We start from the raw sequence: 230,686 nt of genomic DNA on the forward strand, positions 1-230,686 counted from the left end.
CAATTTTTATTTAAAGAAATCCAGCAAGAATTATTGGGTAAAGTAAATGAAAAGCTCGAAAGGCATCAATTCGTTTTAAATATATGTACAGATCAGCAGGTAGGGGCATAATGTATTACATAAAATTGTGGTATATAAAAAAGAGACCTCACTCGGTCTCTTTTTTATATTTTTAAGATAACCAATCTAATTTTCTAATCCCGAGCTTATCTACTGGTAAACGAAGTGAGCCATAAAAGTGCTTCATAAATTGCTCTGAGCGGTTCACATCGTGTAAAATGGCTTCTAAGCGATCTCTATATATGCTTTTTTGTTCTTCGTTTCCAGTTTGATAATATCGTTCGACCGTTTCAAAATAGTGAAGCGGGAACAGGAGCCTTGCAAATAATAAACGCCAACCAAATGAGGACAGCGAGTAATTCCGTTCATAATCTGTAACAAATTGAACGATTGTTTGATCCCAGTCTTTCTTTTTTTCAATCATCATATAGCGAATCCATTCTGCTATATCTCGAGTTGGGTGATCATACACCCAATCAAAAGGAAGTTTGAGACGCTTCGTTTGATGCCATAATAAAGGTGTGAATCGTTCTTGGCAAATTGTCGCTGCATCCGTTAGTTGCGGCGTATCATCCATTTCTGTATCAACAACATATTGAATGGCATTTTCTGCAACTCCTAAGTAATACGGGAAGGATTCAATAAACAATTGATCGAATACGTCTGTAGGGTGGTTCATCACTTGTGATTGCCAAAACTTTTCTAACTGATCGAGTCTCTTTTCCCATAACGCTTTCCATTCACCAATGCGGCTTAATTGCTCGATTTCTTCTGGAAAGAATGCACCTCGTTTATGGAATATAGAAAGTTCACTCCCTAATGACGTAGCATGTCGTTCTAACGCTCGCATACCTTTTAATAAGCAGTAATTTTGTTCTTCTATCTCACTTACATAGTAGCCGTGTATAGTTGGAACGAAAGTCGCTACAGTTATATCCCCTTGCTGGTTCATATAGTCACTGAGCTTTTTCATCTCTACAAGTACTTCTTCCTCCATTTCTCCAATTGGAACAAGTACATAAATTTTGTTGCGAATCCAAAAGCTTTTATAGGGGCCAAGGGGGATTAATTCTTTAACATGCATGTGATAATGCTCATAAATATGCTGAATCATCGCAGTCGCCACCTATGGTTTTTCTTTATATATATGAGCTTGTGCTCGCCTTTCATTCCTATGCACATGATAAAGCAACGAAACGTATACAAATACTAAAAAGAAAAAAAGGTGATAAACATGAAAGAATCAAATCAACTACAAGAAAGAGCATTACAACTATTACAAGAACGTGGTGTAACAATTGACGATATTGCTGAACTTGTTCATTTTCTTCAAAAAAAATATCATCCAAATTTAGAGATGTCAGAATGCCGTTACAATGTAGAACGTGTACTATCAAAACGTGAAGTACAAAACGCACTGATTACTGGTATCGAGCTTGATGTCCTTGCTGAAAAGGGAATGCTAAGTGAACCGTTACAAGATATTGTAAAACGTGATGAAGGCTTATACGGAATTGATGAAGTTATCGCACTTTCTATCGTAAACGTGTACGGCTCTATCGGTTTCACGAACTTTGGATATATTGATAAATTAAAACCTGGTATTTTAGAATACTTAAATGATAAATCAACTGGAAAGGTGCATACATTCCTTGATGATATCGTTGGCGGAATCGCTGCCGCTGCTTCAAGCCGTTTAGCGCACCGAGCTGAGCACTCAGAATAATAATGTTTTCTAGGCCGTCAGTTTCATGCTGACGGCCTTTCGTATTCCATAAGCATAAATTCTCTTCCGCGGCTCAAAAAAATAATCCCTTGTTTAAATCCGATATTTTTATATAACGTAATCGCTCTTGTATTAAATGTTGCTACGCTTAATCGAAACATTTTTGCATTAAACTCTTTCGTGGCAAACGCTATTCCAGCTTGGAAGAATTCTTTCCCTATTCCCTTCCCAGTTAACGCCGGCTTCATGCCAAGTCCGATATCAATCACATCTTCTCCACCATATAAATTAGCATCTCTTCCACCTGGCACTTGTGCATTTGCTCCAAAACAAAAATAACCGATGAGGTCTCCTTGATCGTCACAACAGCCATAATACGTTCCATCTAATAGCTCTTCTATTACTTCTTTCTCGCCTGAAAAACTATATAAACTATAAGGTTCCTCGTACGTCCACGTATTTATCTCCATCGCTTCTTCTTTTGTTAACACATGTATATCCAACCTTCTCACTCCTTATCAAATTTCTATATATTTACTCATTCATTTTTCACATTAAATTTCCCTCTAATTGCAATATGCAGAATTACATACGCACAGCTATTAAACAGATGGTACAATTTATTTGAATCGCTGTTGCTACACTTCTTGATTAGAGAAAAGGCGTTAAAACGGAAATTAGCGTCTTATCAACCTCAAGCAATTGGCACATTTTGTCATCTTAAAAGACACTCGAACGAGTGTCTTTTTTTCTATATCCAACAAGGACTTACTCATTTCAAAGTATAAATACATAAAATAATGTAAATCATGACACGCATGAATCACTTTCTAAAAGTTATAAAGTAGATTCAAAATAAAAAAGCACTCTTAACTAGAGTGCTTTTTACTTTCAAACAAGGAGGCTACATATATGGATAGTACTCTCGTATTTAACTTTGGCATTGGTATTGTTATCATTTTATTCGTCTTCTTTGTACTTTGTATGAGCGGGGTATAAAAAGGCGATTTTCGAGCGTCTTTTTATACATACATATGTATTACTTGACTTCTATAAAAGTAGTAACCATAATAGTTACAGAAATACAAATAGCTATTCACATATCCACAAATAGGAGGAAGAAAAATGAAACATGTAATCGTTTATGCACACCCGAATACAGAAAGCTTCAACCATGCGATTTTAGAAACGGTAAAAAGTGAATTAGAAGGAAAAGGTCACGAAGTACGCGTTCGCGATCTATACGAATTAAACTTTAATCCAGTATTAGGCGCTTCCGATTTCATCTCATTTTCTCAAGGAAATACACCAGAAGATATTAAAGAAGAACAAGAACATATCTCTTGGGCTGACAGCATTACATTCATTTATCCAGTGTGGTGGGCGGGACTTCCTGCTATTTTAAAAGGATACGTTGACCGTGTATTCAGCCATGGATTTGCTTATGCTTACGGTGAAAACGGCATTGAAAAGTTATTAAGCGGTAAAAAAGGATTGTTATTATCTACAATGGGCAATACGAAAGAGGCATACACAGCAGGTGGCATGTTTGATGCAATGAAGAAAACAGCGGATGTTGGTATTTTTGAATTTACAGGCATTGAAACAATTGAGCATACATTCTATACAAGTGTTCCTTCTGTGGATGACAGTGTGCGTAAGCAATATCTTGAAGAAGTGAAAGACGTTGTGAATCGTGCATTCTAACAAAATTATATCGGCGATTTTTCAAATATATCGACTTACCGATAAAAATCAACACTAGTCACAACTGAATGTTAGCCCACACCAATCGGGCTGCCAGCAAATATCAGAAAAAAAGCTGTTCCAAAGTTTGGAACAGCTTTCTTCATTACATCTTCTCAATCCACTCCGTCAAGTTATGCACAACTTGCGTCGGTTGTACTTCGTATTCTGTTAACTTCTCCACAGTTGTGACTCCAGTGTGGACAAGAAGCGTATGCATACCAGCATTTATTCCTGCTAAAATGTCTGTATCGTAGTTATCCCCAACCATTAATGCTTCATTCTTTTCTATGCCAAGCACTTTCAAAGCTTGTTCCATAATGATTGATTCTGGTTTTCCGATAAAGATTGGATCCACACCTGTTGATACTGCTACAACTGATGTTAATGAACCATTACCTGGTAATAATCCTCGCTCAGTTGGGATGGCAATATCCCCATTTGTAGAAATAAACGTCGCGCCATTACGCACAGCAAGACACGCTTTTGCTAATTTTTCATATGTGATGTCACGATCTAAACCCACAACAACGAAATCAGGATTTTCATCCACAAGTTCAAATCCTTTTTCCACAAGTGCATCGTGTAAGCCTTCTTCACCAATCATATATACAGTTGCGTCTTGTTTACGTTCATAAATGAAGTTCGCAGTCGCCATACTCGTTGTGAATACTTGCTCTGCTTTCGCTGGAATATCGAAACGAACAAGCTTTTCTGCTACCTGTTCCGGTTTGCGAGTTGAGTTATTCGTAACGAATAAATATGGAATGCCGCGCTCTCCTAATGCTTTTACGAAGTCGCTTGCTTCTTCAATTTGTTCTTCTCCGCGATACATCGTACCGTCTAAGTCAATTAAGTAACCTTTATACATCGATTATGTCTCTCCTTCTATGCTAACGTTCTCACCTTATCATACCACTCTTATATTACCCGCTTTTCCAAAAGAAAAAAACGCTTTACCTTAAAGCGCCCCATAACGTTCATTTTTTCTCTTTTATTTGGTAAGAACAACTACAATCGCCCTCGCACATATTTGCTAGCGTTTTCACTTCTGCGTTCGTAAATAAACGCTTATACATTTCTTTTTCATCTTCACACACTTGCGGGAATCTCTCGGCAATTTCCTTTAACGGACAGTTTTGTTTTTCAATTACGAAAGATTTCTCTCCATCTCTCTTTATTTGAACCATATAACCATTTTTCTCTTGCATAGCTGCTATCTCTTGCACTTTATATGCTAAATTCTTTTGATTACTCACTCTCTTTTGTAACTGTTCTTCCATTCGCTTCGTTCTCTCTTTTAAAACGTAACGAAGTATTTTTTCATCGCCCATTCGAGCTAAATCTTCTAGCATATCAATCGCAAATTGCTTATACTCTTTCGGGAATGTATCTTCTCCCTTTTCGCTTAATCCATACAAATAAGTTGGTCTTCCGACATGTTGCCTTACCATCTTAGAATAAATGAGTCCGTCTTTCTCAAGATTACTTAAATGTCTTCGAATCGCCATTTCTGTAATCTCTAAAACGTCAGCTAGTTCCGCTACCGTGTGCTCTCCCTTTACTTTCAACAATTGTACAATCTCGTCTTTCGTAGTACGTGCTTCCCCCATACTTCACCCTTCTCCCTTTTCTTTCTCACATACAATATAAGATCCCCAAAAGGCATTCTCTGGGGATCTTATAAGCATAATTATTCTGGTACAAATGCAGATACAGGTCCTAATTCCTTTTCTAAATAACTGCGAATATTTGCTGGGTATTTCTCTACCACTGCAATATGTTTTTGAATCGTCTTATATAATTCATCATGATTCATTTGAATATAATCTTGCGTAAGCATTTTTCGAAGAAGGATAATTTCTTTCATCCCTTGTCCATCTTCTTCACTTATCACTCGCTCGTCCATTAAAATATCAATAATATCTTCATAGCTTCCTGGATCGCGCATAATAAATCCATCAATCATCGCATTTCCTACATCTAATACACAATCAATAATAAGATGGGCTATGCGCTCTAATGCGTAAAATTCAAACTCGGTTTCATATATCTTTTTCTCTTGAAATGTACTTGTTGCTCGTTCTAAACATACTAGCATTTGTTCTATTTTCTTTCTGTCTACAAAATACATGAATGTCACCTACCTGGAAATTAAAGCATTTACATTTTAATTGTAACGCTTTCTTCTGAAAAAATCGACAATTTTTCGAATTCACCTTTTCTCCGTTATTTGTTATAGTTATATTTGTATGATTTTTGAAATTGGAGGAATGGAATCTTGGAACGTGAACTCGCACTAGAAATTGTCCGTGTAACAGAAGCAGCAGCCTTAGCATCCGCACAGTGGATGGGCCGCGGAAAGAAAAATGAAGCAGATGATGCAGCAACTACAGCAATGCGTGATATGTTCGATTCAGTAAACATGGCAGGTACAGTTGTAATTGGTGAAGGAGAACTTGATGAAGCACCGATGTTGTATATTGGTGAAGAACTAGGAACGGGTAACGGTCCAGAAGTAGACATCGCCGTTGATCCATTAGAAGGTACAAACATCGTTGCAAAAGGTCTTGCAAATGCAATGGCAGTTATTGCAATCGCAGACAAAGGGAACCTTCTTCATGCTCCTGATATGTACATGGAAAAAATCGCGGTTGGTCCAAAAGCAGCTGGTAAAATTAGCTTAGATGATCCAATTGAAAAAACAATTGAAATTGTAGCAGAAGCTAACAATAAAAAGATTCGCGATCTAACAGTTATCGTTCAAGAACGTGAACGTCATCAAGATATTATTGACCGTGTTCGTGCAAAAGGTGCACGCGTAAAATTATTTGGTGACGGTGATGTTGGTGCGTCAATCGCAACAGCACTACCTGGAACGGGTATCGACTTATTCGTAGGTATTGGCGGAGCTCCAGAAGGTGTTATTTCTGCAGCAGCATTAAAGTGCCTTGAAGGTGAAATGCAAGCTCGCTTAGTTCCAATGAACGAAGAAGAAGAAGCTCGTTGTCGTGAAATGGGATTAGAAGATCCTCGTCAACTTCTTATGTTAGATGACTTAGTATCTGGGGATGATGCAATCTTCTCAGCAACTGGTGTATCTGCTGGTGAGTTATTAGACGGTGTTAAATTCCTTGGCGGAGACTTAGCTGAAACATACTCTATCGTAATGCGTTACAAAACAAGAACAGTACGATTCATTAAAACACATCACCATTTAGATCATAAACCACACTTAAACTTAGATATTTAATAAAGGAGCCATGTGTATGGAAGAACGTTTCTTTCTGTACGACGATACTGTCGCTACAAAAACTCGTTTCGTTAGCTTTATGGGAGAAAATGAGCGTCACGATTTAGCGCTATTATACTCCGATCGTCATTACGGTAAAACAATTGTCCTTGATATGCAACGCAATAAATTTGCAATCATCGGTGCTGACGATTTAAACGAACCAGGCTACTTAGAGCACGCATTTTCTATGACTGAAGAAATTGCAGAAGAATTACGCTCATTTTTATTTGAACTTATATAATTTATCGTATGCACCAGCTATTTTAGCTGGTGTTTTTTCATCACGAGTATTTTGAATTTTCAATCTTTTGTGTTATAATTAAGAATAAATCTATTTGGATAGAAAGGACGTTATCTACGTATGCCAACAACTACTTTGTAATGGACCAGCAATTGGATAGCATTACTCTCAAAAAAGCACCGTGCTTTTTCAAGGGAGTAGTCTGCCCATTCCCATTACAAAGGAGCGTATTGCATCTGTAGTATGATGTTTACGGAGGTTCCTCTTTGGGGACCTCCTTTTATTCTTGTCTTTTTCTCATGCCTTCATACTACAAGACATCCAAATAGCTGTATTACGTTCCTTTACCACTACTATAAGAGGTGAAGGAAAATGCAGAAAGTACAACTTTCTTGGAGTTTATATGAAAACGAGCAAAACACAATCGAAAAATATTGTAAAAATTGCAGACGTACTACCCTATTTACCGACACAAATATTCGTAGGCATAACGCCAACGGAAAAAACATATACCGCTTTGCCATTTATAAATGTCCGAAAGACCATACGTGGAATCAAAAACTTCGTATTTATAAAGCATTTACTGATCACGTTGAAACAGTCGATATGACGCAGCAGGATCAGCCAGAAACAACTACTACCATTTCCATTACGCAACATCAAGAAAGCGGCATAACCGAAATCACGATCGTATTAGATATTGTTTTCGGTTCCCACCGCATCGATAAAGCCTTATCCACATATATTTCCGACTGGAGCCGTACACGCATTGTGGATAAAATTAAAAATGGGGATATTCAATTAAACGGACAACAAATGAAGCCAAATACAATACTTTCTGAAGGCGATCATATCTCGATTTGTTTGTAAGCAAAAATATGCAAAAAATCCTCTTACAATTGTAAGAGGATTTTTTTATTTCTTCACTTTTCGTAATACAAAATGTGCGCAACCGAAGTTACAGTACTCGTATAAATACTCCGTTAACGTACTAATTTTCGTATCATATGTCGCACGTTGGTTACTATCATCAAAGAATCCGCGCAATCTAAGTTGCTCATATCCCCAGTCCCCAACGATGTAATCATATTTATTTAAAATTTCTGCATAGCGCTCTTTAAATGCTTCTTCACTAAAACCGTCACGAAAGTTTTTAATTACTTCGTACTGAACATTATTAATGCTCACCGTAGCATGAATCTCTTGCTTTTGCTCCATCATTAACTTCCTCTCTAAGCATTCTTCTTTTTATCGTATCACAAAGCATAACAACCAACAATTTCAAATACAAAAAATTGCAAATTAGTACATGCTATGGAGAAGGAGGTGATACATCGTGAAAAAACAAATTTTACTTTCCCTTCTCACTCTTTCCTTATTTGCAGGCTGCCAATCAGCGAACAAAGCTGAAATGGAACGTGAAGAAGGAAGCCGTGTTCTTGTTTCCAATAAAAACGACATGTATCATACGGAAAATACAAATACAAGACTCACAAGAGTCGGTTATTCTTCTAAACAAAAGCATGAAGTATCTAACAAACAAGTAGGGGCCATTAATCGCGAGAAGGTCGCTGAAATGATTACAAGCATGACAGTCAAACTTCCTGACGTTACAAACGCTGCTACACTCGTTACCGATGATGAAGTATTTGTTGTATATCGTGCAAACACAACGGATCCAAAACTTGTAGCGGATCAAGTATATAGAGCTGCTTTGTCCATCGTCCCTCGCTATTATAAAGCATATGTATCAACAGACCAAAAGTTGATTTCCCAAATTCAAGGCCTTCAATCTGGCGCATTAAATGATACAGAATATACGCAAAGCCTCGATATGCTAAAACGTGAAATGAGTAAAAATCCTCATTTGAACAATACGGGAGATCAGACCTTGAATGATATGATTAAAAAGTAAAACAGGTGGAGAAAATCTCCACCTGTTTTACTTTTTATTTTTTATTACGATCCGCATAAACTTCCATCGCATCACACATAAACTGCGCTAAACCTTCGCCAAACTTATCGATATTTTTCGTGAAGCGCTCATCAGCGACGTACATTTGACCGAGGCCCTTAAAAGCGTCTAATGAATAGTGACTAAAGTTTTGCAAGTAATCGTACCATACTTTAATAGCTGCCTGCGCCTCTTTAGAATCTGGTGCATCGTGTCTAAGCGCTGCTAAATTTCTATAAATAGCATTAAACTCCTCTTGGTTCTCTTTTGACATACCTTTTGCATATCCATTCGATTTATCTAGAGCTGTATCTCCCCATTTTTCACGTGCTTCTTCTTCATATGGATTATGGCTGAAATCGAATCCTTCAAATTTCTCTTTGGTTGTCATTTCAATCTCTCCTTTTGTATGCTGAATTGTTTTATCAATTGTCGCAATCACTTTATCTAACCTGGTACGTTTTTCAAGAAGCATTTTCTTATGAAGAATAAGCGTCTCCTCTCGGTTAAATGAAGGACTCGTGATAATCTCTTTAATCTTCTTCAAAGGGAAACCAAGCTCTTTAAAAAATAAGACTTGTTGTAATATTTCTAAATTTTCGTCAGAATAGAGACGGTATCCTGAATCTGTTATCTCGTCTGGAGTTAATAATCCAACTGCATCATAATGATGTAGTGTACGCACGCTAATTCCAACTAGATCTGCTACTTCTTTTACTCTCATTGGCATTTCTTCTCTCTCCCTCCATACATACAATAAACCATTACGTAACGTTATAGTCAATCAAAATTTTATTTTCTTTCTAAAAGTTTCATCTCTCCCATATTTCATGCATAATAGATATGTACATATATTAGAAAGCGGTGAAAGTATGGTTTCAAATACTGTAATTGCCAGCATCATTTTTCAACTCATTGTCTCGATTCTGATCCCAATTATCGTACTCGTTTATTTCCGTAAAAAATATAATATGAATTGGAAAGTGGTCGGCGTTGGTGTTCTTATCTTTATCGGATTCACCCAAATTCTTGAAACACCATTCCACCTATTTATGCGCGGTAATCCAACAATCGCTCCATTTTTAGAAAATCCGTTTGTCTTCGCAATTTATGGCGGATTGACTGCTGGTATTTTTGAAGAATTAGGACGCTTCGTTGCCTTCTTCTTCTTACTAAAAAAATATCTAGAATATAAAGATGGCTTCGCTTATGGAATTGGTCACGGCGGAATTGAATCTATTTTAATTGGCGGTTTTTCTGCATTACAAGCATTAATCTTTGCTAATTCTATTAACGATGGTAGCTTCGCTCGACTGATTGAACAAAAACCCGAGCTTAGCATTTTACAGGACATGTTAATTCAGCAACCTGCCTACTTATACTTCCTTGGTAGCTTAGAAAGAATTATGGCACTCGTGCTTCAAATCGCCTTTACAATGCTTGTTTTATACGCAGTCAAACAGAAGAAATATATCTTCCTAGTATACGCTATACTATTCCACGCATTTGTAGACTTTTTCGCGGCACTTTACCAAACAAAAACAATCAACATCTTCGTTGCCGAAGGAATTACACTTCTGTGTACAATTGGCGCTGTCGTTCTTATTCGCAAAATGAAAGAGAAATTAATGAGTGTACCGGAGTAAAAAATAAACCACCAAAATTGGTGGTTTATTTTTTATATGGATGATAACTTTTGCCCTCTTGCAGCTCCCTCTTTGTTTCTGCATCTATAACGATATATTTATGAAACTCTCCTACTTCATTTTGAATAAAAGAAGTGAAAAAGTATACTTGGCGATCAGAGTGAACAAAAAAATCTTGAAGTACCACTCTACCTCGACAACCGACAGCTGTTTTTTGTAGGAAAGAAAATTCTTCATCAGGCACTTCTTTAAATAAGATTTTTTTCCGAACACTATATGCTGCATTTTTGTATTCTTTATAGATCTTCTTATCTAACTGTTTATAAAAAACATCCTCACTCACAAATGACTTATTTCGATTGCTTGGATAATTTAGTTTTTGATTCGACTCTGCATAAGTTGTGGACAAGTGTATAAAAAAACAAAGACTAAATACAATACATATCATTTTATTCATGATTGCACCTCAAATGTTCATTATCCACATTACTTTTCCACATATTTAAATCAATATACTGTTTCCAATAAAAAGGAATTATTTCTACATTTGTCGAAGTATATAGCGTCAACTTGAAAGATGGGGATGAATTATGAAGAAAATTATTATAATACGACATTGTTCAGCAATTGGGCAAAAACGTGATGATGAATTAACGACCGATGGAAAAGACCAAGCAAACACCCTTGCTACATTCCTCTTAGAAAATCATCTACAAATCGATCATATTATTTCAAGCCCATTTGTCCGAGCTATCGATTCCATTCGGCCCTATGCGCTCCAAGCTAACTTATCTATCCAAGAAGATGAACGATTAACTGAACGCATATTGAGCAACATTCCAATGGATGATTGGATGCAAAAACTAGAATCTACTTTTACAAATATAGATATTGCCTTTTCAGGCGGAGAGTCAACAAAACAAGCAACAGACCGGGCCCTATCGCTTATTCAAGACGTTTTACAATTAAACCATACGACAACACTACTTGTTACACATGGCAATTTACTTACGCTCATTTTAAAGCATTTTGATCATACAATTGGCTTTAATGAATGGAGAACTTTAACGAATCCTGATATTTACGAAATTACAATCGACGAACAATGTATCATAAAACGCTTATGGGAAGCATCGTCCAAGTAATATCCCTTTCCAAAACATTCAGTTGACGCCACGAGAAGAGACTGTTCTAACAATAGAAAGGGGTATCATTTCATATGTACGAAGACGTACTTGCTTTACTACATAAAACAAATGTTTCTTATGAAAAATTCGAACACGAACCAGTACTCGATTATGAGACCGATCGGATCGTACGCGAGAGACTTGGCTTACAAGGCACCCCAAGTAAAAGCTTATTTTTAAAATCAAAGTCTGGAGATTATTACGTATTTTTTACGTTAGAGGGCACAAGGCTCAACCGGGGAGAGATGAAAGAACTATCAGGAGAACGCTTATCTCTCTGTTCTCCTGATGAACTGCGAGACAAAACTGGTTGTACGCCGGGATGTGTGGCTCCTTTCGGATATTCACACGATGTAACAATTATTGTGGATAACGCTATTTATACGTACGATAAAATTTTAATTACACCTGGTGTTCCTGAATTTACAATTGAATTATCCACAGAAGAATTAAAAAAGATTTTATTAACATGTCCAAATACCGTTTTAGAGTACAAACAAAAAGAGAGCTAATCATTAGCTCTCTTTTTTTCATTATTTAGCTTCCTGCTGTTTTTTCTTTTGCAGAACGTACTTGCTCGTCCGCATGGTAAGAAGAACGCACAAGTGGGCCAGCTTCACAGTGGCTAAATCCTTTGCTAAGTGCAATTTCTTTAAGCTCTGCAAATTCTGCTGGTGGGTAATATTTAAGAACTGGTAAATGCTTCTTAGATGGTTGTAGGTATTGCCCAAGAGTTAAAATATCCACATTGTTTGCACGTAAGTCATCCATTGCTTCAATTAAATCTTCTCTCGTTTCACCTAAGCCCACCATAATGCTCGATTTAGTTGGAATATCAGGCTGCATTTCTTTCGCTCGACGTAAAAACTCTAATGAACGTTCATATTTTGCTCTAGCGCGAACTCGGTCAGATAATCGACGTACTGTTTCAATGTTATGGTTTAAAATATCTGGTTTTGCATCCATTAACATTTTTAAGTTTTCTTCTACTCCACCCATATCAGATGGTAATACTTCGATAGACGTGAATGGGTTTTTACGACGTACTGCGCGTACTGTTTCAGCAAAAACAGCTGCTCCCCCGTCCTTTAAATCATCACGTGCAACCGCTGTTATAACAACGTGCTTTAAGCCCATTTGTACTACTGAATCTGCTACGCGTTCTGGTTCTTGTAAATCAAGCTCAGTTGGTAAGCCTGTTTTAACCGCACAAAAACGACAAGCACGTGTACAAACCGCACCTAAAATCATAAATGTTGCTGTTTTTCTTACAGCCCAGCATTCATGAATATTCGGACATTTTGCCTCTTCACAAACGGTATGAAGATTCTTAGAACGCATCATTTTCTTTAAGCCTGTATAGTTTTCATTCGTGTTTAACTTAATTTTCAACCATTCGGGCTTGCGCTTATATTCTGTTTGTTTTGTCATGGTTATCAACTCCGCACAATATGAAATAGTTTACCGTGTTCGCTTCTTTCAATGTAACATATCTATTCTAACGTATGAAAGCGATTTGCTCAAATGAAGATTCTAAGATTTTTTCCAATCGTTCCCTATAATGAAATACTCCGTATATCCCACACTAAAAAGAGTGATGTTGTGAAAGGAGTCTATTTCATGCTTCGAAAAATTTCTCTTTTGCTTTCTATTTGTTTTCTTCTCCACCAAAACATCGCTTACGGTGAAGATAATCAGCAAAGCATATACGAAAAGCGCATGGCACTATATAAAGAAACCGAGCAGTCTTCAGGCATTCCATGGTATTACTTAGCTGCAATGGATCAATATGAAAGAAATATACGGAGCGTAAGAAAAGATATTCCGAAAAAACCAGATGCCATCATTTCCCTTTATTTCAAACCAGAAATATGGGCTGGACCTATTAATAGTAACGATACTCTCCCCCATACAATTTCTCTATTTGGCGGAATAGGTTTAGATGGTGACAAAGATGGATTTGCAAATGCAAATAGCGACCGTGATCTTCTGCATACCGCAGCGACTATTTTAAGGAAACAAGGAACGTCAGAAGACCGTATTAAAATTATGCTTTGGGAATATTATAGACGTGCAAAAACAGTTGATTTAATTAGCGAATATGCCCAAATTTATAAACATTATGGACGTATTAATTTAGAGGGAAATGCTTTTCCTCTTCCGATCCGTAGTGACCATAGCTACCGTAGTACTTTCGGCGCTGGAAGAAGTTTTGGCGGCAGAAGGATTCATGAAGGAACAGATATTTTCGCCGGATATGGCGTGCCAGTAAGATCGACTTGCTATGGCATTATTGAAACGAAAGGTTGGAACCGCCTTGGTGGATGGCGCATTGGTATTCGCGACCTTCATAACAATTACCATTATTACGCTCATTTAGGCGGGTTCTCAAAAGAAATACAGCTTGGACAAATTGTTGAGCCAGGGAAAGTAATCGGATTTGTTGGTAGCACTGGTTATGGACCTCCTGGTACAGCCGGAAAATTTCCGCCCCACTTACATTTTGGCATGTATAAAGACAATGGCTATACAGAATGGGCCTTCGATCCATACATGCATTTAAGCCTTTGGGAACGCAAAGAACGAGCAAATACAAAACGATAACCGTAGCTGCATTGCTACGGTTATTTTTTATCCATTAAAAGCCTGGCTGAGCCGGATTTCACTTTATTTACAACTAACTATCTGTTTTCTTTTTATCAGGTACAGCAACACTTCCACTTCCATAATACGTAGGCACTTCCCCTTGAACGATACGCGTCGCAATCGGAACATTTTGTTTCACCGTTATCTCTTTCGTATGAAATGGAATAATTACTTGCAATGTTACTTCCATTTCCATAACAATTTGAATCGCTGTAGTATTAATCCCATGCGGCTCAATTTTTTGTTTAATATCTGTATTCACATGCCCAATTGGCGTGAAATGAATCGGAATATCTGGTCCTATATTACCAAGAAGCGCATTATCAGTTACACGCCCAAAAGGAACTGCCATAGTCGCCCCGTTTTTTTCAGAAATACCTAGCTCCTTCAACTTCCCTTGTTCTACTTGCTGCAAATATTTTTCTATGTACGTGGTCGTTGACGTTACGATTTCATTTACTTGCTTTGTATTTAAATTAATTGTAGATACTTTTCCGTTTTTATCATTCTGTACTTTCATTAATGAATCTACATCGAATCCTTCATTAATTCGATCGTTTACTGCCTTCGTCATAATTGCCGTCGCCATTTTATGCGTCTCTACTTCCCCATATTTAATTAAGGTCGGCTGAATATTATTATTCACAATCCACAACCCTTGCGTAAGTAATATAACAAAAAGAATAAACGACATAAGCAGTATATACCGAAAGGCAATAGGTCCCCTTCGAAACCGCGAGTTTTTCGAGCGAAATATACTCATAAAAAAACCTCCTTCTTATATCATTTCTATGCAAGAAGGAGGGACGATATATGCTTATCTCATTTTTAATAATGCTTCTTTTCCAATCGTTCCTGCTGGAATGCCTAATGCTTCAGCTCCAGTCGTTACCGATTCTAGCGGCGCTTCAAGAAGTTGTTCAATCGTTCTTACACCAACCGCACGGCCAGCAATAATTCCTCGATCACCTAACTTCTCATTTAAAAGACCTACATCTAATGCACCACACATAATATATCCTTTATCGCTCATTACAGCTAGCAAATTTGTCTTTGGAAGTTTCACGCTAACCGCAATAAACGTATAATTATCAATTATAATTGGCTCCACATTAACCATAGTTCACACTCCTCTCTTTCTTATCTGTATGACAAGAGAAAAATGAGTGTTACAAGTTAACTAGCCTATAGTTTAACGGAAGATTTATAAGTTATTAACATATCTGTTAACACATCTCTAAGTAGTTCTGGCATATAATATTGTTTGTCAGAAAGTGTGGATAGCTCTGGGTATAAGTAGCCAAATGTAAACATATCAATTGTTCCTACTGTATATATACGATCTAATTCCAGCGATTCCCCGTTAATTAATACATCTTCGAGTAAAATTTTATTCCCAGGAATCGTATCTGGAATTACTTCTACACCCGCGTAAATCATTTTCCCCATCACTTTCCCACGAAATCCGAATCCTTTCACCTCAAGATTCTCCATATTCGGCTTACGTGCTTTCAAAATAACTTCTCTTAATATCTTTCCTGGAACTTTCAAAGCACACGGATTAATTGGATGTGGACAAATTCTGTGAATATCTCCGCGCGTTACGACACCCTCTTCTAACCCTTCAAGAAGTACACCAGCATTCACCATGCCAATTTCTGCACCGCACCATTTTTTCAGCGCACTTGCTAACATATGAGAAAACGGCGTCTCATGAAACCAATCAACCTGTAATGACTCTTTTAAATGAACGACAGGCTCTGCCATTATATGCTTACTTTCTTCCTGCAGTATTTCAATTGTGGATAACGGCTCGCTATAAGCACCTAACCGTTCCGCCTTAATCGCTCTACCGTCCTTTTTCAACAGCTTCTTCGTCTCTTTATCCACAGTAAGCTGCACGTGCCCAACGTAACGTCCCCACTTTTCACAGCAACAAAGTAAAGTATTATTCATTAGAACACCACGCTCAAATAAATGATGCGTATGTGCCCCTAAAATAACATCTATATCATAATGCTCTGCCATATACTCATCCATACTTTTTCCAAGGTGAGAAAGGACAACTGTTATATGAGCCTCATCTCTTACTTCTTCTAAAATAGACTCTAAATGGATAAGCGGATCTTCAATATGCCAATCGAGCATTTGATAAAACTCTGGATACGCAACAGTTAACCCGATAAAAGCAATCGTAATCCCATCTGTCGTTGTATGTAATTTATAAGGCTTTGCCCATGATGGACGTACACCTTCTTTTTCAAATAAATTTGCAACAAGTACTTCAAATCCAGCATCATCATAGAGCCGATTTAAATGCTCTTTCGCTAACGTAATTCCTTCATTATTTCCGATCGTTACATAATCATATAACGCCTCATTTAAAAGCTTCGTATTCCCAAGCCCATTTGTCGCTTCCGAAATACTATGAAAACGATCCACATGATCGCCGATATCAATCGTCAAAACAGTCTCTCCCGCTTCCTGTCTTCGCTTTTTCTCCCCTAGAACAAACCGAGAAATTTGCGGCCAATTTTCAAAATGACTATGTATATCGTTTGTATGATAAAGGTGGATGATTGTTTCTTTATTTGTATTCAGAGAAAAAACCTCCTCTCAGTTCCTTACTGCCATTTACGCTATGCGCACACAATAATCCTGTAAATACTTTTCGTCTTTTCTTGCTATTTTACATTGTACTCGCATTGTGAGAAAAAGCAAAAGATTGTCCTTTTTATATGAGAAACTTTTGCTAATGCAGGAAATAATTCCAGATAATGGAGGGAGGGGTGGATTTGTCAAAAAGTTTAATAGAGAATTCAGTGGGTGGTTGTTCAAGTGGATTTGTCAGTATCTTTGTCTTAAACCTAGTCGTTCTCTGTTCTTATAAAATGTTTGGGGTATGTGAGGATTTTCTTTTGTCTTATCTTGTCGACAAATCGATATTCCTTGTCGAAACGTTGATATATTGAAATAATCGTTGATATATTCCCGTTTATGATCGATATATTTGAAAAATCGTTGATATATTTAGCTGAACACCCACCCGGGTATCCTCTCCCGAGCCAAGCCAAGACAAATCCGCAAAACAAAAAAGCGCCCTGCACAGCAGGACGCTTTCTTCATACATATATTATCCAGTTCCAGCGGCTAGAATAAGCCGCTGCCACTTTTAAATATTGTCCAGCTTTGCCTCCTAGACCCTCATGTCTAAGAACCTTCCGCACGAGAAGATAAAAAGCGTCTTCTGTGCGAAAGAACCTTAGCCAACGGGTCTGAACAGTCGGCTCCGCATTTCTATTTAACCGATAGAACCTTCCATCTCAAACTTGATTAGGCGGTTCATTTCAACTGCGTATTCCATTGGAAGTTCGCGAGTGAATGGCTCGATGAAGCCCATTACGATCATTTCTGTAGCTTCTTGCTCAGAAATACCGCGGCTCATTAGGTAGAATAATTGTTCTTCTGATACTTTCGATACTTTCGCTTCGTGCTCAAGTGAAACGTAATCGTTTTTGATTTCGTTGTAAGGAATTGTATCAGATGTAGATTGGTTATCCATGATTAACGTGTCACACTCGATGTTAGAGCGAGAGTTTTTCGCTTTTGGTCCGAAGTGTACGATACCACGGTAAGTTACTTTACCACCATGCTTCGCAATCGATTTAGAAACGATTGTTGAAGACGTGTTTGGTGCTAACTGAATCATTTTCGCACCAGCATCTTGGTGTTGGCCTTTACCAGCAATCGCGATAGATGAGGTTAAACCACGAGCGCCTTCGCCTTTTAAGATAACTGCTGGGTATTTCATCGTTAATTTAGATCCGATGTCACCGTCAATCCATTCCATCGTTGCGTTTTCTTCACAAACCGCACGTTTTGTAACTAGGTTGTATACGTTGTTCGCCCAGTTTTGGATTGTTGTATAACGGCAATATGCATCTTTCTTAATGATGATTTCTACTACCGCACTGTGAAGTGAGTTAGTCGTGTAAACAGGTGCTGTACAACCTTCTACGTAGTGTACGTGTGCGCCTTCGTCTACGATGATAAGCGTACGCTCGAATTGTCCCATATTTTCAGAGTTAATACGGAAATACGCTTGAAGTGGTGTATCAACTTTAACACCTTTTGGAACGTAGATGAATGATCCACCAGACCAAACTGCAGAGTTTAATGCAGAGAATTTGTTGTCTGTTGGTGGGATTACTTTTCCGAAATGCTCACGGAAAATATCTTCGTTCTCTTTTAATGCGCTATCTGTATCTTTGAAGACGATTCCTAGAGCTTCTAGGTCTTCTTTCATGTTGTGGTATACAACTTCAGATTCGTACTGTGCAGATACACCAGCTAAATATTTTTGCTCAGCTTCTGGAATACCTAATTTATCAAATGTTGCTTTAATTTCATCAGGTACTTCATCCCAAGACTTCTCAGATTTCTCAGATGGTTTTACGTAGTACGTAATTTCATCGAAATCTAAGTCGTTTAAGTCGCCGCCCCATTGTGGCATTGGCATTTCGTAGAACTTATCCAGTGATTTTAAACGGAAGTCTAACATCCACTGTGGTTCTTCTTTCATACGTGAAATTTCTTCAACGATCTCTTTTGTTAAACCGCGTCCAGCACGGAAAATCGAAACGTCTTTGTCTTTGAAACCATATTTATAATCGCCGATATCTGGCAGTTGCTTCGCCATGTTGGTGTGTCCCTCCTTAGATAACCTCGTTTTTAGGAACCTTTAACATTACTTATCTTCGTTTAAGCCCTTTTCTAACGCTTTCCACGCTAATGTTGCACATTTAATACGTGCAGGGAACTTGCATACGCCTTGTAATGCTTCAATATCTCCTAAATCGATGCTGTCATCGTACTCTTTTCCTAGCATCATGTCAGAGAAAATTTTCGAAAGCTGAAGTGCTTCTTCAATTTTCTTACCTTTTACTGCTTGTGTCATCATTGAAGCTGAAGACATTGAGATTGAACATCCTTCACCTTCAAACTTCGCCTCTTGCACAATACCTTCTTCTACTTTCATCGTAAGTTGAATACGATCGCCGCAAGTTGGATTGTTCAAGTTAACGGTAACACTATCTTCTAACACGCCATGGTTACGAGGATTTTTGTAATGATCCATAATAACTTGACGATATAACGTATCTAAATTATTAAATGACATTTGTGAAATACTCCTTTGTCTTGATTAGCGATTCAACAAATGTATCAATTTCTTCTTTTGTATTATATAAATAGAAGCTCGCACGTGCTGTTGAAGAAGCTTTTAACCACTTCATAAGCGGTTGTGCACAGTGATGTCCTGCGCGAACTGCAATGCCTTCTACATCTAATACAGTCGCTACATCGTGAGGATGTACGTCTTCAATATTAAATGTAACAAGACCAGCGCGATGCTTTGGACCATAAATTGTAACGCCATCTACTTCTGATAGTCTTTCTAAAGCGTATTGCGCTAATTCATGCTCATGCTTTTCAATATTATCAAGACCGATTTCTTCTAGGAAATCAATTGCTGCACCAAGTCCGATTGCATTACCGATAATCGGTGTACCTGCTTCAAACTTCCACGGAAGCTCTTTCCACGTAGATTCTTGTAAATCTACGAAATCAATCATTTCACCGCCAAATTCAATTGGCTCCATATTGTTCAGCAATTCTTTTTTACCATATAATACGCCGATACCTGTAGGTCCGCACATCTTATGAGCAGATAATGCGTAGAAATCACAGTTTAAATCTTGTACATCCACTTTCATGTGAGGTGTACTTTGTGCACCATCAACGACCATAATTGCGCCATTTTCGTGTGCGATTGCTCCGATTTCTTTTACAGGGTTAATCGTTCCAAGTACGTTTGATACTTGCATAATAGAAACGATTTTTGTATTCGGTGTAACTGTTTGACGAACATCTTCTAAAGAAATTGTACCGTCTGGTTGAAGCGGAAGATATTTTAAAGTTGCACCAGTTTTCTTCGCAACTTGTTGCCACGGAATGATATTACTATGGTGCTCCATGTAAGAAATAACGATTTCATCGCCCTCTTTTACATTTTCAAGACCATAGCTAGCTGCTACTGTATTTAATGCAGTTGTCGTTCCGCGTGTGAAAATAATCTCTTCCATTGATTTCGCGTTAATAAACTTGCGAACTTTCTCACGTGCACCTTCATACGCGTCGGTAGCTTTCGTACCGAGCGTATGAACACCGCGATGCACGTTAGAATTATATTCTTTATAGTAACGTTCTAACGTTTCAATGACTTGAATTGGTTTTTGAGAAGTTGCTGCACTATCGAAATAAACAAGTTGTTTGCCGTTCACTTTTTGATCAAGAATTGGAAACTGTTTGCGTATTTCATGAATATTCATTAGCGAACTTTCCTTTCAATTACCTCAACAAGCTGTGCCTTTACTCCTTCAATTGGAAGCTCATTAACTACAGGTGCTAAGAATCCATGGATGACTAAACGTTCTGCTTCGCGTTTTGGAATACCACGGCTCATCAAGTAGTATAGTTGGACTGGATCTACGCGACCTACTGAAGCTGCGTGACCTGCCATTACATCATCTTCGTCGATTAAAAGAATTGGGTTTGCATCACCGCGTGCTTTTTCATCTAACATAAGAACGCGAGAAGATTGTTGTGCATTTGATTTAGATGCACCGTGTTCAATCTTACCAATTCCGTTGAAGATAGATGTTGCACTATCTTTTTGTACACCGTGTTTTAAAATCCAACCTTCAGAGTGTTTACCGAAGTGAACAACTTTAGTTGTAAAGTTTTGTGTTTGGTTACCACGGCCAATTGTTACTGTTTTCGTATCAGCATATGAACCGTCGCCCATTAAGTTCGTAACGTTCTCTGAAATTGTGTTTCCGTCATTCATAAGGCCTAGAGCCCAATCAATACGGCCGTCGCGTCCTACAACGCCGCGGCGGTTAACGTAAGTTGTTACGTCTTTTGCTAATAGATCAACCGCACCGAATTTCACTTGTGCGCCTTGTTCCACGATTACTTCTGCTACGATATTTGCAATACCTTTAGCATTTTCATTTGCAACGTAGTTTTCTACATAAGTTGCAGTACTGTTCGCATCAGCTACGAATAATACGTGATTATATACGTTAGCTTCTTCGCCGTCTACTAAGAATACAGCTTGAAGTGGAGTTTCAAGAACAACGTTTTTCGGAACATATACGAATGCACCGCCGTTGATTAATGCAGCATGAAGTGCAGTTAGACGATGCTCGTCTACTTTCACGCCGTCTTTCATTAAGTACTTTTGTACTAGTTCAGCGTGCTCAGTTGCTGCTGTTACGATGTCTGTGAAAATAACACCTTTTTCTTTTGCTTCGTCTGCTAAAGAAACGAATGCAGTTGTACCAGTACGTTGCACTAATACGCTGTTATTTTCATCGATTAAGTTTTTCACTGCTTCTGGAAGTTCAGTTAAAGAACTTACAGGCTCTTGCTTAGCAGCGTCGCCTTTTCCGATAAAGTCCCATTTGTCAATTTTCGTTTTATCAGGCGTTGGCATTGGAAGTTCAGTTGCTTGTGCAAGAGCTTGTAAGCGGAACTCAGTCAACCAAGCTGCTTCGTTTACTTCGCTTGCGCGTTGACGGATTGTTTCTTGATCGAAAGGTAATGTACCGATTGTCATGTTTATGCTCCTCTCTTACGCTTCTTGCTCTGTTGTTTCGTCTTCAATACCTAATTCTTTTTTAATCCAGTCGTAACCTTCAGCTTCTAGACGTTGTGCAAGCTCAGGGCCACCAGATTTAACGATACGACCGTTCATCATAACGTGAACGAAGTCTGGAGTGATGTAGTTTAATAAACGTTGGTAATGCGTAATCATTAGGCAACCGAACTCTTCGCCGCGCATTTCGTTAATACCTTTAGATACAACTTTTAATGCATCGATATCAAGACCTGAGTCGATTTCATCTAAGATTGCGATTTTTGGCTCAATCATCATTAATTGAAGAATTTCGTTACGTTTTTTCTCTCCACCAGAGAAACCTTCGTTTAAGTAACGTTGTGCCATTTCTGGATCCATTTCTAGGAATTCCATGTTTTTATCTAATGTACGGATAAATTTCATAAGAGAAATTTCATCGCCTTCTTCACGACGTGCGTTAATTGCAGAACGTAAGAAGTCAGCGTTTGTTACTCCGCTAATTTCACTTGGATATTGCATTGCTAGGAATAGACCCGCTTGTGCGCGCTCGTCTACTTCCATTTCTAATACATCTTCACCGTCGATGATGATGCTACCTTCTGTTACTTCATACTTTGGGTGACCCATAATTGCAGAAGATAAAGTTGATTTACCTGTTCCGTTAGGTCCCATAATTGCGTGGATTTCTCCACCTTTTACTTCAAGGTTTACACCCTTTAAAATTTCTTTGCCATCAATTGATACGTGTAAGTCTTTAACCGTTAATGTAGAACCAGCCATCTCAATACCTCCATTAATCCTATATATACATTTTAAAAATTCCTAAAACGTTCATATTCTCATTTTATTCTCATTCTAATTTTATATCAAATAAAATGATATCGCAAACGACGAAAAAAAGTAACCGTTTTTTCACAAATGTATATAAGTATTTCCTTCACATCTTTCTATGATACACCTTTCTTCTTATTTATATAAAGAAAAAAGGACTGGTAATTTTCCAGCCCTTTCCTTATATTTATTCACTTACCGGAAGTACAGCACCTTTATATTCTTTATTAATAAAATCTTGAATTTCTTTTGAATGTAGCACTTCTACTAGCTCTTTAATTTCTTTTTTCTTCTCATCACCTTTACGAACTGCAATGATGTTTGCATACGGAGAGTCTGATCCTTCAATCGCAATTGCATCCTTTGTTGGATTTAATTTTGCATCAATTGCATAGTTTGAATTAATAAATAAAGCATCTCCCTCATTATTTTCATACAATTTCGGTGAAAGTCCAGGTTCAACATCTGTTTTAAATTTTAAGTTTTTCGGGTTTTCTACAACATCTTTTACTGTTGCTTTAACAACATCTACTCCGTCTTTTAATTTAATAACGCCGCCTTTTTGTAACAGCGCTAGCATGCGGCCACGCTCCGCTACGTTATTACTCATAATCACTGTCCCGCCATCTGGTAGGTCTTTTAAGCTTTTATATTTCTTAGAATAAATACCCATTGGCTCTAAATGGATTTTTCCTGCGTTTACAATTTTATATCCCTTTTCTTGAATTTCTTTATCTAAGTAAGGAATATGCTGGAAGTAGTTCGCATCAATTTCTTTATCCGCTAACGCTTTATTTGGCAGTACATAATCCTGGAACTTTTTAATCTCTAACTTAATGCCTTTTTTCTCTAATATCAGCTGTGCCTTCTCTAAAATAACAGCGTGTGGCACGTTAGAAGCTCCCACAACAAGCTTATTCTCCTCTTTTCCTCCGCAAGCAGCTAATGTAAATACAGACAACGCTGTAACAACTGACAGTAGAACCTTTTTCATATGATTTCCCCTTCTCCCCAATGGTTATGTAGTTATAAAAAGAGCCGGCATACACCAGCCCTTTTCAGCAATTATTCTTTTACAGGAACAACTGCCCCTTTATATTCTTTATTAATGAAGTCTTCAATTTCTTTAGAATGCAATACTTCTACAAGAGCTTTAATCTCTTTCTTATCTTTATCGCCTTTACGAACAGCTACTATGTTTGCGTATGGTGAATCATTTCCTTCAATTGCAATTGCATCTTTTTCCGGATTTAACTTTGCATCAATTGCATAGTTAGAGTTAATTAAAACAGCGTCGCCTTCTTTATTGTTATACACTTGTGGCAATAAACCAGGCTCGATATCCGTTTTGAATTTTAGATTTTTCGGATTATCTGCAATATCTTTTGTAGTTGCTTTAACTGGATCTATTCCTTCTTTAATTTTTAAAATACCTTCTTTTTGTAAAATTGCTAAACCACGTCCGTGGTCAGCAACTGAATTACTCATAATAATTGTCGCACCATCTGGAAGCTCTTTTAGACTCTTATACTTTTGAGAGTACACACCAATTGGTTCTAAATGAATCTTTCCTGCTACTTCAAAGTCATACTTTTTATCTTTAATTTCTTTTTCTAAATACGGAATGTGCTGGAAGTAGTTTGCATCTAATTCCTTATCCGCTAACGATTTATTTGGTAATACGTAGTCTTGGAATTTTTTAATTTCTAATTCAATTCCTTTTTTCTCAAGTAACGGTTTTGCCTTTTCTAAAATAACAGCGTGCGGTACGTTAGAAGCACCAACAACAAGTTTCTTTTCATCTTTATCTTTCCCGCCACAAGCAGCTAATCCAAAAATTGAAGTTGAAATAAGTGCCGTAAGTAATAATTTTTTCATTTGAAACATCCTCCCGTTTTTCATTATCGTTTATCTATTCGAGTCGTTAAACTATCACCAATCCACTGAATTAAAAATACAACTAGTAATACACAAATTGTCGCAACGATTGTTACATCGTTATTCCCTCTTTGGAATCCTTCTAAGTAAGCAAGTGTTCCAAGGCCACCAGCACCAACAACTCCTGCCATTGCTGTATAGCCTACTAAAGCAATTGTCGTAACCGTAATACCAGATACTAATGCTGGTAACGATTCTGGAATTAACACTTTCAAAATAATTGTGCTTGTTTTTGCTCCCATTGCTTTTGAAGCTTCAATTACACCTTTATCAATTTCGCGAAGTGCGATTTCAACCATTCTCGCGTAGAATGGTGCCGCTCCAATAATTAAAGCCGGCAAAGCTGCACTTGCTCCAAGAATTGTTCCAAGAAGAATCTTTGTGAATGGGATTAATAAAATAATTAAAATGATGAATGGTATAGAACGGAATATATTTACGAATGCTCCAATCACCGTATTAATTGATTTGTTTTCCCATAAATTATCTTTTGCTGTCATGAAGAGTAACAATCCTAAAATGAGTCCTAAAACAAATGTCGCAAGAGCTGCGATTGCCGTCATATATAACGTTTCACCAGTTGCTTCTAACATTTGATTCCAATCAACATTTGTGAGTAACTTATCCATGTGCAATCACCTCCAGCTCTACTTGATCTTGATGAATTCCTTCTATTGCTTGCTGGATTGCTGTTTCCTCACCATTTAAATGAACAACTAAACTACCGTAAGAACCGTTATTCGTTTGTGCGATATTTCCTTGCAAAATGCTAACTTCTATGTCACTGCGTTGCATCAATCGTTGAAGCACTGGTCTTTCTACAGCCTCACCGATAAACTGCAAACGAATTACTTTTCCATCTGGATATTTTTCAATTAAACTTTCAATCGTTTCATTTGTATCTTCAGAATCCGTTAACTGCTGTACAAATCGTTTCGTAATATCTTGCTTCGGATTACGGAATACATCAAGTACTGGACCTGTTTCTACAATCTTTCCTTTCTCCATTACCGCAACACGATTACAAATCTTTCGAATTACGTGCATCTCATGTGTAATGAGTACAATTGTTAAACCAAGGCGCTTATTAATGTCTAATAGTAAATCCAAAATTTGATCTGTCGTTTCCGGATCAAGAGCTGACGTTGCTTCGTCACATAAAAGCACTTGTGGATTGTTAGCTAATGCTCTTGCAATCCCGACGCGTTGCTTTTGTCCCCCGCTCAGCTGAGATGGGTACGCGTCTCCTCTTCCTTCTAATCCAACAAGATGAATTAATTCATCAACACGTTTTCTTCTCTTCGCTTTATCAACACCTGCAATTTCAAGTGGAAACTCTATATTTTCACGTACAGTTCGTGACCAAAGTAAGTTGAAGTGCTGAAAAATCATTCCGATTTCTTGCCTTGCCTTACGAAGTTCACTTCCTGTAATTGCTGATATAACACGATTTGCAATTGTAATTTGGCCAGAAGTCGGTTTCTCTAACTGATTAAACAATCTGATTAAAGAACTTTTCCCAGCGCCGCTATATCCAATAACACCAAATATTTCACCTTTTTCTATTTTTAAATTGGCGTTATCTACAGCAGTGACATCACCGCTTTTTGCTTTATATATTTTCTTTACATTCTCTAATAGAATCATGGTGTATCACCCCTTTTTTAAATAAAAAGCGCAAGCGGCTCGTTTAGAACAAGAGGGCGTTTGAATCCCTGACGTAGAGGCGCTTTTTGCCTCATAGGAAGGGATGAAACGACCGACTGTTCTAGCCGCTGGTGCTAGATTTCATAAAGATTTTAGGTCGACTCCGCAATTTTTTATTTTTAATGCGTGTAGTCCACTGTTATCATTACTTTTATTATTTGAATGTCCTCCACATTCAAACAATAAAAAAACCTTTCTGCTTTAGAGAAGCAGAAAGGTTTTTATGCGTATATAACAACATTATCCCTCTCTCTCATCTCTCAAAGCATTTGCTTTGCAGGAATTGGCACCATTTCAACATAAGTTGACGGTTGCCGGGCTTCACAGGGCACAGTCCCTCCACCTCTCTTGATAAGAGAAATCAGATTCAATTTTCGTCTGATTTGAAATTTATGAAATTGTCTATATTTTATGACTTGAATTGTATCAATATACACTCACCATGTCAACAGAAATTTTCGCAAAAAATGAAACTTCAGAATTTTAAGCACCTACTGACATCGGTTTACATATATGAAACATCGATTCCACTAATAACATCGTTCGGTACGTTCCCGAATATTGTACACGTCCATCATTCATTAGCATTTGCAATCGTACATTTCCATTCACCAATTGTTCTATATCCTTTTCATCTAAGCAAATGATTTGTTCCGTTCCTCTTTCTTCATGTACCAGCTCTATATAATCTCTTGAAATTTGTAACGAACAACTTTCATCTCCAAAACGAAAATTAACAGTTTTTTCTTCTTGTCTTAAAAGCGGTTCTAAATGATATTGAGCATTAGCGTAATTTACAAATGATTGAAGCAAAGAATATAATCTCACCCTAAATCACATCCTTCATATCACTTTCTATTACATACCATTCCCTCTCACTAAAGAGCAATCCTGTTATTTTCGCTCGACAAATACTGTATCCACCCTGCATCTCGACATATTTCCCAAGAAATATGTCGAGGCGGCAAAAATTTTGCCGCCTACTTTAATTCCGTATATAAATATTCAACCGAATGAAATGCGTATATCTTCTTCATCAGTGTCCCATTTTCAAAAACAAGTAAACAAGGTACACTTTCAATCCCATACTCTTTCGCTAAATGCGGAGCATAATTTAAATCTAACATCCCAATTTTCAAATCTTCAATTGTCATCTCAACGACTGTTAACATCTTTTTTGCTAATTGGCATGTTCCACACATTGGAGTATATACATATAATACTGTTTTTTCTTCGTTCTCTATTAGGGCTGTAGCTTCGGCTCCTGTCCAATCAATCACTTCTATCATTCCTTACCGTAAATATTCTGTATAAACGTCAATGTCGGCTCCCCATAATACATTTGCTAAGTGTGTAGATGGCGCAGTTGCCACTTCTCGGTACGAGCGATCAATATAGATATGCTCGGCTTGCGGGAATTCTTTTCGAAATTGTTTCCTTAACTTTTCTCCAGCATCATCAGCATCCACTAGCACATACACTTCCTTATCAAAAAATTGATCAACGAGCTCATCCATTTTCGACAAACCAATTGTACCATTTGTACAAACAATTTCCACCGGTTCACGAATAATAGATTCAATCTTTCTTCTATCTGATGTACCTTCTACAATAATGACTTTTTCTACATAAATCATATGTCATCACCCGATCACCATATACTATACAACCTTGAACTTAGTATATAGTATATTCGTTATTTTCATGTTGTTTCCTGTTTATTTTTGCAAAAGAAAAGCGCAAGCGGCTCGTTTAGATTGTGAAGACTTATGAAACCTTACCAAAAAACAGTTTTTCTCATAATAGCTTATTTATTTACATATAACTTGAATTTCATTATTTCACAAAAAATAAAAAAGGACAGCACAAAGGCTGTCCTTTAGTCGACTATAATTAGTCTTGGTTTGTCATTTCTGCATATTTTTCTGCAGTTAATAACTTCTCAACTTGGCTTGCATCAGAAAGTTCAACTTTAACCATCCATGCACCCTCGTATGGAGATTCGTTAACAAGTTCTGGTTGGTCACTTAATTCTTCGTTTACTGCTACAACTTTACCGCTTACAGGTGCGTATAACTCAGAAACTGTTTTAACAGATTCTACGCTTCCGAATGGCTCGTTAGCTTCGATTGTTGCACCTACTTCAGGAAGTTCAACGAATACGATATCGCCTAGCTCACCTTGTGCAAAGTGAGTGATACCGATAACAACTTCATTACCTTCAGTTTTTACCCATTCGTGTTCTTCAGAGTAACGTAAATTATTTGGAATGCTCATGACTGTACCTCCAGTGAATGTATTAATTATGTAAAAATACCTTATTGGTACTTTTTCCACACACTTTCAAACTGCTCTTCGTTAAAACCAAGTGTTACATTCGTTCCATCTGTTACAATTGGACGTTTAATCAACATGCCATCAGATGCTAAAAGCTCATACATTTCGTCTTCGCTTGCATCTTTCAACTTATCTTTTAGACCAAGTTCACGGTAACGCATTCCACTTGTATTAAAGAATTTTTTTAATGGTAATTCACTTTTTTCATGTAAATTACGTAAATCTTCTTTTGATGGTGGATTTTCAACAATATGAATCATCTCATATGCTACATCGTTTGCCTCAAACCATTTCTTTGCCTTTTGACATGTGCCACACTTTGGATATGAATAAAATGTTACTGTCATAAATTCACCTACTTTTTTACTAACCTTTACCTTTATCATATAGAAAACGTTTTATTATTTCAAACCATTATTCGCTAAACTTTTACTTATTTCGTGATAATTTTTAATAATCCTGCGAATTTTTCTTATTTTTCCGCCATTTGTTAAGAAAAAAATAAATATATAAATTTTTTAGATTCTGCACCAAACATATATCTTAAACAAGCGTTTGATTAATTCTCCATTTTCTTTCTTAACCTTTGAACTACAGGAGTTTCTTTCTACCGAACATACAGCTTAAACAAACGTTTGATGAATTCTCTATTTTTCTTTGTTAACCCTTGAGTTACATCGGTTTCTTCCTACCGAACATACAGCTTAAACAAACGTTTGATGAATTCTCTATTTTTCTTTGTTAACCCTTGAGTTACATCGGTTTCTTCCTACCGAACATACAGCTTAAACAAACGTTTGATTAAAAAAATAAGAAGCCTCTTTTGTAGGCTCCTTCATTATCTATTTAAATAATCTGCAATTGTTTGAAATACGATGATATACATATTATGAATACTTTCTTCTGTATTTCCACCATTCGATAAACCAATTGCCCATTGTTGTCCTTCACCACTTCCGATATTCGCAAACCCTTGCGTATACATAGCATTTACATCTTTTCGGGCACTGTTATACTCTATCCCTTTTGTAATAAAAATCGAATATGATTTATCTTGTAAACCGATAAAAAACACTGGTTTCTTTAGTGATGAAAATACATTTTTATATTGCTCTGTTGAGGCTTCTTGAAAGTGATCTTTCATTATTAGAAAACCATCTACTTCCTTAGATTTCTTTTCCAGTTCCTCTAACTTCATTTCCTCAAACTTTATATTCCTAAACGTATCTTTCGGTTTTTCTCCAACAACTCCAATTACGAGTGCTCTTCCGTTATATTCTAATTTCTCTCCTTCTTTATCCTTTGCACACCCAGCACCGACTAGGCATATCAATATAAAAAATAAGAAATACGATAAACGCTTCATTTAGCACCCTCCCCTTCTTTTTAGTCAAGTGACAAAAACGTAAGGTTAATTCAAGAAAATGTAAGTAAAATCGATAGCCCAATTCACGTTTCTATATTATAATCAATTGAATTTACTTACATTACTAAACATAGGAGATCAACATGAAGAAATTTAAACTTTCATCTTTTCTTCCGTTAAGTTATATACTTCTACTCGTGCTCGTAAGTCCCCTTTACGACGTATTAAATAAATCGACTGTTCACGCAGTAGACGTTACAACTGTAGTAGATGATTGGATTCCATTTGTAAAAGCATTTATTATTCCTTATTTACTTTGGTTTCCATACTTATACGGCGCACTTATTTATTACTGTTTTGCTGACCGAAAGCAATATTATGTTACTTTAAGTAGTGTTATTTTTGGAAAGCTTGCTTGTTTTTCTATTTATTATTTTTGGCAAACAACTGTACCACGTCCGACTGTCGTTGGAACAGATGTATTTTCTGAACTAGTTCGCTATATTTATAGTATCGACCAGCCAGTAAACTGTTTCCCTAGCATTCACGTTCTTACTACATTTGTAATTATGTTAGCTGCCTTTAAGCGTAGAGAACAACATGCTTTTGAATATTACATCCTTACTTTCTTCGGTACACTTATTATTTTATCAACGCTATTTACGAAGCAGCATGCCTTTTTAGATGCCGTTTCTGGAATGACACTTGCAAGCATACTATACTTCGGAGTTCAGCTCTTATTAGCAAAAGAACCAATAAAAGTTCCAGTAAAACAAAATCATAAAATGTAACATAAAAAAGCAGACTGTGGCTCAGTCTGCTTTTATCTATTATTAAGGAGATTTTCAATTTAAGATTGCGGTACAGTCATATCACCAGAATGAATACGACCTGCTTTTTTAAGAGCAATGTAAAGTATATAAGAAACAGCTACTGGAATGACGATATAAGTAATTACCATCGCCGGGAGAACTTCCCATCCTTGGCTGGAAATTAAATTAATTGGTGCGATAAGAGAACTTAATCCAAGACCTGCAATTTCCTTTCCTGCTTCCAGTTGGAAAATTAATGCTGATACTGGACCGACTATAGCACTGGCGACGACAGTTGGGACGAGAATCATTGGATTTTTAGTGATATTTGGTAACTGTACTTTCGGAGTACAAAGTGCTTGAGCTAATATGCCACCTAAATTGTTTTCTTTTGCTGAGATGACAGAGAATCCGATAAACTGAGCAACGCATCCAGCAAGAGCAGCACCACCTGCAACACCGTCTAAGCTAAGTGCAATTGCTAACGCAGCTGATGAAGCTGGAGAGATAAGTAATAGTCCCCAAACTACTGCAATGACGATAGAAGCGATGAATGGGCTACCAGCTGAGCTATCTTTAATAAACGCTCCAACTGCATTTAAAACAGGAGTAATATTATGAGATAACCAAATGCCTACTAAACCAGAACCTAATATGGCCGCAAATGGAACGAGCATCATATCTAACGCAGTTTTTCCGCTTAAACGTTTACCAATATATACAGCTAAAGTTGCTGTTAATAATGCACCGATTGGCTCACCTGTTTTAATAATTAGACCAGCTTCAGTAATCGAAATGGATCCGGCACCAATCGCTCCGGCTACCATCGCCGAGAAGATTACAAGACCGTTTGCACCGAGCATAAAAGCAATTCCAGCACCAATTGCCGGTGCCATTAGTGATTTTGCAACAACTCCGATTGTAATAAGTAATGGTATATCAACAATTCTTCCTATATTTTCGATCAGTAAACCAATTCCGAGGGATACGAAAATACCTTGTGCGATTCCAGCAGATGCTTTAAATACACGAGGCATTATATATTCCTTCATTTGTTTCACCTTCTCCTATAAGTTAGTAACCAATTGTTTTCATATAATCACGTAAAATATCGTTTGATTTTGCGAATCGAGATTCTTCATCCTCTGTTAAATTGAGTTCTACAACTTCTCTTATACCGTCTCTAGTAATAATAGCTGGTACTCCTGTACAAATATCATATTCACCGTACTCACCATCTAAAATGGCTGATACAGCAATGACACGGTGATCATCATTAAAGATTGAACTCGCAATATATGCTAGAGAATTTCCAATCCCGTAATAAGTAGTTCCTTTACGTTTATAAATTTCCCAGCCAGCTTTTGCAGTCTTCTCAACAATTTCATCTAAATCTATTTCACCAAATCGCTCTTTTTGTTCTTCTAAAATTTGCAGAATTGGCTTTCCACCAACAGTTACATGAGACCAAGCAACCATTTGAGAATCACCATGTTCTCCTAATGAATACCCATGAATACTACGAGGATCTACATGTAGCATTTCAGATAAAATTGTTCTTAAGCGAGAAGAATCTAGTGATGTACCAGTACCGATTACGCGATTTCTAGGTAATCCAGATAATTTCCACACTTGATATGTAATAATATCAACTGGGTTCGATGCAAGTAAGAAAATACCATCAAATCCACTTGCCATTACACCACCAACAACACTTTCCATAATCTTCGCACTCGCTCCTAAAGTATCTAAGCGACTTTGCCCTGGTTTTGGTGCTGGCCCTGCTGTAATAATGACAATGTCCATATCTTTGCAGTCTTCATAGCTTCCTGCATATACTTTTGTTCTTGTATTTGTAAAGTTAATGCAATGTGATAAATCCATTGCTTCCCCAACTGCACGTTCATGATTTATATCAATTAATAATAGCTCTTCGCAAATTCCTTGATTTACAATGGAATACGCACAACTGGATCCAACTAATCCAGTACCGATAATTGCAATTTTTCTTGTATGTCTTTTCATAGCAATCTCTCCTAATTGATCATATAATCTATTTCTTTTGTTCTTTACATTCTTAATTATAGAGGTTCCCACGATAGAAACCATGGATACTTTGCGAAATGTTGAACAAAGTTTTTGTCCTTTTTGTGAATTGTCATATTCCATTTTCGTCATATTTGTTACAACTGGAAAAATATTTATTATGTATTTATTGACATATACAAAAAGAAAACGAGCGAATAAATTCGCTCGTTTTCTTTTTCCTGTTATTCCGCACTTAATTGGCTTTTTAATTGCTGTACAATCATCGGATTAGCAGGTGCTGCCGGTTTGTAATAACTCTTTTGCTTTGCGTACTCATACATATTACGTTGGCGCGCCTCGTCTTGATTACGAATTTGAATTAACGTTTGATGTAACTGTTCATTATCAGACTGAGCAATATAATTTGCATAGCTTGTTAAACTTGCATTTAATCCTGCTAAATAATCATTTACCATATCTTTTTCATTCATTTTCCGCTTCCTCCTATCCTAGGAAAGTCATTAATTGCTGTTTCGTATTTCGTGCATCTTGCGCATCTTTTTGTAGCATTTGTTTCAGTTGTGGATCTGTACACGTCTGTGCATACTGCTCCAACTTGTTAATAATTGTTGCGTGTCCACCAATTAAATGACGTAAGTTTTCTACTTCAAGCTCTGTTAAGTTTTGCATATAACATACCCGCCTTTCTTTGTTCATTCATCATTAGTATTTGGTTCTTTTTGGATTGTATTCATCAACTTTTCCCACATATAAAAAAAATAAAAGATGAATAGCTAAGCCATTCATCTTTTATACTGGTTATGTATTTATTTTTATAGAGATACAATCATACTTATACTCACAAGTAAGTTCCATATAATGTGTAAAATAATACTAGGTATAATAGATTGCGTCTTTTTGTATAACATAGCAAATACAATCCCCATAATCATTGCCGTAACCGGAAAACCACCATGAAGAATCCCAAAGATGAAGGAAGAAATAATGATACCAACTAGAAAACTATATTTCTTTTCAAAAAATCGATACAAAATACCTCTATATAAAATTTCTTCTTTAATTGGTGTAATTATAGCAACACTTAACACATATATAATACTTTGTAGACTATTTTGAAGTCCTAAGCTCCCTAATTGATCTCGCTGCTGCCCTGCACTTTCAAAGCTAAACAACTCTAACATTACATACTGAGTTAATGCAATGATGATAAAACCTATTAATAAATACAAGTAGGTTTTCCCATTTTTTAAAACAGATACATCCCATATGTTCTTAATAAAATGAAGCACTGGTTTATAAGCAAATAAAACAATAGTAACAACAGCTGCATCAAATAGAAGTAAATAATATCCCTCTAAATTAGCACGTAATACCTCTTCTCCAAAAATTCCAAGGGCTAAAGCAAGGAATAATCCCCCTAAGAGTGAGAACCCTAGAATGCTTGCAATCGTTACAACTAGATTTTTATATGTTATGTTATCTACTTCTCTTTCTGCATTATACGCGTCTAATACTGTTTTTCTCATACTATTCCTCCATTTGTTTTCATTACCTTAACAAAAATCCTTTAATACAAATATATAGATAATATAACAATTTTTTCAAAAAGAATAATATGCAATTTTACATATTATGAAAACTTTATATTTTATAGTTTTAGGAATAGAATTACTATGCAATAATTATTATATGAAATTTCAAAAAACACTTCCTATCCACTATAACCCTCGCATCATATAAAACTTATTAGTTAAAGGAGCAATAAACATGAAAACACATGACTTCCTTACAGAAATCCAGAAGGGCTCTGAGCCTAATCCATATCAAGATCCTATTGCATTTATTTTCGTTTGCCTTTCCGTAGCCATATACACATTTTTCAAACCTGCAAAATAATATCATGTAATGAGAAAAAGCCTACCGCTCTTTTCAAATCATATGCACTAAAAAACCTTAGAATCACTTCTAAGGTTTTTGTTTGCCTCGCTTCTTATTCACGTAATCCTTTAATAAACGTTTCCAATAATACATGTAAACTTATATCCAGATCTAACGGCAAACCAAATCCGCCTTGCTGTTCAATCGAAGCAAATCCATGACAAATACTTCTGAATCCGCGTGTCGCATGAAGTGCATTCTCTCCTTCTAAGCCATACTGTTGTAAAACCTGAAGACAAAGCTTTACAATTCCGTCACCTGCTTTTCTTACTTCTTCATCTCGTAAAAAAGTTGCTTCATATAGTCCAGGATGTTTTCGGACAAATGCTACATACGCTTCTCCTAAAGCATGAATTGCTTCATCCATCCGTTTATCCTCGGCAGCTTCTTCCAGTCTGTTATGCAGCTTTTTGATTCCGTAAATGCCAAGATTTTTCCGTACATCTTGTAACCCTTTTACATGATTATATAGTGAGGGCGAACGTACCCCTAACGTTTGCGCTAATGAAGCTAACGTTACTTCTTGTACTCCATTTGCATCTGCAATTTCTGCTGCTGTTTCTACAATTTTTTGTAATGTAAGTCCGATTCTCGGTGACATCAATTAACCCTCTTTTCTACTTTCTATATTCCGCTTCGCTTCTTTAATAGCAAGCTCTATGAAAGCCACTGGATCGTTTATCATTTTTCCATGTCCTGCCGCAAGCAAGGAAGGCTCATATTCGCTTAGCTTCTGTGCACTTTGTAATGATATTTCTTTGCTCCACGTTGCCATCGCCGGAAACGGAAACCAAAATTTCATTTGTCCTGAAACAGCCATACCTCCTCTTGTTTGGAATGCATCTCCGACAATAAGAGCTTTATTTCTTACATCAAGAAACGACATGGAGCCTGGCGTATGTCCCGGTGTCATAATCGCAAGAAGCGATCCAACTCGGTCGCCATCTTCTAATAAAATATCAGGTACCGTTTTTATCTTTTTAGGTACACCGCCTTTTATTGGCGTATTCGGTTCATCCTTTTGTAACGTCGTATCTCCTTCTAACAGCTTTCCGTCCCGCTTAGAAATATAGACTGGAACATGAGGAAGTACTTCTTTTAATGCGTCTAATGCACCGATGTGATCATCATGCGCATGTGTTAATACAATCTTAGTAATTGGTTTTCCTATTTTCTCAGCCGCCTGTAAAATACCTTTTGCGCTATATGGCAAAGCCGCATCAATTAAAGTTAAACCAGCTTCTTCCTCCACAAAGTAACAATTCACAGGAAACACTCTTGGCAAAAATGACAATTGATATACCGTTTTTTCATGTATCATCCTCATAGTCCCATCTCCCTTTTCACAAAAACTAATACCATTAGTTTTATTATACTAATGGTATTAGTTTTATGTCACTAAAAAAATTTTTTTCAAAAAAAGAACAGTAGCCGTATAAACGACTACTGTTCTTTAAAGATATTAAACTGTGTAACGCTCATCTTCTAAAATTTTCGCAGCGATTTCACGTTTCTTCGGAATTACGTTAAGTGGTGTGTGGCGAGTTAATTTACGTAATGATGATAACATCATGCGCAGCATGTCGCCGTTTTCAACTGCGATAAGTGTTTCTTTCGCATCTGCTTCGATTTCGTTAAATGCTTCTTGGCAGAATACTTCAGTGTATAACACTTTTTGTTTATTCTTTTCAAGACCAGTTGTTTTGATCGCTTTTTCTGTACGAAGAACAGCTGATTCCATTGCGTATAGATTGCTTACGATGTCAGCGATATTCACAAGAATTTCTTGCTCTTTATCTAATGCTTTACCGTATTTTTGAGCCGCTAATCCAGCTACCATTAAGCCGATTTTCTTCGCATTAGTTACTAAATACTTTTGAAGTGCTAATGGCTCATCGCCTACTTCTTCTGGCATCATCATCATTAACTCTTCTTGTAATTTTTGTGCTTTTTGAAGAAGTGGTAATTCACCTTTCATCGCTTTACGTAAGAACGTACCTGGTACGATTAGGCGGTTAATTTCGTTCGTTCCTTCGAAAATACGGTTAATACGAGAATCACGGTACATTCTTTCAATCTCGTACTCTGCCATAAATCCGTAACCACCGTGAATTTGAACACCTTCATCTACTGTATAGTCTAATACTTCAGAACCGAATACTTTGTTTAAAGAGCACTCGATTGCATATTCAGCGATAGAAGCTGCTACTGCTTTACCGTCTTTTACTTCTTCTTCAGATAATGTGCTCATGCGGCTTTCGAATAAACCTACTGTACGATATACAGAGCTTTCAGCTGCATATGTTTTTGCTGCCATATTCGCAAGTTTCTCTTGAATTAATGGGAAGCGAGCGATTGGTTGTTTGAACTGTTGACGTTGGTTTGCATATTGTGCTGAAATTTCTACTGCACGTTTCGCAGATCCAACTGTACCAACACCTAATTTATAACGACCGATATTTAAAATGTTGAATGCGATAATATGACCTTTACCGATTTCACCAAGTAAGTTTTCTTTCGGTACTAACGCATCTTCTAAAATTAACGTACGAGTTGAAGAACATTTAATACCCATTTTCTTTTCTTCTGGGCTTGTAGATACGCCAGCGTAGTCTTTCTCTACGATAAATGCTGAGAAGTGCTCTCCATCGATTTTTGCATATACAATAAATACGTCAGCGAATGCAGAGTTTGTAATCCACTGTTTTTCACCGTTTAATACGTAATGTGTACCTTCTGCATTTAAACGTGCAGTTGTTTTTGCACCTAATGCGTCAGATCCTGAACCTGGCTCTGTTAATGCGTATGCAGCTAATTTTTCACCAGTTGCAAGTAATGGTAAATACTTTTTCTTTTGCTCTTCGTTACCGAATAATACGATTGGTAAAGATCCGATACCTACGTGAGCACCGTGAGTAATTGCAAAGCCACCAGCGCGAGAGAATTTCTCTGCGATTAACGCTGAGCTTACTTTATCAAGACCAATTCCGCCGTACTCTTCTGGTACGTCAGCGCCTAATAAACCAAGTTCCCCAGCTTCTTTTAAAAGACGAACTGAACGATCAAACTCATGTTGCTCTAAATATTCAAGCTCTGGAAGAACTTCATTTACAATAAAGTCCTCTGTCGTTTTTGCAATCATTTTATGCTCAGATGAAAAATCTTCTGGCGTAAACACTTGATCAATCGTAATCTCATCTACTAAAAAGCTACCGCCTTTAACCGCATTTCCTACTGTTTTTTCCATGAAAATTTCCTCCTTCATATTTTCATGAGCCGCTTCTCTCTTTTTGAAAGAAGCTGGCTCTCCCTTTTTTTATAAACCTTTGTTGCTTCCATTCTTTGCATTGGCAGCGTCTCGTTCTGAGCGAACCGCTTCCACTTTTTTTATAATCCAGTTCCAGTGGCTAAAACAGTCGGTCGTTTCCCCCCTTCCTTTGAGGCAAAAAGCGCCTCTTCGTCAGGGCTTCCAACTCCCTCCTGTTCTAAACGAGCCACCTGCACTTTTTAAAGTAATTCAAATACTCCCGCTGCTCCCATTCCGCCGCCGATACACATTGTTACGATACCGAATTGTTCGTTGCGGCGTTTCATTTCGTGAATAAGAGATAGTGTTAGTTTTGCCCCTGTACAGCCAAGTGGATGTCCAAGTGCGATTGCACCACCGTTTACGTTTACTTTTTCTTCATCTAAACCAAGTTCACGAATAACTTGAATTGATTGAGAAGCGAATGCTTCATTTAGTTCAAATAAGCCAATATCAGATAGCTCTAAGCCAGCTAGTTTTAGCGCTTTTGGAATTGCAGCGATTGGGCCGATTCCCATTACTTCTGGTGGTACGCCAGCTACTGCAAATGAACGGAATTTCGCAAGTGGCTTCATGCCATCGCTCACTGCTTTTTCGCGATCCATTAATAGTACAGATGCTGCACCGTCACTCATTTGTGAAGAATTACCAGCTGTTACAGAACCGCGAACGTTAAATGCTGGACGTAATTTCCCTAAAATGTCTAGCGTCGTCTCTGCTCTTACACCTTCGTCTTGTGCGAAAGTGATTGTTTCTTCTTGCAGTTTATTGTTTGATCCAACCGAGCGTAACGTCACATCTACAGGTACTGTTTCATCAGCAAAGTTTCCTGCAGCTAATGCTTTCGCAGCACGTTGATGACTTCTTACTGCAAATGCATCTTGCTCTTCACGAGAAATTCCATATTTCACAGCAACTTGCTCTGCTGTATGTCCCATACCCATATAATATTCTGGAGCCGCTTCTACAAGGCGACTATTCGGACGAACAACGTGTCCCATCATTGGAACTAAACTCATTGATTCTGCTCCGCCTGATAATACAGCTTCAGAGTGACCAAGCATAATACGCTCTGCTCCGTAAGCGATACTTTGTAAACCTGAAGAACAGTAACGGTTAATCGTAATAGCTGGAACATCGTAAGAAAGTCCTGCTAATCCGCCGATATTACGAGCCATATTTAAACCTTGCTCTGCTTCTGGCATCGCACAACCGAAAATTAAATCATCGATTGGTCCTTCATAATTCGCACGCTTTAACGTTTCCTTTACTACTAACGCCCCTAGATCGTCAGGACGAACTGTTTTTAATGAACCCCTCTTTGCCTTTCCAATTGGTGTTCTTGCTCCCGCAACAATGACAGCTTCTCTCATGAACGATATCTCCCCTCGTTATTAGTTACGTAATGGCTTTCCTTTTACAAGCATGTGCTGCATTCTTGCTTGTGATTTCATCTCACTTACTAAGCTAATAAATGCTTCACGTTCTACATCTAATAAATATTGCTCATCAACTTCTGTTCCGTACGGTACTTTTCCGCCCGCAATGACATATGCAAGTTTCTTCGCAATGTGAAGGTCATACTCTGAAATGTAACCAGATAAATGCATTGCTTCTGCACCAAGTGCAAGAGTTGCATATCCTGTTTCCCCAACAACTGGTATCTTTTTGCGGATTGGCGCTTTGTAACCAGCTTCATATAAAGCAAGTGCTTTCTGTTTCGCATCGTATAGTAAGTGATCACCATTCACACTAATACCATCTTTATCACCTAAGAAGTTATGAGAAACTGCTTCTTGTCCTGAAGTTGAAACTTTCGCCATTGCGACTGTTTCGAACACTTTATTTGCAACTTTTTGCAGATCAAACTCTACACCGTTTGCCATTTTGTTTAAGTGTTTAATGTATAGCTCTTTATTACCGCCTCCGCCAGGGATTAAGCCAACACCAACTTCTACTAAGCCCATATACGTTTCACTAGAAGCTTGAATGCTCGCTGCTGGTAAGCAAACTTCTGTACCTCCGCCAAGCGTCATACCATATGGTGCTGCTACAACTGGCTTAGAAGAGTACTTAATTTTCGTCATTGCATCTTGGAAGTTTTTCACAACTAACTCAATTTCAAAGTAGTTGTCGTCTTGTGCTTCCATTAAGATCATTGCTAGGTTCGCACCAACGCAGAAGTTCTTCGATTGGTTACCGATAACAAGACCTTTATAATTCTTTTCTACTTCATCAACAGCGTAGTTAATCATTTGCGTAATATCCATACCGATTGCATTGCTCTTCGAATGGAACTCTAAGCAAAGGATGCCGTCGCCTAAATCAATTAAGCTCGCTCCGCTATTTTTCTTTAATACACCATTTTTCGCTTTTAATTGCTTAAGAGAAATTGCTTTTTTATTACGCTCGATTAGCTTATATTCGCCATTATCGTAATAGTAGCTATCGCCGTTATCATGTTTATAGAAAGTAGTGAAACCTTTCTCTAACATTTCTTTCACCCAAGTAGGAACAACTACGCCGTTTTCTTCCATCTTTTGAACAGATTTTTCAACGCCGATTGCATCCCACACTTCAAATGGCCCTTGCTCCCATCCGAAGCCCCACTTCATCGCTTGGTCAATTGCAACGATATCGTCAGCAATTTCTTTATGAAGTTTTGCAGAGTATAAAAGAGTTGGTGTAATGATGTTCCATAATAACTCTCCTGCACGGTCTTTTGCGTATACAAGCGCTTTCAATTTATTCGCTAATCCTTTTTCTTGTTTACTTAACTCTACGGATGCAGCTTTTAATTTTTTACGCGCTTCGTATTCCATCGTTTCAGGATTTAATTCTAAAATTTCTTTTCCTTGTTTTAAGAAGAAGCCTTGACCCGTTTTACTTCCAAGCCATTTTTTCTCCAGCATGTCATGCATGAAAGCTGGTACTTTAAATACATCACGCTCTTCTTCTTGCACATTTTCATATACGTTATTTGCAACGTGTACGAATGTATCTAAACCGACAACATCTAATGTGCGGAACGTTGCGCTCTTCGGACGACCAATAAGTGGGCCTGTTACAGAATCAACTTCCCCAATGCTATAGCCGCGTTTTACCATCTCTTGAAGAGTAACAAGTAAACCGTACGTACCGATGCGGTTTCCAATAAAGTTTGGTGTATCTTTTGCGATAACAACGCCTTTTCCAAGAACGTCTTCGCCAAATAGTTTCATGAAGCTTAATACTTGTGGATCTGTTTCTTTCGTCGGTATTACCTCTAGAAGTTTTAAATATCGTGGTGGGTTAAAAAAGTGTGTGCCTAAGAAGTGTTTCTGGAAGTCGTCTGAACGACCTTCTGCCATTTTTTCAACTGAAATACCTGACGTATTCGAGCTTACGATAGAACCCGGTTTACGAACCGCATCTACTTTTTCAAATAGTTTCTTTTTAATATCTAAGTTTTCAACTACTACTTCAATAATCCAATCTACATCAGCTAGACGCTCAAGGTCATCTTCTAAGTTACCTGCTTCAATCAGTGCTAAATTTCCTTTCACTGTCAGAGGAGCTGGTTTTTGCTTTAATAGTTTTTGCACAGCCGTATTACTAAAACGATTTCTCACACTTTTATGTTCTAATGTAAGTCCCTTCGCTTCTTCTTCTTTCGTAAGCGCAGGTGGTACAATATCAAGCAATAATGTCGGAATACCAATATTAGCTAAGTGTGCCGCAATTCCCGAACCCATTACGCCTGAACCTAGAACAGCAGCCTTTTTAATTTGGAACATCCAATTCTCCCCCTATTCTTGAATGAATGCTCATTCAATTTTTCGACATAAGTCGCAATCAATGAGTGAGCCTCTACTAATAAATATATGATACTGTTTAAATTTTCGCAATATATTTATTGATAAAATTTTCTGAAATAAATATTTTTCTTTTATTTGGCTATGCTATACATGTGTATTTTCTTTGTTTAAATGCACTTTTCCTTTTTATAATCTGACGAAACTGGAGGAATATATATGGCAAAACTTAAGAAGAACCCTTCAAAGGCTGGAATTAGTGCAGCTAGTGTAACTGGAAACGCAGGTCCGCATAACCACGGTGTTGAAAAAGGACGCCAAGGTAATAACCAACAATATAAAAAGCATAATATGGGCGAAAAATAACGCTATATTTTTGGGCAGAGAACGTGGCATAATGATTAATGGCTGCTTTTTCTGCCCAATTTATTTGTAACAAATGAGGGAATTATAATGAAACGAACAATAGTTATGATTGTAATGATTGCCACACTATTTACAGGGATGATTTTCTTCTCTTATGCACAAAGGCAACAAGCTGTAAGAGCTGATCAACCTAACATTACTGGGCAATATGGAGTTACAATCGATGCAGACACAGGTGAAGTTTTGTATGGAAAACGCGAAGACGAACGCTCTTATCCGGCTAGTATAGCCAAAATGATGACAACCCTTCTTTTACTAGAGAATGTAAAAGAAGATGAAGAAATTACAGTTACAGAAAACGCAATTAAAACAGAAAGTCAAAGTAAGAAAATTAAACTTCGTGCTGGGGAAAAGTTAAAACGTGATGAGGCATTAAAACTGATGCTTATCATTAGTGCAGATCCAATAGCTGAATCCATCGCAGAACATATTGCAGGATCAAAAAATGAATTTGTGAAAATGATGAATACTAGAGCGAAGGAACTCGGTACAAAGCATGCGACTTTCAAGAACGCAAGTGGTGCTGATGCACTTGGAAATAAAGTATCGCCATATGACATTGCTATTATTACGAAAGAAGCATTAAAGTATCCAGTTGTTTTAGAATATATGAATTCAACACGTACAACTCTACATACTTCAGAACGCTCTCCAAACATCGCAAACTACGGACGAGAAGAACTATATGACGATCCATATGCGATTGGAAGTAAAAGCGGTCTATCAGCACTCGGAAAATATACAGTCGTAACAGTGGATGAAAAAGACGGTAAACGCGTCATTAACGTCGTATTATCTTCTACTCGCGCGCAACTATATCCTGATACGAAGAAAATGGCACATTATGCATTTCAGCAATTAAAATAACCAAGGAGTATTTTCTCCTTGGTTATTTTTTAACCATACCTTTTAATACGAACGCAACGTTTGCTGGACGCTCTGCTAGACGGCGCATGAAATATCCATACCAATCGTTTCCATAAGGTACGTAAACACGCATTTTGTAACCTTCTTTTACTAGCTCAAGTTGACGCTCATTACGAATACCATATAACATTTGGAATTCAAATTGATCCCTTGGAATATTATGTTCTTCAGCAAGTTTTTTTGTATATTCAATAATCGCTTCGTCATGTGAAGCAATTGCAGTATAATTTCCATTTAATAAGTGCATTTTAATAATCTTTTTATAATTGTCATCTACATCTTTCTTGTCCGGGAACGCCACTTCTTCAGGTTCTTTATAAGCTCCTTTTACAAGACGTAAATTAGGTTTATAAGCATTTAAATCCTCAATATCTTTTTCTGTACGATATAGGTAAGCTTGAATAACAGTACCAATATTATCGTACTCAGATTTTAATTGTTTAAAGATATCAATTGTTTTACCGCAGCGTGTATAATCTTCCATATCAATTGTAACGAACACACCATTTTCTTTTGCAGCTTCTAAAATACGGCGCATATTGTTCATTACGATTTCATCAGAGATATCTAATCCCATAGAAGTCATCTTTAAAGAAAGCTGCGAATCAAGACCTTCTCTTCCAATTGCACGGATCGCTTCAATCGATTGGTTAGCCATTTCATTTGCTTCCGCTTCATTATCAACGAATTCACCTAAATAATCGATTGTTACACAAAGACCTTGCTTATTTAATTGTTGAATGGCAGCTGTCGCTAATTCAATCGTCTCCCCTGCGACGAAGCGACCTGCACCAAAGCGTAAACCGTACTTTTTAGCCAGTTTTGTTAGCGCTTTATTTTTAGATAAGAAAAGAAACGAATTTCGCATTAATTGTTCCATGTAATTCACCCCTATGACTGTAATTTATCTGTTTTTTACCCCTCTTCAAAATTATATCATTGTTTAAAATTATTGGATACAAATAATTATTTAGATAATTTATAAAATACTATAAAAACATTTAAAAACCTATATTTCTGCTTATAAATATACCTGAAATATTTTTCGACATTTAGAAAAATGGAGTTTAATAGGTATAAAATAGGCATGTCGAAAATATTCGACATGCCTAGAAAATCCTTTATATTCCATGTAAATTATATAAGGATATTAATACAGAAAACTTGCGATTATATTTACCTCAAGTTTTTTTATTGCTCATTTCGCTTCTCTTCATTCAGCCTTTTAATATCTGTAATTAACTGTACCATCTCTTCTTTCGCATCTGGATAAGTTTCATTCCAATGCTTTACTAAAGCTGGCATCGTCTTAGCTATGTAAGAATACAGTGCCCACTTCTGTACCTGTTCTTTTCTCTCTTCATTGCTCTCTCCAAGTAACAGCTCAGTATATTTCTCCAGTAAACCATCAAACTGCTCGTTAAACTTTTCACTCATTTTATTTACCTCCTATATGAAAAAAGCAGCGAAGATCGCTGCTTTTTCTTATAATTTTGATCGAACAGAGTTTAATTTTTTCTCCATTGTGCTTACTTTATCACGACGATCATCAATACGAATAGTTGTTGCAACACGCTGTGCACCTTTCGTATATGGAACTTCATGCATTTGTTGAATTACTTCTAGAATGACAGGAAGATCTCCTTCAATAATTGTATTCATCGGTGTTAATTGATACTTCACGCGATCTGCATTTTTCTCTAGCACCTTTTGTACTTCTGCTACATATTCACTAACACTTGGATTACCTGTTCCTACTGGAATAATCGATACATCAACAATTGCCATAGTAGTCTTCCTCCTATAATCGTTTCTTATATATCCATTGTCTATTTTACCGAAATCCTCATCATTTTACTAATATGTTACTCTTCCACTTTAAACTGCTCGACTAATCTTTCTAAATCTCTCATATGTTCTGTCAAACTTTCCATCGTGTGAGCTACCTTTTCTAAATGATTCACCTGTGATTCCGTTGCAGCATGTACCTCTTCAGAAACAGCTGCACTTTCTTGACTCGTACCAGCAATTGTATGCATTACCGCTGTAATTTCCCCTTGCTCATAACCTATGTTATGTACCTCTTCTACAATTTTTTCAACTGAAGTACTAATCGTATTTACAACTGACATAATTGTACGGAACTCCATTTCCGCCTCTGTCGTCACTTTATTTTGCACATCTGCAATGTCTTTCAATTTACTTACAACTTCTACAACCCTTTTTACTTCTAATTGTACATCACCAATCATCATTGTGATTTCTCCGGTTGCCTCTTTTGATTGTTCCGCTAATTTCCGAACCTCTTCAGCAACAATCGCAAATCCCTTACCTTGCTCACCTGCACGGGCAGCTTCAATCGATGCATTTAAAGCAAGTAAATTTGTTTGATCCGAAATACCTTTTATAAGCTCAACAACATTTTGAATCGATCCAACTCTTTGTTCTAACTTATCCGATGCTTCTTCTGTATGAACAACAATCGAAGATGATTGTCCCCTCGTACGGATTAAATTCCTCATTGTATTTAATCCTTGCTTAGATGCCTCTTCCGCTTTGCCAGCCACTCCTTTTATTTCACCAACGGAGCTATTCATTTGTTCTACTGACTCCGCCATATTCTCGAGCTGAGCTGAAACTTCATCCACACTATTCGCAAGAGTAGAAGCTCCTCCGCTCACATCATCCATCGCTCCTGAAACTTCTCTACTAGCCGCTACTGTTTCGTTCGTTAAATAATGTAAACTATTCGTTGATTGTTGCACCGTTGATACGCTGTTTTTAATTTTACTTACCATTTCATTCATTTGTTCAACCATATCATTAAAGTGCTTAGTCAACTCTCCAACTTCATCTTTACTTGTCACTTTCATTCGCAGCGTTAAATCGCCTTCTGCTACTTTTTGCACGTGATTCTTTAATAGTTGCAGTGGTCTTGCTAATCTTCTTGAGAACAAGTAGGAAGCTACGATTCCAACTAATAAACTAATACATGCCATTATAATAACTGTATTTCTCGTACTATTTAATAGCCCATCGATCGTTTCTTTCGGATAAAAGATTCCTATCGTCCATTTCATCGTGTCAAATGATTGACTATAAACAACTACATCTTCACCTTTTATTGTAGTGACCGCATATTTTGTTACCTCTTTATTTAAGCTCTGTATAAGTGGCTCTTTAGAAACATCTTTCCCTATCTTTTCTGGATAAACAAGAGCCATATTTTTATCATTTATAATAAACATTTCTCCGTCATTATTGTATTGAATATTGTGAAGCAACTTCTGAATCGTACCAAGCGATACATCCATCGCAACAACGCCTAATACAGACCCATCTTGAGCTGTAATTGCTTTAGAAACACCTACACTTAACTTTCCTGTTGCAATTTCATAAGAAGGTTGTCCCCAATGGACCTTTTTTACATCAGCCTCTGAATCTTTATACCATGGTCTTGTCGTTGGATCATATCCTTCTGGCACTTGCCCACCTTCAGCAAGATTGGCACTTAATGTTTTTTTATCTTTCGTACCAATATATAAATCTAAAATACCAGGATGATTCTTTTTATACTCCGCAAACTCTTTCGTTAAAAACGCTTCCTCTTCTGGAGTAACCCCACCTTGAAGTATATTACGAATCATCTCACTGTTCGCGTAATACCCCATATCTTCATCCGTTCTTTGAACAAATGTCGTAAGTTGCTCTGTCACAAGATCCATCGCATTTTGAGAATACTCGTCTAAGGAACGCACTTCCTTTTCTTTCTGTAATTGATACACAGCTGTACCCAATATTACGAACATCATAGAAATAAGTACTGAAAACACTACCGCAATTTTTAAACGTAAACTTCTTAACATTTCCCCCAAAGCATCCCCTTCGCATTAAATTAAAATCTTATTAATCATTATATTAAGTATAATAGATAAAATTAAAAAATTGAAATTAATTCTCACCTTAATACAATTAGAAAAAGGACTACCACTTGTGCAAAAACAAATAGTTCATTATCCTTAAAATATAATCTCATTCGTTCGGAGGGAACTATGTTACAAAAATTCGGTTTCTCACAATATGAAAGCCAAGCTTATGAAGTTGTCGTATCAAGCAATGAACCATTAGATGCTACAACGATTGTGAAGCATTCAGGTGTTCCAAAAGCAAAAATATATGAAGTGCTAGCACGCCTAATCGATAAAGGAATGGTAATGGATTCTGTTTCAGAAAAGAAAAAATTGTATACAGCATTACCACTAAAGCTAGCAATTGAAAAATTAACGACAGAATTCCAATCAAATATTAAAGAACTGGAAACAAATATATCAAAAAAATCATTTACAGATGACCGTGTGTGGAGCTTAAAAATGCAATCTTCTATTCGAGTTCAAAGTAAAGAACTCATTGAAAGTGCAAAAGAATCAATCCGTATTTCAGCTTGGAATGATACTCTTTTAGAATATCTTCCTTTACTAGAACAAAAAGCAAAACAAGGTGTTCAAATTGAGTCCCTTATTGTTGGAGAAGTAGAAACAGACTTAGAAAACATGCATTTTCTAATCCCAGCTGAAGAACCTAATGCATTAGAGCGCTACTTGCTACTCATCGTTGACGATCGTGAAATTTTATTTGCTGGCGTAGAACAAGAGTCATGGCAAGCGATGAAAACAATGTCACAACCTTTCGTAAAGTTCTTTACAGAATTTTTCTATCACGACGTTGCACTTGCAAAGATTACCCAGAAGCACCACGATCTCTTTATGGAAGATGAGGAAATTAAGAGTTTGTTGATGAAATTGAGGTACTAATTAAATAATAAAAAGGAGTCTAGTTTTTCACTTAGACTCCTTTTTATTTTGTTCCTTTATCTCCATCAACAGCTCAATGATTTTCTCATTTTGCTCTACCTGTTTCTCTGAATTTTGATAGATGAAACGAATCCATCTAAAAACAATGATAACTACAAATAACGGCAATACTGTGAATATAAAACCAATAATTGAATAATCCATATACTATCACCTCGCTATATACCCTTTTCTCCATTTACCTACTAAAACCTGCAATTTTTTACAAATAAAAAAAGAACCTATCAAACGATAGATTCTTCTTTTACGAACTGAGTAGAGCGTCCTCTCGTAATCGAGAAAATCGCGCAAAGCAGTGCTAATATAATAAAGCCACCGCCTACCCAAGCATTATACATAACAGATGATTTTTCAATAACAACTCCGCCTACTGTTGAACCGAGTGCAATTCCTAAATGAAGCGCAGAGTTATTTAAACCTTGCTGAATACCAGCTGATTCCGGTGCAATTTCAATTAAATAATTTTGCTGTGCTGGTGAAATCGCCCAGCTCAGCATACTCCAAAGTCCCATCATAATGATGAAGAGCGGGAATGAGAATGTCATTAATGGCAGTATGAAGATTGCACATGCAAATACGATAATAATCGAGATAATACTTTTCTTCGATCCCCATTTATCAGCAAGCCATCCACCGAACCCGCCGCCAATTACTGCTGCGATTCCGAAAATAAAGTAAAACACACTTATCCAGTTTGCTTCAACATGCATGACATCTTTTAAAAACGGTGTTAAATATGCATACAATGTTAAATGCCCCGTTAAAAACAAAAATGATGTTAACTGTGCACTTACAATTTTTTTATCTTTTAAAGTAGCAAGTTGTTCTTTTATTGATAATACCGATGTCGGTGGTACTTTCGTTAAGAACAATGAAATACAAGCTATTGCCATAACTGTTAATACAGAAATTAATACAAATGGTGCACGCCATCCGTATGCATTTCCGAGTACAAGACCAAGCGGTACTCCAAGTACAAGTGATCCACTAATTCCCATAAAAATGATTCCAATTGCACGCGCACGAAAATGCGGTTCTACTACACTAGAAGCAAGTGTTACCGATAGCGCAATAATTAATGAACCACTTGCCGCACAAATAACCCTTGAGAACATTAGCATTCCGTAATTCACACTAAACGCGGAAATAATATTTCCGATTAAGAAAATCGATAATGCTCCAACATACAATGTTTTTCTTTCAAACTTCCCTGTCACAGCTAATAAAACTGGACCTGACAAAGCAAATACTACCGAAAATATTGTTATAAGCTGACCAGCTGCGCTAATAGATACTCCTAAATCATTGGCAATTAAATCGAGCGTTCCTCCTATAATTAACTCAACCGTTCCGACTACAAAAGCCGCGATAGCTAAAATATAAACACGAAAATTCAAGTCTTTCCCCACGCTTTCTTTTTTGGTTACTACGATTATAGTAACCAAAAAAGAAAATGGACGCAAGTATAATTTTTTTACAGTAAAAAAGGTAGGCGTATTATACGCCTACCCTTCCATCATTCTGTTTCTTTCTTCTTATTTAAATACCAATACACCGGCAGTCCAGTAAAGACAATTCCAATTGATAAGAAACAACTTACTGGATCGTTAATAATCGCACTACCGATTACAAAGAACGAACCTAAAATCGCTACGATTGGTACGATTGGGAATAACGGTACACTATATGCACGCTCTTTATTCTTATTACGTTTTCTTAAGATGAAGACACCAATAAACGTCATTACGTAGAAAATATAAATAATGAATACGGAAATCTCAGATAGCTTATTTGGATCACTAATAATCATTAAAATAATTCCTAAAATGATTTCAACAGTAATCGCATTTGCTGGTGTTTTAAATCTCGGACTTTCCTTTGCAATAAACTTAGAAAATGGAAGTTGTCCACGCTCTGCCATAGACATTGGGATACGTGGGAACGTTAAAATCTTTCCATTTAAACAGCCGAAAATGGAAACGATAATACCGATACTAATAATTTTCCCGCCATATTCTCCAAGTAACATACCCGCAGCTGTCGCTGTTGCATTTTCTCCAAGGTCTACAATTTTCGCTGCTGGTAATACATTTAATAACGCCAAGTTAATTAATACGTAAGCAGCCGTTACGATTAAAATCCCTACTGTCATTGCTTTCGGTAATAACTTTGTTGGATTCTTCATTTCTCCACCAATCGAAGCAAGTAAAATCCAGCCGTCATAAGCAAATAACGTTGCTAAAATTGCCATACCGATGCTTTGATTTTGCGATATCGGCACAACTACGTTAAAGATATCACTATTCCCTTTCCAGAAACCTAGCACAACAATTAACACAATCGGAATCATCTTCCCAATTGTCGTGATTGTTTGAACGATACCTCCGTATTTTGTTCCCATACTATTTACAACGCCAAGGAACACAACTGTTCCAATTGCAATTGGTAAATTCCATACTTTATCTAAATAGAAAAAATTAATCATTAAAGAACTAAAGTATAAACCTAATGTTCCGATAATAGCAGGTCCATAAACAATTGTTTGCATCCAACCTGATAAATATCCCCAAAAACTTCCGTAAATCTCCTCTAAATACGTATACAACCCACCATTTTTCGGGATTTGCGCTCCAATTTCAGCTACTGTTAAACCACTCGCTAGCGTCAACAGACCACCAATTATCCAAGCAAGAATGGCCATATTAGAACTCCCCGAGTAATCTAATACGCTCCCTGGTTTCATAAACACACCAGATCCAATAATCGTTCCTACTACGATAGAAAGTGCTACTGTTAAACCAATTTTGTTCTTCTCATCATGATGCATGCTGCGTATCCTCCTTCCAATCCTAGTGTGATGCAAAAATGAAATAAAAAAACACTCCTCCCTAAAAAAGGGACGAGTGTTGTATTCGTGGTTCCACCCTTGTTTCAATTCGTAAAGTAACACACTTCACCAATTTCTCAAGTCTAAATAACGGTTTTTGCCGGCAAGCAATTACTAGATGCTCGTTCACTGCTGCAGTTCAGAGGTGGTAATCCATTTTTCCGTATTAGGAAGCTCACAGCCAAAGGCTTCCCTCTCTGAAAATCGTAAAAAATTGATCATGTCCTCATCATCACTTCTTGATGTCGAATTTTGTAGTTATTGTTCATTATATTGAATTGTTAGAAAAAATCAATATATTTTTTTATATAACATAGGAAATATTTCTCTTCTTATATTATAACAGAACATACAAAACTTCTCTAATTCCCTAAAAATGGTATAATCCATTTAGGAGGTGTACTAATAATGATTGCTGTCTTTTGTATCATTGCTACGTTTCTCTCTATTCTATTCGCTATCATGCATCGGCACAAGTATCCTGGTTATAGCATTTTAGCGGTAGCTATTATACCAGCTGTTTCCTTCTACGTATTGGGTAAATATCAATATACGGAAGTATTTATCGGTTTTGCAATCTTCTACTGCATCTTCGGATACATACTAACAATGAAAAGAATTTTATTGAATCATTAAAAGGGACCGATTTCTGCTGACAGAAATCGGTCCTCGCACGTACCTTCCGGTTGCCCACACGAAAGATACATAAATCAATTATTTATCTTCTTTTTTCATAAAAAACTTATGGTGCGGTAAATCAACATTCAATGCCTCTAATTGTTTCTTTTCGTTGTCTAAAATCGCTTTTGCTTTTGTTTTTGTTGCTTCATCTAATCCAGCAAAGATGTCTTCATGCTTCTCTTTCTCTGGAAGTTTCACACCTAATTTTGTTAATTCTTCTTTTGCTTGCTCATGCGTTAATTTTCCGGATTTCTTTTGCTCTAAAATTGACTTCGCTTTCTCTTTTGTCTGTTCATCTAAGTTAGCAAAACATGTCTCCATGTTTACCTTTCTCCGGCATTTTCACACCTAGCTTTGTTAATTCCTCTTTTGCTTGCTCATGCGTTAATTTTCCAGATTTCTCTTGCTCTAAAATGGACTTCGCTTTTTCTTTCGCCTGTTCATCTAATCCCGCAAACATTTCTTTGTGCTTACCCTTTTCTGGGAACTTCACGCCTAATTTTGTTAATTCTTCTTTTGCCTGTTCTCGTGTTAATTTACCAGACTTCTCTTGCTCTAAAATGGACTTCGCTTTTTCTTTCGCCTGTTCATCTAATCCTGCAAACATGTCTTTACGCTTCTCTTTCTCTGGAAGCTTTACACCTAGTTCCTCTAACTGTTTCTTTGTATCGTCCATAATTGTTTTTACTTTTTGTTTTGTAGCGTCATCCAAATCCTTTTTCGCCGTTTTTGCAGGCTGATCCACTGCTGGAGTATTCGTTGCCGCGAATGCCGGAATGCCGACTCCTCCAATGATTCCGAATGATAAAGCACCTGCAATCGCTAAATAACCAACTGTTTTCTTCTTCATAGGAAATTTCCTCCTTCATATTTCTAATGCATGTACACTTTCGTATACAATGCCTATAGTAATGTCGGTTTCTTAACATTTCCTTAACGATTTAACAAAAAAACACCGCTCGTAATGAGCGGTGTTTCTCTATGCTTTTTGTAATTGTAACTCTTCACGTTCCATTATTTTTCTTAATACAATTGTTTGTGTCATTGTAAATAAGTTACCTGTTATCCAGTACAACACAAGTCCTGATGGCGCCGCAAACCCCATAAATAGAATCATTGCCGGCATCATAATTTGCTGCATCTTTAGCATCTGTACTTGTTCTCCAGGTGTAATATTCGATTGGAAAACTTTCATCTGAATAAATGTCGTTAACGCTGCAATAATCGGTAATATATGATATGGATCTGCATGTCCTAGGTTCACCCATAAAAACGAAGATGTGCGAATCTCTTCAGTTCTGCTAATCGCATAATACAAAGCAGAGAAAATCGGCATTTGTATTAATAATGGCCAGCAACCAGCAAGTGGATTCCAACCGCCTGATTTCATTAGTTCTGACATTTCTTTTTGATACTGCTTTTGTTTTTCAAGGTCTTTGCTTACATCACCGTACTTTTTCTTTAGCTTCTGCAATTCAGGTTGCATTTTCTTCATTTTCGCTTGGCTGCGATATTGCGAAACAGCTAATGGAATCATTGCTGAACGAATAACGAGCGTCATAATAATGATAGCAATCCCAAAGCTAGCTCCAGGTATATGATGAGCAACAAATTGAATCATAAACGAGATTGGATATACAAAATAATGATCCCAAATTCCCGTACTATGTGCATCAATTGGGGCTGCATTACTGCAACCAGATAAAACAAAAACAAATAATAATGATAAACTAACGAGCACAGCTCGGTATGATTTTAACATGTTCATTCCTCCAATGTTTCGTAATTATTTAGCGAAACATTGGTGTATACGGACCGACCTCGTCATTCTCTTCACTTGATTCTTGTCTGCGTACAGAACGAATCATTCCATATTTATAAAAAATAGAAAATAGCGGTACATTTCCTGCACTATCTTCACATGTATCAACTAACGCAAAAGCTCTTTGTCTACCGTTTGATGCTTGTTGACGCACAAAGCGAGAAACATTAGCAAGGAAGAAAACTTCTAATAAACAAAGTGCCGTCGTTACAAACGATATATATAGAATTGCATCCTGCAATAAAAATTCCATCGCTTCACATCCTTAATAAGGTCATTTTAGCACATCGGGCAAATATTCTCTATTTCCTTTTATTTTCAAAAAAAAGTATTTTGCATATTTTCTCAAGAAAACAATAATTAAGAAACGTTGTATTCGCTTTCTTTAGCATATTCACACACATCAATGAATAGGCTTGATTTATTAGAAATTTATAAAATTTTTGCATTATAATAAAACTATTGCCAGTTTTTGAAAAAACCTTTATTCTCTTCTTGTAATCAAAAATGAATATGGAGATGAAACATACTATGGGTCAACTAGGAGACGCCGATTACGTTCCCGACACCGCCTTTTTATCCTTCCCAGCAGCTAAAACATTTCACTTAGAATTTATGATACAGTTGGTTGTTATTTTTATAGCTTCTATTTTGTATGCAATTTCTATGAATATGTTTTTTATCCCGCATAATATGATTAGCGGTGGATTCGCTGGTGTAGGGATGATTATCGGTTATTTAATGCACTACAATATCGGTGCACTTATCTTTTTACTAAACATTCCTCTTCTTATTTTAAGTCACTTTTACTTAGGCAAGAAGACAACCTTTTTAACAGCTTACTTTGTAGCCGTGTCATCGTTAGCGATGAACATTATCCCGGTACACCAAGTTTCAGACGATATTTTACTTTCTTCTGTATTCGGTGGTGTTATCTGCGGAGCAGCTTCAGGAATTATATTCCGATTTGCTTCTTCAACAGGTGGTTTTGATGTTGTTGGATTGATTGTAGCGAAATATCGAGATGTTTCAATTGGAGCAATCATATTTGTATTCAACTTAATCTTACTTGTAGCAGCAGGTTTTATTTTCGGATGGGATATTACACTTTATACGTTAATTAGTCGATTTGTAGTCAGCAAAGTTATCGACGCTGTGCATACGAAACATATTAAATTAACGATAATGACTATTACAGAAAAAGGCGAGGAAATAAAAAGCGCACTACTACATCACGGCATACGCGGGGTGACAATGGTAGACGCTGTCGGCGGCTATACAAACCATAAGAAAAAAATGATTTACACTGTCGTGACTCGCTATGAGTTAGGCGAAATGAAACGTATTATCCGTCAAGTGGATAACAAAGCATTTATGAACATTACTGAAACAGTTGAAATTGTCGGCCGTTTCAAACGCATATAAAAAGGTTAATAAATTAAAGGGCATAACATATTAGTCATATATAATATGTTATGCCCTTTGTTATTCAACTAACGTACCTTTTAGCATAATAAAATCACTAAGTTTATTACTACAAATCGGAGGATAGCATTCCATATACAATACTATCTGTCCATTCATCTTTATTCCAAAAATCTTGTATGAAATGGGCTTCCTTTCTCATACCTATTCGTTCACACAATTTTTGTGAAGCTGTATTACGTGCATCAAGATTAGCCTGTATACGATGTACATTACATTCATTAAATAATTTCAATACCAAACTACTTACTGCTTCTGTCGCCAAACCTCTCCTAGCTACTTCATTTGAAAAACTATAACCAATCTCAACAGTGTCTTTCATATTTGTGTACCATACGGATAAATCACCAACTACTTTAGTTTTGTATATAACTGCCAAACTTAATATTGTTTCTTTAGTAAGTACATTATTTGCTAACTTCTTATTAAATCTTTTCTGCATGTCTTCATGAGTCCACTTATTATGTAATAGGAACTTACATGTATCATCACTATTATAAATAGCAAATACATCCTGTAAATCAGTACTCTTAAAAGGTCTAATTATTAATCTTTCTGTTGTGAACTCCAAGTTAGCTCTCCTCCCTTACATTCATGCTATAAAACATTTTTTATAGTATTTAAGCCTCATTCTTAGATCTCACCTTGATTACATATTTCATCATAATAAATTAAAATCCTTCTTCCACTAAACTGCACCGTTAATAGTATTTCCTTGCGCTTTTTATTTTTTACACTTATTACAAAATCAGATAATTCTATTATTATGTCCCTAAATGTGTTATAATGAAAGCAGACTCACAAAAAAAGAGTATATAGACTTGGAAGTTTCTCTTATTTTACAAGCAAAAAGAAACGAGCAGTCGGGTATATTTCAGACACCATACACGTAACGGTTTAAACAACCGATCATCTTAGTTACTCTTCAATGATCTTTTTATAAAAAGATACGTACAATTAAAACTCACTTCAATATACTATACCTACCTTTTTGACTTCCAAATCATCTTATTACATAGGGAGATGAACATATGAATCAATATATACGATATACAATAGCTGTCCTGTTTGCTATTATCGGCGGAACAATCTGCTTCTGGACAAACACTCAGCTTGGAGAGAATATCATCTTTAATGGAATCGAAACACTTGTAAGCGCTTCAATTTTAGGCGGATACATTTACTTCCTCTTCAATCCAGAAGAAAACGCTCAAAAAACAATGTTATTAACAATGATCGGAATCGTTGGTGGATGTATTTCCTACTCAATGACAAACTATACATTACCACTTCAATTAAGCTCAGCTTTCTTCCACGGTCTATGGACTTGGTTCATTGCATTCTGCCTAGCAGACGTATTCAACCTTTTACAAGACAATGAAGAAGATAGCGGTCGCCAAATTGAAAGCAACTCTTAAGCTGGAAGATACTCTTCCAGCTTTTTTATGTTGGTTTGCATATCCCCGCATCACGATAAAAAGAAGTTACCCTCACGGCAACTTCTTTTCCACATACCCCACTTCGTATTCACTAAAATATATCAACGATTTTTCAAATATATCGATCGTTTCTCCACTTATATCAACGATTTTTTCATTATATCGACGCTTCGACACAAGATATCGATTTACCGACAACCTTCGACACTCAAAACGCACAACATACCCTATCCACCAAGCAACTTACTGCCGAACTCTACGATTAAAAAGATAATTAATAAGATCGCGAGTATCTTTAATGCTACATATGCCACTTTAAAAACAACATAAATGAGCAAGACGATTAAAATAATCGTTAAAATTTCCATCTAGAATTCCTCCAAGCTTTGCTCTTCATATCTTATTTTACTCGTCCCACACTTTTTATGGAACGGCATAAGATGACATAGAAAAAAGAGGATACCTCACCCATCGTAAGATACCCTCTCTTTCAGCTGCTCAAACCATTCTCTTTCTACTTGTAAATATCCCATCTCACTCTTCTCGGCGCTCTCCAATTCTTTATCAGCTTTCTTCATATAAGTATGGGAAGCTTCTAGATCATTCTCTAAATATTTGATAATTCCTTGTGTACGATAATATCCGTTTAAGTCCATTTTTGTAATAACCTTTGCATGTTCCTTTGCTTCTTGCAAAGAAAGACTATCCATCTGATAAAGGGCTTTATATAAAAGGTACCAACTATGAAAACTACTAACGAAAAACTTATTTTCTTTCGTTACAGGTAGTTGAACAATTCGTTCTATATACAGTATCGCTCTTTCCATTCCCTCTTGATCTGCACGAGCAAAAAAGACGAGCATAAGTCTACTCATTATCTCTCTTATCCCTTTATTCTCTTTTATTTTCTCCTCACTCAATTCTACTAACCTTTCATCCCAATCTTTCGGTCTTTTATAACTAAATAACTCACTCGATATTTGAATTTCATATAAATGATTTCTAGCTCTTTCATCATCTTTAATTAAAATAAGAAATTGCATCCCATCACTCATAAGCATTCCTTTTATCGGCACAATTGTAACCGCAAAGATTGCAAAATGGAAAAAGGAAAAATATAAAAGATATTGATAATAACTCACCATATATATGTAACCGGAAGTAATACCAAATAGTAAACTCGTAATCGGTCCACCTAAAGTAAGCCACGCCCACTTTTTCGAAAGATTCGGTGTCTCTATAGAAGGTGGTACTAGTGTTGCAACGCCTCCAAAGTACGCCCACAATTTATTTTCTCGAATGCGTAATTTTCCCTTTTCTTTTTGAATAGTAATGGGTCCTACTGTCATAAATTTAAATGTCAAACCACCTATTACACCAAATACTACATGTCCTAGCTCATGAATGACTAACACTAACAATGAAATTCCAACTATTGCCCATAAGTTCAAAATTACTTCTAATTTCCCAGTTCGGATTACTCCGTATAAAATGGACAGAATTAGCGCCACTGTCATTGAGCCAGCTGGCCTTCTTAAAATATCCACCTTTTTCTCCCCTTAATAAATCATTTTTCTTTGCATTTCGTACATGAACTTCCCGAGATGCAATATCCAAATAAATGAGATTAAGCCAATTAATACAAAATCGATATCACTAGCAGCTGTATATATAACGGCAGCCCACCATACATATGCCAATATTGTATTCGTAAATTCATACGCTTTATATCCAGCCTCATGCACAATGTGCTTTAATCCTTCATCTGCGTTTTTCGTCCACATTTTCATAGATTCCATATACGTTACACCTTGTTCAGGATATAGCTTATTATAACGATTTTTTGTTATAAGTCCGATAATTACTACAGTAGTTAAACAAACAATAGAAGCTACTAAATTCCACACCGCAAATGAAACATTTGTATCCTGCAACAGTGCACGTCTACATGTAATAACTGCATATACAAACCATGCCTGCGTAACTATATCGCCTACACGTAAATATATACTTATAATGCCTAATTTTCTGCCTTGTACGCTCTCTTCTTCATCGCGTGCCTCTGCTAACATACGTGTATTCTTCCAAGTATAGTACATCATTAAGATTCCAAAAATAGTACATATACCTATAAATGTATTGGATGATAATTTTCTCGGTTCATCCGAGAGTAAATTTAAAGCTATATAAGACGTTAAAAAGCCACCCACCATACTTAATGCTATTTTCCCCACAGAATCAAATTGTTTTTTTCGTTTACTCTTCATCGTCCTCTTCCCCCTCTACTAACGTAAATATTTCCTCCACCGGTACATTGAAAATTTGTGCGATTTTTAACGACAATACGATAGATGGTGCATAATCCCCGCGCTCAATTAAACTAATCGTTTGCCGTGATGATCCAATCGCTTTCCCTAAATCCCCTTGTGATAAACGATGCTTTGCTCGCAATTCCCTCACTCGATTTTGAAGCTTCATGTCTTCCCTCTTTTTCATTTATTTAATTAAAATTGTAAATAATATCCTTATCTTTGTCAATTATAATTGTCATTACGACTATAATAATTGACAAGATACTTATTTCTTATCCTGTATCAAATTCCTATAAAGAATGTAAAATGTGCATTAAACATAGTCTTAAAAATAAAAAAGTCAGTGCTTTTGCACTGACTTCCTAAATTCTGACATAGAATGGATTTCATATTAACTTGCGTTTTGTAGTAATACTCGTTTTAACTGCTTACGGAAACGAATACCTAACGTAACCGCTACAATCACAATAACTCCAAAAATGATTTTACCGATATGACCTTCTAGCACTCCAAAGATATCATGTAAGTTTCCACCTAACCAGTAACCACCGATTAAGAAGAATGATACCCAAAATAGAGCACCTGAATAAATTGTAATGGCAAAACGACGGAATGGTAAATTAATAATTCCTGCAAAGTATCCTGTGAAATGACGTACACCAGGAATAAAGAAACCAATAAAAATTAAGAAGTACCCATACTTATCAAACCACATTCTCGTTAAGTCAATTTTTCTTTGCGTTAAAAATACGTATTTCCCATACTTTTGAATGAAAGGCATACCTAATTTATTTCCTAAAAAGTATTGAATCGTCATTCCTACACTTGTCCCAATAAAGGATAGAATAATTAAAATCGGTAAACTTAAATCACCCTTATGTGCTAAAAATCCCGCATATGCTAACGTTGGCTCTCCCGGAAACGGAAGTGCAATATATTCTAACAGCAAGCCGACAAGTACAACATAGTACCCGTATTGCTGAAATAATTCATGAATCCATTCCATGTCATCTCTCCTTTCAATCACGTACAACTTCTTACTATTATTGTATAAAAAAATTGTCGAAATAACTATCACAATAGCTTACATTTTTATTACATTTTTGTAAGGGTCACACTAGTGATTTTCGTTCTTTATTAAATAGTAAAAATCATTTTTCAAGTCGAAATAGCGAAAAGGCGCATTAATAACATGCAGATTTTATCCATTTTTTAGCACTAAAAACCTCTCTTATTTTGTTCTCAATAAAAAACCATCACAAACTCATACTAACTTCATATTAGCTTCATATACGTATTGTAAGATTATATCGGAATTTGTTGAAAAATTTAACCAATATATGACTAAGCATTAATTTGAATAAATATAAGTCGTTTTTCGAAATTGAAAAAAGGGTGAATACGAAATGGAAGCATATAAAATGCACGATTTTATTAATACAAATGTTGAATCTCATCAAAATGAAACCGTTTTTAATTTACAAATCTGTGAAACAAGTGAATTTGACGTAAGTTTAACAAAATCTACAACACTATCTTTTATCGTTTCAAAAAAGAATATTAAAATTGTCACGAAAAAATGGATTAATTCAAATCAAGAAAGCATGATTGGCAAAAGCTACATCATTCCAACAAAAGCTTTTCATTATTTCTTACCAATCATCTCTGAAAATGAAGATGAGCTAAATATTCAAGTTCAAAGTTTTGGACTACGTGGTGAGCTTTTATTAAATGAAAGATTACTTATTGATAACAACAACAAACACAACAGCAAAATCACTACATTCTTTGAAACATTAGATGAAAATGTAAATAAAGCATTACGAGGATTACAACTTCATTGTATGTAAGACTCTTACGATAGTAAAAGGAGAATAACAATGAAAAAATTATTATTAAGCGCACTATTATCATTAGGATTTTTAACTCTTCCATTCTCTAGCGCAGAGGCAGCTACAACGAAAGATCAATTAATCGTAGACACTCAGTTAAATAAAATGGATTATTATCAGGATGGAAAATTTATAAAAAGTTTTACTGTCGCTACTGGAAAAGCTGCAACACCTACACCTAAAGGCACTTTTCAAATCGTAAATAAAATTAAAAATCGCCCTTATTATACAGGCAAAATTAAAGGCGGCGATCCACGTAATCCACTTGGTGACCGTTGGCTCGGATTAAATATGGCAGGAACTTACGGAACAACTTATGCGATTCACGGAACTAACAATAATCAAGCAATCGGCAAATGGACAACACTTGGTTGTATTCGTATGTATAACAATGATATACACTGGTTATTTGAGCGCGTTCAGCAGCAAGCTACTGTCACTGTAAAATAGCCTAAAAACAAGATTTATGTGTAGCCAAGAATTTTATGTCTTGGCTTATTTTATTTATTCATTTACAGTAGCAAAACAACTGTATTTACATATATAATAGGAATAGATTTGATTAGCTAATATTTAAACATTGATAAACGTAGATATTAAAATTATACAGTTATAATGTTTTATAAATTTTATAATACATACTATAATAGAACTACTGTAATTCTGAACTATTCAGTAACACTAAACTATTCCCCTTGCTACCTTCATGATTATTTTATAGCGGGGGCTTATTATATGTATAAACAATCTGAGTCACTCGAAAAATGATGAATTCGAATATTGCAGTAAAAAGCGTTATTTAGGAGGTGTTACTATGACGCATATACTGGTGATTGAAGACAACCCAGATATACAAGAACTTATTCGTGAATTTCTAATGGCACAAAACTTTACAGTTGATGTAGTTGGTGCTGGAACAGAAGGTATTCTTCTTTTCCAAAAAAATTCATACGATCTTGTCCTCCTCGATGTAATGTTACCAGATATAGATGGCTATAGTATTTGTAAAATTATGCGAGGACAATCTGATGTACCAATCATTATGTTAACAGGCTTACATAATGAAGAAAGTGAAATTAAAGGATTTGAGTTAGGTATTGATGACTATATTACGAAACCGTTCCATTATACTGTATTTATTAAGCGTGTAGAGGCTGTATTAAGAAGGGCAGCAACGAAGGAAGCAGAAGCTGCAACTATACTACAATTCCATGAATTGATGTTAAACTCTACAGCATATGCAGCTTATGTTCATGGTAATCAAATTGAATTGACAACAAAAGAATTTGAAATTATTTATACTTTACTGCAAAATCGAGGAAAAGTATTATCAAGAAGTGATTTGTTGAATAAGGTATGGGGCTATGAACATTATGGTGATGTAAGAGTTATAGATACACATATTAAAAACTTAAGAAAAAAATTAGGAATTCCTTATATTAAAACGGTGAAAGGCATTGGCTACAAAATCGAATCGTAGCAAAGACAACATCACCAAAAATATTTTCATCAAAACCTTATTATTTTGTATTCTTTTATCACTTTGTCTTTATCAAATTATTTACTTTCTAGCTTCAAACTACGATAAAGAACGTTTTGCGAAAGAAAATGGAACGCCGACTACAGAACAGGCGAATTCAGATAAGCAAAACGACGAAAGTAAAACGAAGCAAAATAAAGCTGTGTCAGAGGGGAGCATTTCTAATTTCCAATCTTCTATTATAGATTATAAATCTCTTTCTACAGCTATCAATCACCTTTTGCAGCCTAGCCAAACTGTAAAGGCAAAAGAACATACACAAAATCTTTCGGGGAAAAATAGCACTTCTAATCCGCCTACAGAAGCAGAAAAGAAAGCCGCTAATAATGATGCCTTACATACACAAAATGCAGCAAGTAAAACAAATGATACAAATGATAATCCAAAGTTAGCAGATGCGTTGCAGCAATTAGCTCCACATATTGGCGCGACAATGCTTGCATTATCACTACTCGGATCTTTAATTTATACAAAACTAATTGCCAAACCTTTTCAATATATGAGCGATGCTTTAAAAGATATTATGAATCTTGATTTCTCAGATAAAAAGCTACTTAACAAAAATGCAGATCAAACAGATTTTAATTTGCAAGTAGCTGCTTCACAAGTACCAAACATTGTGAAGAATTTACATGCAAGCAATCAAGATTTAAGAAACGAGCTCAAGAAGGAACAACAATTAGAACAATCTCGTAAAGAATTTATGTCTATGCTATCCCATGAATTAAAAACACCAATCGCAGCCGTTATGGGACAACTAGATGGCATGATTCATGGAATTGGAGCTTATAAAGATAGAGATAAGTATTTGAAACGTTCCTACGAGATGATGCAAGACATTAACATATTAACGGAAAAAATGTCGGAATTATCCAAAATACAAAACCCTCAATTTAAACCTAATTTAGAAGTCATTTCTTTATCTAATATTATTGAGGATGTTATGAAGAAAGTAGATTACTTTGTATCTGTAAAACAATTAAATGTACAATCTAATATTAAACACGACGTACAAATTTTAGCTGATCCTAAATTTATTCAAACTGCTATTTTTAACATTATTTCAAATGCAATTCATTATACAATTGACCATCAGCACGTATATATAAAGCTTTATGAAAAACCAAATGGTTACGCATTAGAAGTATTAAATACAGGTTCACAAATTGATGAAGATAAACTTGCTCATTTATTTGAGCCTTTCTATCGCGCAAACCCTGATAAACACGGTTTAGTACAAGGTAGTGGTCTTGGATTATATATCGTGAAACAAATATTAGATAAACATCAATTTCCTTATGGGATACAAAACACGCCTCAAGGTGTAAAATGTTCTATTGTATTCCCAAAAGCAATGTAAAAACCTACTACAATTTCATACCCCAAATTCATACTTCGTATGAGTGGCGGAATTTTGTAGAGTGTCTTACTCTGTTTCGTTCGCCCGTTATCCTTATTTGGATAGCGGGCGTTTTTTATTACTTAAAAGGAGGATTTTTTATGGAGAAGTTTAAATATTCATTGCTCGTTTTATTCGGTGCTTGCAGCTATGGCATACTTTCAACTATTTTCAAACTCGGATTCATAAATGGATTTTCAGCACATCAACTATTAGGAGGACAATATGTCTTCGGATGGATTGGACTATTTCTACTCGTTCTTTTCTTTTCACGTCATAAAGTAACAAAAAAACAATTCTTTTCATTACTAACCGTCGGAACAACAATGAGTATGACTGGGATTTTCTACGCTATTTCTGTAGAAGAACTACCCGCATCTATCGCTGTCGTCCTACTCTTTCAGTTCACTTGGATTGGTGTCATTATCGAAGCGATTGCAAATCGAACATTTCCAAGCCGCGATAAGATCATATCTATCCTTATTTTATTTGCTGGTACATTGTTTGCAGGTGGTGTATTTGAAGGCCTCGGACAAAGTTTTTCTACGAAAGGGATTATCTTTGGACTATTAGCTGCAGTCTCTTTTTCATTCTATGTTTTTGCAAGCGGGCGCGTCGCTACGGATGTTCCGCCTTATACGAAAAGCTTCCTTATGACAACAAGCGCTACTCTTATCGTATGCCTATTCTTTCCGCCAACCTTTTTAACAGACGGTGCTTTGCAAGCCGGTCTATGGAAATATGCTTTCTTCCTCGGATTATTCGGCGTTGTTGTACCTGTCATTTGTTTTTCAATCGGTGTACCAAAGGTTGGAACAGGGCTTGGTACGATATTAGGTGCAGCTGAATTACCAACTGCTATTATTGCTTCTATTACACTTGTACATGAAGTCGTAACGTTCATGCAGTGGATTGGAATTATTTTCATATTGGTTGGGATCTTCATTCCTCAGCTGCTTACGGCTAGGAAAGAAAGGAAACAAAATCGCGTGCATAGCGCTTGAAAAAATACAGAATTTATATAAAAGATATAACTGCAATTAAAATAAGTAAATTTATCTGGAGGTATAAATGACTATTTTAAGCATCGTATTTTTTGCTATTATGTGTATCTTCTTCCTAATAAGATATATGAAAGAAAAGAAATTTTACGATTTACTTCTCATTCCCGTTTGTATATATGCAGGAGCAGTGAAAACTCCTTTCGTAGAGTACTTAAACTTTAATACTACATTTAAAATAACGTATGATATTGCAGCTATTATTCTTGTAATCCTTGCTGTACTTTTCTTTTTGAAAGATAAGAAAGAGAATCATACTGCATAACAAAAGACCTTTCATTTACTTGAAAGGTCTTTTTCTCTATCTCATTTTACTGCTCCATACAGCTTCTCTATCTCATGCTCAATTTGTTTTACATCGATTCGCTCAAATAATGGCTGTACGCTATCAATTCTACTTGGCAACGTATTTTGCGGTTCCCAATTTCGTTTCACAATCGACAATGTGTTTCTAACCCTTTCACTTGAAAATGGTAAAAACGGTTCAAGGAGATTTGCAAAATTAGCGATAAGATACACACAGTTATAAATCGTTTCTTCACATGAAACTGGATCATCTTCTCTTTGTTTCCAAGGCTGCTTTTCATCAAAGTATTTATTTGCAAAACGTACTGCATCAAATATTGTTTCTAGCGCCACCTTAAATTTAGTTTGCTCAATCGCCTCTCCTACATGTTTATATAATCCTTCTACTTTATCTTTCAGCTCTACCTCAATACTTCGCTTCGGCACGATACCACCATAATATTTTTCGATAAACTTTAATGTCCGGTTCACAAAGTTCCCGTATGCACCTAATAATTCACTATTATGACTGTAAATAAATTCCCGCCATGAAAAATCAGTATCGCGATTTTCTGGTGCGTTGACGGTTAAAAAGTAACGAATAGAATCTGGATCATAGCGTTCTAATATGTCAGGCACCCATACTGCCCAATTTTTACTTGTAGATAATTTTCTTTTTTCAACTGTTAAATATTCATTCGAAACGATATGACGCGGGATTGCTTCCTCCCCTATTCCAAGTAATACCGCTGGCCAAATGACGGAATGAAACGGAATATTATCCTTTCCGTGCACATAATATGTTTTCGCTTCGCTATCCCAAAACTCTTGATCATCTTTCCCTGTTTCTTCAGCCCAATGTTTACTCGCTGAATAATAGCCTGTCACTGCTTCAATCCATACGTAAATTTTCTTATCTTCATACCCTTCTACTGGAATTGGTACTCCAATTGGTAAATCACGTGATACGGCCCTATCTAGTAATCCTTCCTTTACATATCTCTCTGTTAGTTGAATCGCATTGTCGCGCCATGTCCCTGTTTGTTTGGCAATTTCTACAGCCCTTTTAATTTGCTCCTGAAATGTATGCAATGCGAAATAGAAATGCTCTGTTTCCTGTACGGATGGTGTACTACCACATAACTTACATTTCTTTTCTAACAAATCGAGTGGATCTAAAATAGCAGAACACGCATCGCATTGATCTCCTCTTGCTGCTTCATGGCAATGTGGACATATTCCTTCTACATAACGATCCGGTAAAAACTGCGTACACGTTTCACAATACGCTTGTTCCACTATTTTTTTATAAATATGTCCTTCTTCTAATAAACGTAAAAAAACATTTTGAACCGTTTCATGATGGTGCTCACTATCTGTACGTGTATAGCAATCATAAGTAAAACCAAGGCTACGAAAACATCGCTGGAACTCTTCATGATACTGATCAGCAATTTCCTTCGCTGTCACACCTTCTTGTTTTGCCCTAATTGCAATCGGTGTTCCATTACAATCACTCCCCGAAACATACAACACATTCTCACCTTTTGACCGGTAATAACGTGCTAAAATATCTCCAGGTAATAAACTCGCAATATGGCCAAGATGTAATGAACCATTCGCATACGGCCAAGCGCCCCCAATAAAAATACTCATCTTACATTCCTCCTTTAAAATATAAAAAGCCCCACCCCTATCTTAAAAAAGATAAGGGCGGGGCTGTATAAACAGTCGCGGTACCACCTTATTTCGCCAATTACTCACATAATTAGCCTTAACAAGTACGGAGCTCTATGCTCTTATACTGTGGTTTTGATAACGAGTACCAACTCTCGTCGCCGCCTACTATTATCATTTGATAAGTTCAGGACGAAGCTCAAAGGCCATTGTTCAAATGAATATTCTTGCTTCTTCTCAGCTACCGAAGCTCTCTGGAAAGAATGTGTTCATCCTACTTTTCCTTTTCAACGCTTTTACGTATAACAAGTATTGTACGACTTAATCACAGAAAAATCAAACTTTTATCCAGAACGAAAAGGAAATCCCATCCTCCCGCCGAATACCTATACGTTCACAAAAGGAGTGATAACATTGAACCAAAAACAACTAAGCACTATAAATGAAAAAAGCTGGAATACAGCTGCTTATGAAGCTTGGACGAATCGCCATGGGGCGCCAGAGGATTATGCAAAAAAAATTATGGAAGATCCCACACGCGAAGTAGCACATTATTTACCTTACATACAATCTCCAAAAGGAAAACGTATTATTAACTTACTCGGCTCAAAAGGAAATAAAGCTGTCGCACTTGCCCTTTTAGGCTCTGACGTAACAGTTGTTGATATTTCAGCAAGTAATGCAAAATATGCAAATGAACTTGCGGACGCAGCAGGTGTCTCTATCCAGTATGTCGTTTCTGATGTATTAAATGTGCAGCTCTCCGAATCATTTGATATCGTATTGCTGGAACTTGGTGTACTCCATTACTTTCTAGATTTAAAACCACTCTTTCAAAAAATTGCTACTTTACTTAAGCGAGATGGAATGCTTATACTTCGTGACTATCATCCTGTTTACACAAAATTATTAGGAGTCGACCACCCATCATTTCAGGCCAATGGAAATTATTTCGATGAAGAATTAATTGAAGATGATGTTGCTTATAGCATCCTTCTTACAGAAGCACAGAAAGAATCGCTACCTAAAACAACCATCCGTCGCTGGACGCTAGGAGAAATCATTACAACACTTGCGGAAGAACGTTTTAAAATCGAAAAACTAGTTGAAGAACATGGATCTCATCAAAGATGGGTCTTTCCTTCTACTGCACCAGAAGGAATCGAAGAACGTATCCCTGGTCTATATACAATAATTGCGACAGCATGCAAAAAAGGATCCCTTCACGGATAGGATCCTTTTTGCATGCTCACGCATATAAGTTGAGGTTGGAGATTACCATAATTCTGTAGAATAGGACACAAGATATTTCAACATTTCGTCTCTGACTTACGTCGTCAAAAAGGGGTATGACCGACATAACGAAGAGTAATGTTTTTAGTTGATACTGATAATCGTTATCAACTAATTAGAAGTATACATGATGTCATTTCAAATTTCAATAGCATTTCTAATATTTATTTATGAATTTTATGATATGCAAATGTATACATTTTAAGAACTTTTTCTAATACTAATCTGACTCCTTCCATTATCTGCTATAATTTTCATTGAACAGATTAATAACTTCATAATAATGTTTTTATTAATTTTGTTTTAAATATCTATAAATCATAATAAACAGTTTAAATGAGGGTAGGGGTAACGATGAAATATGTTAGTATTCGAAAAAAACTACTGTTCACACTCTTAAGCATTTCTTCTTTATTTAGTATTGCTCTTATTGTTATTCTTTCATTCGCCATGAATCAAGCAAGTGAAATCGAAACGTTAAAAAATGATGTATCAAAAAGAGCGACGATTTTAAAAGAACGTGGCGATTGGTTCCAAGCACAAGTTGCTGGTTTACAAGAATATTTGCTATCACATGATCAAAAAGGATTAGATAAGTTCAATCGAGAAGGGAAAAAATTAGCTGATACTAGAGAGAAAGTAACAAGTGACAAGAAGCTCCCAGAAGGAATGAAAGAAGCTATTTTAATGGGTGGAAAATGGCGTAGCGTCATAGATAATGAGGTACTACCTCTTGCGCTTGAAGGAAAATGGGACGAAGCATCCAAAATTGCTTTATCACAAACAGATTATGTAAATGATCTTTTAGGTCGTTTTAATAAATATACAAATGAAGAGAATGAGAAACGTGACGCATTAATTGCTGATGTCGAGTCTTCTTCATCACTTATTCAATATATTATTTTCTTCTCACTTATTACATGTACATTAACGTCTATCTTATTAGCATGGTGGTTCTCTGGTAAACTCGTTAAACCAATTCGACAAATTGATGAGAAGTTAAAAGAATTAGCTTCTCAAGACGGAGATTTAACGGCTAGATTACACGTAACAAGTAAAGATGAAATTGGTGACATTGCAAATTCCTTTAATCAAATGCTCACTAACTTACAGCATATAATAAAACAAGTTCAACAAACATCAACAAGTGTAAAAGAAGCTTCCGAAAATGTATTTATCGAAACAACCGCTTCTATGGAAAATACCGCAAGAACCCAAGAAACTATGAATGCTCTTGAACACAACATTCGTTCACAAGTTTCTAGCATTGAAGAAAGTTCAACCGCAATGGATGACATGGCAACGAGTGTTCAGCGTATCGCTGAGTCCGCCTCTTCTGTTACTAGTTTAGCTGTCACAACTTCATAAAAAGCAGATGATGGGAATAAAGTCATTGAGAAATCTATTACACAAATGCATACACTCTACGAAGCTGTTAACGCTACATCACAAGTAGTTGAGCGGCTCATTACACATACAAATCATATAGATACTGCACTTCAATCTATTTCAAATATCGCCGACCAAACAAATTTGCTCGCTTTAAATGCTTCTATTGAAGCAGCTCGTGCTGGTGAACACGGCAAAGGATTCGCTGTTGTTGCCGATGAAGTTCGAAAACTTGCTGAACAATCTCAACTAGCCGCAACTGACATTAACCATTTACTTCATCAAATTCAAGCTGATACAAAAATAGCAAATGATATGATGACACAAGGTCAAGCAGAAGCTTCTGAAGGAATTACGGTTATTCGTACCGCCGGATCTTCATTCTCAGAAATTGTTAACCACATTAACAAAGTCTCTACACAAATGCAAGAAATGTCTGCAACTGCTGAAGAGATGGCTGCAAGCTCTGAAGAAATGAACGCAGCTTTAAATAATATCGCTTCTATTTCAAACGAAGTTGCTGCAGAAACATCACAAACAGCGCATTCGGCTGGTGATCAAGTAAACAAAATGAGTATCGTGGCTAACAAATCATCTGAAATGAAAACAATCGTACAAGAACTTGAAGTTCTCGTCTCTCATTTCAAAACAAACGCTTAAAGTGAAAATGACACGAGCTCAAAGGTATAGGAATGAAAGTTTTACAGTCTCTCTTTTTTCACTTTAAAATATCTCTTTCTATCTCTCATTCCGTCTGCTATAATTCCTAAAGGAAATAAGAAAGCTTTATTCCAACTGGAGTAAAGCTTTCTTTCAATTTTTTACATTTATTAATTCTAATACTAAGATTTCACAAAGGAGGCTTTTAATTATATGAATTTTGTAAGTATCAGAAAAAAACTTATGTTCATGATGGGAACGATTTGCGCTTTATTTGGTGTCGCCTTAGCATTTATTTTATTTTTTGCTATCGACCAATCTCGTAAAGCTGAAACATTACAAAAAGAAATTTCTCCACTGGCAACAGAATTGAAAGAGCGTGGAGACGCTTATCAAGTACAGCTCTCTGCTTTAAGAGGTTATTTACTACAACATGATCAAGTCGAATTAGACAAGTTTAATGAGATGAGTAAACGTCTTGAGGATTCAAAAGATAAACTTCTTTCTAATCCAAATCTTTCTTCGTCCGTAAAAAGCACAATGGAATTAGGGTCTACTTGGAGAAAGTTCATTGAAGAAAAAGTATTCACTCTTGCAAAAGAACAAAAATGGGAAGAAGCTTTACAAGTAGCTTCTTCAGAAAACGGAACGGTCTATAAAGTAATTGGTGACTTCACAAATTACAGTAATGAACAAGCTAAATTACGTGAACAATCTATTGAAAAAATTGATCAATCTGCACTCTTAATCGAATATGTTATTTTCTTATCACTTGTTGTATGTATTATCGTTGCAATTATTCTTGCATGGTGGTTCTCTGGTAAACTGGTGAAACCAATTCAACAAATTGACACGAAACTAAAAGAATTGGCCTCTCAAGAAGGTGACTTAACGGCACGTCTACAAGTAAATAGCAACGATGAAATAGGTGCTATCGCAACATCATTTAATAAAATGTTAGAAAACCTACAACATATTATTAATCGTGTTCAAAAAACATCAGTGGAAGTACAAACCGCTTCTGAAAATATGCTAGAAAAAACGAATACATCACGTGAGGCGACATTAAGAGTCCAAAGCTCGATGTCCAACTTAAATGCAAGTATTCAATCACAAACTTCTAGTATGGAAGAAAGTTCAACTGCAATGGATGATATGGCAGTAAGTGTTCAGCGCATTGCTGAATCTGCTTCATCTGTAGCGGAACTTGCTGTTGCCACATCTGAACATGCTAGCGATGGCAGTACCGTTATCCAAAAATCTGTTTCACAAATGACAACAATACACGAAGCTGTAAATGCTACGTCAGAAGTGGTTGAACGTCTAATCACTCATACGAAATATATTGATACTGCTGTACAATCTATTTCTAATATTGCTGAGCAAACAAACTTACTTGCTTTAAATGCTTCTATTGAGGCAGCTCGTGCTGGTGAGCAAGGAAAAGGATTTGCTGTCGTAGCTGACGAAGTTCGAAAACTTGCTGAACAATCTAAAACAGCTGCAACAGACATTAATCAATTACTACATCAAATTCAAAATGATACAGAAACTGCTAGCTCTATGATGTCTCAAGGCCGTTCTGAAGCATTTGAAGGCATTAATGTTATTCGTGAAGCTGGTACTTCTTTCTCAACAATTGTAGAACAAGTAAATAAAGTATCTACTCAAATGCAAGATATATCAGCAACTGCTGAAGAAATGGCTGCAAGTGCTGAAGAAATGAACGCTTCACTTAATAACATCGCTTCTATCTCTACTGAAGTATCGAGCGAAACTGCCGCAACGGCACAATCTGCTGAACAGAAAGTTATTGTTATGAATGAAATGACAGTAACTGCTAGAAAAATGAAACAAACAGTTGAAGAGTTAGATCAACTCGTATCTCATTTTAAAACAGAATAGATGTTCAAAAAATATCCCTTCTTTGAAAGAGGGATATTTTTTTGAGCTCATTTCCTGCACATTATGCTCATTTCCGTTATAATGAGAATCGATATCATTAAAGTGTAGGAGGGGCTGCTTATGTCACAAGAAGCATTTGAAAATAAATTACTTGCCAATTTAGAGGCTGTTATTGACCCTGAACTAGGTGTTGATATCGTTAATCTTGGATTAGTTTATGATGTTACAGCAGATGAAAATAATAATGCTGTCATTACGATGACTATGACTTCTATCGGTTGTCCAATGGCTGGGCAAATCGTATCAGACGTTAAAAAAGTATTATCAACGAACGTACCTGAAGTTAATGAAATAGAAGTAAATGTCGTTTGGAATCCACCGTGGTCGAAAGAACGTATGTCACGTATGGCGAAAATCGCATTAGGCATTCGCGACTAAATAAAGTGGAAATTTCATCATTTGCGGATAGCGGGATAAAGAAAAGACCTGACTAGGATGTCAGGTCTTTTCTCTTATTATTTTACACCTACTGCATCATAAGCTTTCGTTACAGCTTGTACAGCTTTAGAGTTTTTACCATATAAATCTTCAGCTGACTGAAGAGCAGCTTGACGCATCATTTTGAAGTCAGAGTTTGCAGTTAAATATTTCGTAAGAGCACGGTAGTAAATTTTTTCTGTCGCTTCACGGCCCACTCCAGTTACTTTCACGCCGTAATGATCTCCGCCTTCAGATACTAAATATGCAGCTTTATTGTTAATACTGCTGTTAATATGAACACCGCCATTATCAGCTGTTCCAGTATAACGTTTACTATAGTGATCTGGGTAACCTTCACTTGGTTTTAATGGATTTGGAATAGACGCTGGGTCTTTAAGAGAGCGAAGTGCATCACCAGGTTTATCAGGTGTATAAATATCAGCACCTAAATCCCAGCTCTTCTTCTCAACCATAACACCCATAATATCAGATAACGATTCATTTAACGCCCCTGACTCATTTTTGTAAACAAGGTTTGCTGTATGTTCAGTTACAGCATGCGTTAATTCGTGACCGATAACATCAAGTCCAGCAGATAATGGAATGAACGTTTTTCCATCGCCATCACCGTACATCATTTGCACACCATTCCAAGCTGCGTTATTCCAGCTCTCCCCTACGTGAACAGTTGAAATAAGTTTCGCACCTTTATCATCGAAAGAGTTACGATTAAATGTCTTTTTGTAGTAATCATATACTTTTCCTGCATTTACATGCGCATCAACTGCAGCTTTATCTTCGAAGAACTTAGATTTACTTTCAACTTCTTCTCCTGTATATCCAAGCCATTGTGAGAATAAATTAAACCAGTTCTCGTCCATATTTTCTGCATCAAATGTATGAACACCTTGTCCTCGTTTACCATCAAACAAGTTGAATTGGCCTGTTTTCGTATCTTGAGCAATTTCAAATGATTGTCTAGCACCTAATACTCCGTAACCAAATCCAGTAATGTTATCTACAGCGTTATATTTCTCAATAACATTTCCATTCGTTGCATCAACAAAATAATGCCAATACCCTGGAGCTGGTTTTGAAATCGATGCCTTAACTAAGTATGCAAGGTAGTAATTACCGTCTTTTTCATATACAAATAAATCTTTTTTCACACCATCATAACTCTTTACTTTACCAATTTCTTTCTCAATATCTGCCTTTGCAATTGTTTCTGCTTGTTCCGCAGTAATGCTTGCAGCTGCAGGAATATTTTTATCATCTAAATTCGGAATAACTTGTCCGAAGAATGCTTTTACATTATTCTCTTTATCAAGTGTAACAGTTTGATCAGAACCGTACACAGGAATGTTATTATGTTTCTCAACTAGCTTCACATGTGTCGTATCAGATTCAGCGTCTTTTTCTTCCCCAACGATATTAAAATGCTTTTCAATATTTCCTGCTAATTTAAACATATCTTTCTTACTCTCTAAGTATTGAAAGACTGTCTCTTTTTTATCTAGTCCTTCCGGTGCTTTCCATTCTTCACCTATGTATGCAGGTGTTTTAAATTCTTGATGATATTGAATTTTTTGTTCTTCCGCTTTCGTTGTCGTTGCCCCAAACGCTCCAAATCCCCCGGCGATAACAGTTAACGCTAATGCTGATGAAATGACTTGCTTTTTCACTATAACATTCCCCATTCCCATAAAGATTTTTGACACTTTTATACAATTCTTATTTTCCCAGCTGATACCTCTACCTAAAATTTGAGAAACATTTTTCAGACAATTCTAATCAAAAAAAGAGGACATCTATCGGATGTCCTCTTTTCTATAAACCTTTTATTGTTTTTTCAATTCAATTGCTAAATAGTGTGATTGCTCTTTCGCTTGAATGTGAATATCTTCTTCTACAGATTCTGCTGCATCCCGCATAACAAACGTTTCACCATTTATTACACTGCTTCCTTCAATTTGTACAAGGTACAATTGACGGCCTTCTTTCACTGGAAAATGAATTTCTTTTCCAGCCTCTAATGATAAAGAATATAAATTCGCATCTTGGTGAATTTGAATTGGTGCATTTCCTTCTACTGAAGATACCATATGGAACCATTCATCTTCACGCTTGCTCCAATCAAATTTAAACTCACCATAGTTTGGTTTATGATCTGCGCGGTCTGGTAAAATCCAAATTTGTAATAAACGCAGCGTTTCATCGCCTAAATTATGCTCGCTATGAAATACACCCGTGCCAGCACTCATATATTGAACATGTCCACGCTCAATTGTTCCGCGATTTCCCATGCTGTCTTCATGTGTTAAAGCACCATCTACAACGTAAGAAATAATCTCCATATCACGGTGCGGATGCATATCAAAACCAGTTTGCGCCGCTACTAGATCATCATTAATAACACGTAACGCTCCGAAGTTCATGTTATTTGGATTGTAGTAATTGGCAAAAGAAAAATGAAAATGTGTATTTAACCAACCATGATTTGCTCTGCCCATATTTTTATGATCAACTTTTCTAAACATATCCTTCACCTCATACTATCTCGAATTCGAGATTTATTTTAAAATTGTTTCTTACTGTAACTTTTTTAATAGTGTTAATAATTGCTTTTGTTCCTCTATGTTTAAATTATGAAACTTCTCTGCTTGGAACGTTTCTTGAGGTGGGACGATTTCCTCATATAAAGCTCTTCCCTTTTCTGTTAAAGAAATATATTTCGTAGTACCCTCTTGTTCACGCAAAATCCACTCAAGCTGCTCCATTTTATTTAAAAGCTGCGTTACATTTCCTTTCGTAACAAATAGCTTATTTCCAAGTTCTTGCTGCGTTAAACGATTATGTCCTCCAACTTGAGCTAACACATCAAACTGGGCGGCAGATATATTCCATTTTTTCAAATGCTGATTCGTCTCACGAATACTCTTACTATAAAAGCGTGACAAACGAAACCATAATAGTAGCCCTAGTCTATCTTCTGTTTTCATTTCATCACCTCGCTTGTTTCATATCATTAGTTTAGAACTAAACTTAATAAAAGTCAAATACTTATTTTTAATAAGTACAAAAAGCACAGCGCTATTTCTCCACTATGCTGTACATTAACTTTCTACTCTTATATTCATCTAATTTCCTCTCCGCGAACTTCCTCGCATCTTTTTCAATCCACCGCTCTTCGTACCGTTCACTTCCCACATACAATATATCTCTCTTATGCTGCATCGCATGGCGGAATTCATGCAGTAGCGTTTTGAGAACTTGATCATACTCTTCCCACATACAAACGAAAATTAACTGCTTTTCTTTATGATAAAAACCACCTACTGGGAATAGGAACTCTTCTTCCTCTTCCCCTAATGATAGAAGCACATCATTTGCATCACACGTATCACAAAAAATAACGGGCGTTTTACATACTCCAATAAGAGAAAACACATCCTCTCTCAACTTTTTGACATCCCAAGGAAGCTCCGAATCCAACACATACCAATTCTCTACCTGTTGATATACATTTTGAAACTGGAGTTCCATTTCTCTTTATTCCCCTTTCCAAGCACCCTTTTTCTATATGTATGCCACAATATGGTAAATATTAAACGTATTCTTTCATCCTTGAAAAAATGCCAATAAAAAAGGAATCTACGTCGACATAGATTCCTTTTCTGTAATCACTTTTTTTTCATCATTTTTTTTAATACAAAATAACCAATTGCACAAACAATAGCAGCAAGTGCAAAGTATTTCACATATGGCCCCGCAACTTTATTAATACTTTCCCACTCTGTTCCTAATTTAAAACCTAAATATACAAACACAATTGACCACGGAATAACAGCTAATGTAGTTAGCGTAATAAACTTAGCATGTGACATTTTCGCAATACCCGCTGGTATCGAAATAGCATGACGCACAACCGGAATAAAACGTGCGGTAAAGATAACGCCAGTTCCATAACGATTAAACCAATCTTCAGCATAATCAATATGTTTCTTCTGAATTAAAATATATTTTCCATATCGCTCAAGAACAGGTCTTCCTCCATATCGACCAATCCAATAAATGAATAGTTGTGCAATTACACCACCAATTGTACCGAACGCGACAGCGCCCCAAAATGTAATGCTTCCTGTTGATACTAAATAACCTGCATAAGACAATACGATTTCACTTGGAATAACCTCTAGCATTAATCCAAGCATAATTCCCCAATAACCAAGTCCTTCTAAAAAAACTAAAACCGAATGGATCAACTCTCCTAACATCATGTACCTCTCTTTACTGTTTTCATTACAAAAATGAAAGTACAAGCAGGAAATATCTTGTACTTTTATTTTTTAAAATTTAGTTTAGTTAGTCTTCGTATCCCACTTAAAGATTTTATTTAAGAATTTATATACATTCCTCGACTCTTTTGTCAAAAGTGGGCCTAAAATGGATAGTATAAGCACGTATAGTGCTGAGAATGGTTTCAGTACTGACATTAAACCACCGGCGATACCGATATTAGCCATAATGATGGAGAACTCTCCTCTTGAAACGATTGTTAATCCGATATTTGTTGATGCTTTATGAGATAATCCAGCTTGTCTTCCTGCAATCATTCCTGCTACAAAGTTACCGATTATCGTAAGAAGGACAGCACCTAACGTTAACCATATCGCTCCGCCTAATGAGAACGGATCAATACTTAACCCGAAGCTGAAGAAGAAAATAGCTCCGAAAAAGTCTCTAAATGGAACAACAAGATGTTCAATTCGGTCACTATGCTCTGTCTCAGAGAAAACTAATCCTAGAAGAAGTGCTCCAATTGCTTCTGCAACGTGAATTGTTTCTGAAAAACCAGCAATGAAGAATAATGAAGCAAATACTACAATAATAAAGATTTCATCTGAGCTAATATTGAGCAATTTATTTAATAACGGCGTAGCCTTTCTAGCTACTATAAAGAATAGAAGCATATATCCTAAAGCAATTCCAATTGAAGTAAGGGCACCTAAGAAGGAAGCGTGATCTCCAAGTACTAAACCAGAAACAACTGATAAATATACAGCAAGGAATATATCTTCAAACATAATAATTCCTAAAATTAATTCGGTTTCATTATTACCAGTTCTTCTTAAGTCCACTAACACTTTAGCAACGATAGCACTAGAAGAAATCGTAATAATACCCGCAATAATTAAGATTTCTAGTAATGGGAATCCCATTATAAATCCGTATAACAAACCAAGTGAAAAGTTAATTAAAATATAAATCGTTCCGCCAATCGCAATAGAGCGTCCAGATTTAATTAGTTTTTTCATTGAAAATTCTAATCCTAGATAGAATAGAAGGAATAGAACCCCAATCCGTCCAAGGAAGGAAATTACACTTGCACTTTCAATAAATTTGAGATCGATAACACCTATTGTCGGTGCATGCGGTCCTACTAACATTCCAAGAACGATTAGAAAAGGAATTACTGAGAATTTAAATTTTCCAGCAATTACTGCTGCAATTGCCACTAAAACTAAAGCTGTACCAACTTCAAAAATTAACGTATCCATCTAATCAGTCCCCCCTATTTGAAAGTAATTCATTAATGATTTTTTTAATTTCTTCTCTCTCACCTGAAACTACAAGCATATCTCCTTCTTCAATTACTGTTTCTGGTCCTGGATTAAATAACTTCTTCATGTTCTTCTTCATAACCGCGATTATTGTTACGCTATATGTTTTTCTTATTTCAAGATCGCCAATTGTTTTTCCGATTGCTGGAGCTGTATTCTCCACTTTGAACCACTCAATCGCTAAACCTTCAAAAACCATCTCAACATTTTCTAACGCCCTAGGCTTATATACCATTCCACCTAATATTGCAGCGATTTGTCTCGCCTCTGAGTCACGTAACGAAATACTTGAGATGCTTTCTTCATGATCTGAATCAAAATGATACATTTCTCTACGACCATCATCATGAATGACAATTACCATCTTTTCGTTACCTTTCGTAACGATTTGAAACTTATAACCAATACCTGGAAGTTCACTTTCTCTAATATTCATTTTTAGCTCCTCCATAACTTATTTATTTTAATTTTCTGTTTTTCTGTCTTTTATTCATCCAATCAACTTTAGAAATTCTAACCACTCAGGATATTTGTGATTTGGAAATCTTTTATTGTAATAATAAGTGGACCCTAAAAAGATACTTAAAGATGTAATGATAAAAAATATATTACTTCTCATTTTCAAACTCTCAAGGCTTACTTTCCATAAAGAATTTTCTTTCAAATTATCCCCACCTTCTCGCTTTAAATTTAGTTTTTTAAAATGTAAATAATTCTAAAAATATTACGATGTAACATAATCATAACACAAAAATGATTTAAGTAACATAATTTTTTAGAAAAATTGATTCTCGTATATTTTTTGCATATAATTTTCTTATTACGAAAAAAAGGAAGTGTATTATATGGTTGATATCTTTAGCAGATTCCTTGAGGTAACGAATAATATTTTATGGTCATATATTCTTATTGCAATGCTAATCGGCTTCGGTCTTTACTTCTCTTTTAAATTAAAATTTGTCCAAATTACTCATTTCAGTGAGATGGTCAGCTTAATTAGTAAAGGGTTTAATCGAAAAGAAAAAAAGAAAGATAGCATCTCACCATTCCAAGCATTTTGCTTAAGTGCAGCAGCACGTATCGGTATCGGAAACTTAGCTGGTGTAGCATTAGCAATTTCAATGGGTGGACCTGGCGCAATATTTTGGATGTGGTTTATCGCAATTATCGGAGCAGCTACTAGTTTTGTAGAATGTACACTTGCGCAAATTTATAAAGTAAAAGATGGAAGTAGGTTCCGTGGTGGACCAGCATATTACATGGAAAAAGGGTTAAACAAACGCTGGATGGGCGTCTGGTTTTCACTTCTTATTACAGTTGCGTACGGATTAATTTTCAATTCAGTGCAAGCAAATACAGTAACAATAGCGTTTGAAAATGCTTTTGGACTAGAGCGAACAATCGTAGGAGCTCTATTAGCCTTATTAGTTGCAGTTATTATTTTTGGTGGCATTAAGAGCATTTCACGTATTACAGAAATGATTGTTCCGCCAATGGCAATCGTTTATATCGGCGTGGCTATTTTTGTCGTTATTAACAACTTCAGTATGTTACCAAGCATTTTCATGGAAATCTTTAACGGTGCATTCGGTTTAGACCAAGCCATCGCTGGTGGTATTGGAGCAGCAATCAAGTTCGGAATTCAGCGCGGTTTATTCGCTACGGAAGCAGGAATGGGTAGCTCTCCTAATGCAGCCGCAACATCTGATGTATCTCACCCTGTAAAACAAGGGCTTGTTCAAGCATTAGGCGTTTTCGTAGATACATTCTTAGTATGTACATCAACAGCATTTATCGTATTATGTTCTGGACTTTACAAAGGATCAAATTTAGAAGGTATCGAATTAACACAAAACGCATTAAGTTCACAAATTGGACCGTGGGCAAGCACTTTCTTAGCGATTATTATTTTCCTATTCGCTTTCAGTTCACTTCTAGGAAACTACTATTATGGTGAAACAAATATCGCATTCATTAAAGAAAGTAAAACATGGTTAATGATTTATCGTGTTGCAGTTGTCGGAATGGTATTCTTCGGATCAATCGCTGCTCTTAAAACAGTTTGGAGTTTAGCTGATTTATTCATGGGACTAATGGTATTCACAAACTTAATTGCCATCTCATTCCTTAGCAAATTTGCTTACGCTGCATTAGTAGACTATTTGAAGCAAAAGAAACAAGGAAAAGATCCTGTCTTCGTTGCAAACTCTATCCCTGGCTTAAAAAATACAGAGTGCTGGGATGGGCAGGATGTAGAAGAAAAACAAAAGGCCGTTTAACAAATAAAAGCGAAGTGGCTCGTTCAGAACAGGAGGGTGTTGGAACTCCTGATTACGAGGCGCTTTTTGCCTCGAATGAAGGATTGAAACAACCGACTGTTCTAGCCGCTGGAGCTGGATATCATTTAAAGCGGAAGCGGCTCATTCAGAACCGCAGGACACTTCAAGCTCTCGACCTTGAAGCGCTTTTTGCTTCGAGCGAGAGAGCGAAATGACCGACTGGTCTAGTCACCGGAGCTGGATATCACTAAAAGCACAAGCGGCTCGTTTAGAACAAGAGCCATATCTCAAACAAAGGCCCTATTACTTCACCGTAATAGGGCCTTTTATTTACAACAGTTCATAATTTGTTCAAATTAATTCCAGCAAAAGGGTTGATTTATAGAGATTACTAGATTATAATGATTATAAATTAGTAATTGATATCACATAACAACTCAAAAGGAGATTGATCATAATGAACAAACAAGTAATCGAAGTATTAAACAAACAAGTAGCAGACTGGAGCGTTTTATTCACAAAACTTCACAACTTCCATTGGTACGTAAAAGGACCTCAATTCTTCACATTACACGAGAAATTCGAAGAACTTTACACAGAATCAGCTACTCACATTGATGAAATTGCAGAACGTATTTTAGCAATTGGCGGCAAACCAGTAGCAACAATGAAAGAATACTTAGAACTATCTTCTATTCAAGAAGCAGCATACGGAGAAACTGCAGAAGGGATGGTCGAAGCAATCATGAAAGACTACGAAATGATGCTAATCGAACTGAAAAAAGGCATGGAAATCGCTCAAGACTCTGACGATGAAATGACATCTGACCTACTACTAGGCATCTACACAGAACTAGAAAAACACGCTTGGATGCTACGTGCGTTCTTGAATCAATAATAATTAAAAGCGGAAGCGGCTCGCTCAGAATCGCAGGGCATTGGAGCTCTCGACCTTGAAGCGCTTTTTGCTTCAAGCGAGAGAGCGAAATGACCGGAGATTCTAGCCGCTGGAGTTGGATATTACTTTAAAGCGGAAGCGGCTCGCTCAGAACAGGAGGGTGTTGGAACTCCTGATTACGAGGCGCTTTTTGCCTCGAATGAAGGAGTGAAACAACCGACTGTTCTAGCCGCTGGAGCTGGATATCATTAAAAGCGGAAGCGGCTCGTTCAGAGTCGCTTTTTTATGTAATGGTCGCACTTAACGGTACACGAAATTATATCAACGATTTTTCAAATATATCGATCATAACTCGCAATATATCAACGATTTTTTCATTATATCGATCATTACCCGCAATATATCAACGATTTGACAAAGGATATCAATTTGCCGACAAATCACGACAATATCAGCGCCCCTCTCCCCTACTTTTATCAATATATTACAATCTCATCTATGTTAAAATATAGGAAACACCCTTTAGCTTTTCCAAATTCATCATTTACTACTTAAATGACGGGAGTGGTTCAGTTGAAAGACTACTTAATTAGAGCATTTTTTGCGTTAATAACCGTTGGGATTCTCTTACTTATAGCTAATATTTTCAATATACGTGTCGAGGTTAAGGACTATGCTTTCCTCGTTGTCGTAGCAATTGGTGGCGGCTGGGGTGGCTGGTACCTGTATAAAAAACAAAGCAATCAAAATGATAAAGGCATTCCAAAGTAATATGGAATGCCTCTTTTATTGCCTTCTGTAATAAATAATGAAATTCAGACCACTAATACAACCAATCACAATAAACATACAAAACGATTGTGGATCTCCACCTAGATTATACTCATCAACGATAAATCCGGACATAAACAACGTTATCGCTGAAACACCGATACACAATACCGAGATAAACCAAAGCGAAAATTCATTAATCAACTCTTTCTTCTGTCTCAAAACAATTAGCATAACAAGAATAGACGCTGCTAAAATACTTTTAAAAACCGGACGTAAATATACGAACTCCTCCATCTATCTCTCCTTTCCCCAAAACATTACATCTAAACATTAACATATTTAACCAAATTAAAAACACATGCCATCTTAAATTAAAACGACATGTGTTTCCGTATTTGCTATGATAGTTGCTTCCACTTCGTTCCCAAAACAGGACGCTCATAATTTTGGATTGCATGAATTAGTTTATCTGCTGTCTCAGCTGAAACGATCAATTCTTTATTTGATGAATTCATAAATCCTTCTTCTGCTGCACGTTCAACCATTTGCAAAATTGGTCCGTAAAAACCTTTTATGTTTAATAAACCAACCGGCTTATTATGTATACCAATTTGTGACCAACATACAACTTCAAATAGTTCTTCAAACGTTCCGTATCCGCCTGGAAGCGCAATAAAAGCATCCGCAAGCTCTGCCATTTTCGCTTTACGTTCATGCATCGTCTCTACTTCAATTAATTCTGTTAATCCTGTATGCACAATTTCTCCTCGGAATAGACCGCGCGGCATAACACCTGTTACACGTCCACCTAAACGAAGAACTTCGTTTGCTACTTCTCCCATTAATCCAACACATGAACCACCGTATACAAGCTCATACTCGTTCTCAACAAACATTTTACCTAACTGAATTGCCTGCTCTTTGAATTCTGGTCTCTCCCCTAAATTAGAACCTGCAAACACACAAATCTTTCTCATCCCTACACCCCGAAACTATATATTGTTATGATACAATTGACATTGTACAACATATTGAGGAGATGAGGAAGAAATGGATATCGTTGCATTTCAAAGATGGGTTGAGGAATTTTACGAAAAACGAAGCTGGTCACAGTATAATGCCTTTATTCGCTTAAATTTCTTAACCGAGGAAGTTGGGGAAGTTTCACGAGTCGTTCGTGCTATTGAAATTGGCCGCGATCGCCCTGATGAAGATGCGAAAACAGAAGAAGAGCTAAAACAAGAACTAAAAGAAGAACTTGGCGATGTACTATCTAACCTTATTATTCTTTCGCAAAAATATGATTTAGACTTACAAGACATTATGGACGCACACGTCGCAAAGCTTTCAAAAAGGTTCGAAGTATCTAAATGAGAATATTATCAATTATGGTATAATATTCTTGTCACAATACTAAGGGGGATTTTATGTTATCAAAAAAATTGCACGACGCATTAAATGAACAAATGAACTTTGAATTTTACTCTGCCCATGCTTATATGGCAATGGCTGCTTACTGTACAGCTGAGAGCTATGATGGATTCGCTAACTTTTTCCTTGTACAAGCTGAAGAAGAACGTTTCCACGCAATGAAGCTTTACAACTATATTAATGACCGCGGAGAGCGCGCTATTATTACTGGATTTGATAATCCGAATAACGAATACGAATCTGTATTAAACGCTTTTGAAGTCGCACTTGAGCACGAGCGTGAAGTAACGAAACGTATTTACAACTTATCTGATATCGCTTGGGACGAGCGTGAACATGCAACAATTACATTCTTAAAATGGTTCGTTGACGAACAAGTTGAAGAAGAAGCTTCATTCGATAGCATCATTCAAAAATTAAAACGTATTACAAGCGATTCAAACGCACTGTTTATGCTAGATGCTGAATTAGAGAAACGTACATTTACGCCTCCAGCTGAGTAATATTTCAATCACCTTAATACATGTATTAAGGTGATTTTTTTGTTTGCTCTCTATCTTAAAATCTCCTTAAATTTCCTCATATTTGACATAGTGCCAGATATAAAATGGTATTATTTTCAATATAAAAACGAATATACGAGGAGAGGAAAAATGAATCAACGTGTAGAAGCTGTTGATGCAATTCGTGGTTTCGCTTTGTTTGGCATTTTACTAGTCAATATGACATTAATTCAATTTGGGTTCTTCACCAGTGAAAAACCAACTTATCTATTTGGCGATCTTGATAAAGGTGCTAATTGGTTTATTCAATTTTTCGGCACACATAACTTTATATCCCTATTTTCTTTTCTATTTGGGCTTAGCATTATTTTGTTACAAAAAAGTATTATCGCAAAAGGAAAAAAATTCTTCCCCACATACATAAGACGTATTATCATTCTTTTACTACTCGGCTACATTCACGGCACTTTTGTTTGGGAGGGAGATATTTTATTTGCATACGGAATAATCGGGATTTTTTTAATGATATTCATCAATCGAAAACCGAAAACTTTGCTTATTTGGGCGATTATTCTACTCGCACTTATTACACTTATGTCTTATCAAACTGATCCATCTACAAATATAAATGATTTCGCACCTTATACTGAAAAAGAACATAAAGTCCATCAAACTGGAAGCTATATGGATCACGTCAACTTTAGATTGACTGAAAATCCTTTTGATTACATGGGAATTGACGGTGCATTCGGATTATTTTTCATATCAGTTTTCGCAATAATTTTCATGTCTCCACTGTTCCTACTCGGAATGTATGTAGGGAAAAAAGGCTGGCTATTTGAGGTCAGTAAACATATACCTGCTGTCAAAAAAATATGGTTTGCCACCGGTCTCTTCTCTTTTACAATTAAAATCTTAGCTATGTTCATAAAACACCCGGTTTTAATTATGTTACAAGATGGCCTTACACCAGTAACTATGACCTTCTTTTACGGAAGCACAATCATTTTATTATTCCATTACAAAAAAGCAACCCGTCTACTAACATACATGGCGAACATGGGGAAAATGTCCGTTAGTAATTACTTAGCGCAATCTATTATCGCAACAACCATTTTTTACGCATATGGATTTGGCTTATACGGGAAAATCGGCTATTTCTTCGGTATTCTTTTAACCATCGGAATTTATACGATTCAATTATTCGTTAGCACCTATTGGCTCCAGAAATACCGAATGGGGCCAGTGGAATATGTGTGGAGACTGGGAACTTATTTAGAGAAACCACGTTTTAAAAGAGACTTGGATAAAGCAAGTTAAACAAAAAAAGCAATGAGCCTACGCTCATTGCTTTTCTTAATTTATTAAAGCATAACCCCAACGATAATCGCTGATAATATACTTACTAACGTTGCCCCGTATACAAGTTTTAAACCGAATGATGATACAACGTTTGCTTGTTTGCCATCGATACTCTTCGTTGCACCTGCGATAATTCCGATAGATGAGAAGTTCGCAAATGATACAAGGAAGATAGATAAAATACCTACTGTACGAGCTGATAAATCACCAGCTACTTTACCAAGATCAAGCATTGCAACGAATTCGTTCGTTACTAATTTTGTTGCCATAATTTGTCCTGCTTGTAACATCTCTGATGTTGGAATACCCATTACGAATGCTAATGGTGAGAAGATATATCCTAAAATGCTTTGGAATGTGATTCCGAAAATTGAATCGAATACACCATTAATTGCTGTAATTAATGCCACGAAACCGATTAACATCGCCGCTACTGTTACAGCGATTGAGAAACCAAGCATAATATATTCGCCTAACATTTCAAAGAATGTTTGTTTCTTGTCTTCTTGTAATTCTAAAATATCGTCTTCTTCTTTTACTTCATATGGATTAATAATATGAATGATAATGAAACCACTAAATAAATTTAATACAAGTGCTGTTACTACATATTTCGGTTCGATCATTTTCATATAAGAACCAACGATTGACATCGACACTGTCGACATAGAAGATGCACATAATGTATATAAACGATGTTTTGGGATTTTACTTAATTGATCTTTTACTGTAATAAATACTTCTGCTTGTCCAACAATGGCAGCTGCTACTGCGTTATATGATTCTAGTTTTCCTAGACCATTTACTTTACTTAACAACGTACCAATAGCACGAATAAATATCGGTAAAATTTTAAAGTGTTGCAGAATTCCGATTAAAACCGCAAAGAATACGATTGGTAATAACGCTGTTAAGAAGAATGAAACCTCTCCTTTATTAACAAGACCACCAAATACGAAAACGATTCCAGCTTCCGCATATCCAAGAAGTGCGCCAAATCCATCTGAAATTCCTTTTACTAAAATATAACCAACTTGCGTATTTAATAAGAAATAAGATAATGCTAGCTGAATAATAAGCATAATTGCGATTGGTTTATACTTAATCTTCTTTCGATCGGCACTTATAAGAAAACCGAGTACAAATACAACGAGTAATCCTACAAGGAACATAACAAACTTCATTAATAAAATCCTCCATTTAACTCTTCATTAACGTTGAACGTCTGACCATTCAAAACAAGAAATAATCCGAACTTTCCATTTCTCCTCCAAAATCTTCAATTGGATAGGAAAGATCATAAAACCTCTTATTTCAAAGGCATTTTCCATTCTAACACAAATCACAACTCATATCCGCACTTTTCTTTAAAAAATTACATTTTATTATAAAACGTCTATGAATGTTCGGCTTTTACTATCTGCAAATAGTTGAATAAAACAAAAAAAGAGCATCAAGTTTCACTTGATGCCCTTTTCATTATACCGCTTTTTCTTTATCAGCTACCGCTGACTCACCCCAACACTCTGTATTGTTCAAACCTGGAATAGACTCCGCATAAAAGACTGGATCTTTCCCTTGTTTCTTTTGCTTAATATAATCTGATAACGCTGCGAAAGCATACTTAGAAAGGAATACAATTGCTACTAAGTTAATAACAGCCATAATTCCCATAAATAAATCTGCTAAATCCCAAACGATTTGAATTGTCGCTACAGATCCTAGCATAACCATACCAAGTACAGCAATGCGGTATGCATTTAATAGCACTTTACTTCCATTTAAGAATTCAATATTTGTTTCACCATAGTAGTAGTTACCTACTAATGAACTGAACGCAAACAAGAAGATTGCCACTGCTACAAATATAGAAGCCCATGGACCGATATGTTGACTTAACGCCTGCTGCGTTAATTGAATTCCGTTTAAATCAGCTGCATTATGCACATCTGATAAAAGAATAATAAATGCTGTACAACTACAAATTAATAATGTATCAGTAAATACCCCTAAAGTTTGAATGAAACCTTGTTTAACTGGGTGCGTTACGTTTGCAGTCGCTGCTGCGTTCGGCGCACTACCCATACCTGCTTCATTTGAGAATAACCCACGTTTTACCCCTAATAAAATCGCAGCTCCTAATCCTCCGCCTACTACTTCTTTAATTCCGAAAGCATGTAAGAAAATTTCTTTAAATACATATGGAATTGCCGTAATGTTTGTTACAACAACGAATAATGCCACCGCTACATAAATAATTGCCATTACTGGAACAATCATTTCAACCGCGCGAGCAATTCGTTTTACTCCACCGAAAATAATAACTGCAAGTAAACCAGCCATAACAAGACCTACTAATCTACTATCTGTTTTGAACGCCCCATCAAAGGCAGCCGCTACAGTATTAGACTGTACAGCGTTAAAAATCAATCCGAAACTTACTGTTATTAGAACAGAGAACACAACACCTAACCAGCGTTTCTTTAAACCCTTTTCCATATAATACGCTGGGCCCCCACGGAATGCATTCCCATCTTTTACTTTATAAATTTGCGCTAATGTGCTCTCTACAAATGCAGAAGCACCCCCAATTACCGCGATTAACCACATCCAAAATACTGCTCCTGGACCACCTGCTGAGATCGCAATAGCTACACCAGCTAAGTTACCAGTACCTACACGAGAAGCTGTACTCATACAAAACGCTTGGAATGATGATACGCCGCTCTTCTCTTTTTGCGCTTTCCTCGTTTTCGAGCTTGCCCCATCCCCAAGCAAACGAATCATTTCACCGAAGTAACGAACTTGGACAAATTTCACACGAAATGAAAAATAGAGCCCTAACCCAATTAACATCGCAATAATGATATATGACCAAAGGATATTATTTATATCCCCAATTACCTTAGCTAAAAAATCCATAATTGCATTGCCCCCTCTTCCTAACAATAAGAAAATTATATTCTAAAAACTTTTAGTAATCAAGAACTTTATGTCAGGTTTTATAACATCAGTACGTTAACTCTTTTAACATACGTGTTTTTTTACATGAAAATATAGCCATTACATGCATTTATCCAATACTTAATAACTTATCCTATTCGACCAGCCATACTTTTAAAACAGTACGTTCCCCACAAATAACGAGAGAAACAAACAAAAAAGTTATATTAATAATTACCTCTCACCCTTTTCATCATTTACTACAACAAAAAAGGCGAGCATCGAATTTACCTCGATGCTCGCCTTTTCAATTACACTGCTTTTTCTTTATCTGTTACCACTGGCTTATCCCAGCACTCTGTATTCGTTAAACCAGGAATAGAATCTGCACTGAAGACTGGATCTTTCCCTTGTTTCTTTTGCCTTACATAGTCTGTTAATGCCGCGTACGCAAATCGGCCAAGAAGTGTAATCGCAATTAAGTTCGTGATTACCATTAGACCCATAAATAAGTCTGCCATATTCCATACAACTTGAAGCGTCGCAACAGAACCGAATAATACCATTCCAACTACCGCAATACGGTAAATTGTTAACCACGTTTTGCTTTGCTTAATAAATTCAATATTTGTTTCACCATAATAGTAGTTTCCTAAAAGAGAACTAAATGCAAATAAGAAAATAATAATCGCTAAGAAGCTACTTGCCCATGGGCCGATTTGTGAGCTTAATGCATTTTGCGTTAATTCAATACCTTCTAAATTTGTTGCTTTATATGCACCAGAACATAGTACGATAAATGCTGTTGATGTACATACTAAGAATGTATCTACTAAAACGCCGATCGTTTGAATAAAACCTTGTTTTGCTGGATGCGTTACATCAGCTGTTGCTGCCGCGTTCGGCGCACTACCCATACCTGCTTCGTTCGCAAATAATCCGCGCTGAATACCATATTTCATCGCAGCACCGATACCGCCACCTACAGCTGAATCTAAACCGAATGCACCTTTAAAGATTTCCGTAAACACATCTGGTATTAAATAGAAGTTTTTAATGACAACAAAAATAGCTACCGCAATATAAACAAGCGCCATTGGCGGAACAATCATTTCCGACATACGTGCAATACTTTTTACACCACCAAAAATAATAACCGCAACTAATGCAGCTAATACAATACCAACAATATAACGCTCTAAACCAAATGCATTTTCAAACGCTAATGTTACTGTATTCGCTTGTACTGAGTTAAAAATTAACCCGTAACTAACTGTAATAAGGATAGAAAACCAAATTCCCATCCAACGTTTATTTAAACCTTTTTCCATATAATAAGCAGGACCACCACGGAAGCCACTGCCATCTTTTACTTTATAAATTTGGGCAAGCGTACTTTCTACGAAACTTGAAGAAGCCCCGATAATCGCAATAACCCACATCCAAAATACAGCTCCAGGTCCTCCCATAGATATAGCTAATGCTACACCAGCTAAGTTACCGATACCAATACGAGCTGCTGAACTCATACAAAATGCTTGGAAAGAAGATACACTACCTTTTTTACGCGTCTTTCCAGTTAATCCATCACTCATAGTCGAACCATTTCCCCTAAATGAGTAATTTGTACGAATTTCAATTTAATAGAAAAATAAAGACCTAAACCAATTAACATTGCAATAAGAATATATGACCAAAGAATTGTATTTGTTGATGAAATAAATTGCTCTAAAATATTCATACAATTAACCCCTCCTTTTCTCCATAAAACGAATTATATTTAAAAAACATTCAAAAATCAACATTTTTCGACAATTTGCAATTTCCAAATATTAGCCAGGTTCACAGTAACAATGTCCTTATGACTGACTACCCTCCCTCTAACTGTGCATACTAAAACAAAAAATAAATTCACAAACAACCCTATTGACAAAAATACCAACCTGTAACTATAATGATTACAACAGGTTGTAACAAACCTAATTACAACAAATTCATTTACTTTCAGATATACACTTTAACAAAACACTTTGGAGGGATTTATTATGAAAATCGGAATTATCGGAGCAACTGGTAAAGCAGGAAGTCGTATTTTAAAAGAAGCATTGGATCGCGGACATGAAGTAACTGCAATCGTAAGAAACGCTGCAAAAATTACAGAAGAAAACGTAAAAGTTTTAGAAAAAGACGTATTTTCTCTTACATCTAACGACTTGCAAGCATTCGATGTAGTTGTAAATGCATTCGGTGCTCCAGCAGGACATGATCACCTTCACGTAGATGCAGGAAACGTACTAATTGAAGCGATGAAAGGTGCACCTAACACAAAATTAGTTGTAGTTGGTGGCGCTGGAAGCTTATTTGTAGACGAAGAGAAAACAACACGTGTATTTGAGACACCAGGTTTCCCGGAAGAATACCTTGCAACAGCTCAAAACCAAGGTAAAAACTTAGAAATCTTACAACAAACAAATGATATCACTTGGACATTCATCAGCCCTTCTGCACTATTCGCATTAGGAAAACGCACTGGTTCTTATAAAGCTGGTAAAGACAACCTGCTTGTGAACGCAAAAGGTGATAGCTACGTAAGTTATGAAGACTTCGCAGTTGCAGCACTTGATGAAATCGAAAATCCAAAACATGTAAACGAACGCTTCACAGTAGTTTCTGAAGCTGAATAATAAAAAAAGCTCGTAAAACATTATGTTTTACGAGCTTTTTCTTATTATTGCACTTGCTCTAATCCATTTTGAGTAATCTTAAAGGATATTTCTTGCCCCTTCATCGCATCCTCTTTTTTAACTAACTCATTCTTTTTGTACCAATTCAAACGACTCGGTTCCGCATGGTATACTTTCAGCACATCTCCATACTCAAATGCCGTTCCATTTACTTGCCCAGCAAAATTCTTTGAAGTCTCTTGTCCTTCTGCCGTTACATGCTTTTTCTCATTTCCATTTTGATCATAAATCGTAAGGCCTATATACTGCTCATTTACAAAGCGATAATGAATCTCCTCATTTGTAAATGTTGCATGTAATTTCTTTTCAGCGTGGTTTAACGTAACAATTGAACGTGTAACATCGGACACACCTTGATAGACTAGACTATCCCCATATGTCACTTCTACAGGAACTTCCGTCACCTTCTTATTTCCAAATCGATCTTTCGTTTCTACTTTCACTTTTTGCTGACCAATTTTTGTCGTATCTATTTCCCCTACAAAACCTACTACTTCTCCACCCTGTACTTCAACAAAGTTCTTCGCGTCTAGCGTTTCGCTATTTGTTCCGATTACTACTTGCTGCGGATTTGCTTTTACTGTTTGCTCACCGTCTAATCTTTCAAATCCATTTTCAGTTATTTTGAAGACTAATTCCTTTATCTCTTTACTTTTTCCTTCGCCCACATATACATCTTTTTGATACCAATGTAAACGAGAAGATTCCGCATGATATACTTTCACTACATCTCCATACTCAAATGCAATTCCATTTACTTCCTTAGCAAATTCTTGCGTATTCTCTAAACCTTTTACTGCTATATTTTTCTTCACTCTTCCTTCTTTATCGTACAATGTGAATTCAAAATACTTTTCATCTTTAAAGTAATCATGAATTAGGTTCTTTGTATCTGTCGCACTCAGTTTTTTCGTATCATGATGCAAAGTTACAATTGATTTCAAGTCACCATCTCTATAGCTCAGCCCATATACAAGTAGGCTATCTCCATATGTTACTGTTAGAGGAACTTCTGTCACTTTCTTATTTCCAAATCGATCTTTCGTTTCTACTTTTACTTTTTGTTCACCGATTTTTGTTGTATTTGGTTTTTCTACAAATCCAACTACTTCTCCATCTTTTACTTCAACAAAGTTTTTTGCATTTATTTTCTCTACATCTGTTCCGATTACTACCTTCTGTGGTACTGCCTTTACCTCTTGTAAAGTTTCCATTCTTTCAAAGCCTTTTTCAGTTACCTTGAAGAATAATTCTTTTTCTACTTTCGCCTTACCTTGGCCAGCAAGGCTATTATTTTGATACCATTTCAAGCGGTCCGGTTCTGCATGGAATACTTTTACTACATCACCATATTCAAACTGCATTCCACTCACTTGCTCCGCAAATTTCTTTGAAGTTTCTTGTCCTTCCGCTGTTACACGCTTTTTTGTGTTCCCATTTTGATCATATAGCGTAATCCCCATATACTCTTCATTTACATAACGATAATGAACAGGATTACCTGTAAACGTTGCGTGCAGTTCCTTTTTATCATGTTGCAATGTTACAACCGAACGTATTGCATTATCATTAGCATGAAATACTAAACTATCTCCATAAATTACTTCAAGCGGCACTTCTGTTATCTTCTTATTTCCAAAAGCATCCTTCGTCTCTATTTTTACTTTTTGTTCTCCAATTTTTGATGTATTTGGTTTTTCTACAAAACCAACCACTTCTCCATCTTTTACTTGTACGAATTCTTTCGGATCTAGTTTGTCTACATCCATTCCGACTACTACTTTTTGCAGTTTCGCCGTCACTTCTTGTAAACTATCTTTTAATTCGAACCCTTGCTCAGTTATTTGGAATAATTTCTCTTTTTTATTTTTAACTTTTCCTTGATCTACAAGTTCGTTATTTTTAAACCACTTCAAACGGCTTGGTTCTGCGTGGAATACTTTTATTACATCACCATATTCAAAATCCAATTCATTTAGTTCCATCGCAAATCTTTTTCCCGTTTCTTGTCCTTCTGCTGATACAAGTTTCTTTTCAATCCCATTTCGATCATATAGCGTTAAGCCCATATATTCTTCTTTTTCAAAACGGTAATGTATTTCATTATTAGTAAAGTTTACATTTAATTTCTTCTTATTGTGGTGAAGTGTCACTGTCGACATTACATCATCTGAAAGTCCTTGAAAAACTATACTGTCATCATAAAATCCGTTAACTTGGATAGGAATTGAATTTTTATTTCCTTTCTCATCCCCAATTTCTACTAACACTTCCTGTTTCCCATTCTCTAATTTAGGCCATACAATCTTTCCTGTTACTTTTACATTCTCACCTAAATTTCGAACAAGCTTACTTGCTTCATTCTCGTCAGAATCTGTACCAACTAAAAGATTTTGTACTTCATTAGCAGGTTCACCATACGGAACCTTATACAGTTCAACTTGCTTCTCACGAATATCATTACTATCTGTAGCTTTCCAGATTTCCTTTTCTAATTTAGGTAACTTTGATTTTTCTATTTTCTCTCTAATATCATCATTTGGTGTTAATCCCCACTCCTCAAAGAAAGGAATTAAATTTTGCCCTGCCACTTTTGATGTCATATAAATAAATAGCTGCTTTTTCTCTTCATCAGAATGAGGCATTTCACTCTGAGGTAACAAACGATAAGCTTGATGTAACCTAGGATAAAAATGTTCTCCATACACTACATTTAATTGCCAAAACATTGTAAGAGGATTAATGTCATCAATGAATCTTTCTGCTTTAGGCTTCTCTAAATACTCAAATGAGTTTTTATAGTGCTCATCCATTTCTAATTGATTCCCTAACGCCTTTTGAACAGCTAATGAGTAAATATTTACTGTTACTTCCCTTACTTTAGACCACTTCCACGGTTCTTGCTGATGTAAATGACCAACTTCATGCCACGGTCCCCATCCATCCTTCTCAAGTACCTCTATATCTAAAACTCTATTCATTGCAGTTGGAATATATCCTGTATGATAATGTTTCGCAAACATAAAGTCCCCTTTAGCAAGCTTCCGTTTTTCAACAAACTGAACATAATGAGTTGGAGATTTTGCAACCCCAACACTGTCCTCAGATAATCCTGCCACTGCGTTTTCTAAACGGATAATCTTATCATGCAATTTCATTAAATCTGTTGGATCCGTATTCTTCATATATTTCTGCACAGAATCGTAAGTAGTAGTAATTAAGCTTCTCTCACCTTTTAATTCAACTGCATAAAGATCCTTATATTTTTTTAACATTTCATCCCAATCTTTTTTCGTATGCTTACCTAAAATAAATAAAGGAAAGTGACTACCACCATTTGTAACGGAAGCTGTTACTTCTCCTTCGTTATTCATATTATAAAAATATAAAATACCGCCTCTTGAAGATGAAATAACATTTTTTCCTGGTTTTAAATTAAACTCCTCTGGGTCCTTTTCATCATAAGATCTCGTTCCAATAAAAGCTTGGATAGACTGCGTTCCTTTTATGTCAATTGTAATCTCTTCATTTGGCTCTGCATAAATTCCAGTCGGTTCATTAGCGGAAAGTTTCCAAGTAACTCTTAAACGATTATTTTCTTCTTCTACGCTACCTTTCCCCGGCAACTGGAATACTCTCTGCTCAAATTTATTCTCTTCCAACTGCCCGCCCTTATTCTCTTCCAAAGGCGCCGCATATCCTTTTGATGCTTCGAAAGCTACTGGTGATAATAATGTAGATATACATATACCTGCTACTAATACCCTACTCTTTTTCTTCTTTGACATAATCTGTGTCCCCTGTCCTTTTTTTAGACAAACCATCCTATATATTCGTTTAATGAAAAATCCTATTATCTTTATAAAAACATTTAACGAATAGACTAACACCTCGCGCACCTGTATCTATTACTACCGCATTTCCCTCCATGTATTCGCTTTCTTACATTGTACAATTTTTATGTAATATCCCCTCCTCACTTCTCTCTATTTGTGATGAGTTCTCTTGCTACATAAAAAAGAGAATAGTAAAAGATATTTTTCAGTATTGTCATCTATACATCTAAAAATGTGAACAACAATATATTTTTACATTTTCTTCATATATGACCATCTATAGGTAGTTTTTCCAACTGAATTGTACACGCTTTACACTTTGTTTGATAGCCTCTCTAATTAGAATAATGTTACAATTTCGTGAATAAAATCCATTTATTGTAACGTTTAGATTTCTCCATATTTTATTATTTTTAAATACTTCTTCAAACGTTAAAATAGTGTTTCACTCGATTAATTATTATCTTGATATATCTTTAAAGGATTCATATGAAAAAGCATTGGCATATACCAATGCTTTTTCATTATCTCTTTTGATTCGGTTTATTCGGTTTATGCGGTTCATTTGGAGTATATGGCTTATTTGGTTTATTTGGAGCCTCAGCCTTTTTCCAACTTACCGCTAACTCTGGACTTGTTTTTTCTTCACTACGCTCAAGTAATACTACTGCATTTTGAATAGTCGGTGTACCTTTATGCGCAATCCCTTGTAATTTCGTTAAATTTCCTGATACTTTAAAGCTAAATCCACCAGCTGGTGTTTGTTTCGGAATTAAAATGCGGAACTTTTCTCCTACATTAAATTCTGTTTTTGTTTCGCCTTTTTCATTTGCAAATTTCACGCCCGCTGGTGCACCTGTTGCTTGCACTTTATACGTTCCGCTTTTTGCATTTGTTTCTACTGTATATAAGCCTGTTTCAAAGAAATCATTTTTTAAGACTGCTTCTTGTTCTTCTGTAGGAGTTACACTCATCGTAATTTCTTGTAGCTCTTCGCTAGCGTTTGCTTTTGCAACGATATCTTTTGTTACTTTCTCTACATTTTTATTTCGGAAATCTAAATCATTAACATCAATTTGTTTTAACGCATTCCATACTGCAAGCTGCGTTGCGTAATGCGCCTCTCTCCAATCAGATACTCCTAATTCTTGTGGGCTCTTTTGTGGATATCCATTCAACAGTACACGGTACACATTAATATCCACTTTACCCATTTCTGGTAAATCTTGACCACTCGGAGATTTTAAATCTACATTTAAGCAAAATGCAATTTTTCCATCTGCCGTTTTAATAAGTTCTGTTCGAATTGGTTTCTTCTTTGACTTACTATAACTCCAATTCATTTCATACTTTGTATGATCCATAACTTCTGCGAATGCTTTTTGAAGTGGGAATAATACAAATAAGACACTTAAAAACATAGCTAAAAGTTTGAACGATTGCTTTATATTCATGTTTACAGCCCCTTAATAACAAACTTAATACTAAGTAGTATTTATTTAGAAACTATTTTTATGCAAAAAAAAGAGTGCTTTTAAGCACTCTTTTTTCTTACCTTAATCTTAGAAATCGAAGTTATCAGGATCTGGACCAACGCGATGATTTTGATTTAACGCATCGATTTTTTCCATATCTTCTTTCGTTAATTCAAAGTTAAATACATCTGCGTTTGCAATAATGCGGTGTTCTTTCGTTGATTTTGGAATTGTGATTACTCCATTTTGAAGATCCCAACGTAAAATAACTTGCGCTGTTGTTTTACCGTGTTTCTCAGCAATCTCTTGTAATGTTTCGTTATCTAATAATTGACCTTGCATTAGTGGTGACCATGCTTCCATTTGAATACCTTGTTCTTTACAGAAAGCTTGTAGTTCTTTTTGTGTTAAACGAGGGTGGTATTCTACTTGGTTAATCATTGGTTTAATTTCTGCATCTTTCATTACATCTTGTAAGTGATGGATTTGGAAGTTACTTACACCAATTGCACGTACGCGCTTTTCTTTATAAAGTGTTTCTAGCGCTCTCCATGTATCTTTATATTTTCCTTCTGAAGGCCAGTGAACAAGATATAAATCTAAATAATCTAGTCCTAATTTTTTTAGACTCTCTTCGTATGCAGCGATTGTTGTTTCATACCCTTGATCTGCGTTCCATACTTTTGAAGTAATAAATAATTCTTCTCTTGCAATACCAGTCGCTTCAATACCTGCACGAATTCCTTCACCTACAGCTTTTTCATTTCCGTAAATTGCAGCTGTATCGATGCTGCGGTATCCTGCTTTAATTGCTGATTTTACAGCTTCTACAAGTTCTGGTCCTTCTTCTACTTTAAATACACCTAAACCGAACCAAGGCATTTCTACACCGTTATTTAATACTGCTTTACTTTGTAAGTTTTTCATTTTATTTTCTCTCCTTTTATTTTACTTGATCTCTTTTTTCTAATGTCATGCTCCACGCTGTTAAAATAACAGCGGCTACTACCATAAGGCCACCTACCCAAGCAGTATGGATTAATCCTAATGAATTCGTTACAAGGCCACCTATATAAGAACCTAAAGCGATCCCTCCGTTAAATGCGGCAATATTAATTGCTGAAGCAACATCAACCGCACTCGGAACAAAGCGCTCTGCCAATATAACTACATATACTTGTAGCCCCGGAACATTCATAAATGCGAATAGTCCCATGAAAATAATTGTGATTAATCCAGCTACTTTAAATGGCGCTGTAAATGTTAAAACAAATAATATAATCGCTTGAATCAAGAACATGTAAAATAGCGCTCGAATCGGATTATGATTCGATAATTTTCCGCCGACCATATTCCCTATCGCAATTGCGATTCCATACACTAATAAAATGATAGTAACAGTACTTGCTTCAAATCCTGTTACTTCTTGTAATAACGGAGATAAATACGTAAATGTTACGAATGTACCGCCGTATCCAAGTGCAGTAATAATGAAAACAAGTAATAGTCTTCCATTTTTAATTAATTTAAATTGATCACGAAACGATACAGGTACACCATTTTTTAAATTAGATGGGACGAGTATACTGTGTGCGATGAAAGCAATAATTCCAATTACAACAATCGCCATAAATGACGCTCTCCAGCCAAATTGTTGACCGATAAATGTTCCAATTGGCACACCAGTAATAGTCGCAACTGTTAATCCAGTAAACATAATCGCAATTGCGCTAGCACGTTTATTCTCTGGTACGATTGCAGCTGCAATTGTAGATCCAATTGACATAAACACACCATGTGCAAACGCAGATACAATTCTTGCAATAATTAATACAGTGAAGCTTGTTGCTACCGCCGCAATGCCATTACCAATAATGAAAATAACCATAATCCACATTAATAATGTCTTTCGCGACATACTAGCCGTTAACGCTGTTAAAACAGGAGCTCCTACCGCTGCTCCTAACGCATATAAGGAAACCGTTAAACCGGCTGTTGTAACCGAAACATTTAAATCTTTTGAAATAGATGGTAGTAAACCAACACTAATAAACTCGGTCGTACCAATCCCAAACGCACTAATTGCTAGCGCTAATAAAGCAAACATACTTCTTCGGCTCGTCTGAGCTTCCGAAGATGGTACTGTATATGAACTCAATTGAATTCCTCCTTATTACAAGAAATCCAATCATAATAGTATGATAAAAAGGCCCTTTTATCTTCTAAAAAATATATTTCATACTTACAAATGCTATTATGAATGGTTTCATTCCTTTTTTGAAGAACGCACTTTAAAGTACGATAGGCACTAAAAAGTAACATAGTCACTTTTTGGTACCGTACTACTCATTTGCCTCTTACATGTGCTATTATGAAACATATTTAACATAATAAAAAGTACGTACTTTAAAGTGCTATAGGTACTAAAAAGTAACATTTGTATGATTTAACTTATTTTACTCACAAAGGGAGGATTTCATATGAAGAAATACAATATTCCTGTAGAGGCGACTTTAGAAGTTATCGGCGGAAAATGGAAGGTTGTTATCCTTTGTCACTTAACGAAAGGTACAAAGAGAACGAGTGAACTAAAACGTTCCATGCCTGGTATTACACAAAAAATGTTAACACAGCAATTACGTGAATTAGAAGACGACGGCGTCATTCAAAGAAAAGTATACAACCAAGTCCCACCGAAAGTAGAATATTCTCTTACCGACTACGGTTGGTCTTTAGAATCCATTCTTGATTCTCTTTGTTCTTGGGGCGAATGCCATCTTGAAAAAGAAGGTAACACATCGATGCTAATTGCAGAAGGTGAATAATAGGAAAAAGGAAAAAACGAACATGAATTTGTTCATTTTTTCCTTTTTTTCTATATATATATGTACATTTCTAACTGGAACAAAATATTTTATACGCTTTCATACCTTGTCAGCACTACGTTATACACTCAATATCAAATAATTAGGAATCATTTTTATGTTAACATAGGTGTATATAGTATATAATATAGGATATATATTATATACACTTTCCGGTAACGGAGCTTTTCCATTATGCGGACAAGCCATGTATCGGACAGTTCATAAATAATAAGTAAGACGTTATGGTTTTAGATTTATGTCAGCTTACTTGCTGTCATAAATTTAAAGGCATTTTATTGTGTTTTGTGAAACTTTGTATAAAGTTTCGTAACCGTTTACTATCTTACTTATAAAAAATAAGAGTATTGCTATCGTAAAGGAGAATTGGAGATGCCAGAAACTATGACTCAAACAAAGCCAGAACAAGAAACTGTACAAATTTCTGCTAGCCAAGGACAACTTGATGTACTTGATCAGTTGTTAAAACCTGAGGTACAAGAATCATTAACAACACTAGTAGAACAGCTTCCAAAATTAACTGAGCTTGTTAACATTTTAACTAAGTCTTATGACTTCGCTCAAACTGTTGCTACTGATGAAGTATTAAAAAGCGACACTGTTGGTGCAATCACAGAGCTTGTAGAACCTGTAAAAGATACAGTGAAAAGCATGGCTGCTACTGCAATCGAAGCGAAAGATCGTGCTGACGAAAGCAACGAAGTTATCGGCCTGTTCGGTCTATTAAAATTATTAAAAGATCCACAAGCACAAAAAATGTTCCGCTTTGTGAACGCATATCTTCAAATTAGTGCAGAACGTAACAATAAATAAGTTAACTTATAACAACAATTAGTAAAGACGGGGGATATCATACTATGTCAAAACAAATTGTCATCTTAGGCGCTGGTTATGGCGGTCTTCTTGCCGCTTTAAACGTACGTAAATATTACAGTAAATCAGAAGCACAAGTTACAGTGATTAACCAATACCCAACGCACCAAATCATCACTGAACTACACCGCCTTGCAGCTGGTAACGTGTCTGAGCAAGCAGTTGCAATGCCACTTACAAAGCTTTTCAAAGGTAAAGATATCGATCTTAAAATCGCAACAGTTGAGTCATTCTCAGTTGATAGCAAAGAAATCAAACTAGCTGGCGGCACTACTTTATCTTACGATGCACTTGTAGTTGCTTTAGGAAGTAAAACTGCTTACTTCGGTATTCCAGGACTAGAAGAAAACAGCATGGTATTAAAATCTGCTGCTGATGCAAATAAAATCTACAAACACGTTGAAGACCGTATTCGTGAATACGCGAAAACGAAAAACGAAGCTGATGCTACAATCGTAATCGGTGGTGGCGGATTAACTGGCGTTGAGCTAGTTGGTGAGCTTGCTGACATTATGCCTAAACTTGCAAAAAGCCACGGCGTAAATCCAAAAGAAGTGAAACTTCTTCTTGTTGAAGCAGGTCCAAAAATCCTTCCAGTATTACCAGACCACTTAATCGAACGTGCAACTACTAGCCTAGAAGCGCGCGGCGTTACATTCTTAACTGGTCTTCCTGTAACAAACGTTGCTGGCAACGAAATCGACTTAAAAGACGGTCAAAAACTTGTTGCTAACACATTCGTTTGGACGGGCGGCGTACAAGGTAACCCATTAATTGGTGAATCAGGTCTTGAAGTTAACCGTGGACGTGCAACAGTTGATGCATACCTACAATCTACTTCTCACAAAGACGTATTCGTTGCTGGAGACAGCGCTGTTGTCTTCGCTCCAGACGGACGTCCATACCCACCAACTGCACAAATCGCTTGGCAAATGGGTGAGTTAATTGGATACAACTTATACGCAGCACTAGAAGGCAAAGCATTCGAAGAGTTCGCACCTGTAAACTCTGGAACACTTGCTAGTCTAGGACGTAAAGATGCGGTTGCTACAATTGGAGCAAGCAATACTCCACTTAAAGGCTTACCAGCATCATTAATGAAAGAAGCAAGTAACGTTCGTTACTTATCACACATTAAAGGTCTATTCAGCTTAGCTTACTAATCTGAATATAAGCCCGAATCATGCCCTGCATGGTTCGGGCTATTTTTATCCGTAATTTTCTCTAACTTATTTATTCGGCAGAAGAATCGTATAACCCTTTTAATTATCTAAATTTACTGATTATTTTATGTCCAAATTGTGTATACGAAAAGATGGAAGTATTCTTCCTACTCCCATCCTTTCACACAAACTATTCGCCTAACTTCACAAGACTGTAATTCTTCTTCCCTTTACGGATAATAATAAATCGTCCATCAAATGAATTTTCTACAGTAACATCTGTACCCACATCTGTTACTTTCTCACCATTCATAGAAATCGCTCCGTTATTAATATCTTCACGCGCTTGTCGTCTAGATGGTTCAATTCCTAAATCAACTAGCCATTCTACGATGTTTTTCGTCTCTTTTGAAGACTGAAATGTTGGCATTTCTTTAAAGCCTTGTTCAATTTCATCAGCTGTTAACGATTTAATATCTCCGCTAAATAACGCTGCTGTAATTTTCTCAGCTTGCAGGAACGCCTCTTCTCCATGAACAAACTTCGTCATTTCTTCCGCTAATACTTTTTGCGCTTCACGTTTATGAGGTTCCACTTCTACCTTCGTTGCTAATTCATCAATACGCTCTTTCGTTAAGAACGTAAAGTATTTCAAGTATTTAATTACGTCACGGTCATCTGTATTTACCCAGAACTGGTAAAATTCAAACGGTGTCGTTTTTTCAGGATCAAGCCAAACCGCACCACCCGCTGATTTACCAAACTTCGTACCGTCCGATTTTAATAATAACGGAATCGTTAATCCGAATACTTTCGCCTCATGACCCTCTAACTTACGAATTAAATCTAAACCACTCGTAATATTTCCCCATTGGTCACTACCACCAATTTGCAGTTGAACATCCTCTTTCGTGTATAAATGATGGAAGTCCATCGCTTGCAAAATTTGGTACGTGAATTCCGTGAAAGAAATACCTGTATCCAAACGGCTTGCTACAATATCCTTCGCTAACATGCTATTGATGCTAAAGTTTTTCCCGTAATCACGTAAAAACTCAATAATATTTATTTCATGTGTCCAATCATAGTTATTTACCATCTTCACTTCGCTATTTCCACCAAAATCAAATAGCTTTTTCATTTGTGCTGTTAACGCATCTACATTATGCTGAACCACTTCTAACGTTTGAAGTTGACGCTCTGATTGACGTCCACTCGGATCACCAATTGTTCCTGTTGCCCCGCCAATTAAAATAACAGGATGATGACCAGCTAATTGGAATCTCTTCATCATCATAAACGGAATCAAATGTCCGATATGCATACTATCACCAGTCGGATCAACTCCGCAGTATAGTGAAATCTTTTTCTCTTCTACTAGCTTACGTAAGCCTTCTTCGTCAGTCTGTTGATTAACGGCGCCGCGCCATTCTAACTCATCAATGATATTCATCTTTTGTCATCCCCTTTATTTTTTTAAAACAAAAAATCCCTATGTCTATGACATAGGGACGATTATTCACCGTGTTACCACCCAGTTTGTATAAATAGCATAGCTACTCATACCACTCTTAGCAATAATATCGATTGCCAGTCCGCTTAGCATTACCTAAGATACTCCAGAGTGTAATTCACAAGTTTGTTTGTGCTAGGTTCCAGCAACCCCTAGCTCTCTCGTTAACAGTGACAAACTGCTACTGGGCTCTTTCAACGTATGTTATTTGTTAAATTATTAGCCATTATATTGAATTGAAAACAAATTGTCAACAATACCCAAATATTATTTTAAAATAATTCATATCTTCATACGTATTTCTTTATTCCTTATCTTCTCCAATAATCCTTACTTCTCGCTCCAACTTCACGCCAAATTTCTCTTCAACTGTCTTTTGTACGAAGTGAATTAAATCGATGTAATCTTGTGCTGTTCCGTTATCAACATTCACCATAAACCCAGCGTGTTTTAAAGAAACTTCTACTCCACCAATTCGCTTACCTTGTAGTCCTGAGTCTTGAATTAACTTACCAGCAAAGTTATTTGGTGGGCGCTTAAATACGCTACCACATGAAGGATATTCTAGAGGCTGTTTTGACTCACGTTTAAACGTTAAATCATCCATTTTTGCTTTAATTTCTTCATGTACACCTTCTTCAAGTTCAAATCTCGCTTCAAGAATAATGTAATGGTTGTTCGCAAATACACTCTTACGATATCCAAATTCAAATGCTTCTTTCGTCAAAGTACGTAGCTCTCCATCACCTGTCATTACGACAGCTTCTGTTAATACAAACGAAATTTCACCGCCGTATGCACCAGCATTCATATATAATGCTCCGCCAACTGAACCTGGAATACCACAAGCAAACTCAAGACCCGTTAAGTTATGGTCTAAGGCAATACGTGATACGTCAATAATTGCTGCACCACACTGTGCTACAATCGTCGTTCCTGTTACAGTAACACCTGTAATATGAATTAAACTTACTGTAATCCCGCGAATTCCACCATCTTTAATAATGACATTCGATCCATTTCCTAAAAACGTAACTGGAATATTATATTCGTTCGCATATTTGATAACTTCTTGAATTTCATCATAATTTGTAGGCGCAACAAAAACATCTGCTTTTCCGCCAACTTTAATATGCGTATGATTCTTTAACATTTCATCTTGTTTAACATGTCCTTCGGGCAATACCGTACTTAAATATTTATAAACCTCTTGCATATTCATTTTACGATTCCTCTATTTCTATATTCATTTTATCCCGTTATACGGGCCCATAATATCCCCACGTACATGAAAGAACCTAAAGTGGTGGATACAGTGTACCCAAAATCAATTCGAGACACCTATAAACCTCTTAATTTATAAGAGGTGCCACTCATATTAAAATATATATTGCATAATAAAGCAACCCAAATGGACTACTAAACTTGACATGTCATCAGAAAGACAACAATTTGTAAAATATGTGACTTTTTCAAAACACTATCCCTCAGTATCTTACTATACCACACAAAAAGAAAGTGGTATTTTTTTGTACTTTTTACTTTATTTACATCAATAAAAAAAGAGCACATCCGACAGAATGTGCTCTTTCTATACTCTTTATATTACTTTTCGTTCTCTTCTTTTTCTTTATCAAACCATAACAGCTCATCGTTATCAACTTCACCATTATAATTGATTAAAATTTCTTCTCCTGCTTTTATATCCTTATAAGCATAGAAGTTAAACGTATGGTTCTCGAAGACAATATCATACGTTGCATTCGGTGTATATGAATGATTAAATAACATACCGTATCCTAAAAGGATTGCCGTATGATTGATTCCATACTCAAATGCGTAGTCAGCAAGTAATGTTTTCTCAATATGTTCATGCTGTTCATTCGGATAAGAGATAACTGGTGCTGCGTGTATCAACTCACCTTTTTTAATATCACGAGTTGCAAATACACCTCTATTAAATTCTCCATCACTAAGTTCAGAAGTCTTAACTTCGATCATATGCGTCACCTATTTAATTCTTTCTTTGAAGTATTTTAATTCCGCTATTAGCTGAATTTTATCTCCTTAAGCTTGGCAGAAAACGCGCAGAAAAGCAATTAAATTCCTATCAAGTATTCGTTTCAATGAAAAAAGAGCACATCATTCGTGCTCTTTCCAAGCAATATTACTTTTCTAAAATATCTTCTAACAACTTCACTTGCTCGCTAACAGTTTGTAACGTCTTCACTGACGTATCATTTCGATGTTTTTCTTCTTCCACACTCGCTAGCACTTCTTCTGTAGCTGTAGAAGTTTGCTGAATTACGTTAGAAGCATGCGTAACATCCTTTACGATATTCGTCGTTTTAACTTGGAAACTTTCTTGATGAACAACAACCTCTCGCATTACTTCATTAATCGCATCAATAAACTTCCCTAAATCAGTTACATTTGTTAAAACGCTTGCTAACATCTCGTTACATTCTTCTTGTACTCTTTCTGACTTTTCTACTTGTACTTCTACCTTACTTGCTTGATTACTAAACTCCTTCAAAATCCCTTGAATTCTTCCCGCAGAACGATTTGATTCTTCAGCAAGCTTTAACACTTCACTCGCTACAATAGCAAAACCTTTTCCATGCTCGCCTGCCCTCGCAGCTTCAATATTTGCATTTAAAGCTAGCAAACTCGTCTGACTTGAAATATTCGTTATTACATCTACAATTTCATTAATTTGTTTCGATTGTATCATTAAATCTCTAAATATAATTCCAGACTGTGAAACAACATCATTTAAACTTCTCATGTTAATTTCAAAATTTCTTAGAGTATGTACACTACCTTTTGAAATTTCTAAGCTTTCATCCACACGAGCCGATGCAGTTCTTACTTGAGAGATGATTTGTTCAATATTTCCCTCCATATCATTCAATACTTCTACCGAACGATACATCATCTCTGATTGTGATTGCGTACCAACTGCCACCTCTTCAAAGGCAAAATTAATTTCACTCATCGATTCCATCGACGTGTTCATATTTTGTCTTAAATGATTGAAATTACTATCTAGTTTTACAACTGTTTCTTCAATAAGTCTTTGCGTCTCTTCTAACTCCTGAGCTTTTCTCATTACTTCTTGCTTCTCATCACTTAAACGAAGGAGCAGATTAGAACCGATTTTCGTGACGCCCCACATAGCGATTGTTACAATCGCTAACAAACTTGCGAAATTAGCAGCTTCAGACGAGGCTGTATAAGCAAAAAATTGCTCCGGCCAATAGCTACAAAGGATAAATGTGATCACAACAGCTACCCCGCCAAGAATTAAAATGAGACGCTCACTTAAGTAAATAAGTGAAACAGCTAATGTAAAATAGACCATTTGAAATACAGCCGGGCTTTCATTAAAAGCTTGTACCATAATGTAAGACATTGTAAGCAACATAAATGTCATGATATATTTATACGCTGATTCCATACTTTTTATAAAAGTAAACAGCGTTCCAAATGCAACGACAGAAATACCACAAATCCAAAACGCTATTGCTCTCTCTGTAAAAATATATCCATAATACCCAATTGCGATTATCCCAAGAAAGAAACTACAAATCGTTATAAACAGTAATAAATGATTTTTCTGTGATTCTTTCTCAAGGTTAGAAAAACAAGTCCTCTTTAACCACTCCATATGAAGCCCCACCTTCTACTTATACATATCAATTACTTCAGTTTAAATACCGCACTTACTGGGTTATGATCGCTATTTTCAAACTTTAAATCTTTCCCTTGTACATTTACAATCTCTACATTCGGTGAAACGATAAAGCCATCAATAATAGTGACGAAATTTTCACCTTCTACATATTTCTTTACATCATCTCTCACAGTCATAACAGACGGATCTACAGCCCACTTAAAGCCACCGTCCGTAAAGTCCTTCGGTAACTCTACTAACCACTCAGGGCGCTCTTTCACGAACTTCGGATCACTTAATTGAGCGTTTGAAACTAATTGATTCCAATCTCCGCCCATTATTACGTAATCACCATTTTCATAATGCTTGTTCATATATTCTTTTAAGTACTCTACTTGCTGTTTTCTAATTTTCCCGCCTTCATCATAAGCAGACAAATGTAAATTTACGAGTCTAACATGTTTCCCATTATTAACAGGAATTTTATATTCCACAATTGCTCGATCTAAATCAAACAAACGCTTTGGCCAAGGCTCCATTCCAGGAAGCTGGAACCTCTTCGCTTCTTGAACAGTGTATTTAGAAAACGTACTTAATCCAGCCTCCGCATATCCCATTGGATTTATTATTGGCACTGGAACCCATTTCGTATCGTAGTTCTTGCCAAATGACGAAACATAATCAGGTAATCCTTTTTTCAAAAATTCATGTTCATTTACATCAAATGAACGAAGTGACTTTATATCAACTTCTTGTAATAGTGCAAAATCACTATTCTCATTTTGTAAAAACGAAAGCATATTCTTTAAATTAGTTTCCGTTTGCTCTTTACTACTTGAACCAGATCCCTTTCCACCATCCATAAAGAAATCTTGATCCTTATCTAACCCAGCATATCCAATATTAAATGTTGTAACTTTAAACTCATTTCCAGTCGCTAATACGCGCTCCTTATTATTCTCCACCTTCAAGCTTATAACATCAGCAGGCTGTTCTTTAGTAAGTGTCATATACGCTAGAAATCCTCCTACAATGCCCGCTACTACTAAAACACATGTAAATACGATTTTTAAAAATTTCTTCAAATAAATGACTCCTTTTCACGCGGATTTATTTTTCTTTATTTTCAGTCAAATAAAACAAAACGACACACATAAGAAACATTTTATCATAATTAAAACCGTATATCACTATATTTAGTTGATAAGTAATCGATCCCATTTTAATTACTTGAAAAACCTTCAGACATCAAAAAAAGAAACGTTACACCCACCTCCTCACTGGAATTTAAACGGTATATTTAGTACACTATATGTAATAATCCTAGGCGATGGAGTTCGCCATAAACGCGCTGCTTATCTTATGACTCCTACCAGTATACATACTGGTAGGAGTCTATTTTTTTGAGCAATCTATTTAAAGAGGTGAGAAAATTGATTTATATTATCGTCGGCATTGCCGGTATATTAGGAGCTCTTTCTCGTTATTATTTAGGTCTTAATATCACCACATTTTGGCATCATTCATTTCCATTAGCAACATTACTCATTAACTTAATCGGTTGCTTCTTCTTAGCGTGGCTAACTACTTATATCGCCCGGCTAAACATCTTACCTTCAGAGGTCATCACAGGCATCGGAACTGGATTCATCGGTTCCTTTACGACTTTTTCAACATTTAGTGTAGAAACTGTGCAATTGATCAATCATTCTGAGTGGAGCATAGCCTTCTTATATGTATCATGTAGCATACTTGGTGGCCTCATTATGTCTGGCCTTGGCTATACACTTGGAGATTTCTTAATTAAGAAATCTCTTACGGAAGGTGATTACTCATGATAGAAGCCTTATTAGTCGCAACAGGAGGATTTTTCGGTGCGATTACACGATTTGCAATTAGCAATTGGTTTAAGAAAAGAAATAAAACACAATTTCCACTTGCTACATTCCTTATTAATATAACAGGGGCGTTTTTACTTGGATATATAATCGGCAACGGAGTTACTACAGGCTGGCAACTATTATTAGGTACTGGATTTATGGGTGCATTCACTACATTTTCTACGTTTAAACTAGAAGCCGTTCAACTTCTCAATCGAAAAAATATTAGCACTTTCCTTTTATACTTAAGCGCTACGTACATAATTGGTATCCTCTTCGCATTCCTTGGAATGAAGCTAGGCGGAATATGAAAAAAAGCGACTCTATTGAGTCGCTTTCTTTCATAAGAAATATGTCCCGCCATATGGAATAGAAAATAAACCAGCTGGATGTACATCGTAATGTACAATTTGCATCGGAAGCTGTGAATACGGCATATACTGACTTTGCATCATTTGTGCAAAATATGCTTGTTGTTGCATTTGAATAGCTTGATTCATAGCATGAATTGTTCCCTGTGCCCCAGCCAGCGTAATAGCTGCTCCTACTTGTCTTCCATTATAAAAATGATGGTTCATCATGATTCATCTCACTTATTCTTTTTCTTCCATATGGTATGTTTCTATTTCATAGTGAGTATTTTGTCCCTATTGGTAACCCCTATTTATTGCCCTTTTTCAGCTTTGAAGTAATAAATCCAAATAATAATACGCCAATACCACTAAGGAACAATACATAACTTATCGGTACTAGGAAAAAGAAAGATTCTTCAAGGAATCCATCCGCTCCTACTTTACTGTTTGAAGCATGTATCGTTAAAGAAATAATCGCTAAAATCATGAAAGAAATAGCTACTGCGTATTTATTTTTCATTTCACATTCTCCTCTACTCATGTAATTCTCCTTAGATTCTTAACATCATATTATCCAAAAAACCATTAACAGTCAATAATTATTTATCGTTTAACAATAAATAATTATTGACTAGAATAATAACAAAAAGGTTTACGAAGCATATTAAATCACTTCGCAAACCCTCTGTATTATAAATATTTACACTTCAAACCTCTTGCTTAATACAATATACATTGCGCAAAATAGCACGAATATCCCAGCATAAATTAACAAAATCTCTACACTAAACATATCCGACAATGGCCCAAATATTATCATTCCTAGAGGAAGCGCGCATGAATTCGCAATTTGTACAAGACTGAACATCCGTCCGTGCATTGATGGTTCTACTTTCTCCTGCAATAACACAGTAACTGGTGTATTGAAGCACGGCATCGTTATACCAATTAAAAAATTAAATACTAAATACATAATAAATATCGGTGCTATTCCGAGTCCAATCATAAGCAGTCCATATAATGCACAAGCTAGCGCTGTTGTATGCATACGATTACGAAAACCACCCCACGCGGCAATCAATACGCCACCAGCTGCCGCACCAGCACTAAAGGTCATCTCACTAGCAGTAAGTCTCCACATTTCGGCCCCGAAAGAACGAGTTACCATTAAAGGTGTTAAAAAAGCAGCTGGACTTATTAAAATCATGATGATAATCAATAAAACGATTAGCCTTTTAATAAATACATTTTCTTTTAAATAAGAGAATCCTTCTTTAATTCCTTGTAGATTAGATTTTTGCTTATTCTCTGCATTCACATGTCCCTCTACTTGAATGATAAGCATAATACTAATTCCAATCATAGCCGTAATAACATCAATAAAAAATGTTGTTTCAATGCTGGCAATAGAAAGAATCGCCGCACTTGCTGCTGGAGAAAGAAACATAATTAAAGATGTAATACTGCTATTTATTCCATTTACTTTCATAAGATACTCTTTCGGAACGATTTGCGGAATTAATGCATTCACAGCTGGCGTTTGTACTCCTGTTCCAGCTGAACGAATGAGTAACACAATAAAAAGTAACCAAATACTTTTATATCCTGTTAAAAATAAAATTGCTAAAACTAACGTCGCAATCGCTATAATTCCATCCGATAACATAATCATCTTTTTACGGTCATAACGATCAATCCAAACACCTGCAAACAAAGATATCGCAATTTGTGGTAGAAAACCGCAAACAGTTGAAATAGTCAACATCACTCCTGATGATGTTGTAAGGGTGATATACCATATAATCGCGTATTGCACGAGAGAGGAACCTAACAACGAAATAGTTTGAGCGGTCAAAAATAATATAATTTTCGTTTTCCAATTGTTTTCACTCATATGTTTCACACCCCCTTAACTAATCCCGTCTCTATATGAAAGATACTATCTGCCCAATCAAGATAAAAACTCGCTTCGTGAGATACGAGTATAATGCTGCCCTTAAACTTAATTAACGCCTTTTGCAAAGCTTCCTTCGCTTCTGCATCTAAATGATTTGTCGGCTCATCTAAAATTAATAAGTTACAAGGTGATAATAATAATCCGCACAGTTTCACCTTCGATTGTTCACCACCACTTAACGTACGAATTTCTTGCGAAACGTGCGTATCCTTCACTCCACACGCAGCTAAATGATGGCGTATTTCCTTCATATTCAGTTTAGGAAACTGTTCTGAAATAATTTGAAGCGGCGTTAAAGAATCATTGCTCCAATTTAAATCTTGCTCATAATATCCAATCTTTATTTGCTCTGAAAAGTGAAACTCTCCAGAAATACTATCAATATTTCCAACGATTGTTTTTAATAAAGTAGATTTTCCTACTCCATTGAAACCTGTAATAACAATTTTTTGCCTACCCATTACTGAAAAATTCAACTTTGGTAAGAGAGCGAAGTCGTAACCAACTTCAAAGTTATTTACTTCAAGAACTGTCTGAACTGAAATGGGAAGTTCCTGAAAATGAATAGACGGTTTATGAGTAAAACTTGGTGGCGCAATTCTTTCCATACGCTGTAATTGTTTTCGACGACCTTGCGCTATTTTTGAATTCACCCCAGCAATATTTCTACGAATATACTCTTCCGTTTTTTCAATTTTCTTTTGCTGTGCATAATATTGGCGAATATAATCTTTTCGCAAATGCTCCTTTTGTCTTACAAAATCTGAGTATTTGCCGTAATACTTCTTAACTGTTCCGAACTCTACATCACATATGCAAGAAGTTACCTTTTCCAGAAAATCAAAATCATGTGATACGACAATAAACGCTCCTTCAAAATTCATTAAATAATTAGCAAGCCACTCCACATGCTCCTTATCGAGAAAATTCGTCGGTTCATCTAGCAATAAAATATTAGGCTCTTCTAATAAGAGCTTCGCTAAAATTACCTTTGCACGCTGCCCTCCGCTTAATTCACCAATCACACGATTCATCCCAATCACATCAATACCTAAACCGGCTGCCACCTTATTCGTAATACTATCTACTGAATAAAAATCATGAGCCTCGAGCAGTCCTTGAATTTCTGCCGCTTTCAATAGTTGATTTTCATCTCCAGTCATCGCACTTTCTTCATATAACTTGTTCATTCTCTTTTCCATTTCATACAAATCATAAAAGGCTCTCTTTAAATATTGAGAAATGGTATAACCCTCATCAATTTCTGCGTATTGATCAAGATGTCCAATTTGAATATTTGGTTGCCACTTTATGTCTCCCTTATCAGAAATAATTTCCCCCACCAATATTTTCATTAATGTGCTTTTTCCTGCACCATTCTGCCCAACAATTCCCATATGCTCCCCTTTATGCAAATCAAAAGAAGCATTTTCGTATAATACTTTATCTATAAAACTATGTGATAAACTTTCAACTTTAAGTAAACTCATTTTTATTCCTCTTTTCCTGAAATTAAAAAAAGCAGAGAGATAGCGTCATTCGACACTAGCCCTCTGCTTCATGGTTTTTCCTATACTACTCCAATTTATAGTAAAGACTCATCGGAATAATATACACAAAGGGCCATAGACAAAGCATTGTCTATGGCCCCTTAATCTATTTTATACACCAGCTGAAAAACCATAACGAAATAAGCATAGATAAACTATACTTTTTTAGAAAAGTTATTCAGCCGATGAATATAGGGGATTTATACCCCTTGATTAAGCTCCGTACAACGCTTCACCGTATACATTTGTGCGGAGCAAAGTTTTCTAATGAGTTTTACAAATTTTATATAAAGCATATTCTGCACCTTCCTTAATACTTAAAAGGGATTTTAGCATACGTTTTTACGAAGCGTCAACATTACTTCCGAATCTTTCAACTACTTGTTTTCAAAATATTGCTTCTGAAACATACACATTCTTATCGCATTATGATAGTTACCATCAACGAAAAACTCATCGATAAGCTCACCTTCTACCATAAACCCAACTTTTTTATAAACATGTACTGCTTTTTCATTTTCCTTATCCACAACTAAATATATCTTATGCATATTTAATACAGCGAAAGCATAATCCATTGCTAAACGCGTCGCCTCTACTGCATAACCATATCCTTGATAATTCGGATCAATAATAATTTGGAATTCTGTTCTACGATGAATATAATCGATTTCTACTAACTCAACTAATCCAACCATTTCATTGTCTTTCTCAACGATAAATCGGCGTTCGCTTTGATCATGTATATGTTTATCGTATAAGTCTTGCAGCTCCACAAATGCCTCATATGGCTCTTCAAACCAATACGACATAATATGCGCATTATTATTCAGTTCGTGTACGAACTTTAAATCTTCTCGTTCCAATGGACGTAACTTCAATTCCTGATTCATTCCTATAACCTCCAAGTAAAAGAAACCTCTTCACTTAATTTCTCAATTTTTTTCGATTTCAAACGCCCTAATTTCATTGTAAACTTTCAAGTTACTTGAAGGTAAAGACGTAAAAAATTGCAAATCTACTTTTATCTCTCTAGGTAGACAGTGAAAAAGAATCCATCCGGTGGTCTTCTCCTTACCAAGTAGACAATATAAAATCCATTTCTTTTTTAATAATTCAAAATTAACTCAAGGGTTGCTAACTACTAGACTCGCCCAAGTGAAAAGTCTTGAGTATGAAGGATGAAATACAAAATTAAAAACAATTTCAATAGTTTAGCTTACATGACATGAAAATATTAATTAAAATATCCCTTACTTTCATTATTAGGAACATCCTCAAACAGAAAAGGAAACATTTAGATATTAATCATTAAAAACAATATTCAAATATAATCTAAACGAATATTAAATGAAGAATAAATTTCAGTTATTCTAAAACATTATAAGAATTCACCTCCATTTCATCCTCTAGTTTAAGTTTACATTTATATTAATATAATTATTAAGTTCCTTTAACAATTGAAATTCCCTTTCCACATTTGTTTCTTCCAATAACCCCTCTAACGTTAAAGACAACCCTATCAATTGTTGACATAATAAGTTTATCTCTTGATTTAATAAAGTTAATTGTAGCTTTTCAAGATCAATGTCTTTAATATCTTTCAACTTTTTATTAGTAATTTTCATTAAGAAAATCTTAATAAGTTGTAATAGGTTTTCATCATTTAAAATTCGTTTTCCATTCTGCTTTTCTAAAATTAATAACCCTAATTCTTCATAGTAACGTATAGTTCTACTAGTAATACCTGTTTGTTCAATTAATTGAGAAATTGTATACATTTTCTCCCCCCTCAAATAATAATCTATAATATATCGTTACGTTAGGGTCAATATTTTACGTTTTTTTTAAAGAATAATCTAAATATTCAACGAAAATAACGGTACCATATAGAAATTTTAGATATATAAATGGAAAAATAAGCGTTAAGTATGTAACGCTATAATAAAACATATAATTCCCCTATAATCTCATTAAAAATATTCTTTAATAAATGATCATTCCAAAACATGAAAAGTAAGTTGATAATTACACTTTAAAACAATCCGGATACTAGAGAACTTCTATTTATTGAATATCTAGTACAAGTAATAATTAGTAAAATACCAATAACAGGTGGTTAATAAGATAATACTTATTGATTTTAACAGCTTCACAATATAATTTATTAGATAGCATACGAACCCTAGATTCTTGAATTTCCCTTTGGATTTCATCTTTTATATTTTTGGGTACCGTCTATTTTCATTAAATTTATCTCAAATTAACTAGATGTAGATATAAAAAAATGGTTCAATTCCTTTAAAGGAATTGAACCATTTTTTAGTTATTTTTGAACTGTAATACCCATGCTTCTCGCGGTACCTTCAATTGTTCTCATTGCTGCTTCTACTGATGCTGCATTCATGTCTGGAAACTTGTATTCTGCAATTTCCCTTAGTTTTTCTTCAGTAATTGAGCCTATTTTACTTTTATTAGGTTCTCCAGATCCTTTTGAAATTCCAGCCTCACGCTTTAATAATTCGGCTACTGGGGCCGTTTTTATTTTCATTGAAAAAGATCGATCTTCATAGATAGTAATTTCAGCTGGAATAATCATCCCAGCTTGTCCCTGTGTAAGAGCATTATATTCCTTACACACCATCATAATATTTACCCCGGTAGGACCTAAAACTGTACCAACCGGTGGAGCTGGGTTTGCTTTACCTGCTGGTAGCTGTATTTTTACAACCTTTAAAACTTTCTTTGCCATATATAAATCTCCTTTAACTTTTTCATTTTATCAGTTTAAATCACTAGAATAAAATCCATCATGCAATATACATTTGTATTATTATTAATACTATTAGATCAATTACATAATTTTATACATTTTCTCGCCTCAATTAACAGTCTATAATATGACGTTACGTCAGAGTCAACATATTACTTTAATTTATTACCTTATAAAAATAAAAATGATATATCAGTTTAAAACGGTTTCCTACACATATAGATAACATATACATTTATGGATACGTTATAATTTCAGAAAATTTAGGCTCTGTACGATCTTCTAGGGATCTGTAGATGGACTCAGCAACATATACTGGTGAAAATGTAGATGTCTTATATGTTTGAGATTTAAGACCAGCATTTGTATTTTTCATAAGGTTTGTTTCAACAGGGCCTGGAGATATTAAAATCAATCTAACTTTTGATTTACTCATTGACAACTCTTTATGTAATCCTTTAGTTATAGCATTTACCGCATGTTTGGTAGCACTATATATTACCCCATATGGAGGTATTTCATAACTAACTGTTGATCCAATATTAACAATAATCCCTTCATCTCTAGTTAACATATGCGGCAATACATAGCGTATTCCATATAGTACTCCTTTAATATTAACATCAATTGCACTACTAGCCTCTCGTATATCAAAATTTTTCAACCACGATAAAGGCATTACTCCGGCATTATTAATCAAAACATCAATTCTTCCATATAACTCTATGGTTTTGTTAATTAGTTGCTCGACCTCTTTTGCTTTAGAAATATCCGCAGGGATAACAATAGCCTCTCCGCCCATAGTATGTATTTTTTTTCTTACACTCTCCAGTTTAGTCTTATTTCGGGACGACAATACTACTATCATACCCTTACTCGCTAAATAAATTGCAGTCTCATATCCTATACCATCACTGGCACCAGTAATAACAACAACCTTTTTCATAAGTATCCCACCACAATTAGAATTTATATCAAAGATTTTTAAAATAACAAATGTATTCTTCGATAAGATCAATATCAATAAGATTATTGTATATATCCTCACTCATTTCTTCACTTATGGGTCGAATCTTACCATTAAAATCTACTAAATAGTCATATAACTCTTTTCCCATATTAAAAATTAACTTTCGTTGATATTTAAATGAAACATTTCTGAAATTTTTTATAACCATATCCGTCATATCGAATAAAAAATTTTCAAATGAATAATAATTGTATATTTTTAAAGAACCCTGGTTTTTAGATAAATTTATAATCCCAAACATATATACTGGTTTTCCTGCAAAAAATATACTAATTAAAATATGATAATCATCATATTTTACAGGTTCACAATGTAATACTTCAAAATCAGTAACATAATTATTAGATAACATAAGAGGTGTAGATTCTTGAATTATACGTTGGAATTCATCTTTTATATTCTGGGATGTACCATCTATTCTCATTAAATTCACCTCAAACTAACTAGATATAGGTGTAAAAAAGTAGTTCAATTCCTTTAAAGAATCAAACTACTTTTTGACTTATTTTTGAACTGTAATACCCATGCTTCTCGCGGTACCTTCAATTGTTCTCATTGCTGCTTCTACTGATGCTGCATTCATGTCTGGAAACTTGTATTCTGCAATTTCCCTTAGTTTTTCTTCAGTAATTGAGCCTATTTTACTTTTATTAGGTTCTCCAGATCCTTTTGAAATTCCAGCCTCACGCTTTAATAATTCGGCTACTGGGGCCGTTTTTATTTTCATTGAAAAAGATCGATCTTCATAGATAGTAATTTCAGCTGGAATAATCATCCCAGCTTGTCCCTGTGTAAGAGCATTATATTCCTTACACACCATCATAATATTTACCCCGGTAGGACCTAAAACTGTACCAACCGGTGGAGCTGGGTTTGCTTTACCTGCTGGTAGCTGTATTTTTACAACTTTTAAAACTTTCTTTGCCATATATAAATCCCCTTTAATTTTTATAGTGTCAAACTATTCTAATAAACCTAACAATTTAAAGTTTATCAAAATTAGAAAATAAAGTCAAATTACTAGTGTAATGTATAACCACCATCAACTAAAATATTTTCCCCTGTAATTATCTGATTTTGATCGCTACTTAAAAACAATACTGCATATGATATATCGTGGGGTAAAGCATATTTTTTCAAAGGGATTTTATATAAATATGCTTTTTTAACATCTTCATGCTCCAAGAAATCCTTACTTTTAGAAGTTTTTACATACGTTGGTGAAACACAATTAACCAATATATTAAAAGTAGACCACTCTAGCGCTAAAACTTTTGTCAAACCTATTAATCCAAACTTACTAATACAATAGGGGGCTCTTAGACCATTGGCAACTACCCCATGTTGCGATCCAATATTTACAATTTTCCCCTTTATGCCGTCACTAATCATTTTTTTTGCTATTGACTGACTAAGAAAAAAAGTTCCTTTCAAATTTACATCTATAATTTTTTGCCAATTCTCTTCACTAACCTCCAGAGCTGGAACAAAGTAATTATTTCCAGCACAATTGATCAATATATCAATTGGTTTATCTAATTTTTCAATTGCATTTTGTATATCATTAACCTTATATAAATCAATAGTTACAATTTGAACATTATTCCTAAATTTTTCAATCATTTTTTGTTTAACATGTTCTAATTTTGGTAATTGTTTATCAGTATCAGATAAAATTAAATTCCCGCCAAATCCAGAGAAGGATTCTGCTATACAGATAGCTATATCACTGGTAGCTCCAGTAATAAAAATATTTTTATTTTTAAAATTAAATTGTTTGATAGAGTTCATATGGATTCACCCGTTTTCCTAACGTTTTATTCCATTCACTTGTAAATATCCTAATTTTTCAATTGCAATATCTGATAGTACTTTAGAATTTTCTTCTATTACATATAGTAAATGATCAGGAAGTTTTTCTTTCATTTCATCCGTAATCGTCGTCCAATATTTATAAGTCGGTAATATTTTATTGCTCCATTCTTCAATTTCAATATCCATGAAATTTTGAGTTTGATAAAGACTAAAATACTGTTCCTTTGTAATATACTTACCAAGTGTAATGGTTTCTAAAAACCTCTTCTCTACTGGAGTTAAAGATTTCTTTACATACCAATCACATAAACTAAAAGGAGCACCATTTTTTAATACTCTATGTACCTCACTTAAAACCTTTTCCCTATTCATATGCATGATACTCTCTAGAGCGTATGCACCATCAAACATACCTGACTTAAAGTTTAATTGATGTGCGTCCATATTCATTAGCTTTACCCTGCTATTAATTTTCTCTTTAGAAATTAGCTTTTTCCCAATTGCAAGTTGCTTTTCGGAAATATTTATACCTACAATTTTACAATTTTCCTTTTTACTAATTTGTACTGCAGTAAGCCCGGAGCCACATCCAATATCTAATAGTACGTCAAGATCTGATGCCGCAACTTTACGTGCCATATATTCTACCGTTCTATTTTGAGCATCCTCCATGGAATCTTTTTCTAATTCAAAAATTCCCACATGATAGTGTTGCGAGGGGGCAACACTCCAACTTATATGCCCTATATCATTATAAAAATCCTTTGTATCTTTTACATTATTTTCATACATAAAATTGTTCTCCTTTAGTTTTATTCAATAAATTATTGGTTAGCCTCAATAAAGGTCTATATTTACCAATAGACATCTGGACAGTTATATTATTTTGAATACCAAAAAACTCCTCCAAATTATCAGCCCTATAACCTAACATTGGATGGCTCCCTAGGTTCAAACCTGCAGCATTCAATTGTATTTGATGCATAATTCTCCCTGCCTCCATTTGCATGACTCTATAGCCTCTAAATTTCATATTTTCTATAAATTTTTTCATGTTTAATACTAAGTGCACAATTAAAGGCATTTCTACTAAATTAAAATTTTTTCGTGTAAGATTCTCCTGAAAAACACTAGAAAAATCACCTTTATGTTTCAAAACGAAACTTTTATTACTTGGATTATAGTAATAGTAGCCTTTTGGTAAACCTTCAATCTTATTGGCATAAAAGTAAATTTCAACATCCTTTAGAACACTATAATTATCGCTAAAAATATCATTTTTAAATTGTTCCTGCATTCCAACATCTAGAACTTTGTGAACATGCTGAATATTCAAAAAATCAGACAAAAAGTTCTCTCCTGGTGATATACGACTTACAGAAGCCTTCAAAATGTCATAATCATATTTTTCTTTATGAACAACATTTGCCTCCTCTTTAAAAGATGCTATTTCATTTTTTTTAACTTTAATTAAGCCACTATTGATAATATTACTATTGATTTTATAAATATCCTGACATACATTTTTGGGGCCAACATTTAAATGTTCAATATAATTGAATGTTGTATCGTTTTTAAAGTACTCAAAAGCGGGAACCTTATTTTCACTTTTATATGAATTATTATCCATATCTATAGGCAAAACTACGTAGCTGCTTTCTTCCTCAGCGTTGATTCCTAAAAAATCATTAATTTTTTTATCATCAAAGTGATACCTAATCTCCGAATTAAGACCTAATTTCTTTGAAATTAGGTGAGCTTGGCTTACAATAGCACCGATATCTAAGCCTTGTAAACGATACGAGAAATTTAAATATTTAAAGAAGTTTTTCCAATAAAATGATGTTATAAAAATATAAACATTTCTATCTTGATTATATTGCAAAGATTTTTTGATAAATTCTTGAAAATTTCCTTCCCTTAGTAAAATTAATCTCGGTCCCCTAACATCAAAATAATATAATCCTGACTTGATACCTTTAATACTCTCCACATATAAGTAAATTTCCCCAGGATATAAGCCGCCACCTGAGGCTACACTTCTTCTAAAAAAACTTAAGGATGTATTCTGACCATTTAATGTTGGTTTTGTTAACCAATTGTAGCTGGTAAAACCATAGGTATACCACAATAAATAACTAATAATTTCGAAATTTGAATAATCAATACCATCTAAATCATTAATACAAATCGGAAAGTTATCGTCTAAATCTATCGATTCTCTATTCCTATAAATTTTAAAAGGCAAGGGTCTATCATAATTACTTAAATCTAAATTGAAATCTGAAGCTTTAGCAGGCGAATATTGCAAATTATATAAAAAATCTTCAATATCTTTGTAAGTCTTCAACATTATTATCCCTCCCTTTACCAAAATCCCTTATTAATTCCAAAGTATCTATATTATATTTTTCTTCAATAATTTTATAGATATAGTAGCAAAGTAGATATCTATCTTTATTTTGAATCCCTAAATTTCGTATTAATAAGTACGTAAATACAGTTATTAGGCGTGAACCTAAAAAGTTTATATCTTTATTCATAAAATTAGAGAAATCTGGATTATTTAATATCGTCTTATGAAACTGACTTTTTTCTAGAAAATCTCTTTCTCCTGGTTTTTGTAGTAATTCAATATTAAATACATGCAGGTTCCCCTTCTCAATATCAGTAGTCATCTCTTTCTTCATTTCTGTAATAATATCCGATAATTCGCTCAAGCTACTTCTGTTGTTATTATCTATTATTTCTGAAACTTTCGATTCTAGGTACTCTTTGTTATTTAAGTAGTTCTTATGAAATATATCTCTAATTTTATTTGGATCTTTCCATCTAGTAAAAAATCCATTTACATGAGATGCATAGGATAAGTAGCCTTTTTTTATTGAATCATAATTATAGTGCGCTGAAATTAACATTATCTCTAGCGCAAATTCTATTTTTTTATTGTAACTCTCAAAATTTTGATTTAGTATATTAAGGCTAATTTCATTTGTCTTTTTAAAAAATTCTGCCAGATATTTATCACCTAACATCCCAAAATTCCCTTGTGTCTCATTAAATATTGAATTTTTATAAATTTTATATTTAGCCCCAGAATTCTGTAAAATTTTATTTAATTGATTTTCTGTAACAATTTTGTTGTTGATATAAACATCGATAATTGGAAAATCTTTACTATATTTAAAAACATAGAAAAAACCCTTATAGTTATTTATAAACTTAACTGCTACAGGCTCTATATTTTTTATTAACATAGTCTCAGCATTACTTCCAGTTAATACAATTTTATGATACTGCTCCATTTAATCATCCCTTTCTACTCTTATACAATGATTTCAAACTACATAAAAGCATATAGCTTAAATAGGCTTCTTCTTGCGGCATGATACCAAGCCTATTGTTTGTCATATGAACATAACTTGTAACTATAAAAGCAATCTTTTGAGGGATATTTATATATGCTAAAACATCTTTATCTATTATTAATTCTCCCCGATCCCAATCATTTTCTAAATTCTGTACAGTTAAATTCAAATGATTACTCCATTTTTCTCCTAACATACCTTTATTATTATTAGAATTGAAATAGTTTACTACAATTTTGTCTATTACTTTTTTTTGCTTAATATATTTGTTAGCGAAGAATTCTTCAACGTTATTGGTATTGCTGTATACATATCTTTTCCATATTAGATAATAGCCTTCTAAAAACTTAATACTCTCTTGTAAGTTCATATTCATAGCTTTTAAATAAGATAGTATAATTTCAATAGATATGCGCAAACGATTTGTCTTTTTATTAATTTCTTGTATTAACTTCAAACACATTATACTTGAATGGTAAAAATGTTCTTCCGCAATCTCTATTCCATTTTCTCCTCCATATCGTTTATACTCTGGATTATATTCTAGATGAATAATATGATTATTCTCTCGAACACATGTTGACTCAGTACCCTCTTCAAGACTAGCTAATTTTGCTAATTGATTCTTTATCATGTTTCTATCTAATGTTGATGAAGAAGGATATGTTTTCAAGAATTTAGAAACAAAATCATTAAATTTATAATCAACTTCTTGAGATTTATTTAATGTACAATAAAGTCGCACTCTAATATGAGGTCCGCCTTCCCAATATCTTATAAAAAAAAATTTACTAATTAATTTCTTTTTTATCAATTCATCTAAAATTGGTTTGATACAATTTGTAATTAGAAAATCTTGATTTTGATGATAAAAAATATGATAAGCCTTCCATATAAAATTATTCTCGTTCATATAATCATTCCTTTATTAAAAAACCTCAACTAAAAATTCTACACATTTTTTACTATTTTTTTGATAATACACATCATCTGGATGAGGATAAACTTCTTGAATTGTTACTGTATTATTAACATCTTTAATAATCTTTCTTAAGGCATCGATATGAAAGTAATTATTAAAATTAACATATTGAGGTTTACGATGTTTAGTTTGTTTAATTTCTGCAATCCAACTTCCTAAATCTTGATTTAATAATTCATTCTCACTAAAAGCGTCCATTGTGTTTGCAACCCTTAAAAATATATCTTCCGGTAGTTGATTTTCTTTCACCCACTTATGGAAGTTAATAAAAGTTTCAAATGTATCTTTAGAAAATTCCTTTTGTATTTCCTTCGCATTAATTTTCCATGTTCTTCTATCCAAAGCTACTGATCCTAACATAATTCTAGGTAAAAGTGAAAAATTATTATTGTGTTCATTTAAGAACTTGTTCCAAAAAGAATACTCTATCCCATTTGATTCCGAAAATCCACATAAAAACTTATATAAAGATGGGGACAATGCTGGAAACAAAAATCCCAATGGAAGTAATTTAACATTCTGTCTATATTGTTTAGAATATAATTTTAGTTGGTCAGAATTAGAATCATACAATACTTCAATATCCTTTAATGCTACTTGATTAATTCCTTTACTAGGATTGCATCCTGGATAAGTAATTTCATAATTTAAAAGATTAGGATGCATATTAAGATTTAGACCTAACACTGCATTTAAATCTGTTAAAACCCCCCCATTTTGATCATATTTTTTATACTGTTCTATAAGAGAATTAATAAATCTATTATTTTCCTTGTATTCGCTATTTAAAAATAAATTACCATATCTTGAAAAGTGCTTACCTAATCCTGGCCCTATCTTATTTAAAACTAAAATTCTATTATCTTGATTATCATAGGCTATTTGAAAATAGAAAGAATAATTTTCCTTACTCTTCAATAAATCAGGGAACTTGTTAATAAATTTCTTTAACCAACTTTTATTTAAAAAGATAGTGTCTAACCCCATATTAATTTGTGTTTCTAGATAATCATAAAACTCTGTTCTCAATTTTTTTAAATAAAGATATGTATCATTTTTTCTAATTTTCTTCCATAATAAATTTTTATCATATTTATTAAACTCTCTATAGAATTCTAATAAATCTATTGCCCCCTTGTTACCATATATATCCTTAAAAATTATATTCATACTTAATTTTTCAAGGATATTATCATCAAAAAGTGGCATTAAATTCTTAATTAAATTAAAATCATCAAGATGCGTTTTCCATTGATTTTCATTTAATATAATCTTAGTATTTTTATAACTAACATCCTCGAATAATAGAGAGGTCAAATCATTAGACTCTAATTTTAAATCAAATAAACTATAAATCTTCTTTATATGTTCTTGTAAATTTTTTAAAAGTACATAACGTTTTTGGTAATTGGATTCAGAGAAAATCGCCTGAATTTTTTCTATTTCTACAAGGTGTGAGACCGATTTTTCAACTAATGAATCTTTAATCCCCAATAAGTTTTCTATCAAATCTTTCGTGTAATTGTCCGATTGTTCGGACACACCTAAGCTAAAATCTAACACTCCCATTTTCTCTAACTTAAATAAGTAATTATATAAAGCTTCAGTTTCATAATTTGTTTTTTCGGAAAGAAATGATACAACCTCAACTATATTCATTGAAGATATTCCTTCAAAATATTGAATTAACTCCTTTAAGAGCTCGCTCTTTTTTATCTTTATAAAAGCTTCACCAGTAAAAGCTTGACTAGTCCCATCTTTACCTCTTCGAAAAAACATATAATTTTCCTCTTCGTTTATCGTTTGATTTAACGAAACATAACATTTATTTTTTATAGATATTCGATTTAATAACATTCTTTCAATTTTTTTTAAATAAACCATGTTTATTCGAGTGTGACCTTTGCTTTCCTTAGTATTTATTTCAAAACTTGAATCTTCCTGACTAAAAAAACCGTAATTTAATCCTGTAAATGAACTGAAGGGAGTTGGCTTAAATATCATACGACTTAGGTAATTAATTAGAGACTGTTCAATATTCCTCATCTTTTTTGGAGGATGACTTTGATTATCTTGTAAGTATTCTAGGAGATTTTCATAAAGTTGAGTATTTGAGACTTGAATGGCTTTTATATATTCACTATTACTAAATAACTGCTTTAATTTCCCTCTTTTTTCCTGTATTTCCATTTTAAAAGTTTCTCTCATCAGATGTAGCGTGCTTTGATATTCTTGAGCTAAATTTAACCATAAATTTAATTTATCGTGGTTAAAACCTGAGATATTTTCTAGTTTATACTTTTGAACTCGATTAAACCTCATATTAAAAATATCTCTTTTAAGATTTATTAATACACGTGAAATAGATTGTTCTTTATATAAAGAAATACAATCATGTAAATCTTTCGTTAAGTCTGCTGATAAAGAATTTATTTTCCTTAAAATTCCTTCGGATAATTCTAAACATTCCAAGGTTTTAATAAACTCAATTTCTGAAATAGAGTTTATTTCTTCACCAGATATTCTACATAAAAAATGTGGTACATAGTTTATTGGTTTCATGTTATATCACCATCTTTCATAAAAAATTTATGGGAAAGGATGAGGAGTTACCTGATTGTTCTTAATTTCATTTTCATTCTTAATTTTATGTCCTAATTCCCTTGGAACACGGAATATCCTTGGTAAATTATGTATTCTTCTCATATCATGTCCAAATGTCATAGGTAACATTCCTGGAATAATAACTTTTACACAATACAAGTTGTTAAATTTTATATCTTCCGCGGTTTGATCGACTACGATGATATCTAAATTTATTTTTTTAAAATAATCAATTACATTCAATAAATCTGTATGTATATTGTTGCTATATTTTAAAGGTTCTACCTCACTTAAATCAATTTCAATCGGGCTCTTTAATAGAAAATCAAACTCTTTTTCAAGTTCTTTCAATCCAAATAATAATGAATGATCTTCCATCGTCCGTACAAGTGAATAATTCTTTGCCATTTCGTATAATTCACTTTTCCTATTTTCAAATTTACTTTTGATTGCCTCTAAGATTCCACATAACTCATGTAATGAACTTTCAATTGCTTTATTTATATCTAAATGACAACCTGCAGCACATAAAATATTCATGCCAAAAGCACCTCTATTTTTTGCAATAGCTAAAATAGTTGGTATTTTATTCTCTAAAGTCATATTATACAGATGAATATCATAATCAGTTTGATATTCAAATCTCGTTAATAATAATTGAATCGTCTGATCCTTAATAGATTCTTTTCTTATACGTTTTAATGGTAATTTAGTATACCAAGATATAAGAAAAGCATCTCTTTCCACTACTTCATAAATTCCTTGCAATGTAGCTTCCAATAAATGTCCTCCTAAAGCACATCCATTCGAGATTTCATAAACAAAACTATTTTGAACGCCATCTCTATAATTCGTACCATAATAGGCATAAGTTTCAGGGACTAATATCGCCTTATTCTTATTAAAAGAATACCCCCAGACCCATTTCATTTTTTTATCTGGATTATATTTATTAAAAGGAAATCTTTTTAATTGATACTGTTCTTCCGCGTGTAATCCTAAAACAGATGGATTGAGAGCATTTTCCATTAGCTCATTATAACTACCAAAAACGTTAGTTCTATTCCCCCTTGGTTCCATTCCGCAATATCTCTCTATTCCTTCTAATATTGCAGTTAAGTGACTATTAGCATAATTATCCGTTCTTCCAACACCAACCTCATCCTTTCCAACCTTTAAAGGAAGATTTGCTACCGAAACTGCGAAAGGACTTTCATAATCGTCCAAAAGTTTATTAAATATACCAGTTTCTACATCTAAAAAATTTTTAGATAGGGTATCTTCTAAATATTCTTTTGATAAAAAACGATTTCCTTTCTTTTCTTTAAGAGTATTATCGTTAAGTGCTGTAAAAAATTTGTGTTCTATTAATCTTTTCTCGTCATTATCCATGTGCCCACATACTTGACAATGTGGATTAGGTAAAAAATTATGACCATTGAATCTCAATGTCTTTTTGTCAATAATATACGAAAATTCCGAAACCTCATTATTTATTAGTTTAAATGCTAAAGTAATTGCTAATCCAACCATTGAAGCATTCAATAAATCTCCAGATATTTTTACATTATGTCCTTCTGATAAACATTTCTTCAATTCAAATAAATTAATACGATCCTTTTTTGTCATAAACCATCTATAATATAAACAATCTAAACAACCTTTTTGCTTAGAATTTCTAAAAGGACCTATTAAAATTTTATTAAAAAATTGTGTTATATAGATCCACGGTACATCATAGTCTTCTAACACTGCATCAAGTGACCTATACATCATAGGATTCCATTCCTTTGGAAAGATTAGTACATAACTAAACTTTTTATTCTCTAAAAAGTTTTTTAATAAATATTTCAAATCTTTTTTATTACTATCTATAAAACAAACTTTTCGATTATTTTCATTTAAAAAAAAAGAATCAAAAAATTCTCCAAAGCTTTCATCCCTGATTATAAGGACTTCCTTATTCATTTTTCAATTCACCTAACTTTCTATTAATATTGCTCCAACTATAGAAATTTCTGCTGAAATAACATTATTTTGTATACTACAGATAAAAACTTCTAATTTTTCATCTGTCAAAAACTCTCGAATGCATTCATCATCCCAATCATTAATTCTTTTAAATATTACATCTTCAATATTTATTGTATAGATACTATTTTGTAAATTATTAATAAATTGCCTAAGAGCATTTTCTAATGCTGTATTTAAATTAAATCCTATACTAACTCCCCTATAACTATTGTCACTAACTACTACCAAAAACAAACCCTCTACTAATTTCTTAAAACGCAATTCTATTTTCGCTTTTAAAATGTTAATCAGTTTACAATAGTATTGTATATTTTTATTATCTATATAATCACTTATTTTTAATGGGGAAAGCTCTTGATAATTATCAATTACATTAATTTCCCTCTTTAAAATTGCTTTTAATATTGCTTTTCTGATTGCAAGTTCTTTATCTATGTCGCATGAAATTGTTAATTTTCTTTTAAATTGTTCATCAATAGCTAAAGTGATTGTATCAAGATTCTTAAAGCTATATGATTCCTCTAAGTTAAATTCCCCATTGATTATTAGATGTTCTATGGTTTTATAATAAGTATTAAACCTCGCTTCCTGGTGGGTATCACCAAAGCTAACGACCTTAATTTTTTCACTATTCATGTCACCTAATTTATCCAATTCAACCTCCCATTGCGAGAGCGGAATTTGTTTCCTAGAACCTCTACCTATTTTATTGATATACAAACCGTTGCCTCCGCTTGATTGTTTGAAAGTTTCAATAAAATCTTGTTTTAAGTCTATTTTTTTTTTTACCTGAACAAAATTCCCTTTTAAAGTATCAGTATTTAAAATGTATGCCGCATTAATTAAATCACTTTGCAAACAATTTGTTACATACTTTATAATTTCAAAACTTAGCATACTACTTAATATAGAGTTGCTAGTAAATGTTGTATTTTCTTTAATATTATCTGCACCAATCTCTAATATATTTTCAAATTCCTTCCAATCATCTAAATTTTTTATAATAGGACTAATAATTCCTAATGATTCTTTATTACCTACAAAAATAAATATTTTATTCTGAGAAAAGTCCATACATTCCAGTAGATTTTCCCTTTCATTAACATCATTATTGCAATAAATAACAATGTCTCCCTCAAAATCAAAACGAGAGCCTCTTTTAATATTTTGTATCCCTATGTTTTCTAAGCTTTTTTGAATAGTATTAGATAACTTATTGCTACCATATAAACAAATCTTGAAATTAGAGAGTTTTTTAAATAATTCGATGCCATTATTAGTATAATAATCTATAAATGCAATTTCTTTTTCATAATTTTTATAATAATTTTCATCAATAACCCTTTCGGTATATTTTACAAAACCATTCTTCTCTAATATGGCAATTAATTTTAAAAATTTTTCTTCTTGGGTTTTGCTTAACTCACTCACTATATCTTTCAAAGGTATATTTACCATTCAAATATTTACTGATTTCACTAAAAAACGGGTAAATATTTCTACCTTTGATTGTAAAATAACCTATAGAATTCCTAAAGTATATCCCTTCAGCTGAAGGAAAAAAGAATGTGTCCTCTTTTAATTTAATAAATTGTTTTTCTTTTATTTCTAACATTTGATCATTCCTTTCTATAAAGGGAACAAACATCTCTAAAAAGAGATGTTTGTTTTTTATCAGTATGGGAGGGGGAGAACAATTAAGCTTCTTGAAAAATTAAGTTGTACAACAACTGCATGTACATACGCATGTCGTACATGACGCTCCCATAATTTCAAGCGCTTCGTTTTCTGGCATAGCATCAACATCAACCATTTCAATTGCATCAAAATCTTCAATTTCAAGTGTATTTAATGCTTTTTTAATTTCACTCATGCTTTCCACCCCCTTTTAATCTAAGTATGTACTCTTATATTAAAATCAAGTTGTACAACAACTGCATGTACATACGCATGTCGTACATGACGCTCCCATAATTTCAAGCGCTTCGTTTTCTGGCATAGCATCAACATCAACCATTTCAATTGCATCAAAATCTTCAATTTCAAGTGTATTTAATGCTTTTTTAATTTCACTCATGCTTTCCACCCCCTTTTAATCTAAGTATGTACTCTTATATTAAAATCAAGTTGTACAACAACTGCATGTACATACGCATGTCGTACATGACGCTCCCATAATTTCAAGCGCTTCGTTTTCTGGCATAGCATCAACATCAACCATTTCAATTGCATCAAAATCTTCAATTTCAAGCGTATTTAATGCTTTTTTAATTTCACTCATGCTTTCCACCCCCTTTTAATCTAAGTATGTACTCTTATATTAAAATCAAGTTGTACAACAACTGCATGTACATACGCATGTCGTACATGACGCTCCCATAATTTCAAGCGCTTCGTTTTCTGGCATAGCATCAACATCAACCATTTCAATTGCATCAAAATCTTCAATTTCAAGCGTATTTAATGCTTTTTTAATTTCACTCATACTCATCCCACCTACAAGAAATTTTTGGAAACTAACCCTCCCGAAGAAAATATTACCATAATTGAATACAAAGTCAATAACAATTTCTGAAAATTCTTTTTAAGAGAAAATAAAGACAAATCAAATTATCACTTTTTTCCAAAAGTGTGATATATTTAAATTATCTGTAATTAAATCAATTAGAGAGGAGTATACATATGCTTACTGAAAAACAAGTAAACTTTTTTAAAAAAAATGGTTATCTAATTTTAGAAGATTTTTTTTCTTTACATGAACTAAAACAAATGAAATTAACATTTCAACATAAGATAAAAAATCAAAAGAACTCAAAAGGATTCTATTCAGGCATCTTAACTCAACACCTTAATCTTTGGAATAAGGATTCTTTTTTTAAGAACCTTGTATTTAACAAAAGAATTTCGAGAATTGCAAAAGAACTGTTGGAGACTAAGAATATACGGATTTTACAAGATCATGCCTTAATTAAAAAAAGCATAGTAGGTAAAGCTACTCCTTGGCATCAGGATTTCTCTTATTTTCCAATTAATGAACCTGAAGCATTAACTGTTTGGATTCCGTTTCAAGATGTCTATGAAAAAAATGGATGTATGAGCTATCTTCCTACTTCAAATACATTAGGAAGATTAACTAAAGTTCATATGTATAATATCGATAAACCTTTAGAAGATATAAACATTTCTCCTGCGATAGCTAAACTAAAAGCTGGGAGTATAGTTATTCATCATTCTTTAACTTTGCATTATGCATACTCTAACATAAGTGATAATGATCGGTTGGCCTATGCAATTGTCTATATGAAAGATGAAGTAACTTATAATGGAAACAGACATCCACTGATAGATAAAAATTTATTTGCCAAAAATCAAAAATTAGAAGGGACCAACTTCCCTATTATCGAGGAGAGTGTAACGTTAACATGATAAAAGAACTTGATCACGTAATGATAAAAGTCCAAAATCTAGAAGAAAGTATTACTTTTTATTCAGAGCAGTTACGACTGCAAATAATCTGGGAGTATGATAATTATGTAGGATTTCATAACGGTATAGTTATTCATGATTCGAAAAACAGTGAAAATTTAACTAGCTTTTTCAAAGTAGATTCTGTAGAAGAAACAGTCAAAATATTAAAAGAGAGCAATGTTAAAATTATTTTAGAGCCCACTCCTATTCCGACTGGATATACAGCAGCCTTTCAAGACATCAGTAATAACATTATTCATATTGTAGATAATATTAATCTTTCTTGAATAAACGAAACAATCTATAAATCATACAATTATTTCTCTATTAAATAGATACGTAATAAAACGTTTTATGGTCTTTACCTTTACTTAAAACTTTATTAAAAAAAGACCATAAAATGTTTTAAAGTTATTTTAAATCATAAATTTAACTACTTATCATTTGCTTCCTTTAATTTATCAAAGCGATATGCCTTCACAAACACCGTTAGTTAAGTTATCACAGATGTTTGCTTGGGGCACACCTAGATTCAATATTGGAATAACTCTAACTACAACTTTATTTACACTTCTTTTAGTTGTAAATACGATTACTGCTAAAAGAAGTGTAAATAAAGTTTATCCGTTATCTAAAGAAAATGAAAAACAAACACTGAACTGTGACATATGGGACAGAGGTATATCATATATTATCTCATCGCTGTTTTCTACAATTGAAACTGTACCGCTATCTACATCAACAGGATTTATTTAACTAATAAGACAAAGAAAAGGTGTTCCTTATTGTCAGCCATATAATTGAGTAATTTCTTTTATTACCTTAATGTTTCTTCATAATTCTAGGAATACGTTTCAAATTGTAGACACCCTGAAATTGCCCTGCCAATTTCAGGGTGATTTGACGAACCCCTTTTCTTCGATTTTTAAATTGAGATACCTCTAATATGAATCCTTTCCCTATTTCATCCTGATTTTCTCTTTCGCTTTCCTTGCGAGGAAACGAAAAAATAATTATAATATCCCGAACGTGAAACCACAGGGATTCCACACAAATATCTCACCATGTTTTTGAGGTTGTATTTTTCAATAATAGAACGAATTAACACATATTTTTGGTTAGGTGGGTAACGTTATTTCTTTCCCATCCTCCCTTCCATAAGTTTAATCTTTTTTAACAGTTCATTTTCAACTTTTAATACGTTTCGTTCCGCTTCTAAACATGCATATTTTCTTTTAATTTAAGTTCTCTCTAACTTTCCTTCCCAACTTTTCTTTACGTGTATCTCTTAGGTCAAATGCACCATTTTTCTTATAGGAAGTACGCCATCTATTTCCTGATGATACAATGCGTTGTATGCCAATGATTTCTACATCCAATCCGCATTCTTCAAAAATAATACGAGATGGTTTTCCTCTTTCTTTTTCTTCAATAAAAATATGCTTGAATTCATCAGTGTATAGGTAATCCTTTTCGGACTGACCGATTTTCAGTATCGATTTTTTGATAGTATTTGAACTTTTTTAAGTGTCTTAATGACAGTATTTATACGATAATCACCATAATGTAAAACATCTGCAAGAGCCTCTTCTAATTGCTGATGCGAAGATGTGTGAAGAGTCCATAGCATCCATCGCCGCTTATACGATACATTTCAGTAATTACGTCCGTTTTTTCAAAAAAGTTTTGAATTTGATTATGATAGTGTGGTGCATGTAAAAATAGTGTAACAAAGGTCATAATAGAACCTTCTAGCTTCGCCCTATCGATATTTATCGTATATTTTTGAATAACACCTGCTTCTTCTAATTTATTAATTCGTTTCCCAACAGCCTGGCCAGTCAAATGTACTATCTCCCCAATTTCCTTCGAGTTCATTCTAGCATTTTCTTGTAGTAATTGTATAATCTTAAAATCTGTTGAATCAAACATGGACATCCCCTTCCTATATGAAACGAATTCTATAAAATCTTCATTTCCCCTACAGTTTTTCTCAAAAGTTTTGCACTACAATCGATTAGCTCTATTAGCAATTACATTATTATTAGCGGCTTTCCTTCTTCTTTACAGTGTATTTTTTGGATTACTCGTAGGCACTACAGCAAGCTAGCGATTTTTTATAAATATGAACAAATTTTAGGAATTAGTTTATCTTTTTTTAATGTTTTATTTAGAGGCAGTTTATAGTCAGGTATTAACATAAGAAACGTAGCAACTAAGTTCATATATGACGAACTGCTACCATAATCGCTAACCGTACTACTTGAAATCATAAAATAAGGAGACGATAAAACATGAACAAAAAAGCAAAAGCACTATCATCCGTACTGCTCGGATTCACATTAGCATTAACAGGGTGTGCTGGTACTAAAGCTGAAGAAAATCATGGGAAACAAAAACAAGAACAAGTTGCTAAAGAAACAAAAAAGGAAAATAAATTAACTAAAGGGCAAAAAATGGCTAATATTCTTAGCGAGACAAATTGGCAAGGTACACGAGTGTATGACAAAGATAAGAATGACTTAACAAAAGAGAATGCAAACTTCATTGGTCTTGCAAAATATGATGCGAAATCCGGCAGATATGAATTTTTTGATGCTAAAACAGGTGCAAGTCGTGGCGATAAAGGCACTTTCTTTGTCACAAATGATGGGAAGAAGAGAATATTGATTTCAGAATCAATGAAGTATCAAGCTGTCATTGACATGACAAAACTAAATAAAAATGTATTTACTTATAAACGAATGGGGAAAGACGCTAACGGTAAAGATGTAGAAGTTTTCGTTGAACATGTTCCATATAAAGAAAAAGAACTTTCTTTCACTGATCCGGACAAGCAGCTGAACACGACTACAGGGGATATTATTAAAAACGTTGATGGAGATAAAATTTTAGGCGGTACCCTTTGGCACGGAACAAAGGTATTAGACGAAGCTGGTAACGATGTAACACAGTTTAATTCGAATTTTATAAGTTTAGCAAAATTTGATGACAAGTCTAATAAATATGAGTTTTTCAATAGCGAAACAGGTCAAAGCCGCGGTGATTATGGCTACTTCGATGTTGTACACGAAAATAAAATAAGAGCCCATGTTTCAATTGGAAATAACAAATACGGTGCTGCTCTTGAACTTACTGAACTAAATAAGAATAAATTTACGTATAAAAGAACTGGTAAAGACCAAGCTGGTAAGGATATAACTATATTCGTTGAACATGAACCTTATAAAGGTGATATGAAACCACAATTTAGTTTTTAAATACGTTTGATTAAAGATCCTGTACTGAGTTGCAGGATCTTTCTTATTAAGCAAGAGAACGAAAAGACGAAAAACATGTAGCTTTTCGTCTTCACAATATTCCCACCTTATAGTCGATGATTTACAAAACCTAAAAACATACCGATACAAAATAAAATAAATCCAATTAGAATTAAGGGAAGAGTGAAGCCACCCCAAGCTGGTTTATTAGCAAACGCCCTTATTTTAAAATTAATCCTCGCTAAAGACATGATAACGATACCCGCTATTGATAAAATTGTAGTTACATAAGTCATCTAGAATAATACTCCTCTTCTATATTGATTTTATATCTCTGCAAACCATCTACATAAGTGTTACAGTCCACTATTCATACATGTCATCCCAATTGTAGCAATCCAGCTTTGTGCCACATCATTTGTAAAATTCATTCTTCATTCCTAAAAAAAGACAGAACCAGACGGTTCGGTCTTTTTTGTTTTATAATAATCTCTTTTATTTTTGCTATAATACCTTTTTCTTATAAATCTTACGCTAACACAGCTTTTGATTAACTTATCCTGAAATATTATGAATTTGCGTTCAACTTATCTAAAATACCTTTATCTATTTTTGCTTGATTCACTTTAGCTATTTTAGAAACAATCCCACGGCGATCTTCCCAATCAATCAAATAATATTGATTTTTTTCCAATTCATTTTGCAAGGAAATTTTCAGTTCTCTTTCTTCCCCTTTTTTATCGTACACCTTCTCATCGTAAACATGATACGTAAGAACTTCTCCATTACTCAATTTTTCGTTTTCTACTTTAGAATCAGTCGTTACTTTTACATAATATTGTTTAGTCAAATAGTATCCATTCCCTGACTTCATATAGTAGAAAGCACCTCCTACTATAGCTAATAACACAAAAATTCTCATGATCCATTTCATATGATAATACCTAACCTTTCTATTCTACTTGTAAGATTTATACCCGTTAAAATATAAATCTTCCTTACCTTAAGTATGCTTTAACCATAAAGATGGTACAATCCAGTTTCCTTACACCCACATTACATTTTTGTAATCCTATCATTTTACAAAAGTTTCTTAAGTTGGCCCAAAACAAAGGAACATAAAGTTTTATTCCTCCAATTGCCACACTTTTAGCAACACTTGTCCAAGTAATAGGAATTTCATTTCAATCCATTTTACGTGAAGAAGTAAATCAACGCCGATTAACTATATTAGGAATTACATTATTAATCAGCCCTCATCAATCGGGCTGCCCGGCAAATAGAGGAATAAAATTTGTGACTAAGTAAAAAAGCGCCCTACTTATAGGGCGCTTTTTTTATACTTAATGACTAATACTAGCTGTTGGATATAATGTTGTTCCTCCAATTGAAACTTTTATTTCATTTGTTAATGGAACGTTTTGTTCATTAATAATTGTTCTCCACCATTCCCATGCAAGACCTGTACATTCTCTTGCTACAATTTTTATATTTTTTGAGTTCGGTGGAAGAGGGATAACTGTAGAGTAATGAGCCGTTTTGTCTTTTCCGCTACCATCCCATGTTTTATGTGTTAGTACTTCGTTACCCTTTTGGTCAAATGTGAATTCATCCCAAGATACATCAAATTGAGCAACGTAAGCACCATAATGATCAAGTGTCATTTTAGCACTTGAATATTCTGTAGTTGTCGTCTCAATATAATCTGTATTGTTATGAACAGCAGCAGTTGCATTATCTTTTAAGAAAGTACTTGTATATGAAATTGGGTATGCTGGATTTTTAAGACTTAATTCAGCATTATCTTTAATAATATTTCGGATTTCATTGAAATCTTTAGTAACAACCTTGTTATGCTCTTTCGCATCTCCGCCTAATACTACAGCAGTAAAGGTACTTTCTTCAAAAATATCTTTATACTGTCCACTTGTTTCAACGCTGTTATCCTTAAGTAAGGCTTTAAAAGCAGCTTGTACATCTTTGCTCTTAGATGTTGTTTCTAATTTTACATAAATCGTTCTACCATAAGCTACATTTGAAACCATAACAGGTGGAGCCGAATTACTTACGCCTTTTCGAGTTAACTCATCAAAAGTAACGCTATTATCAAAAAGGTCGGATGGATTGTTAGGTAGTTCAGCACTTACCGTATAAAATATTTGCTTATACGCCGCTACCATCACTTTTTTCTCTCCATTTGCAACCGCATTAAAATCAATGTTTAGACTGTTATCAAGATATTTAGCGTTAACATTAAGAGCGCTTGCGATTTGCGATTTACTATAAACCATGGATTCCGTATACTGCATTCTTGCAGGCAACGTATGTGTTGTAGAATACTTTTCATTCCAAGTAGATACTAAATCGTCTACTGCTCCAGCTACATTACCATATGTCGGATTTTGGACAGTAATTGTATTTTCTTTTCTCATGCCCGGTAAGTCTATACTAATATTCAAAGGCTTTCTCTTAGCCACTAATAAACTCGGTTGATTGTCTGCAAAAGCTTTATTTGCAAGTTGTACAGCTCCTGGATACGTGCGATTCACTACAGAATCAATAATTGAAATATCGACTGGTGACGTTGTAAGTGATTTTTTCTCGCGTTCCACTACTACAAATTTACCATTTGAATTGATACTTTCTTTCGGAACAAAACTCTCTATCTTATCACCATTTACAGCTAAAACCTCTTGATTATTATATTTAAGATTTGCTATACCAGTATCAATGCCACTAGCATTTTTGGTTACATCAGTTGCATTACTTGCTTGTGTTTCTGCGAAGGAAATAGATGAATAATTAATAGTGCATAGACTAACTAATAAACATGCAAGGAACTTTCTTCTTTTAGTGTTTTTCTTAATATTCAGAAAAATCACCCCGTTCTTTTTTTAGTAAAATATGATAATGATTGATAAATGATTGCTAACTAATAAATTTACATAAATGCTTTTAAAAGTTCTTGAATTAACGGGATTACGCCACCTACAAATTTTAAAACTGCCATTGCGATTTCCATATTATTTCCTCCTTTTTATTGCTACGAAAATATGATTTATCTTTATGCCCTCATTATAGTGACCCCTTACACTTTTATCAATACACTCTGATATGCAATATTACATATAAAAAAACAAGCTGAATTCTTTTGAAAAATTATACAGAGATATTTTTTCCACTTGGTACATACTTGAAAAGGTGAAGCATTCTTTTGCATTTTATGAGTAATCACATAAAAAAAGCTGCTGCCTATAAAACACAGACAGCAACTTCAACTAGAGTGTCTTGCATAATCTACGCAAGACATTTTATAACTAATAAACTGCTATTGGCCCATAAGGACCATTAATAATTTCTATTTTTGTTTCAAAAATATCTGTCAAAAGTGTTGAGTCCATAACCTCTTCTACTGTTCCAAAAGCAGCAATTTGTCCATCTTTCATAGCACAAATTTTATCCGAGTATTTAGCTGCAAAATTTATGTCATGCATAACCGTCAAAATTGTTCTTCCAAATTCATTAGCTGCACGTCTTAAATGCTCCATCATTTGAACAGAACGAGCAACATCAAGGTTGTTCAAAGGTTCGTCCAAAAGTACATATTCCGTCTCTTGGCACAGTACCATCGCTACATATGCCCTTTGTCTTTGACCACCAGAAAGCTCATCTAAATATCTATTCTCTAAACTAGTTAAATCTAAGAAATCGATATATTTAGAAATGATAACCTCATCTTCTTTAGTCAACCTTCCCTTTGAATAAGGAAAGCGCCCAAATCCAACTAATTGTCTAACTGTAAGCCTAGTTACAAAATGATTTTCTTGTCGCAATATAGTCAAAACTTTTGCTAAGTCTTTTGATTTGGATTCAGAAACATCCATATTTGCTACCTGAATTTGGCCTTCATCCATATCTAAAAGTCTGCCAATCATCAAAAGTGTCGTTGACTTTCCAGCACCATTTGGTCCAATTAAAGAAGTAAAGCCTGCTTTTGGTATTTCAATATCCAAAGGTCCTATTTTTACCTTATCAGTATAGAACTTTTTAACATTATCAATTTTTATCATAAAGCCCTCTTCCTTAAAACTATAGTTAAGAATATGATTCCACCAAATAATTCAATAATAACTGAAACTACACCTTGAGCATGGAATACATGATACATTAAAAAGTATGCGCTCGTCATTATTAAAAATCCTATAGCAAAAGCCATCGGAAAAATATATCTATGATCATAAGTTGACGCTGCCTGATAACTCAAAGTTGCCACTAAAAAGCCGTAGAAAGTAAGTGGCCCAATTAGAGCTGTTGAAATGGACATTAAAATAGCTACTAATACAAGCGTATAAATTACACTAGGTTGGTATTTAACTCCAAAAGAAGTAGCAACATCCTTTCCTAGTGACAAAACATTCAAATTCTTAGAATGAGCAAAAATTAATACTGCTACAATTATGATCATAGGAATTACAATAGGAAAATATGCAGGATCTGCATGATTAACAGAACCAAATAATCTTGCTTGTAAAATATCAAATTCTGAAGGCGCAAGTAGTTTTCTCATGAAAGTTGACACTGAATTTAGCCCGGTACCAATAATAATTCCAACTAAAAGCATAAGTTGTAAATTCCCGTATTTACCGGAAAGTAACCATCCATAAAGTATCAAACTCATGAAGACCATAACAACAACTTGGAATAAAAATGATCCAATTCCATTAAAATTTATTAACGCACTAGCACCAAAGAAGAATACTGTACTCGTTTGAATTGCTGAATAAAGTGATTCGAAACCTAAAAGCGATGGAGTAATAATTTTATTATTCGTAATAGATTGGAAAGCAACTGTCGACAAGCTATGGCAAACCGCAGCAATAATCATTGCAACAATAGCTACTATCCTTCTCTTAACGACTGGGATAAAAGAAGGTGAATCTATCGGAACTGGATTGTTATAAACTAAAAGTCCATATGAAGAAAGAAGACCTAAAGCAATCAATGTTATCAGTAAAATCCAATAACGTCTTGCTTCCTTCTTAGACCGAAAAGCGCTAGCTGATCTACTTTCATTATGAAGGCTAGAATCGATTTCGACATTTTCTTTTTTTCTATATTCTAATGTGATCATCGTAGCCTCCTTGGTTTTCTTTGGCTCAATAAAATAGTAATAAACACGACTGCTCCCACTGTTGCAAGTATTAAAGAAACAGGTAATTCAAAAGGCTGTATAATTGTTCGAGAAATGATGTCACAGGCAGTTATTGATCCCATTCCGATCACACAAACCCAAGGTAAATTACTCCTAAGATCATCACCTCTAAACATTGAAACGATATTTGGCACAATTAATCCTAAGAAAGGTAAGTGTCCAATAACAGCTGCAACAATTCCAACTGCAACAGAGATAAGAGCAGTCCCAAAAAGAACAATTCTATTGTAATTAACTCCAAGACTTGTTGCGACATCTTCTCCTAGTCCAGCTAAAGTCAATCTATTAGCATACATAAAAATAAGAAAAGTAATGATAACAATCAGCCATAAATATTCATATCTTCCCACCTGAATGTTAGCAAATGAACCTACAAACCAAGTTTCAATACTTTGCGTCTTTTGAAAAAGGAGTCCTAAAAAAGTAGACACTGCAGAAATTACTGCTCCAAGCATCAATCCAATAATCGGAACAATTAAAGACGAACGAAGCTTAACTCTTCTTAAAAATAGAAAGAAAATCATAGTTCCTATAAAAGAAAAAATGATTGCACCAGTCATTCTTTGAACTAAAGTCGGGGCAGGAAATAATAAATACACAAAAAGCAGGCCTAAGCCTGACCATTCAATAGTCCCCGTTGTAGTAGGTTCAACAAAGCGATTCTGTGTAATGAGTTGCATGACGAGCCCTGCCATCGCCATCGCAGCTCCAGTAAGCATTAATGCAGCTGTTCTCGGAACACGAGTTATGAAAAACATCTCTGTCCCGTCCTCTTGTCCACGTATATCATAAACTCCAGTAAACAGTGATATAATCCCTAAAATTATAACAACTATAACTGCTATTATAAAAGGTTTTGTCCATATTTTATTTTGATTATAAAACTGGGGTTGAGAAATATTCTCAACCCTAGAAATCATATTTTTTGACACTGTTTCGTACCCCTTTACACTACTTAGCTAAAGTTTTTGCCATATTTCCAAATAACTCTATATAAGTTTGAATTGATTCATTCGTGTAAGTATCTTCTGGTGCATAAATAACTTGTTTTTTAGAAACAGCAGTTGTGTTTTGAAGAGCAGGTGATTTAGAAATAACATCCTTAGCAGGTGTTGACTTAGCTGCATCAGATGTTGCAGCATCACGATCTAATACGAAAATCCAATCAGGATTTGTTTGTGCAATAGCTTCAACAGAAACGTCATCACCTTTATGACCTGCAGTAGAATTTGAAACTTCTAACGCTGGAGTCCAACCGAAAATTTCATACATTGGTCCCCAAACACGACCAGAATGTGGCGCAGCAAAACCAATATTACCACCAGTAACGATAACACTCATAACTTTATCTTTTCCGTTATAAGCAGATTTTGCTTTTTCAATAGATTTATCAAAATCAGCTACTAATTGTTTAGCTTCTTTATCTTTATTAAAGATTTTTCCTAAAGTAACTGTAGAATCTTTAAGTCCTTTTACTAAGTTTTCGCCAGGCTTAGTAGCTTTCTCAGAAACATCAAAATTAAGATCAATAACTGCTGCATTTGGTACTAATTTTTTGATTTCTTCGTAATGGTCAGCAAATCTTTGACCAACAATTACAAGTTCAGGATTTGCCGCTGCAATAATTTCTAGATTTGGTTCACGGTGATTCCCAATATTTTGAACTTTTTCATCCTTTTTATATGCTGAATCAGCAGGCATGATATCCTTTGGAGCAGCCGCTAATTTAATTCCCCAATCAGATAAAGTTTCAAACGTTCTGTTATCCAAAGCAACTACATTCTTTGGGTTTACAGGGACTTTAACAGTTCCATGAGCATCAGTGATTTCAACCGTTTTTGGCTTATCACTACCATTATCTTTATTATTAGCCTTCGAAGTTTCTTTACTTGAATCTGAGCAAGCTACTAACATTAAAGTGAAAACTGCTAGAATACTCACTAATTTTAAAAGCATAGATTTTTTCATATGTATACTCCTTATAGTTTGATTTATTTCGAAAATGATGACATCCATAGATTGAATTAGAAGGTAACTTTTATTCAATTGAATCGCTATTGATAATCATTTTCATTTGAACATCCTGTTAATTAGTATAGTCATTAATTCTGTGAAAATCTTGTGAATGGTGTGAATTCATAAAATCAGGCATAGAAAGTAATATGTGAAGTCGGGTGTATTGATTAACCTTTATTCTTCAGAGCGTGTCGATTTTTTTCGAGTAGAAACTTTCAGTAGATCTGGTCTCAACTCGTCCCCTCCACACTACCCAAAAGATGCTCATTAATAGCTAATGTTTTCATAATCCATTGCCTGATAGAAATATTCTTTTTACAGTTTTCATCTATTAATATTTCTCAGAAACTATTTGATTATCACATTTAACAAAAAAACGAGTAAAACTGAATGAAATAGTTTTACTCTTTTTCTATTACCTTATTTTATCATTCAATCATTGAATAGCCTCTGCCGTGTATCGTTTGAATATATCTCTCTTTCTTCTCGCACTTTAACTTTTTTCTTACATACCCAATATATAAGTCTACTACATTTGGATTTACTACTATATTATATCCCCATACTTGATTCAAAAGCATTTCACGGCTCAATATTGTGTTTTTATTCTTGATTAAAAATACAAGTAAATCGTACTCCCGCTTAGTAAGCGAGAGGTTTTTGCCACCTTTTTTCACAATATTGCTAGATGCATCAACAAAGAGATCTTTAAACTGAAAAAAGTTTATCTCCTTTTGCTGGTTACAATCACTTCTCCTTAAAATTGCTTGAACTCTTGCTACTAATTCTTCTTTCGCAAATGGTTTTCTTATATAATCATCTGCTCCTGCTTGTAACCCTGCTACGCAATCCTTACTAGAAATATTGTCAGTCACAATAATGATCGGTGTCGTTTTAACAAGTCGTATTTGTCTGCAAATTTCTGGTCCAGATATACTTAATGAATCCCAATCCAATATGATAATATCCCAATCTTGTTCATATATTATATTTAAACCTTCGTTTTCATTGTGAAGTTTTAAAATGAAGTAACCTTCTTGCGTTAAACCGCTTACGATTTTCTTTGCTGAAGACCGTTCATTTTTAATCACCAACACCTGCTTCACCGATGGTTCACCTCTACTTCAATATAAATTATTTAGATAAAAAAATTATCCCGAAAAAATAATTTAAGATTTATAAATTTAAAACCCCTAAATAATCCATTAAAACAGTTTATTAGGAGAACTCTATATAATCTTACAATAGGTATGGATAAAAACACAAAACATATGAAGATTCGAATAAAGTGAAAAAATAATAAGAACTCAACAATTGGGCGTTTACTAGCAGCTATATTATCTACCTGCTTATCGTCAATAACCATTTCTTCATTTTCTATTTCAGGGATATCGTCCCATCAACTTCAGCATTCTATAAAACCACAAACAAAAAGAACCATAACCTTGCCAACCTGGCAAAGTTATGGTTCATATCATACATGTGACTTCAACTATAACTATAATAATAATCAATCATATGCTTTCCAGCCCTCATAGATTAAGGTTTTCAACTTAATTCAACCTTTAAACACTTCAATACAAGTCTCTACATTTCAATATTTTCAAGAGCATGTTTTAGAAATTAATACTTTATGAACGTTTATGGATGATTTATATTCTTGATGAAACTATATGATTTATTAAAAATAGACAATATTCCCTTATTGATTCAACATACCTAGATACTAATACATGTTTATCTTCCCTGAGTCTTCTCAGTATATATGATACATCCGCTTGTTAAACAATTTTTCATATAGTAGTCTATTACTTCGTCGAAATTGGTATAATTCCCTAGAAAAAAACCACATATCTTTTAGACCAGGATCCTCTCCTGTATCCTTAAAAAAACGATAAATCCCCCTCTCTTCAAGACATTTTTTCATAATTCTCCTTCGTTCAATCCCAAAGATTTCTTTAATAACTTCGACATTCTTTTCACTTAATTCATTAATCTTTAAATGACCTTTATGAAAGCAATCAATAAAATTCCTTTCTATTTTATTTAGGGATAATAATAACAACATTTGTTCAACTATACTTTCTTGAGCATATATTTCATCTCCCAAAAGAGTTTCAACACTGATTGGCATCATATCACTTAGTTTAAAGTTACAATGATGACAGTAATCTATCCTAAGTTTCGGCGATAATACGGGATTTTCCCTATGACATTCTGGGCATCTAGTTTCTAAAATACATTTATGTATATGACAAACTCTCACAAAACTTAAATTCCATAATAATCTATCATATGCTCCTGTTAAACTAACTTGATCATCCCGAAAACACATAGGACATCAAGCCTTATGTGTTTTTACATTTTTACCATATATATCTCTAGAAGCAAGGAATAGTGAAAGGGAATCAACATTTTGTTTGGTTAATTGATTTAATGCATATGTTATTTTTGAATTAAATGAGCCATGCACCCTATTAATACGATGTGAAGTATTTCCAGAGAAAGGGATTAACTTACTTACTAAACCTTGTTTATAAAAATACAAAAAAAGAGAATTTACACTAATTCTATGCACCTTACATAAACGTGTAATAAAACTAGTTAAACTCTCAACTTCACCTGCCCCTACACCTATGGGATTAAGGTTATAGAAGGCGCTTCTATTTTTAAAATATTCATGTTTTATTAATATGTCCTCCATAACTTAATTTATCTTCCAACAATATCCCTTTTCGGTTTTCGCTCTCCCACTTTTTCTTTTCCCCTTCGCCTTTCTTTCCTCTCAATCTCTGGATTATTATTAATCACTTCTTCTTTTTCCCCAAGTAATAACCTCATCACATCGTCCCCACTCCTATTTGTAAATTTCACACTCGCCTCTCCATTAATTGCCTCATCAGCTAACTTATAAGCTTGATTCGGAGACAATGCAAACTCTTTAAAATCATCAATTTTTAATTCCTCCATATGAGGATTCTCAAGTAATTTATACTCTAGCGTTGTTGAAATTAGATCTTTTAAGATACCTATACACCCTACACTAACTTGATAAAAGTACTCCCAATGCTCCTTTAAGTTAGGTTCTATTGATATTGGAATATGTTTTTGCAAATTCCAAAGGGTTTTAATAAACATCTCTTTTTCTTCTCGTTTCCTAATATCATATCTTCTAAAATGTATATCTAATCCACGTCTTGATAATTGTCCCTGTGAATCCCGGAAATCTAAAATCTCATATGTTCCAAATAAAACATGTGGAGTACTCGTTGTAGAAGCCAAAGATTTTATCATATTCATTTGATTATTTGAGGATTTTGCTGATGAATTAAATGTAATATGTTGAGCTTCATCTATAAAGAAAGCAAGAGTTTTTCTATACTTAAGTGCATTTTCTAGTGAACTCCTTAAATTACGGTTTACATCCTTTTTATTAACTTCCATAGAGAAGTCTACATCTTTTTTATGATTAACCAAAGGCTCTTTCAAAGCCAGTAAACATCTAATATAATGATCTCTCCAATCATAATAACCCTTATCCGGTGCTCTTGCTTCTATTCCTGTTATTGGAATAAATCCTGGGTTATTTTTTATCTTCTCCATTAAATCATTAATAATTTTCTCGGCTACTTTTCTAATCAAAGTAGACTTTCCTACACCACTTGGACCATAAACCAAAAAAATACTTTTAGTTGAAGGGTTTATTATTCTTTTGAGTAAAGTTTTATACGCTACCATAAAGAATGGATGTGCAACTGTAAAATCGTTAAAATAATTAATACGCTCAATTGATGATTTTCCAAGTAAATCCGATGAAAATTCTCTACTCATTAAGTCACAACCCTTCATACGATTCGAATTCAATTTTTAAAGTATCAATGTCATTCTTATATCTCTGACAAGACTCTTCCCCTTGATTATTTACAATTAGCCTAATATTCTCCTTTTCAGTCATCTCTCCTATTTTTGGTTTGTGTTCAAATTCCTCTAAATTAACTTTTCCACCTTCTACAACGTAAAGGTTTCTCATTGCTCTATCTTTAAGCCGTTGTGCTAACAGTAATTCTTCGCTCTCAATTGAATTTAAAAAATCTGATAACATCTTAATAGTCACGCTTTGTTTCTTTTCACTTAACATTGCTCTTCTTTTTAATTCTTCAAAAGCAATATTAACTTCTTTTTCCGAACGATTTTTGAAAAGATTAAATTTTTCTGACTGCAACTCGACCCACTTATTATTAATAAATGCATAAGCAATACCCATGTTAAATGGGTCGTATCTAACAAAAACTTGCCTATTCTCGATTAATCCATTTCTAAAAACAGAAGCCCAATAATAAATTCTATTTATCTTTACACCGTAACCTGGCATTACCTTAGCCTCACCTTTTTTTGTTGTCGGTAAAGTTAAGATTTTAAAAGTTTCATCATATATTACTCTTGTCACTTCTCTTGCACCACTAGTTTTAATACTGTGCTCATACATATCATGTGGAGATATACCTAATCCTGTATGCTCGGTCTGATCATAAATCTCATATGCCCACTTATTCAATAGCCTCACAAAATCTTCTAGAATCCAAATTGAATTGTTTTTAGGATTTATTTCTTTAACAACTTGTCTCACATTTTTCATAATTTGTGTATTTCCTGTCAAATTGTTAATAAACATTTCATTCGTTGTTCCAAATAACCTTTCGACAACATTTCCAAATCTCGCTTTTGCCCCGGGTCTTCTAAATTTCACACAACGATTTCTAGTAAGAAGCGTTTCAAAATATACACTTTCAAATTCTTTACCACCATCCACAACGATAGCACTTGGAAACCTAGAATATCTCTTAACACACTCTCTTAAAACCATCATACAACTACGGTAGCTAGGCGGATCATATGAAATATATATTGCTAATAATCGTCTAGAAAATGCATCTACTAAAAATGTTGCCCAAGGTCGTCCAAGGTTTTTACCTGTTACTGAGCATCTTAATTCTATATCTAGTTCAGTATGATCTAAATGACAGATTTCAAAGATTCTATCTCCATGTCTTGGAGTCTCTGATCTTAATTCATAAATAAACTCACCAATGGCATAAGCTGCTTTAGGACCTTTTCTCTTCTTAACTCGATCATAACACGGCGTTTTTTTCACATTCTTTGTAAAAGTATAATAACTTGGCGGATCATAACCATCATCTATACATGCTTGACAAAACTGCAAGTAAACCTTTTTCATATTAGCTTGCTTTATATTTTCATACTTCTCCCTGATATGGGTTTCCATTAATAATTGTACACCATCGCTAATTCTTTTATTTCTATTACCCTTTTTATACTCTTGAGATAATAAGCCAACGTAACCGTATCCATATTTTTTCTCTGCTTCTCTGTATTTCCTCATCCAATTCTGTATAGTTCTTTCTGTTACAGGTTCATTTCCTTTATACCCCTCACCATTAAGATACGGCTGAAGAAGAACAAATTTTTCATTAGCTTTTACAAGTTCTAATGGACTCGCTTTTTTAATAATTTCTAATTCTTCATCATTGCAATCCTTCTTTGATATCCCCTTAATTTTCCCCTCTTTTAATAAATATTCAAATGTAGCTACTGGTACATCTATCGTTTCCTTCTCATCATTTATTAAAATTATTGAGGTATTACCCACATTTAAAATAATCCAAGTGACACCATCCCAGATAACTTTTTCACCCGAATTAATCTTGAAAAATACATTTATTTTAGAACTAGGTGTCGATGTGGATAAAATAATATTGCTTAAAGCTTTTTTATACTCTTGGCTTATATATAATCTTGCAGAAAATTCCGGTATAGATTCATTTTCTATATCCATATAAAAATTACCTAATATAAATGAAATATATAAATTATCCACCTGCAAATTAACACTTTTCTCTAGTAATTCTCTAATCGTAATCCCAGGATTCTCACTAATCAAATTACATATATGCTCCTTATCTTCTTTATCAACGCTTAAATTTCCCTTCAATAAATAATCCTCTAGAAACTTAATATTTCGAACGTAATTCATATTTAAGTCCTTTGAAATTTTCACTCTAAAAGAAAGTCCATAATTCTCAGCATGTTTTTCAGCAGGAGGACATCTCCATATTCCATTTTCATCTAATTGATATCTTTCAGGATACTCAATAGACAACTTGATTATGTCATCTTCTGTTTTCCATTCTTCCCATCCTATCCAATCATCACTAATTACAAAGAAATCAGCAGTATAAAAGTGTGCTCTATTTTTCTCTTTAATTCTATAAGATATCTTAAAAGAAGGAGGCTGATCATAATACTCAAGAACACTTCTACTATGCTCTTTTTCAAAAATTGCTGGTAGCTCTAGGGTTTTACTTTCAAACTGAATAGATAAACCCATTTTTTTTACTAGGGTATGTACCTATAACATTTTTTCCGTTACTTCTTACACGCCGGGCTGGTTCTGAACTGCGAATTCTTTTTATATAGGTTATTGCTTTATCTTCCAATCCTCTTAATTTTAAAAAAGCCTCAATATCCTTAATCAATTCATTCGTCACCGCCTTGAAATATATATCCATGTATCCCCTATAGGCATTTCATCAAATAACTTCCCGCCCATTTCAGCCCTTATCTATCAGACGTGTTATTAAATCTTTATATTTCAAACATCAGCTCTTCTAACAAATTAATAATTAAGTTTAATATCTAACACAATTCAATGCGTTCCTTTTCTTTTAATGACTTCCATTTCTGTTGTAATATTTTCTCTCGAAGTACCCCTTCACCAAGAATTTTTTCCATTTCCCTCCTACTTGGATACTCACCTTTTCTAGTTATTAGGTAGAAAGCTTCTTCAACCTTTTTAAATTTTTCTATATCTCGTTTCTTTTTCATATCCTCTAAATGCTTATTGTAATTATCCTTAATTTTATTACATTCTTTTGGATACCTTTGAGAAAGTAGTTTGCGATCACATCCAAGATTCGCTGCTATCTTACTTATTGATAACGGAAAATTGTTCTTTATTATAAAATTTAAGTATTCCTTAATTTCCTAATGATTGTGTCTTTTCCTTTCTTTGTTATCATTTATTTTTATTCCTGAATTCTTCATTGATCTAGCTTTATAATCCACTCTTTCGTTATTTAAAAATTCAGTAATATTTATACCTAAAAATGCACAAATCCTTAATAAAGATTTTATCTCCGGTAAACTCTTACCACTACGCCATGTGATTAATGTTGACAAAGGGATATTTAATTCCGTTGCCATTCTAGAGCCTTCACCTTCAAAACATTCGTTAATATAGTGAATAATTGCATTATTCATATGAAGATTATCTTTTTCTGCTCTATAAATATTACTCTGAGATACAAGTTCTTCTATTATGCCGACAAAAACATAATTTTCATCTACTGGCAGAAGATCATAATCTTTTTTTACCAATCCTAACCATTTCTCACAAATAGAACAATAACCAGGTATAGACTTCCTCGTTAAAATTGAATTGGTTTTATTACAAAAAGGACATCTAGATGATAAATAACAATTGTGTTTGGTACAAAAATTCACCAATTCAAAATTCCAAATCAAGCGTTCATATGTTGTCCCTTGATTTGAAAGATCCTCCTCATAACAAGAAGGGCACCAAGCTCTTTGTTTTTTTAACAATCCTCTGACAGGTAAAACATGTGACCAATTCAATAATGTTGTGACCTTTAAATCCTTTCTACATGTTAATTTTTCAAGAGTAGTTATAAAATCCTGCGCAAGATTACTTACACCATTCAATCCATTTGAAGATTTATAAATACCTTCTCCGCCTTTTGTAGCCTGATTAACTAGATACAGTTTATTCAGCATGGGTGTTATTATTTTCGCTATCAAATCACCCGTACTTATTGAATGTTGAGTGGCCAAACGTGAAATATATCCGCTAAAGGATTCAACATATGATGTACCTACTCCAATAGGTTTTGTATTATATAAGCTACTCCTCACGAAATTTTCATATATGTCATCAAACATAAAAAAATTCCTCCCGTATTTAAGTTAAAATCTATCTTTAACAATAACTAGTCTTTTAATACGAATTTTCATATAAAAAACTAAAAAGAACACACTCTGATAAACTTCTATCAAAGTATGCTCTCAATAAGTGCAATTTAATAAACCCTTATCTACTTTTAATTTATCAGATATTCTTTTTAGATCTATCTCTAAAAATAGAAAAATTAACTCTTATAAACAGATGATCCTTGTTACTCTAACAAATCCACTGTAATTGTCCTCGACAATTGCAGCTCAAAATACTCACAACCCAAATTACCTCAATTCCATTTTGCTATTCTATAATTTCCTTAATTAGCTTATTATTTACTTTATTTAAAGCCAATCGTAAATCTTGTGCTTTAATATTCCCTTTTACCGGAGAAGCTAAAATTACTTGAAAGCATTTAGGATATTCTACTTGTATTTGATACAATTCTTCAATAAAGTGATTAAAAGTATCAAAGTCTAAATTTTGTTGCCTTGGTTCATCAAACATTAAAATAAACGGATGATTCGTTGAATCTTTATACAATATACTTGTTTTTAGCAACGCTAAATAATAAGACAATATTATCCTAATCAATCCACTACTTGAAGTAATATTATATAGATTTACCCCATCAATTTTGGGATAGTAATCTTCTCTATCTATTTTGATTTGTTCATATATCCTATTTATAATAGGGATATTCTTTTTTCCCTTTTCTATAATTGATTTATCTAGATTATCAATTTTATTATTGTCAAAACCATCTTTTAAAAAATCTAGCTTAAATAGAATAGTTTTAAATTCTTCTTCGAAAGTTTCAAGTTTTTTATTATCCAGATCTTCATTAGCTTTGGCGTCCTTAATCTGCTTTTGTAGAGCTTTAATTTTAGAAACTATTTTATCTTTCTCTAATATAAGATTTTCGTATTTTTTTAGAACTTCTTTATCTTTCTCTAGCCCTTTAATGCCATTTTCTATTCTTCCTACTTCCCTCGAAAAATAATTATACTGTTCTATACTTTGTGGTTTTAATTGATTTTCATAACCATCCATTGTTAGTCTTAGCTCTTTTAACTCCAACCTCACTAAAAATAATTTGTTCATTAGCTAAAAAAAACAAATAGATTTCTTTCGAGATCCTATCTTATGCTGTAAGCCCAAATAATTTATATATAAATTATTTCTGATTTTGGACAGACCTCTCCCATAAGAAAACTTGCTTTTTTTGAAGCATATGCATCACTTCTATGCCACTCAATATCTTTTTGGCAGTTTGAAACGATTTCAACCCTAGCATAGAACGAACTCGCTTCTTTATAAAGCGATGGTCTTGCTCAATGATATTATTTAGGTACTTGTGTTGTCTTATTTGCTTGCCAAAAGGCATGCTTTTTTCTTCTTTTAATTCTTGAATCGCTATAGGATACACTGGATTCTTAGCGACTTTGGTCACGCGGAGGAGGACACATGCGAAGAAGCCAAGGCTTTTTTGAAAAGCACTTGGCTGATTGGGTATTCCTATTTTTGCTAAGATAAAAATCAATGGTTTTTCCTTCGGAGTCCACTGCACGATATAGATACATCCATTGACCTTTTACTTTGATATACGTTTCACCGACTCTCCAGGAATCACAAGGTCTTACCTTTTCATCTAATTCCGTTCCATCATTTCGACTAAATCACGAAAACTCAGGTTGTACCGTAGGTACCATCTCACTGTTAATAAAATAATGTCAGGTTGATATGTTTCCACTTGAACAAATTTTTCTTTTCCATACTGATCACGCTCTTTTTAGAGTACTAGTATCAGTATGTCCAAGATTTAGAGATTCATTGCAAGTACCTTAAAGTTTTTGCACCAGAACCAAGTTACGTATTGCATTGTATAACAAACTAATATATTTTTTAGTTTCTGTAATACTGTTCGTAGGGTTTATTAAAGTAAACTCTCCCAGTGATAACAAAAAAACTGCCGATTAATCCTAAACGGATAAAAAGGCAGTTTTATATAGTTTTATGTAGCTTTATTACTTAACCTGCACTGGAAAAGCTTGAACCTGTAGCAAAACTTCCACCACATGAACCAGCTGAAGATAAAGTAGATGTTGTAGCTACGCTACCGGCTGTTGTAAAACCTGCAAATTCAGTTGCATCAACTTGTTCCTCAATATAAAGTGCTTGCGTATTATTATCAACAGATTTAACTAAATCTTTATTCATTCTCTACACTCCCTTTATTATCCTTAACCTGCTGAAGATGCTGTTGCAGTTGAACTTGCACTTGCAGCACATCCTCCAAATGTTGAAAAAGAACCGAAACAACTTGCAGAACCCCAAGTACCAGCCACTTCATTTAATTGATCATCTTGTTCTTCAATATATATGTTCTCATTTAATTCTTCCATTGCAACTTCCTCCATTCCTTTTATTAATCTTTTAAACTATCTTTCTACAAACTAACCTTGACAAGAAGCTGTAGAAACAGTATTTACTGTAGATCCCGGGCAAGACCCACTAGAAAAAGTACTGACAGACCCCAATGATGCAGCAACTTCATTTAGTTCAACTTGTTCCTCTAAATAAATAGCAGAATCTGTTGGTTTTGAATCGCTCAACTTACTCACTGATTTCACCTCCTTTCAAGTAGTTTATTAGATTTTAAATAGCCTTTTTGCAAAAAAGTACAACAATACAAATAATCCCAATAAAATAGCAAGGTATTGATACATAGGTAACCAAGGTTCATTACTTAATCCTAAGTTGTACTGTATGGTATCATTTAAAAAGAGCATTGGATTCCACACTAAATACTTGTAGTAATCCTGAGGGTCATTTCCAGCAATTGATACAAATAGATTTGTCATGGTTACTGAGAACATCAAAATCAGCATAATTGGTATTAACATACTATTTGCTGTCTTCCCGTTGCGAAATACTGATGAAACGATATAACTCAATGGATACAGGCACAATAACGTGAAATTAGAAATAATACTAATTTTCACTAATTCAATAGCCTCAATAGGAATAATGACACTGTATAAATACAATGTAATAGTTAGGAAAATATTTAAAATCACAAATACACCTAAGCCAAGGCCAATGAAATATTTAATAAATGTTAAATCAGTTTTATTTAACCATTCAAATACTTTTTCAGATCTTTTATCCGATAAATATATCGTTGCACCAGAGAATGCAAGTGAAAATATAGCCATTAACACAGAAAAGGAAATGAACTGTCCCTTAATCATATAGTCCAACGTTTCAGTATCTATAGAACTCTGTTTTGTTAACATAAAGGATATACCTAAAAAAATAAATGTTGGTAGTAGATTCCCAAATAAAACACCCACGTTTCTAAAAGTTTCAAGAAGATAGATTTTTGTAACTTGTAAAATCATCGGCTTTCCACCAACCTTTTCCCTGTAACCTTATAGAAGATATTCTCAATATCTAGAATTGAAGTGTCCGAATATTTATTTTGGAGATTTTCTATTGTATCGGATTCAAGAATGATTCCTTTATCCATTATAGAAACCGTATTGAACAAGCTTTTATATTCATTAACCTCGTGGCTAATAACCAATAGTACTTTATCATTTTCTTTCACATATTTAATTAGAAATTGATTTAGATTTTTTTTCTTCTCCAAATCTAAATCAGCAAACGGTTCATCAAGTATGATTACAGGTTTATTTAACAGTACTGCTAGAAAGATAGCTACTGACTTTTTCTCTCCGCCGGAAGCACTTTTAACAAAATTACTACCTATTTTTTCTATTTCCAACAATTCATATAACTCCCAATCGAAGTAATAATCTTTGGTAATTTTTTTAAAAAACTCTATTAATTCTTTGATTCTTATATTAGGAAAAATATTAAAATCTTGATATTGGACAGCAACTTCCAATAATAATGTTTGTTTATCTGAAAGATGCATTGTACCAGAATCCTGTTTTAATTCCCCATCAATAATTCTAACTAATGTTGTTTTTCCAGAACCATTTTTCCCTAACAACAGATGGCACTTTTTGCTTTCTAAAACTAAGTTGATACCCTGTAAAATTTGATTTCCATTAAATTCTTTCTTAATTTTGTCGATAACTAATTCCAATTTGACTCTCATACCTTTCTATAATTTATTCAACTGAAAAAGCAAAAATAGGTAACCGAGAATCGTTAAAACTCTTTAAAATTTCTACTTGATATTCAACTAGTGTAATTCCAGCAAAAATAGTCCCATTCAGATCTAATTCAGTTGCTTTTAGACTAAGTTGATGCCCCAGTAGCCCGCTTATAGCATTCATATATCGATAATTACCTAAATTGTTTTCTGTCGGAATATTATTAACTTTCCACTCAAAAAAGAACACCCCACTAGCATCATGCATTTCTGTTTGTAAATAAAGAGTTTCCCTTGAAATGGATTCTTTATCCAATTTAGTTTTTAATACCCAATTTTCATCTTCCCTGTAATATACTCCTTGAAAGTTTCGATTAATTAATTTGTTATTGTCAATAAAACAAATTTCTACATAATTTTCTATCTGTAAACCTTTGATGATAGCCTCACCATGATCGTATAATTTTTCCAGTAAATCTAGATTTAAATGACTAATATCTTTACTGAAGTATCTAAAAGATTCTCTTTTTTCTATAACATCCAAAACTGTTTTAGTTTTTAAATCTAGCTTTATTTTTGATATATCAATATTGTTACCTAGAAAATTAATGGAATTTAGATTTCTACTTCTTTCTACAAACTCCTTATACACTTAGTTCACCTCAATGATAAAATTGACTACTTCATTCGATTTTTTTATTCCTAATAAGTTTAATATTTCCCGTTCGTTGAATTGGGTAATCATTCTACAGTTTAATTCGAAATATTTTCTTATAGAAAATAACTGTGAAAGCATGACTCCAGTGTTTAAATTTGCTATTTTAAAACTAAAATTTTCGTATTTTTGTGATATTAAATCAGTATCATTTGCAATAATAAAGTATCCCTTAACATCATTTTTTTTATCTTGCATTATTATATTCTTGTAAAAATTAGATATATCCTCATCAGAAAAATCCCTAACTTGATAGTATTGACTATCAAAATTATTGTAGAAATAAATTCCCAAACCATCAAATGAGTTTACTTCTAAATTTATATAAAATAGAAGATTGGAATTTATATTTCCTCCACTTGGAGTATAACGTTTAAATTTTAATTTGTGATTTTTGTAAGCCATTGTGTATTTGAAAATACCGTCAACATTTTTAGGGACAGAATTAGTACTATCTAATTTTTTCCATAAAAAAGACGCTTGATTAAATATTCCTAATTTTAGATTTTTTTCTTTAAAATGAGTCAAATGGCTTGTCTTATTAACATATTTGCTTGCTGGAAACTGGACTGCAACCTCATAATCATAGAGTGTCAACTCCTGTGATGAAGAAGTTCTTGTTCTCTTATCAATGACTTGATAATCTAGCATTCCACCAACATTTCGGTAATAGCCTTCTGTTAACAGATTATTCGATATTTTCCCTATTTCTCTTAATAATAAAATTGATATATAATCACTCAGAATATCTTCCTTAACATAGTTCTCAATCGAATTTTTTTCTGTTTTTATAAGATGATGTAAATAATTTGTAGTTGTTATTGCTTTTTTTGAAAATATAGGTCCTATCTGTCCAGAAACCCTATCAACGTACAATACATCTAATTTATCCGAAAGTTTACTCACTACGTTATCATTGAAATCGCTATCGGAAATGTAAACTATTAATTTTTTCAATTTTGGAGTTTTGACTTCCATATACTCATCTATAAACAATCTTTCAGCATTCAATCCATACTTCGATAATTTTTTTTGAATTTTATTGGTAAGCGCTTCTTCATCACATATTATGTAAACTATACTTTCTTGCAAAATTTGATAAATATCTTCTAGGTTTGTATGATTCTTAAACTTAGTCATTTTTCTTATAAAAAATCTATCTTGATTAGTTAATTCTTTATTGTCATAGGCTTGAACAAGACAACCTTTCATAAATAAAATTTCAAGTAACTTATCAATATCTTCTTTAGCAAAATCGGATTTCTCATATATCTCTTCCAAAGTAATACCTTGCTCTAATAATGGGAATAAACTGTATACTAATTTTGCTGCTAGCGTACCATTTAATTTAAAAGGACCATCTGACGGTCCATAAATTGTTACACCTTGATAATAGATGGTATGGATATTAGGAATTAACTTTGGCTGTTTTGGAAACTGGACCATAGGATCATTTATTAATAGCGACACAATCTAACACCTCATTTAATTGATTTATCATTTCATCACTACTATAATCATGGAAATCACATTTTTTACACTTTGTGTAGCCTAGTATTTGTTTATTTTTAAAAGTATAATAATCAAAGGAATAGATTGAATTTTGTCCTACGAATCCTGTTTCTTTAAATGCACTAATAAAACTCTGTGCAAAAATTGAAAATTCCACTTCTAAAACATTTTCTACTAAGCTGTAGTCTTTTTTCATAAATAATTTCTCATACATTGTAGAGTTGAAATAATACTCCTTTAACCTCGCAATAGAGCATTCGATACATATTTCACCCTTCTGATATTCTGGTTTATGAACACCAGGGATAATTACTGTATCTACATCAAAAAATATTGGAATTACATTGCAGTTAACCGCCTTTACTGAACTTAGAAATTCCTCAATGTATAAACCATCATATACTAGAAATAAAATGGACTCTTTTGGAAGGTCAGAAATTTCGAAATAATTCACTGGTCTAACTTGGAAATTTTTCTTGCGAAACTGTTGGTGCAAAGAAGATTTTGCAGTACCAATCCCCGACAAAAAATAATTCATTCATATTTCTCCTCTCAAATTTTATATTGTATTTAAAAATTTTTGATACTAAGAAAACGGCAATGGTAAAGGATTAATTAAATCCTCACTAAAATATCCATAAATCTCTTTCGCAAAAGTTTTTACTCTCTTACTGTCGTGAAAACGAGCTGAATGGACAAATGATATTGGCTGTAAAGATGGAATTGTAACTTTTACTGCTTTTAATTGATTTTCTTCACATTCTCGGTTCGATAAATTTGTCACATACACTTTGTGCCCTAAACCTTCTAATTTCTTGATAAGATACCTTAATTCTTCCCCATATGAGGAAAATTGAATTTCATTAGTAGGAATGCTACCTTTTGAAGAATTATTAAGAAATTCAAATGCGTATGCTTTTGAGGGATGCGCCATATATAGAGCACCTTCATCCACGTGATAAAAACTCATTGGATCTTGCTTCAATAAATTAGACTGTTTTTCGATTCCGTTTGCAAGGCTATAAATTACCGAAATGAGTTCTTTCTTCAATTTACTTATGGCCTCTTTTGGACAAGTATTTGAAGAAAACATAACAACATTTCTAATTGATTCAGAGAAGTGAGTTTCTGCCCTCAGGCAAAAAGTATAAACTCCGTTAATGGTCGATGCATCGTATAGAGTAGTTTTTCCCAAAAAGGGGCTACTGAAAATTTCTAAGTCATCAATAAACTCTTGTTTATCTAATTTTTTTAAAGGTCTTTTTAGTAACCAAAAGAGTGCAATTCCATCCCTTTCAATAACCTCATATATCCCATTAATAACTGCCCGGGTATAATCTTGATGGATTGCACATCCGGTAGAAATTGGGTGAGTTAATCCTTCCCCATTGTAATTGAAATGAGTATACAAATTTATATAAACTTGTGGAATATAGCATCTTGATTGATCTGTTAAATTATAAGATTCACTCCATCTTAAATATTTCTTCTCAATTCCATTGCTGCTTGTCTCACTTTGATTCATTTTTGGAAAATCAGAAAGCGGCACAGCTAAATCTCCAAGTTCTTCTTGTGATGCAATTACCTGTTGACTAACAGGTATGCTATTTGCTAATCGTTCATAAGCTTCCATTGTAGCTAAAAACATCGAATCTTCAACAGAGTCCCCTGTACCCGCACCTGTCAATTTAGATAAATGATTCTCTATTTTTCTACTCAAGTTTAAAGTGTAGTAGTGATTGATATCTGAAATATGAACAATTCCAATGTTTGTTTCTTGCAATCCCCTAGGAGGAAATACGCTACGACTTCCGATTACACAATTATTATATTTCTCCATAATCTCCCTCTTTTTCTATTAATCATCAACACATTAACAATGATCAACACATGTTAATTTGTCTAAACCAATATTGATTGTTTAATTTTCTTTACAATAAGCATTTCATCCATTAAGGTATAACCCAATTTATTTAGTGCCATATGTAAGAATTTTATACAAATACTTTCATTTACATATTTTTCTTCCAAAATGCTTAAAGGTTTTAATACTATACTCAAGTCATGACTTTGATTTTTTTCATCGTTTTTAGAAAAATTAATTTGAGTATTTAGATCCTCCCTGTTAAAACGTTTAACTGTTTTAGCCCAATAATTTATATAGGTATTAATAAATTCACTATTTAGACAATTGAAAATCTGTAAAATATTTTTTGATAATGATAATACAAAAGTAGAGGAATCAATATTTTTATTTTCAATAATAAATCTTGATAATTCTATAGAAAATTCCTCATATATACCCAATGACGAACCAAATAAATTATATTCCGGGTCATAGATTTTTTTTAATACTCTTTGCTCCTTAAACAGTTTATAAATCATTTTTTCAATCTTGCTTTGAAAGCTAGATTGAATCCTAAATCTAAAATGAAAACCAATTGGATCAATATATTGAATAAAGAAAAATTTTACATCAGGATATTCTTTAAGGATATCACTCACTTTATCTAAAAAGTAATTTCGATCCTCTGTATAAATATGATAACTGCTCCACATTGTGACTACTCCTCTATTTTCAATACCGCATATTCAACTACTTTTTGTTCCAAGTTCTCGTTAAAATTTGGGTAGATTTCTTCAATAATAACTTCTTTTTCCCCTTTTAAGATTCGTTTTAATACTTTAATTGATTCAGACGAGTACAATGATATCCATATAGGCTTACTTTTTTTGAAACTATAATTGTTTTTTCTAAGGAAAAATTCCATCGGTAGATTATTCTCTGTAAAATACGATGATAAAGCCATGAAAAAATCCCAATTACTCATATCAGTTGATTGAATAGCATCTTGAACAATAAGATTATATCGTTTTCGATTGTTTAATTCCCCTAAATTTTTCATGTCAATATTCCATGGATGAATGAGATTTAAGAGCACACCTTTGGAACCATAAAAAAGGTGAAATGGTATGGTGCCCAAATCTAGTAAATGGATAAATTCATCCTTATACACAAACCTAATTTGATTATCAGCAGATACGTGCAAACGTATATCTAAAAAGTCTTCTGGCCACTTCAATTTTTTATGAAATGATTTTCCAGTATCGACATGATTTGATATCTCTTCATCCATAACGACTTCGTATATAGGAAAATCCTCATAAAATAATTTATTGTAATAATTTTTCAAATTATCATTAATGCACTTATCAAATATTTCAGCATTTCGATGAAAAACAGCTCCGGTTCCAGCATTGATGTTATTTATTACTATATTTCCATTAACATCACTTTGATAAAAGATTAATGCACTCTTTCTCATTTGAGGCTTAATTTTTATTGTATTTTTTATCGTTAAATTACGTTCGAACATGTATTTCTCTTTAATATCCGTAATAACTGCCAATAACGATTGATCTTGATATTTCTCCTTATCTCCTAAAATCAAATTATATATATAATAAGAATTTTTGTTTTGAACAACACAATCATCAAAAATCTCCTTCATTCTCTCCGAGCTAATCGATGGAACTGAAAATTGATTTTTCTCAACATCATTATGATAATACAGGGGTAATTCCAAAAACTTTTTACATAAGCTAACGCCAAAATAGTTTGAATCATGTCTCGATAAGTATTTCAAAACTTTATTAGAAATTTGTTCATACTGAATATCATTTATACAATTTGGAAATAAAAGTTCAACCATTTGAATTCCAAAGATACTCACAATGATATCTTTAAACTTTTGGTCATCGTTTATATACAAACTATAATCAGGAACGATTACCCCATTATTTACAAGTACCTCATAGGTAAAATTGTTTTCTTCTTGAAGAGCATTTATTATATTATTAGGAGTTTTACAAATTTTAATGCGCTTTAATATGTTCAAAACTTCCTTATTGTGTAATATGTCATCTTGTTTTAATACCCAATCTACTCCATTTAGCAAAAAATTCTTTTCATAATATATACCTTCTGCATTGTTAATTTTCTTAAAGACTGGGTTAATTTTTATTCTTAAAAGATTCATTACCTCAACATCATTCATCGCTGCAGTCAATATTAAATACTTCACAACATTATTTAACTGTAAAGTTTCTTCACTATCCTTTTTATTCAAGCTATAGTAGGTTGTTTTCCCAAAATAACTTAATGGGCTGGTCTTTACAGTTGCGCGTTGTATATATCCATATCGGGCTCTATTAAGAGAATCTTTTTGAATATTCAAATCTACAAGACTTTTATAGGCTTCAGGAGTTGTAACTTTTAGAGCCTTTTTAAATTTTTCTTCCGTATAAAATGCTTCATAATAGTTTTTTTCTTTATTTTGAAACACGTTATTCATCTTTTGTTTTAAACTAGTTAATTCAATTATCAATAAGTTATACTTAGAAATTAACTCGTTAATTATTTTATCTGCACTATCATCCACAGATTCTTTTACATCTAACTTGCGTTTAATTCTTCTCTTCAGAGATTGATATATTCTTAGTAACTCTATTTCTTGAGTATCATAATATTTTTTAGTTTTCTTATTTAGTTCCGCCAATAATATTTTTTGAATATTTTGTAATTCTTGTTTTTTCACTAAATATTCTTTTACAAAAAATAAATCTTTATCCTTTAAACGATTCAAAAGAGAAGGTTTAAATAAAGCTTCCCTTTTCATACATAATAATTCATTCAAAAAAACCAACCCCTTGTTTGCATAAAGTATACATTCAAAACCATAATCACAAACATGGATAATACAATTACATAGAATGCTAACCCATATGCCAGTTTTATGATGTCTCTATATCCTTTGAGATTACTTTGCTTTTTCTTCGAGAAAATAAATTGCTTGGTATAATTAATCGCCTTAGTCCGAAAGTCCGATTTTCCGATTAAAGAAAATATTCCCAAATAAAAATCCGTCGGGAAAAAAATATTATAGTTAAATATACTCATTATTAATTGCAAATTTAAACAGATAATAAACTCTGGTTGTTGAAAGATTAAAGCTAATGAACTATATAAAATAATTAAAATCAAATCTGCAATATTTCCTGCAAAAGCTACATTTGCTCTTTTTAGATCATTTCCAGTCGGAACAATTTTCACATAAAAAATTGGGATAAAGTAATACTTTAATTTAAACGCTATTGAAAAAATTTCTATCCCCTGCATCCTTGAAATGACAACATGTAACATTTCATGGATAAACAGAATACCGCTTAAAAAAACTAGCATCGCTATCCCATATTCCTTAAAATTAAGAAGTTCAAAATCTAAATAATCTATACCATTAAATGACTGAATCAAAAGTGTTATTGCAATTGGTAATAGTCCTAAAAAAAATATTAGCTGACTTATCATTATAAACTTTGGACTTATGTTACTATTAGTTTTTAAAATTTTATTTACCCAATGTTCTTCTTTTAATTCAGTATCATCATAGAATCCAATCTTATTTAATTCCTCTATCTTTTCTTTCTTTAATGTGGCTTCAATGTCTCCCTTATATGTTAGGTAGTATCCTTTACAATTTTTCCTATCGAATAAAAAATATTTATTCTCAGTTAACACTTCTATCGAAAAATTCGGATTTATTTTCATAAAATAGCCTTTCCTTCCATAAGAAAATATTACTATTATTGACAATTTTTTTATCATATTATACAATTAATTCAATTTATAGATGAAAAACTTACAATATTCTACAATAACCTACATAATCATTACTTTTTTTACAATATATCACATTTATATAAGGTTGACAATATGAATCTTAATTCTTTAATATACTTTTGAAGGCTTTTAAAGAATTTCCACAAATTTTATCCATAGTGGGGATTCAAGGAAATAACTAATTTTATTGGCACAGATTATTTCCAGAATTAATGAATGGGGAGGAATTGTAGATGATATGCGAAAAATGTCCCAAGTGTGGGTCAACTGAGTTTACAGAAGCTACAGATTACATGCCAGTAAAACCAAGTAAAATGTCGATGAAAGGTTCAAATAAAATCTATAAATTTTGCTTAAAATGTGGAGAAGTTGATTCTATTCGCATTGAAAACGTAAGTATTTTTAAAAAATAGACTATATTCGATAATCGGTTCTGGTGCAAAAACTTCAAGATACTTGCAATGAACCTCTAAATCTTGGACATACTGATACTAGTACTCTAAAAAGGACGTGATCAGTATGGAAAAGAAAAATTTGTTCAAGTGGAAACATTATCAACCTGACATTATTTTATTAACAGTGAGATGGTACCTACGGTACAACCTAAGTTTTCGTGATTTAGTCGAAATGATGGAAGAACGTGGATTATCGATGGCTTACCCAACGATTATACGTTGGGTTCATCAATATGGGACGGAATTAGATGAAAAGGTAAGACCTCGTCTTAAGTTAACAAATGATTCCTGGAGAATCGGTGAAACGTATATCAAAGTAAAAGGTCAATGGATGTATCTATATCGTGCAGTGGACTCCGAAGGAAAAACCATTGATTTTTATCTTAGCAAAAATAGGAATACCCAATCAGCCAAGTGCTTTTCAAAAAAGCCTTGGCTTCTTCGCATGTGTCCTCCCCCGCGTGACCAAAGTCGCTAAGAATCCAGTGTATCCTATAGCGATTCAAGAATTAAAAGAAGAAAAAAGCATGCCTTTTGGCACGCAAATAAGACAACACAAGTACCTAAATAATATCATTGAGCATGACCATCGCTTTATAAAGAAGCGAGTTCGTTCTATGCTAGGGTTAAAATCGTTTCAAACTGCCAAAAAGATATTGAGTGGCATAGAAGTGATGCATATGCTTCGAAAAAAGCAAGTTTTTTTACGGGAGAGGTCTGTCCAAAATCAGAAACAATATATATATAAATTGTTTGGGCTTACAGCATAAGATAAGATCTCGAAAGAAATCTATTCGTTTTTTAAACTCTCGTTGTATTTGCACCAAAATAAGATAGAGAACTCTTATATGTTTAATATCCCAATCCCCCTTATTTTTTTGATTTTTAACAATGCTAAAAATCAAAAAAAATGCAGACACCTAGAATCTACATTTTTATATTTTAAATATAAGTTAAAAGTATTATTGATTAATTATTCTCGCGTTATCAATAATTCAAATATAAGTTTTCAATAAGTATTTTCAAGTATAAGCCTTCATCTTATGAAAACATATGATTGAAGTCACAATACAAAATAAAAAAACCACCAAATATGTATTGGTGGAGACGGTGGGAGTCGAACCCACGTCCAAAAATATCGGCACTTAAGCTTCTACGAGTGTAGTCGATATATTAGCATTTCGCGAACTCTTCGGCCTATCGACAGGCTTCCAAGTTGCTAGTCTGGTTGTTCTCTTCCTTTGTCCTCAGACGGCGAACTCCGGCGTAGTCCACTTAGTTTGAGTCCCTTACCCTACCACATGGACGATGGAGGGAGGAACCTTTAGTGCAATTAAGCAGCTAAAGAAAGATTGTTTTGTTTGCCAATTATAGGCTTTGACGTTTTAACGAGGCCGATCCCCTCGACTCGCAACCTAAGCTCGAACTATCCCTGTCGAATCCGTAACGTCCCCATGATAAAAATGGAGCATACGAAGAAAATATCGTGATAGCTACTAAGAGCTGTTTTTCAATGTGCAACAACCTTACATAAGTTATTATAACATACGCGCTCCATTTTACAAATGTAAATATCTGTATTACATCTTTTGGCGATCACGGAACGCGCGTGCAATTTCACGTTTAGCTTCTTTCTCTTTTAAATCGTGACGTTTATCGTATTGCTTCTTACCTTTTGCTAAACCAAGTGCCATCTTTGCAAATCCATTTTTCAAATAAATTCTAAGTGGAACTAATGCGTAACCTGTTTCTTTCGCAGCGCCCGCTAGTTTATCAATTTCTTTTTTATGCAGAAGTAATTTTCTCGTACGAAGTGGATCATGGTTGAAACGATTCCCTTGTTCGTACGTATTAATGTGCATATTATGAACCCATACTTCACCATTATGTACACGTGCAAACGCATCTTTCAAGTTTACGCGTCCAGCGCGAATCGACTTAATTTCCGTTCCTTGAAGGACAAGCCCTGCTTCGTATGTTTCTTCGATGAAATAATCATGAAATGCTTTTTTGTTCTGTGCAATAACCTTACCTGTACCCTTTGGCATATAACGTCCCTCCTCTATTTTTACTATTGTAACAAATGTTAATAAAAAGCGAAAGTGGCTCGCTCAGAATGTGAGATGGATGGAGCTTCTGACCTTGAGGCGCTCTTTGCCTCTCAGGAAGAAGTGAAGCCGCCGAACATTCTAGCCACTGTAGCTAGATTCCGATAAAAAGCGAAAGTGGCTCGCTCTCAAGCCACGAAGAAAAAAGAAAACGGTCCCGCTTTTCATCAAAGCGAAGCCATCCTTTTCTTACTTACGCTTTTTCTTTTTCTTCTTGAATCCTGGTACATTTTCGAAGAATGCTTTTTTCTTCTTACCGTCACCATCTTTTTTTCCTGGCTGGCTAGCAGAAGCGGATGCAGATGCAGATCCTCTTCCTTTTCCTTTACCACCACGGTCAAATTTTCTACCTGTGCCACGTTCACCGCCGCGCTCATTACTGCGCTCGCTACGTCCACCGCGTTTCTTTCTGCCTGTTCTTGGCTGCTCGATAACGACTGGACGATCTTTGAACTTACGGCGAGGTGTGCCTTTCATACCAACGATTTCAAAGTCGATTGCACGCTCGTCTTTGTTTACGTTAATAACGCGAATTGTAATTTCGTCACCGATGCGGAATACGTTTCCTGTACGTTCTCCGATCATAGCGAAATGTTGCTCGTCATAACGGTAGTAATCATCCGTTAAATAACTAACGTGTACAAGACCTTCAATTGTATTTGGAAGCTCTACGAATAAACCGAAGTTTGTTACAGAGCTAATCATACCGTCATACTCTTCACCGATCTTATCAACCATATACTCTGCTTTTTTCATCTCATCTGTTTCACGCTCTGCTTCAACAGCACGACGTTCCATATTAGAAGAATGCTCTGCAATCTCAGGTAATTTTTCACGCCATTTTGCTTGCGTTTCGTTGTCGACTTTACCGTTAATAATGTATTCACGAATTAATCTATGAACGATTGTATCTGGGTAACGACGAATTGGTGATGTGAAGTGTGTGTAGAACTCAGTTGATAAACCGAAATGTCCTAAACTATCCGCATCGTAACGAGCTTGCTTCATAGAACGAAGCATAACTGTTGAAATAACTACTTCTTCTGGCTGTCCTTGAACCATTTCAAGAATTTGTTGTAGCGCGCGAGGATGCACTTCATTCGCACGTCCTTTTACGGCATATCCGAAGTTCGTTACAAACTCGAAGAAACGCTCTAGCTTATCTTCTTTCGGATCTTCATGGACCCGGTACATGAATGGTACGTTCATCCAGTGGAAGTGCTCTGCTACTGTTTCATTCGCAACAAGCATAAATTCTTCAATTAACTTCTCTGATACAGAACGATCGCGCATGACAACGTCTGTCGGTTTTCCTTCTTCATCCACTAATACTTTCGCTTCTTTAAAGTCAAAGTCAATTGCACCACGGCGCATACGTTTTTCACGTAAAATTTGTGCCAATTGACCCATCTCTTTAAACATCGGTACGAGCGGCTCATAACGCTTAATTAACTCTTCGTCCTCATCTTCTAAAATGCTTCTTACGTCAGCATAAGTCATACGCTCTGTTGTTTTAATCACACTTTGGAAAATCTCGTGTTTAACAACATCACCTAAGTTGTTGATTTCCATTTCACAAGATAATGTCAGACGGTCTACTTTCGGATTTAATGAACAAATACCGTTAGATAGACGGTGTGGAATCATCGGAATTACACGGTCAACAAGATACACACTCGTCGCTCTTTCCGCTGCTTCTACATCAATCGGAGAACCTTCTTGAACGTAATGACTTACATCCGCAATGTGAACGCCTAGCTTGTAGTTACCGTTCTCAAGCTTCGTTACTGTAACAGCATCATCTAAATCTTTTGCGTCTGCACCGTCAATCGTTACGATCATTTGGTCACGTAGATCACGGCGATCTTTTAAATCTTCTTCTGAAATCGTTTCTGGTACACTGTTTGCATGTTCCATCACTTCTTCAGGGAACGCTAAAGGCAAGTGATGTTTATGAATGACAGATAAAATATCTACTCCTGGATCATTTTTATGACCTAGAATTTGAATAACTTCACCTTCTGCACTTAAACGATTCTCTGGATAGCTCGTAATTTTCACAACTACTTTATGACCTTCTACAGCGCCCATAGATGCACTTTTCAATACGAAAATGTCACTTGTCCAGCGCTTATTGTCAGGTATAACGAACCCAAAGTTTTTCGATTCTGTATATGTACCAACTAACTCTTTCGTTCCGCGTTCTAAAATGCGTACAATTGAACCTTCTTGACGCGAACCACTCGATTGGGAACTAAGGCGTGCTAATACTGTATCGCCATGAAGCGCACCGTTTAATTCTGTAGGCGGGATGAAAAGATCATCGTCTCCCGTTTTCTTCTCATCTGGTACAACGAATGCAAAACCACGTGCATGTCCAATTAACTTACCGCGTATTAAATTCATCTTTTCAGGAAGACCGTAACGGTTGCTACGAGTACGAATAACAAGTCCCTTCTCTTCCATCGTTACAAGTGCCTTTACGAAATCTTTAAAGCCCTCAGAACCTTCAATTCCAAATGCCTCTTCTAACTCTTGTATCGTTAGCGGTTTATACGCTTCTTCTCTCATAAATAATAACAACTTATCAATATGTTCTTGTATGATTTCTTCCAAGCAAAAATACCTCCTTTAAAACCTTATATTATTTAGTGTATCCGAAAGATAGGGGATGTATAAAGTGAAACTTCAATACTCCCCTTATGATTTTTACAGTTTTCACAAAAAATTCCTTATGAAAAAAAGAGGCAACTAGATCTTACCAATCTAGTTGCTCCAAGAAGTTATATACATCCTCATGTAGCTCGTCACGTTGTTTATCAAGTGTAATGACATGCGTAGAGTCTTCATACCATTTAATGTCTTTTAACGTAGATTCTACACCGTTATAAATAATGTTAGCACTATCTGTATTAATCATTTCGTCATGACGTGCTTGTACAACAAATGTTGGTGCATAAATCATATCCACATTGTTACGTACGTCAGCAATTAATTGTTGTAATGCTTTTAATGTATTCATCGGTGTCTTTTGGAATTCCAACATTTCTTGTTCAATTTGTTCTGGTGATTTTTGCTCACGTTTTTTATATTCGCGGGCATATGCCAATATACCTTGGTACATCGTTTCTTCGCTCTTAATATACATCGGTGCACACATTGGTACTACACCTAAAACCGGTACTGTATAACCTAATTTTAAAGAAAATACGCCGCCAAGTGACAATCCAACAACAGCAATTTTCTCAAAACCTTTATCTTTTAAAAGCTGATATGCCTCCGTTACATCTTGCCACCAATCTGTAGGCCCTGTATGAACAAGCTCTTCTGGTGGTACACCGTGCCCTTTATAAATTGGCGCATGACAAGTATAGCCCTTCTTTTCTAAGAAACGCCCTAACATACGTACATCAGCTGAGTTCCCTGTGAATCCATGTAGTAATAAAACAGCGCGGTCTCCACCCTCAAATGTAAATGGTTTCGGAGATGCTAATTTCATCATGTATTTCTCCTCTTTCTCTTCTGTAATCTAGTCGTATTCTTTCTATATCTAGTGTACCATATTTGTATTTCTATAATCTAATTAGAAACATCTTTCAAATAGCAAAAAAAAAAGAAGAACCATTAGTACCATTCACTAACGCTTCTTCTTTCAATTCTATAAATTGAAGTACGTAACACCAATTGTTAATACAAAGAACAATACAGCTAAAACAATTGTAATACGGTTTAATACCGCTTCAATTCCACGTGCCTTTTGCTTACCAAATAATTGCTCCGCACCGCCTGAAATTGCACCTGAAAGGCCTGAGCTATTACTACATTGCATAAGTACCATAACAATCATTAAAATCGATACAATAATAAGTAAAACTGATAATAACGTATGCACTTGGCGTACCTCCTACAAAGATTCAGTTATTGTAACTGTAGCATAAATTCTATAGAAAAGCGAGAGCTATATAGGCGCTCTCGCTTTTCTTCTATTACATAAACATCATCGCAAATAACGGTCCAAGTAAACATGTCAAAATTGCTGTTAATGTCATTGTTACCGATCCAATAACACCTTCATGTTCGTTATTTTTCATCGCTCTCATCACGCCCATAATATGAGAAGCACATCCAAATCCGATACCTTTACCAACTGAGTTTGTAACACGGCTCCATTTTAATAAAAGGGGTCCTGTAATCGTTCCAGTAATACCTGCGATAACAACGAAAGCTGCTGTTAAGGAAGGTACACCACCGACTTGCTCTGAAACACTCATCGCAACTGGCATTGTCACCGATTTTGGTAATGACGATAAGATTAAGCTTTTATCCGTTCCCATAAGTGAAGCAATCGCAAAATCACTAGCGATTGCAACTGTTGTACCTACTAATACCCCGCCAGCAATCGGTACAACATATTTTTGCAGAACATGACGTTGTTTATAAAGAGGAATTGCAAATGCTACAACACCGGGTCCAAGTAGCTTTGCAATCCAGCCACCACCACTTTCCATATAATGTTGATATGGTATATCAAGCACGATAAATAGGAAAGCCATTAATCCAGTTGCTACAAGCATTGGAATGGTGAATGGTGTTGGAAATAATTTATAGATTTTTTTAGATAATTGATATAATAGCACCGTAAAAAGAACCCAACCGACTCCGATTAATATTTGGCTCATCGCGACTCTCTTTCCTTCCTATTCGCAAGATATTGTCCTGTATGTCCTGCGACAATAATAATTAAAAATGTACTCGCTACAACTGTAATGAAAAGAGAAATTCCTTTACTCATAAAAAAAGCACCGTAATTCATTAGGCCAAGCGTTGGCGGAATTAATAAAAACGGCATAATAGCAACGAGTGTTTCTGCTCCTAAATCGAACCATTTCACTGGAAGAACTTTTAGGCTAAGTAAAACAAGTAAGAGGAACATCCCAATCAAACTTCCTGGAATTGGAATATTTAACATTTCTTGCACCCAAGTTCCAACCATATAAAACACGTAAAGAGCAGCAATTTGGACAAGAATCTTTGTAAATTTCATGTTCATCATCCCTCATGTTTATACGATCTTCTGTTAATATCTTTATCATAGTATAAATTGTAAAAAGCTGCAATTTATCAACTTGACAGCAAAAACAGCCTATGTTATACGCTTACAACCTTGATACGACTGCATTTCTAAACGAAAATTACGTCAAAAACCTTGACCTAATATAAAAAGTTTTTATTTTCTGAATTTAAAAGACTATTATTTCAATAAAATAATCTTTTTATTCTTAAACTTACATATATATAAAGTGAAACTTTAATCAATGAGATTCCCCTCATCCTTATTGATTATTAGCCCTCACCAAGCTGGTTTGTACGGGATAAACAAGATAGGTGGTGAACATATGCCCAAAAAAGTTCTCATTTTTTGTGATCCTGGGATTGATGATACGATGGCTCTCCTCTTAGCATTCTTTATCGATGAAATAGAAATCGTCGGTATCGTTGCTGATTACGGCAATGTTCCAAAAAAAATGGCCGTAGAAAATGCTCATTTTTTTAATAACGAAACAAAGAATAGAAATATCAAGATATTCGGTGGTTCAGAACGTCCCCTTACTGGTGCCCCACCTGCGTTTTTTACGGATGTACATGGGAAACAGGGGCTTGGGCCAATTATTCCAAAGGTGAATGTGACTAACGGAGAAATGGAGAATTTTTTTGAAGTCATTCCTCTTATTGAACAGTATAAAGATGAATTAATTATTGTGAGTTTAGGAAGACTTACCTCCCTAGCAATTTTGTTTATCATGTGCAAACAGTTAATGAAACAAATTAAATCTTACTATGTAATGGGCGGTGCCTTTTTACATCCTGGTAATGTTACCCCTATTTCCGAAGCAAACTTTTATGGCGATCCTACTGCCGCTAATATAGTCCTTCAATCCACAGCTAACATGTACATATACCCATTAAACGTCACTCAATACTCCATCATTACACCAGAAATGGCAGAGTACATTGAGGCAAAAGGAAAAGCTCCACTTGTCAAAACGTTATTTGATCATTATTACTACGGATATTATAAAGACGCCCTACCACATTTAAAGGGGAGCCCCTTCCATGACACAATACCAATACTCGCTTTACTTGATAACTCTATGTTTACCTATCACAAGTCACCTATCGTTGTCATGACAGAATCTTATGCACAGGGGGCAAGCATTGGAGAATTTCGCTCTTTAGGAGAATCTAAACCATTTATTGATTGGCCGAGTCATCAAATAGCAATTGATTTTGATTATAACCGCTTCTTCAAACATTTCATGTCACTTATGACGGGTGAACAATTTTAGCATAAAAAAACAGACCGTGATTTCTCACGGTCTGTCGTTTATTTTCTACAATTATCGTTTGATGTTATAGAAAGATTTTACACCATCGTAAACAGCTACTTCGCCTAGCTCGTCTTCGATACGTAATAATTGGTTGTACTTAGCAATACGGTCAGTACGGCTCATAGAACCAGTTTTGATTTGGCCAGCGTTAGTTGCTACTGCGATGTCAGCGATTGTAGCATCTTCAGTTTCACCAGAACGGTGAGATACAACTGCTGTGTAACCAGCACGTTTAGCCATTTCGATAGCTTCGAAAGTCTCAGTTAAAGTACCGATTTGGTTAACTTTAATTAAGATTGAGTTAGAGATACCTTTTTCGATACCTTCAGCAAGTTTTTGAGTGTTAGTTACGAATAAATCGTCACCAACTAATTGTACTTTATCACCGATACGCTCAGTTAATAATTTGTGACCATCCCAGTCGTTTTCGTCTAAACCATCTTCGATAGAGATGATTGGGAAGTCTTTGCAAAGCTCTTCATAGAAATCAACCATTTCTGCAGAAGTTAAGCCAGTACGGCCTTCGCCTGCAAGGTCATATTTACCAGTTTCTTTGTTGTAGAACTCAGAAGAAGCAACGTCCATTCCTAAGAATACGTTCTCGCCAGCTTTGTAACCAGCTTTTTCGATAGCTTCGATGATTACTTCTAGAGCTTCACGGTTAGAACCAAGGTTTGGAGCGAATCCACCTTCGTCACCTACTGCAGTGTTAAGACCTTTGTCATGTAATACAGCTTTAAGTGCATGGAATACTTCAGCACCCATACGGATTGATTCTTTGAATGTTGGAGCACCAACTGGTAAGATCATGAACTCTTGGAAGTCAACGTTGTTATCAGCGTGAGAACCACCGTTGATGATGTTCATCATTGGAGTTGGTAATTGTTTTGCATTGAATCCACCAAGGTAACGGTATAATGGAAGACCTACGAAGTCAGCTGCTGCGTGAGCTACTGCCATAGATACACCAAGGATAGCGTTAGCGCCTAGTTTACCTTTGTTTGGAGTGCCATCTAATTCGATCATAGCACGGTCAATACCAGCTTGGTCAGTTACATCGAAACCAGCGATTTCTGGAGCGATAATTTCGTTAACGTTGTTTACTGCGTTAACAACACCTTTACCAAGGTAACGAGATTTGTCACCGTCACGTAATTCTACTGCTTCGTGCTCACCAGTAGATGCACCACTTGGTACGATAGCGCGTCCGAAAGCGCCGCTTTCTGTGTAAACTTCTACTTCTACAGTTGGGTTACCACGAGAGTCAAGGACTTCGCGAGCATAAACATCAATAATTGTTGACATAATAAATTCTCTCCTTTTTATATAAGCAAATTATTTAATAATTGTTTTACCTGTCATTTCTTTCGGTTGCTCAACACCAAGAAGTGTAAGCATTGTTGGAGCGATATCACCTAAGATACCATCTTCACGTAATTCTACGTCGTTCTTAGTAACGATGAAAGGAACCGGGTTAGTTGTATGAGCTGTCATTGGCTCTCCTTCAGAAGTTAATTCTTCATCCGCATTACCATGGTCAGCAGTAATAAGTGCTACACCATCTTTTGCAAGAATCGCTTCTACAACTTTTCCTAAACATTCGTCAGTTGCTTCTACTGCTTTAATTGTTGGTTCCATCATCCCAGAATGGCCAACCATATCACAGTTCGCAAAGTTAAGAATGATAACATCATGTTTATCATTTTCGATTTCATTTACTAAAGCGTCCGTTACTTCGTAAATGCTCATTTCAGGTTTCAAGTCATACGTTGCAACCTTTGGTGAGTTAATTAAGATACGCTCTTCTCCTGGGAATTCAGCCTCACGACCACCGCTAAAGAAGAATGTAACGTGCGGATACTTTTCAGTTTCCGCGATGCGAAGTTGCTTTAATCCCGCTTGTGCAACAACTTCACCTAAAGTGTTATCAAGGTTCATTGGCTTGAATGCCACGTAACCATCTACAGTTTCACTGAAGTGTGTCATACATACGAATTCTGGAATGTGAGGTACTTTTTCACCACGATCGAACTCACGGAAGTCTTCGTTTGTAAATACACGAGCAATTTGAATTGCACGGTCTGGACGGAAGTTATAGAAGATAACTGCATCATCATCATTGATTGTTGCAACTGGCGTGTTATCTTCGTTAACAATTACAGACGGCAATACGAATTCATCATAGATACCGTTCGCATAAGAGTCTTCTACACACTCTTCTGCTGATTTATAAGTAGGGCCTTCACCATTCACCATAGCACGGTAACATTTTTCTACGCGATCCCAACGCTTGTCACGGTCCATGGAGTAATAACGACCAGAGATAGTCGCGAATTGTCCTACTCCTGTTTCTTTAATTACTTCATTTGTTGCATCGATATAGCTTTGTGCTGTTTTTGGTCCAACATCGCGGCCATCTAAGAATGCATGAATGTATACTTTCTCAACGCCTTCTTTAGCTGCTAAGCGAAGAAGAGCAAACATATGGTTCATGTGACTGTGCACACCACCGTCAGAAAGTAAACCGAATAAATGAAGTGCAGTACCTTTTTCTTTTACGCTTTTAATTGCACTTTGGAACGTTTCGTTCTTATCGAACTCACCTTCACGAATTGCAACGTTAACGCGTGTTAAGCTTTGATATACAATGCGGCCAGCACCGATATTTAAGTGACCAACCTCAGAGTTACCCATTTGACCTTCTGGAAGACCTACTGCCTCGCCACAAGCTGTAAGCGTTGTGTGAGGGAATTTGTTCCAGTAACCATCAAAATTAGGTTTCTTAGCTTGTGCTACAGCATTCCCGTAAGTTTCTTCACGAAGTCCGAAACCGTCAAGAATGATTAAAGCTGTTGGCTTTCTCATTTTACCGCCCCCAGAAGACCTAAGAACGAAGCAGGCTCTAAGCTAGCACCGCCAACTAAAGCGCCGTCGATGTCAGATTGTGCCATATACTCTTTAATGTTTTCTGGTTTTACGCTACCGCCGTATTGGATACGAACAGCTTCTGCAGCTTCTGGAGAAACAGCTTCTGCAACAACTTTACGGATGTGCGCACATACTTCGTTTGCATCTGCAGAAGAAGAAGATTTACCTGTACCGATAGCCCAGATTGGCTCATAAGCGATAACAGTTGCTTTAACTTGCTCTTCTGTTAAACCTGCAAGTGCTTTTGTCACTTGACCTGCTACTAGATCAAATGTTTTTCCGCTTTCGCGCTCTTATAAAGTCTCACCACAACATACGATTGGTGTTAAACCATGTTCAAATGCTGCGATAGTCTTTTTGTTTACTGACTCATCTGTTTCAGCAAACATTTCACGACGCTCAGAGTGGCCAAGTACTACATAGCCAACTTTTAAGTCGCTAAGTGCTACTGGGCTAATTTCGCCAGTGAATGCACCATTTTTTTCGAAGTGCATGTTTTGTGCACCTACTTGTAAGTCAGTTCCTTCAGTTGCTGCTACAAGGCGCTCTAAGAATAGAGCTGGAGAGCAAACTACTGCATCAACAGCTGAAGCTGCTGGGATTTGACCTTTAACTTCCTCTACGAAGCTAACTGCTTCTGATAGAGTTTTATTCATTTTCCAGTTACCTGCGATAATTGGTTTACGCATGCTTTGCACCGTCCTTTTTCTTTGGCTGCTACTTATTTGTCGTTAAGACAAACTACACCTGGAAGCTCTTTACCTTCCATGAATTCTAATGACGCACCGCCGCCAGTAGAAATGTGGCTCATTTTATCAGCCATACCGAATTTTTCAACAGCTGCTGCAGAGTCACCACCGCCGATAACAGAGTATGTATCTTCTGCATCTGCTAATGCTTGTCCTACTGCTTTTGTACCTTCTGCGAATGGAGTCATTTCGAATACACCCATTGGTCCATTCCATACAACAAGCTTAGAATTTTTAATTACATCTGCATAAATTTCACGTGTTTTAGGACCGATGTCCACGCCTTCCCAGTTAGAAGGGATAGAGTCGATACCAACGATTTTAGTTGTTGCAGTTTCAGAGAATTCCTCAGTGATTACAACATCAACTGGCATGTAGAAGTTTACGCCTTTTTCTTTTGCAAGTTGCATAAATTCTTTAGCTAGTTCGATCTTGTCGTCTTCACATAGAGATAGACCAATTTCATGACCTAAAGCTTTAACGAATGTGTAAGCAAGTCCACCACCGATGATTAAGTTATCTACTTTGTCTAATAGATGACGAATTACACCGATTTTATCTTTTACTTTCGCACCACCGATAATAGCTGTAAATGGACGTTCTGGGTTAGAAAGTGCTTTACCAAGTACATCTAACTCTTTTTCCATTAATAGACCAGATACTGCTGGTAGGTAGTCTGCGATACCTGCTGTAGAAGCGTGAGCACGGTGAGCTGCACCGAATGCATCGTTTACGAAGATGTCAACAAGTGCTGGAAATTCTTTCGCAAGTTCTGCATCGTTCTTTTCTTCGCCCCGCATAGAAACGTACGTTTTCAAGAACTAATACGTCGCCTTCGTTCATTGCTGCAACCATTTCTTGTGCAACTGGTCCGAATGCTTCGTCCGCTTTTTTAACGTCTTTACCAAGAAGCTCACCTAAACGTGCTGCTACTGGAGTTAAACGCATTTCTTCTACTACTTGACCTTTTGGACGGCCTAAGTGACTTGCTAAAATAACTTTCGCACCTTGCTCTACTAAATATTGAATTGTAGGAAGAGCTGCACGGATACGAGTTTCATCTGTAATTTTGCCTTCTTTCATAGGTACGTTGAAATCAACGCGGCAAAATACACGCTTACCTTTTAAATCTACGTCACGAATTGATTTTTTGTTCATTGGATTTCCCTCCGACTACTAGTTAGGATTGACAAAACCCACTCAAAAGCTTAACACATTTGCTTTTAAAACGAAAGAAGAGAGAGAGGGAACAAACCCTCTCCCTCGTTTTGTCATTGATAACTTATATAATTAAGAATTAAAGACCTTTTGAAGTCATGTAAGCTGCTAGGTCTACTACGCGGTTAGAGTAACCAGTTTCGTTATCGTACCAAGAAAGTACTTTAACCATGTTACCTTCCATTACCATTGTAGATAATGCATCGATTGTAGAAGAAGCTGTACATCCGTTATAGTCGATAGATACTAATGGCTCTTCGCTGTATCCAAGGATACCTTTTAATTCGCCTTCAGCTGCTGCTTTGAATGCTGCATTTACTTCTTCAACTGTTACTTCTTTGTCAAGTTCAACAACTAGGTCAACTAGAGAAACGTTAGCAGTTGGAACACGTACAGCGCCACCGTTTAATTTACCTTTAAGTTCTGGTAATACTAATGCTACAGCTTTAGCTGCACCAGTAGATGTTGGGATCATGTTTTCAGCTGCTGCACGAGCACGACGTAAATCTTTGTGTGGTAAGTCTAAGATTTGTTGGTCGTTAGTGTAAGAGTGAATTGTTGTCATCATTCCGCGTTTTACGCCGAATTTTTCGTTTAATACTTTAGCGAATGGAGCTAGACAGTTTGTAGTACAAGAAGCGTTAGATACTACGTTGTGGTTAGCTGCATCGTATTGTTCGTGGTTAACACCCATAACTACAGTGATATCTTCGTCAGAAGCTGGAGCTGAGATGATAACTTTCTTAACTGATCCACCTAAGTGTTTCTCAGCGTCTGATTTTTTAGTGAAACGGCCAGTAGATTCTACTACTACTTCTACTCCGTAGTCGCTCCATGGTAATTGAGCTGGGTCACGCTCAGCGATAACTTTAATTTCTTTACCGTTAACAACGATGCTGTTTTCGTTAGCAGATACTTCTGCATTTAAAGTTCCGTGAACTGTGTCATATTTTAAAAGGTGAGCTAATGTTTTAGCATCTGTTAAGTCGTTGATTGCTACTACTTCTACCTCAGAGTTGTTAAGAGCTGCGCGGAATACGTTACGTCCGGATACGTCCAAATCCATTAATACCAATTTTAGTCATTTGAATTTCCTCCTTGGGGGATTATATTAAAGGGTAAAACCCTTTGTTAACTGTTTTGCTGCACCTTCATCTGTAATTAGAATTGAAGTGTGCCCTTGTTTAATTACAGCCTGTATTGCTTTTGCCTTTGAAGAACCTCCAGCGACTGCAACAACGTGAGATACATTTTGTAAATCCTCTAGTTGCATACCAACTGTTCTTACTTTATGAACAACATTTCCTTCTTCATTAAAGTAGTAACCGAAAGCTTCGCCAACTGCTTCGCTTGCCTGAATCTTTAACCAATCTGCTTCTGAAGTACTTCTGCGACGTGCCATTGTTAACGCATCACCTATTCCATGAATGACGATATTGGAAGATCGAATCAACTCAAGAACTTCTTTCACGGAAGGCTCTGTCACAATAGACGCATATGCTTCGCTACTAACATGGTCTGGAACATACAATAAGCGATAATTACTCATCGTATTTTGTGCCATCTTGGCACAAATGGTATTGGCTTCTAATTCGACGCCTTCTCCAATTCCACCACGTGCTGGGACAAATAGCATATGTAAATCTTTGCAATCAAGTTGCATCATGTCCGCAGCAGCAGCTAGCGTAGTTCCTCCAGCCACAGCAACGATATTATTCGCTGTCAGACGGTCTTTTATACAAGTCACACAAGCACGGCCCATCTCCAGTTTGACCCAAGGTGATTCATCACTATCACCAGGGACAACGAAAACTTCATCCAAGTCTAATGTTTCCTTAAGTTGCTTTTCTAAAACCTTTAACCCGGAAATCTCTTTCATAAAGTCTTCCAAAGCAAGAACTAAAGCTGTTCCTTCTTCTGTCAAAGTCATTCCAGAAGAAGCGACGTGAACTAAGTTTTGTTCTTTCAAAACTTGAACTTCACTTCGCAATACTCGTTCTGTCATACCGAGACTTGCTGATAAGTTTCTTCTTCCAATCGGCTGCATGAGCCTAATGTATTGAAGAATTTGCATTCTCGTTTGCATAACAGGTAGCAGATCAGGTAATAATTTTTTTGTGTTCTGAATCCATGAGCGCATATCTATTCTCCTCACTACATCGGTTCATTTTTCCTTCGTGGTCACTTTACGTCCCGTAGTGACATTTTGTGTCCCACATAGGTTAAAAAAATAATCCCTGCTACGTGTATTATTGTAACAGGAGATAGAAACTTATTCAACTCTTAACTGCATTCTTTATATAGTTTATTATGACACCTTTGTGAATGTTACCATATTCTACTTGTTTTCCGTCCATTTCTACAACCGGAATCATTAAGTGATATTTTTCTAAAAGGTCATTATCTTCATATATATCTATTTCCTCGATTTGAAAAGAATATTCACATTGTACTTCCTGTAAAACTTGTTTTGCCTTCACGCAAAGGCCACAATCTTTTTTAGTATACAGTACAACTTTCATCTTCTTCACCTATCCGATCGTTTTTCGTAATGACGAAGCTGGGATATGCATTTGTTCTCTATACTTCGCCACTGTTCTTCGAGAAATAACAATTTCATGCTCTTCTTCTAATAATTTTGAAATCTTTTGATCTGAAAGTGGCTTTTTCTTATCCTCTGCCCCAATTAACGTTTGAATAAATTGTTTTACACGTTTTGTAGAAACTGCTTCATCTTCAGTCGTCGAAACGGCATTGCTAAAGAACGATTTCATCTCAAATAAACCGTGTGGTGTTTGCACATATTTATTTCGCGTCGCACGACTAATTGTCGATTCATGCACACTTAACTCTTCAGCTACCTCTTTTAAAGCGAGAGGTCTTAAATACTCTGGACCTTTCCAGAAGAAATCACGTTGTTTTTCCATAATAATAGTCATTACTTGCAGCAATGTCTGTTTTCTCTGCTTCAAACTGCGCATAATCCACTGCACATGCTGATACTTTTCTGATACGTAAGATGCTACTTCACTTTCACTATTATTAAGAAGCGCACTATATTCAGAATGAATTTCAATTCTCGGCATATTTCTCTCGTTCATTTGTAAGACGAGGCGATCGCCATCTTTTTTCACCGCCATATCAGGTACAATGTAAAGTGGTTTATCTGAAGAAAACGCAAGACCTGGTTTTGGTTGTAATGACGTTATACAATTTACCGCACTCTGCAATTCCTCATTACTACACTTCAACACTTGAACGAGCTTTCGCCAATCTTTCTTCACGAAATAAGCGAAATGATCTTCTACAACCTCTTCTGCTAATCCATTACGTCTTTGTAAGCGCTTCAATTGCAAGGTTAAACATTCCTGAATATTACGCGCCCCTACCCCTGCTGGTTCCAGTGATTGGACAAGCTCTACAGAGCGGTCGACTACATGAATGGGCGCAGAAAGGAGCTCTGCTAACTCTTCATTCGTTTCTTGTAAATATCCATTTCCATCCATGTTCATAATAATGAAGGAAGCTACTTTTCGCTCTTCTTCATCTATTTTATAATACTGTATTTGATTTAATAAATGTTGCTGAATCGTTGTAGAATCCACACTGTAGATCTCCATCTGATTCTCGACTTGTTTGCTGGTACTTTTACTGTTGTTAGAGCTCTTTTTCTTCTCCCTCTCAAAACCACCTAACTCAATAAGGGGATTCTCTAACGATTGCTCATACAAAAACTCCGATAATTCTTGTACATTATACTGGAGCATTGTAATCGCTTGCCTTAACTCTTGTGTCATTGCCAAACGTAAGCTTTGTTCTTGTAAAAGACTTGCCTTCAAACTAATCTCCCCCTTGTTTCTATTGTACAATAAGTTTGGTAAAAGGAGAATCCTCACGCAGACACCCATTCCAAAATATTATTAATTTATATGTATTAATGAGATTTACAACTTACAACCGAAATTTGAATAATATTGAAAGAAAATAATAAGGTTAAAAATTATCATCAAGTACTAATAGTAAATCTTATTACCAGATATAACAAGAGGGAAATAAAAAAAGTCCTAACCTACAAAACGTAAGTTAGGACTTTTTGACGCGCCCAGAGGGATTCGAACCCCCGGCAGACGTGGTACCGGAAACCACCGCTCTATCCGACTGAGCTATGGGCGCATGATTATAGAAAACACTTCATTTTCTTCTCATAATAATAGCAATAAAATCCATCTAAATCAATAAAAATATCCCCGTAATACCTTATGCATCTTAGCTAAAAGCATATAAAATCTATTTCACCCCTAAATTTTCCAATCATAAATTCACCCCAACTCACAAATTATAATCTTTGAATTGATATTCCAAAGGGGGCTTCATTCAATGACTGTAATTACGAAACTAAAGCAAACTGTTTCTGGATTAAAAAGTGCACAAGCTAGCTTAGAGGGATTCGCTCTTGATACGGATAACCAACAAGCGAAGCAACTTTTCCAAACAGCTGCGCAGCAAACACAAACGATTATCGATTCTTTAAACCCACGCGTTGAAGAAGTCCAACAAGAAGAACCACAATACTCACAGCAATAACAAATCAGTCTTGCTGTGAAATAGAAAAAGGATGATATGCAGTCATCCTTTTTCTATCACATTACATATTGTAATAGAAATGGAATGATAATTATGCGAAAACTCGGCCTCATAACCGCATTATTTGCACTTCTATTTAGCTCTTTTACCGGATGTGATAATAGTCCTTTAGATAAAAAAGTGAAAGAAGAAGCAAAACGAACGGAGAAAGAAAAAGGTCCAAAGTTAACAAAGACGAGTACGGAATCCTTTAATCAATCTATATCACAAGGAGCGAAAAAAAGAGCTCTCGCTATGGATGAAATTATAAAAAGCACAGCAGTGAATTCAAATTTAGATCTCTACATAGCAGTTACACCTGAGCATCACGAAAGGTTTGGATTAAAACCTCTTCGTAAAAAGCTTCAAAAGCAGCTAAGTGATGAGCATCCTACTTTCGATGTTCGTGTCAGTACAGATAAAAAAATCTTTATGTTACTCGAAAAACTCGAAAGAAAAATTAAGGAAAAAGAAGTATCTAAAGATGAAATTAATAAACAATTAAAATTCATTGGTAAAAAAATGGAGTCTAACACTTAACGCTTTTTAAAAGAAAAGGAAGGATTGCAATGGCTAGTAAAGATAAAAACTTAACCCCTGTACAACAGGAGTATAAAAAATTCGAACAAGAACGCGAACCGAAACGACCTGTCTTAAAAAATTGTATAAAAGCCTTTTTCGTCGGTGGTTTTATTTGCTTCATCGGACAACTCATTTCTACTTTTTATATCACATATTTTGATTTCACTGAACGCTCAGCAGGCAATCCAACAGTCGCAACTCTCATTTTCATCTCCATGTTACTAACTGGATTTGGTATATACGATCGTTTTGGACAGTTTGCCGGAGCAGGTACAGCTGTACCTGTTACTGGATTTGGTAACTCTGTTATTGCCGCATGTATTGAGCATCGAACGGAAGGATTTGTCCTTGGCGTTGGCGGCAATATGTTTAAACTAGCTGGTTCTGTTATTTTATTTGGTGTATTTTCCGCTTTCGTCATCGCACTTATTAAAACTATTCTCGTTCAATGGGGAGGGCTATAAATGTTACAAGGACACCGAACGTGGGTATTTGAAAACAAACCAGTCATTATCTCAACAGGGGTTGTCGGTGGACCATTTGAAGCAAAGGGGAACATCCCAGAAGACTTCGATATCCTTCATGAAGATTTATGGCTTGGACAAGATTCCTATGAAAAAGCACATAAAATTTTATTCGAAGAAGCTTGTAGCCGCGCTACTGAAAAAGCAGAACTTCGTAAAGACGATATTCAATTCGTACTCGCAGGAGATTTAATTAATCAAATCACTCCAACAAGCTTTGCTTGCCGCACACTTGGCACTCCTTATCTCGGACTATTCGGGGCTTGCTCTACTTCTATGGAAGGTTTAGCACTTGGAGCAAGTATCGTAAATGCAAAAGGTGCAAAATATTTATTAACTGGAGCTTCAAGCCATAATACTGCTGTAGAAAAACAATTCCGCTACCCTACCGAATACGGCGGACAAAAGCCGCCTACTGCACAGTGGACAGTAACCGGAGCAGGAGCCGCTATTTTAAGCGATACTGGACACGGTCCAAGAGTAACCTCTGCAACAATCGGACGAGTGATTGATATGGGATTAACGGATCCGTTTAATATGGGAGGCGCAATGGCTCCAGCTGCAGTTGATACAATTGAAGCCCATTTACGTGAACGCCAAATTGATGCCTCTTACTACGATTTAATCGTAACAGGCGATCTCGGACATGTAGGACGCGAAATTGCTTATGACTTACTACATAAACACGGAACGAAAGTAACGAGCGAACAATTTCAAGATTGCGGAATTATCATTTACAGAGAAGGACAACCTGTCATAGCTGGTGCTAGCGGGCCTGGATGTTCCGCAACAGTCGTGTATGGTCATTTATTAAATCGAATGAAAAGAGGAGAGTTCAAAAAAATACTTGTCGTTGCGACAGGCGCTTTACTATCTCCACTTACATTCCAACAAGAAGAAACAATTCCATGTATCGCTCATGCCGTTTCGATTGAATTTGGAGGTGCAACGCAATGATTTTTTTCTGGGCTTTCGTCATTGGCGGACTCATATGTGTAATCGGCCAACTTATGTTTGATGTCGGCAAACTAACACCCGCTCATACAATGGCAACACTCGTTGTTGCTGGAGCTATATTAGATGGATTTAATTTGTATGAGCCATTAATTGATTTCGCTGGAGCCGGGGCAACTGTACCTATTACAAGCTTTGGTAATGCCCTCGTTCATGGCGCAATGGAAGAAGCTGCAAAACATGGCATCGTTGGCGTTATTACCGGCATGTTTAAAGTAACGAGCGCCGGTGTATCAGCAGCTATTATTTTCGGCTTCATTGGAGCATTATTATTCAAACCGAAAGGATAAGAGGTGTTTATATGACTGTTATCGCTAGCGTAAAAACTTGCCTTGCTAGTGTAAGGGGCGCTCAAGCAAGTTTAAGCTCCCTTTCATTAAATTCACAAGACGAAGAATCAAAACGCGTATTTCATGAATGTATGTTAGAAATGGACAGCGTCATCGCTGATTTAAAGGATAGAATTTCAGTATTAGAACGTGAAGAACCTCAATATAAAGGGTTTTAAGTAGACTGGAGGAAACGACTATGTCTCACCTGCCGGAATGGACACTTGTCATTCTTCGCTCTGTATTCATATTAATTATTTTATTCGCTATTACGAAATGGTTAGGGAAAAGACAAATCTCTCAGCTTTCCTTTTTTGAATACATAGCCGGAATGACGATTGGTGACATCGCTGCCCAAGTATCTACAGGGCTCGATTCAAAATTTTTTCACGGTGTCTTTGCAATACTCATTTTCGCTGTGGTACCTTTTTTAACAGGAATCCTCTCTTTAAAGAACAAAACAGCTCGGGACTTCTTTGAAGGAAAATCTACCGTATTAATAAAAGACGGAAAGATACTCGAAGATAATTTAAAGAAAGAAAAATATACGAGTGACGAATTACTGGAACTTCTCCGTGGAAAAAGTGCGTTCAGCGTAGCTGAAGTCGAATTTGCTGTCTTAGAACCGAGCGGAGAATTAAATGTATTATTAAAGAAAGATTCTCAGCCACTTACAGCAAAAGACATCGGTTTAAAAGTACCAAACGAGAAAGAACCACAAACTGTTATTATGGATGGAAATGTACTAGATGAACCTCTTTCAGCAAGCGGACATAACCGCGCTTGGCTACATTCAGAATTAGAAAAAATCGGTGTTGTTATTGAAAATGTCTTCCTCGGTCAAGTGGATTCATACGGACAACTTACTATCGACATTTACAATGACAAACTCCAAATGCCTTCTCCTCAAAACAAACCTTTATTATTAGCATCTTTAAAAAAATGTCATGCTGATCTTGAACTATTTTCCCTAGAAACAAAGTCGAAGTCAGCAAGCGAAATGTATAGTAAAAACGCGAAACAAATCGAAAAGATTTTAAATAAAGTAACCTATCTTTTAAAAGACTAATTATCGAAAGAACGCTTCAGTTAAAAGGCGTTCTTTTCTTTTTTCTCCAGTTTTCGTAACGTTTAAATTTATGTAATTCGGTTATGATGTTGAAGATACATAAGCAGGGAATTTCGAAAACATAGCGAATATTTCATGGTACAACTACATATTTTTTTGATTTAAAGTGGTTTCGTTTGACCTTTATTGACCATAATTGTATTATAAGACTAAGAAAGCTTTATAAGGAGGAAATAACAGATGAATTTAATTCCTACAGTAATTGAACAAACAAATCGTGGAGAACGCGCTTACGATATTTACTCTCGACTATTAAAAGACCGCATCATTATGCTTGGTAGTGCAATTGATGACAACGTAGCTAACTCAATCGTTTCCCAGCTTTTATTCTTGGAATCTCAAGATCCAGAAAAAGATATTCACATCTACATCAACAGCCCTGGTGGTTCTATCACAGCGGGTATGGCAATCTATGATACAATGCAGTTTATTAAACCACAAGTATCAACAATCTGTATCGGTATGGCTGCATCTATGGGTGCATTCTTACTTGCAGCAGGTGAAAAAGGAAAACGTTATGCACTTCCAAACAGTGAAGTAATGATTCACCAACCACTTGGTGGAGCACAAGGTCAAGCGACTGAAATCGAAATCGCTGCAAAACGTATCCTATTCTTACGTGAAAAACTAAACCAAATTCTTGCTGACCGCACTGGTCAACCACTTGAAGTACTACAACGCGACACAGACCGCGACAACTTCATGACAGCAGAAAAAGCTTTAGAATACGGTTTAATCGATAAGATCTTTACAAATCGTTAATAACTAAAAGCGGAAGCGGCTCGTTCAGAATCACAGGACGATGGAGCCCTGATTCCGAGGCGCTTTTTGCCTCGAATGAAGGGGCGAAGCGACCGGAGATTCTAGCCGCTAGAGCTGGATACATAAAAAAGCGCCCTATTACAGGGTGCTTTTTTATTATCATGCACCTCCTTCTGGATACCCACCCTGGTATTCACCTAAATATATCAACGATTTTTCAATTATATCGAACAAAACTTAAATTATATCAACGATTTTTTTAATATATCAACGGTTCGACACAACATATCGATTTACCGACAATCTCCGACAAGGACAAACCAGCTAAATACCCCTCCCCGCTAATCCGCACAAACAACAAAACAAAAAGCTATCGCATATACGCGATAGCTTCTTATTGTACATATGCAGCTAATGCTTCTAAAGCCTCTTCTGCATCTGAACCTTCTGTTGTAATTGTTATCATGCTTCCAGTTCCAATTGCTAAGCTCATAATCCCCATTATGCTCTTTGCATTTACTGTCTTTCCATCTTTCTCGATGAAGATATCTGCATGAAAGCGATTTGCCTCTTGTACAAACAACGCAGCCGGACGTGCTTGTAAACCGTTTTTTAATGAAACCTGAACTCGTTTTTGAACCACAGCTCCATTTCCCCTTTAACCTCTTATTTTTTTACTAACGTTTCCCCCGCGCGTAATTTCTCTGCGATTTCATCGATTTTACGCAAACGATGATTAATACCCGACTTACTAATCTTCCCCCCGGATACCATCTCACCTAACTCTTTCAATGTTACATCTTGATAATCTCTTCGTAATTGTGCAATCTCTTGTAATTTATCCGGCAAAATATCAAGACCAACTGTCTCATCAATATAACGAATATTTTCAATCTGTCTTAGTGCTGCACCAATTGTTTTATTTAAATTAGCTGTTTCGCAGTTCACTAAACGATTTACAGAATTACGCATATCACGTACGATTCGAATATCTTCAAATCTTAAAAGTGCATTATGAGCACCTATAATATTTAAAAACTCTGTAATTTTTTCTGCTTCTTTCAAATACGTAATGTACCCTTTTCTTCTTTCCAACGTCTTACTATTTAAATCAAATCCGTTCATCAGTTCACATATAGCATCATTATGTTCCTTATATAACGAAAAGATTTCTAAATGATAAGATGATGTTTCTGGGTTATTTACTGAACCACCTGCTAAAAATGCGCCACGTAAGTACGATCGTTTACAACATTTCTTCTCAATCAATTCTTGTGATATATTTCGAATAAATGAAAAGTCATCTCGAACGATATGAAGATCAGCTAATATTTCGCGAGACTTCTCAACAAGCCGCACAATATATACATTATTTTTCTTCAAGCGCATTTTTTTACGGACAAGCAATTCTACCGTCACGTCATATCCTTTTTTCAAAAGCGTATAAATCCTTCTTGCAATTGCCGCATTTTCCGTTTGAATATCGATAGATAGACGACGGTTTGAAAAAGAAAGCGACCCGTTCATTCGAAGTAACGCTGATAATTCTGCTTTCTCACAGCATTCCTTCATCTCAAGATTCGTCAACTCTTTCTTTGTTTCTGATGCAAATGACACAGTCAACACCTCCTTATACGATTATTATGGAACAAAATTCTTGTCCTATATGAATGAGGAGCGCTACCTCAAACGAGGCAACGCATATTTATAACAATGAATATAAAATGGACGCTAACTTTAACGTATCATGCCTTACAACATGATCATCATACTTCGCTAATCCCTCTTGAATAACATCAATATTATTTTCAACAAAACGTTCTTCATCCACTACAACTGGTGTAGACATTTCTTCCTCATATGACTTGCGTAATTCACAAGGAATCTCACGGTTATTTACAATTGCAGTATTGATAAATGGTTGCCCTAAATGATCGTGTAACGCCTGCACATGATCAAAAGCAGTATATCCCATCGTTTCACCCGCTTGTGTCATAACGTTACATACATATACCTTCTTCGCCTTTGCAGCAAGAACAGCGTCTCCAATTTTGTTAACAACTAAATTGGGCAATATACTCGTATACAAACTTCCAGGACCGAAAACAAGTAAATCAGCTCGTTTAATCTCAGCCAACGTTTCATGCAATGGCTCTACATCTTCTGGAGTTAAAAAGACACGATTAATCTTCTTTCCGTAATAAGGAATCTTTGATTCACCTGTTACAATTTCCCCATCTTCAAGTTCCGCATGAAGTACCGCACTTTGATTCGCTGCTGGTAATACACGTCCTCTGACATTTAATACTTTACTTGTTTCTGTAATTGCATGGAAAAAGTCTCCTGTAATCGAGGTCATACCTGCCAACAATAGATTTCCTAACGCATGACCTTTCAGTCCGTCTCCTGTTGTGAAACGGTGCTGAAATAAAGCTTCCACCAGTGGCTCTACATCCGATAACGCAACAAGTACGTTACGGATGTCACCTGGAGGTGGAATTTCTAGCTCATCACGTAATCTACCCGAACTGCCACCATCATCAGCAATTGTAACAACTGCTGTAATATCAACAGGATATTGCTTTAATCCCCTTAATAAAACAGAGAGTCCAGTTCCGCCTCCCATGATGACAATTTTAGGCTTTCTCTCTTTTTTCATCCCTTAATGGCCCTTTCTCTTCTCCACATCACGATGAGATACATGAACACTATACTCTGGTTTCAAATGTTTCCCAAGGTATTCTGTAAGCGTAACAGAACGATGCTGTCCACCTGTACATCCAATTGCAATTACAAGTTGACTTTTGCCTTCTCTTTTATAATGAGGCAGCATGAAAGTAATCAGATCCGTCAACTTCTCTAAAAACTTATGTGTCTCATTAAATTTCAGTACATACGAAGAAACTTCTTCATCTAGTCCTGTTAATGGCTTCATATGTGGAATGTAATATGGATTTGGTAAAAAACGAACATCAAATACTAAATCTGCATCAATTGGAATACCGTACTTAAATCCAAATGACATAACATTTACACGAAATGCTTGCTCAGTTTCTGTTGAGAACAAGTGAACAATTTTTTCACGTAATTCTTTCGGTTTTAAATCCGATGTATCAAGCACAATATTCGCTCGTGCCTTCATATCTGTTAATAAATTACGCTCTGCTTCGATTCCCTTTAACGGCAAACCAGTTGGTGCAAGTGGATGCGAACGTCTCGTTTCTTTATAACGAGTTACAAGCGTACTATCTTTCGCATCTAAAAATAAAATATGAGGAATAATCCATGTACGTTCTGATAAATCATCAAGTGCTCCCCATAAATGTTCGAAAAACTCGCGGCCACGTAAATCAATACCAAGTGCCACTTTATTCATTTTCCCTTTTGAATCCGCCATAAGCTCAATAAACTTTGGCAATAACATCGGTGGTAAATTATCCACACAAAAATATCCTAAATCTTCAAAACTTTGTAAAGCTACTGTTTTTCCGGCTCCAGACATCCCTGTAATAATTACCATTTTTATATCATTATTCTCTGTCATTGTATCCTCTCCTTGACGGTTTAACTCGGATCTAATCGATATGAAAGCAACTCAAAATCTGGGGTATATACAAATGTACCGTAGATTATGCCATTTCCTTTAATTAAATAATCAATAATGTGATAATCTCCTGGCGCCATTGCTAAATCATCAATTTTATCAAATGTATGCCAACCAATGATGCCTTCTTCGCTCTCTAGTTTGTTTTCTCCTGCAAAATCTGTCGCTAAAAAGGAGAACATCATCCATTCAGAAACAACTTTATCACCTTCTTGGATGACAAAGGTGAAGACCCCCTTTAACGCTGGGTTTTTCAAATAAATACCTGTTTCTTCACGATACTCGCGAACAACGGAATCTCTTACAGTCTCACCACGCTCCATTTTCCCGCCTGGTGCAACCCACCAATTTCGGCGAGGTTTTTGGAGTAAGAGTACTTCATTATCTCTAATTAACACACAGTTTGTCACTCTTTGCATGTTTCTTCACCTCAGCTACTTGCAGTAAAATTTCTCACTGCATACTTCTTTCATTATACTATCAAAAACAGTTTGCTACAACGAAGGAGCCAGTCCTCTTTCGCTAAGCATATGCTACTCAGCAATTTTAAAAAAGCTTTCTATAACAAGCAATGTAAATGCTTATACTTTGAATGAATAGCATGAAAAATCCCCTTAACGATTTTTATCGCCAAGGGGATTAAAGCCCTTATTTCTTACCGAAATAAGTAACAATCGCAAATCCTAAAATAAAGGTAATGATTGAACTTATAATTGAAAATCCACCAGTCGGAATCCCAGGGAATACAATTACAATCGAACCGATTACAAGTCCAATAATTGCCGCAAATGTCATACTTTTATAACGATCTAATAAAAAACTAATGCCTTTACTACTTACAACAAATCCAACCATAACACCAGCACCGATAACCACGATTAAAGGTAAGTTAAGTGTAGTTAAAGCGTTAATTGCTGTTGGATACACACCAATAATTAATAAAATAAACGATCCACTAATTCCAGGAAGCAGCATGGCCATGCTAGCCATCCATCCTGCGAAAAATAAACCAATTGCATTTAAAATTGTTAACGTCGTAATTGGATCTGCTGCCTTATCTGGTTTAAAGAAAGCTGTAATCGCAACAAGAATTGCTGCAACTATTAATAAAACGATGTGCTTACCTTTAAACGACGACTTTGCATCAGCTTCCCTCATTAACATCGGTAATATACTAATAATTAAACCGAGGAAGAAAAATTGAGTCGGTTCATAATGATTTGCAAGTAAATATTTAATAACGTGACTTAACGTTAAAAATGCCGCTGCCACACCAGCTGCAAGTGGAATTAAAAATCCTAAATGTTTTTTCCATTCACGACTAAAGAATCCACTAATTGCCGCAAGCAATTGTTCATAAATCCCTAACACAACAGCGATTGTACCGCCGCTCACACCAGGAATTAAATCACTAACGCCCATACAAAATCCACGATATATATTACGCCATTCCATACTGAATAAATTCCTCATTTCTTATAGTGATTTTTTCCGTAAAGTCCAGTATATCAATAAGAAAGCTTATAATCCTTATATTTTTTGACAAAACTTTGACATTTTCACACAAAAAAAGAAGAAAGCTCCTGTCGGTAGCTTTCTTCTCACAAGGTATATTATCCCTTATTTTTCTGATACAGTTTTTAATTCCTCTAATAATTCTTCTACGTAATGTTGTGCACTTTGCGCTGCAATACTACCGTCACCTGTTGCAGTTACAATTTGACGAAGCATTTTTTCACGAACATCACCAGCTGCGAAAATACCAGGAATTTTCGTTTCCATACGCTCGTTCGTTTCAAGGTAACCATTTTCATTTGTAATACCTAGTTCAACAAATGGTTTTGATAAAGGTAACATACCGATGTATACGAATACGCCGTCAGTTTTGACTTCTTTCTCTTCTCCACTATTTACGTCCACAAGTGTTACACTTCCTACTTTACCACTTGCTTCGTTGATTTCTTTTATCGTGTGGTTCCAAATGAAATCTACTTTTTCGTTTTGGAAAGCACGGTCTTGTAAAATTTTCTGTGCACGAAGCGTGTCACGACGGTGAACGATCGTTACTTTTGATGCGAAGCGCGTTAAGAACACACCCTCTTCAACAGCAGAATCTCCGCCGCCAATTACGATAAGTTCTTTTCCTTTAAAGAATGCTCCGTCACATACTGCACAATATGATACACCGCGGCCGCCAAGTTCTGTTTCACCCGGTACACCAATTTTTTTATACTCTGCACCGCTTGCAACGATAATTGCACGTGCTTTATATTCTTTTTTACCAGCAATAATTGTTTTGTATTCCTTACCATCGATGACTTCTTTCACATCACCGTATGCATATTCAGCACCAAATTTCTTCGCATGCTCGAACATTTTATTTGATAAATCTGGTCCTAAAATAGACTCATAACCTGGGTAGTTTTCTACATCTTCCGTGTTTGCCATTTGGCCACCTGGAATACCACGCTCAAGCATTAATGTGCTTAAATTTGCACGAGATGTATATACTGCAGCTGTCATACCAGCTGGTCCTGCACCAATAATAACGACATCATAAATTTTTTCTTCTGACACACTATTCACTCCTATCCATTCCTACACAATTAAGTTACCCTCATTATACTGTTAGCATCATTTTTTTCCCAATGATTTGCTTATCTTATGTGTGCGTACGCTTAACAGCTTGCACATACTTTCGGACAGTCGCTACAGATACATTATATACATCTCCAAGCTCCGACTGTGTCATTTTATTTCCTTGTTCGCCGCGTACAATGTATTCAATCGCAGCTGACCAGCCGTACACATTTGTAAATATGTCTCCAGATGTATATAAACGTATGAACGTACAAAACCAAAAGTGTAAACACTCTTCAATTAATTCATCATCTTTTTTCGTATAATTGTATAATGCATCCGCGATTCTCGCGCACTGCTCAAATTGCTGTAAATCAGCTGGAATACTCTTATGACTATTAAGTAAAAAGAAGTACTTTGCAAGTTGTGATACGATGGGAACACCGTTCTTCGCTTGCGTTATATCAAAGAAGAATCCCACCTTCTCCGGCGTTGACAATTCATTCATTAAATATAAAGCTAGCATTTGTTCTTCTAGCGTCGCACTTTGCTGAAATGATTTTCGTAATTCTTCAAATAACACGTTTTGTCCTTCATCTGCTAAATTCAGCGCATTCCACGGTTCTTTTCCCTTTTTATCAGGATGCAATTCCACGACATATTGCCACATTTTTTCAGCTAGTTGCTGATCTTTCACCATATAAGCAGAATATGCAAACCAATAATAAAAACTAACGTCTCCCTCATATCCTTGACGCTTTAATAGTTTGAACCATTTATATGCATGCTCGAAATAACCAATTGTTGCAAGTGTAGTTCCCAGTTTCAAACGATGTTCAAATGAAATTGGATATACTGAAACTAGCTGTCCCGCTAATGCTTCTACTTGTTTATGCTCTCCAATTGAATATAGAAAAATAAGTGTATTACAAAGCGCATGTATATTACCAGGATTTTTCTCTAAAATCATTTCTGTTAACTTCAGCGCTTTGTCTACATTACCCGATTGAAAATGTGCAATGGCTAAATTATTATGACCTGACCAAAATTCCGGATAATCTTTCGTAACAATTTCTAATGTAGCAATTGCTTCTTCTAATTGTCCATTACGAATATAACGATTCGCTTCTTCCTGCATAACAATTAAATCATCTTCATCTTCAATCTCTTCCGCACCCATTGCTTCTTCTTCCATAATCTCTAGAAGTTCTAATGTATCTTCTACGAATTCCTTCTCTTTTGCAACTTCTAAATAGCGATCCGCATATTTCTTCGCCTGTTGAAATAACCCCATATATGCATAATTATTTGCAATAAAATAATAGCACTGTTCAAGTTCAGGATTAGATCTAACTAACTTTAAGAAGGTTTGATTCGACTCTTGATATTCACCAGCCTCAGATAATACTGTTGCTAATTGACATAAAATAAACGGCTCCTTCTCACTTTGTGCCGCTCTTCGAAAATATTTAATTGCATCTTGCAATTTTTGTCCTTTGTAAGCTCTCATCCCTTTTTTATAAAAGAAGTCCGCTAATTGATTAAAAGAGATAACTTGTCCGTTCTCCTTATATATCCTTTGATTTTTCCCCATATATCCTCCAGTTTTTTGTTTTCTTCGTTCACACATTCTTCTATCTATAAGTATAAACGATTCCGTAAAAAACAAAACAGTATATTATACTCAATTATTTCCTTTTTATTCATAAAAAAAGAGGAGAAATGTTACATTTTCACCATGAACCTTCTCTGGCGGTCATTTGCTCTTTCGTATAAATAATACGCATTGGATTTCCACCTACGAAAGCACCGCTCGGTACATCTCTATGAACAAGTGTGCCAGCTGAAACAGTCGCACCGTCTCCAATTTTCACACCTGGTAATATTGTTACATTCGCTCCAATCATCACTTCATTTCCAATGACGATTTCTCCAAGTCGATATTCACGAATTAAATATTCATGTGCTAAAAGCGTTGTGTTATAGCCAATAATCGAATTCTCTCCCACAGTTATCTTTTCTGGGAACATAATATCCGGCATTACCATAAGCGCAAATGATGTTTTCTTTCCTACTTTCATCCGTAAAAAAGTGCGGTACAACCAATTCTTCACAGATAAACATGGCGTGTAACGTGCAATTTGGATAATAATAAAGTTTTTCATTACCTTCCAAAAAGACACTGTTTTATACACATTCCATAATGAATTTTCTCCTGAAACAGGATAGCGCGTTGTCCGTCGCACTTAGCTCGCTCCTCTACTAACTTACTTGGACCTTTATGAACGGTTCATATTAGACAAAATCGGTAGCAAATCACTCATTTTATCTAGCATAAAGTCCGGCTTGTAAGCCTCTAAATACGCTCTACCTTTCAACGTCCATGAAACCGCAGCTGTTTTCGTCCCCGCATTTTGACCACCGACAATATCATGATGATTATCCCCAACCATCAATGCTTCTTCTGGTTTTGCATCTAATAATTCAAGCGCTTTTTGAAGTGGCTCTGGATGTGGTTTCACATGCTCTACATCATCAATTGTCACGACAACATCAAAAAATTCATCAAGCTTTGACAACTGTAATCCCATCTCAACGGTTTGTCTCGCTTTCGTTGTAACAATACCAACTTTATAACCTTGCTTCTTCAACTCTCGAACTGTTTCATATACAGTTTCATATTCTTCTACTAATTCATCATGATGATCATGGTTAAATTCGCGATAACTTGTAATCATCTCTTCAACCTTACTTTCATCAATCTTACTGAAAGTATCATGCAAAGATGGACCGATAAATGGCAATACATCTTCACGCTTATATTGATTTGGATAATATGTATTTAAAGTATGTAAAAAAGAAGAAATAATAAGTTCGTTTGTATTAATTAAAGTTCCATCTAAATCAAATAAAACTGTATTTATTCTCATCGCCTTAGTCCTTTCGCCTTCCTGAATATGAAAGAAGCAGCATCTTATAATAAGATGCTACTTGTCTCTAATTTTCTAAATATCTTTTATCAGCTTGCCCCATTTTTCGTCTCACAATAATGAAAATAATAGAAATAACAACAAGTCCAATTGACATTACTTGTGCAATACGAAGTGGTCCTAGCATTAAACTATCTGTACGTAAGCCTTCTACGAAGAAGCGTCCTACTGAATACCAAATTAAATATGTGAAGAATAACTCCCCGCGACGTAAATTCACTTTTCTTAATGCAAGTAGTAAAATTACGCCTGCAAAATTCCATAATGATTCATATAAAAACGTCGGATGATAGTACACACCCTCAATATACATTTGATTAATAATAAAATCCGGTAAATGAAGACCTTCTAAAAACTGTCTCGTTACTTCATCACCATGCGCCTCTTGGTTCATAAAGTTTCCCCATCGGCCAATTGCTTGTCCTAGTAAAATACTTGGTGCAGCAATATCAGCCAACTTCCAGAAAGAAAGTCCGCGTCGTTTCGCAAAAAGAACACCTGTAATAACAGCCCCGATTAAACCACCATGAATCGCCAAACCACCTTGACGAATATTAATAATTTGACTCGGGTTTTGTGCGTAATATTCCCATTCAAAAATAACATAGTACATTCTCGCAAAAAGAATAGCGATCGGTACTGCAATTAATACAAGGTCAACAAATGTATCTTTTGGAATACCTAGCCTTTCTCCCTCGCGAGTTGCCAGCCAAAGACCTAATAGCACACCTGTACCGATAATAATCCCGTACCAATACACAGGAAACGGCCCAAGTTGGATAGCTACACGGTCAAGCTGTGGTACAGAAGCTAACAGCATATGTATATGACCTCCCTCTCCAAAGTTTACTCCTGATTTCCTAACTCAATTGCACTCATTAATCGTTCAGAGAACTGCTGTGCTGCATTGACTCCCATACGTTTTAAACGGAAGTTCATCGCTGCTACTTCAATAATAACAGCCAAGTTTCGACCAGGACGAACTGGAAGTGTAATCTTCGTAAGCTCTGTATCAATAATTTTCATCTTCTCTTCATCAAGACCTAAGCGATCGTAATTTTTCTTTTGATCCCAAATTTCAAGATTAATAACAAGTGTAATACGCTTATAATTTCGTACTGCCCCTGCACCGAATAACGTCATAACGTTAATAATACCTAGACCACGAATTTCTAATAAATGCTCGATTAAATCTGGTGAGCTTCCGACTAACATGTCTTCATCTTCTTGACGAATTTCTACACTATCATCCGCAACAAGACGGTGACCACGCTTTACAAGCTCAAGAGCTGTCTCACTTTTACCAACACCACTTTGACCTGTAATTAAAACACCAACACCGTAAATATCTACTAACACACCATGAACAGCAGTTGTTGGTGCTAACTTACCTTCTAAATAGTTTGTTAAACGACTTGATAATCTAGTTGTCGTTTGAGAAGAACGTAATAAAGGCATACCTGATTCACGTGATGCTTGTAATAACTCATCTGGTACATCTTGATTACGAGTTACAATAATACATGGCGTCTCCTCAGTACAAAGCGCTTTCATTCTCTCTTGTTTTTGCTCTGACGTTAACGTGTCAAAGAACGTAAGCTCCGTCTTTCCAAGAAGCTGCACACGATCTGCTGGATAATATGTAAAAAATCCTGCCATTTCAATTCCAGGTCGTGATAAATCACTTGTATCAATCGGACGATGAATGCCTTCTTCACCACTGATTAACTCCAATTGAAATTGTTCAATTAAATCTTTTGTCCTTACTTTCGGCATATGTATAAACCTCCACTCCGCTGCGGGTTCAGTCTCGTTTGATGTAAAATTCCATTCTATCGGATATTGTACCATTTTTTTCTGGAAACAAGAAATACGGTTTCTAATAAATAGAAAAAAACATTTCATACGAATAATGAAATGTTTTTCTTTTTGTCACTTTCTCTTTTTTTCATATAGAGGTTCAACAATTGCCTTTTCAATTATCATATTAAAAATTGAAATACAAATTGCCGCAACAATCGCTACACCAAATCCTGATATATTAAAAGCATCTCCTAATAATGAATCTGCTATTTTTAACGTAATCGCATTAATAACAATTAAGAAGAAGCCGAAAGTTACAACAGTAATTGGTAGCGTAATTAAAATTAAAAATGGCTTTACGAACACATTTAAAACCGCCAATATAATACTCGCAATAATTGCAGTTTGTATATTTGCTACGTAAAATGCATCTGGTGCAATCCCTTTTAAAAGTCCCGATACAGCGATTAACACAACGCTATTTACAAGAAGTGATACAATCCATCTCATTTCGTTACACATCCTTTTAAACATATATATTTCATCATACGCTAATAGATAATAAACGCAAGTATGATACAAACACTTATATCAACTTATTCTATCTTTCATGCTTGTATACCTACTAACACTTCCTCGCAAAATAAGGACCACACCACCTATGTTCATGAGTTTTTACAAAGGTCCAAGTGAAATCTTTATCTACGATATAGATTTCACCTTTATACGCATCGTCTGTCTCACACAATATATCATCCATATGTAACAAACTCGCATCCTTTATTAACAGTACCTCATCACAGTGTTGATAGAAAATGTAGCAATCCTTTTTCACTTCATTATGAAACGCGTTTTCCGCTTCTTTACCCTCTAAACACTTCTTTTTCTCATAACTAAATATGTGCCATAGATAACCACATGCATACCTATCTCCATAAAGAAAAATATCTTCTTTTTCTTTATCACTTAAATGATTTGCAAAGTGATCCTCCCAGCGCTTTCGAAAATATACACCCCAACTTTGAAACTCTCTTACCTTCATATGTTTCTTCCTTAACACCTCTAAAAACTCCATCTTCTCCCCCTATACAATAAAAACCGAGCGTCATTTCCACTCGGTTTTCATCAATAAACTTATTGCGATAACTCTACTTCTTTTATTTTCTCTTTCATTCTTGCTTTATCACGATTTAAAATCTCTTTTAAATACTTACCTGTGTATGAGCGTTCTTCTTTCACTACTTGCTCTGGCGTTCCTGAAGCAACGATTTGTCCACCTTTATCTCCGCCCTCTGGTCCAAGGTCAACGATATAATCAGCTGTTTTAATTACATCTAAATTATGTTCAATTACAAGTACCGTCTCACCGCTCTCAACCAGACGTTGCAGCACTTCTAGAAGACGTGCAATATCATGCGCATGCAAACCAGTCGTTGGCTCATCTAAAATGTATAACGTACGACCTGTAGAACGACGGTGTAATTCAGAAGCTAATTTCACACGCTGTGCTTCCCCACCAGATAATGTTGTTGCTGGTTGACCTAATTTCATATAACCAAGCCCAACATCTACAAGCGTTTGAAGTTTACGCTTAATTTTAGGAATATTGGCGAAGAATTCTACTCCATCTTCAATTGTCATCCCTAACACTTCAGAAATATTCTTATCTTTATATTTCACTTCTAACGTTTCACGATTATATCGTTTACCATGACAAACTTCACACGGAACATACACATCTGGTAGGAAATGCATTTCGATTTTAATAATTCCATCACCACGGCACGCTTCACAACGGCCACCTTTTACATTAAAGCTGAAACGTCCTTTTTGATATCCGCGCACTTTCGCTTCATTCGTTTGTGCAAACACATCACGAATATCATCGAATACACCTGTGTACGTCGCTGGATTAGAACGTGGTGTACGACCAATTGGTGATTGATCAATATCAATTACCTTATCTAAATGTTCAAGACCTTTAATCTCTTTATGAGTACCTGGCTTCGCTTTCGCTTTATATAACTTTTGAGCTAGCGATTTATATAGTACTTCATTAATCATCGTACTTTTACCAGAACCAGATACCCCTGTTACCGCTACAAACGTACCGAGTGGGAATGACATTTTCGCATTCTTTAAGTTATTCTCTTTTGCGCCGACAATCTCTACTTTACGTCCATCACCTTTACGTCTTTCAAGTGGAACTGGAATAAACTCTTTACCACTTAAATACTTCCCTGTTAATGAATTCTCATCTTGCATAACTTCAGCCGGCGTCCCCGCTGAAACGACCTGTCCACCGTGAATACCTGCACCAGGCCCTATATCAAGTAAATAGTCAGCAGCCATCATCGTATCTTCATCATGTTCAACAACGATTAACGTATTACCTAAATCGCGCATTTCTTGCAATGTACGAATAAGACGATCGTTATCACGCTGGTGTAAACCAATTGAAGGCTCATCAAGAATATAAAGTACGCCAGTTAGACGAGAACCAATTTGCGTCGCTAAACGAATACGCTGCGCCTCACCACCTGATAAAGTTCCTGCGGCACGACTTAACGTTAAATAATCTAAACCAACGTTCACTAAGAACCCAACGCGCTCCTGAATTTCTCTTAAAATTAAATGAGCTATTTTTTGTTGCTTCTCCGTTAGCTCTACATTCGAGAAGAATTCTTGTACTTCTTGAACTGAATACTTCGTTACGTCAGCAATCGTTTTATTGCCAACAAATACAGCTAAACTCTCAGGCTTTAAGCGTCCACCTTTACACTTTGGACAAGCTTGTTCTGCCATATACTTTTCCATTTGCTCACGAATGTAATCGGAACTCGTTTCACGATAACGACGTTCAATGTTTGGAATAACACCTTCAAATAAAATCTCATTTTCCTTTACTTGACCAAATTCATTTACATAGCGGAAATAAACTTTCTCTTCCCCGCTTCCGTACAACACTTTATCAAATAAATCTTTCGGTATATTTTTTACAGGCACATCCATATCAACGCCGTAATGATTACATACAGATTGTAAAAGTTGTGGGTAATATTGTGAACTTGTTGGTTCCCAAGGCGCAATCGCATGTTCATTTAATGATAAATCCCAGTTAGGAATAACAAGCTCTAAATCTACCTCTAGCTTTGAACCAAGTCCATCACAAGAAGGACATGCTCCGAACGGACTATTGAATGAGAACATACGCGGCTCTAATTCTCCAATTGAAAAACCACAATGCGGACAAGCGTGATGTTCGCTAAACAGAAGTTCCTCTTCTCCCATAACATCGATTAACACTCGTCCCCCGCCAAGCTTTAATGCACTTTCAAGTGAATCAGCAAGACGGCTTGCGATTCCTTCTTTTACAACAATACGGTCAATTACAACTTCAATGGAATGCTTCTTGTTTTTATCTAACGCAATATCTTCAGATACATCAAGCATTTCACCGTCAACGCGAACACGAACATATCCTTGCTTCTTAATATCTTCAAGTACTTTTACATGCGCACCTTTACGCCCAGAAACGATAGGCGCTAACACTTGTAATTTCGTACGTTCAGGATATTCAAGAACGCGGTCTACCATCTGCTCTACTGTTTGTGACGTAATTTCAATGCCATGATTCGGACAAATTGGCGTACCAATTCGTGCAAATAATAAACGTAAGTAATCATAAATCTCCGTTACCGTTCCGACAGTTGAACGTGGGTTACGACTCGTCGTTTTTTGATCGATTGAAATTGCTGGTGACAATCCTTCAATCGTGTCCACATCCGGCTTATCCATTTGTCCTAAAAACTGGCGCGCATACGCAGATAACGATTCTACGTATCTGCGCTGCCCTTCTGCATAAATCGTATCAAATGCTAATGATGATTTCCCCGAACCAGACAATCCCGTTACAACGACAAGCTGATTTCTCGGAATGGTTACATCAATATTTTTTAAGTTATGTGCTCTAGCACCTTTTACAACGATAAAATCCTTGCTCTTACTCACTTTTTTCACCCTTCCGCTTTTAATTCTAATAGTAAATCTCTTAGTTCAGCTGCACGCTCGAAGTCTAACGCTTTTGCTGCTTCTTTCATCTCTGCTTCCATCTTCGCAATTGTCTTTTCGCGCTCTTTTTTCGTCATTTTCTTAGCAGGAGTTGCTTCGTATGTTTCTATCTCTTCAGCAGCTGTCGTTGCACGGATAACATCACGAACGCCTTTTTGAATCGTTTTCGGCGTAATACCATGCTCTTCATTGTAAGCTTCTTGTATACTACGACGACGCTTCGTTTCTTCAATCGCAATTCCCATAGATTTCGTTATACGATCTGCATACATAATAACGCGGCCGTTTTCATTACGCGCGGCACGACCGATTGTTTGAATTAATGAACGTTCTGAACGCAAGAACCCTTCCTTATCAGCATCTAAAATAGCTACAAGTGATACTTCCGGAATATCTAATCCTTCTCGCAATAAGTTAATGCCGACAAGTACATCAAATTTACCGAGGCGAAGATCGCGGATAATTTCAATACGTTCTAACGTTTTAATTTCAGAGTGAAGATAGGTAACTTTAATTCCTACATCTTTTAAGTAATCCGTTAAATCCTCTGACATTTTCTTCGTTAAAGTCGTAATTAATACACGTTCATTTTTTGCAATACGATCTTGAATCTCTCCTAATAAATCGTCAATTTGCCCTTCAATTGGTCGTATATCAATTGGTGGATCTAAAAGCCCTGTTGGACGAATAATTTGTTCTATTACTTCTGGCGACTGCTCTAACTCATACGGTCCTGGCGTTGCTGAAACATAAATAACTTGATTCGTTTTCTCTTCAAACTCATCGAATGTGAGCGGTCTATTATCTAAAGCTGACGGCAGACGGAATCCATGATCCACAAGCACTTGCTTACGCGCTTGGTCCCCGTTATACATCGCTCTTACTTGCGGTACTGATACGTGCGATTCATCCATAACGATTAAGAAATCTTTCGGGAAATAGTCTAATAGCGTATACGGCGTTGCCCCCGCTGGACGAAGTGTTAAATGACGGGAGTAGTTTTCAATACCTGAACAAAATCCCATCTCGCGCATCATTTCTAAATCATAACGTGTACGCTGTTCTATACGCTGCGCTTCTAACAACTTGCCGTTTTCATTTAATTCCTTTAAACGCTCTTCTAATTCTTTTTCGATATTTTCAATAGCGACCTTCATCTTTTCTTCACGTGTAACGAAGTGAGATGCTGGGAAGATTGCTACATGCTCACGTTCTGCTAATACTTCACCTGTTAACGCATTTACTTCACGAATACGATCTATTTCATCACCGAAAAATTCGATTCGAATACAATGCTCATCAAGTGATGCCGGGAAGATTTCAACTACATCTCCTCGCACACGGAATGTACCACGCTTGAAATCAATATCATTACGTCCATACTGTACATCAACAAGTTCACGAAGCAATTGATTACGGTCTTTTTCCATACCAACTCGAAGCGAAACAACTAGCTCGCGGTATTCTTCTGGAGAACCTAAGCCATATATACAAGAAACACTCGCAACAATAATTACATCGTCCCGTTCAAATAATGCAGACGTTGCCGAGTGACGCAATTTATCAATTTCATCATTAATCTGCGCATCTTTTTCAATAAACGTATCTGTTTGTGGTACATACGCTTCTGGCTGATAATAATCGTAGTAACTAACAAAATATTCAACTGCATTATTCGGGAAAAAGTCTTTCAACTCACTATATAACTGCCCTGCTAACGTTTTATTATGAGCCATAACAAGTGTTGGCTTTTGCACTTCTTTAATGACATTTGAAATCGTAAATGTCTTACCCGTTCCTGTTGCTCCAAGCAACACTTGCTTTTTCTTTCCACTATTAATTCCCTCTACAAGCTTCTCTATAGCTACCGGCTGATCACCTTGCGGGGAATACGCTGAGACAATTTCAAATTGACGTTCCAAGAAAATCCGACCTCCTCATAAAAATCTGTATTATTATTTTACCACGAATACCTATAAAAAACCTAAAAAAACGAACAGATATTCGGTAAAGTTTTCGACAATATACACATAGAAAAAGGAAGGAGTAAATACTTCCTTCCTCTACTAACTCTATTTTTTTGATACATATAATAAGTCATATCCATTGCGTCCATCTTCATTCGTACAATCTGTTAACCGATAAGTACTTTCTGATTCGCGCTGCTCTTTAACAATACTTTTATAACTATCTTTATGTAATCCTTTATGGTCACCAGCAAACTTGTCTTGTCTACTATCTAACACATAAAGGATATCTTCCCCACTATGCTCTAACGTTTGAAAAACCGGGTCACCTTCATCGGTATACTGTACAATTCTTATTTTATCAACTTCCCCTTGATCAACGTTCATAACGAACTGTTCGAATTTATCTAGATTGGAAGTTCCTACTCCCTTTACAATGACATCATTCTTCTTATCAATTGTAGTGCTAGATGGTGAACATGCTACTAAACTAAAGAGAAATAGACATATACAGCTGATTCTTTTTTCTATTGTCATCCTCTCCTATAAAAATTATTTGTATACCAGAAAAGCTACTTTCAACTATGAAAGTAGCTTTTCTTTTCCTTTCTCCTTCTTCGGAAAAATCACATATGAAAATGAAATTGCTGTATCAACTAAAAATACAATCGCCCACACTTGGCTCACGCGACTTGCAGCTTTATTTAAAACGATTCCCGATTCTAACCAATTACCCCATTGTTCAAATGGAATAAATCCATACGCGAAGAAAAAGAATATGTGCACACCAACGAATAAAACAAGATGTAATACCCAATTTTTTATTTCCTGCTTTGCATAGGCCATGCCTATTAATTCTACCTGTTCTTCAATAATAGGCGCCGGTTCATTACGCCATTTCGCAACTGATTTTTGTGCAAATATATCAAGCTTCTTCAAATCCTTTTTCCCGTAGAAAACTGCATACAATAAAATAATTACAGTAATAATTTGAAAGTTAGAGAACTTTCCTGTTTGATAATAGTCCACTACTCCTAAAGTTAAAATAAACACTTCATTTACGAGGAGTACAATTCCCATAATAAAACTCGCCTTTTTCAAACGGAATCCGTAGCGAAGTAAAAAGAAACCGATAGCTGATAACCAAAATACAATTTCTGCCCCAATTAAAAAATACCAACGATATTCTGCGAGTATGCTCATTTATCCTTCTCCCTTTCATCATAAATACGAAAAGCCTCATCCATATACACTAAAAGTTCTTCTTCAATTGGATACATGCTCATTTTCTGTGAATCTTCCTTCGATTTTCTAACTTCCCATAACTTATCTAAAAACGCTTCATCACCATTGGCCATTTCTAAACACTTCTGCATTAATCTCTTCATTGCCCCTTGTACCTCATCACTAGCAGCTTCTTTACCGTCTTTCATAAAAGTGCGTAATTGCTTTAATAAATCTACCCATTCTAAAACATTCGGATCTTCCTTACTCATGTTTGGTAAATTATGAAGCAATTTTTGTTCTTCCTTTGAAAATACTTCATTTTGAAATATTTCACGTATACGAGGAGACTGCTTCGAAAGCTGAATCAGTTCAAACATAACTTTCCAATCGAGTTCTCCCTCCACATCTACCGAATAAACAACTGCTTGTAAAACACTCTCCATTCGATTAAATTTCTTTTGTTCTTCCTGTACAAACCGAAGTTGTTTTTCAAGCGAATTTTTTAAATCCAGCTCACCTTTTACTAACATATTCGCAGTTTCTTTTAATGAAAATCCCATTTCTTTTAAAAATAAAATTTGTTGCAAACGAATAACGTCATTTTCACTATATAACCGATGTCCACCCTCTGTTTTTCCGCTCGGCTTTAATAAATCTATTTGATCATAATAACGTAGTGTACGTACTGTAACCCCTGTTTCTCTCGTCAATTCTTGTATTGAAATCACTACCATCACCTCTTCCCTTTCATTATAAAAGATGACGTTACGTAACTTTCAAGCTTTTTGTAAAAAAAATACAAAAAGCTGTTTATACAAAATGTATAAACAGCTTTTATGGAAATAACCCCTTTTGTATGGCGCGCCCACAAAATAAAATAAGTGCTCCAACAACAACACTCGTTGCCGTTTTATGATAATGGGCTAATAATAATAAATAATACGATAAACCTACAGTACCAATCATAATACAAATACTCGGCACTGGATTACGAGAAAAGTTTTGCATTCCCCAAAGAAGCGAAAATATAGCTGTAGCGACACATAACACCGGTAATCCCATCCCAGTTCCCCTTTTTCTATCTATTATTCCTTGTTGCTAACACGCTCGTTGATGCGATACTAATTAATAAATCAAAACCAATCCTTATATATTTAAACGTTTACTCTAATTGAAATCTCTCAAGCTTATCATTTATTTTCTTTCTCCTTACTCCAGCGTAAATATTTCCTCCACCTTCACTCCAAAATATTTGGCAATTTTTAAAGATAACTCTAGACTCGGATTGTAATGATGATTTTCAATCGCCACTATCGTCTGCCGCGTCACCTGCATCACCTTTGCCATTTCAACTTGTGTTATATGATTTTGCTTTCTTAACTCTTTTATTTTATTTTTCACACCCATAGGATCCACCTTCAAAAATAAAGATATCTTTACTTAAATTATAAATATTTTCCAGTTATAAGTAAAGATATCTTTACAAATTTTAGAAAAATGTTTCATTGAACATCTACTCTAACAAAGTACAAGAGTAATTCAATTTATATCAGCGATTTTCTAAATATATCAGTGCAACTTGAAATATATCGGCGATTTCCCAAATATATCAACGCAACTCCATTTATATCGGCGATTTTCCAAATATATCGACATCCGTAGCGCTACTATAATCATAAGAAAAAGCTGTCCCCAAATACCTTCGGGAACAGCTTTCTCCTCTACTACATAAATCCTAACGCATATACAAGAACGTATCCAAGAACCGATAAGCAAACCGAGCCAATCAGCCCCGCCACAAATGCTTTACTTCCTAATTTACGGAACGTTTTAAACTCTACATTTAAACCGAGCCCTGCCATCGCCATTGCGATAAGCATGTAAGCAAGAACAACAATGTATCCCGCAACAACTTCTGGAATAATCCCGAGCGAATGCACTGCACTCATCGCTAAGAACCCGAAAATGAACCATGGTATTGGAAGTTCGCGCCATGATCTTTTTCCCTCGCTACCTTCACTCTTACCAAACCATAATCCGATTAAAATCGCTACTGGTACAAGCATTGCAACGCGCGTTAGTTTCACGATAACTGCGATATCTACAGCCGTGCTTCCTCCTGGCGCCGCAGCCGCAATTACGTGAGCAATTTCATGCAGTGTCGCCCCTGAGAACACTCCATATCCGTATGGAGATAGGCCAAGCACTGGATATAATAACGTATAAATAAGCGTAAATATTGTACCTAAAATTGCAATGATCGCCGCTCCAACTGCTGTTTCGTCATCTTTTGCTTTCACTTGCGGTGCAATTGCCACAACCGCGGCCGCGCCGCAAATTGCCGTACCGCATGCTGTTAAAATCCCAAGTTTCTTTTCTACTTTAAATACTTTCGTTAGTCCGTATACAACAAAAATAGTAAATGTAATAACAACCGCCGCGATGACCAATACTTTCGGCCCCGCCTTCGCAATATCAACAAGATTTAATCGCATTCCAAGTAAGATGATCCCAAAGCGCAGTAACTTCTTGCTCGCAAAGTTCGTTCCTGCAATCGCATCATGAGGAACTCCAATTGCAGCGCGCCAAACCATCCCAATTAGAATAGCAATTACTAATTGTCCCATAATATTTAAAAATGGAAGCTCTGCTAAATATTTCGCGGCAATTGCGATTAATAATGTAATCCCAATTCCTTGCGAAAATCCAAAGCCCTTCTTCTTTTGTATAACAAGTGTTTGTTCCACCTTGTACCACCCCAATAATCGTATTGGAACATGCATGTTCTTTCTACTTACATTATAAGAGAGTTTCTATAATAAGTTTAATACCAATACCAAATCTCTATCATCAGAAATACTTATGATAAGATGAAAGAAAAACGAAAGGAGCTTTGCAAATGAACGTAGACATTTTAAAAATTTTTGTTACTGTCGTTGAACAGAAACACTTCTCTCGTGCAGCGGAATTATTAAATCTTTCACAGCCTGGCGTAAGTATGCATATACGCAACTTAGAAAACGAATTTGGAACTACACTCATTCAGCGATCTCCGAAACATGTCCAAGTCACGGAAGCTGGAAATATATTATATATTCATGCAAAGCAAATGCTCTCTCTTTACGAAGATGCTAAGCAAGAAATTAATGAACTACATAACGTTGTAACAGGAACACTTCGCATCGGTGCTAGTTTTACAATTGGCGAATACTTACTTCCAAAAATACTCGCTAACTATGCGAATGAAAATCCACGCGTCGAAGTGCATACCTTTATCTCAAATACAGAAGAAGTTTTGCAAAGTCTTCGCTCTAATCAAATTGATATCGGCTTAGTGGAAGGGCAAGTCGTATACGCTGATGTTAACGTTGAAACATTTATGCAAGATGAAATGAAGCTCGTCGTTCCGCCAAATCATCCACTACTCCGCACAAAGGAAATAAATGAAAGCACACTCCAAGATCAAGTATGGGTACTAAGAGAAAGTGGTTCTGGTACACGCGCTTATAGTGACCGCTTTATTCATCAACACCATTTAAAAATGAAACGATTCTTTACATTCAGTAGTATCCAAAGTGTAAAGGAAGCTGTTAGTGCCGGTCTTGGCATCGCTATACTTTCTGATTGGACTGTACGGAAAGAGCTACTAGCAAAAGAACTATTCCACGTCGAAGTTCCAAATGAACAACTAATCCGTCCGTTTTCCATCGTACGCGGTAAATATTTCATTCCATCTAAAGCCATTCAAGTGTTCTTAAATCATGTAGATTCTTTTGCGAAAAAACAGAGTTGACCCTCACATTAGTGTGAAGGTTTACAATACATGTAGAAGGAGTGAAACGCATTGCGAATTGGAGAATTATCAAAAGAAACTGGCGTTAGTGAAAGATCACTAAGACATTACGAAGAAAAGGGCTTACTCCCTTCTAAGCGCCTCGCAAATGGTTACCGTGATTTTGATGAAAGTGCCATCGAAAAAGTGGAGCTTATTCAAATGTACTTACAAATTGGCTTAAATTTAGAAGAGACGGCAAGGATGCTGCGCTGCCTTGAAATTGAACCGCACCTGTACGACAATCCGTGTAGCAGTATCCTTACGCTTTACGAAGATAAACTCAATGAAGTAACAAAGCAAATCACATTACTTTCCAACATCCAAGCGAATTTGCAAAAACACGTTTCACTCCTAAAACAAGCAAAAGAAAAGGAATGATTACATGTTTGTTATACATGGCAGTTCAAGACAAAACGGAAATACAGAAGCTTTAACACATATGATGATAGAGGACATTGAAACAGAACAAATTTATTTGCGTGATCATACCGTCTATCCTATTACAGACCAACGTCATGATGCAGAAGGATTCCAATCCGTAAATGATGACTATGAGCAGTTAACCAAACGCATGCTAGAGCATGACACGATTATCTTTGCTACACCATTATATTGGTACGGAATGAGTGGACATATGAAAAACTTTGTTGATCGCTGGTCACAAAGCTTGCGCGATACATCTCTTCATTTCAAAGAAAAAATGAAAGGCAAAAAAATGTATGTTGTCATCGTTGGCGGGGATAATCCAAAGCTAAAAGCATTACCGCTTATTGCTCAATTCCAATATATCTTTGATTTTGTTGGTTCTTCATTTGAAGGTTATGTTATTGGAGATGCGAATGGACTGGATGAAATTAAAAACGATGCTGAGGCGCTGGCAAAAGCACAATTGTATAATAATAAATTTAAAAATAGCGAACAGAAATAAGTTTGACAAACCCTTTTGTATGCGCATACAATAAAAGTAATATTATGAAAGGAAGGTACTTTGACCAATGAAGTTCTAATTCTCTTATTTATTTCATCCATCACAAATAGTGAACAAAAATGATGAAAACTAGCAGGGGATTAGTCTGTCCATTTGTCGATACTTTCTTTCGAAACGATCATGTAAAAAATCGTTTATTTATGTACGATTTTTTACATACAAGGGCGACGTTTATCCTCTCTAGTGAAACTAGGGAGGTTTTTTTATGACTATTTTATTCGCACGTAATATTGAAAAGAGCTTTGGTGATCGCACACTATTTACATTACCATCACTGGAAATTCAAGCACAGGATCGCATAGGAATTGTCGGAGTCAACGGAGCTGGTAAATCTACGTTATTGCAAATATTAAGTAAAGAAATAGAAGCTGACAGAGGCATAGTAACTCATCATAGTTCTATCGCCATCATTCTTCAGCTCAGCGAAGAACTACCGGAAACCGCTTCTTCTCTCGCAAAAGGAAAATGGAGTATTTCAAACGTTACCGACGCAATGAGCGGCGGTGAACGAATGCGACTAAAGATTGCGCATGCTCTCGAACAAAATGCAGGCATTTTATTCGCTGATGAACCAACAAGCCACTTAGATATGGTCGGTACAGAGCAATTAGAAAAGGCACTTTCATCTTATAAAGGGGCACTTGTTTTAATATCGCATGACCGTGAATTTCTAGATAATATATGTACCAAAATTATTGAAATTGAAGACGGTATTATTCAAGAGTACAAAGGTAATTATTCAAACTATCGAAAACAAAAAGAACGTGAACGAATACAAAAACAAGCAGAATATGAGCAATATATACAAGAAAAAAATCGTTTAGAACAGTCCATTCTACAAAGAAAGCAACGTGCTTCTAACATGGAAAAAATCCCAACACGGTTCAGTTCATCTGAATCTAGACTTTATAGGTTAAGTGGGGCTCATGGCCAAGAACAGGTTAGTAAAGCAGCGAAAGCATTAGAGACACGTCTCGAAAAACTAGAAAAGAAGGAAAAGCCAAAGGATCTTTCTCAAGCTCAATTTGACGTGCAATACCATACACCCATTCATAGTAAGGTGGCAGTACAATTCAATAAAGCAACAAAGAAAATAGGCGACCGTATACTATTTAAAAATATGAATGGAACTATTGCCCCTGGTGCAAAGCTTGCCGTTTTAGGGGCAAATGGAAGCGGCAAAACCACTTTGTTCAACATGCTTCTCACAAACGAGCGTGGCATGCAGCTATCGAAAAGTTGTAAAATTGGATACTTCGAACAAACATTATCTATTTTAAAAACAGATAAAACCATTTTAGAAAATGTTCTAGAAGAAACAAACTATACAGAAGCATTCGTTCGCACAATACTTGCACGACTTCTATTCCGCCGTGAGGATGTTCATAAACCTGTGCACGTTCTAAGCGGGGGTGAACGAATGAAGGTTGCACTCGCAAAAGTATTTTTAGGAAACTATAATATGCTTCTGCTAGATGAACCGACAAACTATTTAGACTTAGCAACGCAAGAAGAATTAGAAACCATGTTACAAGAATATCCTGGCACAATACTTTTCATTAGCCATGACCGTGCCTTTATTCGCTCTGTTGCAGACCATATTCTACAAGTAGATGAGAGTGAACCTAGAGTATTCCACGGTAATTACGAGCAATACACAAAAAGAACCACCGGAGATTCTGTAAACGTTACTGAGCAAGAGTTGTTACGATTACAAACAAAATTAACAGAAGTCATCGGCCGAAATTCCATACCAAATCATCACAATGATATCTCATCTCTCGAACAAGAATACGAAACATTATTAGTTAAAATCCGGAAATGTAAAGAAGCACTCTAATGTCTTCCCTATATATCGACGGGACCTTCCGCATTTCCCAAGAAATATTGAATCTTCGACATAGAATACAAAAAGCCGTGCATTGAACTGCACCCCAATTGTTAGACACAGTCTAACAATTGGAGGTGCAGTTTTTTGTATGACAAAATTTACGAAGGATTTAAAGTCAACGCTCGTTCAAGGATTTAATCCGAAAATAATTTCTCAAGCAGAATATGCAAAACAGATGCATATTACAAAGGCACAATTTCAATACTGGTTACGCTTATACGAACTCCATGGAGAAGAAGGTTTACACGAGGTCTATACAAATTACACCGCAGAGTTTAAACTAGACGTACTAAATTTTATGGCTCAATCGGGTATATCGTTAATGGATACAGCGGCTATATTCATGGTTCCTTCTTTTACAACGGTTTATCAATGGAAGAAGCAATTTGAAGTAGGTGGCTTAGATGCCCTTGAACCAAAGAAAAAGGGGCGTCCATCCATGAAAAATAAAAACACAAAACATGATACTAAAAAGATTCCGGCAGAAGGTTCAGTTGAAGCGTTACAAGCTGAATTAGAACGCTTACGTATGGAAAATGCGTATTTAAAAAAGTTGAATGCCTTAGTTCAAAACAAGGAAAAATCACCAAACAAGACAAGGCACAAGTAGTCTATGAATTAAGGCATGAGTTTCAAGTGAAAGAATTAGTAAAGTTAGCGGATATCCCTCGAAGCACCTATTATTTTTATGTAAAACAAATGGATAGAATCGATCCAGATGCCGATTTAAAAGTAGAAATTAAAGCGATTTATGATGAACACGAAGGTCGTTATGGATATCGTCGTATTCGTAATGAGTTAGCCAATCGTAATCAAATAGTGAATCATAAAAAAGTGCAACGAATTATGAAAGAGTTAGGTTTAAAATGTCTTGTACGTATGAAAAAATATAAATCTTATAAAGGAACAGTTGGTAAAATTGCACCTCATATTTTAGAGCGTAAATTTACGGCAGATACGCCAAATGAAAAATGGGTAACCGATATTACAGAATTTAAATTATTCGGTGAGAAACTTTATTTATCACCTGTATTAGACTTGTATAATGGTGAAATCATTACCTATACAATTGGCTCTAGACCGACGTATTCACTTGTTTCAGAAATGTTAGAGACAGCATTAGAAGGTTTACCTGAAAATCACCAACTAATGATGCATTCAGATCAAGGGTGGCATTATCAAATGAAACAATACCGTCACGCATTACAAAAAAGAGGTATCGTACAAAGTATGTCTCGTAAAGGCAACTGTTATGACAACGCAGTAATGGAGAATTTCTTTGGAATCATGAAGTCTGAGTTTCTCTACATAAAAGAGTTTGAAAGTGTAGAGCACTTCAAAATAGAATTAGAAAAATATATAGATTATTACAATACAAAACGGATAAAGGCAAAATTAAAAATGAGCCCGGTGCAATACCGGACTCATTTTTATCAAGCTGCCTAATGAAATAACCGTGTCTAACTTTTAGGGGTCACTTCACATCAGCACGGCTTCTCACTTTAGATACGGACAGCAGTCCCGCTCACAGCAACCATTAGCATCCCTTCGCGAACTACTTCGTAATCCACGTCGATACCAACGATGGCATTCGCATTTTTTTGTCTTGCAAGAGTTTTCATCTCTTCCATTGCGATGTCACGTGCTTCTTTCAATTTGCTTTCGTAAGCGCCTGAGCGACCACCGACAACATCACGGACAGAAGCGAAAAGATCACGAACGATATTTGCACCCATAATCGCTTCTCCATTCACGATATCGACATAATCAATAATCTCTTTCCCTTGAATTGTAGAAGTTGTTGTTACAATCATACTGTACAGCCTCCCATATGAGATTTTTACATACTTATGGTGCACTAATTCAGTACAAATTATATTTACGAACTAAACTGAGCTTCGTATAACCTACTGTATCCTCCGCCTTGCTCAATTAATTCATTATGTGAACCTTGTTCTGCAATACCATCTTTATTTACAACGACGATGCGATCTGCATTTTTAATCGTTGCAAGTCTGTGAGCGATAACTAATGTTGTACGGCCAACAGATAGCTCCGCAAGCGATTTTTGAATCGCAAGTTCTGTCTCTGTATCTAATGCAGAAGTTGCTTCATCCAATATTAAAATTGGAGGGTTTTTCAAGAACATACGCGCAATAGCTAGACGCTGCTTTTGTCCACCTGAAAGTTTCACGCCGCGCTCACCGATAACAGTATCTAGACCGTCCGGCTGTGAGTAAATTAAATCTTCTAACTGCGCACGTTTTACTGCCTGCCAAATTTCAGCTTCTGATGCTTTTAAATTTCCGTAAGCGATATTTTCACGAATTGTTCCTGAGAATAAGAACACATCTTGCTGCACAATTCCAATTTGCTTACGAAGTGAAGATAATGTCATATCTTTCGTATCAATTCCATCAATTTGAATCGATCCAGATGATTGCTCATAAAAACGTGGCAATAGGCTACATAACGTCGTTTTCCCAGCTCCTGATGGTCCAACGAACGCAACTGTTTCACCTGCATGTATTTTCAAACTAATGTCATTTAAAATCGGTTCTTTGTTTTCATATCCAAACGTAATGTTGTTATATTGAATATCACCGTGTACATGCTTCACTTCCATTGCATCTTTAGAGTCTACAATGTCAGGCTCTGTTTCAAGAAGCTCTACATATCTTTTAAAACCGGCGATTCCTTTCGGATAGCTTTCGATTACCGCGTTAATTTTTTCAATTGGGCGGAAGAAAATATTCGTTAATAGAACGAATCCGATAAATCCACCGTACGTTAATTCCCCTTGCAGAACAAACCATGTACCGCATATTAAGACGAAGAGCGTTACGAGACGCATGAGCATATAACTAATCGACGAATTTAACGCCATAATTTTATACGCCATTAATTTCGTTGTACGGAAACGAGCGTTGTTCACAGCAAATTGCTCTTTCTCAAACTTTTCATTTCCGAATGCTTGTACAACGCGAATACCACCAACGTTGTTCTCAATACATGCATTGAAATCAGCAACATCTGAGAATAAACGTCTAAATGTACCTGTCATTTTTTTATTGAAGTACAGCGCTAACCATAATAGGAATGGAATGACGAAGAACGTTAATAACGCTAACTTCCAGTTGATCATCATCATAAATGAGAATGCCCCAACTAAAGTCATTACGGCGATAAATAAATCTTCTGGTCCATGGTGAGCAATTTCTCCAATTTCCATTAAATCGTTTGTAAGGCGTGAAATTAAATGACCTGTTTTATTATTATCAAAAAATCTGAATGATAGCTTTTGAATATGATCAAATAATTTCTGCCTCATATCTGTTTCAATGTTAACACCAAGCATATGTCCCCAATATGTAACGACATATTGTAAGCCTGCATTTAACATATAAACTGCGAGTAAACCGAAACAAGCCCATAAAATAAGCGTCCAGTTTTGCCCTGGCAATAACTTATCAATAAATTGATTTACGATAAGCGGGAAGCCGAGTTCTAATAATCCTGCGACAACCGCACAAGAAAAGTCGAGTATAAATAAACCTTTATACGGTTTATAGTACGAGAAAAATTTACGCAGCATATCTTACCTCCATTTTCCAAAATTAAAAAGACTCCCTAAATGATAACCATTATCAAATAATTATTCAAGTTATCCGTCTATGAAACTGAAAATAAGCTTTGCGATAGTTGTCGTTTTTTGCTGGAAAGTCGATATATTCGAATAATCGCCGATATATTTCGAGTTGCGCTGATATATTTGCAAAATCGCCGATATAAACTTCATTTACTAACTACTCTCCCATCCCCAAAAACAAAAAAGGTACCACCACAAGGTGATACCATTCCTTCTATTACATCGCTTCCGAATCCCACTCATGCTCCTGTTCAACGAATACAATACCTAATTCGTGATGTCCACCAGCATATAATGCAGTTTGTGCAAGACGAAGCTCACCATTTGTATCTAATACTTCTAATTTACAAAATGCTCCTGTCGTCTTCGTTTGAAGCGCATCATAAAATTCCTCGGCGCTTTTTGGAATGACTCCATTTACTTTCGTAATAATTTCTCCAGGCAGTAATTTCAGCTCTGCTCCAATTGTATTTGGAATTGTATCTAGTACAACGAGCCCATCATTGCGTGCAGCAAAATACGCTGGTCTTGTTTCATCGGCAATTTTTTCTTGCATCGAAATTGTGAAACGCCCAAGCATAGCGACTCCCATCGCGATAATTGCAAGTACGTGCCACCAGTAACTTGCGATTCCTAAAACGAGCACAAGTCCTGCTAACCCATAAACACGTCTTCCTGTAAATAATAAAGCTTCCGTCGGCTCATAACTTTTAATATTTCTCATAAATCCAATTAAAAATGGAACGAGGAATAGAGAATATGTATTTGAACCTATTGAAACGACAGGCCACCATGAAATAAACTGCGTTACCGCATCACCCGGTACAAGAATAAAAATAGGAACGATCCATAAACGCTTTGATTTGTGTAAACCAATCTTTAATCCACGCTTCCCCTGCCTAATCCTCGGCGTCGAATATCCTACTGCATTTTTAGAAATCAATAAGCCTTCTACAATAAGCATAACGCCTAGTAAAATAACAAGGGATACAATGGTACTCTCTTCACCTTCTCGAAGCTGTAAAAAGGAAACTGGTAGCTTAGAAGATAATAGAACACATACGATCGCAATGCTAAATGTATAAGCCGCCGATAAATATCGATACATAGCCGTTAATCCAAATAGTAACGTCCAAATTAAAATAGCCCATAAGCTTGCTTTAGAAACAACAAGTCCAAGCCCAATCGTAATAATAGATACTACTAATCCGTATCCAATCCCTGCAAATAGAGAGGTTCGCAGTTCAAACCAAATATCATAAACTCTAAAAGAAAAATCTTTTCGTTCTCTTAACATACGTAAGTATCCAACGAAGATACTACTTATTACAAATATATAGACAGCAGGGTGTAAGAAAAAACGTCCAACTGCCCGCATTATTTCAAAAATCCATGCCTCCATGAACTCATTCACCACCATTTATATCATTCTTTCTTTTTATATTATCATAACTAAACAAACGTTTGTTTAACACAAAAAAATACAGGCAGCAAACTGCCTGTATTTCTTCTTATTTTGCCATTAATTTTAATGCTGACTGTAATTGTAGATCATTTTCTCCAGAACGGATTTTTTCGATAATTTTAGTTTGAATCGCTTCAGCTGTCTTTTTATCAAGCTGTCCTGTCGCTTCCATTTCATTTGCATTTTGGAATGCTTTCAGAGCCGATTCTGTCTCTTTACTAAAGTATCCATCTTCACGACCTGGTACATAACCTAAGCTCTTAAGCATTTCCTGAGCATGTTTTACTTGTACATCATTTGAATTGTATGAAAGTGTTTTTTCAATTTGAATTGGTGTCGAATGATAATAATTTGGTTGCTTCACTTCTACTGTTGGCGCGATTCCTTTTTTATGAATCCAGTTCCCATCCGGTGTTAACCATTTAAACATCGTTAATTTAATGTTGCTGCCGTCTTTAAATGGAACAGCTTGCTGGACAGTACCTTTACCAAATGTCTTTTCACCAATTAAATCGTATCCTTCTCCTTCTTTTAACGCACCCGCTAAAATCTCTGAAGCAGAAGCACTTCCATTATCAATTAATACTGAAATTGGATATGGTTTTCTCTCTTTCAGTTCCGTAGAGAATTTCTTCTTCTCACCATTTCGCTGCTCTACTTGTAGCATCGGCTTTTTATTCGTCATAATTTCCCCTAGTATATCTTCTACACTATTTAAGTAGCCACCAGGATTACCACGCACGTCAATAACTAAGCCTTTTATATTTTTCTTCTCTAACTCTTTTAACTGATCCTTAAATTCTTTCGCTGTATTTTCAGCAAAAGAAGTGATTTGCATATAACCGATATCTTTTCCGCTCTCTTGCTTCACAGAACTAAACACTGTAAAGATCGGAATCTTTTCACGCTTAATTTTAAATACAATCGGATCAGTTACTCCCGCACGTTTAATTTCAATTGCGACAGTCGTTCCCTTTTTACCACGAATTTTTAATACTGCTTCTTCACGTGATAAGTCTTTCACACTGTTTCCATCTACAGATAAAATTTGGTCATTCGGTTTAATTCCTATCTTTTCTGCTGGTGAACCTTTAATTGGCGATACGATAATAAGCTTACCGTCCGTCTTGTTCACCTCAGCCCCAATCCCCTCTAATTCGGGATCAAGCGATTCACTAAACTGTTTGGCTGTTTCTTTATCCATATACGTGGAATAAGGGTCCTTCAGCGTAGACAACATACCTTGTATTGCACCTTCAACTAACTTTTCATCTTTCACGTCTTCCACATAACGTGAATCAATTAGTGCATACGCCTCATTAATTTTTGCCAAATTCCCTTGCGCAGTGCTAGCATTCCCACTCGAAATTGTTTGCGTTACTTCTGATGGGTTAACCCCAAATACAGACATGCCTGCAAACATTCCGCCAGCACCAATTAAAAATGCAACAACCATTCCAATAATTGCAACTCTACGTTTCAATGCGGAATTCCCCTTTCCAAAACACACAGGTGGTGTAGCAAAAGGCATCACACAGTGTGTGATGCCTTTACCTATTTCTACTATATGATAAGCTTGTACGAATTATGTTTGCAACTTTTTATACTTTTAAGAAGCGACGAATTGACATTACACTTCCCCACATACCGATTAAAGCACCGATTAACACTAGTAAACCAGCTAATTGGAATACGAATGGACTGTATGGTAGAAGCTCGAAAATTGTTCCGCCAAGTTTTTCATTAAACACACCTTGCAACGAATTATACGTAATTAGAATTAGGCCAATTGGAATAATTGATCCTAATACTCCTAAGAATAATCCCTCTAGCAAGAATGGCCAACGAATAAACCAGTTTGTTGCACCAACAAGTTTCATAATTTCAATTTCTGTACTACGAGCATAAATTGTAATTTTAATTGTATTAGAGATTAAGAACATCGCTGTGAATAAAAGACCAGCAATTAACGCAATCCCAATGTTACGACCAGTTTTTACAGTATCAAATAATCGTTCAACTTGCCCTTTTCCGTACTGAACATTACTAACAAACTGCATTTTTTCAACCTTCTTCGCGATTGTCGCTGTATCGGTTGGTTCTTTCGCTTTTACAACGAATACGTTTTTAAGTGGGTTATCTTGTTCAAATAACTCAAACGTTTTTCCACTATCACCTAAGCTTTTAATTAAACGTTTTAACTCTTCTTCTTTAGAAGAATATTTAATAGAATCTACTTTTGCAATCTTACTCATATCTTCTTCTAATTTCTTTTGATCCGCTTCTTTTGCAGCTGGATCAATGTGTACACGAATCTCTACATCTTGCTCTACTTTCGTCGCAAAATGGTTCATATTCATAATCGCTGTTAAAAAGACACCTACAAGTAATAATGTAACTGTTACTGCACTAACAGAAGCAAATGTCATCCATCCGTTACGTGATAGATTCTTTACACCTTCTCGCAAATGTCGACTAAGGGTCTTAGCCTTCATATCCGTATCCTCCCTCAATCTCATCTCGAACAATTTTTCCGCCTTCAATCGCGATTACACGATGACGGATTGTATTTACGATATCTGCATTATGCGTCGCCATAACAATCGTTGTGCCGCGCTCATTAATGCGAGTAAAAATATTCATAATATCAAGAGCTGTTTCAATATCTAAGTTACCTGTTGGCTCATCGGCAATTACAACCTTTGGTCTATTTACAATTGCTCTTGCAATAGCCACACGTTGTTGCTCCCCGCCCGAAAGCTCACTTGGAAGTGCGTCTGCACGATCTTCAAGGCCTACAAGACCTAGAACTTCTGTTACACGCTCACGAATTGCATCCGGTTCTTCTTCAATTACTTCTAAAGCAAACGAAACATTCTCATATACCGTTAATTTAGGTAGCAATTTGAAATCTTGGAAAATCACGCCTAATTGACGACGGAAATACGGAACATCTCTTTCTGCCAATGTTTCAATAGTAAGTCCATTTACATTAATAGATCCTGTAGATGGTTTCTCTTCACGATACATCATTTTAATAAATGTAGATTTTCCGGCTCCACTCGGTCCAACTACGTATACGAATTCACCTTGTTTAATGTTAACTGTAAGACCAGCAATGGCTTTCATACCATTCGGGTACTCCTTATAAACATTCGTCATTTTTATCATTATTTATCACCCAATACTTAATGATTTTTTTCGAAATACTTTTCTGTACATCTGAAAACAAAAGACATCCTTCATTTTCATTTAGTCATCCTTGTTGAAGATAGTTTACTTATGCTTTCTCATAAGCAATACCACTCTATGTAATATATTTCAGCAAAATTCTACAAACCCCATTGTAACATCAAACGGTTTCCAATTTGGATACATTTTTGTTACAGTTATGTTACATACCAGAAAAAAGGAAAACGAGTTGACTATATTATCAACTCGTCCATTTCACCTTTTTTATTTATGTTCAGCTAACCATTCAGACACTTTTTTCGCATCTTCACCTTGAATAAGTCCTGGTGACATTGAACCGCGGCCTTTTTTAATAATCTCTTCGATATCTGCAGCGTCGTACTTACCGCCTACTTTTCTTAAATCAGGTCCAGTTGCCCCTGATAAATCTGTTGCGTGACATCCCGCACAACTTCTTTGGAAAATTTGTTCTGCGCTGTCTGTGCTTGCAGACTGTTTCGAAGACTTACTCTCTTCTTTATTTCCGCATGCTCCTAAAGCAAAAACAACCGATGTCCCTAGCGCAATAGCCAACAATTTCTTTTTCACTTCTATCGCTCCCCATTGTTGATATTCTTTTTATTCCTAACACACTCATTTTCATTATAAGCATTATCTTTATATAGAAAAACTAAGGTGTATTTCATATTCCTCAAAAATACAGTGAGAACCTTGATAAAATAATGCTTTCATAAGTTGTTTCAATTCTGTGAACAACTTAAAAAACTCCTATAAAGCATCCTTTTTAAAAGGAAAATTAGAAAGTTCTATATAAATCTTTACCATATTACCGCTCTATTTTACTATTCTCTACTTTTTACAAAACAATATACAGCATTGTAATCTACATATAATCCCATCAAAAAGAGAAGTTGTCGTTTCCAACTTCTCTTCCTCTTTACTTCATCTATAAAAATAAAATCAAATTCTTTATATCCTCTATTGTCCTCAGCATGCGCCAACAATTTCGTTGGCTTTTTTTCGCTTATTAGATGCGAGAACGTAAGTAAGCATCAATAAATGGATCAATCTCTCCATCCATAACAGCTTGTACGTTACCAACCTCCGTATTTGTACGATGGTCTTTTACAAGAGAATACGGGTGGAATACGTAAGAACGGATTTGGCTACCCCATCCGATTTCTTTTTGCTCTCCGCGAATTTCATCTAATTCTGCTTGTTGCTCTTCTAGTTTCTTTTGATATAATTTCGCTTTTAACATTTTCATCGCATGCTCACGGTTTTTAATTTGAGAGCGCTCCGACTGACATGTTACAACCGTATTTGTCGGTGTATGTGTAATACGAACTGCTGAATCTGTCGTATTTACGTGCTGTCCACCAGCTCCACTTGCTCGGTACGTATCAATTTTTAAATCTTCTGTACGTACTTCGATTTCAACTTCATCATTGAACTCTGGTACAACTTCACAAGATACGAATGATGTATGACGACGCCCTGAAGAATCGAATGGTGAAATACGTACAAGACGATGTACACCTTTCTCTGCTTTTAAGTAACCGTAAGCGTTATGACCTTTAATTAATAAAGTTACACTCTTAATACCAGCTTCATCACCTGGTAAATAGTCAACCGTTTCTACTTTGAATCCGCGTTTTTCAGCCCAGCGTGTGTACATACGTAATAGCATAGAACCCCAGTCTTGTGACTCAGTTCCACCTGCACCTGGATGTAATTCTAAAATCGCATTATTTTTATCATAAGGATCACTTAATAGTAACTGAAGCTCATACTCATTCATTTCTTGAATTAAGCCTTTTACTTCTGATTCTAATTCCTCATGTAAATCTTCATCATACTCTTCTTTTAAAAGCTCATGCGTGATTTCTAAATTTTCGAACGTCTCATCTAACTGACGGAACTTTCCAACCATATCTTTTAACGCATTCGCTTCATTAATTACAGCTTGTGCGCCTTGTTGGTCATCCCAAAATCCTGCGCCCATCATTTTCTCTTCTAATTCTGCAATTTGTTTCTCCTTAGTAGGGAGGTCAAAGAGACCCCCTAAAAGCCGCTAATCGCTTAGCCATTTTCTCTAATTCCTGTCTAATTTCTACTAATTCCATTTCCTTCACCTCTATGTAATTACTGTTACTTTCGTATGAAAACAAGGGAAACTCTCTCCACTTATTACGGAAGAGAGTTTAATCCTTCTTAATTATACATTTTTGATATAAAAGTTTGCAAAACAGCCAAAGCTACCGTCCTATATTACTGAACGATACCACAGCAGTTTTTATATTTTTTACCACTACCACATTTACATAAATCGTTGCGGCCCACTTGGTCACCTTTTACAACTGGCTTTTTCTTTGCTTCTTCGCCATCGCTAGAAGGATGAACAGCTTCACCTTGAACAACTTCTTGACGTTCTAAGTTTTGTTCAATTTCAGCTTTCATAATGTAACGAGAAATTTCCTCTTCAATAGAAGCAACCATTGACTCGAACATCGCGAACCCTTCCATTTGGTACTCACGAAGTGGATCGATTTGACCGTAAGCACGTAAATGAATACCTTCACGAAGGTGATCCATCGCATCAATATGCTCTGTCCATTTCGTATCTACAACGCGGAATACAACAACCTTCTCAAACTCACGCATTTGCTCTTCTGGCATAAGCTTTTCTTTTTCATTGTATCGCTCAATTAATTTCTCAATAATTGGCTCGCTCATTTCCTCAGGAGCAAGGCGACGTAATTCTTCTTCTTTTACATCTCCGTCTTGAAGAAGGTTTGTATTTAAGTAGTCAACAAGACCTTTAATGTTCCAATCTTCTTCAATTTCCTCTTGTGTATGAAGAGCAACAGCACGTTCTACTGTAGATTTCATCATACCTTCAATAATGCCGCGTAAGTTGTCAGACTCCATTACCTCTTGACGCTGTTTGTAAATAACTTCACGTTGCTGACGAAGTACATCATCATATTGCAGTAACTGCTTACGTGCATCATAGTTATTTCCTTCAACACGTTTTTGTGCAGATTCTACCGCACGAGAAACCATTTTACTTTCAATCGGCTGAGAATCATCCATACCAAGGCGGTCCATCATTGCTTTCATATTATCTGAACCAAATCGGCGCATTAATTCATCTTCCATCGATAAGTAGAACTGCGTAACACCAGGGTCCCCTTGACGACCAGCACGACCACGTAACTGATTATCAATACGACGACTTTCGTGACGCTCTGTACCGATAACTGCTAAACCAACGTTTTTCACATCGTCTCCAAGCTTAATATCTGTACCACGACCTGCCATGTTCGTCGCGATTGTTACAGCACCTTTAATACCAGCCTCTGCAATGATATCTGCTTCACGAGCATGGTTTTTCGCATTTAAGATGTTATGACGTACACCTTTACGCGTTAACATTTTTGAAATAAGCTCTGAAGTTTCAATTGCAACTGTACCTACAAGAACAGGTTGTCCTTTTTTATGACGATTTACAATATCCTCAACAACAGCATTGAACTTACCTTCCATTGATTTAAAGATTAAATCGGCACGATCATCACGAATAATCGGTTTGTTTGTCGGAATTACAATAACGTTCATATTGTAAATGTTACGGAATTCCTCTTCCTCTGTTTTCGCTGTACCAGTCATACCAGATAATTTTTCATACATACGGAAGTAGTTCTGGAATGTAATTGTTGCAAGCGTCATGCTTTCATTTTGAATTTCTACACCTTCTTTTGCTTCAATCGCTTGGTGTAATCCTTCGCTATAACGACGACCTTTCATAAGACGACCAGTGAATTGGTCTACAATTACGATTTCGCCTTCTTGTACAACATAATCTGTATCACGATGCATAACAACGTGTGCACGAAGCCCCTGATTAATATGGTGAAGAAGTGCTACATGTTTTAAATCGAATAAGTTTTCAATATGGAAAGCTTTCTCTGCTTTCGTAATACCATCTTCTGTTAGCATTACATTTTTCGTTTTCACATCAAATGAATAATCTTTTTCATTTTCTAACGTACGAACAAATGCATTTGCAAACATGTATAGCTCTGTTGATTTTTGAGCTTGTCCTGAAATAATAAGCGGCGTACGTGCTTCATCGACTAAAATAGAATCGACTTCATCGATAATAGCAAAGTGAAGTGGACGTTGAACGCACTCCTCTTTATATAAACCCATGTTATCACGTAAGTAATCGAATCCAAGCTCATTATTTGTGCTATACGTAATATCAGCAGCATAAGCCTCTTGTTTCTCTTCGCGTGACATACTATTTAAGTTAATTCCTACCGTTAAGCCAAGGAACTCATGAAGTTGTCCCATTTCGCTCGCATCACGTTGTGCTAAATATTCATTGACTGTAACAACGTGAACACCTTTTCCTGTTAAAGCATTTAAATATACAGGTAATGTAGATGTTAACGTTTTACCTTCACCCGTTTTCATCTCAGAAATATTCCCTTCATGTAAGGCAATACCACCCATTAACTGTACGCCATATGGACGCATTCCAAGAACACGAGTTGCCGCTTCGCGAACAACTGCAAAAGCTTCAGGTAGTAAATCATCTACTGTTTCACCTTTTGTTAGACGTTCTTTAAATTCAAGCGTCTTTCCTTTTAATTGTTCATCAGTTAGTGGCTTAATAGATGACTCTAATGCATCAATTTGCTCAACTGTCTTTTGCATACGTTTAATTTGGCGTTGATTTACATCAAACACCTTTTTTAAAATACCGATCATAGGAAATACGCTCCTCTTTTTATTAAAATAAAACTTCCGATTGTTTTTCTTTTTCTCTATTACAATCAGTCGTTATAAAAATCAAATGTATGTTATGCCAATTTTTCTCCTAATTAAAAAAACTAAAATGTATATACCTAATGATAATTGTAACACTTGTCTTATAACTATGACAACAATCGGCCGATTGTCTCGTTCTAAATTAAGAAAAGTTTTTTAAAAATCTATTTTCAGCAAAAAAAGCGCAGCCTCATTCGGCTGCGCTTTCGAATTATTATTTAGTTTCGATTAAACCGTATTTCCCATCTTTACGGCCATATACAACATTAGTTTCGTTTGTATCAGCATTTGTGAAGACGAAGAAATTATGTCCTAGCATATCCATTTGTAGGATTGCCTCTTCAACGTCCATCGGTTTTAAATCGAATCGTTTTGTACGTACAAGTTCTAATTCATCTTCTTCTACCTCATCCAAAACAGCTACTGCTTCTGGAAGGATAAAGTTCGTTTTTATAGAACCTTTCTCACGTAACTTACGATTTACTTTTGTTTTATGTTTACGAATTTGTCGCTCAATTTTATCAACTACTAAATCGATAGCAGCGTACATATCGCTATTAGTTTCTTCTGCACGAAGTAATAAATCAGTAAATGGGATTGTTACCTCGACACGTTGCTTGTCAGAGTATACTTTTAAATTAACTTTAATCTCTGGGAATGTATCAAAATAACGCTCTAACTTACTTAGTTTTTTCTCTACATATTCCTTTAATGCTGGAGTTACTTCAATATTTTCACCACGAATGTTGAATTTCATAGATGAATTCCTCCTTTCAAGCCTATGTACTATAATTTCGACATTGGCTTAAAAACTCCTTCTAACTTTTTTAAAAAAATTAGTGGAATTGCGATTTTTTTATCGTTTTTTGTTGAAATGAAAAGATGCATCGTTTCTATCTTTATTTTATCCTATTAACATCGTGAATAACGAATATTTCTGTGGACAATTCGTTACAGAAAAGAAACAACTTTTTGACAACTTACCCTATAACAAAAACCCCCTTGCGAAAAACAAGAGGTTCTACTACATATATATAACGTTGCCACAAACGCAGCTTTCTCTTCCCAAAACAATATACCCTACAGTTTCACAACATTAGCTGCTTGTGGTCCACGTGCTCCATCTACAATGTCAAACTCTACTTGTTGCCCTTCTTCCAATGACTTATACCCATCTTGTTGAATAGCAGAAAAATGGACAAATACATCGTCACCATCTTCACGCTCAATAAACCCAAATCCCTTTTCTGCATTGAACCATTTCACTCTTCCTTGCATGTTCATTCCATTCCCTTCACTCTAAAAATCAGGGCATTCGCCCCATATTTTGACTATAACGAATGACAACATATGAAGTCAAAGAAGACTTATCGCCTTTTTATTATCGCTTTCGACACTGTCATATTAACTTCTACAAAGTGTCAAACTAGATACTTCCCTTGCCCCTCTTTCATATAACAAACTTCCGATTTGCCTAACTGTACTCCCTGTCGTATACACGTCATCAACGAGTAAAATATGTTGCCCAGAAAACATCTCTTCTCCCTGAAAATAAAAAGGATTGCTTCCTGACACCCTTTCTTTACGTGTCTTCTTACTTTGCTTTTCTGTTTCCCTTCTTCTTAATGATGGATAAGAAATTTTGACAGGCAAACAAGTTGCTAATAACTCAGCTTGATTAAAACCACGTTCAATTTCCCTTTCCTTACTAAGCGGAACAGCGATAACAGTTGAAACATTGGCAAAACACTTTTGAAATAAACTTCGAAAAGGACGATAAAAAATGTGCACTAACTCTGCATCCCCCCGAAACTTAAACTGCGCTACTATTTCTTTCATCTCATCATCATACATATATAACGAACGGTTTTTAAAAGAACGATACTTCTCCTCTTTCATCCACCTTATACAATCTATACAAATACCGTCTTCTTGAAATGAGGCAGGAACAAATTCTAAAGGTCGCCCGCACTCCATGCAAATTTCTCCTATAATATAGGAAAGTTTCTGCTCACATCTATCACATATATATTTTCTATGACACTTTACAAAAAAAGTGTACCAACTAACCTTTTCTACAAAACACTCATCACAAAGTAAACAATGCATTAATCGATCAATCCTTGTTCTTTCGCATTTTTATTCATACCTTGAATATGTTTTTTCGCGCGCACCATCGCCTCTGTCTTGCCATAGTGAAAATAAATGACCTCTCCATACGGTGCTTCAAAGCTCCGCCCTGCTCGGCCCGCAATTTGTACGAGCGCACTTTCTGAAAATATTTCTTCTTCCGCCCCTAAAACTGCAACTTGCAAATTTATCACCGTTACGCCTCGCTCTAAAATTGTCGTTGTAACTAATAATGGGATTTCTCCCTTTCTGAACGCTGCGACTTTCTCTTTTCTCATCGGATCTTCTGCATGTACCCCTTCAACTTTATTATGCAATGATTTCAATAACGAGCTTATTTCTTCTATATATCGTACATGGGGAACGAATAAAAAAACAGGATACTTTTTGTTTAAGTACATCTTTAACCATTGTAGTAAAACTCGAGGAATTCTTTCACGGTTGAGGCTTTTCTTCCAATTTCCGCACCAGCAAAATAGGGGAACTGGCAACGGATGACGGTGATATCGTCCAGAAACAATAACACCTTTTTGTTCACCTTTTCTAAATTTTCGCTTCCACGTTTCATCTGGAGTCGCAGTTAAATAAATACGCGCCGCTTTTTCTTTCATCGCTTGTTTTACCGCGTACTGTAACATTTGATCTGCACAATATGGAAAAGCATCTATCTCATCTACAACTATGACATGAAACGCCCTATAATAACGTAATAATTGATGCGTGGTCGCAACGACTAGTACTGCATCTTTTTCTTTATCTACACTCCCTCCATATAAAGCCGCTACCTTTATATATGGAAATACTTTTTGTAATCTCGGTGCTAATTCCAAAACAACATCCGTTCTTGGCGTTGCGATACAAACTCTTTCTCCTTTTTGAAGCGCTTCGTTAATACCGTAAAACAACATCTCTGTTTTCCCAGCCCCGCATACAGCCCAAATAAAAAATGATTCTTTTTGCTTAATAGCCTCTATAACTCCTTGCGCCGCCAAATTCTGGCCAGTAGACAACGTCCCGTTCCACTGTAACAAATTTGAATTCTTTTCTCTCTTTCTTTCAGCAATCCCGCGAACAAGTACAGCACATTCACTTACTCTCCCCATCGTTATACACTTCCGGCAATATGTGCACACTTTACTGCATCTTTTACATAAAAACGACGCAAATAGCCGCCGATCTACATTTCCACAGCGTTGGCACATATATTTAGAATTCTTCTTTTTTACACCTTGTACACATACGATCTCTCCCTTTTTTTTCAAATCGTTTAATTTCCTCTGTAAATCTGAAGAAAGTTCTTCTAATAGCAACTGTTTTCCCGCTACCATCAACAATCACCTCCAGCACTACTATAAACCTTTCTCATCATTTCGTAAAAACTCAAAAAAGCCGATAACCTACTTATAAAATATTGAGACTCCCACGACTAAAGTCGCAAGCCCTAATCCTTACGGATTGACGGGTGGGATTCTTGAATGACTAAACGTTCGCAGTCCATTTCTGTTTTGAACAGACTTCAAGATGAGGGCATCTCATTGCCCCTCCTAAGACAGTGCGTATAGCATCTTAGGCTGATTGACTGTTACCATCAATCACAGTTGCGTAGCGAATATTCATCGCCCCAACAATATCACGATGTTTCTCAAATCCACATCGGCACTTGTATTTTCTGTCTGGTGCTTTGTTCTTTTCAGAACATTTCGGACATGTTTGACTTGTATAAGCAGGGTTCACATATTCTACCTTAATACCAACTAAATTCGCTTTGTATTCAATGAATTGTGCTAAACGATAGAATGACCAAGTGTGTAGATTTTTCTCGTTTTTACGGCTTGTTCTTGCCGTCTGTCTAATATTCGTTAGTTGTTCTAAACGAATAACAGAAATGTTATTATCAGTTGCAAAGTCAATGATTTCACGACTTACTTTGTGGTCTTGGTCTTGCATCCATCTTTGTTCTTTATCATCAAGTTGTCGAATGGCATTTAATTTCTTATTTTCACCTAACTTCTTACGAACACTACGAAACTTACGTTTCATATATTTGTTTTGTCTACCATTGCCGAAGAAACGAACTTTCTCATCGTCTGTGATGGCTACCGCAGGGACTTTAAGACCTAAATCTACCCCTAAAATCTTCGTTCCTGTTTTTTCATTTGTAGGAATTGTGACAGATATTTGAGCAATCCACTTATTAGATTTCTTCGTGATACGAAGTGTACCTAACTTGTGTGTTAACAAATTAAAATTGCGATTATATTTATCAGTTAATAAAGCACGAACCTTTAAGCGAGTTGATTTTCCATTTACCATGAGTGGAACTGAAATGTGCGTGAAGTCAAACGAATAGTTTTGATTGTTCCATACACAAACAGGTCTCTTTAGAATCGGAATAACTTTGTATTTACTTTTTTTCACCTTTGTAGAAAACACACTTTTAGCGTCTTTAATTGCTTGGTTCTTCACTGCGCTTGGAAGATTCGCTTCAACATCTTTTGTACTTTTCTTAGTGCTCTTCTTCGCTTCAGCCATTTCAGATACAAGTGTATTAATGACTTTGATATACTCATAGCTACTTTGTTCCAATAACTGAATTTGTTCTTTTGTTGGAAGCAATTTAACTTTGACTGTGATTGTTTGTGACACAATTTTCACCCCCTCTTCTTTTGATTTTCAACATACTGTTTAATTGTCTCAGTCGATACATTTCCAGCAGTAGAAACAAAATAGGAACGTGTCCATAGACTTGGCAAGTGTTGAAGATGAGGAACCTCTTCTCTCAAACGCTTCGATGTCACTCCTTTAATTTTCGCCATTGTGTCAGCAGGACTAAGTGTTGGTAGTGTATTTAAGAACAAGTGAACGTGGTCTTTGTCGCATTCCATTGCGACAATAGCAACATCCATTTCTCCGCATATTTCTTGAACCAACTCTTTGAAACGTTCTTCTACTTTTGTGTTAAGAAAAATTTTTCTTCTGTATCGCGGGCAAAACACAAAATGGTAGTTAATTAATGACACAGTTGTTTTGGTTCTTCTATAATCATTTATCATATTCACATTGTATCAGTTTTACTTTTAAACTACACCACAAAAGATACCAATATTTTGGATACTTAAAGTACCACAAACTTAGCGATTTTTAGTGGTACTCCGTATCCAACCTCACTTTCATCCCATGCCTAAAGGCGATGGGCTTTCCCGTTCGGAAAGGGCTGTAAGCTATCGACTTTATACACTTTTTTTATTCTTTTATAAATCCTAGAATCGACCGTATCCTAAGAAATGTTTTTGGTTATACGAACTGTTAATATCACCGTATGCAATTCCTTTATCACTAGCATGAATCATTTGGCCATTACCAACGTAAATACCGATGTGAGATGGACCTGCTTTATAAGTACCTTGGAAGAATACTAAGTCTCCTGGTTGTGGGCTACCTACTTTAGAAACTGAATTCCAGTAACCTGCAACGTCTTGACGACCTACACCAAAAATGTAAGAAATGAATCCACTACAGTCAAAACCACCGTTTGATGGAGATGCACTTCCCCAAACATATGGTAAACCTAAGTAGCTTTGTGCTTTACCAATTACGCCACCCACATTTGAAGCTGGCTTTTTCTCTTCTTGTTTAGGTGCTTCTTTCTTAGGCTCTTCTTTTTTTGGTTCTTCTTTTTTAGGCTCTTCTTTTTGAGCTTGTCCACCATTGTTTGCTGGTGCAACTTGCTCTGCAGGTGCTTGTGCTGGTTGAGCTTGCGCAGCTTTAGCAGCTTGCTCAGCTTGTTTTTGAGCAGCAGCTTCTTGTGCAGCTTTTGCTTGTGCTTCTTCTTCGGCAATGCGTTGTAATTGTAATGCTTGTTTCTCAAGCTCTTTCAATTGACCTTCCGTGCTTGTCATTGAAGTTACAACTGTATCCATTTTACCGCTTAAATCGTTTACCGCTGTTGCTTTTTTCTCTTTTTCAGCGTCAAGTTCTTTCTTAGCAGTTTCAATTTGAGCTTGTGCTTCTTTTAATTCTTTTTGTTTTTCTTTTACCGTTGCAACATCTTTTTTCACACTAGCTTGGTCTTCTTGTTGTGTTTTCATGATATCTTCATCAGACTCAAGAATTTTAGAAACAGAAGTTAAACGATCAACTAAATCTGCAACGTTTTTAGAGTTTACAAGAACTTCTGTTACAACGTTCGTATTTGGTTGTTCTTGAAGTGCAACTAAACGCTTTCTTAATAGTTCTTCACGTTTTGCAATCTTTGTTTGTAATTCTGCAATATCTTTATTTTTCTTTTCAATTAATTGCTCAGTATCAGCAACTTTTTTCGTTGTTTCATCAAGCTTTGCAGCATTCTCTTGAACAGATTTATCTAAACCTTGAATTGTTTTGTTTAAGTCATTCATTTGTTTTTGTAATTCATCACGTTCTTGTTGTTGTTTATGTAAAGTGTCATTTTGTGTGTTAATTTGTGATTTCACGTCAGAAATTTTATCTTCTGCAAATACATTTGGTGTTAGCCCAGAAAACATTAATCCTGCAACTAATGCACAAGATGCCATTTTTAGCTTTTTCATTTTATTTTTTACACCGCTTTCTTTTTTCTTTTTCCGTATATAACCTATAAAATTTATACCATAATTCGGGATTTTTTTTGCTAATGTTACGTTTTTGTAAAACAAATGTAATATTATATGTAGCTCTAGCGCAAAATGCGTATATTTTTGTATGTATGTGTAGAAATTTATATACTTTTCTCACTTCTATAAACAAAGAAAAAACGTAAGGAATCCCTTACGTTTTATTAAATATACGAATACAAATGAAATGCTACTTCATCCATTTCTCAGCCCAATTTTGGACCTCATCCATAACACTTTCTAACGCTTTTCCCTTGTCAGTTAAGCCATACTCGATTCGAACTGGTACTTCTGGATAGACATTACGAACTACAATGCCCTCGCTTTCCAATTCCTTTAAACGCTCTGACAACATACGATCGCTCATATTTGGGATAATATCTGCGATTTCTCTAAAACGTTTCGACTCTTCAAGCAAAGATTTAATAATTAAGCCAGTCCACTTCTTACTAAGCAGAGTAAAAGCTGACTCAAACTTTGGACATAAACAAGAATTATGCTCCATATGTTTCACCTCTCTTCTATTATAATATAGTTTCTTGTAAAAAGTAAGTTATAAAACTTTCCTCATTATTTTATTTTACGTACATTTTAACATTTCCAAATATTAACTTGTCAACTAAACGTAACATACCCGTAAAAAAACCCTCTTAAAAAGAGAGCTTTTTATATCTTTATTACTTCGTATACCATCCAAGACCTAATGCACCTTCACCTAAGTGCGTACCAATTACAGCTCCAAAATAACCTGTACGAATTGTGACGTGAGGATATTTTGCTTCTAATTCTTTCTTCCATTCATTCGCTTCTTCTTCACGTTGTGCATGAATGATAACTGCTTCCATAGGTACACCTTTACTTGCTTGCTCATCAAAAATTTCAATGATACGTTTTAATGCTTTTTTACGTGTACGAATCTTTTCAAACGGAATAATGATTTTATCTCTAAAATATAAAACTGGCTTCACTTGTAACAGACTGCCGATGAAAGCTTGCGCGCTATTCAATCGACCACCACGTTGTAAATGATGTAAATCATCAACTACAAAATAGGCGTCCATCGTTTTCTTCATTTCATCAAAACGAGCGATAATCTCTTTTGGGTTCTTTCCTTCACTTGCTAACTTTGCACCTTCACGCACATAAAATCCTTGTACTTCACAACTAATTTCAGAGTCATACGTGTATACATCAATACCCTCTACCATCTGTCCAGCTGTCGTTGATGTTTGATATGTACCACTAATTCCACTTGATAGGTGAATACTAATAACTGCATCATAATCTTTAGCTAGTTCTTCATATAGCTCAACAAACTTTCCGATTGCTGGTTGAGAAGTTTTTGGAAGTTCCTCTTGTTCACGTACTTTCACATAAAAATCATCTGCTGAAATTTCAGCTTCTTCTTGATAAGATTCTGTTCCAAACACAACGTTTAATGGAATCATATATATATTGAGTTCATCACGAATTTGCTTCGGTATATATGCCGTACTATCAGTAACAATAGCTATTTTCATTTTCGTACCTGCCTTATAAAAAGTTTTATTTCCTAATTTTACACGAAAACTACAAATGGTGCATCCATACATGAAAATGCCGGTTGAAATTATACCTACCATCTCGACAAATTACAACAAAAAGATAAAATACTCACCAAAAACTTCAGCATATTTAGAAAAAATGTTTGAATATAAAAAGGCTCGCTTTTAAAATGGAAAGTACTAGTCATTTTGATAGATAGGGGCGTACACAAGTGCTATTACAATATTTAACAATCAAAGACTACGGCGAACACGAAATCGTCATTCAAAAATCAAGATTTATTTGTTATATTAGCCGAGCAACGACTGAGGAAGAGGCTCAAGAATTTATACAAAAAATAAAAAAACAACATTGGAATGCAACACATAATTGTTCCGCTTATTTAATTGGCG

Annotated in this window: 232 protein-coding genes, 1 tRNA gene, 1 other RNA gene, 10 pseudogenes, 2 riboswitches and 3 other annotated features (2 of these 249 running past the window's edge); of the genes and pseudogenes, 61 read left to right on the forward strand and 183 right to left on the reverse strand. The window is 35.3% G+C overall.

Annotated features, from left to right (window positions below; genetic code table 11):
• A protein-coding gene (locus tag BC_RS24710) for a hypothetical protein (RefSeq protein ID WP_001125507.1) crosses the window boundary here: on the forward strand, positions 1-111 show its 3' portion. It extends 105 nt beyond the left edge of the window; 111 of the gene's 216 nt are visible here — the last part of the coding sequence; its start codon lies off the left edge, out of view; its stop codon occupies positions 109-111.
• Positions 112-172: 61 nt separating this feature from the next.
• Here the strand turns inward: BC_RS24710 and yutH are convergent, their stop codons facing one another.
• On the reverse strand, positions 173-1,174 hold the full coding sequence (gene yutH, locus BC_RS24715; protein WP_000614215.1) for a spore coat putative kinase YutH: 1,002 nt from the start codon (positions 1,172-1,174) through the stop codon (positions 173-175).
• A 120-nt stretch (positions 1,175-1,294) separates the two neighbouring features.
• On the opposite strand from yutH, the gene BC_RS24720 reads away from it, so the two are divergent.
• Positions 1,295-1,786, forward strand: a complete 492-nt coding sequence (locus tag BC_RS24720; protein ID WP_000665103.1) for a phosphatidylglycerophosphatase A family protein — start codon at positions 1,295-1,297, stop codon at positions 1,784-1,786.
• Positions 1,787-1,809: 23 nt separating this feature from the next.
• Here the strand turns inward: BC_RS24720 and BC_RS24725 are convergent, their stop codons facing one another.
• Positions 1,810-2,289: a GNAT family N-acetyltransferase gene (locus tag BC_RS24725; RefSeq protein WP_000351221.1), complete on the reverse strand. Its 480-nt coding sequence runs from the start codon at positions 2,287-2,289 to the stop codon at positions 1,810-1,812.
• 622 nt (positions 2,290-2,911) lie between these two features.
• Here BC_RS24725 and BC_RS24730 point away from each other — a divergent pair.
• Positions 2,912-3,493 (forward strand): NAD(P)H-dependent oxidoreductase, encoded by a 582-nt coding sequence (locus tag BC_RS24730; protein WP_000683439.1) that lies wholly within the window; start codon positions 2,912-2,914, stop codon positions 3,491-3,493.
• A 145-nt stretch (positions 3,494-3,638) separates the two neighbouring features.
• Here BC_RS24730 and BC_RS24735 read toward each other — a convergent pair whose 3' ends face one another.
• From BC_RS24735 to BC_RS24745, 3 genes are all read right to left on the reverse strand, one after another.
• Positions 3,639-4,403 carry a TIGR01457 family HAD-type hydrolase gene (locus BC_RS24735; protein ID WP_000276467.1) on the reverse strand — a complete coding sequence of 255 codons (765 nt, stop codon included), beginning with the start codon at positions 4,401-4,403 and terminating at the stop codon, positions 3,639-3,641.
• A 109-nt stretch (positions 4,404-4,512) separates the two neighbouring features.
• Positions 4,513-5,145, reverse strand: a complete 633-nt coding sequence (locus tag BC_RS24740; RefSeq protein WP_000503345.1) for a helix-turn-helix transcriptional regulator — start codon at positions 5,143-5,145, stop codon at positions 4,513-4,515.
• Between the two features lie 80 nt (positions 5,146-5,225).
• Positions 5,226-5,666 carry a DUF86 domain-containing protein gene (locus tag BC_RS24745; RefSeq protein ID WP_000274006.1) on the reverse strand — a complete coding sequence of 147 codons (441 nt, stop codon included), beginning with the start codon at positions 5,664-5,666 and terminating at the stop codon, positions 5,226-5,228.
• 147 nt (positions 5,667-5,813) lie between these two features.
• Here BC_RS24745 and glpX point away from each other — a divergent pair, with 147 nt between their 5' ends.
• From glpX to BC_RS24760, 3 genes are all read left to right on the forward strand, one after another.
• On the forward strand, positions 5,814-6,785 hold the full coding sequence (gene glpX / locus BC_RS24750) for a class II fructose-bisphosphatase (protein WP_000439090.1): 972 nt from the start codon (positions 5,814-5,816) through the stop codon (positions 6,783-6,785).
• 16 nt (positions 6,786-6,801) lie between these two features.
• Positions 6,802-7,068: a DUF3055 domain-containing protein gene (locus tag BC_RS24755; RefSeq protein ID WP_000392606.1), complete on the forward strand. Its 267-nt coding sequence runs from the start codon at positions 6,802-6,804 to the stop codon at positions 7,066-7,068.
• Positions 7,069-7,440: 372 nt separating this feature from the next.
• Complete coding sequence (locus tag BC_RS24760; RefSeq protein ID WP_001174567.1) at positions 7,441-7,938, forward strand: hypothetical protein; 498 nt, start codon at positions 7,441-7,443, stop codon at positions 7,936-7,938.
• 45 nt (positions 7,939-7,983) lie between these two features.
• On the opposite strand, the gene BC_RS24765 is transcribed toward BC_RS24760, so the two are convergent.
• Positions 7,984-8,286 (reverse strand): YutD family protein, encoded by a 303-nt coding sequence (locus BC_RS24765; protein ID WP_000435943.1) that lies wholly within the window; start codon positions 8,284-8,286, stop codon positions 7,984-7,986.
• A 118-nt stretch (positions 8,287-8,404) separates the two neighbouring features.
• On the opposite strand from BC_RS24765, the gene BC_RS24770 reads away from it, so the two are divergent.
• On the forward strand, positions 8,405-8,983 hold the full coding sequence (locus BC_RS24770; RefSeq protein WP_000744132.1) for a YhcN/YlaJ family sporulation lipoprotein: 579 nt from the start codon (positions 8,405-8,407) through the stop codon (positions 8,981-8,983).
• Positions 8,984-9,017: 34 nt separating this feature from the next.
• Here the strand turns inward: BC_RS24770 and BC_RS24775 are convergent, their stop codons facing one another.
• Positions 9,018-9,752: a MerR family transcriptional regulator gene (locus BC_RS24775; protein WP_001132220.1), complete on the reverse strand. Its 735-nt coding sequence runs from the start codon at positions 9,750-9,752 to the stop codon at positions 9,018-9,020.
• Between the two features lie 100 nt (positions 9,753-9,852).
• Between BC_RS24775 and BC_RS24780 the strand changes: the two genes are divergently transcribed.
• Entirely contained in the window at positions 9,853-10,668 is an 816-nt protein-coding gene (locus tag BC_RS24780; RefSeq protein WP_002195895.1) for a YhfC family intramembrane metalloprotease, read from the forward strand.
• Between the two features lie 25 nt (positions 10,669-10,693).
• On the opposite strand, the gene BC_RS24785 is transcribed toward BC_RS24780, so the two are convergent.
• Positions 10,694-11,125: a hypothetical protein gene (locus BC_RS24785; protein ID WP_001038431.1), complete on the reverse strand. Its 432-nt coding sequence runs from the start codon at positions 11,123-11,125 to the stop codon at positions 10,694-10,696.
• Positions 11,126-11,258: 133 nt separating this feature from the next.
• Between BC_RS24785 and BC_RS24790 the strand changes: the two genes are divergently transcribed.
• Positions 11,259-11,813 (forward strand): histidine phosphatase family protein, encoded by a 555-nt coding sequence (locus BC_RS24790; RefSeq protein WP_000720176.1) that lies wholly within the window; start codon positions 11,259-11,261, stop codon positions 11,811-11,813.
• Positions 11,814-11,887: 74 nt separating this feature from the next.
• Complete coding sequence (locus BC_RS24795) at positions 11,888-12,367, forward strand: YbaK/EbsC family protein (protein WP_000272746.1); 480 nt, start codon at positions 11,888-11,890, stop codon at positions 12,365-12,367.
• Between the two features lie 25 nt (positions 12,368-12,392).
• Here the strand turns inward: BC_RS24795 and lipA are convergent, their stop codons facing one another.
• Positions 12,393-13,286, reverse strand: coding sequence for a lipoyl synthase (gene lipA / locus BC_RS24800; RefSeq protein WP_000166373.1), 894 nt, complete (start codon positions 13,284-13,286; stop codon positions 12,393-12,395).
• A gap of 189 nt (positions 13,287-13,475) precedes the next feature.
• Here lipA and BC_RS24805 point away from each other — a divergent pair, with 189 nt between their 5' ends.
• Entirely contained in the window at positions 13,476-14,459 is a 984-nt protein-coding gene (locus BC_RS24805) for a M23 family metallopeptidase (RefSeq protein ID WP_000944665.1), read from the forward strand.
• 73 nt (positions 14,460-14,532) lie between these two features.
• Here BC_RS24805 and yunB read toward each other — a convergent pair whose 3' ends face one another.
• The 18 genes from yunB to BC_RS24895 all read right to left on the reverse strand — a co-directional run bounded on the left by yunB (position 14,533) and on the right by BC_RS24895 (position 30,382).
• Positions 14,533-15,264 (reverse strand): sporulation protein YunB, encoded by a 732-nt coding sequence (gene yunB / locus BC_RS24810; protein ID WP_000021806.1) that lies wholly within the window; start codon positions 15,262-15,264, stop codon positions 14,533-14,535.
• 54 nt (positions 15,265-15,318) lie between these two features.
• Positions 15,319-15,621, reverse strand: a complete 303-nt coding sequence (locus BC_RS24815) for a YunC family protein (RefSeq protein WP_000248466.1) — start codon at positions 15,619-15,621, stop codon at positions 15,319-15,321.
• Positions 15,622-15,686: 65 nt separating this feature from the next.
• The gene (locus BC_RS24820) at positions 15,687-17,102 is read right to left on the reverse strand and encodes a bifunctional metallophosphatase/5'-nucleotidase (RefSeq protein WP_265335551.1); all 1,416 of its coding nucleotides are present in this window, start codon (positions 17,100-17,102) and stop codon (positions 15,687-15,689) included.
• Between the two features lie 700 nt (positions 17,103-17,802).
• On the reverse strand, positions 17,803-19,200 hold the full coding sequence (gene sufB / locus BC_RS24825; protein WP_001118825.1) for a Fe-S cluster assembly protein SufB: 1,398 nt from the start codon (positions 19,198-19,200) through the stop codon (positions 17,803-17,805).
• Positions 19,201-19,248: 48 nt separating this feature from the next.
• A complete protein-coding gene (gene sufU, locus BC_RS24830) occupies positions 19,249-19,680 on the reverse strand; it encodes a Fe-S cluster assembly sulfur transfer protein SufU (RefSeq protein WP_000009523.1) in 432 nt (143 codons plus the stop codon).
• Positions 19,670-20,890 (reverse strand): cysteine desulfurase SufS, encoded by a 1,221-nt coding sequence (gene sufS / locus BC_RS24835; protein WP_001020767.1) that lies wholly within the window; start codon positions 20,888-20,890, stop codon positions 19,670-19,672. Before sufS ends, sufU begins: the two co-directional genes overlap by 11 nt.
• Positions 20,890-22,182, reverse strand: coding sequence for a Fe-S cluster assembly protein SufD (sufD, locus tag BC_RS24840; RefSeq protein WP_000152167.1), 1,293 nt, complete (start codon positions 22,180-22,182; stop codon positions 20,890-20,892). Before sufD ends, sufS begins: the two co-directional genes overlap by 1 nt.
• A 15-nt stretch (positions 22,183-22,197) precedes the next feature.
• Positions 22,198-22,983, reverse strand: coding sequence for a Fe-S cluster assembly ATPase SufC (sufC, locus tag BC_RS24845; protein WP_000929160.1), 786 nt, complete (start codon positions 22,981-22,983; stop codon positions 22,198-22,200).
• Positions 22,984-23,221: 238 nt separating this feature from the next.
• Positions 23,222-24,028 (reverse strand): methionine ABC transporter substrate-binding lipoprotein MetQ, encoded by an 807-nt coding sequence (gene metQ, locus BC_RS24850; protein WP_000757012.1) that lies wholly within the window; start codon positions 24,026-24,028, stop codon positions 23,222-23,224.
• A gap of 71 nt (positions 24,029-24,099) precedes the next feature.
• On the reverse strand, positions 24,100-24,912 hold the full coding sequence (metQ, locus tag BC_RS24855) for a methionine ABC transporter substrate-binding lipoprotein MetQ (protein WP_000735103.1): 813 nt from the start codon (positions 24,910-24,912) through the stop codon (positions 24,100-24,102).
• A gap of 23 nt (positions 24,913-24,935) precedes the next feature.
• Complete coding sequence (locus tag BC_RS24860) at positions 24,936-25,601, reverse strand: methionine ABC transporter permease (RefSeq protein ID WP_000359557.1); 666 nt, start codon at positions 25,599-25,601, stop codon at positions 24,936-24,938.
• Entirely contained in the window at positions 25,594-26,619 is a 1,026-nt protein-coding gene (locus BC_RS24865) for a methionine ABC transporter ATP-binding protein (protein ID WP_000601775.1), read from the reverse strand. The genes BC_RS24860 and BC_RS24865 overlap by 8 nt, the downstream gene beginning before the upstream one ends.
• 310 nt (positions 26,620-26,929) lie before the next feature.
• A riboswitch (SAM riboswitch) is annotated at positions 26,930-27,037 on the reverse strand.
• A 125-nt stretch (positions 27,038-27,162) separates the two neighbouring features.
• Positions 27,163-27,507, reverse strand: coding sequence for a hypothetical protein (locus tag BC_RS24870; protein ID WP_001242136.1), 345 nt, complete (start codon positions 27,505-27,507; stop codon positions 27,163-27,165).
• Positions 27,508-27,659: 152 nt separating this feature from the next.
• Complete coding sequence (locus BC_RS24875; protein WP_002008881.1) at positions 27,660-27,968, reverse strand: thioredoxin family protein; 309 nt, start codon at positions 27,966-27,968, stop codon at positions 27,660-27,662.
• Between the two features lie 3 nt (positions 27,969-27,971).
• The gene (locus BC_RS24880; protein ID WP_000640870.1) at positions 27,972-28,316 is read right to left on the reverse strand and encodes a toprim domain-containing protein; all 345 of its coding nucleotides are present in this window, start codon (positions 28,314-28,316) and stop codon (positions 27,972-27,974) included.
• A gap of 256 nt (positions 28,317-28,572) precedes the next feature.
• The gene (gcvH, locus tag BC_RS24885; protein ID WP_000026897.1) at positions 28,573-28,956 is read right to left on the reverse strand and encodes a glycine cleavage system protein GcvH; all 384 of its coding nucleotides are present in this window, start codon (positions 28,954-28,956) and stop codon (positions 28,573-28,575) included.
• A gap of 41 nt (positions 28,957-28,997) precedes the next feature.
• A complete protein-coding gene (locus tag BC_RS24890; RefSeq protein WP_000218968.1) occupies positions 28,998-29,363 on the reverse strand; it encodes an arsenate reductase family protein in 366 nt (121 codons plus the stop codon).
• Positions 29,364-29,854: 491 nt separating this feature from the next.
• Positions 29,855-30,382: a lipoprotein gene (locus tag BC_RS24895; RefSeq protein WP_000826872.1), complete on the reverse strand. Its 528-nt coding sequence runs from the start codon at positions 30,380-30,382 to the stop codon at positions 29,855-29,857.
• Between the two features lie 143 nt (positions 30,383-30,525).
• On the opposite strand from BC_RS24895, the gene BC_RS24900 reads away from it, so the two are divergent.
• Entirely contained in the window at positions 30,526-31,173 is a 648-nt protein-coding gene (locus BC_RS24900; RefSeq protein WP_000713769.1) for a phosphatase PAP2 family protein, read from the forward strand.
• 59 nt (positions 31,174-31,232) lie between these two features.
• Here BC_RS24900 and BC_RS24905 read toward each other — a convergent pair whose 3' ends face one another.
• The 10 genes from BC_RS24905 to BC_RS24950 all read right to left on the reverse strand — a co-directional run bounded on the left by BC_RS24905 (position 31,233) and on the right by BC_RS24950 (position 42,264).
• Complete coding sequence (locus BC_RS24905; protein WP_000666157.1) at positions 31,233-32,246, reverse strand: PTS transporter subunit IIC; 1,014 nt, start codon at positions 32,244-32,246, stop codon at positions 31,233-31,235.
• 22 nt (positions 32,247-32,268) lie between these two features.
• Positions 32,269-33,219 carry an L-lactate dehydrogenase gene (locus BC_RS24910; RefSeq protein WP_000820649.1) on the reverse strand — a complete coding sequence of 317 codons (951 nt, stop codon included), beginning with the start codon at positions 33,217-33,219 and terminating at the stop codon, positions 32,269-32,271.
• Positions 33,220-33,464: 245 nt separating this feature from the next.
• Positions 33,465-33,713, reverse strand: a complete 249-nt coding sequence (locus BC_RS24915) for a spore coat protein (RefSeq protein WP_001002981.1) — start codon at positions 33,711-33,713, stop codon at positions 33,465-33,467.
• 13 nt (positions 33,714-33,726) lie between these two features.
• Positions 33,727-33,912 carry a hypothetical protein gene (locus BC_RS24920; protein WP_001180555.1) on the reverse strand — a complete coding sequence of 62 codons (186 nt, stop codon included), beginning with the start codon at positions 33,910-33,912 and terminating at the stop codon, positions 33,727-33,729.
• 143 nt (positions 33,913-34,055) lie between these two features.
• Positions 34,056-34,769 carry a CPBP family intramembrane glutamic endopeptidase gene (locus BC_RS24925; protein WP_001232992.1) on the reverse strand — a complete coding sequence of 238 codons (714 nt, stop codon included), beginning with the start codon at positions 34,767-34,769 and terminating at the stop codon, positions 34,056-34,058.
• Between the two features lie 464 nt (positions 34,770-35,233).
• Complete coding sequence (locus tag BC_RS24930; protein WP_000074925.1) at positions 35,234-35,782, reverse strand: TetR/AcrR family transcriptional regulator; 549 nt, start codon at positions 35,780-35,782, stop codon at positions 35,234-35,236.
• 3 nt (positions 35,783-35,785) lie between these two features.
• Complete coding sequence (locus tag BC_RS24935; RefSeq protein ID WP_001242338.1) at positions 35,786-36,508, reverse strand: MBL fold metallo-hydrolase; 723 nt, start codon at positions 36,506-36,508, stop codon at positions 35,786-35,788.
• 135 nt (positions 36,509-36,643) lie between these two features.
• Positions 36,644-38,446 (reverse strand): acyl-CoA dehydrogenase family protein, encoded by a 1,803-nt coding sequence (locus tag BC_RS24940; RefSeq protein WP_002025016.1) that lies wholly within the window; start codon positions 38,444-38,446, stop codon positions 36,644-36,646.
• Between the two features lie 242 nt (positions 38,447-38,688).
• On the reverse strand, positions 38,689-39,861 hold the full coding sequence (locus BC_RS24945) for an acetyl-CoA C-acetyltransferase (protein WP_001206324.1): 1,173 nt from the start codon (positions 39,859-39,861) through the stop codon (positions 38,689-38,691).
• Between the two features lie 21 nt (positions 39,862-39,882).
• A complete protein-coding gene (locus tag BC_RS24950; RefSeq protein ID WP_000486377.1) occupies positions 39,883-42,264 on the reverse strand; it encodes a 3-hydroxyacyl-CoA dehydrogenase/enoyl-CoA hydratase family protein in 2,382 nt (793 codons plus the stop codon).
• Positions 42,265-42,501: 237 nt separating this feature from the next.
• Between BC_RS24950 and BC_RS24955 the strand changes: the two genes are divergently transcribed.
• Both BC_RS24955 and BC_RS24960 read left to right on the forward strand, forming a co-directional pair.
• Positions 42,502-42,648 carry a YuzL family protein gene (locus tag BC_RS24955; RefSeq protein ID WP_001096344.1) on the forward strand — a complete coding sequence of 49 codons (147 nt, stop codon included), beginning with the start codon at positions 42,502-42,504 and terminating at the stop codon, positions 42,646-42,648.
• Between the two features lie 87 nt (positions 42,649-42,735).
• Complete coding sequence (locus tag BC_RS24960; protein ID WP_000831463.1) at positions 42,736-43,575, forward strand: D-alanyl-D-alanine carboxypeptidase family protein; 840 nt, start codon at positions 42,736-42,738, stop codon at positions 43,573-43,575.
• A gap of 22 nt (positions 43,576-43,597) precedes the next feature.
• Here the strand turns inward: BC_RS24960 and BC_RS24965 are convergent, their stop codons facing one another.
• From BC_RS24965 to BC_RS24980, 4 genes are all read right to left on the reverse strand, one after another.
• Positions 43,598-44,515 (reverse strand): proline dehydrogenase family protein, encoded by a 918-nt coding sequence (locus BC_RS24965; RefSeq protein ID WP_000436783.1) that lies wholly within the window; start codon positions 44,513-44,515, stop codon positions 43,598-43,600.
• 311 nt (positions 44,516-44,826) lie between these two features.
• Positions 44,827-45,072: a YusU family protein gene (locus BC_RS24970; RefSeq protein WP_001290594.1), complete on the reverse strand. Its 246-nt coding sequence runs from the start codon at positions 45,070-45,072 to the stop codon at positions 44,827-44,829.
• Between the two features lie 48 nt (positions 45,073-45,120).
• The gene (locus BC_RS24975) at positions 45,121-45,423 is read right to left on the reverse strand and encodes an MTH1187 family thiamine-binding protein (RefSeq protein ID WP_001018860.1); all 303 of its coding nucleotides are present in this window, start codon (positions 45,421-45,423) and stop codon (positions 45,121-45,123) included.
• A 77-nt stretch (positions 45,424-45,500) separates the two neighbouring features.
• Positions 45,501-47,501 (reverse strand): methyl-accepting chemotaxis protein, encoded by a 2,001-nt coding sequence (locus BC_RS24980; RefSeq protein WP_033685530.1) that lies wholly within the window; start codon positions 47,499-47,501, stop codon positions 45,501-45,503.
• Positions 47,502-47,687: 186 nt separating this feature from the next.
• Between BC_RS24980 and BC_RS24985 the strand changes: the two genes are divergently transcribed.
• Positions 47,688-48,446 carry a TrmB family transcriptional regulator gene (locus BC_RS24985; RefSeq protein WP_000939479.1) on the forward strand — a complete coding sequence of 253 codons (759 nt, stop codon included), beginning with the start codon at positions 47,688-47,690 and terminating at the stop codon, positions 48,444-48,446.
• Positions 48,447-48,473: 27 nt separating this feature from the next.
• On the opposite strand, the gene BC_RS27800 is transcribed toward BC_RS24985, so the two are convergent.
• The 3 genes from BC_RS27800 to BC_RS24995 all read right to left on the reverse strand — a co-directional run bounded on the left by BC_RS27800 (position 48,474) and on the right by BC_RS24995 (position 51,333).
• Complete coding sequence (locus tag BC_RS27800; protein WP_000386584.1) at positions 48,474-48,650, reverse strand: hypothetical protein; 177 nt, start codon at positions 48,648-48,650, stop codon at positions 48,474-48,476.
• An 80-nt stretch (positions 48,651-48,730) separates the two neighbouring features.
• Entirely contained in the window at positions 48,731-49,969 is a 1,239-nt protein-coding gene (locus BC_RS24990) for an MFS transporter (protein WP_164928339.1), read from the reverse strand.
• Between the two features lie 53 nt (positions 49,970-50,022).
• Entirely contained in the window at positions 50,023-51,333 is a 1,311-nt protein-coding gene (locus BC_RS24995; RefSeq protein WP_000546302.1) for an APC family permease, read from the reverse strand.
• 65 nt (positions 51,334-51,398) lie between these two features.
• Positions 51,399-51,635 (reverse strand) — a binding site (T-box leader).
• Positions 51,636-51,801: 166 nt separating this feature from the next.
• Here BC_RS24995 and BC_RS25000 point away from each other — a divergent pair.
• Positions 51,802-52,029, forward strand: a complete 228-nt coding sequence (locus BC_RS25000) for a hypothetical protein (RefSeq protein ID WP_000562231.1) — start codon at positions 51,802-51,804, stop codon at positions 52,027-52,029.
• A gap of 78 nt (positions 52,030-52,107) precedes the next feature.
• Here the strand turns inward: BC_RS25000 and BC_RS25005 are convergent.
• From BC_RS25005 to BC_RS25015, 3 genes and pseudogenes are all read right to left on the reverse strand, one after another.
• Positions 52,108-52,924, reverse strand: a pseudogene (locus BC_RS25005) (hypothetical protein).
• Between the two features lie 129 nt (positions 52,925-53,053).
• On the reverse strand, positions 53,054-53,836 hold the full coding sequence (yidC, locus tag BC_RS25010) for a membrane protein insertase YidC (protein WP_000920524.1): 783 nt from the start codon (positions 53,834-53,836) through the stop codon (positions 53,054-53,056).
• Between the two features lie 28 nt (positions 53,837-53,864).
• Positions 53,865-54,149 (reverse strand): hypothetical protein, encoded by a 285-nt coding sequence (locus tag BC_RS25015; protein WP_000394926.1) that lies wholly within the window; start codon positions 54,147-54,149, stop codon positions 53,865-53,867.
• A gap of 278 nt (positions 54,150-54,427) precedes the next feature.
• Between BC_RS25015 and BC_RS25020 the strand changes: the two genes are divergently transcribed.
• Positions 54,428-55,321: a YitT family protein gene (locus BC_RS25020; RefSeq protein WP_000530044.1), complete on the forward strand. Its 894-nt coding sequence runs from the start codon at positions 54,428-54,430 to the stop codon at positions 55,319-55,321.
• Between the two features lie 109 nt (positions 55,322-55,430).
• On the opposite strand, the gene BC_RS25025 is transcribed toward BC_RS25020, so the two are convergent.
• Positions 55,431-55,952, reverse strand: coding sequence for a GNAT family N-acetyltransferase (locus BC_RS25025; RefSeq protein ID WP_000397308.1), 522 nt, complete (start codon positions 55,950-55,952; stop codon positions 55,431-55,433).
• Positions 55,953-56,412: 460 nt separating this feature from the next.
• Here BC_RS25025 and BC_RS25030 point away from each other — a divergent pair, with 460 nt between their 5' ends.
• Complete coding sequence (locus tag BC_RS25030; RefSeq protein WP_001077773.1) at positions 56,413-56,799, forward strand: DUF3938 domain-containing protein; 387 nt, start codon at positions 56,413-56,415, stop codon at positions 56,797-56,799.
• A gap of 248 nt (positions 56,800-57,047) precedes the next feature.
• Here the strand turns inward: BC_RS25030 and BC_RS25035 are convergent, their stop codons facing one another.
• The 5 genes from BC_RS25035 to BC_RS25055 form a co-directional block, all read right to left on the reverse strand.
• A complete protein-coding gene (locus tag BC_RS25035) occupies positions 57,048-57,188 on the reverse strand; it encodes a DUF3985 family protein (RefSeq protein WP_000404784.1) in 141 nt (46 codons plus the stop codon).
• A gap of 96 nt (positions 57,189-57,284) precedes the next feature.
• Positions 57,285-58,337, reverse strand: coding sequence for a cytochrome c oxidase subunit II (locus BC_RS25040; RefSeq protein WP_033685529.1), 1,053 nt, complete (start codon positions 58,335-58,337; stop codon positions 57,285-57,287).
• A 42-nt stretch (positions 58,338-58,379) separates the two neighbouring features.
• A complete protein-coding gene (locus BC_RS25045; RefSeq protein ID WP_000837720.1) occupies positions 58,380-59,087 on the reverse strand; it encodes a DUF3169 family protein in 708 nt (235 codons plus the stop codon).
• A complete protein-coding gene (locus BC_RS25050; RefSeq protein ID WP_000776168.1) occupies positions 59,077-59,298 on the reverse strand; it encodes a helix-turn-helix transcriptional regulator in 222 nt (73 codons plus the stop codon). The genes BC_RS25045 and BC_RS25050 overlap by 11 nt, the downstream gene beginning before the upstream one ends.
• A 225-nt stretch (positions 59,299-59,523) precedes the next feature.
• Positions 59,524-60,138 (reverse strand): DedA family protein, encoded by a 615-nt coding sequence (locus tag BC_RS25055; RefSeq protein WP_000454754.1) that lies wholly within the window; start codon positions 60,136-60,138, stop codon positions 59,524-59,526.
• A 400-nt stretch (positions 60,139-60,538) separates the two neighbouring features.
• Between BC_RS25055 and BC_RS25060 the strand changes: the two genes are divergently transcribed.
• From BC_RS25060 to BC_RS25085, 6 genes are all read left to right on the forward strand, one after another.
• Positions 60,539-60,982: a DUF3978 family protein gene (locus tag BC_RS25060; protein ID WP_000388769.1), complete on the forward strand. Its 444-nt coding sequence runs from the start codon at positions 60,539-60,541 to the stop codon at positions 60,980-60,982.
• A gap of 30 nt (positions 60,983-61,012) precedes the next feature.
• Positions 61,013-61,474, forward strand: a complete 462-nt coding sequence (locus tag BC_RS25065; protein ID WP_000735063.1) for a L,D-transpeptidase — start codon at positions 61,013-61,015, stop codon at positions 61,472-61,474.
• A gap of 364 nt (positions 61,475-61,838) precedes the next feature.
• Complete coding sequence (locus tag BC_RS25070; protein ID WP_000148833.1) at positions 61,839-62,504, forward strand: response regulator transcription factor; 666 nt, start codon at positions 61,839-61,841, stop codon at positions 62,502-62,504.
• Entirely contained in the window at positions 62,482-63,924 is a 1,443-nt protein-coding gene (locus BC_RS25075; protein WP_000201964.1) for a sensor histidine kinase, read from the forward strand. The genes BC_RS25070 and BC_RS25075 overlap by 23 nt, the downstream gene beginning before the upstream one ends.
• A 140-nt stretch (positions 63,925-64,064) precedes the next feature.
• The gene (locus BC_RS25080) at positions 64,065-64,967 is read left to right on the forward strand and encodes an EamA family transporter (RefSeq protein WP_000410481.1); all 903 of its coding nucleotides are present in this window, start codon (positions 64,065-64,067) and stop codon (positions 64,965-64,967) included.
• 67 nt (positions 64,968-65,034) lie between these two features.
• Complete coding sequence (locus tag BC_RS25085) at positions 65,035-65,289, forward strand: hypothetical protein (RefSeq protein ID WP_000154129.1); 255 nt, start codon at positions 65,035-65,037, stop codon at positions 65,287-65,289.
• Positions 65,290-65,330: 41 nt separating this feature from the next.
• Here the strand turns inward: BC_RS25085 and metG are convergent, their stop codons facing one another.
• Positions 65,331-66,965 (reverse strand): methionine--tRNA ligase, encoded by a 1,635-nt coding sequence (metG, locus tag BC_RS25090; protein ID WP_000021600.1) that lies wholly within the window; start codon positions 66,963-66,965, stop codon positions 65,331-65,333.
• Positions 66,966-67,015: 50 nt separating this feature from the next.
• Positions 67,016-67,286, reverse strand: a binding site (T-box leader).
• Between the two features lie 114 nt (positions 67,287-67,400).
• Between metG and BC_RS25095 the strand changes: the two genes are divergently transcribed.
• The 5 genes from BC_RS25095 to BC_RS25110 all read left to right on the forward strand — a co-directional run bounded on the left by BC_RS25095 (position 67,401) and on the right by BC_RS25110 (position 72,671).
• Positions 67,401-68,219 carry a class I SAM-dependent methyltransferase gene (locus BC_RS25095; RefSeq protein ID WP_001072260.1) on the forward strand — a complete coding sequence of 273 codons (819 nt, stop codon included), beginning with the start codon at positions 67,401-67,403 and terminating at the stop codon, positions 68,217-68,219.
• Positions 68,220-68,633: 414 nt separating this feature from the next.
• Positions 68,634-69,647, forward strand: a complete 1,014-nt coding sequence (locus BC_RS28490; protein WP_000878435.1) for a HAMP domain-containing protein — start codon at positions 68,634-68,636, stop codon at positions 69,645-69,647.
• Between the two features lie 45 nt (positions 69,648-69,692).
• Positions 69,693-70,328 carry a methyl-accepting chemotaxis protein gene (locus tag BC_RS28495; protein WP_000557312.1) on the forward strand — a complete coding sequence of 212 codons (636 nt, stop codon included), beginning with the start codon at positions 69,693-69,695 and terminating at the stop codon, positions 70,326-70,328.
• Positions 70,329-70,541: 213 nt separating this feature from the next.
• The gene (locus BC_RS25105) at positions 70,542-72,233 is read left to right on the forward strand and encodes a methyl-accepting chemotaxis protein (RefSeq protein WP_001012209.1); all 1,692 of its coding nucleotides are present in this window, start codon (positions 70,542-70,544) and stop codon (positions 72,231-72,233) included.
• A 120-nt stretch (positions 72,234-72,353) separates the two neighbouring features.
• Entirely contained in the window at positions 72,354-72,671 is a 318-nt protein-coding gene (locus BC_RS25110; protein WP_000076422.1) for a metal-sulfur cluster assembly factor, read from the forward strand.
• A 77-nt stretch (positions 72,672-72,748) separates the two neighbouring features.
• Here the strand turns inward: BC_RS25110 and nprB are convergent, their stop codons facing one another.
• From nprB to BC_RS25145, 7 genes are all read right to left on the reverse strand, one after another.
• The gene (gene nprB, locus BC_RS25115; protein WP_000745123.1) at positions 72,749-74,398 is read right to left on the reverse strand and encodes a neutral protease NprB; all 1,650 of its coding nucleotides are present in this window, start codon (positions 74,396-74,398) and stop codon (positions 72,749-72,751) included.
• A 156-nt stretch (positions 74,399-74,554) separates the two neighbouring features.
• Positions 74,555-75,253, reverse strand: coding sequence for a pirin family protein (locus BC_RS25120; RefSeq protein ID WP_000488927.1), 699 nt, complete (start codon positions 75,251-75,253; stop codon positions 74,555-74,557).
• 51 nt (positions 75,254-75,304) lie between these two features.
• Positions 75,305-75,715 carry a MarR family winged helix-turn-helix transcriptional regulator gene (locus BC_RS25125; RefSeq protein ID WP_000845489.1) on the reverse strand — a complete coding sequence of 137 codons (411 nt, stop codon included), beginning with the start codon at positions 75,713-75,715 and terminating at the stop codon, positions 75,305-75,307.
• 91 nt (positions 75,716-75,806) lie between these two features.
• Positions 75,807-76,259, reverse strand: a complete 453-nt coding sequence (locus BC_RS25130) for a DUF3920 family protein (protein WP_000422808.1) — start codon at positions 76,257-76,259, stop codon at positions 75,807-75,809.
• A gap of 137 nt (positions 76,260-76,396) precedes the next feature.
• Positions 76,397-76,990 carry a DedA family protein gene (locus BC_RS25135; protein WP_000900214.1) on the reverse strand — a complete coding sequence of 198 codons (594 nt, stop codon included), beginning with the start codon at positions 76,988-76,990 and terminating at the stop codon, positions 76,397-76,399.
• A gap of 84 nt (positions 76,991-77,074) precedes the next feature.
• Positions 77,075-78,274 (reverse strand): cation:proton antiporter, encoded by a 1,200-nt coding sequence (locus tag BC_RS25140; protein WP_000380225.1) that lies wholly within the window; start codon positions 78,272-78,274, stop codon positions 77,075-77,077.
• Between the two features lie 4 nt (positions 78,275-78,278).
• Positions 78,279-78,773, reverse strand: coding sequence for a cation:proton antiporter regulatory subunit (locus BC_RS25145; protein ID WP_001026075.1), 495 nt, complete (start codon positions 78,771-78,773; stop codon positions 78,279-78,281).
• 409 nt (positions 78,774-79,182) lie between these two features.
• On the opposite strand from BC_RS25145, the gene BC_RS25155 reads away from it, so the two are divergent.
• The 3 genes from BC_RS25155 to BC_RS25165 all read left to right on the forward strand — a co-directional run bounded on the left by BC_RS25155 (position 79,183) and on the right by BC_RS25165 (position 82,285).
• On the forward strand, positions 79,183-80,616 hold the full coding sequence (locus tag BC_RS25155; protein ID WP_000227591.1) for an alanine/glycine:cation symporter family protein: 1,434 nt from the start codon (positions 79,183-79,185) through the stop codon (positions 80,614-80,616).
• A 457-nt stretch (positions 80,617-81,073) separates the two neighbouring features.
• Positions 81,074-81,514: a Dps family protein gene (locus BC_RS25160; protein ID WP_001041894.1), complete on the forward strand. Its 441-nt coding sequence runs from the start codon at positions 81,074-81,076 to the stop codon at positions 81,512-81,514.
• Positions 81,515-82,087: 573 nt separating this feature from the next.
• Positions 82,088-82,285, forward strand: a complete 198-nt coding sequence (locus BC_RS25165; RefSeq protein WP_000656312.1) for a hypothetical protein — start codon at positions 82,088-82,090, stop codon at positions 82,283-82,285.
• Positions 82,286-82,300: 15 nt separating this feature from the next.
• Here the strand turns inward: BC_RS25165 and BC_RS25170 are convergent, their stop codons facing one another.
• On the reverse strand, positions 82,301-82,582 hold the full coding sequence (locus tag BC_RS25170; protein WP_000390911.1) for a hypothetical protein: 282 nt from the start codon (positions 82,580-82,582) through the stop codon (positions 82,301-82,303).
• 104 nt (positions 82,583-82,686) lie between these two features.
• On the reverse strand, positions 82,687-83,250 hold the full coding sequence (locus BC_RS25175) for a TIGR00730 family Rossman fold protein (RefSeq protein WP_002026558.1): 564 nt from the start codon (positions 83,248-83,250) through the stop codon (positions 82,687-82,689).
• Between the two features lie 88 nt (positions 83,251-83,338).
• Here BC_RS25175 and BC_RS25180 point away from each other — a divergent pair, with 88 nt between their 5' ends.
• From BC_RS25180 to BC_RS25190, 3 genes are all read left to right on the forward strand, one after another.
• Positions 83,339-83,662, forward strand: coding sequence for a MazG nucleotide pyrophosphohydrolase domain-containing protein (locus tag BC_RS25180; RefSeq protein WP_000355744.1), 324 nt, complete (start codon positions 83,339-83,341; stop codon positions 83,660-83,662).
• 53 nt (positions 83,663-83,715) lie between these two features.
• Complete coding sequence (locus BC_RS25185; RefSeq protein ID WP_000949403.1) at positions 83,716-84,222, forward strand: ferritin; 507 nt, start codon at positions 83,716-83,718, stop codon at positions 84,220-84,222.
• 150 nt (positions 84,223-84,372) lie between these two features.
• Positions 84,373-85,542, forward strand: coding sequence for a DUF418 domain-containing protein (locus BC_RS25190; RefSeq protein WP_001076347.1), 1,170 nt, complete (start codon positions 84,373-84,375; stop codon positions 85,540-85,542).
• A gap of 44 nt (positions 85,543-85,586) precedes the next feature.
• Here the strand turns inward: BC_RS25190 and BC_RS25195 are convergent, their stop codons facing one another.
• The 3 genes and pseudogenes from BC_RS25195 to BC_RS25205 all read right to left on the reverse strand — a co-directional run bounded on the left by BC_RS25195 (position 85,587) and on the right by BC_RS25205 (position 90,268).
• Positions 85,587-86,768, reverse strand: a complete 1,182-nt coding sequence (locus BC_RS25195) for a NupC/NupG family nucleoside CNT transporter (RefSeq protein ID WP_000673842.1) — start codon at positions 86,766-86,768, stop codon at positions 85,587-85,589.
• Between the two features lie 295 nt (positions 86,769-87,063).
• Entirely contained in the window at positions 87,064-88,506 is a 1,443-nt protein-coding gene (locus BC_RS25200; RefSeq protein WP_000346373.1) for an alanine/glycine:cation symporter family protein, read from the reverse strand.
• A gap of 332 nt (positions 88,507-88,838) precedes the next feature.
• Positions 88,839-90,268: pseudogene (locus BC_RS25205) on the reverse strand (alanine/glycine:cation symporter family protein).
• Positions 90,269-90,572: 304 nt separating this feature from the next.
• On the opposite strand from BC_RS25205, the gene BC_RS25210 reads away from it, so the two are divergent.
• Positions 90,573-91,211, forward strand: coding sequence for an NAD(P)-dependent oxidoreductase (locus tag BC_RS25210; protein ID WP_000689900.1), 639 nt, complete (start codon positions 90,573-90,575; stop codon positions 91,209-91,211).
• Positions 91,212-91,255: 44 nt separating this feature from the next.
• Here the strand turns inward: BC_RS25210 and BC_RS25215 are convergent, their stop codons facing one another.
• From BC_RS25215 to BC_RS25230, 4 genes are all read right to left on the reverse strand, one after another.
• On the reverse strand, positions 91,256-95,059 hold the full coding sequence (locus BC_RS25215) for a putative mucin/carbohydrate-binding domain-containing protein (protein ID WP_000038265.1): 3,804 nt from the start codon (positions 95,057-95,059) through the stop codon (positions 91,256-91,258).
• Between the two features lie 572 nt (positions 95,060-95,631).
• A complete protein-coding gene (locus tag BC_RS25220) occupies positions 95,632-96,561 on the reverse strand; it encodes a thioester domain-containing protein (RefSeq protein WP_001022531.1) in 930 nt (309 codons plus the stop codon).
• Between the two features lie 108 nt (positions 96,562-96,669).
• A complete protein-coding gene (locus BC_RS25225) occupies positions 96,670-97,509 on the reverse strand; it encodes an aldo/keto reductase (protein WP_000793532.1) in 840 nt (279 codons plus the stop codon).
• A gap of 16 nt (positions 97,510-97,525) precedes the next feature.
• Entirely contained in the window at positions 97,526-98,689 is a 1,164-nt protein-coding gene (locus tag BC_RS25230) for an MFS transporter (RefSeq protein WP_002195880.1), read from the reverse strand.
• 373 nt (positions 98,690-99,062) lie between these two features.
• Here BC_RS25230 and BC_RS25235 point away from each other — a divergent pair, with 373 nt between their 5' ends.
• From BC_RS25235 to BC_RS25245, 3 genes are all read left to right on the forward strand, one after another.
• Positions 99,063-99,407 (forward strand): winged helix-turn-helix transcriptional regulator, encoded by a 345-nt coding sequence (locus BC_RS25235; protein ID WP_000760481.1) that lies wholly within the window; start codon positions 99,063-99,065, stop codon positions 99,405-99,407.
• A 432-nt stretch (positions 99,408-99,839) separates the two neighbouring features.
• A complete protein-coding gene (locus BC_RS25240) occupies positions 99,840-100,280 on the forward strand; it encodes a DUF1641 domain-containing protein (RefSeq protein ID WP_001115309.1) in 441 nt (146 codons plus the stop codon).
• 44 nt (positions 100,281-100,324) lie between these two features.
• Positions 100,325-101,503 carry an NAD(P)/FAD-dependent oxidoreductase gene (locus tag BC_RS25245; RefSeq protein WP_000043202.1) on the forward strand — a complete coding sequence of 393 codons (1,179 nt, stop codon included), beginning with the start codon at positions 100,325-100,327 and terminating at the stop codon, positions 101,501-101,503.
• Between the two features lie 190 nt (positions 101,504-101,693).
• On the opposite strand, the gene tyrS is transcribed toward BC_RS25245, so the two are convergent.
• The 5 genes from tyrS to BC_RS25270 form a co-directional block, all read right to left on the reverse strand.
• Positions 101,694-102,956 carry a tyrosine--tRNA ligase gene (tyrS, locus tag BC_RS25250; RefSeq protein ID WP_001021100.1) on the reverse strand — a complete coding sequence of 421 codons (1,263 nt, stop codon included), beginning with the start codon at positions 102,954-102,956 and terminating at the stop codon, positions 101,694-101,696.
• A 51-nt stretch (positions 102,957-103,007) separates the two neighbouring features.
• Positions 103,008-103,223 (reverse strand) — a binding site (T-box leader).
• A 97-nt stretch (positions 103,224-103,320) separates the two neighbouring features.
• Complete coding sequence (murB, locus tag BC_RS25255) at positions 103,321-104,238, reverse strand: UDP-N-acetylmuramate dehydrogenase (RefSeq protein WP_001057102.1); 918 nt, start codon at positions 104,236-104,238, stop codon at positions 103,321-103,323.
• A 383-nt stretch (positions 104,239-104,621) separates the two neighbouring features.
• Positions 104,622-105,017, reverse strand: a complete 396-nt coding sequence (locus tag BC_RS25260) for an SET domain-containing protein (RefSeq protein ID WP_000573649.1) — start codon at positions 105,015-105,017, stop codon at positions 104,622-104,624.
• 166 nt (positions 105,018-105,183) lie between these two features.
• Positions 105,184-106,686 (reverse strand): DUF4077 domain-containing protein, encoded by a 1,503-nt coding sequence (locus BC_RS25265; protein WP_000455081.1) that lies wholly within the window; start codon positions 106,684-106,686, stop codon positions 105,184-105,186.
• Between the two features lie 32 nt (positions 106,687-106,718).
• Positions 106,719-107,777, reverse strand: coding sequence for an endonuclease/exonuclease/phosphatase family protein (locus BC_RS25270; protein WP_000714050.1), 1,059 nt, complete (start codon positions 107,775-107,777; stop codon positions 106,719-106,721).
• A gap of 232 nt (positions 107,778-108,009) precedes the next feature.
• A riboswitch (Fluoride riboswitch) is annotated at positions 108,010-108,071 on the forward strand.
• Positions 108,072-108,125: 54 nt separating this feature from the next.
• On the opposite strand from BC_RS25270, the gene crcB (BC_RS25275) reads away from it, so the two are divergent.
• Complete coding sequence (crcB, locus tag BC_RS25275; RefSeq protein WP_000639315.1) at positions 108,126-108,530, forward strand: fluoride efflux transporter CrcB; 405 nt, start codon at positions 108,126-108,128, stop codon at positions 108,528-108,530.
• Positions 108,527-108,883 (forward strand): fluoride efflux transporter CrcB, encoded by a 357-nt coding sequence (gene crcB, locus BC_RS25280; RefSeq protein ID WP_000568587.1) that lies wholly within the window; start codon positions 108,527-108,529, stop codon positions 108,881-108,883. Before crcB (BC_RS25275) ends, crcB (BC_RS25280) begins: the two co-directional genes overlap by 4 nt.
• A 30-nt stretch (positions 108,884-108,913) precedes the next feature.
• Here crcB (BC_RS25280) and BC_RS25285 read toward each other — a convergent pair whose 3' ends face one another.
• The 22 genes from BC_RS25285 to BC_RS25390 form a co-directional block, all read right to left on the reverse strand.
• Positions 108,914-109,153, reverse strand: coding sequence for a DUF3947 family protein (locus BC_RS25285; RefSeq protein WP_000980930.1), 240 nt, complete (start codon positions 109,151-109,153; stop codon positions 108,914-108,916).
• Positions 109,154-109,232: 79 nt separating this feature from the next.
• Positions 109,233-109,466 (reverse strand): DUF3955 domain-containing protein, encoded by a 234-nt coding sequence (locus tag BC_RS25290; protein WP_000086296.1) that lies wholly within the window; start codon positions 109,464-109,466, stop codon positions 109,233-109,235.
• A 159-nt stretch (positions 109,467-109,625) separates the two neighbouring features.
• Positions 109,626-110,819: an MFS transporter gene (locus BC_RS25295; RefSeq protein ID WP_001293769.1), complete on the reverse strand. Its 1,194-nt coding sequence runs from the start codon at positions 110,817-110,819 to the stop codon at positions 109,626-109,628.
• Between the two features lie 5 nt (positions 110,820-110,824).
• On the reverse strand, positions 110,825-112,372 hold the full coding sequence (locus tag BC_RS25300; protein ID WP_000054872.1) for an ABC-F family ATP-binding cassette domain-containing protein: 1,548 nt from the start codon (positions 112,370-112,372) through the stop codon (positions 110,825-110,827).
• Positions 112,373-112,809: 437 nt separating this feature from the next.
• Positions 112,810-113,325 carry a spermidine N1-acetyltransferase gene (speG, locus tag BC_RS25305; RefSeq protein WP_001071095.1) on the reverse strand — a complete coding sequence of 172 codons (516 nt, stop codon included), beginning with the start codon at positions 113,323-113,325 and terminating at the stop codon, positions 112,810-112,812.
• Positions 113,326-113,841: 516 nt separating this feature from the next.
• Complete coding sequence (locus BC_RS25310; RefSeq protein ID WP_002195877.1) at positions 113,842-114,213, reverse strand: MerR family transcriptional regulator; 372 nt, start codon at positions 114,211-114,213, stop codon at positions 113,842-113,844.
• Positions 114,214-114,758: 545 nt separating this feature from the next.
• Positions 114,759-115,184 carry a 50S ribosomal protein L11 gene (gene rplK, locus BC_RS25315; protein WP_001085924.1) on the reverse strand — a complete coding sequence of 142 codons (426 nt, stop codon included), beginning with the start codon at positions 115,182-115,184 and terminating at the stop codon, positions 114,759-114,761.
• Between the two features lie 256 nt (positions 115,185-115,440).
• The gene (locus tag BC_RS25320) at positions 115,441-116,151 is read right to left on the reverse strand and encodes an SDR family oxidoreductase (protein WP_000758327.1); all 711 of its coding nucleotides are present in this window, start codon (positions 116,149-116,151) and stop codon (positions 115,441-115,443) included.
• Positions 116,152-116,179: 28 nt separating this feature from the next.
• Entirely contained in the window at positions 116,180-116,659 is a 480-nt protein-coding gene (locus BC_RS25325; protein WP_001217106.1) for a hypothetical protein, read from the reverse strand.
• Between the two features lie 78 nt (positions 116,660-116,737).
• On the reverse strand, positions 116,738-117,163 hold the full coding sequence (gene rplK / locus BC_RS25330; RefSeq protein ID WP_001085924.1) for a 50S ribosomal protein L11: 426 nt from the start codon (positions 117,161-117,163) through the stop codon (positions 116,738-116,740).
• Positions 117,164-117,255: 92 nt separating this feature from the next.
• Positions 117,256-118,026: an SDR family NAD(P)-dependent oxidoreductase gene (locus BC_RS25335; protein ID WP_001084626.1), complete on the reverse strand. Its 771-nt coding sequence runs from the start codon at positions 118,024-118,026 to the stop codon at positions 117,256-117,258.
• An 18-nt stretch (positions 118,027-118,044) separates the two neighbouring features.
• Entirely contained in the window at positions 118,045-118,842 is a 798-nt protein-coding gene (locus BC_RS25340) for a class I SAM-dependent methyltransferase (RefSeq protein WP_000273176.1), read from the reverse strand.
• Positions 118,835-120,403, reverse strand: a complete 1,569-nt coding sequence (locus BC_RS25345) for a SagB family peptide dehydrogenase (RefSeq protein ID WP_000921487.1) — start codon at positions 120,401-120,403, stop codon at positions 118,835-118,837. Before BC_RS25345 ends, BC_RS25340 begins: the two co-directional genes overlap by 8 nt.
• The gene (locus BC_RS25350) at positions 120,378-121,355 is read right to left on the reverse strand and encodes a lantibiotic dehydratase C-terminal domain-containing protein (protein WP_000438834.1); all 978 of its coding nucleotides are present in this window, start codon (positions 121,353-121,355) and stop codon (positions 120,378-120,380) included. Before BC_RS25350 ends, BC_RS25345 begins: the two co-directional genes overlap by 26 nt.
• Before the next feature lie 4 nt (positions 121,356-121,359).
• Positions 121,360-122,331 (reverse strand): thiopeptide-type bacteriocin biosynthesis protein, encoded by a 972-nt coding sequence (locus BC_RS25355; RefSeq protein WP_001004937.1) that lies wholly within the window; start codon positions 122,329-122,331, stop codon positions 121,360-121,362.
• 15 nt (positions 122,332-122,346) lie between these two features.
• Positions 122,347-124,962 (reverse strand): lantibiotic dehydratase, encoded by a 2,616-nt coding sequence (locus BC_RS25360; protein WP_000802628.1) that lies wholly within the window; start codon positions 124,960-124,962, stop codon positions 122,347-122,349.
• Positions 124,963-124,989: 27 nt separating this feature from the next.
• The gene (locus BC_RS25365; RefSeq protein ID WP_001031656.1) at positions 124,990-126,972 is read right to left on the reverse strand and encodes a TOMM precursor leader peptide-binding protein; all 1,983 of its coding nucleotides are present in this window, start codon (positions 126,970-126,972) and stop codon (positions 124,990-124,992) included.
• A 12-nt stretch (positions 126,973-126,984) separates the two neighbouring features.
• The gene (locus tag BC_RS25370) at positions 126,985-128,481 is read right to left on the reverse strand and encodes a hypothetical protein (protein WP_000652100.1); all 1,497 of its coding nucleotides are present in this window, start codon (positions 128,479-128,481) and stop codon (positions 126,985-126,987) included.
• Between the two features lie 271 nt (positions 128,482-128,752).
• Entirely contained in the window at positions 128,753-128,911 is a 159-nt protein-coding gene (locus tag BC_RS25375; protein WP_001289699.1) for a thiocillin/thiostrepton family thiazolyl peptide, read from the reverse strand.
• Between the two features lie 45 nt (positions 128,912-128,956).
• Positions 128,957-129,115, reverse strand: coding sequence for a thiocillin/thiostrepton family thiazolyl peptide (locus tag BC_RS25380; protein ID WP_001289699.1), 159 nt, complete (start codon positions 129,113-129,115; stop codon positions 128,957-128,959).
• 45 nt (positions 129,116-129,160) lie between these two features.
• Positions 129,161-129,319, reverse strand: coding sequence for a thiocillin/thiostrepton family thiazolyl peptide (locus BC_RS25385; RefSeq protein ID WP_001289699.1), 159 nt, complete (start codon positions 129,317-129,319; stop codon positions 129,161-129,163).
• Between the two features lie 45 nt (positions 129,320-129,364).
• Positions 129,365-129,523, reverse strand: coding sequence for a thiocillin/thiostrepton family thiazolyl peptide (locus tag BC_RS25390; RefSeq protein ID WP_001289699.1), 159 nt, complete (start codon positions 129,521-129,523; stop codon positions 129,365-129,367).
• Between the two features lie 197 nt (positions 129,524-129,720).
• Between BC_RS25390 and BC_RS25395 the strand changes: the two genes are divergently transcribed.
• The 3 genes and pseudogenes from BC_RS25395 to BC_RS25405 all read left to right on the forward strand — a co-directional run.
• The gene (locus BC_RS25395) at positions 129,721-130,464 is read left to right on the forward strand and encodes a phytanoyl-CoA dioxygenase family protein (protein WP_000954677.1); all 744 of its coding nucleotides are present in this window, start codon (positions 129,721-129,723) and stop codon (positions 130,462-130,464) included.
• Positions 130,461-130,793: a VOC family protein gene (locus BC_RS25400; protein WP_000588818.1), complete on the forward strand. Its 333-nt coding sequence runs from the start codon at positions 130,461-130,463 to the stop codon at positions 130,791-130,793. The genes BC_RS25395 and BC_RS25400 overlap by 4 nt, the downstream gene beginning before the upstream one ends.
• A 178-nt stretch (positions 130,794-130,971) precedes the next feature.
• Positions 130,972-131,259 (forward strand): annotated as a pseudogene (locus tag BC_RS25405) (purine/pyrimidine permease); the annotation flags it as partial.
• 72 nt (positions 131,260-131,331) lie between these two features.
• On the opposite strand, the pseudogene BC_RS28130 reads toward BC_RS25405, so the two are convergent.
• Both BC_RS28130 and BC_RS25415 read right to left on the reverse strand, forming a co-directional pair.
• Positions 131,332-132,043, reverse strand: a pseudogene (locus tag BC_RS28130) (HTH domain-containing protein); the annotation flags it as partial.
• A pseudogene (locus BC_RS25415) lies at positions 132,026-132,444 on the reverse strand (Lrp/AsnC family transcriptional regulator); the annotation flags it as partial. The pseudogenes BC_RS28130 and BC_RS25415, both read right to left, overlap by 18 nt.
• 356 nt (positions 132,445-132,800) lie before the next feature.
• Here BC_RS25415 and BC_RS25420 point away from each other — a divergent pair.
• Positions 132,801-133,766 carry a DUF4822 domain-containing protein gene (locus BC_RS25420; RefSeq protein WP_001034139.1) on the forward strand — a complete coding sequence of 322 codons (966 nt, stop codon included), beginning with the start codon at positions 132,801-132,803 and terminating at the stop codon, positions 133,764-133,766.
• A 107-nt stretch (positions 133,767-133,873) separates the two neighbouring features.
• Here BC_RS25420 and BC_RS25425 read toward each other — a convergent pair whose 3' ends face one another.
• The 28 genes and pseudogenes from BC_RS25425 to BC_RS25560 all read right to left on the reverse strand — a co-directional run bounded on the left by BC_RS25425 (position 133,874) and on the right by BC_RS25560 (position 161,005).
• Positions 133,874-134,062, reverse strand: a complete 189-nt coding sequence (locus tag BC_RS25425; protein WP_000222859.1) for a hypothetical protein — start codon at positions 134,060-134,062, stop codon at positions 133,874-133,876.
• A 272-nt stretch (positions 134,063-134,334) separates the two neighbouring features.
• The gene (locus BC_RS25430; protein WP_002164645.1) at positions 134,335-134,700 is read right to left on the reverse strand and encodes a YxeA family protein; all 366 of its coding nucleotides are present in this window, start codon (positions 134,698-134,700) and stop codon (positions 134,335-134,337) included.
• Between the two features lie 409 nt (positions 134,701-135,109).
• Positions 135,110-136,648: an anthrolysin O/cereolysin O family cholesterol-dependent cytolysin Alo gene (gene alo / locus BC_RS25435; RefSeq protein ID WP_000576723.1), complete on the reverse strand. Its 1,539-nt coding sequence runs from the start codon at positions 136,646-136,648 to the stop codon at positions 135,110-135,112.
• Between the two features lie 435 nt (positions 136,649-137,083).
• Positions 137,084-137,836 (reverse strand): iron ABC transporter ATP-binding protein, encoded by a 753-nt coding sequence (locus BC_RS25440; protein ID WP_000590071.1) that lies wholly within the window; start codon positions 137,834-137,836, stop codon positions 137,084-137,086.
• Positions 137,833-138,897, reverse strand: coding sequence for an iron chelate uptake ABC transporter family permease subunit (locus tag BC_RS25445; protein ID WP_000631245.1), 1,065 nt, complete (start codon positions 138,895-138,897; stop codon positions 137,833-137,835). Before BC_RS25445 ends, BC_RS25440 begins: the two co-directional genes overlap by 4 nt.
• The gene (locus tag BC_RS25450) at positions 138,894-139,910 is read right to left on the reverse strand and encodes an ABC transporter permease (RefSeq protein ID WP_000042078.1); all 1,017 of its coding nucleotides are present in this window, start codon (positions 139,908-139,910) and stop codon (positions 138,894-138,896) included. Before BC_RS25450 ends, BC_RS25445 begins: the two co-directional genes overlap by 4 nt.
• Positions 139,911-139,929: 19 nt before the next feature.
• A complete protein-coding gene (locus BC_RS25455) occupies positions 139,930-140,946 on the reverse strand; it encodes a siderophore ABC transporter substrate-binding protein (RefSeq protein ID WP_000749449.1) in 1,017 nt (338 codons plus the stop codon).
• 476 nt (positions 140,947-141,422) lie between these two features.
• Entirely contained in the window at positions 141,423-142,100 is a 678-nt protein-coding gene (locus BC_RS25460; RefSeq protein WP_000815816.1) for a response regulator transcription factor, read from the reverse strand.
• Positions 142,101-142,750: 650 nt separating this feature from the next.
• Complete coding sequence (locus tag BC_RS25465) at positions 142,751-143,329, reverse strand: hypothetical protein (RefSeq protein ID WP_002195920.1); 579 nt, start codon at positions 143,327-143,329, stop codon at positions 142,751-142,753.
• Positions 143,330-143,335: 6 nt separating this feature from the next.
• Positions 143,336-143,698: a hypothetical protein gene (locus BC_RS25470; protein ID WP_000389487.1), complete on the reverse strand. Its 363-nt coding sequence runs from the start codon at positions 143,696-143,698 to the stop codon at positions 143,336-143,338.
• Between the two features lie 8 nt (positions 143,699-143,706).
• Positions 143,707-144,825: an ATP-binding protein gene (locus tag BC_RS25475; protein ID WP_000085739.1), complete on the reverse strand. Its 1,119-nt coding sequence runs from the start codon at positions 144,823-144,825 to the stop codon at positions 143,707-143,709.
• A gap of 4 nt (positions 144,826-144,829) precedes the next feature.
• The gene (locus BC_RS25480) at positions 144,830-147,400 is read right to left on the reverse strand and encodes a TnsA endonuclease N-terminal domain-containing protein (RefSeq protein WP_002195918.1); all 2,571 of its coding nucleotides are present in this window, start codon (positions 147,398-147,400) and stop codon (positions 144,830-144,832) included.
• 308 nt (positions 147,401-147,708) lie between these two features.
• Positions 147,709-147,897, reverse strand: a complete 189-nt coding sequence (locus BC_RS25485; protein ID WP_000730191.1) for a hypothetical protein — start codon at positions 147,895-147,897, stop codon at positions 147,709-147,711.
• A 159-nt stretch (positions 147,898-148,056) separates the two neighbouring features.
• Positions 148,057-149,031 carry a helix-turn-helix domain-containing protein gene (locus BC_RS25490; RefSeq protein ID WP_000459052.1) on the reverse strand — a complete coding sequence of 325 codons (975 nt, stop codon included), beginning with the start codon at positions 149,029-149,031 and terminating at the stop codon, positions 148,057-148,059.
• Between the two features lie 316 nt (positions 149,032-149,347).
• Positions 149,348-150,148 carry a hypothetical protein gene (locus BC_RS25495; RefSeq protein ID WP_011110471.1) on the reverse strand — a complete coding sequence of 267 codons (801 nt, stop codon included), beginning with the start codon at positions 150,146-150,148 and terminating at the stop codon, positions 149,348-149,350.
• A 73-nt stretch (positions 150,149-150,221) separates the two neighbouring features.
• A pseudogene (locus BC_RS25500) lies at positions 150,222-150,820 on the reverse strand (IS6 family transposase).
• 255 nt (positions 150,821-151,075) lie between these two features.
• Complete coding sequence (locus BC_RS25505) at positions 151,076-151,264, reverse strand: thiocillin family RiPP (RefSeq protein ID WP_001030755.1); 189 nt, start codon at positions 151,262-151,264, stop codon at positions 151,076-151,078.
• A 23-nt stretch (positions 151,265-151,287) separates the two neighbouring features.
• Positions 151,288-151,449: a thiocillin family RiPP gene (locus tag BC_RS25510; RefSeq protein ID WP_000391899.1), complete on the reverse strand. Its 162-nt coding sequence runs from the start codon at positions 151,447-151,449 to the stop codon at positions 151,288-151,290.
• A gap of 51 nt (positions 151,450-151,500) precedes the next feature.
• Complete coding sequence (locus tag BC_RS25515; protein ID WP_000040984.1) at positions 151,501-151,668, reverse strand: thiocillin family RiPP; 168 nt, start codon at positions 151,666-151,668, stop codon at positions 151,501-151,503.
• A gap of 27 nt (positions 151,669-151,695) precedes the next feature.
• Positions 151,696-152,343 (reverse strand): ABC transporter permease, encoded by a 648-nt coding sequence (locus BC_RS25520; protein ID WP_227944893.1) that lies wholly within the window; start codon positions 152,341-152,343, stop codon positions 151,696-151,698.
• A gap of 101 nt (positions 152,344-152,444) precedes the next feature.
• Positions 152,445-153,161: an ATP-binding cassette domain-containing protein gene (locus tag BC_RS25525; protein WP_000424293.1), complete on the reverse strand. Its 717-nt coding sequence runs from the start codon at positions 153,159-153,161 to the stop codon at positions 152,445-152,447.
• A 25-nt stretch (positions 153,162-153,186) separates the two neighbouring features.
• The gene (locus BC_RS25530; protein ID WP_000276249.1) at positions 153,187-153,822 is read right to left on the reverse strand and encodes a hypothetical protein; all 636 of its coding nucleotides are present in this window, start codon (positions 153,820-153,822) and stop codon (positions 153,187-153,189) included.
• Positions 153,823-155,355 carry a hypothetical protein gene (locus BC_RS25535; protein ID WP_000054739.1) on the reverse strand — a complete coding sequence of 511 codons (1,533 nt, stop codon included), beginning with the start codon at positions 155,353-155,355 and terminating at the stop codon, positions 153,823-153,825. It abuts the gene before it with no gap.
• Positions 155,336-155,935, reverse strand: a complete 600-nt coding sequence (locus BC_RS25540) for a hypothetical protein (RefSeq protein WP_001105870.1) — start codon at positions 155,933-155,935, stop codon at positions 155,336-155,338. Before BC_RS25540 ends, BC_RS25535 begins: the two co-directional genes overlap by 20 nt.
• Before the next feature lie 48 nt (positions 155,936-155,983).
• Complete coding sequence (locus BC_RS25545) at positions 155,984-157,237, reverse strand: YcaO-like family protein (RefSeq protein ID WP_000417516.1); 1,254 nt, start codon at positions 157,235-157,237, stop codon at positions 155,984-155,986.
• A gap of 62 nt (positions 157,238-157,299) precedes the next feature.
• Complete coding sequence (locus tag BC_RS25550; RefSeq protein WP_000269750.1) at positions 157,300-157,956, reverse strand: thiopeptide-type bacteriocin biosynthesis protein; 657 nt, start codon at positions 157,954-157,956, stop codon at positions 157,300-157,302.
• 5 nt (positions 157,957-157,961) lie between these two features.
• The gene (locus BC_RS25555; RefSeq protein WP_001004204.1) at positions 157,962-160,094 is read right to left on the reverse strand and encodes a hypothetical protein; all 2,133 of its coding nucleotides are present in this window, start codon (positions 160,092-160,094) and stop codon (positions 157,962-157,964) included.
• Positions 160,091-161,005, reverse strand: a complete 915-nt coding sequence (locus BC_RS25560) for a site-2 protease family protein (RefSeq protein ID WP_000700654.1) — start codon at positions 161,003-161,005, stop codon at positions 160,091-160,093. The genes BC_RS25555 and BC_RS25560 overlap by 4 nt, the downstream gene beginning before the upstream one ends.
• 591 nt (positions 161,006-161,596) lie before the next feature.
• On the opposite strand from BC_RS25560, the pseudogene BC_RS25565 reads away from it, so the two are divergent.
• Positions 161,597-162,302: pseudogene (locus BC_RS25565) on the forward strand (IS6 family transposase).
• A 329-nt stretch (positions 162,303-162,631) separates the two neighbouring features.
• Here BC_RS25565 and ssrA read toward each other — a convergent pair.
• The 7 genes from ssrA to BC_RS25600 all read right to left on the reverse strand — a co-directional run bounded on the left by ssrA (position 162,632) and on the right by BC_RS25600 (position 168,684).
• Positions 162,632-162,986: a transfer-messenger RNA gene (gene ssrA / locus BC_RS25570) on the reverse strand.
• A 126-nt stretch (positions 162,987-163,112) separates the two neighbouring features.
• Positions 163,113-163,580 (reverse strand): SsrA-binding protein, encoded by a 468-nt coding sequence (smpB, locus tag BC_RS25575; protein WP_001123919.1) that lies wholly within the window; start codon positions 163,578-163,580, stop codon positions 163,113-163,115.
• A 249-nt stretch (positions 163,581-163,829) separates the two neighbouring features.
• Positions 163,830-166,256 carry a ribonuclease R gene (gene rnr / locus BC_RS25580; protein ID WP_000391086.1) on the reverse strand — a complete coding sequence of 809 codons (2,427 nt, stop codon included), beginning with the start codon at positions 166,254-166,256 and terminating at the stop codon, positions 163,830-163,832.
• 142 nt (positions 166,257-166,398) lie between these two features.
• Positions 166,399-167,139, reverse strand: a complete 741-nt coding sequence (gene estA, locus BC_RS25585; RefSeq protein WP_000761986.1) for a carboxylesterase — start codon at positions 167,137-167,139, stop codon at positions 166,399-166,401.
• Positions 167,140-167,298: 159 nt separating this feature from the next.
• Entirely contained in the window at positions 167,299-167,532 is a 234-nt protein-coding gene (secG, locus tag BC_RS25590) for a preprotein translocase subunit SecG (protein ID WP_000557261.1), read from the reverse strand.
• A 94-nt stretch (positions 167,533-167,626) separates the two neighbouring features.
• A complete protein-coding gene (locus tag BC_RS25595; RefSeq protein ID WP_000078309.1) occupies positions 167,627-168,319 on the reverse strand; it encodes an LrgB family protein in 693 nt (230 codons plus the stop codon).
• A complete protein-coding gene (locus BC_RS25600) occupies positions 168,316-168,684 on the reverse strand; it encodes a CidA/LrgA family holin-like protein (protein WP_000673222.1) in 369 nt (122 codons plus the stop codon). Before BC_RS25600 ends, BC_RS25595 begins: the two co-directional genes overlap by 4 nt.
• Positions 168,685-169,036: 352 nt before the next feature.
• Here BC_RS25600 and BC_RS25605 point away from each other — a divergent pair, with 352 nt between their 5' ends.
• Positions 169,037-169,987 carry a nucleoside hydrolase gene (locus BC_RS25605; RefSeq protein ID WP_001125051.1) on the forward strand — a complete coding sequence of 317 codons (951 nt, stop codon included), beginning with the start codon at positions 169,037-169,039 and terminating at the stop codon, positions 169,985-169,987.
• Between the two features lie 51 nt (positions 169,988-170,038).
• Here the strand turns inward: BC_RS25605 and eno are convergent, their stop codons facing one another.
• From eno to BC_RS25650, 9 genes and pseudogenes are all read right to left on the reverse strand, one after another.
• Positions 170,039-171,334 carry a phosphopyruvate hydratase gene (gene eno / locus BC_RS25610; RefSeq protein ID WP_000103955.1) on the reverse strand — a complete coding sequence of 432 codons (1,296 nt, stop codon included), beginning with the start codon at positions 171,332-171,334 and terminating at the stop codon, positions 170,039-170,041.
• A 30-nt stretch (positions 171,335-171,364) separates the two neighbouring features.
• Positions 171,365-172,894, reverse strand: a complete 1,530-nt coding sequence (gpmI, locus tag BC_RS25615; protein ID WP_001231152.1) for a 2,3-bisphosphoglycerate-independent phosphoglycerate mutase — start codon at positions 172,892-172,894, stop codon at positions 171,365-171,367.
• A pseudogene (tpiA, locus tag BC_RS25620) lies at positions 172,891-173,646 on the reverse strand (triose-phosphate isomerase). The gene gpmI and the pseudogene tpiA overlap by 4 nt, the downstream one beginning before the upstream one ends.
• A gap of 32 nt (positions 173,647-173,678) precedes the next feature.
• Positions 173,679-174,864: pseudogene (locus tag BC_RS25625) on the reverse strand (phosphoglycerate kinase).
• A gap of 139 nt (positions 174,865-175,003) precedes the next feature.
• Positions 175,004-176,009 (reverse strand): annotated as a pseudogene (gene gap / locus BC_RS25630) (type I glyceraldehyde-3-phosphate dehydrogenase).
• Between the two features lie 26 nt (positions 176,010-176,035).
• Positions 176,036-177,064, reverse strand: a complete 1,029-nt coding sequence (cggR, locus tag BC_RS25635) for a gapA transcriptional regulator CggR (RefSeq protein WP_001258185.1) — start codon at positions 177,062-177,064, stop codon at positions 176,036-176,038.
• A 136-nt stretch (positions 177,065-177,200) separates the two neighbouring features.
• Complete coding sequence (locus BC_RS25640; RefSeq protein WP_000869730.1) at positions 177,201-177,446, reverse strand: glutaredoxin family protein; 246 nt, start codon at positions 177,444-177,446, stop codon at positions 177,201-177,203.
• A 9-nt stretch (positions 177,447-177,455) separates the two neighbouring features.
• Positions 177,456-178,763, reverse strand: a complete 1,308-nt coding sequence (gene rpoN / locus BC_RS25645; protein WP_000647959.1) for an RNA polymerase factor sigma-54 — start codon at positions 178,761-178,763, stop codon at positions 177,456-177,458.
• Positions 178,764-179,021: 258 nt separating this feature from the next.
• Positions 179,022-179,097 (reverse strand) — tRNA-Arg (locus BC_RS25650).
• A 204-nt stretch (positions 179,098-179,301) separates the two neighbouring features.
• Here BC_RS25650 and BC_RS25655 point away from each other — a divergent pair.
• The 8 genes from BC_RS25655 to clpP all read left to right on the forward strand — a co-directional run bounded on the left by BC_RS25655 (position 179,302) and on the right by clpP (position 183,887).
• Positions 179,302-179,508, forward strand: a complete 207-nt coding sequence (locus BC_RS25655) for a DUF1657 domain-containing protein (protein ID WP_000216166.1) — start codon at positions 179,302-179,304, stop codon at positions 179,506-179,508.
• A 93-nt stretch (positions 179,509-179,601) separates the two neighbouring features.
• On the forward strand, positions 179,602-180,087 hold the full coding sequence (locus BC_RS25660) for a YhcN/YlaJ family sporulation lipoprotein (protein ID WP_001228545.1): 486 nt from the start codon (positions 179,602-179,604) through the stop codon (positions 180,085-180,087).
• A gap of 29 nt (positions 180,088-180,116) precedes the next feature.
• Positions 180,117-180,593 (forward strand): stage V sporulation protein AC, encoded by a 477-nt coding sequence (spoVAC, locus tag BC_RS25665; RefSeq protein ID WP_000146953.1) that lies wholly within the window; start codon positions 180,117-180,119, stop codon positions 180,591-180,593.
• The gene (gene spoVAD, locus BC_RS25670) at positions 180,594-181,610 is read left to right on the forward strand and encodes a stage V sporulation protein AD (protein WP_000938970.1); all 1,017 of its coding nucleotides are present in this window, start codon (positions 180,594-180,596) and stop codon (positions 181,608-181,610) included.
• Positions 181,607-181,957: a stage V sporulation protein AE gene (gene spoVAE / locus BC_RS25675; protein WP_000575919.1), complete on the forward strand. Its 351-nt coding sequence runs from the start codon at positions 181,607-181,609 to the stop codon at positions 181,955-181,957. Before spoVAD ends, spoVAE begins: the two co-directional genes overlap by 4 nt.
• Before the next feature lie 11 nt (positions 181,958-181,968).
• On the forward strand, positions 181,969-182,175 hold the full coding sequence (locus BC_RS25680) for a DUF1657 domain-containing protein (protein ID WP_000215909.1): 207 nt from the start codon (positions 181,969-181,971) through the stop codon (positions 182,173-182,175).
• A gap of 20 nt (positions 182,176-182,195) precedes the next feature.
• Positions 182,196-183,065 carry a DUF421 domain-containing protein gene (locus BC_RS25685; RefSeq protein ID WP_000018922.1) on the forward strand — a complete coding sequence of 290 codons (870 nt, stop codon included), beginning with the start codon at positions 182,196-182,198 and terminating at the stop codon, positions 183,063-183,065.
• Positions 183,066-183,305: 240 nt separating this feature from the next.
• A complete protein-coding gene (gene clpP, locus BC_RS25690; protein ID WP_001049162.1) occupies positions 183,306-183,887 on the forward strand; it encodes an ATP-dependent Clp endopeptidase proteolytic subunit ClpP in 582 nt (193 codons plus the stop codon).
• 394 nt (positions 183,888-184,281) lie between these two features.
• Here the strand turns inward: clpP and BC_RS25695 are convergent, their stop codons facing one another.
• The 22 genes from BC_RS25695 to BC_RS25800 all read right to left on the reverse strand — a co-directional run bounded on the left by BC_RS25695 (position 184,282) and on the right by BC_RS25800 (position 204,876).
• Positions 184,282-184,530 carry an HPr family phosphocarrier protein gene (locus tag BC_RS25695; protein WP_000250307.1) on the reverse strand — a complete coding sequence of 83 codons (249 nt, stop codon included), beginning with the start codon at positions 184,528-184,530 and terminating at the stop codon, positions 184,282-184,284.
• 23 nt (positions 184,531-184,553) lie between these two features.
• Positions 184,554-185,504 carry a DNA-binding protein WhiA gene (gene whiA, locus BC_RS25700; protein ID WP_000006558.1) on the reverse strand — a complete coding sequence of 317 codons (951 nt, stop codon included), beginning with the start codon at positions 185,502-185,504 and terminating at the stop codon, positions 184,554-184,556.
• An 88-nt stretch (positions 185,505-185,592) separates the two neighbouring features.
• On the reverse strand, positions 185,593-186,546 hold the full coding sequence (locus BC_RS25705; RefSeq protein ID WP_000712188.1) for a gluconeogenesis factor YvcK family protein: 954 nt from the start codon (positions 186,544-186,546) through the stop codon (positions 185,593-185,595).
• A 3-nt stretch (positions 186,547-186,549) separates the two neighbouring features.
• The gene (rapZ, locus tag BC_RS25710) at positions 186,550-187,431 is read right to left on the reverse strand and encodes an RNase adapter RapZ (RefSeq protein WP_000138459.1); all 882 of its coding nucleotides are present in this window, start codon (positions 187,429-187,431) and stop codon (positions 186,550-186,552) included.
• A gap of 20 nt (positions 187,432-187,451) precedes the next feature.
• Positions 187,452-187,910 carry an NUDIX hydrolase gene (locus tag BC_RS25715; protein ID WP_001190080.1) on the reverse strand — a complete coding sequence of 153 codons (459 nt, stop codon included), beginning with the start codon at positions 187,908-187,910 and terminating at the stop codon, positions 187,452-187,454.
• Between the two features lie 229 nt (positions 187,911-188,139).
• Positions 188,140-188,946, reverse strand: coding sequence for a DUF368 domain-containing protein (locus BC_RS25720; RefSeq protein WP_000455196.1), 807 nt, complete (start codon positions 188,944-188,946; stop codon positions 188,140-188,142).
• 165 nt (positions 188,947-189,111) lie between these two features.
• Complete coding sequence (gene trxB, locus BC_RS25725; protein WP_001288078.1) at positions 189,112-190,068, reverse strand: thioredoxin-disulfide reductase; 957 nt, start codon at positions 190,066-190,068, stop codon at positions 189,112-189,114.
• A gap of 85 nt (positions 190,069-190,153) precedes the next feature.
• Positions 190,154-191,665: a tetratricopeptide repeat protein gene (locus tag BC_RS25730; RefSeq protein ID WP_000517741.1), complete on the reverse strand. Its 1,512-nt coding sequence runs from the start codon at positions 191,663-191,665 to the stop codon at positions 190,154-190,156.
• Between the two features lie 139 nt (positions 191,666-191,804).
• Positions 191,805-192,317 carry an acyltransferase gene (locus BC_RS25735; RefSeq protein ID WP_001255055.1) on the reverse strand — a complete coding sequence of 171 codons (513 nt, stop codon included), beginning with the start codon at positions 192,315-192,317 and terminating at the stop codon, positions 191,805-191,807.
• Between the two features lie 33 nt (positions 192,318-192,350).
• Entirely contained in the window at positions 192,351-193,001 is a 651-nt protein-coding gene (ppaX, locus tag BC_RS25740) for a pyrophosphatase PpaX (protein WP_001222403.1), read from the reverse strand.
• Positions 193,002-193,068: 67 nt separating this feature from the next.
• Positions 193,069-193,881: a prolipoprotein diacylglyceryl transferase gene (lgt, locus tag BC_RS25745; protein ID WP_000922849.1), complete on the reverse strand. Its 813-nt coding sequence runs from the start codon at positions 193,879-193,881 to the stop codon at positions 193,069-193,071.
• A 26-nt stretch (positions 193,882-193,907) separates the two neighbouring features.
• Entirely contained in the window at positions 193,908-194,837 is a 930-nt protein-coding gene (gene hprK / locus BC_RS25750) for an HPr(Ser) kinase/phosphatase (RefSeq protein ID WP_001127250.1), read from the reverse strand.
• Between the two features lie 156 nt (positions 194,838-194,993).
• On the reverse strand, positions 194,994-195,374 hold the full coding sequence (locus BC_RS25755; protein ID WP_001267308.1) for a phage holin family protein: 381 nt from the start codon (positions 195,372-195,374) through the stop codon (positions 194,994-194,996).
• A gap of 115 nt (positions 195,375-195,489) precedes the next feature.
• A complete protein-coding gene (locus BC_RS25760; protein WP_000394739.1) occupies positions 195,490-195,939 on the reverse strand; it encodes a DUF4275 family protein in 450 nt (149 codons plus the stop codon).
• 59 nt (positions 195,940-195,998) lie between these two features.
• Positions 195,999-198,875 (reverse strand): excinuclease ABC subunit UvrA, encoded by a 2,877-nt coding sequence (gene uvrA / locus BC_RS25765; protein WP_000045572.1) that lies wholly within the window; start codon positions 198,873-198,875, stop codon positions 195,999-196,001.
• A 5-nt stretch (positions 198,876-198,880) separates the two neighbouring features.
• The gene (gene uvrB / locus BC_RS25770; protein ID WP_000441064.1) at positions 198,881-200,857 is read right to left on the reverse strand and encodes an excinuclease ABC subunit B; all 1,977 of its coding nucleotides are present in this window, start codon (positions 200,855-200,857) and stop codon (positions 198,881-198,883) included.
• Positions 200,858-201,007: 150 nt separating this feature from the next.
• Entirely contained in the window at positions 201,008-201,439 is a 432-nt protein-coding gene (locus tag BC_RS25775) for a DUF4362 domain-containing protein (protein ID WP_000151272.1), read from the reverse strand.
• Between the two features lie 45 nt (positions 201,440-201,484).
• Positions 201,485-202,105, reverse strand: coding sequence for a hypothetical protein (locus tag BC_RS25780; protein ID WP_000025210.1), 621 nt, complete (start codon positions 202,103-202,105; stop codon positions 201,485-201,487).
• Complete coding sequence (locus tag BC_RS25785) at positions 202,102-202,863, reverse strand: MerR family transcriptional regulator (protein WP_000260344.1); 762 nt, start codon at positions 202,861-202,863, stop codon at positions 202,102-202,104. Before BC_RS25785 ends, BC_RS25780 begins: the two co-directional genes overlap by 4 nt.
• A 100-nt stretch (positions 202,864-202,963) precedes the next feature.
• Positions 202,964-203,191, reverse strand: coding sequence for a hypothetical protein (locus BC_RS25790; protein ID WP_000524139.1), 228 nt, complete (start codon positions 203,189-203,191; stop codon positions 202,964-202,966).
• A gap of 147 nt (positions 203,192-203,338) precedes the next feature.
• On the reverse strand, positions 203,339-203,536 hold the full coding sequence (locus tag BC_RS25795; protein ID WP_000538370.1) for a helix-turn-helix transcriptional regulator: 198 nt from the start codon (positions 203,534-203,536) through the stop codon (positions 203,339-203,341).
• Positions 203,537-203,853: 317 nt separating this feature from the next.
• On the reverse strand, positions 203,854-204,876 hold the full coding sequence (locus BC_RS25800; RefSeq protein ID WP_000438415.1) for a YeiH family protein: 1,023 nt from the start codon (positions 204,874-204,876) through the stop codon (positions 203,854-203,856).
• 152 nt (positions 204,877-205,028) lie between these two features.
• On the opposite strand from BC_RS25800, the gene BC_RS25805 reads away from it, so the two are divergent.
• From BC_RS25805 to BC_RS25825, 5 genes are all read left to right on the forward strand, one after another.
• Entirely contained in the window at positions 205,029-205,922 is an 894-nt protein-coding gene (locus tag BC_RS25805) for a LysR family transcriptional regulator (protein ID WP_001100009.1), read from the forward strand.
• A 51-nt stretch (positions 205,923-205,973) separates the two neighbouring features.
• Positions 205,974-206,342, forward strand: coding sequence for a MerR family transcriptional regulator (locus tag BC_RS25810; protein ID WP_001219204.1), 369 nt, complete (start codon positions 205,974-205,976; stop codon positions 206,340-206,342).
• Between the two features lie 4 nt (positions 206,343-206,346).
• On the forward strand, positions 206,347-206,892 hold the full coding sequence (locus tag BC_RS25815) for a flavodoxin family protein (RefSeq protein WP_000497611.1): 546 nt from the start codon (positions 206,347-206,349) through the stop codon (positions 206,890-206,892).
• A 265-nt stretch (positions 206,893-207,157) separates the two neighbouring features.
• Complete coding sequence (abc-f, locus tag BC_RS25820; RefSeq protein WP_000153757.1) at positions 207,158-208,792, forward strand: ribosomal protection-like ABC-F family protein; 1,635 nt, start codon at positions 207,158-207,160, stop codon at positions 208,790-208,792.
• 139 nt (positions 208,793-208,931) lie between these two features.
• Positions 208,932-210,289, forward strand: a protein-coding gene (locus tag BC_RS25825; RefSeq protein ID WP_113732219.1) for an IS3-like element ISBce18 family transposase whose coding sequence is annotated in 2 segments (ribosomal slippage) — positions 208,932-209,388 and positions 209,388-210,289 — 1,359 coding nt in all. Because the reading frame shifts where the segments join, the coding sequence is not laid out codon by codon here.
• Between the two features lie 56 nt (positions 210,290-210,345).
• On the opposite strand, the gene BC_RS25830 is transcribed toward BC_RS25825, so the two are convergent.
• From BC_RS25830 to BC_RS25915, 18 genes are all read right to left on the reverse strand, one after another.
• Complete coding sequence (locus BC_RS25830; RefSeq protein WP_000637521.1) at positions 210,346-210,657, reverse strand: YbjQ family protein; 312 nt, start codon at positions 210,655-210,657, stop codon at positions 210,346-210,348.
• Positions 210,658-210,722: 65 nt separating this feature from the next.
• Complete coding sequence (locus BC_RS25835; protein ID WP_000944620.1) at positions 210,723-212,438, reverse strand: ABC transporter ATP-binding protein; 1,716 nt, start codon at positions 212,436-212,438, stop codon at positions 210,723-210,725.
• Positions 212,439-212,709: 271 nt separating this feature from the next.
• Complete coding sequence (locus BC_RS25840) at positions 212,710-213,894, reverse strand: PDZ domain-containing protein (protein WP_000388621.1); 1,185 nt, start codon at positions 213,892-213,894, stop codon at positions 212,710-212,712.
• Between the two features lie 109 nt (positions 213,895-214,003).
• On the reverse strand, positions 214,004-215,488 hold the full coding sequence (locus BC_RS25845) for a S41 family peptidase (RefSeq protein ID WP_002042002.1): 1,485 nt from the start codon (positions 215,486-215,488) through the stop codon (positions 214,004-214,006).
• Positions 215,489-215,558: 70 nt separating this feature from the next.
• The gene (gene ftsX, locus BC_RS25850) at positions 215,559-216,452 is read right to left on the reverse strand and encodes a permease-like cell division protein FtsX (RefSeq protein ID WP_000645027.1); all 894 of its coding nucleotides are present in this window, start codon (positions 216,450-216,452) and stop codon (positions 215,559-215,561) included.
• Positions 216,442-217,128, reverse strand: coding sequence for a cell division ATP-binding protein FtsE (ftsE, locus tag BC_RS25855; protein ID WP_000594321.1), 687 nt, complete (start codon positions 217,126-217,128; stop codon positions 216,442-216,444). The genes ftsX and ftsE overlap by 11 nt, the downstream gene beginning before the upstream one ends.
• 285 nt (positions 217,129-217,413) lie before the next feature.
• On the reverse strand, positions 217,414-217,737 hold the full coding sequence (gene cccB, locus BC_RS25860) for a cytochrome c551 (RefSeq protein WP_000727971.1): 324 nt from the start codon (positions 217,735-217,737) through the stop codon (positions 217,414-217,416).
• Between the two features lie 439 nt (positions 217,738-218,176).
• Positions 218,177-219,275 (reverse strand): peptide chain release factor 2 gene (prfB, locus tag BC_RS25865; protein WP_096001716.1). Its coding sequence is split into 2 segments (ribosomal slippage): positions 218,177-219,202 and positions 219,204-219,275, totalling 1,098 coding nucleotides; the frame shifts between segments, so codons are not numbered across the junction.
• A 145-nt stretch (positions 219,276-219,420) separates the two neighbouring features.
• Positions 219,421-221,928 carry a preprotein translocase subunit SecA gene (gene secA / locus BC_RS25870; protein ID WP_000579379.1) on the reverse strand — a complete coding sequence of 836 codons (2,508 nt, stop codon included), beginning with the start codon at positions 221,926-221,928 and terminating at the stop codon, positions 219,421-219,423.
• A 274-nt stretch (positions 221,929-222,202) separates the two neighbouring features.
• Positions 222,203-222,745, reverse strand: coding sequence for a ribosome hibernation-promoting factor, HPF/YfiA family (hpf, locus tag BC_RS25875; protein ID WP_000671185.1), 543 nt, complete (start codon positions 222,743-222,745; stop codon positions 222,203-222,205).
• A gap of 323 nt (positions 222,746-223,068) precedes the next feature.
• Positions 223,069-223,266, reverse strand: a complete 198-nt coding sequence (gene cspC, locus BC_RS25880) for a cold shock protein CspC (RefSeq protein WP_001990088.1) — start codon at positions 223,264-223,266, stop codon at positions 223,069-223,071.
• Between the two features lie 126 nt (positions 223,267-223,392).
• Positions 223,393-224,097: a ComF family protein gene (locus BC_RS25885; protein WP_011110483.1), complete on the reverse strand. Its 705-nt coding sequence runs from the start codon at positions 224,095-224,097 to the stop codon at positions 223,393-223,395.
• Positions 224,097-225,446, reverse strand: a complete 1,350-nt coding sequence (gene comFA, locus BC_RS25890) for an ATP-dependent helicase ComFA (RefSeq protein WP_000225360.1) — start codon at positions 225,444-225,446, stop codon at positions 224,097-224,099. Before comFA ends, BC_RS25885 begins: the two co-directional genes overlap by 1 nt.
• A 238-nt stretch (positions 225,447-225,684) precedes the next feature.
• Positions 225,685-226,764: an RNA-guided endonuclease TnpB family protein gene (locus tag BC_RS25895; RefSeq protein WP_000084148.1), complete on the reverse strand. Its 1,080-nt coding sequence runs from the start codon at positions 226,762-226,764 to the stop codon at positions 225,685-225,687.
• 5 nt (positions 226,765-226,769) lie between these two features.
• Positions 226,770-227,171, reverse strand: a complete 402-nt coding sequence (gene tnpA / locus BC_RS25900) for an IS200/IS605-like element ISBce3 family transposase (RefSeq protein ID WP_000606463.1) — start codon at positions 227,169-227,171, stop codon at positions 226,770-226,772.
• A 207-nt stretch (positions 227,172-227,378) separates the two neighbouring features.
• Positions 227,379-228,791, reverse strand: coding sequence for an NlpC/P60 family protein (locus BC_RS25905; protein WP_000499481.1), 1,413 nt, complete (start codon positions 228,789-228,791; stop codon positions 227,379-227,381).
• A 148-nt stretch (positions 228,792-228,939) separates the two neighbouring features.
• Positions 228,940-229,254 carry a winged helix-turn-helix transcriptional regulator gene (locus BC_RS25910; RefSeq protein ID WP_000400857.1) on the reverse strand — a complete coding sequence of 105 codons (315 nt, stop codon included), beginning with the start codon at positions 229,252-229,254 and terminating at the stop codon, positions 228,940-228,942.
• A 172-nt stretch (positions 229,255-229,426) separates the two neighbouring features.
• A complete protein-coding gene (locus BC_RS25915; protein WP_000684725.1) occupies positions 229,427-230,269 on the reverse strand; it encodes a DegV family protein in 843 nt (280 codons plus the stop codon).
• Between the two features lie 236 nt (positions 230,270-230,505).
• Here BC_RS25915 and BC_RS25920 point away from each other — a divergent pair, with 236 nt between their 5' ends.
• On the forward strand, positions 230,506-230,686 hold the 5' end (the start) of the coding sequence (locus BC_RS25920; RefSeq protein WP_000926669.1) for a YigZ family protein. It continues 455 nt past the right edge of the window; only the first 181 of its 636 coding nucleotides appear in the window; the start codon lies at positions 230,506-230,508; its stop codon lies beyond the right edge, outside the window.

The sequence above is a fragment of the Bacillus cereus ATCC 14579 genome (assembly GCF_000007825.1).
Classification (GTDB): domain Bacteria; phylum Bacillota; class Bacilli; order Bacillales; family Bacillaceae_G; genus Bacillus_A; species Bacillus_A cereus.

Excerpts from the sequence above, each read along its gene's own strand:
- BC_RS24730 (WP_000683439.1), top strand. The coding sequence starts at position 2,912 with ATGAAACATGTAATCGTTTATGCACACCCGAATACAGAAAGCTTCAAC.
- BC_RS24940 (WP_002025016.1), bottom strand. The coding sequence starts at position 38,446 with ATGAAGGAGGAAATTTTCATGGAAAAAACAGTAGGAAATGCGGTTAAA.
- BC_RS25245 (WP_000043202.1), top strand. The coding sequence starts at position 100,325 with ATGTCAAAACAAATTGTCATCTTAGGCGCTGGTTATGGCGGTCTTCTT.
- smpB (WP_001123919.1), bottom strand. The coding sequence starts at position 163,580 with ATGCCAAAGGGTACAGGTAAGGTTATTGCACAGAACAAAAAAGCATTT.
- BC_RS25300 (WP_000054872.1), bottom strand. The coding sequence starts at position 112,372 with ATGAGTTTACTTAAAGTTGAAAGTTTATCACATAGTTTTATAGATAAA.
- BC_RS24970 (WP_001290594.1), bottom strand. The coding sequence starts at position 45,072 with ATGAGTGAAAAGTTTAACGAGCAGTTTGATGGTTTACTGGAGAAATAT.
- BC_RS24775 (WP_001132220.1), bottom strand. The coding sequence starts at position 9,752 with ATGCCAATGAGAGTAAAAGAAGTAGCAGATCTAGTTGGAATTAGCGTG.
- BC_RS24910 (WP_000820649.1), bottom strand. The coding sequence starts at position 33,219 with ATGAAAAGACATACAAGAAAAATTGCAATTATCGGTACTGGATTAGTT.
- BC_RS24905 (WP_000666157.1), bottom strand. The coding sequence starts at position 32,246 with ATGAAGGAATATATAATGCCTCGTGTATTTAAAGCATCTGCTGGAATC.
- BC_RS25490 (WP_000459052.1), bottom strand. The coding sequence starts at position 149,031 with ATGTTTGATGACATATATGAAAATTTCGTGAGGAGTAGCTTATATAAT.
- tnpA (WP_000606463.1), bottom strand. The coding sequence starts at position 227,171 with ATGATAAATGATTATAGAAGAACCAAAACAACTGTGTCATTAATTAAC.
- BC_RS24740 (WP_000503345.1), bottom strand. The coding sequence starts at position 5,145 with ATGGGGGAAGCACGTACTACGAAAGACGAGATTGTACAATTGTTGAAA.
- gpmI (WP_001231152.1), bottom strand. The coding sequence starts at position 172,894 with ATGAGAAAGCCAACAGCTTTAATCATTCTTGACGGTTTCGGACTTCGT.
- BC_RS25780 (WP_000025210.1), bottom strand. The coding sequence starts at position 202,105 with ATGAGCATACTCGCAGAATATCGTTGGTATTTTTTAATTGGGGCAGAA.
- BC_RS25835 (WP_000944620.1), bottom strand. The coding sequence starts at position 212,438 with ATGCTGCGTAAATTTTTCTCGTACTATAAACCGTATAAAGGTTTATTT.
- BC_RS25140 (WP_000380225.1), bottom strand. The coding sequence starts at position 78,274 with ATGGATACGTTAATTTTTGAAGTTGGTACAGCTTTAGTTTTAGTGGCA.
- rapZ (WP_000138459.1), bottom strand. The coding sequence starts at position 187,431 with ATGACAGAGAATAATGATATAAAAATGGTAATTATTACAGGGATGTCT.
- BC_RS25495 (WP_011110471.1), bottom strand. The coding sequence starts at position 150,148 with ATGAACAAATTATTTTTAGTGAGGTTGGAGTTAAAAGAGCTAAGACTA.
- hpf (WP_000671185.1), bottom strand. The coding sequence starts at position 222,745 with ATGAAATTCAACATTCGTGGTGAAAATATTGAAGTAACTCCAGCATTA.
- BC_RS25070 (WP_000148833.1), top strand. The coding sequence starts at position 61,839 with ATGACGCATATACTGGTGATTGAAGACAACCCAGATATACAAGAACTT.
- BC_RS25440 (WP_000590071.1), bottom strand. The coding sequence starts at position 137,836 with ATGATAAAAATTGATAATGTTAAAAAGTTCTATACTGATAAGGTAAAA.
- BC_RS25470 (WP_000389487.1), bottom strand. The coding sequence starts at position 143,698 with ATGGAGGACATATTAATAAAACATGAATATTTTAAAAATAGAAGCGCC.
- BC_RS25365 (WP_001031656.1), bottom strand. The coding sequence starts at position 126,972 with ATGAATAAGGAAGTCCTTATAATCAGGGATGAAAGCTTTGGAGAATTT.
- BC_RS24930 (WP_000074925.1), bottom strand. The coding sequence starts at position 35,782 with ATGTCACCGAGAATCGGACTTACATTACAAAAAATTGTAGAAACAGCA.
- BC_RS25540 (WP_001105870.1), bottom strand. The coding sequence starts at position 155,935 with ATGAATTATTTTTTGTCGGGGATTGGTACTGCAAAATCTTCTTTGCAC.
- BC_RS25605 (WP_001125051.1), top strand. The coding sequence starts at position 169,037 with ATGCCCAAAAAAGTTCTCATTTTTTGTGATCCTGGGATTGATGATACG.
- ftsE (WP_000594321.1), bottom strand. The coding sequence starts at position 217,128 with ATGATAAAAATGACGAATGTTTATAAGGAGTACCCGAATGGTATGAAA.
- BC_RS25230 (WP_002195880.1), bottom strand. The coding sequence starts at position 98,689 with ATGTTTGCTTTATTAGCGCTAGCAATTAGTGCGTTTGGGATTGGTACG.
- speG (WP_001071095.1), bottom strand. The coding sequence starts at position 113,325 with ATGAATCAGGAATTGAAGTTACGTCCATTGGAACGAGAAGATTTAAAG.
- BC_RS25520 (WP_227944893.1), bottom strand. The coding sequence starts at position 152,343 with ATGTTAACAAAACAGAGTTCTATAGATACTGAAACGTTGGACTATATG.
- BC_RS25105 (WP_001012209.1), top strand. The coding sequence starts at position 70,542 with ATGAATTTTGTAAGTATCAGAAAAAAACTTATGTTCATGATGGGAACG.
- BC_RS25485 (WP_000730191.1), bottom strand. The coding sequence starts at position 147,897 with ATGAAAAAGAAACGAGATATAGAAAAATTTAAAAAGGTTGAAGAAGCT.
- hprK (WP_001127250.1), bottom strand. The coding sequence starts at position 194,837 with ATGCCGAAAGTAAGGACAAAAGATTTAATTGAACAATTTCAATTGGAG.
- BC_RS25015 (WP_000394926.1), bottom strand. The coding sequence starts at position 54,149 with ATGGAATTTTTATTGCAGGATGCAATTCTATATATATCGTTTGTAACG.
- BC_RS24720 (WP_000665103.1), top strand. The coding sequence starts at position 1,295 with ATGAAAGAATCAAATCAACTACAAGAAAGAGCATTACAACTATTACAA.
- BC_RS25685 (WP_000018922.1), top strand. The coding sequence starts at position 182,196 with ATGTCTCACCTGCCGGAATGGACACTTGTCATTCTTCGCTCTGTATTC.
- BC_RS24780 (WP_002195895.1), top strand. The coding sequence starts at position 9,853 with ATGCATAATAGATATGTACATATATTAGAAAGCGGTGAAAGTATGGTT.
- BC_RS25210 (WP_000689900.1), top strand. The coding sequence starts at position 90,573 with ATGAAAATCGGAATTATCGGAGCAACTGGTAAAGCAGGAAGTCGTATT.
- BC_RS25785 (WP_000260344.1), bottom strand. The coding sequence starts at position 202,863 with ATGGTAGTGATTTCAATACAAGAATTGACGAGAGAAACAGGGGTTACA.
- BC_RS25885 (WP_011110483.1), bottom strand. The coding sequence starts at position 224,097 with ATGCATTGTTTACTTTGTGATGAGTGTTTTGTAGAAAAGGTTAGTTGG.
- BC_RS25720 (WP_000455196.1), bottom strand. The coding sequence starts at position 188,946 with ATGGAATGGCGTAATATATATCGTGGATTTTGTATGGGCGTTAGTGAT.
- BC_RS25335 (WP_001084626.1), bottom strand. The coding sequence starts at position 118,026 with ATGAACTCTATCAAACAATTTAATTTTAAAAATAAAAATATTTTTATT.
- BC_RS25145 (WP_001026075.1), bottom strand. The coding sequence starts at position 78,773 with ATGAATATTAGAGAAAGTGAACTTCCAGGTATTGGTTATAAGTTTCAA.
- secA (WP_000579379.1), bottom strand. The coding sequence starts at position 221,928 with ATGATCGGTATTTTAAAAAAGGTGTTTGATGTAAATCAACGCCAAATT.
- BC_RS28490 (WP_000878435.1), top strand. The coding sequence starts at position 68,634 with ATGAAATATGTTAGTATTCGAAAAAAACTACTGTTCACACTCTTAAGC.
- BC_RS24975 (WP_001018860.1), bottom strand. The coding sequence starts at position 45,423 with ATGGCAATTGTTGATGTATCGATTATTCCAGTAGGAACAGGTAATCCA.
- crcB (WP_000568587.1), top strand. The coding sequence starts at position 108,527 with ATGATAGAAGCCTTATTAGTCGCAACAGGAGGATTTTTCGGTGCGATT.
- BC_RS25395 (WP_000954677.1), top strand. The coding sequence starts at position 129,721 with ATGCTTACTGAAAAACAAGTAAACTTTTTTAAAAAAAATGGTTATCTA.
- BC_RS25340 (WP_000273176.1), bottom strand. The coding sequence starts at position 118,842 with ATGTATGAAAATAATGTAAAAGATACAAAGGATTTTTATAATGATATA.
- yidC (WP_000920524.1), bottom strand. The coding sequence starts at position 53,836 with ATGTTAAAATCATACCGAGCTGTGCTCGTTAGTTTATCATTATTATTT.
- BC_RS24805 (WP_000944665.1), top strand. The coding sequence starts at position 13,476 with ATGCTTCGAAAAATTTCTCTTTTGCTTTCTATTTGTTTTCTTCTCCAC.
- BC_RS25285 (WP_000980930.1), bottom strand. The coding sequence starts at position 109,153 with ATGATGAACCATCATTTTTATAATGGAAGACAAGTAGGAGCAGCTATT.
- BC_RS25225 (WP_000793532.1), bottom strand. The coding sequence starts at position 97,509 with ATGAAAAACTTACAAAGTAAAGCAGTATTAAATAACGGTGTAGAAATG.
- rplK (WP_001085924.1), bottom strand. The coding sequence starts at position 115,184 with ATGGCAAAGAAAGTTTTAAAGGTTGTAAAAATACAGCTACCAGCAGGT.
- BC_RS25560 (WP_000700654.1), bottom strand. The coding sequence starts at position 161,005 with ATGAAAATAAATCCGAATTTTTCGATAGAAGTGTTAACTGAGAATAAA.
- BC_RS25380 (WP_001289699.1), bottom strand. The coding sequence starts at position 129,115 with ATGAGTGAAATTAAAAAAGCATTAAATACACTTGAAATTGAAGATTTT.
- cggR (WP_001258185.1), bottom strand. The coding sequence starts at position 177,064 with ATGCGCTCATGGATTCAGAACACAAAAAAATTATTACCTGATCTGCTA.
- BC_RS25085 (WP_000154129.1), top strand. The coding sequence starts at position 65,035 with ATGACTATTTTAAGCATCGTATTTTTTGCTATTATGTGTATCTTCTTC.
- metQ (WP_000757012.1), bottom strand. The coding sequence starts at position 24,028 with ATGAAAAAGGTTCTACTGTCAGTTGTTACAGCGTTGTCTGTATTTACA.
- BC_RS25220 (WP_001022531.1), bottom strand. The coding sequence starts at position 96,561 with ATGAATATAAAGCAATCGTTCAAACTTTTAGCTATGTTTTTAAGTGTC.
- BC_RS25120 (WP_000488927.1), bottom strand. The coding sequence starts at position 75,253 with ATGTTTAGAAAAGTTGATCATAAAAATATGGGCAGAGCAAATCATGGT.
- BC_RS25510 (WP_000391899.1), bottom strand. The coding sequence starts at position 151,449 with ATGGAAGAATTAAATGAGAACATATATATTGAAGAACAAGATGATCAA.
- BC_RS25080 (WP_000410481.1), top strand. The coding sequence starts at position 64,065 with ATGGAGAAGTTTAAATATTCATTGCTCGTTTTATTCGGTGCTTGCAGC.
- BC_RS25680 (WP_000215909.1), top strand. The coding sequence starts at position 181,969 with ATGACTGTTATCGCTAGCGTAAAAACTTGCCTTGCTAGTGTAAGGGGC.
- BC_RS25185 (WP_000949403.1), top strand. The coding sequence starts at position 83,716 with ATGTTATCAAAAAAATTGCACGACGCATTAAATGAACAAATGAACTTT.
- BC_RS24935 (WP_001242338.1), bottom strand. The coding sequence starts at position 36,508 with ATGAGGATGATACATGAAAAAACGGTATATCAATTGTCATTTTTGCCA.
- BC_RS24735 (WP_000276467.1), bottom strand. The coding sequence starts at position 4,403 with ATGTATAAAGGTTACTTAATTGACTTAGACGGTACGATGTATCGCGGA.
- BC_RS24960 (WP_000831463.1), top strand. The coding sequence starts at position 42,736 with ATGAAACGAACAATAGTTATGATTGTAATGATTGCCACACTATTTACA.
- BC_RS25595 (WP_000078309.1), bottom strand. The coding sequence starts at position 168,319 with ATGAGCCAAATATTAATCGGAGTCGGTTGGGTTCTTTTTACGGTGCTA.
- spoVAD (WP_000938970.1), top strand. The coding sequence starts at position 180,594 with ATGTTACAAGGACACCGAACGTGGGTATTTGAAAACAAACCAGTCATT.
- BC_RS25475 (WP_000085739.1), bottom strand. The coding sequence starts at position 144,825 with ATGAGTAGAGAATTTTCATCGGATTTACTTGGAAAATCATCAATTGAG.
- BC_RS25830 (WP_000637521.1), bottom strand. The coding sequence starts at position 210,657 with ATGATTGTAACAACAACTTCTACAATTCAAGGGAAAGAGATTATTGAT.
- comFA (WP_000225360.1), bottom strand. The coding sequence starts at position 225,446 with ATGGTAGCGGGAAAACAGTTGCTATTAGAAGAACTTTCTTCAGATTTA.
- sufB (WP_001118825.1), bottom strand. The coding sequence starts at position 19,200 with ATGGCGAAGCAACTGCCAGATATCGGCGATTATAAATATGGTTTCAAA.
- BC_RS24815 (WP_000248466.1), bottom strand. The coding sequence starts at position 15,621 with ATGGTTAATGTGGAGCCAATTATAATTGATAATTATACGTTTATTGCG.
- BC_RS25135 (WP_000900214.1), bottom strand. The coding sequence starts at position 76,990 with ATGTTAGGAGAGTTGATCCATTCGGTTTTAGTTTTTTTAGAAGGACTT.
- BC_RS25480 (WP_002195918.1), bottom strand. The coding sequence starts at position 147,400 with ATGGGTTTATCTATTCAGTTTGAAAGTAAAACCCTAGAGCTACCAGCA.
- BC_RS25130 (WP_000422808.1), bottom strand. The coding sequence starts at position 76,259 with ATGGAACTCCAGTTTCAAAATGTATATCAACAGGTAGAGAATTGGTAT.
- BC_RS25190 (WP_001076347.1), top strand. The coding sequence starts at position 84,373 with ATGAATCAACGTGTAGAAGCTGTTGATGCAATTCGTGGTTTCGCTTTG.
- BC_RS24915 (WP_001002981.1), bottom strand. The coding sequence starts at position 33,713 with ATGAATGAAAAAGATATGGTAAATGATTATTTAGCAGGATTAAATGCA.
- BC_RS25815 (WP_000497611.1), top strand. The coding sequence starts at position 206,347 with ATGTTTGTTATACATGGCAGTTCAAGACAAAACGGAAATACAGAAGCT.
- BC_RS24945 (WP_001206324.1), bottom strand. The coding sequence starts at position 39,861 with ATGAGAGAAGCTGTCATTGTTGCGGGAGCAAGAACACCAATTGGAAAG.
- BC_RS25000 (WP_000562231.1), top strand. The coding sequence starts at position 51,802 with ATGATTGCTGTCTTTTGTATCATTGCTACGTTTCTCTCTATTCTATTC.
- BC_RS24965 (WP_000436783.1), bottom strand. The coding sequence starts at position 44,515 with ATGGAACAATTAATGCGAAATTCGTTTCTTTTCTTATCTAAAAATAAA.
- BC_RS25840 (WP_000388621.1), bottom strand. The coding sequence starts at position 213,894 with ATGGAGGCATGGATTTTTGAAATAATGCGGGCAGTTGGACGTTTTTTC.
- metG (WP_000021600.1), bottom strand. The coding sequence starts at position 66,965 with ATGAGTATTTTTATTGGGGGCGCTTGGCCGTATGCGAATGGTTCATTA.
- BC_RS25320 (WP_000758327.1), bottom strand. The coding sequence starts at position 116,151 with ATGAAAAAGGTTGTTGTTATTACTGGTGCCAGTGATGGTATAGGATAT.
- BC_RS24745 (WP_000274006.1), bottom strand. The coding sequence starts at position 5,666 with ATGTATTTTGTAGACAGAAAGAAAATAGAACAAATGCTAGTATGTTTA.
- BC_RS25020 (WP_000530044.1), top strand. The coding sequence starts at position 54,428 with ATGGGTCAACTAGGAGACGCCGATTACGTTCCCGACACCGCCTTTTTA.
- BC_RS24980 (WP_033685530.1), bottom strand. The coding sequence starts at position 47,501 with ATGTTAAGAAGTTTACGTTTAAAAATTGCGGTAGTGTTTTCAGTACTT.
- sufU (WP_000009523.1), bottom strand. The coding sequence starts at position 19,680 with ATGTCATTTAATAATTTAGATACGTTATATCGTCAAGTTATTATGGAT.
- sufC (WP_000929160.1), bottom strand. The coding sequence starts at position 22,983 with ATGGCTGGTTCTACATTAACGGTTAAAGACTTACACGTATCAATTGAT.
- BC_RS25235 (WP_000760481.1), top strand. The coding sequence starts at position 99,063 with ATGAAGAAATACAATATTCCTGTAGAGGCGACTTTAGAAGTTATCGGC.
- spoVAE (WP_000575919.1), top strand. The coding sequence starts at position 181,607 with ATGATTTTTTTCTGGGCTTTCGTCATTGGCGGACTCATATGTGTAATC.
- BC_RS25260 (WP_000573649.1), bottom strand. The coding sequence starts at position 105,017 with ATGATCGAAGTTAAGACTTCTGAACTTAGTGATGGAGAATTTAATAGA.
- BC_RS25550 (WP_000269750.1), bottom strand. The coding sequence starts at position 157,956 with ATGTGGAGCAGTTATCATATTTATACAGAGGATCGAAATTACTTTTTA.
- BC_RS25600 (WP_000673222.1), bottom strand. The coding sequence starts at position 168,684 with ATGAAATTTACAAAGATTCTTGTCCAAATTGCTGCTCTTTACGTGTTT.
- BC_RS24985 (WP_000939479.1), top strand. The coding sequence starts at position 47,688 with ATGTTACAAAAATTCGGTTTCTCACAATATGAAAGCCAAGCTTATGAA.
- BC_RS25180 (WP_000355744.1), top strand. The coding sequence starts at position 83,339 with ATGGATATCGTTGCATTTCAAAGATGGGTTGAGGAATTTTACGAAAAA.
- sufS (WP_001020767.1), bottom strand. The coding sequence starts at position 20,890 with ATGAATATTCATGAAATACGCAAACAGTTTCCAATTCTTGATCAAAAA.
- BC_RS25845 (WP_002042002.1), bottom strand. The coding sequence starts at position 215,488 with ATGCCTTTTGCTACACCACCTGTGTGTTTTGGAAAGGGGAATTCCGCA.
- ftsX (WP_000645027.1), bottom strand. The coding sequence starts at position 216,452 with ATGAAGGCTAAGACCCTTAGTCGACATTTGCGAGAAGGTGTAAAGAAT.
- BC_RS24795 (WP_000272746.1), top strand. The coding sequence starts at position 11,888 with ATGTACGAAGACGTACTTGCTTTACTACATAAAACAAATGTTTCTTAT.
- BC_RS25200 (WP_000346373.1), bottom strand. The coding sequence starts at position 88,506 with ATGGATTTTTTAGCTAAGGTAATTGGGGATATAAATAATATCCTTTGG.
- BC_RS24955 (WP_001096344.1), top strand. The coding sequence starts at position 42,502 with ATGGCAAAACTTAAGAAGAACCCTTCAAAGGCTGGAATTAGTGCAGCT.
- BC_RS24760 (WP_001174567.1), top strand. The coding sequence starts at position 7,441 with ATGCAGAAAGTACAACTTTCTTGGAGTTTATATGAAAACGAGCAAAAC.
- BC_RS25455 (WP_000749449.1), bottom strand. The coding sequence starts at position 140,946 with ATGAAAAAATCTATGCTTTTAAAATTAGTGAGTATTCTAGCAGTTTTC.
- BC_RS24860 (WP_000359557.1), bottom strand. The coding sequence starts at position 25,601 with ATGGATAAGTTACTCACAAATGTTGATTGGAATCAAATGTTAGAAGCA.
- BC_RS25715 (WP_001190080.1), bottom strand. The coding sequence starts at position 187,910 with ATGCAAAGAGTGACAAACTGTGTGTTAATTAGAGATAATGAAGTACTC.
- BC_RS25505 (WP_001030755.1), bottom strand. The coding sequence starts at position 151,264 with ATGAATAAAGATTTAGTTAAATCTGTTGATAATAATACGCAAGCACTT.
- BC_RS25050 (WP_000776168.1), bottom strand. The coding sequence starts at position 59,298 with ATGAAGCTTCAAAATCGAGTGAGGGAATTGCGAGCAAAGCATCGTTTA.
- BC_RS27800 (WP_000386584.1), bottom strand. The coding sequence starts at position 48,650 with ATGGATTATTCAATTATTGGTTTTATATTCACAGTATTGCCGTTATTT.
- BC_RS25065 (WP_000735063.1), top strand. The coding sequence starts at position 61,013 with ATGAAAAAATTATTATTAAGCGCACTATTATCATTAGGATTTTTAACT.
- abc-f (WP_000153757.1), top strand. The coding sequence starts at position 207,158 with ATGACTATTTTATTCGCACGTAATATTGAAAAGAGCTTTGGTGATCGC.
- BC_RS25755 (WP_001267308.1), bottom strand. The coding sequence starts at position 195,374 with ATGAGATGGATTGTATCACTTCTTGTAAATAGCGTTGTGTTAATCGCT.
- BC_RS24925 (WP_001232992.1), bottom strand. The coding sequence starts at position 34,769 with ATGAGAAAAACAGTATTAGACGCGTATAATGCAGAAAGAGAAGTAGAT.
- BC_RS25400 (WP_000588818.1), top strand. The coding sequence starts at position 130,461 with ATGATAAAAGAACTTGATCACGTAATGATAAAAGTCCAAAATCTAGAA.
- BC_RS25420 (WP_001034139.1), top strand. The coding sequence starts at position 132,801 with ATGAACAAAAAAGCAAAAGCACTATCATCCGTACTGCTCGGATTCACA.
- BC_RS25375 (WP_001289699.1), bottom strand. The coding sequence starts at position 128,911 with ATGAGTGAAATTAAAAAAGCATTAAATACACTTGAAATTGAAGATTTT.
- tyrS (WP_001021100.1), bottom strand. The coding sequence starts at position 102,956 with ATGAATATCATTGATGAGTTAGAATGGCGCGGCGCCGTTAATCAACAG.
- BC_RS25360 (WP_000802628.1), bottom strand. The coding sequence starts at position 124,962 with ATGAAACCAATAAACTATGTACCACATTTTTTATGTAGAATATCTGGT.
- BC_RS25660 (WP_001228545.1), top strand. The coding sequence starts at position 179,602 with ATGCGAAAACTCGGCCTCATAACCGCATTATTTGCACTTCTATTTAGC.
- BC_RS25160 (WP_001041894.1), top strand. The coding sequence starts at position 81,074 with ATGAACAAACAAGTAATCGAAGTATTAAACAAACAAGTAGCAGACTGG.
- eno (WP_000103955.1), bottom strand. The coding sequence starts at position 171,334 with ATGTCAACAATTATTGATGTTTATGCTCGCGAAGTCCTTGACTCTCGT.
- BC_RS24785 (WP_001038431.1), bottom strand. The coding sequence starts at position 11,125 with ATGAATAAAATGATATGTATTGTATTTAGTCTTTGTTTTTTTATACAC.
- ppaX (WP_001222403.1), bottom strand. The coding sequence starts at position 193,001 with ATGAGAATAAATACAGTTTTATTTGATTTAGATGGAACTTTAATTAAT.
- metQ (WP_000735103.1), bottom strand. The coding sequence starts at position 24,912 with ATGAAAAAATTATTACTTACGGCACTTATTTCAACTTCAATTTTTGGA.
- BC_RS24880 (WP_000640870.1), bottom strand. The coding sequence starts at position 28,316 with ATGATTTATGTAGAAAAAGTCATTATTGTAGAAGGTACATCAGATAGA.
- BC_RS25350 (WP_000438834.1), bottom strand. The coding sequence starts at position 121,355 with ATGGAGCAGTATCATAAAATTGTATTAACTGGAAGTAATGCTGAGACT.
- BC_RS25325 (WP_001217106.1), bottom strand. The coding sequence starts at position 116,659 with ATGAGAATAGATGGTACATCCCAGAATATAAAAGATGAATTCCAACGT.
- lgt (WP_000922849.1), bottom strand. The coding sequence starts at position 193,881 with ATGCTGTTAGCTTCTGTACCACAGCTTGACCGTGTAGCTATCCAACTT.
- BC_RS24950 (WP_000486377.1), bottom strand. The coding sequence starts at position 42,264 with ATGTTCCAAATTAAAAAGGCTGCTGTTCTAGGTTCAGGCGTAATGGGT.
- spoVAC (WP_000146953.1), top strand. The coding sequence starts at position 180,117 with ATGGCTAGTAAAGATAAAAACTTAACCCCTGTACAACAGGAGTATAAA.
- BC_RS25390 (WP_001289699.1), bottom strand. The coding sequence starts at position 129,523 with ATGAGTGAAATTAAAAAAGCATTAAATACGCTTGAAATTGAAGATTTT.
- BC_RS25805 (WP_001100009.1), top strand. The coding sequence starts at position 205,029 with ATGAACGTAGACATTTTAAAAATTTTTGTTACTGTCGTTGAACAGAAA.
- BC_RS25290 (WP_000086296.1), bottom strand. The coding sequence starts at position 109,466 with ATGAGTAGAGGAGAATGTGAAATGAAAAATAAATACGCAGTAGCTATT.
- BC_RS25775 (WP_000151272.1), bottom strand. The coding sequence starts at position 201,439 with ATGACAATAGAAAAAAGAATCAGCTGTATATGTCTATTTCTCTTTAGT.
- BC_RS24895 (WP_000826872.1), bottom strand. The coding sequence starts at position 30,382 with ATGAAGCGTTTATCGTATTTCTTATTTTTTATATTGATATGCCTAGTC.
- sufD (WP_000152167.1), bottom strand. The coding sequence starts at position 22,182 with ATGACAATCGGTACATTACCTTTCGATCAAGAAACAATCCGTCAACGC.
- BC_RS25915 (WP_000684725.1), bottom strand. The coding sequence starts at position 230,269 with ATGAAAATAGCTATTGTTACTGATAGTACGGCATATATACCGAAGCAA.
- BC_RS25060 (WP_000388769.1), top strand. The coding sequence starts at position 60,539 with ATGGAAGCATATAAAATGCACGATTTTATTAATACAAATGTTGAATCT.
- yunB (WP_000021806.1), bottom strand. The coding sequence starts at position 15,264 with ATGAGTATATTTCGCTCGAAAAACTCGCGGTTTCGAAGGGGACCTATT.
- estA (WP_000761986.1), bottom strand. The coding sequence starts at position 167,139 with ATGAAATTAGCATCTCCGAAACCATTTACATTTGAGGGTGGAGACCGC.
- BC_RS25055 (WP_000454754.1), bottom strand. The coding sequence starts at position 60,138 with ATGGAATGGATTCATGAATTATTTCAGCAATACGGGTACTATGTTGTA.
- BC_RS24920 (WP_001180555.1), bottom strand. The coding sequence starts at position 33,912 with ATGCAAAACTTAACAGAGCTTGAAGTAGAAAACTTACGTCATTTAATT.
- BC_RS25910 (WP_000400857.1), bottom strand. The coding sequence starts at position 229,254 with ATGGAGCATAATTCTTGTTTATGTCCAAAGTTTGAGTCAGCTTTTACT.
- BC_RS24765 (WP_000435943.1), bottom strand. The coding sequence starts at position 8,286 with ATGGAGCAAAAGCAAGAGATTCATGCTACGGTGAGCATTAATAATGTT.
- BC_RS25730 (WP_000517741.1), bottom strand. The coding sequence starts at position 191,665 with ATGGGGAAAAATCAAAGGATATATAAGGAGAACGGACAAGTTATCTCT.
- murB (WP_001057102.1), bottom strand. The coding sequence starts at position 104,238 with ATGAATATGCAAGAGGTTTATAAATATTTAAGTACGGTATTGCCCGAA.
- BC_RS25795 (WP_000538370.1), bottom strand. The coding sequence starts at position 203,536 with ATGGGTGTGAAAAATAAAATAAAAGAGTTAAGAAAGCAAAATCATATA.
- BC_RS25705 (WP_000712188.1), bottom strand. The coding sequence starts at position 186,546 with ATGAAAAAAGAGAGAAAGCCTAAAATTGTCATCATGGGAGGCGGAACT.
- BC_RS24755 (WP_000392606.1), top strand. The coding sequence starts at position 6,802 with ATGGAAGAACGTTTCTTTCTGTACGACGATACTGTCGCTACAAAAACT.
- BC_RS25170 (WP_000390911.1), bottom strand. The coding sequence starts at position 82,582 with ATGGAGGAGTTCGTATATTTACGTCCGGTTTTTAAAAGTATTTTAGCA.
- BC_RS25790 (WP_000524139.1), bottom strand. The coding sequence starts at position 203,191 with ATGGGATTACCGGTGTTATGTGTCGCTACAGCTATATTTTCGCTTCTT.
- BC_RS24865 (WP_000601775.1), bottom strand. The coding sequence starts at position 26,619 with ATGATTCTATTAGAGAATGTAAAGAAAATATATAAAGCAAAAAGCGGT.
- BC_RS25445 (WP_000631245.1), bottom strand. The coding sequence starts at position 138,897 with ATGATCACATTAGAATATAGAAAAAAAGAAAATGTCGAAATCGATTCT.
- BC_RS25295 (WP_001293769.1), bottom strand. The coding sequence starts at position 110,819 with ATGAGTGAAAACAATTGGAAAACGAAAATTATATTATTTTTGACCGCT.
- BC_RS24875 (WP_002008881.1), bottom strand. The coding sequence starts at position 27,968 with ATGATAGAAGTGATTGATTGGACAGGAGCCGAAGCTACAGCCCTAATA.
- BC_RS24900 (WP_000713769.1), top strand. The coding sequence starts at position 30,526 with ATGAAGAAATTTAAACTTTCATCTTTTCTTCCGTTAAGTTATATACTT.
- BC_RS24995 (WP_000546302.1), bottom strand. The coding sequence starts at position 51,333 with ATGCATCATGATGAGAAGAACAAAATTGGTTTAACAGTAGCACTTTCT.
- BC_RS25040 (WP_033685529.1), bottom strand. The coding sequence starts at position 58,337 with ATGACAGTGGCGCTAATTCTGTCCATTTTATACGGAGTAATCCGAACT.
- BC_RS25035 (WP_000404784.1), bottom strand. The coding sequence starts at position 57,188 with ATGGAAATTTTAACGATTATTTTAATCGTCTTGCTCATTTATGTTGTT.
- BC_RS25215 (WP_000038265.1), bottom strand. The coding sequence starts at position 95,059 with ATGTCAAAGAAGAAAAAGAGTAGGGTATTAGTAGCAGGTATATGTATA.
- BC_RS25465 (WP_002195920.1), bottom strand. The coding sequence starts at position 143,329 with ATGTGTTTTCGGGATGATCAAGTTAGTTTAACAGGAGCATATGATAGA.
- BC_RS25110 (WP_000076422.1), top strand. The coding sequence starts at position 72,354 with ATGTCACAAGAAGCATTTGAAAATAAATTACTTGCCAATTTAGAGGCT.
- BC_RS25045 (WP_000837720.1), bottom strand. The coding sequence starts at position 59,087 with ATGAAGAGTAAACGAAAAAAACAATTTGATTCTGTGGGGAAAATAGCA.
- BC_RS25125 (WP_000845489.1), bottom strand. The coding sequence starts at position 75,715 with ATGAAAACAGAAGATAGACTAGGGCTACTATTATGGTTTCGTTTGTCA.
- yutH (WP_000614215.1), bottom strand. The coding sequence starts at position 1,174 with ATGATTCAGCATATTTATGAGCATTATCACATGCATGTTAAAGAATTA.
- BC_RS25640 (WP_000869730.1), bottom strand. The coding sequence starts at position 177,446 with ATGAAAGTTGTACTGTATACTAAAAAAGATTGTGGCCTTTGCGTGAAG.
- gcvH (WP_000026897.1), bottom strand. The coding sequence starts at position 28,956 with ATGAGCATTCCAAATAATTTACGTTACTCTGAAGAACACGAATGGGTA.
- BC_RS25655 (WP_000216166.1), top strand. The coding sequence starts at position 179,302 with ATGACTGTAATTACGAAACTAAAGCAAACTGTTTCTGGATTAAAAAGT.
- BC_RS25310 (WP_002195877.1), bottom strand. The coding sequence starts at position 114,213 with ATGTATACAATTTCTCAATTAATTGAACAAACAGGTATTACTAGTAGA.
- clpP (WP_001049162.1), top strand. The coding sequence starts at position 183,306 with ATGAATTTAATTCCTACAGTAATTGAACAAACAAATCGTGGAGAACGC.
- BC_RS25355 (WP_001004937.1), bottom strand. The coding sequence starts at position 122,331 with ATGAACGAGAATAATTTTATATGGAAGGCTTATCATATTTTTTATCAT.
- BC_RS25030 (WP_001077773.1), top strand. The coding sequence starts at position 56,413 with ATGAATCAATATATACGATATACAATAGCTGTCCTGTTTGCTATTATC.
- BC_RS25195 (WP_000673842.1), bottom strand. The coding sequence starts at position 86,768 with ATGAAGTTTGTTATGTTCCTTGTAGGATTACTCGTTGTATTTGTACTC.
- BC_RS25760 (WP_000394739.1), bottom strand. The coding sequence starts at position 195,939 with ATGGAGTTTTTAGAGGTGTTAAGGAAGAAACATATGAAGGTAAGAGAG.
- BC_RS25345 (WP_000921487.1), bottom strand. The coding sequence starts at position 120,403 with ATGTTGAAGACTTACAAAGATATTGAAGATTTTTTATATAATTTGCAA.
- BC_RS25430 (WP_002164645.1), bottom strand. The coding sequence starts at position 134,700 with ATGAAATGGATCATGAGAATTTTTGTGTTATTAGCTATAGTAGGAGGT.
- BC_RS24890 (WP_000218968.1), bottom strand. The coding sequence starts at position 29,363 with ATGACAGTAACATTTTATTCATATCCAAAGTGTGGCACATGTCAAAAG.
- rplK (WP_001085924.1), bottom strand. The coding sequence starts at position 117,163 with ATGGCAAAGAAAGTTTTAAAAGTTGTAAAAATACAGCTACCAGCAGGT.
- cspC (WP_001990088.1), bottom strand. The coding sequence starts at position 223,266 with ATGCAAGGAAGAGTGAAATGGTTCAATGCAGAAAAGGGATTTGGGTTT.
- BC_RS25385 (WP_001289699.1), bottom strand. The coding sequence starts at position 129,319 with ATGAGTGAAATTAAAAAAGCATTAAATACGCTTGAAATTGAAGATTTT.
- BC_RS25545 (WP_000417516.1), bottom strand. The coding sequence starts at position 157,237 with ATGGAGAAATATAATAATTGTGTAATCGGAAGTCGTAGCGTATTTCCT.
- BC_RS25155 (WP_000227591.1), top strand. The coding sequence starts at position 79,183 with ATGGTTGATATCTTTAGCAGATTCCTTGAGGTAACGAATAATATTTTA.
- BC_RS28495 (WP_000557312.1), top strand. The coding sequence starts at position 69,693 with ATGCATACACTCTACGAAGCTGTTAACGCTACATCACAAGTAGTTGAG.
- lipA (WP_000166373.1), bottom strand. The coding sequence starts at position 13,286 with ATGACAAAACAAACAGAATATAAGCGCAAGCCCGAATGGTTGAAAATT.
- BC_RS25240 (WP_001115309.1), top strand. The coding sequence starts at position 99,840 with ATGCCAGAAACTATGACTCAAACAAAGCCAGAACAAGAAACTGTACAA.
- BC_RS24790 (WP_000720176.1), top strand. The coding sequence starts at position 11,259 with ATGAAGAAAATTATTATAATACGACATTGTTCAGCAATTGGGCAAAAA.
- BC_RS25425 (WP_000222859.1), bottom strand. The coding sequence starts at position 134,062 with ATGACTTATGTAACTACAATTTTATCAATAGCGGGTATCGTTATCATG.
- BC_RS25265 (WP_000455081.1), bottom strand. The coding sequence starts at position 106,686 with ATGGAGTGGTTAAAGAGGACTTGTTTTTCTAACCTTGAGAAAGAATCA.